The sequence below is a fragment of the Citrobacter freundii complex sp. CFNIH9 genome, assembly GCF_002903305.1.
Taxonomy (GTDB): Bacteria; Pseudomonadota; Gammaproteobacteria; order Enterobacterales; family Enterobacteriaceae; genus Citrobacter; species Citrobacter portucalensis.
The window spans coordinates 3,379,719-3,610,404 of record NZ_CP026238.1; the positions used below are offsets into that span (position 1 = coordinate 3,379,719).

Annotated in this window: 207 protein-coding genes, 8 tRNA genes and 4 pseudogenes (2 of these 219 only partly in view); 85 read left to right on the forward strand and 134 right to left on the reverse strand. The window is 52.2% G+C overall.

The features are described 5' to 3' along the window. On the reverse strand, positions 1 to 1,660 hold the 5' portion of the coding sequence (torA, locus tag C2U43_RS17365) for a trimethylamine-N-oxide reductase TorA (RefSeq protein ID WP_103285555.1). It extends 839 nt beyond the left edge of the window; only the first 1,660 of its 2,499 coding nucleotides appear in the window; its start codon is at positions 1,658 to 1,660; its stop codon lies off the left edge, out of view. A 9-nt stretch (positions 1,661 to 1,669) separates the two neighbouring features. After that, positions 1,670 to 2,803 (reverse strand): pentaheme c-type cytochrome TorC, encoded by a 1,134-nt coding sequence (gene torC / locus C2U43_RS17370; RefSeq protein ID WP_103285556.1) that lies wholly within the window; start codon positions 2,801 to 2,803, stop codon positions 1,670 to 1,672. A gap of 165 nt (positions 2,804 to 2,968) precedes the next feature. On the opposite strand from torC, the gene pdxR reads away from it, so the two are divergent. Beyond that, positions 2,969 to 4,441 (forward strand): MocR-like pyridoxine biosynthesis transcription factor PdxR, encoded by a 1,473-nt coding sequence (gene pdxR / locus C2U43_RS17375; protein WP_103285557.1) that lies wholly within the window; start codon positions 2,969 to 2,971, stop codon positions 4,439 to 4,441. Positions 4,442 to 4,486: 45 nt separating this feature from the next. Here pdxR and uxuA read toward each other — a convergent pair whose 3' ends face one another. Next, complete coding sequence (gene uxuA, locus C2U43_RS17380) at positions 4,487 to 5,677, reverse strand: mannonate dehydratase (protein ID WP_103285558.1); 1,191 nt, start codon at positions 5,675 to 5,677, stop codon at positions 4,487 to 4,489. Positions 5,678 to 5,879: 202 nt separating this feature from the next. On the opposite strand from uxuA, the gene C2U43_RS17385 reads away from it, so the two are divergent. The 9 genes from C2U43_RS17385 to yejF all read left to right on the forward strand — a co-directional run bounded on the left by C2U43_RS17385 (position 5,880) and on the right by yejF (position 17,535). After that, positions 5,880 to 7,346: a mannitol dehydrogenase family protein gene (locus C2U43_RS17385; protein WP_103285559.1), complete on the forward strand. Its 1,467-nt coding sequence runs from the start codon at positions 5,880 to 5,882 to the stop codon at positions 7,344 to 7,346. 119 nt (positions 7,347 to 7,465) lie between these two features. Continuing rightward, positions 7,466 to 8,452: a CobW family GTP-binding protein gene (locus C2U43_RS17390; RefSeq protein ID WP_003834563.1), complete on the forward strand. Its 987-nt coding sequence runs from the start codon at positions 7,466 to 7,468 to the stop codon at positions 8,450 to 8,452. 33 nt (positions 8,453 to 8,485) lie between these two features. After that, the gene (locus C2U43_RS17395) at positions 8,486 to 9,199 is read left to right on the forward strand and encodes a phosphatase PAP2 family protein (RefSeq protein WP_032944023.1); all 714 of its coding nucleotides are present in this window, start codon (positions 8,486 to 8,488) and stop codon (positions 9,197 to 9,199) included. 413 nt (positions 9,200 to 9,612) lie between these two features. After that, a complete protein-coding gene (gene mepS, locus C2U43_RS17405; protein ID WP_003834567.1) occupies positions 9,613 to 10,182 on the forward strand; it encodes a bifunctional murein DD-endopeptidase/murein LD-carboxypeptidase in 570 nt (189 codons plus the stop codon). Positions 10,183 to 10,349: 167 nt separating this feature from the next. After that, on the forward strand, positions 10,350 to 11,909 hold the full coding sequence (locus tag C2U43_RS17410; protein ID WP_103285560.1) for a cyclic di-GMP phosphodiesterase: 1,560 nt from the start codon (positions 10,350 to 10,352) through the stop codon (positions 11,907 to 11,909). Between the two features lie 100 nt (positions 11,910 to 12,009). Beyond that, positions 12,010 to 13,824 carry an extracellular solute-binding protein gene (locus C2U43_RS17415; protein ID WP_103285561.1) on the forward strand — a complete coding sequence of 605 codons (1,815 nt, stop codon included), beginning with the start codon at positions 12,010 to 12,012 and terminating at the stop codon, positions 13,822 to 13,824. After that, positions 13,825 to 14,919, forward strand: a complete 1,095-nt coding sequence (locus C2U43_RS17420) for a microcin C ABC transporter permease YejB (RefSeq protein ID WP_103285562.1) — start codon at positions 13,825 to 13,827, stop codon at positions 14,917 to 14,919. It abuts the gene before it with no gap. After that, a complete protein-coding gene (locus C2U43_RS17425; RefSeq protein ID WP_003834577.1) occupies positions 14,919 to 15,944 on the forward strand; it encodes an ABC transporter permease in 1,026 nt (341 codons plus the stop codon). The genes C2U43_RS17420 and C2U43_RS17425 overlap by 1 nt, the downstream gene beginning before the upstream one ends. A 1-nt stretch (position 15,945) precedes the next feature. Then, on the forward strand, positions 15,946 to 17,535 hold the full coding sequence (gene yejF / locus C2U43_RS17430; RefSeq protein ID WP_103285563.1) for a microcin C ABC transporter ATP-binding protein YejF: 1,590 nt from the start codon (positions 15,946 to 15,948) through the stop codon (positions 17,533 to 17,535). A gap of 3 nt (positions 17,536 to 17,538) precedes the next feature. Here the strand turns inward: yejF and C2U43_RS17435 are convergent, their stop codons facing one another. The 3 genes from C2U43_RS17435 to rsuA form a co-directional block, all read right to left on the reverse strand. Further along, positions 17,539 to 17,883 carry a YejG family protein gene (locus C2U43_RS17435; RefSeq protein WP_085951589.1) on the reverse strand — a complete coding sequence of 115 codons (345 nt, stop codon included), beginning with the start codon at positions 17,881 to 17,883 and terminating at the stop codon, positions 17,539 to 17,541. 333 nt (positions 17,884 to 18,216) lie between these two features. Then, entirely contained in the window at positions 18,217 to 19,407 is a 1,191-nt protein-coding gene (locus C2U43_RS17445; RefSeq protein WP_003834584.1) for a Bcr/CflA family multidrug efflux MFS transporter, read from the reverse strand. A gap of 15 nt (positions 19,408 to 19,422) precedes the next feature. After that, entirely contained in the window at positions 19,423 to 20,130 is a 708-nt protein-coding gene (gene rsuA, locus C2U43_RS17450) for a 16S rRNA pseudouridine(516) synthase RsuA (RefSeq protein WP_008785291.1), read from the reverse strand. Between the two features lie 151 nt (positions 20,131 to 20,281). On the opposite strand from rsuA, the gene C2U43_RS17455 reads away from it, so the two are divergent. Further along, entirely contained in the window at positions 20,282 to 22,042 is a 1,761-nt protein-coding gene (locus C2U43_RS17455; RefSeq protein WP_103286009.1) for a DEAD/DEAH box helicase, read from the forward strand. Positions 22,043 to 22,166: 124 nt separating this feature from the next. Then, positions 22,167 to 22,451, forward strand: a complete 285-nt coding sequence (rplY, locus tag C2U43_RS17460; RefSeq protein ID WP_003027502.1) for a 50S ribosomal protein L25 — start codon at positions 22,167 to 22,169, stop codon at positions 22,449 to 22,451. Between the two features lie 120 nt (positions 22,452 to 22,571). Here the strand turns inward: rplY and yejK are convergent, their stop codons facing one another. Continuing rightward, positions 22,572 to 23,579, reverse strand: a complete 1,008-nt coding sequence (gene yejK, locus C2U43_RS17465) for a nucleoid-associated protein YejK (RefSeq protein ID WP_048234884.1) — start codon at positions 23,577 to 23,579, stop codon at positions 22,572 to 22,574. Between the two features lie 134 nt (positions 23,580 to 23,713). Here yejK and C2U43_RS17470 point away from each other — a divergent pair, with 134 nt between their 5' ends. From C2U43_RS17470 to C2U43_RS17495, 5 genes are all read left to right on the forward strand, one after another. Further along, entirely contained in the window at positions 23,714 to 23,941 is a 228-nt protein-coding gene (locus tag C2U43_RS17470; protein ID WP_003027506.1) for a YejL family protein, read from the forward strand. A 31-nt stretch (positions 23,942 to 23,972) separates the two neighbouring features. Beyond that, on the forward strand, positions 23,973 to 25,733 hold the full coding sequence (gene yejM, locus C2U43_RS17475) for an LPS biosynthesis-modulating metalloenzyme YejM (protein ID WP_057066518.1): 1,761 nt from the start codon (positions 23,973 to 23,975) through the stop codon (positions 25,731 to 25,733). 74 nt (positions 25,734 to 25,807) lie between these two features. Beyond that, a tRNA-Pro gene (locus tag C2U43_RS17480) sits at positions 25,808 to 25,884 on the forward strand. Between the two features lie 208 nt (positions 25,885 to 26,092). Next, positions 26,093 to 26,740: a nitrate/nitrite response regulator protein NarP gene (gene narP / locus C2U43_RS17485; RefSeq protein ID WP_003834605.1), complete on the forward strand. Its 648-nt coding sequence runs from the start codon at positions 26,093 to 26,095 to the stop codon at positions 26,738 to 26,740. 238 nt (positions 26,741 to 26,978) lie between these two features. Next, positions 26,979 to 27,959: a transposase gene (locus C2U43_RS17495; RefSeq protein ID WP_103285564.1), complete on the forward strand. Its 981-nt coding sequence runs from the start codon at positions 26,979 to 26,981 to the stop codon at positions 27,957 to 27,959. A gap of 158 nt (positions 27,960 to 28,117) precedes the next feature. Here C2U43_RS17495 and C2U43_RS17505 read toward each other — a convergent pair whose 3' ends face one another. From C2U43_RS17505 to napF, 17 genes and pseudogenes are all read right to left on the reverse strand, one after another. Continuing rightward, entirely contained in the window at positions 28,118 to 29,167 is a 1,050-nt protein-coding gene (locus tag C2U43_RS17505) for a cytochrome c-type biogenesis protein CcmH (RefSeq protein ID WP_032944027.1), read from the reverse strand. After that, the gene (gene dsbE, locus C2U43_RS17510) at positions 29,164 to 29,721 is read right to left on the reverse strand and encodes a thiol:disulfide interchange protein DsbE (RefSeq protein ID WP_003834613.1); all 558 of its coding nucleotides are present in this window, start codon (positions 29,719 to 29,721) and stop codon (positions 29,164 to 29,166) included. The genes C2U43_RS17505 and dsbE overlap by 4 nt, the downstream gene beginning before the upstream one ends. Next, positions 29,718 to 31,673 carry a heme lyase CcmF/NrfE family subunit gene (locus C2U43_RS17515; protein WP_103285566.1) on the reverse strand — a complete coding sequence of 652 codons (1,956 nt, stop codon included), beginning with the start codon at positions 31,671 to 31,673 and terminating at the stop codon, positions 29,718 to 29,720. Before C2U43_RS17515 ends, dsbE begins: the two co-directional genes overlap by 4 nt. Beyond that, positions 31,670 to 31,873: pseudogene (locus C2U43_RS17520) on the reverse strand (cytochrome c maturation protein CcmE domain-containing protein); the annotation flags it as partial. The pseudogene C2U43_RS17520 and the gene C2U43_RS17515, both read right to left, overlap by 4 nt. Before the next feature lie 80 nt (positions 31,874 to 31,953). Then, a complete protein-coding gene (gene ltrA, locus C2U43_RS17525; RefSeq protein WP_001189111.1) occupies positions 31,954 to 33,462 on the reverse strand; it encodes a group II intron reverse transcriptase/maturase in 1,509 nt (502 codons plus the stop codon). A 672-nt stretch (positions 33,463 to 34,134) separates the two neighbouring features. Next, a pseudogene (locus tag C2U43_RS17530) lies at positions 34,135 to 34,419 on the reverse strand (cytochrome c maturation protein CcmE domain-containing protein); the annotation flags it as partial. Then, positions 34,416 to 34,628 carry a heme exporter protein CcmD gene (ccmD, locus tag C2U43_RS17535; RefSeq protein ID WP_020996676.1) on the reverse strand — a complete coding sequence of 71 codons (213 nt, stop codon included), beginning with the start codon at positions 34,626 to 34,628 and terminating at the stop codon, positions 34,416 to 34,418. The pseudogene C2U43_RS17530 and the gene ccmD, both read right to left, overlap by 4 nt. Beyond that, on the reverse strand, positions 34,625 to 35,362 hold the full coding sequence (locus C2U43_RS17540) for a heme ABC transporter permease (protein WP_003027538.1): 738 nt from the start codon (positions 35,360 to 35,362) through the stop codon (positions 34,625 to 34,627). The genes ccmD and C2U43_RS17540 overlap by 4 nt, the downstream gene beginning before the upstream one ends. 76 nt (positions 35,363 to 35,438) lie before the next feature. After that, a complete protein-coding gene (gene ccmB, locus C2U43_RS17545) occupies positions 35,439 to 36,098 on the reverse strand; it encodes a heme exporter protein CcmB (protein WP_048215891.1) in 660 nt (219 codons plus the stop codon). Continuing rightward, on the reverse strand, positions 36,095 to 36,715 hold the full coding sequence (gene ccmA / locus C2U43_RS17550) for a cytochrome c biogenesis heme-transporting ATPase CcmA (protein ID WP_008785298.1): 621 nt from the start codon (positions 36,713 to 36,715) through the stop codon (positions 36,095 to 36,097). Before ccmA ends, ccmB begins: the two co-directional genes overlap by 4 nt. Positions 36,716 to 36,735: 20 nt before the next feature. Continuing rightward, positions 36,736 to 37,338 carry a cytochrome c-type protein NapC gene (gene napC / locus C2U43_RS17555; RefSeq protein ID WP_003027548.1) on the reverse strand — a complete coding sequence of 201 codons (603 nt, stop codon included), beginning with the start codon at positions 37,336 to 37,338 and terminating at the stop codon, positions 36,736 to 36,738. Between the two features lie 9 nt (positions 37,339 to 37,347). Next, positions 37,348 to 37,797, reverse strand: a complete 450-nt coding sequence (napB, locus tag C2U43_RS17560) for a nitrate reductase cytochrome c-type subunit (protein ID WP_003834627.1) — start codon at positions 37,795 to 37,797, stop codon at positions 37,348 to 37,350. Continuing rightward, positions 37,794 to 38,657, reverse strand: a complete 864-nt coding sequence (gene napH / locus C2U43_RS17565) for a quinol dehydrogenase ferredoxin subunit NapH (RefSeq protein WP_003027552.1) — start codon at positions 38,655 to 38,657, stop codon at positions 37,794 to 37,796. Before napH ends, napB begins: the two co-directional genes overlap by 4 nt. Next, on the reverse strand, positions 38,644 to 39,339 hold the full coding sequence (napG, locus tag C2U43_RS17570; protein ID WP_003834629.1) for a ferredoxin-type protein NapG: 696 nt from the start codon (positions 39,337 to 39,339) through the stop codon (positions 38,644 to 38,646). The genes napH and napG overlap by 14 nt, the downstream gene beginning before the upstream one ends. 6 nt (positions 39,340 to 39,345) lie before the next feature. Further along, the gene (napA, locus tag C2U43_RS17575; protein WP_008785300.1) at positions 39,346 to 41,832 is read right to left on the reverse strand and encodes a nitrate reductase catalytic subunit NapA; all 2,487 of its coding nucleotides are present in this window, start codon (positions 41,830 to 41,832) and stop codon (positions 39,346 to 39,348) included. Beyond that, positions 41,829 to 42,092, reverse strand: a complete 264-nt coding sequence (gene napD, locus C2U43_RS17580; protein ID WP_003027560.1) for a chaperone NapD — start codon at positions 42,090 to 42,092, stop codon at positions 41,829 to 41,831. The genes napA and napD overlap by 4 nt, the downstream gene beginning before the upstream one ends. Then, positions 42,082 to 42,573: a ferredoxin-type protein NapF gene (napF, locus tag C2U43_RS17585; protein WP_003027564.1), complete on the reverse strand. Its 492-nt coding sequence runs from the start codon at positions 42,571 to 42,573 to the stop codon at positions 42,082 to 42,084. The genes napD and napF overlap by 11 nt, the downstream gene beginning before the upstream one ends. Positions 42,574 to 42,986: 413 nt before the next feature. On the opposite strand from napF, the gene eco reads away from it, so the two are divergent. Further along, complete coding sequence (eco, locus tag C2U43_RS17590; RefSeq protein ID WP_032941984.1) at positions 42,987 to 43,484, forward strand: serine protease inhibitor ecotin; 498 nt, start codon at positions 42,987 to 42,989, stop codon at positions 43,482 to 43,484. A 96-nt stretch (positions 43,485 to 43,580) separates the two neighbouring features. On the opposite strand, the gene mqo is transcribed toward eco, so the two are convergent. Then, positions 43,581 to 45,242, reverse strand: coding sequence for a malate dehydrogenase (quinone) (mqo, locus tag C2U43_RS17595; RefSeq protein WP_003834639.1), 1,662 nt, complete (start codon positions 45,240 to 45,242; stop codon positions 43,581 to 43,583). Positions 45,243 to 45,520: 278 nt separating this feature from the next. Between mqo and C2U43_RS17600 the strand changes: the two genes are divergently transcribed. Next, positions 45,521 to 46,768, forward strand: a complete 1,248-nt coding sequence (locus tag C2U43_RS17600; RefSeq protein WP_103286010.1) for a SulP family inorganic anion transporter — start codon at positions 45,521 to 45,523, stop codon at positions 46,766 to 46,768. Here C2U43_RS17600 and mgtE read toward each other — a convergent pair. The 6 genes from mgtE to C2U43_RS17635 all read right to left on the reverse strand — a co-directional run bounded on the left by mgtE (position 46,731) and on the right by C2U43_RS17635 (position 54,068). Continuing rightward, complete coding sequence (gene mgtE / locus C2U43_RS17605) at positions 46,731 to 48,167, reverse strand: magnesium transporter (RefSeq protein ID WP_008785304.1); 1,437 nt, start codon at positions 48,165 to 48,167, stop codon at positions 46,731 to 46,733. The two genes, C2U43_RS17600 and mgtE, sit on opposite strands and share 38 nt — an antisense overlap. A gap of 105 nt (positions 48,168 to 48,272) precedes the next feature. Continuing rightward, complete coding sequence (locus C2U43_RS17610; RefSeq protein ID WP_103285567.1) at positions 48,273 to 49,916, reverse strand: multidrug ABC transporter permease/ATP-binding protein; 1,644 nt, start codon at positions 49,914 to 49,916, stop codon at positions 48,273 to 48,275. A gap of 75 nt (positions 49,917 to 49,991) precedes the next feature. After that, the gene (alkB, locus tag C2U43_RS17615; protein ID WP_048224665.1) at positions 49,992 to 50,642 is read right to left on the reverse strand and encodes a DNA oxidative demethylase AlkB; all 651 of its coding nucleotides are present in this window, start codon (positions 50,640 to 50,642) and stop codon (positions 49,992 to 49,994) included. Beyond that, on the reverse strand, positions 50,642 to 51,706 hold the full coding sequence (gene ada, locus C2U43_RS17620) for a bifunctional DNA-binding transcriptional regulator/O6-methylguanine-DNA methyltransferase Ada (RefSeq protein WP_103285568.1): 1,065 nt from the start codon (positions 51,704 to 51,706) through the stop codon (positions 50,642 to 50,644). The genes alkB and ada overlap by 1 nt, the downstream gene beginning before the upstream one ends. A 79-nt stretch (positions 51,707 to 51,785) precedes the next feature. After that, the gene (gene apbE, locus C2U43_RS17625; protein WP_079934557.1) at positions 51,786 to 52,838 is read right to left on the reverse strand and encodes an FAD:protein FMN transferase ApbE; all 1,053 of its coding nucleotides are present in this window, start codon (positions 52,836 to 52,838) and stop codon (positions 51,786 to 51,788) included. Positions 52,839 to 52,952: 114 nt separating this feature from the next. Beyond that, positions 52,953 to 54,068: a porin OmpC gene (locus tag C2U43_RS17635; RefSeq protein WP_103285569.1), complete on the reverse strand. Its 1,116-nt coding sequence runs from the start codon at positions 54,066 to 54,068 to the stop codon at positions 52,953 to 52,955. Positions 54,069 to 54,804: 736 nt separating this feature from the next. Between C2U43_RS17635 and rcsD the strand changes: the two genes are divergently transcribed. Further along, complete coding sequence (gene rcsD / locus C2U43_RS17640) at positions 54,805 to 57,474, forward strand: phosphotransferase RcsD (protein ID WP_060683514.1); 2,670 nt, start codon at positions 54,805 to 54,807, stop codon at positions 57,472 to 57,474. 16 nt (positions 57,475 to 57,490) lie between these two features. Next, positions 57,491 to 58,141, forward strand: coding sequence for a response regulator transcription factor RcsB (rcsB, locus tag C2U43_RS17645; protein WP_003027592.1), 651 nt, complete (start codon positions 57,491 to 57,493; stop codon positions 58,139 to 58,141). A 118-nt stretch (positions 58,142 to 58,259) separates the two neighbouring features. Here rcsB and rcsC read toward each other — a convergent pair whose 3' ends face one another. Further along, on the reverse strand, positions 58,260 to 61,106 hold the full coding sequence (rcsC, locus tag C2U43_RS17650; RefSeq protein WP_008785313.1) for a two-component system sensor histidine kinase RcsC: 2,847 nt from the start codon (positions 61,104 to 61,106) through the stop codon (positions 58,260 to 58,262). A gap of 121 nt (positions 61,107 to 61,227) precedes the next feature. Continuing rightward, entirely contained in the window at positions 61,228 to 63,867 is a 2,640-nt protein-coding gene (gene gyrA, locus C2U43_RS17655; RefSeq protein WP_057066395.1) for a DNA topoisomerase (ATP-hydrolyzing) subunit A, read from the reverse strand. 158 nt (positions 63,868 to 64,025) lie between these two features. Here gyrA and ubiG point away from each other — a divergent pair, with 158 nt between their 5' ends. The 4 genes from ubiG to yfaE all read left to right on the forward strand — a co-directional run bounded on the left by ubiG (position 64,026) and on the right by yfaE (position 68,954). Continuing rightward, positions 64,026 to 64,754 (forward strand): bifunctional 2-polyprenyl-6-hydroxyphenol methylase/3-demethylubiquinol 3-O-methyltransferase UbiG, encoded by a 729-nt coding sequence (gene ubiG, locus C2U43_RS17660; protein WP_008785314.1) that lies wholly within the window; start codon positions 64,026 to 64,028, stop codon positions 64,752 to 64,754. A 419-nt stretch (positions 64,755 to 65,173) separates the two neighbouring features. Beyond that, positions 65,174 to 67,459, forward strand: a complete 2,286-nt coding sequence (nrdA, locus tag C2U43_RS17665; RefSeq protein WP_048215880.1) for a class 1a ribonucleoside-diphosphate reductase subunit alpha — start codon at positions 65,174 to 65,176, stop codon at positions 67,457 to 67,459. 110 nt (positions 67,460 to 67,569) lie between these two features. Continuing rightward, complete coding sequence (nrdB, locus tag C2U43_RS17670; RefSeq protein ID WP_003834668.1) at positions 67,570 to 68,700, forward strand: class Ia ribonucleoside-diphosphate reductase subunit beta; 1,131 nt, start codon at positions 67,570 to 67,572, stop codon at positions 68,698 to 68,700. Continuing rightward, complete coding sequence (gene yfaE / locus C2U43_RS17675; RefSeq protein WP_003027609.1) at positions 68,700 to 68,954, forward strand: ferredoxin-like diferric-tyrosyl radical cofactor maintenance protein YfaE; 255 nt, start codon at positions 68,700 to 68,702, stop codon at positions 68,952 to 68,954. Before nrdB ends, yfaE begins: the two co-directional genes overlap by 1 nt. Positions 68,955 to 68,957: 3 nt before the next feature. Here yfaE and C2U43_RS17680 read toward each other — a convergent pair whose 3' ends face one another. Then, positions 68,958 to 70,148 (reverse strand): MFS transporter, encoded by a 1,191-nt coding sequence (locus tag C2U43_RS17680; RefSeq protein ID WP_048234859.1) that lies wholly within the window; start codon positions 70,146 to 70,148, stop codon positions 68,958 to 68,960. A gap of 160 nt (positions 70,149 to 70,308) precedes the next feature. On the opposite strand from C2U43_RS17680, the gene C2U43_RS17685 reads away from it, so the two are divergent. Beyond that, a complete protein-coding gene (locus tag C2U43_RS17685; protein ID WP_103285570.1) occupies positions 70,309 to 71,187 on the forward strand; it encodes a LysR family transcriptional regulator in 879 nt (292 codons plus the stop codon). Positions 71,188 to 71,248: 61 nt separating this feature from the next. Here C2U43_RS17685 and glpQ read toward each other — a convergent pair whose 3' ends face one another. Together glpQ and glpT are read right to left on the reverse strand one after the other, a co-directional pair. Further along, complete coding sequence (gene glpQ / locus C2U43_RS17690) at positions 71,249 to 72,316, reverse strand: glycerophosphodiester phosphodiesterase (protein ID WP_103285571.1); 1,068 nt, start codon at positions 72,314 to 72,316, stop codon at positions 71,249 to 71,251. A gap of 3 nt (positions 72,317 to 72,319) precedes the next feature. Further along, positions 72,320 to 73,678 carry a glycerol-3-phosphate transporter gene (glpT, locus tag C2U43_RS17695; protein WP_103285572.1) on the reverse strand — a complete coding sequence of 453 codons (1,359 nt, stop codon included), beginning with the start codon at positions 73,676 to 73,678 and terminating at the stop codon, positions 72,320 to 72,322. Between the two features lie 270 nt (positions 73,679 to 73,948). Here glpT and glpA point away from each other — a divergent pair, with 270 nt between their 5' ends. From glpA to C2U43_RS17715, 4 genes are all read left to right on the forward strand, one after another. Next, complete coding sequence (gene glpA, locus C2U43_RS17700; protein WP_032944055.1) at positions 73,949 to 75,577, forward strand: anaerobic glycerol-3-phosphate dehydrogenase subunit A; 1,629 nt, start codon at positions 73,949 to 73,951, stop codon at positions 75,575 to 75,577. Next, on the forward strand, positions 75,567 to 76,826 hold the full coding sequence (gene glpB / locus C2U43_RS17705) for a glycerol-3-phosphate dehydrogenase subunit GlpB (protein ID WP_071445255.1): 1,260 nt from the start codon (positions 75,567 to 75,569) through the stop codon (positions 76,824 to 76,826). The genes glpA and glpB overlap by 11 nt, the downstream gene beginning before the upstream one ends. Then, entirely contained in the window at positions 76,823 to 78,013 is a 1,191-nt protein-coding gene (gene glpC, locus C2U43_RS17710; RefSeq protein WP_003834686.1) for an anaerobic glycerol-3-phosphate dehydrogenase subunit GlpC, read from the forward strand. The genes glpB and glpC overlap by 4 nt, the downstream gene beginning before the upstream one ends. A 183-nt stretch (positions 78,014 to 78,196) precedes the next feature. After that, a complete protein-coding gene (locus C2U43_RS17715) occupies positions 78,197 to 79,150 on the forward strand; it encodes an Rpn family recombination-promoting nuclease/putative transposase (protein WP_103285573.1) in 954 nt (317 codons plus the stop codon). 38 nt (positions 79,151 to 79,188) lie between these two features. Here the strand turns inward: C2U43_RS17715 and C2U43_RS17720 are convergent, their stop codons facing one another. Together C2U43_RS17720 and C2U43_RS17725 are read right to left on the reverse strand one after the other, a co-directional pair. Next, positions 79,189 to 80,385, reverse strand: a complete 1,197-nt coding sequence (locus tag C2U43_RS17720; protein WP_103285574.1) for a nicotinamide mononucleotide deamidase-related protein YfaY — start codon at positions 80,383 to 80,385, stop codon at positions 79,189 to 79,191. Between the two features lie 79 nt (positions 80,386 to 80,464). After that, positions 80,465 to 81,007 carry a YfaZ family outer membrane protein gene (locus C2U43_RS17725; protein ID WP_048215871.1) on the reverse strand — a complete coding sequence of 181 codons (543 nt, stop codon included), beginning with the start codon at positions 81,005 to 81,007 and terminating at the stop codon, positions 80,465 to 80,467. Between the two features lie 317 nt (positions 81,008 to 81,324). Between C2U43_RS17725 and nudI the strand changes: the two genes are divergently transcribed. From nudI to arnF, 8 genes are all read left to right on the forward strand, one after another. Beyond that, positions 81,325 to 81,750 carry a nucleoside triphosphatase NudI gene (gene nudI, locus C2U43_RS17730; RefSeq protein ID WP_048215870.1) on the forward strand — a complete coding sequence of 142 codons (426 nt, stop codon included), beginning with the start codon at positions 81,325 to 81,327 and terminating at the stop codon, positions 81,748 to 81,750. 294 nt (positions 81,751 to 82,044) lie between these two features. After that, positions 82,045 to 83,184: a UDP-4-amino-4-deoxy-L-arabinose aminotransferase gene (arnB, locus tag C2U43_RS17735; protein WP_103285575.1), complete on the forward strand. Its 1,140-nt coding sequence runs from the start codon at positions 82,045 to 82,047 to the stop codon at positions 83,182 to 83,184. Positions 83,185 to 83,186: 2 nt separating this feature from the next. Then, on the forward strand, positions 83,187 to 84,170 hold the full coding sequence (arnC, locus tag C2U43_RS17740) for an undecaprenyl-phosphate 4-deoxy-4-formamido-L-arabinose transferase (protein WP_042307134.1): 984 nt from the start codon (positions 83,187 to 83,189) through the stop codon (positions 84,168 to 84,170). Beyond that, positions 84,167 to 86,149: a bifunctional UDP-4-amino-4-deoxy-L-arabinose formyltransferase/UDP-glucuronic acid oxidase ArnA gene (gene arnA / locus C2U43_RS17745; protein ID WP_103285576.1), complete on the forward strand. Its 1,983-nt coding sequence runs from the start codon at positions 84,167 to 84,169 to the stop codon at positions 86,147 to 86,149. The genes arnC and arnA overlap by 4 nt, the downstream gene beginning before the upstream one ends. Then, complete coding sequence (arnD, locus tag C2U43_RS17750; protein WP_103285577.1) at positions 86,146 to 87,048, forward strand: 4-deoxy-4-formamido-L-arabinose-phosphoundecaprenol deformylase; 903 nt, start codon at positions 86,146 to 86,148, stop codon at positions 87,046 to 87,048. The genes arnA and arnD overlap by 4 nt, the downstream gene beginning before the upstream one ends. Next, positions 87,045 to 88,703 carry a lipid IV(A) 4-amino-4-deoxy-L-arabinosyltransferase gene (gene arnT / locus C2U43_RS17755; RefSeq protein WP_103285578.1) on the forward strand — a complete coding sequence of 553 codons (1,659 nt, stop codon included), beginning with the start codon at positions 87,045 to 87,047 and terminating at the stop codon, positions 88,701 to 88,703. The genes arnD and arnT overlap by 4 nt, the downstream gene beginning before the upstream one ends. Next, positions 88,700 to 89,035, forward strand: coding sequence for a 4-amino-4-deoxy-L-arabinose-phosphoundecaprenol flippase subunit ArnE (arnE, locus tag C2U43_RS17760; protein ID WP_003834709.1), 336 nt, complete (start codon positions 88,700 to 88,702; stop codon positions 89,033 to 89,035). Before arnT ends, arnE begins: the two co-directional genes overlap by 4 nt. Next, positions 89,035 to 89,421 carry a 4-amino-4-deoxy-L-arabinose-phosphoundecaprenol flippase subunit ArnF gene (gene arnF / locus C2U43_RS17765; RefSeq protein WP_048215866.1) on the forward strand — a complete coding sequence of 129 codons (387 nt, stop codon included), beginning with the start codon at positions 89,035 to 89,037 and terminating at the stop codon, positions 89,419 to 89,421. Before arnE ends, arnF begins: the two co-directional genes overlap by 1 nt. A gap of 2 nt (positions 89,422 to 89,423) precedes the next feature. Here arnF and pmrD read toward each other — a convergent pair whose 3' ends face one another. The 9 genes from pmrD to C2U43_RS17810 all read right to left on the reverse strand — a co-directional run bounded on the left by pmrD (position 89,424) and on the right by C2U43_RS17810 (position 97,784). Then, positions 89,424 to 89,687: a signal transduction protein PmrD gene (gene pmrD / locus C2U43_RS17770; protein WP_079934570.1), complete on the reverse strand. Its 264-nt coding sequence runs from the start codon at positions 89,685 to 89,687 to the stop codon at positions 89,424 to 89,426. A 95-nt stretch (positions 89,688 to 89,782) separates the two neighbouring features. Further along, positions 89,783 to 91,207, reverse strand: coding sequence for an o-succinylbenzoate--CoA ligase (gene menE / locus C2U43_RS17775; protein ID WP_103285579.1), 1,425 nt, complete (start codon positions 91,205 to 91,207; stop codon positions 89,783 to 89,785). Next, positions 91,204 to 92,166, reverse strand: coding sequence for an o-succinylbenzoate synthase (gene menC, locus C2U43_RS17780; RefSeq protein WP_103285580.1), 963 nt, complete (start codon positions 92,164 to 92,166; stop codon positions 91,204 to 91,206). Before menC ends, menE begins: the two co-directional genes overlap by 4 nt. Continuing rightward, positions 92,166 to 93,023 carry a 1,4-dihydroxy-2-naphthoyl-CoA synthase gene (gene menB / locus C2U43_RS17785; RefSeq protein WP_003027671.1) on the reverse strand — a complete coding sequence of 286 codons (858 nt, stop codon included), beginning with the start codon at positions 93,021 to 93,023 and terminating at the stop codon, positions 92,166 to 92,168. The genes menC and menB overlap by 1 nt, the downstream gene beginning before the upstream one ends. Positions 93,024 to 93,037: 14 nt before the next feature. Then, positions 93,038 to 93,796 carry a 2-succinyl-6-hydroxy-2,4-cyclohexadiene-1-carboxylate synthase gene (gene menH, locus C2U43_RS17790; RefSeq protein WP_103285581.1) on the reverse strand — a complete coding sequence of 253 codons (759 nt, stop codon included), beginning with the start codon at positions 93,794 to 93,796 and terminating at the stop codon, positions 93,038 to 93,040. Beyond that, the gene (menD, locus tag C2U43_RS17795) at positions 93,793 to 95,463 is read right to left on the reverse strand and encodes a 2-succinyl-5-enolpyruvyl-6-hydroxy-3-cyclohexene-1-carboxylic-acid synthase (RefSeq protein ID WP_057066388.1); all 1,671 of its coding nucleotides are present in this window, start codon (positions 95,461 to 95,463) and stop codon (positions 93,793 to 93,795) included. Before menD ends, menH begins: the two co-directional genes overlap by 4 nt. Positions 95,464 to 95,550: 87 nt before the next feature. Continuing rightward, on the reverse strand, positions 95,551 to 96,849 hold the full coding sequence (menF, locus tag C2U43_RS17800; protein WP_103285582.1) for an isochorismate synthase MenF: 1,299 nt from the start codon (positions 96,847 to 96,849) through the stop codon (positions 95,551 to 95,553). Positions 96,850 to 96,953: 104 nt separating this feature from the next. After that, positions 96,954 to 97,259: a stress response protein ElaB gene (gene elaB / locus C2U43_RS17805; protein WP_003027683.1), complete on the reverse strand. Its 306-nt coding sequence runs from the start codon at positions 97,257 to 97,259 to the stop codon at positions 96,954 to 96,956. A 63-nt stretch (positions 97,260 to 97,322) separates the two neighbouring features. Beyond that, on the reverse strand, positions 97,323 to 97,784 hold the full coding sequence (locus tag C2U43_RS17810) for a GNAT family N-acetyltransferase (protein ID WP_008785342.1): 462 nt from the start codon (positions 97,782 to 97,784) through the stop codon (positions 97,323 to 97,325). A gap of 67 nt (positions 97,785 to 97,851) precedes the next feature. Here C2U43_RS17810 and rbn point away from each other — a divergent pair, with 67 nt between their 5' ends. Both rbn and C2U43_RS17820 read left to right on the forward strand, forming a co-directional pair. After that, the gene (rbn, locus tag C2U43_RS17815) at positions 97,852 to 98,769 is read left to right on the forward strand and encodes a ribonuclease BN (RefSeq protein ID WP_103285583.1); all 918 of its coding nucleotides are present in this window, start codon (positions 97,852 to 97,854) and stop codon (positions 98,767 to 98,769) included. A gap of 64 nt (positions 98,770 to 98,833) precedes the next feature. Further along, a complete protein-coding gene (locus C2U43_RS17820) occupies positions 98,834 to 99,838 on the forward strand; it encodes a chemotaxis protein (RefSeq protein WP_032944079.1) in 1,005 nt (334 codons plus the stop codon). A gap of 58 nt (positions 99,839 to 99,896) precedes the next feature. On the opposite strand, the gene nuoN is transcribed toward C2U43_RS17820, so the two are convergent. From nuoN to lrhA, 14 genes are all read right to left on the reverse strand, one after another. Then, positions 99,897 to 101,354: an NADH-quinone oxidoreductase subunit NuoN gene (gene nuoN / locus C2U43_RS17825; protein ID WP_003027689.1), complete on the reverse strand. Its 1,458-nt coding sequence runs from the start codon at positions 101,352 to 101,354 to the stop codon at positions 99,897 to 99,899. Positions 101,355 to 101,360: 6 nt separating this feature from the next. Beyond that, on the reverse strand, positions 101,361 to 102,890 hold the full coding sequence (nuoM, locus tag C2U43_RS17830; RefSeq protein WP_003027692.1) for an NADH-quinone oxidoreductase subunit M: 1,530 nt from the start codon (positions 102,888 to 102,890) through the stop codon (positions 101,361 to 101,363). 251 nt (positions 102,891 to 103,141) lie between these two features. Continuing rightward, a complete protein-coding gene (gene nuoL / locus C2U43_RS17835; protein WP_003834744.1) occupies positions 103,142 to 104,983 on the reverse strand; it encodes an NADH-quinone oxidoreductase subunit L in 1,842 nt (613 codons plus the stop codon). Then, complete coding sequence (nuoK, locus tag C2U43_RS17840; protein ID WP_000612644.1) at positions 104,980 to 105,282, reverse strand: NADH-quinone oxidoreductase subunit NuoK; 303 nt, start codon at positions 105,280 to 105,282, stop codon at positions 104,980 to 104,982. Before nuoK ends, nuoL begins: the two co-directional genes overlap by 4 nt. After that, complete coding sequence (nuoJ, locus tag C2U43_RS17845; RefSeq protein ID WP_003028059.1) at positions 105,279 to 105,833, reverse strand: NADH-quinone oxidoreductase subunit J; 555 nt, start codon at positions 105,831 to 105,833, stop codon at positions 105,279 to 105,281. The genes nuoK and nuoJ overlap by 4 nt, the downstream gene beginning before the upstream one ends. Before the next feature lie 11 nt (positions 105,834 to 105,844). Further along, the gene (nuoI, locus tag C2U43_RS17850) at positions 105,845 to 106,387 is read right to left on the reverse strand and encodes an NADH-quinone oxidoreductase subunit NuoI (RefSeq protein ID WP_003028062.1); all 543 of its coding nucleotides are present in this window, start codon (positions 106,385 to 106,387) and stop codon (positions 105,845 to 105,847) included. Between the two features lie 14 nt (positions 106,388 to 106,401). Then, the gene (gene nuoH, locus C2U43_RS17855; protein WP_003028063.1) at positions 106,402 to 107,379 is read right to left on the reverse strand and encodes an NADH-quinone oxidoreductase subunit NuoH; all 978 of its coding nucleotides are present in this window, start codon (positions 107,377 to 107,379) and stop codon (positions 106,402 to 106,404) included. Next, entirely contained in the window at positions 107,376 to 110,102 is a 2,727-nt protein-coding gene (gene nuoG / locus C2U43_RS17860) for an NADH-quinone oxidoreductase subunit NuoG (RefSeq protein ID WP_032941985.1), read from the reverse strand. The genes nuoH and nuoG overlap by 4 nt, the downstream gene beginning before the upstream one ends. A gap of 80 nt (positions 110,103 to 110,182) precedes the next feature. Then, on the reverse strand, positions 110,183 to 111,520 hold the full coding sequence (gene nuoF / locus C2U43_RS17865; protein ID WP_003834753.1) for an NADH-quinone oxidoreductase subunit NuoF: 1,338 nt from the start codon (positions 111,518 to 111,520) through the stop codon (positions 110,183 to 110,185). After that, a complete protein-coding gene (gene nuoE, locus C2U43_RS17870) occupies positions 111,517 to 112,017 on the reverse strand; it encodes an NADH-quinone oxidoreductase subunit NuoE (protein WP_003028069.1) in 501 nt (166 codons plus the stop codon). The genes nuoF and nuoE overlap by 4 nt, the downstream gene beginning before the upstream one ends. Positions 112,018 to 112,019: 2 nt before the next feature. Continuing rightward, positions 112,020 to 113,822 (reverse strand): NADH-quinone oxidoreductase subunit C/D, encoded by a 1,803-nt coding sequence (nuoC, locus tag C2U43_RS17875; RefSeq protein ID WP_003834757.1) that lies wholly within the window; start codon positions 113,820 to 113,822, stop codon positions 112,020 to 112,022. An 85-nt stretch (positions 113,823 to 113,907) separates the two neighbouring features. Beyond that, positions 113,908 to 114,570 carry an NADH-quinone oxidoreductase subunit NuoB gene (nuoB, locus tag C2U43_RS17880; RefSeq protein ID WP_003028075.1) on the reverse strand — a complete coding sequence of 221 codons (663 nt, stop codon included), beginning with the start codon at positions 114,568 to 114,570 and terminating at the stop codon, positions 113,908 to 113,910. A 15-nt stretch (positions 114,571 to 114,585) separates the two neighbouring features. Further along, the gene (gene nuoA / locus C2U43_RS17885; protein ID WP_003028077.1) at positions 114,586 to 115,029 is read right to left on the reverse strand and encodes an NADH-quinone oxidoreductase subunit NuoA; all 444 of its coding nucleotides are present in this window, start codon (positions 115,027 to 115,029) and stop codon (positions 114,586 to 114,588) included. 627 nt (positions 115,030 to 115,656) lie between these two features. Then, positions 115,657 to 116,595, reverse strand: a complete 939-nt coding sequence (gene lrhA / locus C2U43_RS17890) for a transcriptional regulator LrhA (RefSeq protein WP_103285584.1) — start codon at positions 116,593 to 116,595, stop codon at positions 115,657 to 115,659. A 926-nt stretch (positions 116,596 to 117,521) separates the two neighbouring features. Between lrhA and alaA the strand changes: the two genes are divergently transcribed. Further along, positions 117,522 to 118,739, forward strand: coding sequence for an alanine transaminase AlaA (alaA, locus tag C2U43_RS17895; RefSeq protein ID WP_003028082.1), 1,218 nt, complete (start codon positions 117,522 to 117,524; stop codon positions 118,737 to 118,739). Positions 118,740 to 118,822: 83 nt separating this feature from the next. Continuing rightward, positions 118,823 to 119,422, forward strand: coding sequence for a 5'-deoxynucleotidase (gene yfbR / locus C2U43_RS17900; protein WP_003028083.1), 600 nt, complete (start codon positions 118,823 to 118,825; stop codon positions 119,420 to 119,422). Between the two features lie 63 nt (positions 119,423 to 119,485). Here the strand turns inward: yfbR and C2U43_RS17905 are convergent, their stop codons facing one another. The 4 genes from C2U43_RS17905 to yfbV form a co-directional block, all read right to left on the reverse strand. Next, a complete protein-coding gene (locus C2U43_RS17905; RefSeq protein WP_103285585.1) occupies positions 119,486 to 121,318 on the reverse strand; it encodes an SLC13 family permease in 1,833 nt (610 codons plus the stop codon). Between the two features lie 77 nt (positions 121,319 to 121,395). Continuing rightward, positions 121,396 to 122,073 carry a sugar phosphatase gene (locus C2U43_RS17910; protein ID WP_103285586.1) on the reverse strand — a complete coding sequence of 226 codons (678 nt, stop codon included), beginning with the start codon at positions 122,071 to 122,073 and terminating at the stop codon, positions 121,396 to 121,398. Next, positions 122,066 to 122,560, reverse strand: coding sequence for a YfbU family protein (locus C2U43_RS17915; RefSeq protein WP_003028086.1), 495 nt, complete (start codon positions 122,558 to 122,560; stop codon positions 122,066 to 122,068). The genes C2U43_RS17910 and C2U43_RS17915 overlap by 8 nt, the downstream gene beginning before the upstream one ends. Positions 122,561 to 122,643: 83 nt before the next feature. Then, positions 122,644 to 123,099 carry a terminus macrodomain insulation protein YfbV gene (gene yfbV / locus C2U43_RS17920; protein ID WP_003028087.1) on the reverse strand — a complete coding sequence of 152 codons (456 nt, stop codon included), beginning with the start codon at positions 123,097 to 123,099 and terminating at the stop codon, positions 122,644 to 122,646. Positions 123,100 to 123,438: 339 nt separating this feature from the next. Here yfbV and ackA point away from each other — a divergent pair, with 339 nt between their 5' ends. From ackA to yfcC, 3 genes are all read left to right on the forward strand, one after another. Further along, positions 123,439 to 124,641 carry an acetate kinase gene (ackA, locus tag C2U43_RS17925; RefSeq protein WP_003834770.1) on the forward strand — a complete coding sequence of 401 codons (1,203 nt, stop codon included), beginning with the start codon at positions 123,439 to 123,441 and terminating at the stop codon, positions 124,639 to 124,641. Between the two features lie 75 nt (positions 124,642 to 124,716). Next, positions 124,717 to 126,861 (forward strand): phosphate acetyltransferase, encoded by a 2,145-nt coding sequence (pta, locus tag C2U43_RS17930; protein ID WP_008785351.1) that lies wholly within the window; start codon positions 124,717 to 124,719, stop codon positions 126,859 to 126,861. A 199-nt stretch (positions 126,862 to 127,060) separates the two neighbouring features. Further along, positions 127,061 to 128,581: a putative basic amino acid antiporter YfcC gene (gene yfcC, locus C2U43_RS17935; RefSeq protein WP_032944087.1), complete on the forward strand. Its 1,521-nt coding sequence runs from the start codon at positions 127,061 to 127,063 to the stop codon at positions 128,579 to 128,581. A gap of 56 nt (positions 128,582 to 128,637) precedes the next feature. Here the strand turns inward: yfcC and yfcD are convergent, their stop codons facing one another. Genes yfcD through yfcF form a run of 3 tightly spaced genes read right to left on the reverse strand, consistent with a single transcriptional unit; the run spans position 128,638 to position 130,500 of the window. Continuing rightward, the gene (yfcD, locus tag C2U43_RS17940; RefSeq protein WP_003834775.1) at positions 128,638 to 129,192 is read right to left on the reverse strand and encodes an NUDIX hydrolase YfcD; all 555 of its coding nucleotides are present in this window, start codon (positions 129,190 to 129,192) and stop codon (positions 128,638 to 128,640) included. 56 nt (positions 129,193 to 129,248) lie between these two features. Then, positions 129,249 to 129,800 carry a phosphodiesterase gene (yfcE, locus tag C2U43_RS17945; RefSeq protein ID WP_048234823.1) on the reverse strand — a complete coding sequence of 184 codons (552 nt, stop codon included), beginning with the start codon at positions 129,798 to 129,800 and terminating at the stop codon, positions 129,249 to 129,251. Between the two features lie 55 nt (positions 129,801 to 129,855). Then, a complete protein-coding gene (gene yfcF / locus C2U43_RS17950) occupies positions 129,856 to 130,500 on the reverse strand; it encodes a glutathione transferase (protein ID WP_003834778.1) in 645 nt (214 codons plus the stop codon). 134 nt (positions 130,501 to 130,634) lie between these two features. On the opposite strand from yfcF, the gene yfcG reads away from it, so the two are divergent. The 4 genes from yfcG (at position 130,635) to C2U43_RS17970 (ending at position 133,188) form a co-directional block, all read left to right on the forward strand. Then, positions 130,635 to 131,270: a GSH-dependent disulfide bond oxidoreductase gene (gene yfcG / locus C2U43_RS17955; RefSeq protein ID WP_020996685.1), complete on the forward strand. Its 636-nt coding sequence runs from the start codon at positions 130,635 to 130,637 to the stop codon at positions 131,268 to 131,270. A 54-nt stretch (positions 131,271 to 131,324) separates the two neighbouring features. Then, positions 131,325 to 131,687, forward strand: coding sequence for a dihydroneopterin triphosphate 2'-epimerase (folX, locus tag C2U43_RS17960; RefSeq protein WP_003028107.1), 363 nt, complete (start codon positions 131,325 to 131,327; stop codon positions 131,685 to 131,687). Positions 131,688 to 131,707: 20 nt separating this feature from the next. Then, entirely contained in the window at positions 131,708 to 132,601 is an 894-nt protein-coding gene (locus C2U43_RS17965; protein ID WP_003834782.1) for a TIGR01777 family oxidoreductase, read from the forward strand. Between the two features lie 71 nt (positions 132,602 to 132,672). Then, a complete protein-coding gene (locus C2U43_RS17970) occupies positions 132,673 to 133,188 on the forward strand; it encodes a GNAT family N-acetyltransferase (protein WP_103285587.1) in 516 nt (171 codons plus the stop codon). A gap of 33 nt (positions 133,189 to 133,221) precedes the next feature. On the opposite strand, the gene hisP is transcribed toward C2U43_RS17970, so the two are convergent. From hisP to pdxB, 15 genes are all read right to left on the reverse strand, one after another. Further along, complete coding sequence (hisP, locus tag C2U43_RS17975; protein ID WP_003028114.1) at positions 133,222 to 133,995, reverse strand: histidine ABC transporter ATP-binding protein HisP; 774 nt, start codon at positions 133,993 to 133,995, stop codon at positions 133,222 to 133,224. A 13-nt stretch (positions 133,996 to 134,008) separates the two neighbouring features. Then, entirely contained in the window at positions 134,009 to 134,716 is a 708-nt protein-coding gene (gene hisM, locus C2U43_RS17980) for a histidine ABC transporter permease HisM (protein WP_003028116.1), read from the reverse strand. After that, positions 134,713 to 135,399 carry a histidine ABC transporter permease HisQ gene (locus C2U43_RS17985; protein ID WP_003028118.1) on the reverse strand — a complete coding sequence of 229 codons (687 nt, stop codon included), beginning with the start codon at positions 135,397 to 135,399 and terminating at the stop codon, positions 134,713 to 134,715. Before C2U43_RS17985 ends, hisM begins: the two co-directional genes overlap by 4 nt. Before the next feature lie 186 nt (positions 135,400 to 135,585). Continuing rightward, positions 135,586 to 136,368, reverse strand: a complete 783-nt coding sequence (gene hisJ / locus C2U43_RS17990; protein WP_003028120.1) for a histidine ABC transporter substrate-binding protein HisJ — start codon at positions 136,366 to 136,368, stop codon at positions 135,586 to 135,588. A 247-nt stretch (positions 136,369 to 136,615) separates the two neighbouring features. Continuing rightward, positions 136,616 to 137,398, reverse strand: a complete 783-nt coding sequence (argT, locus tag C2U43_RS17995; protein ID WP_103285588.1) for a lysine/arginine/ornithine ABC transporter substrate-binding protein ArgT — start codon at positions 137,396 to 137,398, stop codon at positions 136,616 to 136,618. A 287-nt stretch (positions 137,399 to 137,685) separates the two neighbouring features. Then, the gene (locus tag C2U43_RS18000) at positions 137,686 to 138,255 is read right to left on the reverse strand and encodes a UbiX family flavin prenyltransferase (protein ID WP_060683492.1); all 570 of its coding nucleotides are present in this window, start codon (positions 138,253 to 138,255) and stop codon (positions 137,686 to 137,688) included. Between the two features lie 96 nt (positions 138,256 to 138,351). Then, positions 138,352 to 139,869 carry an amidophosphoribosyltransferase gene (gene purF, locus C2U43_RS18005; RefSeq protein WP_003028127.1) on the reverse strand — a complete coding sequence of 506 codons (1,518 nt, stop codon included), beginning with the start codon at positions 139,867 to 139,869 and terminating at the stop codon, positions 138,352 to 138,354. Between the two features lie 33 nt (positions 139,870 to 139,902). Further along, entirely contained in the window at positions 139,903 to 140,391 is a 489-nt protein-coding gene (gene cvpA / locus C2U43_RS18010; RefSeq protein ID WP_003028129.1) for a colicin V production protein, read from the reverse strand. A gap of 213 nt (positions 140,392 to 140,604) precedes the next feature. Beyond that, positions 140,605 to 141,273, reverse strand: a complete 669-nt coding sequence (gene dedD / locus C2U43_RS18015) for a cell division protein DedD (RefSeq protein WP_003834793.1) — start codon at positions 141,271 to 141,273, stop codon at positions 140,605 to 140,607. Further along, on the reverse strand, positions 141,263 to 142,531 hold the full coding sequence (gene folC, locus C2U43_RS18020; RefSeq protein WP_103285589.1) for a bifunctional tetrahydrofolate synthase/dihydrofolate synthase: 1,269 nt from the start codon (positions 142,529 to 142,531) through the stop codon (positions 141,263 to 141,265). Before folC ends, dedD begins: the two co-directional genes overlap by 11 nt. Before the next feature lie 192 nt (positions 142,532 to 142,723). After that, the gene (gene accD, locus C2U43_RS18025) at positions 142,724 to 143,638 is read right to left on the reverse strand and encodes an acetyl-CoA carboxylase, carboxyltransferase subunit beta (protein WP_003834797.1); all 915 of its coding nucleotides are present in this window, start codon (positions 143,636 to 143,638) and stop codon (positions 142,724 to 142,726) included. 149 nt (positions 143,639 to 143,787) lie between these two features. Then, a complete protein-coding gene (locus C2U43_RS18030; RefSeq protein ID WP_003028140.1) occupies positions 143,788 to 144,447 on the reverse strand; it encodes a DedA family protein in 660 nt (219 codons plus the stop codon). A 24-nt stretch (positions 144,448 to 144,471) separates the two neighbouring features. After that, positions 144,472 to 145,284 carry a tRNA pseudouridine(38-40) synthase TruA gene (gene truA / locus C2U43_RS18035; RefSeq protein WP_003028142.1) on the reverse strand — a complete coding sequence of 271 codons (813 nt, stop codon included), beginning with the start codon at positions 145,282 to 145,284 and terminating at the stop codon, positions 144,472 to 144,474. Further along, the gene (locus tag C2U43_RS18040; RefSeq protein ID WP_008785360.1) at positions 145,284 to 146,297 is read right to left on the reverse strand and encodes an aspartate-semialdehyde dehydrogenase; all 1,014 of its coding nucleotides are present in this window, start codon (positions 146,295 to 146,297) and stop codon (positions 145,284 to 145,286) included. Before C2U43_RS18040 ends, truA begins: the two co-directional genes overlap by 1 nt. 68 nt (positions 146,298 to 146,365) lie before the next feature. Further along, the gene (gene pdxB / locus C2U43_RS18045; protein WP_079939919.1) at positions 146,366 to 147,502 is read right to left on the reverse strand and encodes a 4-phosphoerythronate dehydrogenase PdxB; all 1,137 of its coding nucleotides are present in this window, start codon (positions 147,500 to 147,502) and stop codon (positions 146,366 to 146,368) included. A gap of 108 nt (positions 147,503 to 147,610) precedes the next feature. Between pdxB and flk the strand changes: the two genes are divergently transcribed. Then, positions 147,611 to 148,612 (forward strand): flagella biosynthesis regulator Flk, encoded by a 1,002-nt coding sequence (gene flk / locus C2U43_RS18050; RefSeq protein WP_003845068.1) that lies wholly within the window; start codon positions 147,611 to 147,613, stop codon positions 148,610 to 148,612. Here flk and C2U43_RS18055 read toward each other — a convergent pair. Next, on the reverse strand, positions 148,609 to 149,787 hold the full coding sequence (locus C2U43_RS18055) for an MFS transporter (protein ID WP_003834805.1): 1,179 nt from the start codon (positions 149,785 to 149,787) through the stop codon (positions 148,609 to 148,611). The genes flk and C2U43_RS18055 overlap by 4 nt on opposite strands. Positions 149,788 to 149,966: 179 nt before the next feature. Beyond that, on the reverse strand, positions 149,967 to 150,341 hold the full coding sequence (locus tag C2U43_RS18060; protein WP_103286011.1) for a hypothetical protein: 375 nt from the start codon (positions 150,339 to 150,341) through the stop codon (positions 149,967 to 149,969). 168 nt (positions 150,342 to 150,509) lie between these two features. Here C2U43_RS18060 and C2U43_RS18065 point away from each other — a divergent pair, with 168 nt between their 5' ends. The 3 genes from C2U43_RS18065 to C2U43_RS18075 all read left to right on the forward strand — a co-directional run bounded on the left by C2U43_RS18065 (position 150,510) and on the right by C2U43_RS18075 (position 151,804). Further along, the gene (locus C2U43_RS18065; RefSeq protein ID WP_060683488.1) at positions 150,510 to 150,767 is read left to right on the forward strand and encodes a helix-turn-helix domain-containing protein; all 258 of its coding nucleotides are present in this window, start codon (positions 150,510 to 150,512) and stop codon (positions 150,765 to 150,767) included. A gap of 150 nt (positions 150,768 to 150,917) precedes the next feature. Then, positions 150,918 to 151,283: a hypothetical protein gene (locus C2U43_RS18070; RefSeq protein WP_103285590.1), complete on the forward strand. Its 366-nt coding sequence runs from the start codon at positions 150,918 to 150,920 to the stop codon at positions 151,281 to 151,283. 2 nt (positions 151,284 to 151,285) lie between these two features. Beyond that, a complete protein-coding gene (locus tag C2U43_RS18075; RefSeq protein ID WP_071445205.1) occupies positions 151,286 to 151,804 on the forward strand; it encodes a YbjP/YqhG family protein in 519 nt (172 codons plus the stop codon). A 52-nt stretch (positions 151,805 to 151,856) separates the two neighbouring features. On the opposite strand, the gene fabB is transcribed toward C2U43_RS18075, so the two are convergent. Next, positions 151,857 to 153,077, reverse strand: coding sequence for a beta-ketoacyl-ACP synthase I (gene fabB, locus C2U43_RS18080; RefSeq protein ID WP_038642358.1), 1,221 nt, complete (start codon positions 153,075 to 153,077; stop codon positions 151,857 to 151,859). A gap of 159 nt (positions 153,078 to 153,236) precedes the next feature. Between fabB and mnmC the strand changes: the two genes are divergently transcribed. Further along, on the forward strand, positions 153,237 to 155,237 hold the full coding sequence (gene mnmC, locus C2U43_RS18085; RefSeq protein WP_182315680.1) for a bifunctional tRNA (5-methylaminomethyl-2-thiouridine)(34)-methyltransferase MnmD/FAD-dependent 5-carboxymethylaminomethyl-2-thiouridine(34) oxidoreductase MnmC: 2,001 nt from the start codon (positions 153,237 to 153,239) through the stop codon (positions 155,235 to 155,237). A gap of 114 nt (positions 155,238 to 155,351) precedes the next feature. Here mnmC and C2U43_RS18090 read toward each other — a convergent pair whose 3' ends face one another. From C2U43_RS18090 to prmB, 6 genes are read right to left on the reverse strand one after another with little or no spacing between them, the layout of a single operon-like run. Continuing rightward, positions 155,352 to 155,627: a YfcL family protein gene (locus tag C2U43_RS18090; RefSeq protein ID WP_003028163.1), complete on the reverse strand. Its 276-nt coding sequence runs from the start codon at positions 155,625 to 155,627 to the stop codon at positions 155,352 to 155,354. 32 nt (positions 155,628 to 155,659) lie between these two features. Further along, positions 155,660 to 156,208 (reverse strand): elongation factor P hydroxylase, encoded by a 549-nt coding sequence (locus C2U43_RS18095; RefSeq protein ID WP_008785365.1) that lies wholly within the window; start codon positions 156,206 to 156,208, stop codon positions 155,660 to 155,662. Continuing rightward, positions 156,208 to 157,017, reverse strand: a complete 810-nt coding sequence (locus C2U43_RS18100; protein WP_003834821.1) for a sulfite exporter TauE/SafE family protein — start codon at positions 157,015 to 157,017, stop codon at positions 156,208 to 156,210. The genes C2U43_RS18095 and C2U43_RS18100 overlap by 1 nt, the downstream gene beginning before the upstream one ends. Beyond that, positions 157,017 to 157,841 carry a penicillin-insensitive murein endopeptidase gene (mepA, locus tag C2U43_RS18105; protein ID WP_032944099.1) on the reverse strand — a complete coding sequence of 275 codons (825 nt, stop codon included), beginning with the start codon at positions 157,839 to 157,841 and terminating at the stop codon, positions 157,017 to 157,019. Before mepA ends, C2U43_RS18100 begins: the two co-directional genes overlap by 1 nt. A gap of 3 nt (positions 157,842 to 157,844) precedes the next feature. Then, entirely contained in the window at positions 157,845 to 158,930 is a 1,086-nt protein-coding gene (gene aroC, locus C2U43_RS18110; RefSeq protein ID WP_079939928.1) for a chorismate synthase, read from the reverse strand. 39 nt (positions 158,931 to 158,969) lie between these two features. Further along, positions 158,970 to 159,902 carry a 50S ribosomal protein L3 N(5)-glutamine methyltransferase gene (gene prmB / locus C2U43_RS18115; RefSeq protein WP_103285592.1) on the reverse strand — a complete coding sequence of 311 codons (933 nt, stop codon included), beginning with the start codon at positions 159,900 to 159,902 and terminating at the stop codon, positions 158,970 to 158,972. A gap of 166 nt (positions 159,903 to 160,068) precedes the next feature. Between prmB and smrB the strand changes: the two genes are divergently transcribed. Next, positions 160,069 to 160,620, forward strand: coding sequence for an endonuclease SmrB (gene smrB, locus C2U43_RS18120; protein ID WP_003839296.1), 552 nt, complete (start codon positions 160,069 to 160,071; stop codon positions 160,618 to 160,620). An 80-nt stretch (positions 160,621 to 160,700) separates the two neighbouring features. Here smrB and sixA read toward each other — a convergent pair whose 3' ends face one another. From sixA to C2U43_RS18140, 4 genes are all read right to left on the reverse strand, one after another. Continuing rightward, a complete protein-coding gene (sixA, locus tag C2U43_RS18125; RefSeq protein ID WP_003028179.1) occupies positions 160,701 to 161,186 on the reverse strand; it encodes a phosphohistidine phosphatase SixA in 486 nt (161 codons plus the stop codon). A gap of 208 nt (positions 161,187 to 161,394) precedes the next feature. Next, entirely contained in the window at positions 161,395 to 163,542 is a 2,148-nt protein-coding gene (gene fadJ / locus C2U43_RS18130) for a fatty acid oxidation complex subunit alpha FadJ (RefSeq protein ID WP_103285593.1), read from the reverse strand. Then, on the reverse strand, positions 163,542 to 164,852 hold the full coding sequence (fadI, locus tag C2U43_RS18135) for an acetyl-CoA C-acyltransferase FadI (RefSeq protein WP_103285594.1): 1,311 nt from the start codon (positions 164,850 to 164,852) through the stop codon (positions 163,542 to 163,544). Before fadI ends, fadJ begins: the two co-directional genes overlap by 1 nt. Before the next feature lie 177 nt (positions 164,853 to 165,029). Then, a complete protein-coding gene (locus C2U43_RS18140; protein WP_003834838.1) occupies positions 165,030 to 165,314 on the reverse strand; it encodes a YfcZ/YiiS family protein in 285 nt (94 codons plus the stop codon). Positions 165,315 to 165,685: 371 nt separating this feature from the next. On the opposite strand from C2U43_RS18140, the gene fadL reads away from it, so the two are divergent. Then, positions 165,686 to 167,017: a long-chain fatty acid transporter FadL gene (gene fadL, locus C2U43_RS18150; protein ID WP_020996688.1), complete on the forward strand. Its 1,332-nt coding sequence runs from the start codon at positions 165,686 to 165,688 to the stop codon at positions 167,015 to 167,017. Between the two features lie 59 nt (positions 167,018 to 167,076). Here the strand turns inward: fadL and mlaA are convergent, their stop codons facing one another. Continuing rightward, positions 167,077 to 167,832, reverse strand: a complete 756-nt coding sequence (gene mlaA, locus C2U43_RS18155) for a phospholipid-binding lipoprotein MlaA (protein WP_003028190.1) — start codon at positions 167,830 to 167,832, stop codon at positions 167,077 to 167,079. Positions 167,833 to 168,120: 288 nt separating this feature from the next. On the opposite strand from mlaA, the gene C2U43_RS18160 reads away from it, so the two are divergent. From C2U43_RS18160 to C2U43_RS18170, 3 genes and pseudogenes are all read left to right on the forward strand, one after another. Continuing rightward, positions 168,121 to 169,062 (forward strand): formate/nitrite transporter family protein, encoded by a 942-nt coding sequence (locus C2U43_RS18160; protein WP_103285595.1) that lies wholly within the window; start codon positions 168,121 to 168,123, stop codon positions 169,060 to 169,062. Between the two features lie 75 nt (positions 169,063 to 169,137). Then, positions 169,138 to 169,212 (forward strand) — tRNA-Arg (locus C2U43_RS18165). Between the two features lie 163 nt (positions 169,213 to 169,375). After that, positions 169,376 to 170,545: pseudogene (locus C2U43_RS18170) on the forward strand (tyrosine-type recombinase/integrase). 62 nt (positions 170,546 to 170,607) lie between these two features. Here C2U43_RS18170 and C2U43_RS18175 read toward each other — a convergent pair. The 4 genes and pseudogenes from C2U43_RS18175 to C2U43_RS18190 form a co-directional block, all read right to left on the reverse strand. Next, a complete protein-coding gene (locus tag C2U43_RS18175; protein WP_081364666.1) occupies positions 170,608 to 171,768 on the reverse strand; it encodes an EpsG family protein in 1,161 nt (386 codons plus the stop codon). Positions 171,769 to 172,384: 616 nt separating this feature from the next. Next, positions 172,385 to 172,771 (reverse strand): annotated as a pseudogene (locus C2U43_RS18180) (tail protein (tape measure)); the annotation flags it as partial. 57 nt (positions 172,772 to 172,828) lie between these two features. Next, positions 172,829 to 173,461, reverse strand: coding sequence for a DNA-binding protein (locus C2U43_RS18185; RefSeq protein ID WP_103285596.1), 633 nt, complete (start codon positions 173,459 to 173,461; stop codon positions 172,829 to 172,831). A gap of 186 nt (positions 173,462 to 173,647) precedes the next feature. Next, positions 173,648 to 175,546, reverse strand: a complete 1,899-nt coding sequence (locus C2U43_RS18190) for a methyl-accepting chemotaxis protein (protein WP_103285597.1) — start codon at positions 175,544 to 175,546, stop codon at positions 173,648 to 173,650. Between the two features lie 371 nt (positions 175,547 to 175,917). Between C2U43_RS18190 and C2U43_RS18195 the strand changes: the two genes are divergently transcribed. Next, positions 175,918 to 176,457 (forward strand): DUF2058 domain-containing protein, encoded by a 540-nt coding sequence (locus C2U43_RS18195; RefSeq protein ID WP_020996692.1) that lies wholly within the window; start codon positions 175,918 to 175,920, stop codon positions 176,455 to 176,457. A gap of 105 nt (positions 176,458 to 176,562) precedes the next feature. On the opposite strand, the gene pgtA is transcribed toward C2U43_RS18195, so the two are convergent. From pgtA to pgtC, 3 genes are read right to left on the reverse strand one after another with little or no spacing between them, the layout of a single operon-like run. Beyond that, positions 176,563 to 177,810 carry a two-component system response regulator PgtA gene (gene pgtA / locus C2U43_RS18200; protein WP_032944112.1) on the reverse strand — a complete coding sequence of 416 codons (1,248 nt, stop codon included), beginning with the start codon at positions 177,808 to 177,810 and terminating at the stop codon, positions 176,563 to 176,565. Beyond that, the gene (gene pgtB / locus C2U43_RS18205) at positions 177,800 to 179,794 is read right to left on the reverse strand and encodes a two-component system sensor histidine kinase PgtB (protein ID WP_172111188.1); all 1,995 of its coding nucleotides are present in this window, start codon (positions 179,792 to 179,794) and stop codon (positions 177,800 to 177,802) included. The genes pgtA and pgtB overlap by 11 nt, the downstream gene beginning before the upstream one ends. A gap of 11 nt (positions 179,795 to 179,805) precedes the next feature. Continuing rightward, the gene (gene pgtC / locus C2U43_RS18210) at positions 179,806 to 181,005 is read right to left on the reverse strand and encodes a phosphoglycerate transport regulator PgtC (protein WP_103285598.1); all 1,200 of its coding nucleotides are present in this window, start codon (positions 181,003 to 181,005) and stop codon (positions 179,806 to 179,808) included. 415 nt (positions 181,006 to 181,420) lie between these two features. Between pgtC and pgtP the strand changes: the two genes are divergently transcribed. Then, entirely contained in the window at positions 181,421 to 182,812 is a 1,392-nt protein-coding gene (pgtP, locus tag C2U43_RS18220) for a phosphoglycerate transporter PgtP (protein WP_048234793.1), read from the forward strand. Positions 182,813 to 182,921: 109 nt separating this feature from the next. Here the strand turns inward: pgtP and C2U43_RS18225 are convergent, their stop codons facing one another. Next, entirely contained in the window at positions 182,922 to 183,164 is a 243-nt protein-coding gene (locus C2U43_RS18225) for a DUF2545 family protein (RefSeq protein ID WP_103285599.1), read from the reverse strand. Between the two features lie 440 nt (positions 183,165 to 183,604). Between C2U43_RS18225 and lpxP the strand changes: the two genes are divergently transcribed. Continuing rightward, complete coding sequence (gene lpxP, locus C2U43_RS18230; protein ID WP_020996694.1) at positions 183,605 to 184,525, forward strand: kdo(2)-lipid IV(A) palmitoleoyltransferase; 921 nt, start codon at positions 183,605 to 183,607, stop codon at positions 184,523 to 184,525. Positions 184,526 to 184,566: 41 nt separating this feature from the next. On the opposite strand, the gene C2U43_RS18235 is transcribed toward lpxP, so the two are convergent. Continuing rightward, a complete protein-coding gene (locus tag C2U43_RS18235) occupies positions 184,567 to 185,181 on the reverse strand; it encodes a lysozyme inhibitor LprI family protein (protein ID WP_103285600.1) in 615 nt (204 codons plus the stop codon). 343 nt (positions 185,182 to 185,524) lie between these two features. On the opposite strand from C2U43_RS18235, the gene ypdK reads away from it, so the two are divergent. Beyond that, positions 185,525 to 185,596 (forward strand): membrane protein YpdK, encoded by a 72-nt coding sequence (gene ypdK / locus C2U43_RS18240; RefSeq protein WP_010723117.1) that lies wholly within the window; start codon positions 185,525 to 185,527, stop codon positions 185,594 to 185,596. Positions 185,597 to 185,663: 67 nt separating this feature from the next. Here ypdK and alaC read toward each other — a convergent pair whose 3' ends face one another. Continuing rightward, on the reverse strand, positions 185,664 to 186,902 hold the full coding sequence (gene alaC, locus C2U43_RS18245; protein ID WP_003834862.1) for an alanine transaminase: 1,239 nt from the start codon (positions 186,900 to 186,902) through the stop codon (positions 185,664 to 185,666). A gap of 387 nt (positions 186,903 to 187,289) precedes the next feature. Between alaC and C2U43_RS18250 the strand changes: the two genes are divergently transcribed. From C2U43_RS18250 to C2U43_RS18265, 4 genes are all read left to right on the forward strand, one after another. Then, complete coding sequence (locus C2U43_RS18250) at positions 187,290 to 188,987, forward strand: sensor histidine kinase (protein ID WP_008785387.1); 1,698 nt, start codon at positions 187,290 to 187,292, stop codon at positions 188,985 to 188,987. Positions 188,988 to 189,001: 14 nt separating this feature from the next. Beyond that, a complete protein-coding gene (locus C2U43_RS18255) occupies positions 189,002 to 189,736 on the forward strand; it encodes a LytR/AlgR family response regulator transcription factor (protein ID WP_003834866.1) in 735 nt (244 codons plus the stop codon). A 123-nt stretch (positions 189,737 to 189,859) separates the two neighbouring features. Next, positions 189,860 to 190,528, forward strand: coding sequence for a hypothetical protein (locus tag C2U43_RS18260; protein ID WP_103285601.1), 669 nt, complete (start codon positions 189,860 to 189,862; stop codon positions 190,526 to 190,528). 33 nt (positions 190,529 to 190,561) lie between these two features. Continuing rightward, positions 190,562 to 190,882, forward strand: coding sequence for a hypothetical protein (locus C2U43_RS18265; protein WP_158654549.1), 321 nt, complete (start codon positions 190,562 to 190,564; stop codon positions 190,880 to 190,882). Positions 190,883 to 190,908: 26 nt separating this feature from the next. Here C2U43_RS18265 and glk read toward each other — a convergent pair whose 3' ends face one another. Then, a complete protein-coding gene (glk, locus tag C2U43_RS18270; protein ID WP_100272062.1) occupies positions 190,909 to 191,874 on the reverse strand; it encodes a glucokinase in 966 nt (321 codons plus the stop codon). A gap of 204 nt (positions 191,875 to 192,078) precedes the next feature. On the opposite strand from glk, the gene C2U43_RS18275 reads away from it, so the two are divergent. Beyond that, complete coding sequence (locus C2U43_RS18275) at positions 192,079 to 193,314, forward strand: ion channel protein (protein WP_008785389.1); 1,236 nt, start codon at positions 192,079 to 192,081, stop codon at positions 193,312 to 193,314. Here the strand turns inward: C2U43_RS18275 and C2U43_RS18280 are convergent, their stop codons facing one another. Beyond that, positions 193,315 to 194,967 (reverse strand): alpha-keto acid decarboxylase family protein, encoded by a 1,653-nt coding sequence (locus C2U43_RS18280; protein ID WP_103285603.1) that lies wholly within the window; start codon positions 194,965 to 194,967, stop codon positions 193,315 to 193,317. It abuts the gene before it with no gap. Positions 194,968 to 195,149: 182 nt separating this feature from the next. Between C2U43_RS18280 and mgrA the strand changes: the two genes are divergently transcribed. Then, positions 195,150 to 196,139 carry an L-glyceraldehyde 3-phosphate reductase gene (mgrA, locus tag C2U43_RS18285; RefSeq protein WP_048234784.1) on the forward strand — a complete coding sequence of 330 codons (990 nt, stop codon included), beginning with the start codon at positions 195,150 to 195,152 and terminating at the stop codon, positions 196,137 to 196,139. 137 nt (positions 196,140 to 196,276) lie between these two features. Further along, positions 196,277 to 196,603 carry a DUF2502 domain-containing protein YpeC gene (ypeC, locus tag C2U43_RS18290; RefSeq protein WP_003834889.1) on the forward strand — a complete coding sequence of 109 codons (327 nt, stop codon included), beginning with the start codon at positions 196,277 to 196,279 and terminating at the stop codon, positions 196,601 to 196,603. Between the two features lie 32 nt (positions 196,604 to 196,635). Here the strand turns inward: ypeC and C2U43_RS18295 are convergent, their stop codons facing one another. Both C2U43_RS18295 and C2U43_RS30235 read right to left on the reverse strand, forming a co-directional pair. Further along, positions 196,636 to 197,874 carry an Nramp family divalent metal transporter gene (locus C2U43_RS18295; RefSeq protein WP_103285604.1) on the reverse strand — a complete coding sequence of 413 codons (1,239 nt, stop codon included), beginning with the start codon at positions 197,872 to 197,874 and terminating at the stop codon, positions 196,636 to 196,638. Then, positions 197,871 to 197,945 carry a hypothetical protein gene (locus C2U43_RS30235; RefSeq protein ID WP_418219455.1) on the reverse strand — a complete coding sequence of 25 codons (75 nt, stop codon included), beginning with the start codon at positions 197,943 to 197,945 and terminating at the stop codon, positions 197,871 to 197,873. The genes C2U43_RS18295 and C2U43_RS30235 overlap by 4 nt, the downstream gene beginning before the upstream one ends. Positions 197,946 to 198,218: 273 nt before the next feature. On the opposite strand from C2U43_RS30235, the gene nupC reads away from it, so the two are divergent. Next, on the forward strand, positions 198,219 to 199,421 hold the full coding sequence (gene nupC / locus C2U43_RS18300) for a nucleoside permease NupC (protein ID WP_003834893.1): 1,203 nt from the start codon (positions 198,219 to 198,221) through the stop codon (positions 199,419 to 199,421). Positions 199,422 to 199,571: 150 nt separating this feature from the next. Here nupC and C2U43_RS18305 read toward each other — a convergent pair. Both C2U43_RS18305 and C2U43_RS18310 read right to left on the reverse strand, forming a co-directional pair. Continuing rightward, a tRNA-Ala gene (locus tag C2U43_RS18305) sits at positions 199,572 to 199,647 on the reverse strand. A 42-nt stretch (positions 199,648 to 199,689) separates the two neighbouring features. Then, positions 199,690 to 199,765: transfer RNA gene (locus tag C2U43_RS18310), tRNA-Ala, on the reverse strand. 221 nt (positions 199,766 to 199,986) lie between these two features. On the opposite strand from C2U43_RS18310, the gene C2U43_RS18320 reads away from it, so the two are divergent. Together C2U43_RS18320 and C2U43_RS18325 are read left to right on the forward strand one after the other, a co-directional pair. Further along, entirely contained in the window at positions 199,987 to 200,349 is a 363-nt protein-coding gene (locus C2U43_RS18320; protein ID WP_003028277.1) for a YfeC-like transcriptional regulator, read from the forward strand. Position 200,350: 1 nt separating this feature from the next. Next, complete coding sequence (locus C2U43_RS18325) at positions 200,351 to 200,743, forward strand: MerR family transcriptional regulator (protein WP_103285605.1); 393 nt, start codon at positions 200,351 to 200,353, stop codon at positions 200,741 to 200,743. Positions 200,744 to 200,799: 56 nt separating this feature from the next. Here C2U43_RS18325 and gltX read toward each other — a convergent pair whose 3' ends face one another. Beyond that, positions 200,800 to 202,215 (reverse strand): glutamate--tRNA ligase, encoded by a 1,416-nt coding sequence (gene gltX / locus C2U43_RS18330; protein WP_008785393.1) that lies wholly within the window; start codon positions 202,213 to 202,215, stop codon positions 200,800 to 200,802. Between the two features lie 258 nt (positions 202,216 to 202,473). Between gltX and C2U43_RS18335 the strand changes: the two genes are divergently transcribed. From C2U43_RS18335 to C2U43_RS18350, 4 genes are all read left to right on the forward strand, one after another. Beyond that, positions 202,474 to 202,549 (forward strand) — tRNA-Val (locus C2U43_RS18335). Between the two features lie 46 nt (positions 202,550 to 202,595). Continuing rightward, a tRNA-Val gene (locus C2U43_RS18340) sits at positions 202,596 to 202,671 on the forward strand. Positions 202,672 to 202,718: 47 nt separating this feature from the next. Continuing rightward, a tRNA-Val gene (locus C2U43_RS18345) sits at positions 202,719 to 202,794 on the forward strand. 4 nt (positions 202,795 to 202,798) lie between these two features. Then, a tRNA-Lys gene (locus C2U43_RS18350) sits at positions 202,799 to 202,874 on the forward strand. Positions 202,875 to 203,534: 660 nt separating this feature from the next. Here the strand turns inward: C2U43_RS18350 and C2U43_RS18355 are convergent. From C2U43_RS18355 to C2U43_RS18385, 7 genes are all read right to left on the reverse strand, one after another. Beyond that, positions 203,535 to 204,419, reverse strand: coding sequence for a LysR family transcriptional regulator (locus C2U43_RS18355; protein WP_048234780.1), 885 nt, complete (start codon positions 204,417 to 204,419; stop codon positions 203,535 to 203,537). 98 nt (positions 204,420 to 204,517) lie between these two features. Then, a complete protein-coding gene (locus C2U43_RS18360) occupies positions 204,518 to 205,774 on the reverse strand; it encodes a nucleoside permease (RefSeq protein ID WP_048215824.1) in 1,257 nt (418 codons plus the stop codon). A 56-nt stretch (positions 205,775 to 205,830) separates the two neighbouring features. Then, positions 205,831 to 206,664, reverse strand: coding sequence for a xanthosine phosphorylase (gene xapA, locus C2U43_RS18365; RefSeq protein WP_008785395.1), 834 nt, complete (start codon positions 206,662 to 206,664; stop codon positions 205,831 to 205,833). A 325-nt stretch (positions 206,665 to 206,989) separates the two neighbouring features. Continuing rightward, complete coding sequence (locus C2U43_RS18370) at positions 206,990 to 207,259, reverse strand: YdgH/BhsA/McbA-like domain containing protein (protein WP_008785396.1); 270 nt, start codon at positions 207,257 to 207,259, stop codon at positions 206,990 to 206,992. 230 nt (positions 207,260 to 207,489) lie between these two features. Further along, a complete protein-coding gene (locus tag C2U43_RS18375; RefSeq protein WP_032944134.1) occupies positions 207,490 to 207,885 on the reverse strand; it encodes a DUF302 domain-containing protein in 396 nt (131 codons plus the stop codon). Positions 207,886 to 207,962: 77 nt separating this feature from the next. Further along, a complete protein-coding gene (locus tag C2U43_RS18380; protein WP_103285606.1) occupies positions 207,963 to 209,054 on the reverse strand; it encodes a YVTN family beta-propeller repeat protein in 1,092 nt (363 codons plus the stop codon). Between the two features lie 428 nt (positions 209,055 to 209,482). Next, a complete protein-coding gene (locus C2U43_RS18385) occupies positions 209,483 to 210,409 on the reverse strand; it encodes a LysR family transcriptional regulator (protein ID WP_032944140.1) in 927 nt (308 codons plus the stop codon). Between the two features lie 89 nt (positions 210,410 to 210,498). Between C2U43_RS18385 and C2U43_RS18390 the strand changes: the two genes are divergently transcribed. Beyond that, positions 210,499 to 211,497: a bile acid:sodium symporter family protein gene (locus C2U43_RS18390; RefSeq protein ID WP_032944142.1), complete on the forward strand. Its 999-nt coding sequence runs from the start codon at positions 210,499 to 210,501 to the stop codon at positions 211,495 to 211,497. On the opposite strand, the gene C2U43_RS18395 is transcribed toward C2U43_RS18390, so the two are convergent. From C2U43_RS18395 to zipA, 3 genes are all read right to left on the reverse strand, one after another. Further along, entirely contained in the window at positions 211,494 to 211,712 is a 219-nt protein-coding gene (locus C2U43_RS18395) for a DUF3820 family protein (protein ID WP_003038102.1), read from the reverse strand. The genes C2U43_RS18390 and C2U43_RS18395 overlap by 4 nt on opposite strands. Before the next feature lies 1 nt (position 211,713). Further along, entirely contained in the window at positions 211,714 to 213,729 is a 2,016-nt protein-coding gene (gene ligA / locus C2U43_RS18400; RefSeq protein ID WP_103285607.1) for an NAD-dependent DNA ligase LigA, read from the reverse strand. 71 nt (positions 213,730 to 213,800) lie between these two features. Further along, entirely contained in the window at positions 213,801 to 214,814 is a 1,014-nt protein-coding gene (gene zipA / locus C2U43_RS18405; protein WP_103285608.1) for a cell division protein ZipA, read from the reverse strand. Between the two features lie 230 nt (positions 214,815 to 215,044). On the opposite strand from zipA, the gene cysZ reads away from it, so the two are divergent. From cysZ to crr, 5 genes are all read left to right on the forward strand, one after another. Continuing rightward, positions 215,045 to 215,806, forward strand: a complete 762-nt coding sequence (gene cysZ / locus C2U43_RS18410) for a sulfate transporter CysZ (RefSeq protein WP_057066948.1) — start codon at positions 215,045 to 215,047, stop codon at positions 215,804 to 215,806. 163 nt (positions 215,807 to 215,969) lie between these two features. Continuing rightward, positions 215,970 to 216,941, forward strand: coding sequence for a cysteine synthase A (gene cysK / locus C2U43_RS18415; RefSeq protein WP_003038091.1), 972 nt, complete (start codon positions 215,970 to 215,972; stop codon positions 216,939 to 216,941). 383 nt (positions 216,942 to 217,324) lie between these two features. Then, positions 217,325 to 217,582 carry a phosphocarrier protein Hpr gene (gene ptsH / locus C2U43_RS18420; RefSeq protein ID WP_002913505.1) on the forward strand — a complete coding sequence of 86 codons (258 nt, stop codon included), beginning with the start codon at positions 217,325 to 217,327 and terminating at the stop codon, positions 217,580 to 217,582. 45 nt (positions 217,583 to 217,627) lie between these two features. Next, on the forward strand, positions 217,628 to 219,355 hold the full coding sequence (ptsI, locus tag C2U43_RS18425; protein ID WP_008785405.1) for a phosphoenolpyruvate-protein phosphotransferase PtsI: 1,728 nt from the start codon (positions 217,628 to 217,630) through the stop codon (positions 219,353 to 219,355). 40 nt (positions 219,356 to 219,395) lie between these two features. After that, positions 219,396 to 219,905: a PTS glucose transporter subunit IIA gene (crr, locus tag C2U43_RS18430; RefSeq protein WP_000522253.1), complete on the forward strand. Its 510-nt coding sequence runs from the start codon at positions 219,396 to 219,398 to the stop codon at positions 219,903 to 219,905. A gap of 148 nt (positions 219,906 to 220,053) precedes the next feature. On the opposite strand, the gene C2U43_RS18435 is transcribed toward crr, so the two are convergent. Then, the gene (locus C2U43_RS18435) at positions 220,054 to 220,293 is read right to left on the reverse strand and encodes a hypothetical protein (RefSeq protein ID WP_008785406.1); all 240 of its coding nucleotides are present in this window, start codon (positions 220,291 to 220,293) and stop codon (positions 220,054 to 220,056) included. After that, entirely contained in the window at positions 220,290 to 221,156 is an 867-nt protein-coding gene (pdxK, locus tag C2U43_RS18440; RefSeq protein WP_057066918.1) for a pyridoxine/pyridoxal/pyridoxamine kinase, read from the reverse strand. The genes C2U43_RS18435 and pdxK overlap by 4 nt, the downstream gene beginning before the upstream one ends. Positions 221,157 to 221,238: 82 nt before the next feature. Between pdxK and ptsJ the strand changes: the two genes are divergently transcribed. Beyond that, positions 221,239 to 222,531: a MocR-like B6 salvage transcription factor PtsJ gene (gene ptsJ, locus C2U43_RS18445; protein ID WP_103285609.1), complete on the forward strand. Its 1,293-nt coding sequence runs from the start codon at positions 221,239 to 221,241 to the stop codon at positions 222,529 to 222,531. 13 nt (positions 222,532 to 222,544) lie between these two features. Continuing rightward, entirely contained in the window at positions 222,545 to 223,261 is a 717-nt protein-coding gene (locus tag C2U43_RS18450; RefSeq protein ID WP_071446817.1) for a type 1 glutamine amidotransferase, read from the forward strand. Positions 223,262 to 223,351: 90 nt separating this feature from the next. On the opposite strand, the gene cysM is transcribed toward C2U43_RS18450, so the two are convergent. The 8 genes from cysM to C2U43_RS18490 form a co-directional block, all read right to left on the reverse strand. Further along, positions 223,352 to 224,263: a cysteine synthase CysM gene (gene cysM / locus C2U43_RS18455; protein ID WP_048215810.1), complete on the reverse strand. Its 912-nt coding sequence runs from the start codon at positions 224,261 to 224,263 to the stop codon at positions 223,352 to 223,354. A 67-nt stretch (positions 224,264 to 224,330) separates the two neighbouring features. Further along, complete coding sequence (gene cysA, locus C2U43_RS18460) at positions 224,331 to 225,428, reverse strand: sulfate/thiosulfate ABC transporter ATP-binding protein CysA (protein WP_048234762.1); 1,098 nt, start codon at positions 225,426 to 225,428, stop codon at positions 224,331 to 224,333. Beyond that, positions 225,418 to 226,293, reverse strand: a complete 876-nt coding sequence (cysW, locus tag C2U43_RS18465) for a sulfate/thiosulfate ABC transporter permease CysW (protein WP_003038064.1) — start codon at positions 226,291 to 226,293, stop codon at positions 225,418 to 225,420. The genes cysA and cysW overlap by 11 nt, the downstream gene beginning before the upstream one ends. Further along, entirely contained in the window at positions 226,293 to 227,126 is an 834-nt protein-coding gene (gene cysT / locus C2U43_RS18470) for a sulfate/thiosulfate ABC transporter permease CysT (protein WP_003038061.1), read from the reverse strand. Before cysT ends, cysW begins: the two co-directional genes overlap by 1 nt. Then, the gene (cysP, locus tag C2U43_RS18475; protein ID WP_003835019.1) at positions 227,127 to 228,143 is read right to left on the reverse strand and encodes a thiosulfate/sulfate ABC transporter substrate-binding protein CysP; all 1,017 of its coding nucleotides are present in this window, start codon (positions 228,141 to 228,143) and stop codon (positions 227,127 to 227,129) included. 157 nt (positions 228,144 to 228,300) lie between these two features. Next, entirely contained in the window at positions 228,301 to 229,092 is a 792-nt protein-coding gene (gene ucpA / locus C2U43_RS18480) for an SDR family oxidoreductase UcpA (protein WP_003835020.1), read from the reverse strand. A gap of 172 nt (positions 229,093 to 229,264) precedes the next feature. Then, on the reverse strand, positions 229,265 to 230,164 hold the full coding sequence (gene yfeX, locus C2U43_RS18485) for a porphyrinogen peroxidase (RefSeq protein WP_003835022.1): 900 nt from the start codon (positions 230,162 to 230,164) through the stop codon (positions 229,265 to 229,267). Between the two features lie 93 nt (positions 230,165 to 230,257). Then, positions 230,258 to 230,686: the 3' portion of an RpoE-regulated lipoprotein gene (locus C2U43_RS18490; protein ID WP_048215807.1), read on the reverse strand. It continues 147 nt past the right edge of the window; the window shows 429 of its 576 coding nt (coding positions 148–576); the start codon falls outside the window, past its right edge; it ends in the stop codon at positions 230,258 to 230,260.

The following is a 230,686-nucleotide window of genomic DNA, read 5'->3' on the forward strand; positions in this document are numbered from 1 at the left end:
CATGTCGCGCTTCATATTGCGGTTTGACGATCTGATGCAACGCCATCAACCCTTTATTCGAATGCGTACCGAACTGCTCAATATCGTTACGTTCAAAGCGGGTGGTAACGGGCAGGACGATATCGGCAAAACGGCACGACGCGGTCCATTGGTGATCCAACACCACCACGGTTTCCAGCTTCTTCCACGCGTCGATCATGCGATTCCTGTCCTGCTGCGCATGAAATGGATTCGCCGCGCTGTAGATCGCCATTTTGATGTCAGGCCAGGTTAACGTCTCGCCGTTAAAGGCAACCTTTTTGCCCGGCTCAAGAAGGCAGTCAACGATACGCGAAGTGGGGATATGCTCCGATACGCCGCGAAAATCCGCGTTGTACTTTGCCTGCGGGGGATTCGTGATCCCTCCCAGCCCAGAGAGCACAGGCCCGGCGGATGTTACCGTACCACCGCCGTTGTAGTGCCAGCCAAATCCTACCCCGCCGCCGGGCAAACCAATTTGACCGACCATGCTGGCCAGCACCACCAGCATCCACGGATATTGCTCACCATGGTGCATGCGTTGTACGCACCAACCGCCCATAAACTGTGTCCGGCCTTTCACCAACAGGCGGGCGAAGTCTCGGATCTGCTCTGCCGTCAGGCCGCAGATTTCTGCCGCCCATTCGGCATTTTTCGGCTGTTTATCGGTTTCGCCCAGCAGATACGGCAAAAACTGCTCAAAGCCGACGGTGTAATCGGTAATAAACGCCGTGTCGTACAGTTTTTCTTCGTACAAGGTATGCGCCAGCGCCAGCATTAACGCGACATCGGTTTGTGGCCGCAACGCCAACTGCTCGCAGCCAAGATAGTTTTGCGACTTGCTACGCACCGGATCAACACTGATAACGCGCATCTTACCCTGCGCTACCGCCTCTTTAATCTGCTGCCAGTAGCCAAACGCATCGTGATCGGGAACCAAAAACTCGATCTGCAGGTTCTTGATCGGATCGCAGCCCCACAGCACGATGGTATTGCTGTTTTGAATCACCAGCGGAAGCGACGTCTGCTGCTCATAAACTTCCAGCGAACCAATCACATGCGGTAAAATGACCTGTGCCGCTGCCGCAGAATAGTCGCCGACGGTTGTCACATAGCTACCATGCAGGCCAAGTCCCCGATCCATCGCCCCGCCCGCTTTATGGTATTTGCCCACCATTTGCCAGTCGGCAAGCCCGGTAAATACGCCTGATGAGCCATAGGTTTTTTGCACCCTCTCCAGCTCTTCGTAAAACAGATCCAGCGCCTGATCCCAACTGACCCGTACAAAACGGTTATCTCCGCGCTGACTGCGATCTGACTTCTCACGCTTACGCAGCCAGTCCAGACGCACCATCGGGTAGCGCACCCGCGACGGGTTGTAGACCACTTCACGCACCGCGTTCAGCATATCGCAGGGGTATTTGTCATGTTTGAACGGACGGGTTTCGGTCCACTCACCGTTGACCACTTTGGCTTCAAAAGCGCCATAGTGCGAACCAGATTGGATCCACTGCTCGGGATTTTCCCCCGCCGCCCACACTTTTGATATCAGCGGATTAGGCGCCAGTGCGCTGGCAGCCCCCACCGCCAGCATTCCTTTGAGAAAACGGCGGCGGGACGGATTAAAGTCATGAATATCCATACATTATCCTTACTTTTTGTTGGTTTCAGACACATCGCTGGCGTGGGTCTGGAGGTATTTCAACAACGTACGTTCCTCCACCGGATTAAGCCGGTAATAGGTCGACATGGCTTTCAGTCCGGCGATCCAGCCGTTAGCGGTATATCGGGTTGTAGGAGGAGTGCTATGACAGGCGCTACAGGTGGATTGCAGCATTTGATCTGAGTACTCCCAGATTGGCGCAAGCGTGTTGATAAAGTCCTGATCGGTGGCCCAGGCGGTGACGCTCACTTGCTGCCATTCCTGATGTGAGTCAGGATCGACCTGGGTTTGTAGCACTTTTACGTTCGCCATCAGGGGCTCATCGAGAACGGCGGAGAAAACGCGTTTCCCCATATACTGGGTGATCACCCGTCCACGCCCTTTGCTTTCTCGCCAGCCCGTGATTTCGAGCTGCACGTTACTGCCTTCTTTTTTCAGCACCTTGACCTCGGTGGCGGGAAATAACAGCGCCTTCCCGACCGGACTCCCTGCCGTTGCCGCCAGTGATTTTTCGCTTAATGAGAACAGCGTGGTCGCATCCGTTGGCGTATCTCCCTGACGCTGTAGCTGCTTATAGCGATCGCGAAAACCGCTGCTCATATCGGGTTTGTGATGGGCTATTCCTTTGTGACAATCGATACAGTTACTGTCTTTTGCTGCCGCTGCGGTCATTTGCGCAGCCGCGTTTGCCGATTGCTTGCCATGATCCATTGCCTCATAGCTATGGCAGGATTTACACGCCGCTGAATTATTCGCGCTCATGCGTGCCCACTCCCGCTGGGCCAGCTCCGGGCGTTTGGCAGCAAACTTTTCAGGAGTATCAATAGAAGGAGAAATAAAGGTGTGATAGAGGTCGTTTAAGGCTTCAGTTTTACGAATAAGCGTTGGAACAACGCCCGGGGGGATATGACAATCCTTACACTCAGCCCGCACGCCAGATGCGTTACGAAAATGCACGCTGGTTTTATATTCCTCTCCAGCCGTGCGCATCGAGTGACACGATAAACAAAATTCGGTGGTACTGGTGTAATGAACGCCTTGCCACGTTCCCCAAATAGCCAGGACCATTGCCACCGCCCCAGCCAATACGCACCACAATGCGTTCTTTCTTATCCACGACATGCTTACCTCCATTTTTTTAATAGCGACACGCTAAGGGATAATAAAAATCAAAAATAGAGACAGCGATGGCAAGCTATAGGAACAGCCGCTACTCCATGAGGTGTATCAAATAGTAAAAACGAGAAATTCGTAATATAGTGGCTATATATTAATAAGGAATTCCTCATGCTTACATTAACGCTCAATAGAGAACTCCGCACTCCGCTGCAATTGCAAATTTTTCAATTTTATTTCCAGGCTATTCAGCAGGGAGATTTGCTTTGTGGCGATAAGCTTCCCTCTATTCGCGAGCAGGCTCAGGTATTGAACGTAGCCAAAATAACGGTAGTGATGGCCTATGATAAGCTTATGGCTGCAGGGTTAATCAAGAGCCGACACGGCATTGGCTATGAAGTGATATTCACCACGCCTGTACGTATAACACCAACGCATGTGCCCGTTACCCAGGGTTCTCCGCCGACAAAACCTAAAGCTGCCGGAGTCTCAACCGATGTTTACGCCGAGCCTGGACGAGAGTGCTACTGTCGGATGGGCGTCCCCGATCCCAACGCTTTTCCCTGGTCAAGTTGGCGGAAATGGAATAATGCTCCAAGCATACTTAAAGAACAATTATTTACCCGATACCATTCACCAAGTGGATTATTTTCACTGCGTGAGCAATTGGTCAGATACCTTAATTTATCCCGCGGAATTAATACCCGAGCAGAGAACATCATCATTACCAACGGGATTCAGGAAGGATTATCACTGCTCAGCCAAATATTTATTATTCATCATGCCGTCAGTCAGCAAAAAAAGTGCCATATTGTGACCGAATCCCCTTGTTATTCTGGCGCATGGCATCTTTTTAATTATTACGGTGCAGACATTACGTCAATTGCCGTAGATAACCACGGGCTGCAAACAGATAATTTACCCGAGTATGAAACCCAGCTTTGTTATGTTACTCCAGCGCATCAGTATCCGATGGGAAGCGTGCTTTCACTGGAGCGCCGTCAGTCATTATTAACGTGGGCGCAACGCGTCGGCGCTTACATCATTGAAGATGATTACGATGCCGTTTTTACCTATGGGGAAAATCCCCTTCCCGCGCTGAAAGCCATGGATTATCACAACCGGGTTATCTACATGGGGACATTTTCTAAAACGCTGGGGCCAGGCGCACGGCTAGGCTATCTTATTTGCCCTGATGAACTGCTTCCGGCGGTACAGAATATGAAAGCGCTCAATAACAACGGCAGCCAGTGGTTGTTGCAGCAATTTTTGGCCGAACTGATGCAAAATCAGGTGTTTTATACGCATATCAGCAAGCTGGCCTGCAGCTATGCGACGCGCCTCACCCTGTTACGCGATGGCCTTTCCACTCTGTTTCCCGAAGGGAAAATCGCTGGCGCAACGGCAGGTCTGCACCTCTCGTTACGCATTGCCAGACACGCAGAATTCATCACCAGGTTGCAACAATGCTGCCTGTTGGCCGGGATCCGTTTCGACACTCTGCCGGATATAGAAAATGGATCAGAAGCCGCATGGCGCAAAGAGAACAGCGATGCTGTTATGTTTTTTGGGTTTGGTGGATTGCAGATACAGCAGATCAATAAAGTGCTGACAGTGCTGGAGCAGGCGCTCGCGCAACCTTGATGAAAAACAGGGATCGCGCCTGTCGCGCAATCCCTGTTGTTAGACTTACAGCAGATCGCGGAACTGCGTTTGTTTCAGCGCCAGCTCAACGCCACGGACTTCTGCCAGGCCTTTCAGGCGGCCAATCGCAGAGTAGCCCGGGTTGGTTTTCTTGTGCAGATCGTCAAGCATCTGGTGTCCATGATCCGGACGCATCGGGATAGGACGCAGGTCGCCCGCCTTTTTACGCCGCTGCTCTTCGCTCAAAATGGCAGCCACCACCGATACCATATCCACATCGCCCTGCAGGTGCGCACCTTCGTGGAAGGTTTTCGGGTTATCTTCACGACAGGTTGAGCGCAGGTGCGTGAAGTGGATACGATCGCCAAAGGTTTCGATCATTTTCACCAGATCGTTATCAGCGCGCACGCCGTAAGAACCGGTGCACATGGTGAAACCGTTATTTATGCTGTCGACCGTTTCTTTCAGCCACTGCATATCTTCGATAGTCGAAACGATACGCGGCAGGCCAAGGATCGGGCGCGGCGGATCGTCAGGATGCACGGCCAGACGCACGCCGACTTCTTCTGCCACTGGCACAATCGCCCGCAGGAATATCGCCATATTATCGCGCAGATCGTCCTTGCTGATGCCGTCGTATTCAGCGAGACGCGCACGGAACTGATCCAGCGTATAGCCCTCTTCTGCACCAGGCAGACCAGCAATGATATTGCGGGTCAGCTTTTCAATTTCTGCATCGCTCATGGCATTGAAGTAGTCCAGCGCCTGGCGTTGTTCTTCGGCGGTATAATCCGCTTCAGCTCCCGGGCGTTGCAGAATGTGAAGTTCGAAGGCCGCAAAAGCAATCTGGTCAAAACGCAGCGCTTTGGAACCATCCGGCAGCTGATATTCGAGGTCGGTACGCGTCCAGTCGAGGATCGGCATGAAGTTATAGCACACCGTATCGATACCACAGGTCGCCAGATTACGGATACTCTGCTGATAGTTGGCAATCCACGTTTGATATTGACCTGAACGCGTTTTGATATCTTCGTGGACAGGGATACTTTCCACTACCGACCAGGTCAGCCCTTTTTCAGCCAGAATGGCCTGACGCTGCTGAATTTCTTCTACCGGCCACACTTCACCGTTAGGAATATGGTGCAAGGCGGTCACAACACCCGTTGCGCCAGCCTGACGCACATCATCAAGCGATACCGGATCGTTAGGTCCGTACCAACGCCAGGTTTGTTCCATTGTTTCACCTCACAAGTTGTTATACCAAATCAAATCATCTTAATGACGACTACCATACAGGCATCCGTCAACTGATCAACACATTGCCGATGATTGGTTGATCAAGCTCACATTCCCCGGATAAATGAGGCACACCAATTCAATTTGTTGTCATATAACTTTATACTGCCATTGTTAATTTATGGTTAATCAGGTGTATTAAATGAAAACTATTGCCTCAGCGCCACTGGCGGAAAATGTCATGATGCCGCAATACGACCGCCAGCAATTAAAAACGCGGATTGTGCATTTTGGTTTCGGTGCTTTTCACCGCGCCCATCAGGCGTTACTAACCGATAGGGTGCTGAATGCGCAGGGTGGAGACTGGGGTATTTGTGAGATCAGTCTGTTCAGCGGCGATCGACTGATGAGCCAACTGCGCGAACAGGATCATTTATTTACCGTGCTGGAAAAAGGGGCCAACGGTAACCAACCAATTGTTATCGGCGTCGTCAACGAATGTCTCAACGCCAGGCTGGATTCGCTGGCGGCCATTATCGAAAAATTCTGCGAACCTCAGGTGGCTATTGTCTCGCTAACCATCACAGAAAAAGGCTACTGCATCGATCCGGCGACAGGCTCGTTAGACCTCAGTAATCCACGTATTGCTCACGATCTGCAAACACCGACTGAACCGCACTCTGCCCCCGGAATTATTGTTGAAGCCCTACATCGCCGACGTGAACGCGGGCTACAGCCGTTTACCGTCCTCTCTTGCGATAACATCCCGGACAATGGTCATGTGGTAAAAAACGCCGTCCTTGGAATGGCGGAGAAACGTACACCAGAACTGGCAACCTGGATTCAGGAGCATGTCAGTTTCCCAGGCACCATGGTCGACCGCATTGTCCCTGCCGCCACTGAAGAGTCACTGGCCGAAATTGCCCGCGAGCTGGGGGTTGCCGATCCTTGCGCAATCAGCTGCGAACCGTTTATCCAGTGGGTGATTGAAGATAATTTTGTGTGTGGCCGCCCACAATGGGAAACGGCGGGCGTCCAGATGGTCGAAAATGTGTTGCCGTGGGAACAAATGAAACTGCGGATGCTGAACGGCAGTCATTCGTTTCTCGCTTATCTCGGCTATCTGGCCGGGTTCCAGCACATCAGCGACTGTATGCAGGACAGCGCATTTCGTGAAGCCGCTTACCGCCTGATGCTCAACGAACAGGCACCTACGCTGCAAATTACCGATATTGATTTAGACCAGTATGCCCTAAGCCTGTTGGAGCGTTTTGCCAACCCAGCGTTGAAACATAAAACCTGGCAAATCGCGATGGACGGTAGCCAGAAATTACCCCAGCGCAAGTTGGAAGGGATCCGCGTACATTTAGCCCGCCAAAGTGAGTGGCCACTGCTGGCTCTCGGCGTCGCAGGCTGGATGCGTTATGTGAGCGGCGTGGATGATTCAGGCACCGCTATTGATGTTCGTGACCCGTTGAGTGAAAAAATTGCCGCTCTGGTTAAACAGAGCACAGAGTCAGAACGCGTCAACGCCCTGCTTTCGCTGCGCGAGATTTTCGCCACCGATCTTGTACAGAATCCGCAGTTTGTCGCGGCCATTCAGCAGGCCTGGCAACGCATTGCCCAATACGGTGCGCATCAGGCTGTCATTGAGACGTTAAAAAGTTAACGATTTCTGCCATTAAGCAGGACGAAGCGCCTCTTCGTCCTCTCACCCCTTCTCTTTTTCCCCGTTTTTCGCCAGGATTGTTAAATGCCATTACGGTAATTTATGATTCTGGAGTAAATGTGACTAAAACCAATCTCATCACCGGTTTTCTCGGCAGTGGCAAAACCACCTCTATTCTTCATTTATTGGCAAACAAAGATCCTGCTGAGAAGTGGGCCGTGCTGGTTAATGAGTTTGGTGAAGTTGGCATTGATGGCGCGTTGCTGGCCGACAGCGGTGCGCTGCTAAAAGAGATCCCCGGCGGCTGTATGTGCTGTGTTAACGGTCTGCCAATGCAGGTTGGTCTCAATACGCTGCTGCGTCAGGGAAAACCCGACCGCCTGCTGATTGAACCCACCGGCCTCGGACATCCCAAACAGATTCTGGATTTACTCACCGCTCCGGTTTATGAGCCGTGGATCGATCTGCGCGCAACCCTCTGTATCCTTGATCCTCGCCTGTTACTGGATGAGAAAAGCGTCGCCAATGACAATTTCCGCGATCAGCTGGCCGCCGCTGATATCATTGTTGCCAACAAAACCGACCGTGCCACGACGGAAAGCGAAAACGCCCTACAAAGCTGGTGGCAACACTACGGTGGTAATCGCCAGTTAGTTCATGCCGACCATGGGCAAATTGACGGACAGCTACTGGATTTGCCCCGACTAAACCTGGCGGAGCTTCCTGCAAGCGCGGAGCACGCCCATAGCCATGCCAACAAAAAGGGGCTGGCAGCGTTGAGCTTACCCGCACAGCAGCGCTGGCGTCGTAGCCTCAACAGCGGTCAGGGCCATCAGGCCTGCGGTTGGATTTTTGACGCCGATACGGTGTTCGATACCATCGGTCTGCTGGAATGGTCGCGTCTTGCCCCGGTTGGGCGCGTGAAGGGGGTAATGCGTATTAAAGAAGGACTGGTACGCATTAACCGCCAGGGAGACGACTGGCATATAGAAACGCAAAACGTCGCGCCACCGGATAGCCGTATTGAACTCATCGCCGATACCGAGACCGACTGGAATGCGTTACAGAGCGCGTTGTTGAGACTTCGTTTAGACGCTAGCGCGTAAGGTTGCCTTCGTTTTTAGCAATGGTAAACGACGATGAAAACCCGATACCCTTTAATCCTCCTGCTTAATATTGCTGGTCTGGCACTGTTTCTGTCCTGGTATATTCCAGCCGGGCATGGGTTCTGGTCTTCACTCGATACGGGCGTTTTCCGCTTCTTTAATCATAAACTGGTGGAAAGCCCGCTGTTCTTATGGGTTGTTGCTATTACCAATAATCGGGCATTTGATGGCTGCTCATTGCTGGCTATGGGCGCATTGATGCTGCACTTTTGGCTCAAAGAGACGTCGGAAGGTCGCCGACGCATTGTGGCTATCGGTTTGGTTATGCTGCTCACCGCAGTGGTATTAAATCAGCTGGGCCAGGCGCTTATTCCCGTTAAACGCGCCAGCCCCACGCTTATGCTGGATAATATTTATCGCGTCAGCGAACTGCTGCATATTCCGACCAAAGATGCGTCGAAAGACAGTTTTCCTGGCGATCACGGCATGATGCTGCTTATTTTTTCCGCATTTATGCTGCGTTATTTCGGAAAAGTCGCAGGAATAATCGGCCTTATTATTGCTGTGGTTTTTGCCTTCCCGCGCGTAATGATTGGCGCTCATTGGCTCACTGATATCGTGGTTGGTTCCATGACGGTGGTCTTGATTGGCCTTCCCTGGTGGCTAATGACGCCATTAAGCGACCGATTAGTCACTCTGTTCGTGAATTATCTACCCGGCAAAAACAAACAATTTTTAAACAAATAACGCAGAGTAATTAACATCATCAGGGATACTTCTGATTCCCTGATGATGCCGGGCAATATTTCATCATTCTGATTGTCATTCTCCTGTCATCTTATTCATGTTTAAAATGAGTAGTTTGCGTATTTTTTACCCTGATTGTTCTTAATTTAGACAATGCCGTTTATTCACTTTCTGTATCAATTTTTCTTATAAGAAATCACGTAAAATCACTCGCATTGACCGGAACGATCGGGTAATCTCGAACTCGTTTTGCCTCGCGGGATAATTATTCCCTTTCAGAATAAATTTGTGCGTTCTGCCACAGATTTGACCTTAAGGAATTGTCTCATCGTGCGATGGTAATTAGTCTCGTCACGTTTGGCATTTTTTATAACGATATTTATCGTTAAGGACTTCAAGGGAAAACAAACAAAATGGTCAAATCTCAACCGATTTTGAGATATATCTTGCGGGGCATACCCGCGATAGCAGTTGCGGTTCTGCTTTCTGCATGTAGCACAACGAACACCGCCAAGAATATGCATTCTGAGACGCATGCTGTGGGCAATGGAGATAACTCTTCACTGCAAGCCTCTCAGGATGAATTTGAAAATATGGTACGTAATATCGATGTTAAATCACGTATTATGGACCAGTATGCTGACTGGAAAGGCGTGCGTTACCGCCTTGGCGGCAGCACCAAAAAAGGTATTGATTGCTCAAGCTTCGTGCAGCGTACATTCCGCGAGCAATTTGGTTTAGAGCTTCCGCGCTCAACCTATGAACAACAGGAAACGGGAAAATCCGTTTCGCGCACTAATCTGCGCACAGGCGATCTGGTTCTGTTCCGTGCTGGTTCTACTGGCCGTCACGTCGGTATTTATATCGGTAACAACCAGTTTGTACATGCCTCGACCAGCAGTGGCGTTATCATTTCCAGCATGAACGAGCCTTACTGGAAAAAACGTTACAACGAAGCTCGCCGGGTTCTGAGCCGCAGTTAGTTTCGTTTGGCAGCTATCCCTTGGCTATCCTGATGAGACATTCCAAAAGCACTGCTTCGGCGGTGCTTTTTTGTTTCACCCTGCGACTAAGAAAAATCTCACAACATGAGTCATTTCAGGTTATATTCATACAGAGTAAGCGGTTAAATCAGGTAAAATAAGGATCTATGTTCAGACGCTCTTCTTCATCCGGTCGGAAAATCCTGCTTTCCTGTATGTTAACGGGGCTTATCGTCGCAATACTCGTGAGTACCCTGCAGTTTTTCGTCACTTGGCATAAACGAGAAGTTAAGTACGACACGCTCCTTGCCGATATCCAGAATTACGTCAGCAGCTACTTCACCGACCTCAAAACCACCACCGATGCCCTTCAGCCGCTGGTTGCCAACAGTTGCCAACAAGTCGGCGCTAAACTGACCTCCAGTGCAGCCTTCAGCCTGAACGTTCGCGCTTTCTTACTGGTAAAAGACGGCATCGCTTTCTGCTCTTCCGCGACAGGTTCCATGTTCACTCCGATTTTGGATTTGATACCAAACCTCGATATCAGCAGAAATATTGATGTGGAATTACTTCCCGGTACGCCCATGATGCCGGATAAGCCAGCGATCATGATTTGGCACCGAAACGCGTCATTCAATGATAGCGGCGTATTTACCTCACTGAATATCAATCTGGCACCTTACCTACTCTATACCGCCCGGCAGGATGATTTTGACGGTATTGCGATTATCGTCGGTAATACCGCAATTTCGACATTCTCATCGCGAATCATCGATGTCTCCGCTCTTCCTCATACCTCCTGGCGGCAGGCCACTCTTGAAGGGATCCCGCTTAAAATTCGCTTATACGCACAAGAGTGGAACTATACCGACGTCTGGTATTCTATTTTGTTGGGATGTATGGCCGGGATTATTGCCGCCCTTCTCCTCTGGTACTACATCTACAGCATCCGTTTACGCCCAGGCAAAGATATCCTCAACGCCATCAAACATAACCAGTTTTATGTGGTGTACCAGCCCGTCGTAGAGATGCAAACGCTGGAAGTGAAAGGCGTCGAGGTCCTGTTACGTTGGAATCACCCAACAACGGGCGAGATCCCACCGGATGCCTTTATTCATTACGCTGAATCACAGAAAATGATCGTCCCGCTGACTCAGCATCTCTTTAAGTTGATCGCCCAGGATGCCCCGGCGCTGCAAAAAGTGTTACCCGCTGGCGCAAAATTGGGGATCAATATCGCGCCATCGCATCTGCATGGCGAGACATTTAAAGACGACATCCGGCACCTGCACGCTTCACTTCCCGCAAACTATTTTCAGATAGTGCTGGAAATCACTGAACGAGATATGCTCAATCAGAACGAGGCCACAAAGCTATTTGAATGGCTGCATTCCGCAGGTTTTGAAATTGCGATTGATGATTTTGGCACCGGCCATAGCGCGCTTATTTATCTGGAACGCTTTACCGTTGACTACCTGAAAATCGATCGTGGGTTTATTAACGCCATTGGAACAGAAACCCTGACCTCTCCGGTTCTGGACGCCGTGTTGACACTTTCTAAACGTCTTAATATGCTGACGGTTGCGGAAGGGGTAGAAACTCCTGAGCAAGCCCGTTGGCTGCGCGATCGTGGGGTGCATTTTTTCCAGGGATACTGGATTAGCCGACCATTAAAGCTTGCTGATTTTGTGCGTTGGATGGCGCAACCCAATAAGCCGACGTGGTGATCGCAGTATGCGATTCATATACTCTCACTCGCCGCTACATCCCTTATCTTTCAGGCATGATGCCCGTCGGGTTGTGGCAGGAAAAGGAAATCGCTTTTATATGATCCCTCGCGTACTGCTTCTGTTTATTACCCTCATCGGGTTTAGCGCCCAGGCGCAATCCATCAAAGAAAGCTATGCTTTTGCCGTACTGGGTGAACCGAAGTACGCATTTAACTTTAATCACTTCGATTATGTGAATCCCGCAGCCCCTAAAGGGGGTCAAATTACCCTGTCCGCCATTGGCACATTTGACAACTTTAACCGCTACGCGATGCGCGGTAACCCCGGCGCACGTACCGAAACGCTTTACGATACGTTGTTTACGACCTCTGACGATGAACCTGGTAGCTATTACCCGCTCATTGCCGACAGCGCGCGCTACGCTGACGACTATTCCTGGGTAGAAATTGCCATTAATCCACGAGCGCGTTTTCACGATGGCTCACCCATTACCGCCCGCGACGTCGCATTCACCTTCCACAAATTTATGACTGAAGGCGTGCCGCAGTTTCGTCTGGTCTACAAGGGAACAACGGTAAAAGCCATCGCGCCATTAACCGTACGCATTGAATTAGCCAAACCGGGTAAAGAGGACATGCTCAGCCTGTTTTCATTACCCGTAATGCCAGAGAAGTACTGGAAAGATCATAAGCTCAGCGATCCCTTATCATCGCCACCGCTCGCCAGCGGCCCTTATCGCATTACGAAATGGAAGATGGGCCAGTATATTGTCTATTCGCGCGTCAAAGATTATTGGGCCGCTAATCTGCCCGTCAATCGTGGACGCTGGAACTTTGATACCATCCGCTACGACTACTATCTGGATGATAACGTCGCCTTTGAAGCGTTTAAGGCCGGTGCGTTTGATCTGCGTCTTGAAAATGATGCCAAAAACTGGGCGACGCGTTATACCGGGAAAAATTTCGCGAATCACTACATCATCAAAGATGAACAAAAAAACGAGTCCGCGCAGGATACCCGCTGGCTGGCATTTAATATTCAGCGTCCGGTATTCAGCGACCGACGGGTACGGGAAGCCATCACGCTGGCCTTTGATTTTGAATGGATGAATAAAGCGCTGTTCTATAATGCCTGGAGCCGGACCAACAGCTATTTTCAGAATACCGAATATGCCGCGACAAAATACCCCGACGCAGATGAACTGGTGATACTCGCGCCCTTGAAAAAAGATCTCCCCTCTGAGGTCTTTAGCCAAATCTATCAGCCGCCAAAATCAAAAGGCGATGGCTACGATCGCGACAACCTGTTGAAAGCCGATACCTTACTGGAGCAGGCCGGGTGGGTACTAAAGGGTCAGCAGCGGGTAAATAGCGCCAGCGGTAAACCTCTGAGCTTTGAACTGTTGCTCCCGGCGGGCAGCAACAGTCAATGGGTGCTGCCGTTCCAGCATAACCTGCAGCGCTTAGGTATTGCCATGAATATCCGCCAGGTGGATAACTCACAAATCACGAACCGCCTGCGCAGTCGCGACTATGACATGATGCCGAGGTTGTATCGCGCGATGCCGTGGCCGAGTTCGGACCTGCAAATTCTGTGGGCCTCTCAATATATTGATTCCAGCTACAACGCCCCCGGCGTACAAAGCCCGGTGATTGATAAACTGATCGACCAAATCATCGCGGCACAAGGTGATAAAGCCAAATTGATCCCACTAGGCCGGGCACTGGACAGGGTATTAACCTGGAACTACTACATGTTGCCGATGTGGTTTATGGCAGAGGATCGCATCGCCTGGTGGGATAAATTTTCACATCCTGCTATTCGCCCAATTTACACCATTGGCCTCGACAACTGGTGGTATGACGTCAACAAAGCGGCGAAACTGCCCGCTGCCAGACGACAGGGAGAATAAATGGGCGCGTATCTGATTCGACGTCTACTGCTGGTGATCCCAACGCTTTGGGCCATCATCACCATCAACTTTTTTATCGTGCAAATTGCCCCAGGCGGACCGGTTGAACAGGCCGTCGCCGCCATTGAGTTCGGGCAAAGCGGGGCATTACCCGGCGCGGGTAGCGAAGGCGTTCGCGCCAGCCACGCGCAAACCGGCGTTGGTAACATCAGCGACAGTAATTATCGAGGCGGCCGGGGTCTGGACCCGGAAGTGATCGCCGAAATCACTCGCCGCTATGGGTTCGATAAGCCCATTCATGAGCGTTACTTCAAAATGCTCTGGGATTACATTCGTTTCGATTTCGGTGACAGCCTGTTTCGTAGCGCCTCGGTGCTGACGCTTATCAAAGACAGCCTGCCTGTTTCCGTCACGCTGGGGCTGTGGAGTACGCTCATCATCTATCTGGTGTCGATACCGCTTGGGATCCGCAAAGCGGTGCATAACGGCAGCCGGTTTGATGTCTGGAGCAGCGCATTTATTATTGTCGGCTATGCCATACCGGCCTTTCTGTTTGCCATTTTGCTGATCGTCTTTTTTGCCGGGGGAAGCTACTACGACCTGTTCCCGCTTCGCGGGCTGGTTTCGGCCAATTTTGACTCCCTGCCCTGGTATCAGAAAGTAACCGACTACCTTTGGCATATAACCCTGCCGGTGCTGGCGACGGTGGTTGGTGGGTTTGCCGCGCTGACTATGCTGACCAAGAACTCATTTCTGGATGAGGTGCGCAAACAATATGTCGTCACCGCACGCGCTAAAGGGGTCAGCGAGAAAAATATTCTGTGGAAACATGTGTTTCGCAATGCCATGTTGCTGGTGATCGCCGGCTTCCCGGCAACGTTTATCAGCATGTTTTTTACCGGCTCACTGCTGATTGAAGTGATGTTTTCGCTTAACGGCCTGGGATTGCTGGGTTATGAATCCACCGTATCACGCGACTACCCGGTAATGTTTGGCACGCTTTATATCTTCACCCTGATCGGTCTGCTGCTGAATATCCTCAGCGACATCAGCTATACGCTGGTCGATCCTCGTATAGATTTTGAGGGACGCTAATGTCGCGATTAAGCCCCGTCAATCAGGCCCGCTGGGCGCGCTTTCGCCACAATCGTCGCGGCTACTGGTCGCTGTGGATTTTTCTGGTGCTGTTCGGTCTTAGCCTGTGTTCAGAACTGATTGCCAATGATAAGCCGCTACTGGTGCGCTACGACAATAGCTGGTATTTCCCCCTGTTCAAAAACTACAGTGAAAGCGACTTCGGCGGACCGCTGGCGACTCAGGCTGATTATCAGGACCCGTGGCTACAACAGCGCCTGGAAAACCAGGGCTGGATCCTGTGGGCACCAATACGCTTTGGGGCCACCAGCATTAACTTTGCCACCGATAAGCCCTTCCCTTCCCCGCCTTCCGCACAAAACTGGCTGGGAACAGACGCCAACGGCGGTGATGTACTGGCGCGCATCCTCTACGGCACACGTATTTCTGTCTTGTTTGGTCTAATGCTCACCCTCTGTTCGAGCGTGATGGGCATTATGGCTGGCGCAATTCAGGGCTATTATGGCGGCAAGGTGGACCTGTGGGGGCAACGATTCATTGAAGTTTGGTCAGGAATGCCAACGCTGTTTCTCATCATTCTATTGTCGAGCGTGGTCCAGCCTAACTTCTGGTGGCTGCTGGGCATTACTGTGCTGTTTGGCTGGATGAGCCTGGTTGGCGTGGTGCGCGCGGAATTTTTACGTACCCGAAACTTTGATTACATTCGAGCCGCTCAAGCGCTAGGCGTAAGCGATCGCAGTATTATTCTGCGTCATATGCTGCCCAACGCGATGGTCGCGGCCCTGACTTTTTTACCGTTTATTTTATGCGCCTCGATAACTACTCTGACCTCACTGGATTTTCTTGGGTTCGGTTTACCGCTTGGCTCGCCATCACTGGGAGAACTCCTGTTACAGGGTAAAAACAACCTGCAGGCACCGTGGCTTGGCATCACCGCGTTCATCTCCGTTGCCCTGCTACTATCACTACTGATCTTTATTGGTGAAGCGGTACGCGATGCGTTTGATCCCAACAAGGCGATTTAAAATGACACAACCTCTGTTAGCCATTGAGAATTTATCGGTAGGTTTTCGTCAACAAGAGACCGTGCGCACCGTAGTCAATGCCCTCTCACTACGGGTTGATGCCGGACAAACGCTAGCGCTGGTGGGCGAGTCTGGATCGGGGAAAAGCGTGACCGCGCTTTCTATCCTACGGTTGTTACCGTCCCCTCCGGTAGTTTACCCTTCCGGGGACATCCGTTTTCACGGTGAATCATTACTTCACGCCAACGAGCAGACGCTTCGCGGCGTACGGGGGAATAAAATCGCCATGATTTTCCAGGAGCCGATGGTGTCACTGAACCCGCTCCACAATCTGGAAAAACAGCTTTATGAAGTGCTGTCGCTGCATAGGGGAATGCGTCGGGATGCGGCGCGGGCAGAAATCCTGACCTGCCTGGATCGCGTAGGCATCCGTCAGGCGGCCAAACGTCTCGCAGATTACCCACACCAGCTGTCCGGCGGTGAACGCCAGCGTGTGATGATCGCCATGGCACTGCTGACACGACCTGAGCTGCTTATTGCTGATGAACCGACCACCGCGCTGGACGTTTCCGTCCAGGCACAGATCCTGCAACTGCTGAGGGAACTACAGCGCGAGCTGAACATGGGATTATTGTTCATCACCCACAACCTGAGTATTGTGAAAAAACTGGCCGATACCGTGGCGGTCATGCAAAACGGCCAGTGCGTTGAGCAAAATAGAGCAGCACAGTTGCTCACTGCGCCAACGCATCCCTACACGAAGAAATTATTAAACAGCGAACCTTCCGGCGACCCGGTACCTTTGCCTGTCGGGCAAGCTCCGTTGCTGGAAGTAGAAAAACTCCGCGTCGCCTTTCCTATCCGCAAAGGTATCCTAAAACGCGTGGTGGACCACAACGTCGTCGTTAACGACGTCAGTTTTTCCCTCCGGCCCGGTGAAACGCTGGGGCTGGTTGGAGAGTCAGGCTCCGGAAAAAGCACTACCGGACTGGCGCTTCTGCGGTTAATCACCTCGCAGGGAAGCATTGTGTTCGATGGTCTGGCACTGCATACCTTAAATCGACGCCAGCTGTTGCCGGTCCGTCACCGTATTCAGGTGGTATTTCAGGATCCCAACTCCTCGCTGAACCCACGCCTGAGCGTGCTACAGATTATCGAGGAGGGGTTGCGCGTTCATCAGCCTACCCTGTCAGCCGAACAACGCGAGGCACAGGTGAAAGCGGTAATGGCGGAAGTGGGATTGGATAGCGAAACGCGACATCGTTATCCTGCGGAGTTTTCTGGCGGACAACGCCAACGCATTGCTATTGCGAGAGCATTGATTCTCAAACCTTCCCTGATCATTCTGGATGAACCAACATCGTCGCTCGACAGGACCGTACAGGCGCAAATCCTGACGTTGTTAAAATCCTTACAGGAAAAGCATCGGCTGGCTTATATTTTTATCAGCCATGATTTGCACGTAGTACGCGCATTATGCCATCAGGTTATTGTGCTACGTCAGGGAGAGGTCGTGGAGCAAGGGCAATGCGAGCACGTCTTTAACGCACCACAGCAGGCCTATACGCGTCAGCTGCTCGCGCTAAGCTGACGCTCAAAAAGGATTGTTGTTTGAAAACGGTTCTGCGATAGCCACGCCGAAGTTTTTCAGTCTGCAGGTCGCGGCAAATTCGTCCTGGCGATTCACAAACAGGCACGGCTCCCCTTCACATTCCAGTACGGAACAAGGAACCTCGATATCACTGAGGGCCTGGCTGAGCTTATGCATGACTGACCACGCGCTGTCACCATCAGGACTGAGCAATTTGAGTGCCACCAGGCTGTTCTCATTACTCTGACCGTTTTGCGGAATCGGTTCAACTTTCGAACCTGCGAAACCCACCGACCAACGATAGCTCTGCGGCAGACGATGAACGATTGAGAGTTGTAATGTCATCACTTTCTTTCCCTGGAAGCACAATCACTTCACAATTATTTTACATCAATATTAACACATCATTGACAATACGTCTTTAGACAGTTGGTAAACGTTTACATCCAGTACTTATGCTGCTTACAGAACCCAGTAATTAAATTTATTCAACGGTTCTGGCATATTTCCGGGCTATATGTACTCGTTTCTGCGATCTAACTCAACCTTTTTAACTACAATGATGTGACTTTTTACATAAATTGATTTTACATAAAATAAACATAAGCGGGGGAAATGATAGATTTGCGGTTGATGTACATCAACTCTGGAGACCTTATGGCCCCCAGGTTGTGTAATAGATCACCGTTTTTGAGCGCGACTGGCGTAAAGATAGAAGAGAATTGAGCAGGTAGCGCAAAATGCGATCGACCATATCATTGGCCAGGCCGAGTTAAAGGTCGCCAGAGACAACAGGGCCCCGACAATGGCGCCAATGCCAAAGCGGAATGTCCCAGCCAGCGATGACGCCGTTCCCGCCATATGCGGAAATTCATCCAGAATAACCGCCATGGCGTTTGATGACACCATCGATACACAGCCAACAAACGCCGCAACGCCAACGACCAGAGCCCAGAACCCCAGCCCAAACAGTGCGCTAAAGACCATCCATCCCGCCATCACGAACTGGATCCACAGACCGGTACGGAACATATTCAATGCCCCAACCCGACGCACAAAGCGACTGTTGATGATAGTCATCACGAACAGGAATACGATGTTCAGTGCGAAGTAATAACCGAAATGCTGCGGTGAAACGTGGTTGATCTCAATGTAAACAAAGGGTCCGGCGCTCAGAAACGAGAACATCCCGGCAAAGCTGAACCCGCTGGCCAGCATATAGCTCAGCACTCGTTTATGACGAAACAGCGAGGCAAAGTTGCCAATAGTGGTACGCAGGCGAAACGGCTGGCGACGCTCTACAGGCAGGGTCTCTTTGATCAGCGTAAAGATCATCACCGACGCCAGAACAGCCGCCATGGCGAGGATCCAAAAGATATAGTGCCAGCTAAGCCATACCAGCACCCAACCACCCACGATAGGTGCCAACAAAGGCGCAATTGTCGTGACCAGCATGACGAATGACATCATGCGTGAGAACTCTTCCTTCGGATAGATATCGCGCATCAGGGCGTTGATAACCACGCTCGCCGCCGCAGCAGCCAGACCGTGGAAGAAACGCATCACGATCAGTTGATCAATAGTTTGCGCCAGGGCGCAGGCCACTGCCGCCGCCGCAAACACCAGCGTTCCGCCCAGAATCACCGGCTTGCGTCCAATGCTGTCAGCCATTGGGCCATAGAGCAACTGCCCCACTGCAAACCCCAGAATATAGGTACTGAGGGTCATCTGCGCGCTACCCGCAGGCACACCAAACTGTTCTGAGATAACAGGTAGCGCCGGAAGATACATATCAATCGACAACGGCATCAGCATGGCTAACAAGCCAAGGATAAAGACTATGGCAATTGACGAGTTCTGCCGGGTGGTCACATTTAGCTCCTGAAATTAACGCGGGGTTAAGTTAACGCTGGCGATTTCTTCTTCGGTCAATGGACGGTATTCACCCGGCTCCAGATCGTCATCAAGCCTGATGTCACCAATTCGTTCACGGTGCAGTTCCACAACGTGGTTACCCACCGCGGCAAACATACGTTTTACCTGATGATAGCGCCCTTCGCTGATGGTCAATCGCACCTGAGTTGGCGTAATGACCTCCAGAACAGCCGGTTTGGTCAGGTCTTTTTCATTATGCAACTGTACGCCATGGGCAAACTGCTCGGCGGTATCGTCTGCCACTGGCGACTCCAGCGTCACCAGATAGGTTTTCTCACAATGGTGACGAGGAGAGGTGATACGATGCGACCACTGTCCGTCATCGGTCATCAGTACCAGTCCGGTGGTGTCGATATCCAGACGCCCTGCCGCATGCAGTTTGTAGGCAACCGGTTCATCAAGGAAATAGAGCACCGTCGGATGATCCGGGTCATCCGTTGAGCAAACATAACCCTGAGGCTTATTCAGCATAAAATAGCGCGGGCCATTTTGTTGAACCAGGGAATTACCGTCATATTCGACGTCGTGTTCTGGTAGCAGCTTAAAGGCACTGTTTTTAACGATTTCACCGTCGACGGTAACGCGGTTAGCACGGATCTCACGCCCGGCAATAGCGCGGCTGACGCCGAGTTGCTGAGCGATAAATTTATCAAGTCGCATGAGTGTGATTTTTGCCTGTAAAAATACGAGAAGCGGGTTTACGCCCGAAAAGTGGGACTATTATCCGCCCAGTATAGCGGTGTTACACCATCCCTCAAGGGAAATGATTCATGGCATACTATACATTGTTGCTGTTTACCTTAATGAGCTCATGATTTTTACTCTTCGCCCGTACCAAAAAGAAGCCGTGGACGCCACGCTCAACCATTTTCGCCACCACCGCACCCCGGCGGTTATCGTCCTGCCAACCGGCGCGGGCAAAAGTCTGGTGATTGCAGAACTGGCCCGCGTGGCACGTGGTCGCGTACTGGTACTGGCGCACGTCAAAGAACTGGTCGCACAAAACCATGCCAAATATTGTGCGCTGGGGCTGGAAGCCGATATTTTTGCCGCAGGCCTGAAGCGTAAAGAGAGCCACGGGAAAGTAGTCTTTGGCAGCGTACAGTCGGTAGCGCGTAATCTGGAGGCCTTTCAGGGAGAATTCTCACTGCTGATCGTCGATGAATGCCACCGTATTGGCGATGATGAAGAGAGTCAGTATCAGCAAATCCTCACTCACCTGACTAAAGTAAATCCCCACTTACGTCTGCTCGGGCTTACTGCCACACCTTTTCGTTTGGGTAAGGGCTGGATTTATCATTTTCATTATCATGGTATGGTGCGCGGCGATGAAAAAGCGCTGTTTCGCGACTGCATTTATGAATTACCGCTGCGCTACATGATTAAACACGGCTACCTGACGCCGCCAGAACGCCTCGACATGCCGGTCGTGCAGTATGACTTTAGCCGCCTGCAGGCGCAGAGTAACGGCCTGTTTAGCGAAGCGGATCTGAATCAGGAGCTGAAAAAGCAGCAACGAATAACGCCGCATATCATCAGCCAGATTGTCGAGTTTGCCCAAACCCGCAAAGGGGTGATGATTTTCGCCGCCACCGTTGAGCACGCCAAAGAAATTCTGGGCCTGCTGCCCGCTGACGACGCCGCGCTAATCACTGGGGATACGCCAGGCGCTGAGCGCGACGTGCTGATTGAAGAGTTCAAAGCCCAGCGCTTTCGCTATCTGGTGAATGTGTCGGTCCTGACCACCGGCTTTGATGCCCCGCACGTTGACCTTATCGCCATTCTGCGCCCGACGGAATCAGTTAGCCTTTACCAACAAATTGTCGGTCGTGGGTTGCGCCTTGCACCGGGTAAAACCGACTGTCTGATCCTCGATTATGCCGGCAACCCGCACGATCTGTACGCACCGGAAGTGGGTGCACCGAAAGGGAAAAGCGACAACGTTCCGGTACAGGTGTTCTGTCCTGCCTGCGGATTTGCAAACACCTTCTGGGGCAAAACCACGGCAGACGGCACGCTGATTGAACATTTTGGCCGCCGCTGCCAGGGATGGTTTGAAGATGATGACGGCCATCGCGAACAGTGCGATTTTCGTTTCCGTTTTAAAAACTGTCCACAGTGCAACGCGGAAAATGACATTGCTGCCCGCCGTTGTCGGGAGTGCGACACGGTGCTGGTTGACCCGGATGACATGCTGAAAGCCGCGCTCAGGCTCAAAGATGCGCTGGTCCTGCGCTGTAGTGGTATGGTGTTACAAAACGGGCAGGATGATAAAGGCGAATGGCTGAAAATCACCTATTACGATGAAGATGGCGCTGACGTCAGCGAACGCTTTCGCCTGCACACTCCCGCGCAGCGTACGGCCTTCGAACAACTGTTTATTCGCCCGCACACCCGAACACCCGGTATACCCTTACGCTGGATAACCGCCGCCGATATCCTCAATCAGCAGGCGTTGTTACGGCATCCTGATTTCGTGGTGGCGCGCATGAAAGGTCAGTACTGGCAGGTCCGTGAAAAGGTCTTCGATTATGAAGGACGCTTTCGTCGGGCACATGAATTACGCGGTTAATCGTACTTTTGATTGATGTACCAGCCGTTTGAGTATAGAATCTCGCCCGCTTTTGCATACGCAAAGCAGATCACTTACCTGTTGCTGGGTCGCCTGTAGCAGGAATTATTAAAGAGAGATTTAAATGTTTACTATCAACGCTGAAGTACGTAAAGAGCAGGGTAAGGGTGCGAGCCGCCGCCTGCGTGCCGCTAACAAGTTCCCGGCAATCATCTACGGTGGCGCAGAAGCCCCGATTGCTATCGAACTGGATCACGATGCAGTTATGAACATGCAAGCTAAAGCTGAATTCTACAGCGAAGTTCTGACCATCGTTGTTGACGGTAAAGAAGTTAAAGTTAAAGCTCAGGCTGTACAGCGTCACCCGTTCAAGCCGAAGCTGTCCCACATCGACTTCGTTCGCGCGTAATCGCAAACAAGTTGAAGAAAAACCCCGCCAAGGCGGGGTTTTTTTATGGGGTTTTGTCATCGATACTGATGGTTCTCGTCGACCGGATAAGGCGTTAACGCTCTCACCCGGCACACGGTTTTATTTCCCGCCAGACGTGCGGCGCTGCAGCTGGTCGCGCAGGTTCGGCGGCGTACCTTTGATGGTCAACGTATCTGTAGCCGGATCCCAGAAAATACGTTCACCCAGTAACATAGCGTCGAAGTTAATGGTTAACCCACCGCCGCTGCCGGCAAATTTGGTTAACTGACGCAGCGTACTGCGATCCGCAGGGAAGCTCTCTTCCAGCTCGTAGCCTTTATCAGCGGTAAATTCGCTGAAGCTGACTTCACTGACGCCGGAAAGCTCTTTAGACAGCGACTCCAGTTCGATCTCTTCACCAGCCTGCAGCTGCTCGTTACAGTAGCTGTACACCTGCTGACGCACGTTCTGGCGTTCGGCTTTATCGAGTTGAGCCTCATTGGTAAAGTCATCGAGCGCCTGCAGCAGGCCACGGTTTTGTGCTTTGGCGTTCAGACCTTCGCTGGCACCGAGGAAATCCATAAAGAAATCGGCGACTTTGCGCCCTACCCGCCCTTTCAGGAACGTCAGATAGCGTGTGGACTCCGGATTGGTTTCCCACTCGGTTAAATCAATACGCGCCACGATGTCCGCATGATTGATATCCAGATAGTGCGTCGGGTTGATATCCAGATTTTCATTGACGCGCATGCTGCTTAAATTGTTCAGCACGGCGACCAGCAGATACTCTACCGCCAGATAGCGGTAATGGCAGAACAGGACAATACCGCCGTCGGCAAAAGGATATTTCGCCAGCTCGTCCCGCAAGCGTCCGGTCGCGGCACGACTAAATGCCAGAAAATCCTCTTCGCCCTGACGCTGTAAACGCAGCGTTTGCGCCAGCTCACTCTCTTCGCTAAACAGGCCATAGGCTTTATTCTTGGCGCTATACACCCGATGCAGTTCAGCCATCATATCGACAACCGTCGCTGTCGGTTCCAGTAATGAATCGCGCAAGACCAGCTCAAGGTTCTGCTCGTCACGTTTGATAAGCTGGTGCAGGGCAATCTGGTTGATATCCAGACTCATGATAAACTCTCCTTTTAGACCGGGCGGTATTCAACCACCTGCCGGGCAGTGACGCAATAGAAGATAAAAAAGCAGAAAAAAAACTGTCTGTACGGTAATATGTTGCCCTTTCATGAACAGACTGATTTCGATTTATGCCACAAATTTCCCGCTATAGTGACGAACACGTTGAACAACTGCTGAATGAGATGCTCAACGTACTGGAAAAACATAAGGCGCCGACCGACCTTTCCCTGATGGTTCTGGGAAACATGGTGACTAACCTTATCAATACAAGCATCGCACCGGCCCAGCGCCAGGCGATTGCCAACTCTTTTGCCCGCGCATTGCAGTCTTCGGTAAACGACGACCAAGCGCATTAAGAGCCTGCTCCGGGGAAACGAACAACAGTTTATGGTAACTCATCGTCAGCGCTACCGTGAGAAAGTCTCCCAGATGGTTAGCTGGGGGCACTGGTTTGCCTTGTTCAACATTCTGTTGGCCATGGTTCTCGGTAGCCGTTACCTGTTTGTCGCCGACTGGCCGACAACCCTTGCAGGTCGTGTATATTCCTACCTGAGCGTTGTCGGGCATTTTAGCTTTCTGGTGTTTGCCACCTATCTGCTAATCCTGTTTCCCCTGACGTTTATCGTCATGTCCCAGAGGCTGATGCGATTCTTATCAGCTATTCTGGCGACAGCTGGCATGACGCTGTTGTTAATCGACAGCGAAGTTTTCACCCGCTTCCACCTGCACCTTAACCCGATAGTCTGGGAACTGGTCATTAATCCTGACCAGAACGAAGCGGCGCGTGACTGGCAACTGTTGTTTATCAGCGTGCCGGTTATCCTGCTAATAGAAATGTTGTTTGCGACCTGGAGCTGGCAAAAGCTGCGCAGCCTGACGCGTCGTCGCCATTTCGCAAAACCGTTAGCGGCATTCTTCTTCGTTTCTTTTATCGCCTCGCATGTGGTGTATATCTGGGCAGATGCCAATTTCTATCGCCCGATTACCATGCAGCGCGCAAACCTGCCGCTCTCCTACCCGATGACGGCGCGTAAGTTTCTGGAAAAACATGGCCTGCTGGATGCGCAAGAGTATCAGCGTCGCCTGATCGAACAGGGTAATCCGGAAGCGGTTTCCGTACAGTACCCGCTCAGCGAACTGCACTATCGCGATCTGGGCACCGGCCAGAACGTTCTGCTGATCACCGTAGACGGCCTGAACTACTCACGCTTTGAAAAACAGATGCCTGCGCTGGCTGAGTTCGCCGGGCAGAATATCTCCTTTACGCGTCACATGAGCTCAGGCAACACCACGGATAACGGGATCTTTGGCCTGTTCTATGGTGTATCGCCAAGCTACATGGACGGCATTTTGTCGACCCGAACGCCTGCGGCGCTGATCTCTGCACTGAACCAGCAAGGGTATCAGTTAGGACTATTCTCCTCGGATGGCTTTACCAGCCCGCTTTATCGCCAGGCGCTGCTGTCAGATTTCTCCATGCCGAGCGTGCAAACACAATCTGATGAGCAAACCGCAAGCCAATGGATTAACTGGCTGGGACGCTACGCGCAGGAAGATAATCGCTGGTTCTCCTGGGTCTCCTTTAACGGGACAAACCTTGATGACAGTAACCAGAAGAACTTTGCCAAACGCTACGCCAGCGCCGCTCAGGATGTGGATGCCAATATTAACCGTGTTCTTAGCGCCCTGCGCGACTCGGGTAAACTGGACAACACGGTGGTGATTATCACCGCTGGCCGCGGTGTGCCGCTGACTCAGGAAGAGAACAACTTTGCCTGGTCGCGCGGTCATCTGCAGGTTCCTCTGGTGATTCACTGGCCGGGAACACCTGCCCAGCGTATCAATAGCCTGACCGATCATACAGACCTGATGACGACGCTGATGCAGCGCCTGCTGCATGTCAGCACGCCGGCTAACGAATACTCGCAGGGGCAGGATTTGTTCAATGCTACACGTCGTCATTACTGGGTGACCGCCGCTGACGGCAGCACGATGGCCGTGACTACGCCAGAGATGACGCTGGTGCTGAACAACAACGGAAATTATCAGACCTATGATTTACGTGGCGAGAAAATAAAAGATCAGAAACCGCAGCTCAGCCTGCTGCTACAGGTTCTGACGGATGAGAAACGATTTATTGCTAACTGATTAATTATAAATCAGTTAGTGAGGCATCCTCTTGCATTCGTAGCGGAAAGCAGTAGTATTAGCAGCCATAGCGTCGGCACGTAGCGCAGCCTGGTAGCGCACCGTCATGGGGTGTCGGGGGTCGGAGGTTCAAATCCTCTCGTGCCGACCAAAAATCCCTAAAAAAACCAACCCTTGCGGTTGGTTTTTTTATGTCTGCGATTCCGCATTCCTGAGTTTTACAGCAGCCTTCAGCACAGGTTTTACTACTTACCCATGCACAAATTGGGGTAAAATTCATCCTCTCATCAGCGCGATGAATCTGGACGATTGATGCGCTGAAAACAATAATGATACTAATAAAAGCTCAGGAGAATAGTATGCCTGAAGTAACGCCTTTTCGGGTGCTGATTGTCGACGACCACCCACTCATGCGGCGGGGAATTAGTCAATTATTGCAACTGGATCCCGCATTTGACGTAGTCGCTGAAGCTGGCGACGGCGCAAGTGCTATCGATCTGGCAAACCGTCTGGACCTTGATGTGATCCTGCTGGATCTCAATATGAAAGGTATGAGCGGGCTGGACACCCTGAATGCGCTGCGTCGGGACGGCGTCACCGCGCAAATTATTATTCTTACCGTATCGGATGCCGCCAGCGATGTGTACGCCTTAATTGATGCCGGCGCGGATGGTTATTTACTGAAAGATAGCGATCCCGAAGTCTTGCTGGAAGCCATTCGTAACGGCGCCAAAGGTGGTAAAGCGTTTAGCGCTCGCGTTAGCGAATATCTGCGCGAACGTGACCTGTTTGGTGCGCAGGAAGATCCATTCAGCATTCTCACCGAACGCGAGCTGGATGTGTTACACGAGCTGGCTCAGGGGCTGTCGAATAAACAGATTGCATCAGTGCTGAATATTTCCGAACAGACGGTGAAGGTGCATATTCGTAACCTGCTGCGCAAACTCAACGTGCGTTCTCGCGTTGCTGCCACCATCCTGTTTTTGCAAACACGCGGCATGCAGTAATCAATGAGATGCCGGATGGCGACGCAACAGCGTCTTATCCGGCCTTGTATTATCCTCTCTGTGCAGAGAGGGCCGGCCAGTTCTCCCTGCCATGCCGTCCGCATGCCGTATCCGGCCTTAGGTTAACAACCTGTATTGTAGATTTATGCAGCGGACTGCCGTTCTCCACAAGTGACAAACCGGACAGTATCATGGACCGGTTTTCCCGGTAATCCGCATTCACAAGGTTGGTCTCACTATGGAACAGGAACTTCATTTTATCGGTATTGACGTCTCTAAAGCCAAGCTGGATGTCGATGTGCTGCGTCCCGATGGCCGTCACCGCAGTAAAAAATTTGCGAACACCCTGAAGGGCCACAATGAACTCCTCCACTGGCTCAACAGCCATAACGTGGCGCCGGCGCATATCTGTATGGAAGCCACCAGTACGTATATGGAAGACGTGGCCGCCCATCTCAGTGATGCCGGATTCACCGTCTCCATCATCAATCCTGCCCTCGGCAAAGCCTTCGCACAGAGCGAGGGGCTGCGCAGGAAAACCGATGCCGTTGATGCCCGCATGCTGGCAGAGTTTTGCCGTCAGAAGCGCCCGGCAGTCTGGGAAGCTCCGCATCCGGTTGAACGGGCGTTACGGGCACTGGTGCTGCGCCATCAGTCACTGACGGATATGCGTACGCAGGAACTGAATCGCCTGGAGACAGCACGTGAGGTACAGCGTCCGAGTATCGACGCTCATCTGCTGTGGCTTCATGCCGAAATTAAACGCATCGAAAAGCAGATAAAGGACCTGACGGATGACGACCCGGACATGAAACACCGCAGGAAGCTGCTGGAAAGTATCCCGGGTATCGGGGAAAAGACGTCGGCGGTGCTGCTGGCTTATGTGGGACTGAAGGACAGGTTCAGCCAGGCGAGACAGTTCGCCGCCTTTGCCGGTCTGACACCGCGCCAGCATGAATCAGGCAGCAGCGTGAGGGGAATGAGCCGGATGAGTAAAAGCGGCCATGTATCCCTGCGCAGGGCTCTGTACATGCCAGCGATGGTGGCAATAAGTAAAACGGAATGGGGGCGGGCGTTCCGCGACCGTCTGGCAGGAAACGGTAAAAAAGGGAAAGTGATAATAGGCGCAATGATGCGCAAGCTGGCGCATGTGTCTTACGGGGTACTGAAATCAGGTGAGCCGTTCGATGCGTCGAGACATGGGGTGATAACAGCCTGAAGGGAAGATGAATCAGGAAAAAACAGCGCCTGACGGCGCTGTGACTGGTCGTGCCTGCTATCCGTAACCGCGGAACCTGAAAAGGCTTGCAGGCGATAACAGTATCTACAAAGCTCGCACAGGCCCGAAAGCAGCATGCCTTCGGGTAATCTGGACTCTTACTTCTCCTGCGGCGTTAGCTGCTCCATCGCCTGCTTAATGCTGCGTTCTATCACCGCCCGACGGGTATCATTGGCCGGTAATAATTTCAGCATCATCTCCCATGCCGCAACCGCCTCACCAAAGCGCTGCTGTTCAAAAGCGTTAAACGCGTACATGCTGAGAACCCGCACGTTGGCATGCTCGCCGCGCACCAGCTGGCGTAACAGCTCCCCTCCCCTGCGATTATCGTCAGGATCGGATGAACGGGTCAGTGCTTCCGCATAACCCAGCGCCGCATCGCTGTTTTTAGGATCCAGTCGATAGGCATTGGCATAGGCTTCAGTGGCCGTACTGGCGTTACCGAGTACCATGCCAATACGCCCAAGCATGATCCAACCTTCAACGTTTGTAGGATCGGCTTGTAAACGTGTGCGCAGTCCCAGCGCCAGACGTGTCATATCTTCTTCATTGAGCGGGTCAGCTTTCGGATCCAACGCGCGTTCCAGCAGCGCCGGAGCCTGAGCGGTGGCCTGCTGCCAGACCTGAACCTGCTTATAGCTGCCGGTTTCATAATAGCTCACCGCGCCAACGATCAGCGCCACCACGATGCCGGGCACAAACAACCCAAATCCACCGCGTTTGCCATCCGGGATAACGTCGTCAGGAAACTCTTCCAGCTTCACCCGGACGCGTCGGCGAGTACGGGCAAAAATAATCCAGCCGCCCAAACCAATCGCTACCACCGGCATCACCCACAAAAGCACTGTAAGCGGCGTCAACGGCGGATCGTAGGTGACGAAGTTGCCGTAGCGCGCCACCATGTAGTCGACAATCTCTTTCTGACTTTTTCCTTCCTGCATCAGTTCGTACACTTTCTGGCGCAGGTCAGTGGCAATCATCGAGTTAGAATCGGCGATACTGTTGTTCTGACATTTAGGACAGCGCAGCTGTTCGGTAAGCTGACGGAACTGCTGCTCCTGCGCTTCATCCTTAAACTGCATCACATCGATGGTCGCCAGCGCAGATCCCGAGATAACCAGCATCAGCAGGCCCAGTAAAAATCTCATTGCGCAGCCTCCTTACTGTACTTATCCCACAACGGTTTGATCTCGCTCTCCCACACCCTGGCATTCAAATCACCGGCATGGCGATAGCGAATAATACCTTTACCGTCGATCAGGAACGTTTCCGGCGCGCCGTACACGCCAAGATCCAGACCGAGCATACCGTCGCCGTCAAACAGGCTTAATGAGTAAGGATTGCCCAGCTCTTTCAACCAGACAATGGCTTTCTGACGATCGTCTTTATAGTTCAGACCCACCACCCGCACGCCTTGTGCAGACAGCTGGTTCAGATACTGATGTTCGGCGCGACAGGTCGGACACCAGGTCGCCCAGACGTTCAGCAGTACCGGTTTGCCCTGGGTCAGCACATCGGCCTGATAATGCTGACCCGGATTTTCCAGCGACTCCAGGCGGAATGTCGGAACGGGTTTGCCGATCAGCGCCGATTCCAGATTCGTGGGATCGTCCCCCTGAGCGTTACGCGCCAGCTGCCACAGCAGCGCCGCAGCAATGATCAGAAAAATAATAAACGGAATTAACAGTGCGTTGCGCTTCATACAGCCTCCGACGCATTTTTTTGCACCGCTGCGCGAGGACGCGTGCGCTGACGATAGCGTGGATCAAACAGGCAGAACAATCCGCCCAGCGCCATCAGCAATCCTCCGGCCCAAATCCAGCGAATAAACGGTTTGTAGTACAGACGCACAGCCCATTCGCCGTTATCCAGTTCTTCACCCAGCGCGGCGTACAGATCGCGCGTGAACCCGCCGTCAATTGCCGCTTCGGTCATCATCGAACTGGTGCTGTTATAGAAGCGTTTTTCCGCATGCAGCGTGGCTTCCGGTTTACCATCTCGGGTAACGCCAATAATGGCGACGCCACCCCGGTAGTTAGGTCCGGTAATATCTTTCACTTCGCGGAACGTGAACTGATAGTTATGGATACTAACGCTATCACCTGCTTTCATGCGCACATCGCGTTCAACGCTGTAGTTCTGGCTGAAGGCAATACCGACAATAGTAATCGCCAGCCCAACGTGGCCCGACACCATGCCCCAATAGCTTGGTGTTAACTTCGTTCCGCGGGAAACACGCAGGAATGCTTCGGACATCGCCAGCACGAATATCCAGCATGCCATCGCCAGCCCTACCACCGTCATAGCGGCAATGCGATCCTCAAATAGCCACGGCAGCAGCAGCGACAGAACAAGCGTGGTGACAAACGCGATAATCAGTAACGTTTTCAGTTTACGCGGTCGGTCACGGCCCCAGCGCACTAATGGCCCAATTCCCAGCAACAGCGCGAACGGCGCCATCAGCCAGGTAAACATGGTGTTGAAGAACGGTTCGCCAATCGAAATGCTGCCCAGACCCAGCTGTTTGTGCACCAGCGGCAGCAGCGTGCCCAAGAGCACCACCAGCATGGCGGCAATCAGCAGAACGTTGTTGCCCAACAGCAGAGATTCACGCGACCACAGCGCGTTGTTCACCCGTGAGCGGACCTTGTGACCGCGCACCGCAAACAGCAGCAGGGAGCCGCCAATCACCAATACCATAAAGGCCAGAATAAACATCCCGCGCGACGGATCGGAGGCGAAGGCATGCACCGATACCAGCACGCCGGAGCGCACCAGGAAAGTACCTAACAGGCAAAGCGAGAATGCGCAGATTGACAGCAGCAGCGTCCAGGCTTTAAAGCTGGCACGCTGTTCGGTTACCGACAGCGAGTGCATCAGCGCCGTTCCCACCAGCCATGGCATAAACGAGGCGTTCTCAACTGGATCCCAGAACCACCAACCGCCCCAGCCCAGCTCGTAATAGGCCCAGGCCGAACCGAGCACAATACCCAGCGTCAGGAACACCCACGCCGCCAGCGTCCACGGACGAGAAAAACGGGCGAAGGTACTGTCCAGTCGTCCGCTCATCAGCGCGGCAATCGCAAACGCGAAGGCTACCGAGAAACCGACATACCCCATGTACAGCAACGGCGGATGGAAAATCAGCCCCGGATCCTGCAACAGCGGGTTCAGGTCGCGCCCTTCAATAGGGAAGTTGGGCAACGTACGGGCAAACGGGTTGGAGGTAAACAGAATAAACAGCAGAAAGCCAACGCTTACCATCCCCATCACCGCCAGCACGCGAGCAACGATGTCCAGCGGCATTCGCTGGCTGAACGCCGCAACGGCGAACGTCCAGCCGCTCATCAGCAGCACCCATAGCAACAGCGAGCCTTCATGAGCCCCCCAGGTTGCTGCCACCCGATACCAGACCGGAAGCTGGGTATTGGAGTTGCTGGCAACGTAGGTGACGGTAAAGTCATTAACCACGAAGGCGTTGACCAGAATCAGGAACGCCCCCATCACGCAGATAAACAGAACCCAGGCAAAAGGCCGCGCGGAGGCCATCATTCGCACGTCGCCGCGCGCTACGCCCCACAGCGGATAGACCGACAGTAGTAACGCCACGCCGAGCGCAAGGCACAACAGCGCATTGCCAATTTCAGGCATCATGACGTTTTATCCTTATAAACACTTTCCGGGCGACGATGGTTTTCCTGCATCGCTTTTTCGACTTCCGGCGGGGTGTAATTCTCATCATGTTTGGCAAGAACCTCTTTGGCCTGCACATGATTTCCTTCGTCCAGTTCGCCCTGAACAACGACACCCTGCCCTTCGCGGAACAGATCCGGCAGAATGCCTTGTAGAGTAAGAGGCAGGGCGTAGTCGGACTATTTCCCTGCCTCTCCTCCCCGAACCGGACGTGCACCTTTCAGCGCATCCGGCTCTCCATTTAAATGCTGGCGAACGCCATTGCCACTTCTGTAAAGCGCGATGTATACGTGTTTCTGGTCTCCGTCCTCAGATAGGGATTACCTTCGGGTAGCCGCCAGCGGAACAGCTTCTTGCCTTGCCCCACCAACCGGTACAGTATTTCGCCGCTGAGCTTGCCGTGATTGGTTTTACCAAATAAAACCCACGTTTTGCTCTGACCCGGTTTCGGTGATTTACACCACCACCTCATCAGGGAAGCGATACCTGTACGGTATTTGCGGGCCAGCCAGTGAGCCAGCTTCCAGAACACGACACGGTCGATATAACTGAAGACTTTGGCCTTAAAATCAACGAACTGATAGAACATGGCCCAGCCTTTCAGTTTTCGGTTGAGTTGTTCAGCCATATCGACTTTGCTTTCACTGTAGTTGCCTGATAACAGTGCTGTCAGCGATGCGGCGAAGTTTCTGGCTTTCTCCTGCGGGATCGTTGAGACCACTCGCATCTCGCCATAACGACTGCGTTTGCGAATGATCCTGTGCCCCAGAAAGATAAAGCCGTCATTAACATGGGTGATTTTAGTCTTATCCATGTTCAGCCTGAGTTTCAGACTGCCTTCGAGCACACCCCGACACTCCTCCCTGATGGCTTCCGCCTGTGCTTTGGTGCCTTTGACGATGAGGACAAAATCATCGGCATAGCGGCAGTACGCCACCGCGGGTTTCCACTGCCAGTTTTCTCTGACCGCCGTACTTCGGCCCCGTTGGATACTGTTATTCCAGTACCACCGATCTTTTCTGGCTTTCCCGCTCAGGTAGCGCTCATGCAGGTATTGATCGAACTCATTCAGCATGATGTTCGATAATAGCGGCGATATAACACCGCCCTGTGGTACACCTTCACTGGCCGCCCGAAAGAGACCGACATCGATATGTCCCGCCTTGATGGTTTTCCACAGCAGAGTCATGAAACGTGCGTCACTGATCCTGCGGCGTACAGCCTTCATCAGCAGTCGATGATGTACGGTGTCGAAGTAACTGGACAGGTCGCCTTCAATCACCCAGCGTCCCCGGGTTTCACCACAGTCTGTGAGCTGTAATTTCACCGTGCGGATCGCGTGGTGGACACTGCGCTCAGGCCGGAAGCCATATGAGAGCGTATGAAAATCACTCTCCCATATCGGCTCCATCGCCATCAGCATGGCCCGCTGAACAATACGATCCCGCAACGCGGGGATACCCAGTGGTCGCAGTTTGCCGTTGCTTTTAGGGATGTAAACCCGTCTGGCGGGCAAGGGCTGGTAGTGGCCTGAGAGTAATTCATCCCTGAGGATTTGCAGCTCAACAGCCAGTCTGGCCTGTAGCATTGTTTTGTTCACGCCATCAACGCCGGGGGTATGGGCCCCCTTTGATGAAAGCGTGATCCGCGCCGCTTCAGCCAGCCATTCTGGTTGTGTTATCAGACGCAGCAGCCGTTGAATCCGTAGGGACGGATCGGTGGCTGCCCATGTGGCAAGCTTGCGTTGCATTTCGCTGATTATCAAAGGTCTTCACCTCGTTAGGTCAGTTAATTCACGTCGCAAACACATTCAAACTGCTTCCCTTCGCCATGTAATGGGCTTTCCCCATCGCGGACTACTACGGAAGCTCCGCCAGCCAGCGCGTCATCGGAGCCATGCCCCCTTAACATCCGTCGCTGACCTTCCCCGGTTTACCTGCCTGGACTCAGGCATACTGAGGAGGCTGCCCGTCGCACTCTTTATCCTTGCTTGCCGCAAGTTGGCAGAAGTCAGCAACGCAAGCGTGATAGACGCTGCTGCCCCGGTGTTTCGCATACATGTCAAAACACCTTCGACCGGCAGTGCTTACGTATCACTGCCAGTTCCTCCTGCACGGCCTGTCAGATCACGTAGGCCGTGGTGACGTTTTCAACCCACAGAGGCGGATTAACGGGTTCATGTTCTTCAGCCTTTCAGTACTTAACCTTGAGGATCATCTCGGCTTAGTGATCTCGCCTCAATCCCCGTTGTCAGCGGGTTACATCACCCTGCGGGCATGCCGCAGGTCACTGCCGCTCAGGTTCTCCACCGTCACACCCGGTGGGATTGTTGGGTTTCTCATCGTGAGTTACCGGTTCAATATTCCAGACAGACTCGCGGTTCATTTAAGCATCCATGCCCGCCCTGAACTCCGGGCACACCGTAGGTGACATCCACCACACCTTCGGCGTCATAGATACTGAAATTCACCTTCAACGACTGCGGATCGCGCTTTACGCTACCGGGCATCACCATTCCGCCCACGCGCAGGCGCTGACCGACTTCGGGCATCTGCTGCGTTTCGCGCTTACCGTAGAGTATCTCTCCCGGCGTATAGAACAGGTCAATATTAGAACGCAGCGCATAAAGCACCAGCGTAATGGTCAACGCCAGACCCGCCAGTACCGCACAGGCTATCCATAACCGATTTTTACGTCGAATATTCACGCCGCCTCCCGTTGCACTTGCGCCGCACGCATACGCGCTTCTCTCGCCCGCTGCTGCGCCACACCGCGTAAAATTGCGCGATGTTGTAACGCGGAATGCAGTACCAGCACCACCAGCGGGATAACGCTCATCGCTACGGCAAGCCAGACATACAAGGCGTAGCCGCCCATCGCGAAAAAATCACTCCATGATGCAAATGCAGGGGTCATTGGCGGCCTCTTTTTAAGATCAGTTCGCTCACCCACGGGCGGCGTTTTTCCATCATCAAAATCAGGTTACGCATGCGCATCAGCGCCAGCGTGACAAACAGTAACAGGTAGCCGACGATCGCCAGACGCAGCGGCGTACGCATCGCCGGATCGATGCTTTGCTGCATGCGGGTAGAACCCTGATGCAGCGTATTCCACCACTCAACCGAATAGTGGATAATCGGTAAGTTGACCACGCCAATCAGCACCAGAATACCGGCGGCACGACCTGCCAGACGGCGGTCGTCAAAGGCATGCCACAGCGCAATGGCGCCCACGTAGAGAAACAGCAGCACCAGTTCAGAGGTGAGTCGGGCATCCCAGACCCACCAGGTTCCCCACATCGGTTTGCCCCATGCGGAGCCGGTCACCAGCGCAATAAAGGTAAACACTGCACCAATCGGCGCCATCGCAGCCAGCGCCAGATTGGCCATTTTCATCTGCCAGACCAGGCCGATAAACGCGGCAACAGCCATCGAGGCATAAATGCCCATCGACCAGATTGCCGCCGGAACGTGCAGATAAATAATGCGATAGCTCTGCCCCTGCTGATAGTCCGCAGGCGCAAAACCAAAGCCCCAGACCCATCCCGTTATCAGTACCACCGCGCTGGCAATCGCCAGCCACGGGATAAACCAGCCACAGATCTGATAGAGCCGAGGGGGCATCGCCAATTGATGAAGTGTTTTCCACATAGTTCAGTCACCAGACTCCATAAATTAAAATCCGTTGTGCCAGAGCACCTTGCCCGGCCTACACATCTAATTCTCGTTACTGCACGCTTATCCGTAACGCCGCAGCTGTGGCAAACGGGCTTAACGTGGCGCTGCCGACCAGCAACGCGCCCAGAATTGCCATGTACCCTTCAACCGGTAAGTGCATAGAAGCCGCATCCATCGCGGCGGTTGCAAAAATCAGTAAGGGAATGGTGAGCGGGAGCACCAGCACGCTTAACAACACGCCGCCGCGCTTTAAGCCCACCGTCAGCCCCACACCCGGCGCACCGAGGAAGCCCAGCGTCGGCGTTCCGAGTAACAACGTCAGCGCCATAATTTTCCAGCTGTACATATCCATGCCCAGCAGCAGCGCCACTAGCGGCGAGAGAATCAACAGCGGCAGGCCGGTCACGACCCAGTGCGCCATCACTTTCGCCAGCACCACGGCCGGTAGCGGTAACGGCAGCAGCATCAGTTGCTCAAGGCTGCCGTCCTGCAGATCATCACGAAACAGGCGTTCCAGCGCCAGCAATGACGCCAGCAGCGCCGCAACCCAAATGATGCCCGGCGCAATGCGCGCCAGTAGCTGCGGTTCCGGCCCAATGCTCAGGGGGAACAGCGTAATAACAATCAGGAAGAACCATAAAGGATTGGCGATTTCCGCACTATGACGAAACGCAACTCGCAGTTCTAAACGGAAGATTCGCCACATCATTGCGTTGCCCTCTCGCTGGTCAGCGCAATACGTCGCACTTTATCGGTTTCGACATTGAGCGGTTGGTGGGTGGTGAGAATAACAATACCGCCCTGCTCCGTATGCTGCGCCATACGCTGAGTCAGTCGCTCAACGCCGTTCACATCAATGGCGGTAAAGGGTTCATCGAGGATCCACAGCCGGGCGCGGGTCAGCCACAAACGGGCCAGCGCCACGCGCCGCTGTTGTCCGGCGGAGAGCTGGTTCACCGGAATATCTTCATATCCGGCAAGTCCCGCCTGTGCCAGCGCAGCCAGACACTGTGCAATGTCGCCGTCATGATGGAAGAAACGCAGGTTCTCCAACGCCGAAAGCCGGGTTTTTATCCCCGGCTGATGTCCGATCCACAGCAGTTGCTGATGGTAGCTGTCCCGCACGTGATGCAGCGGCTGCTCTTGCCAGCAAACCTCCCCTGCATCGGGACGCGCCAGCCCGGTAAGCAACCGCAGCAGAGTGGTTTTCCCTGCGCCGTTGCTGCCGGTAATTTGTACCCATTCCCCTGCGTTGACGCGAAATGACAGATTGCTGAACAGTATTCTGTCATCTCGCTCGCAAAGTAATTCTCTGGCTTCAAGCATACCTGGTTATCTACATCCTGTTAAAAGCCCGGTTTGACTTCGCGCATATCAGGCAGTTTGTGCGCTATCCCTTTATGACAGTCAATACAGGTTTGCCCGTCTTTCACGGCCTGGTCGTGCATTTTGGCCGCAACGCCTTTCTGGGCGGTTAAATCCATAAACTCGAAGTTGTGACAGTTTCGGCACTCTTGCGAATTATTATCTTTCATACGCCGCCACTCATTTTGCGCCATCGTCAGACGATGGTCTTCAAATTTCTGCGGTGTATCTATCAGCCCCAGTGCTTTCGCGTACAGCTCTTTACTGGCCTTGATCTTACGGATCATTTTCGGGCCCCACTCATGGGGGACGTGGCAATCAGGGCAAGTCGCTCGCACACCACTGCGGTTGTTGTAGTGTACGGTTTCCATGTATTCCTGGTATACCGTATTGCGCATTTCGTGACAGCTAATGCAGAACTCTTCTGTATTGGCCTTTTCCATACCGGTATTAAAGCCGCCCCAGAAAATAATGCCGCCCACAAAGCCGATTAACAACAGCGTGCCGAGCGCCAGACGGCTGGGGCGACGCCACCATTGCCAGACGCGCTTAATCCAGCCTGGTTTACGGTTAGAATTTTCCATAATGACCTCTTATTTCCCGTAACCTTTCGAGGGGGTGAAGGTATTTTCAACAATCGGCGCGGCGTCAGCCTGCGGAACGTGACATTGCAGGCAGAAATAACGACGCGGCGCAACTTCAGCCAATACCTTGCCGTCGCTGTCCATAAAGTGCGTCGGACTGATGCGCGGCGCACCAGTAGTGCGATAGCTTTCCACACCGTGGCATTGCAGGCAGCGGTTAGTGTTCGTCGTCACCTGATACCCTTCAACGCTATGCGGAACCATCGGCGGCTGATTCACATAGTTCAGCGGCATGCGCTCTTGCTCTTTCGGCATGCGAATCGCCCCTTCCTGTGTTCCTGAGACTTCCGGTGACTGGCTCAGATCCACTCCATTTGCAGCCCAAACGGCCCCACTGACGACCAGGGCAAGCAGGGCCGTCCATTGACACAGCGTCTTAATCAGGTCATGGCTTTTCATGATTTCGCTCCCGAACTCCATCGTGTTGTTATTGTAAAAACATCCTCAGAACAGACATCCACGCAGCGACCGCAGGCCATGCAATCGCGGCTGGTTACCTGCACCGGACTTTGCTCATCCAGCACCGGCGCACGTAGCACATGCGGTTCCGGGCAAACATGAAAACAATCCATACAGCGGTTACATCTGTTACGTTCTTTTGCCGAAACGGTTAATGCCCCTTTGCTTCCCACCACGCTATACAGCGCACCCAGTGGGCAAAGATGCCCGCACCAGCCATGCTCAACGACCAGTAAATCAAATAAAAACAGCGCGAGGATCAGCAGCGCTCCGCTACCGAATCCCATTACCAGGCTCCGTCCAAGCAGAGAGACTGGATTTATCCACTCCCACAACAGCGTACCGGTCAGGGCGGAACCGACCAGGATAACCACCAGCAGGACGTACCGTATATGGCGCGGCAGGGTTGCGGACTGATTCAGGTCAAACCTTCTGCGCAACCAACTGGCTAAATCGGTAACCGGGTTCATGGGACAAACCCAACTGCAAAACAGTCGCTTACCGGCCAGGGCATACAGCACCGTGATGATAGCTGCTCCCGTTAACGCCACCGTCGCCGGCAGATGCCCGCTGGCCAGGCTTTGCAGAGTAATCAGCGGATCGGTGAACGGGATAGCGTCCAGCAACAGGCTGCTACTGTAGTTGCCATGCAGGATCCACACGCCAAGCCACGGGCCGCTGAGGAACATCGCCAGTATCAGAAACTGACTCAAACGACGCAGCAGCAGCCAGCGATGACTCTTCCACCATCCTTTTTTTGCCTGCGCTTCACGCCCGGCATCACGTTTACGATTTGCCATTGTTCCCCTCCAGCCAACCGAAGCGGTAATGGTGTCCTAACTCCCCTTTCGCCAGCGACAGCGGCAGCACTTTTATTGCTGGCTGTTCCAGTACGCAGACTTTTTCGCATTTCCCACAGCCGGTACAGGCATCGCTGTGCACGGTCGGAATAAACCGCGCATGCTTGCCGGTACGCATATTGCGGTCCAGCTCCAGGGTGATCGCCTCATCAATTTTCGGGCACTCGCGATAGCAAACGTCGCAGCGTAGTCCCTGATAGTTGAGGCAGTTTTCGTGATCCAGCAGTACCGCCAGCCCCATACGCGAATCGTCAATGGATTCAATTTCCCTGTCCAACGCGCCACTCGGGCAGACTTTGGCACACGGAATGTCCTCACACATTTCGCAGGGAATATCACGGGCGACAAAATATGGCGTACCGGCCGCCAGCCCGGAGGCCAGCGTTGCCAGCTTCAGCGTGTCATAGGGACATGCCTGAACGCACTGACCGCAACGTACGCAGGCGCTGGCGAATGCCTCCTCGCTCAGTGCACCTGGCGGGCGCAACCGCACGCCGGTTGCGCGTGCGGTTTGTTGTTGCAACCCCAGCGCCACGCCAACGACGGCCAGCCCGCCCGCTGCGCGAACCATATCGCGCAGAAAGCGGCGGCGGCCATTTTGGGGTTTTGCTGACCGGGACATAACGCGTTACACCTTCGCCAGTTTCACGGCGCACTTCTTGAAATCCGTCTCTTTGGAGAGCGGATCCGTCGCATCCAGCGTCAGGTTATTCACCAGCTGTGCGGCATCGAAGAACGGCATGTACACCAGCCCTTGCGGCGGACGGTTACGACCGCGTGTTTCAACAATCGAAATCACTTCGCCACGACGGGAAATCACTTTGACCTTATCGCCACGGCGCAGATCGCGTGCTTTTGCATCCAGCGGGTGGATAAACAGCACGGCTTCCGGGAATGCACGGTGTAGTTCAGGCACACGACGCGTCATACTGCCGGTATGCCAGTGTTCCAGTACACGTCCGGTAGACAGCCACAGGTCATATTCTTTATCCGGCGCTTCAGCAGCAGGCTCAAATGGCAGCGCGAAGATAACCGCTTTACCGTCCGGTTTACCGTAGAACTTGTAGCTTTCACCTGCTTTCACGTAAGGGTCGTTGCCTTCGCTGTAGCGCCACTGGGTCTCTTTACCCTCAACGACTGGCCAGCGTAAACCGCGCGCTTTGTGGTAATCGTCAAATGGCGCAAGATCGTGCCCGTGACCGCGGCCAAACCAGGCGTACTCTTCGAACAAGCCTTTTTGCAGATAGAAGCCCAGCTCGCGGGATTCATCGTTCAGTTGATCTTCAGCCAGTTCAGTCACTGGGAATTTCGTTACTGCTGGCGTAGCAAACAGCACGTCATACAGCGTTTTACCGCGCAGTTCCGGTTTTTGTGCCAGCAGCTCTTCCGGCCATACTTCTTCTGTTTTGAAGCGACGAGAGAACTGCACCAGTTGCCACAGATCCGATTTCGATTCGCCCGGCGCTTTAATTTGCTGACGCCAGAACTGTGTACGGCGTTCCGCGTTCCCGTAGGCGCCTTCTTTCTCTACCCACATCGCGGTCGGCAGGATCAGGTCAGCCGACAGGGCGCTGATCGTCGGGTACGGATCGGAGACGATGATGAAGTTACGCGGATCACGCCAGCCCGGCATACGCTCTTCGTTGATGTTCGGACCGGCCTGCATGTTGTTAGTACACATCGCCCAGTAGACATTGAGCTTGCCATCTTTCAGCGCGCGGTCTTGCGCCACGGCGTGCAGACCAACTTTTGCCGGAATGGTCCCTGACGGAATATTCCAGTGCTTCTCACAGATATCGCGGTGTTTTTCGTTCGTTACCACCATGTCCGCAGGCAGACGGTGGGAGAACGTACCGACTTCACGCGCGGTGCCGCAGGCTGAAGGCTGGCCGGTCAGAGAGAACGGGCCGCAGCCTGGCTGGGAGATTTTGCCAGTCAGCAAGTGCAGGTTATAGACCAGGTTGTTGGCCCACACGCCGCGGGTGTGCTGGTTAAAACCCATCGTCCAGTAGGAGATGACTTTTTTCTTCGGATCGGCATACAGCTGCGCCAGCTGTTCCAGCTGATCTTTCGGTACGCCGGTCATTTCGGCGGTTTTATCCAGCGTGTACTCAGCAACGAAGGCTTTGTAATCCTCAAAGCTCATCGGTTCAGAAGCATCGGATCCCGGGTTTTTCGCCGCTTTTTCCAGCGGATGGGTTGGACGCAGACCGTAGCCGATGTCCGTCACGCCTTTACGCAGGTTAACGTGCTTGCTAAAGAAATCCTGGTTAATCGCATTGTTTTGAATGATGTAGTTCGCGATGTAGTTGAGGATCACCAGATCGGTTTGCGGCGTGAAGACCATACCGTTATCCGCCAGCTCAAAGCTGCGGTGCTGGAAGGTGGAGAGAACCGCGACGTTCACGTTAGGATCGGACAGACGACGGTTGGTGATGCGCGACCACAGGATCGGGTGCATTTCCGCCATATTCGCGCCCCACAAGACGAAGGCATCGGCATGTTCGATATCGTCATAGCAGCCCATCGGTTCATCCATACCGAAGGTACGCATAAAGCCGACTACCGCTGAGGCCATGCAGTGACGTGCGTTCGGGTCGATGTTATTGGAACGGAAACCCGCTTTAAACAATTTGGCAGCGGCATAACCTTCCCAAATCGTCCACTGGCCAGAGCCGAACATACCGATAGACTCAGGGCCTTTCTCTTTCATCGACGTTTTGAATTTCTCTTCCATCACGTCAAAGGCCTGGTCCCAGCTAATCGGGGTGAACTCGCCTTCTTTGTGATACTTGCCGTCTTTCATGCGCAGCATCGGCTGCGTTAAACGGTCTTTTCCGTACATGATTTTCGGCAGGAAGTAACCTTTGATGCAGTTGAGCCCACGGTTAACCGGCGCATCCGGATCGCCCTGACATGCCACAACACGCCCTTGCTGCGTTCCGACCAATACGCCACAGCCCGTCCCGCAAAAACGGCACGGGGCTTTGTCCCATTTAATGGCTTCTTGCTGACCGACTACCGCGCGGGCAACGCCCGGCACGCTTAACCCGGCAGCCGCCGCAGCGGCCGCAACGGCGTTAGCTTTCATAAAGCTACGACGACTGAGTTTCATGGTGTTTCCTCACCTTGCTCATCCTGCTGGTGATAAACCAGCGACACCGCCAGTACGCCCGCAACGTTGCGTACTGACTCAATTGTTTTCATTAGCGTTTCACTTTGCTCAGCTTCCACCACCACAATCAACTGACCACTTTCCACATCGCTGAGTGCAACTTCGCAACCGGGAAAGGAACGCAACTGAGTGGCGATATCGTTGATATGCTGGCTTTTGGCCTGAACGACCAGGCTGCAGACCTGCCAGTTATTGTCCATGGTTGTACTCCGCGTTAATGGCTGATACCGGGCAGATAGCGACACAGGCGCCACATCCGTTACAGTCCTGATTGTCGAGCTGCGGCTGATAAATGCCGGAAAGCGTGGGGCGAAAGGTTATTGCCATGGGCTCACAGCTATCCTGACAGCGGTGACATTCAACGGACTGATGTGCGAGACAGTTTTCCCCAATCGTAAAATTCAGATCCCATGCCCTGGTGTGGCGCGGAAGAAAAAGTGATTCGGGACAGGCTTCTGCGCAGGCATAGCAAAAGCTGCACTCGCCGTGTTTGAAATTTACGCTCGGGTAACCACCCTGGCCTCGCTGCAGGATGTCGGTTTCGCACGCCTGAATGCAGGCGTCACAACGGAGGCAATGGGCCAGAAAGTGAGAGTCTTCCTTGCTCCACGGCGGACGGATCCCTGCGCTGGCGTTTCGCCAACTGCCTGTCAACATACCTCGACGGGATAAATCAACCATGACATTGTCCTTCCATAATGACGCCCTCCCTCGGCGGGTTGAACGACATAAAAAACTGCACTATTTATGAGTAGTTATTTTTAGCCGTAAGATATTTCAGGATGTGTTAGAGGTGCATACCCCAATTGGGGTAAATGCTGTTGCCGGATCAAAGGAGTGTTGAGTTGGCGGGAAAAAATGCGCTTTTGCTCACATTTCAATGAGTTATATAACAATGTATATAACGGTTTATTCAAAAAGATAAAGATCTCAATATTAGGATAATTCTTAGCATATATCGCTATCATGACAACGAAAATCTACCTAATACACTTTAAATATAAGTAAATCCAGATTAATAGATTATCCAAATATGTTAACCTGCTACAGACTCGTTCATAAGACAGAAGAAAGGAAACACTGTGAACAATAAGATGAAGACAATTGTCCCTGCCGTACTTTTCGCCGCCTTTGCCAGCACCTCTGCATGGGCTGCCAGTAACGAAACCGCCGCTCAGCCGCTGGAAAAAGTCGCCCCTTATCCCAAGGCGGAAAAGGGTATGAAGCGCCAGGTTATCCAGCTTACCCCTGAGAAAGATGAATCTACTCTGAAAGTAGAACTGCTGATCGGACAAACGCTGGAAGTTGACTGTAACCAACACCGCCTGGGCGGAGAACTGGACAGCAAAACGCTGGAAGGTTGGGGATATGACTACTATGTCTTTGACAAAGTTACGTCTCCGGTTTCAACCATGATGGCCTGCCCGGACGGTAAGAAAGAGAAGAAATTCATTACTGCGCATCTGGGTGATGACGGAATGCTGCGTTACAACAGCAAGTTGCCGATTGTGGTCTACACCCCGGAAAACGTGGACGTTAAATACCGTATCTGGAAAGCGGAAGACAAAATTCAGGACGCAGTCACGCGCTAAGTGAGAATGTGCCGGATGGCGGCGTACCGCCTTATCCGGCCTACAGACGCATAAACAATGCCGGATAAGCGCAGCAGCGCCATCCGGCATTTTATTTTACAGCGCTATATCCGCAACGGCTTTCTGTTCAGGCTGCGGTTGTGCCTGAGGTTTCAGTTGTGGTTTCGGTGCTTCATCAGCAACCTGCGGCTTGTCATATTTCAGACCCAGAACCTCACTGGTGTACTGCAACTCTTGTTCCGTAGCCTCAACGTTACCGTTCAGCTTAGTACCATAAGACGGAATAATGGTTTTCAGCTTCGCCTGCCACTCGGGGCTGGCTACTTTATCTTTAAACACTTTTTCCATCAGATGCAGCATGATCGGTGCCGCGGTTGATGCGCCCGGAGAAGCTCCAAGCAGCGCTGCAATCGTGCCTTCTTTATCGCTGACGACTTCAGTGCCCAGACGCAGCACGCCGCCCTTCTCCGCATCGCTTTTGATGATCTGCACACGCTGGCCAGCCTGCCATAAACGCCAGTCTTCTTTTTTCGCCTGCGGATAGTACTCTTGCAGCGCAGCAAAACGGTCGTCGTCGCTGAGCATCACCTGGCTCACCAGATATTTCACCAGATCGAAGTTATCCAGACCCACGTTGACCATCGGCATAAAGTTTGAGGTGGTGGTCGAGCTGAGCAGATCCCACAATGAACCATTCTTCAGGAACTTGGTGGAGAATGTCGCGAATGGCCCAAACAGCACAACGCGCTTGCCATCAAGGATACGGGTATCGATATGCGGTACAGACATCGGCGGCGCGCCAACGGAGGCCTGACCGTACACTTTCGCCAGGTGGCGATTGACCACATCCGGGTTTTCCGCAACCAGGAACTGCCCGCCCACCGGGAATCCGGCATAGCCTTTCGCTTCCGGAATGTCGGTTTCCTGCAACAGCTTCAGCGCAGCGCCACCGGCACCGATAAAGACAAACTTCGCCTTGATATCGTGTTCCGCTTCGTTATTTTTCAGATCGGCGACTGTGACAGTCCAGCTATTATCGGCATTACGCTTAAAGCCACGCACTTCGGTGCTCAACTGCAGCGCAAAGTTGGGCTTTTTCTGCAATGAGGTAATCAGTTGGCGGGTGATTTCGCCGTAATTCACGTCAGTACCAATCTCGGTACGCGTTGCCGCGACTTTCTGCTGCGGATCGCGACCTTCCATGACCAGCGGCGCCCACTCTTTGATCTGCGCGTGGTCTTCGGAATAGCGCATACCACGGAACAGCGTGCTCTGCTGCAGTGCGGTGTAACGGGCACGCAGGAAGTTCACGTTCTCGTCACCCCAGACAAAACTCATGTGCGGAACGGTGGTGATAAAAGAGCGTGGTTCATGCATTACGCCATTATTGACCTGATAGGCCCAAAACTGGCGGGAAATCTGGAAGGCTTCGTTAATTTCGACTGCCTTTTCAATGCTGATGCTACCGTCGGCCTTTTTAGGCGTGTAGTTCAGCTCCATCAGTGCGGAGTGGCCGGTTCCGGCGTTATTCCAGCCGTTTGAGCTTTCCTGCGCTACACCATCCAGTCGCTCAACCATGGTCATTGACCATTGCGGCTCCAGCTCCTGTAAATAGGTTCCCAGCGTGGCGCTCATGATGCCGCCGCCAATCAACAGTACATCCGTTTCCTGCTCTTCCGCCGCTTTCGCTTTTGCCGCCATCGAGACAACATTCAGCCCAACGGCCATGGTGAAGAGCATGGCAGTCACTTTTTTCATAATGTTAATGCCTTACTTTTAGTATCGCTTTTTTGCTTTTAATGCAGGTGAAAATCGAGCGGCACCAACGGTAACACTTAAGTAAAAATAATTAAATAAAGTTTATAAATTATATTTAATTTTTAAAAATGTTATTAATACGTTGATGGTTTATGCGGTTATTGACAATCATTTCTGGAAACCGGTCCATCTGACGGGTACTATGCTGCGCTTTGCTATTCACCGCACGGATGCCTGTCGGTCTGCTGTATCAGGCCATTTCTGACCTGAGTGTAACTATGTCTGCAACTCAACATTCCTCTGCCGCAGTCGCTGAACACGCGACCCGTGCCGTGCTCCGCCAACCCCGTCTGCTGGTGCGCGAAACGCTGGCCGGTGTGGTAACCGCCCTGGCGCTGATCCCGGAAGTAATCTCGTTTTCCGTGATCGCAGGCGTTGATCCTAAAGTCAGTCTGATCGCCTCCGTCGTACTGTGCCTGGCGATGTCTTTTTTAGGCGGTCGTCCCGCAATGGTTACCGCCGCTGCAGGATCGGTCGCGCTGGTGATTGGTCCGATGGTGCATCAATACGGCGTGCAATACATCCTGCCTGCAGTGGTGCTGGCCGGGATGATTCAGATCCTGTTTGGTGTATTGGGAATGGCACGTCTGATGCGATTCATCCCTACGGCCGTGATGACAGGCTTTGTTAACGCGCTGGGGATATTGATTTTCTTTGCCCAGGTCCCGCATTTCTGGGGCAAAAGCCCGCTCATCTGGGGGCTGTTTGTCCTGACGCTGCTGATTGTGCTGTGGGTTCCGCGGTTTATTAAAGCAATCCCCGCACCGCTTATCGCCATCGTGCTGCTAACCGTGTTCACTGTCACCAGCGGGCAACTGTTACCGACCGTCGGTGACGAAGGTTCAATGAGCGGCGGCCTGCCGGGTTTCACCCAGTTGTTGGTTCCGCTCAACCTGCAAACGCTGGCGATTATCTGGCCCTGCGCGCTAAGTATCGCTTTTGTTGGTTTGATGGAGTCGCTGTTAACCGCCCGTCTGGTGGATGACCTGACGGTTACGCCGTCGAATAAAAATCGCGAGAGTGCCGGGCTGGGGATAGCCAATATTCTGGCCGGATTTTATGGCGGCATCGCCGGGTGCGCGATGATTGGTCAAACCATCGTTAACGTCGAGATGGGCAAAGGACGCAGCCGCGTCTCGACGGTTGCCGCCGGACTGGTATTACTCCTGTTAGTCACAGGGTTAAGCGAAGTGATGGCAGAAATACCCATGTCGGTGCTGGCAGGTATTATGGTAATTGTGGCGGTAAAAACCTTCAGTTGGCACAGCATCCAGCCCGCCACGCTGACGAAACTCCCCGTCACTGAAACGCTGGTGATGCTGGTGACCGTCGCTGCCACGGTTTCTACCGGCAACCTGGCGATTGGCGTGGTTGCCGGGGTGATGACGATGCTCATTCTACCGCGTATCGTCAGACGCAAACGGGCGACTACATCAGAAACAGCGTTGCCAGACCGAGAAAAATAAAGAAACCACCAGTATCAGTGATAGCGGTTATCATGACGCTCGAGCCGACCGCCGGGTCGCGCCCGAGCTTCACCATCGTCATCGGAATGATAACCCCCATCAACGCCGCCATCAGCAGATTGAGCATCATCGCCAGAGTCATCACACCACCGAGCGCCATATCATCGTACAGCCACCAGGTAATGCCACCCATAATCCCGCCCCACACGAGGCCGTTGATTAGCGCCACGCCCATCTCGCGCAGGATGAGAAACGTCAGGTTCCCCGGCTGAATATTTTGCAGCGCCAGCGCGCGGACGATCATAGTGATAGTTTGATTCCCGGTATTGCCGCCTATACCCGCCACAATCGGCATCAACGAGGCCAGCGCCACCAGTTGCGAAATCGTATGTTCAAAACCGTCGATCACCCGCGAGGCGATAAAGGCGGTACAGAGGTTAACGGCCAACCACGCCCAGCGGGTTTTTACCGCTTTGGTAACAGGCGCAAACACGTCCTCTTCGGCGCTTAAGCCCCCCATTCGACGCAGATCGGTGTCGGTTTCTTCATAGACAACGTCGACGATCTCATCGATGGTTAAACGGCCCATCAGTTTACCGGAAGGGTCAACCACCGCGGCGCTGACCAGGTTGTCGCGTTCGAAGGTACGCGCAGCGTTTTCGGCGATATCTTCAGGAGAAAAGGTGAGCGGGTCATCTTCCATCACCTCGCTGACTTTTCGCTGCACATCATTGAGTAAAATGCAGGTTAGCGTCAGTTCGCCAACCAGCACTTTATTGCGATCGGTCACGAAAAGTTTATCGGTGTTCTCCGGCATTTTCCCCAGCCGCCGCAGATAGCGTTGCACCACTTCCAGCGTCACGTCCGGACGCACAGTGATGACCTCGAACTCCATGATCGCGCCGACGCTATTTTTCTCGTAGTGCAGCACCTGGCGGACGCGCGTCCTCTCCTCTGCCGGTAACGTCGCCAGCAGACGACCGGTAAGGTTACGAGGCAAATGCTGCACCAGGTAAATCTGTTCATCGATATCGAGATATTGCAGCGCATCCAACAGCTCGCGGTCGCTCATCTCATCGATCAGGTCGTCCCAGACGTTTTCAGACGCCTCAAGCAAGACGTTACCGCGCTTTTCATTTTCGACCAGTCGCCACAGGGCGTGGCGCTCTTCAGAGGGCAAAGCTTCGAGGGTATCGGCGAGGTCAGGCGGTGGCAGGTGGGCCACCAGCGCCCCTACCTCAGCAATATCGTCGGCTAACGTACCGACGTCATATTGCTCAGCCAGGGTAAGCTTGCCCAACAGCGTTGAAATAATGGCTTTATCAGTGGTCAGCAGCCAGATGAGGCGCGCACGCTCTTCATCACGCAGTCTGGCGCTGTTTTTGTTTATTACAGACATTAATCATAAATCCATGATATGAAATATCATTAATCATGATGCCGATTTATGTAAATAACAATAAACAGTGCCGCCGGGTGGCTAAAAAACCGGCGGCACGAAGGATCAGGCTGTGCGAGCCACCGCGTCGCGCGAGGCGGCGTCACGTTCATCGCCCAACAGTTCACTCAACTGTCCGTTACGCATTTCCAGTAGACGATCGGCGTGAATAAAATAGTGATCGTCGTGGCTGATGGCGAAAATGGTTTTCCCCATTTCCTGCATCAAAGGCAATAGCACCTGATAGAACTCCCGGCGGAAATGGGGATCCTGATCGGCGGCCCATTCGTCCAGCAGAATGATGTCGCGCTCCTCCGCCAGGGCCAGCAGCAGCGCCACGCGTTTCTTCTGCCCTTTCGACAGCTTCAGATTGAGGATACGACCATCGCTCAGCTCCAGCTTATGACCCATCTTCAGATGTTCCAGCCACTTCGCGACCAGCTGCGGATTAGCCTCTTTACCTTCCGGCCCCAGCAGTTTGTCGAACAGCCAGACGTCGGTAAACACGGCGGAGAAGAGCTTGCGGTAGTCTTCCGGTTTTTCAACGGCAACGGCCTTACCATCAAGCAATATTTCGCCTGACTGCGGCTGGTACAGACCGGTCAGTAACATCGCCAGCGTAGATTTCCCGCTACCGTTACCGCCAATCAGAAAGATCAGTTCACCGCGATGAATCGTCAGATTCACCGGCCCTACGGAAAACGCATTATCCTGATAGTGGAAAACCACGTTGCGCAGCTCCAGCGTTTGCCAGTTGGGAAACGCGGTTGGGCGTGGGAATTCGGCCTTAAAAGGTGCCAGTGCGAATTTATTCAGCTTGTTGAACGCCACCTGCGCGGTAAGCAGCGTCGGCAGCGCGCCAACGGCAGAAAGCAACGGTGTTCGCAGGAATAACAGCGTCAGAGAATAGGTCGCTGCCACGGCGGTATCAGCCCATCCCAGACTGTTAGCCATCCAGAACACCAGGCCAATGGCACCCAGCATCATAATGTTCGACCAGTTAACCGCGCTCAGGTGGAAGGTATCGGCACGGATAATATGGTGGCGATACTCTTTGGCATCCGGGACGTACATCTGATTAAAGATATTCTCGGCGCGCTCGCGGTTAAGCGTCAGCTCTTTGCGCCCTTCCAGCACCGTCTGATAATCGTTGTACAACTTGTCTTCAGTTTCGCGCAAGGTGGCCATGTGTTTATACACCCGCGCCACCAGCACAAATCCGCCCCAGATGGTGATTGCCATCCAGATTGCCGTTACCAGTAGCATTTTGGTCGACAGCATCGCCAGATACGCCGCCGATCCTATGGTCAGGATAATCCCCTGCACCAGCTCAGGCAGACGAACAAAGGCGATGGTGATGTTGCGGATATCACTGGTTAAACCGGCCAGCAACGAGGCGCTGCCAAGCTGTTCAATACGCTCGACGTGAGTATCCAGAATTCGTTTGATAAATTCGCTACGCAGGCGGTAGACAAAGTGGTGACCCAGCGTGGTCAACGCCAGTTGAGAACCGAGGGTGACAACCATCAACAACAGCAGCAGGCCAAGAAACTCCGGTAGCACCATCAGCGTGGTGTCGACCGTTTCGATCAAGCGCTGGTTGATAAACGCAATCAGCCCAATCCCCAACGCGGCGCTGGCGAGGCTGAGCGCCATCACGCTGATAAATGGCCAGCGATACTGCCGCCAGACAAGAAGTAAAAGTTCCATGCAAACAACCCGGACAAGTAATAACAGCCCGCAGTTTAAACATCTCTTCGTCGACAGCAATAATAATTCTTATTTTTATTCTTTTTTACCTGCCTGGCGAAAAGTCAGATTGTAACGACAGTCTCCGGTCAACGGATGATAGCCCGTCTTAAGCGGCTGGATCCCATGATAAAACAGCCGCGAATTACCGCCCCACACCACGACATCGCCGTGTTCCAGCAGTAAACGCTTTAAAGGGTCATTACGGCGCAAGCCGCCAAATTGAAAGATGGCTGGTAGCCCCAGCGATACAGAGACAATTGGCGCCCGCAGGTCGGGCTCGTCTTTATCCTGATGTAAGGACAGTTTTGCCCCTGGCGTGTAGCGGTTAATCAGGCAGGCATCGGGTTGAAAATCAGCATAGCCCGCCGCCGTCGCCGCCTGTTGGCACAGATCAGCGAACGCATCCGGCAGCGGCGGCCAGTGCGTGCCGGTGAGTGGATCAAACGGAGAATAAAGATAGCCATGCTGATCCGTCGTCCAGCCCAGATGGCCGCAGTTGGTCATCGCCACCGACATTGTATAGCCGCCGGGCGTCACCATCTGGCGAAACGGCGACTGTCTGGCGACAGCCGCTATCGCCTGCAGTAAAGAGGGCGCAGAGTCAAAAGCGAAACGTCGGAGAATAACCGCACCTGACGCCAGCGGCTCCTGCCAGGGTTTCGCATCCGCAAAGAGATCGAGCATTATGTTTCCTCGCCAGTAGCTTCCCGTTGCAGTAACTGCGCCTTGCGCGCAATACCCCATCGGTAGCCCGAAAGTGCGCCATCGCCACGGATCACCCGGTGACACGGGATAACAATCGCCAGTTTGTTGGCCCCACAGGCACTGGCCACCGCGCGCACCGCCTTCGGTTTGCCGATGGCGCTGGCCAGCTGTTGGTAGCTCACTGTTTCACCGCACGGAATTGCGCGCAGCGCCTGCCACACCTGCTGCTGAAAGACTGTTCCCCGAATATCCAGGGGTAGCGATAGCGACGCGTCACGCGAGTTGATCGCAACGATCACTTCGCGCACGCGCTGCTGAAAATTGGCATCTGCAGGAACATCCTGCGCGGCGGGAAACAGCGCATGAAGATCCGCAACCAACGTAGCGTCATCATCGCCAAGCAAGATCGCGCAGATACCCCGCTCGCTTTCCGCCACCAGACAGCGACCCAGAGCGCAATCTGCGAGGGTATAGTGTACAGATACGTTATCGCCACCTTTACGAAATTGCTTTGCCGTCATGCCTAATGCTTGATCGGCTTTGCGGTAGTAGCTGCTGCTGTCGGGGAATCCGGCGTTGAGAATCGCCTGTGTAACCGGAACACCTTTCGCCAGGGCATCGCGCAGACGGCGAGCACGCCATGATTGTTGCCATACTTTCGGGGTCATGCCCGTCGTGGCTTTGAACAGACGATGCAAGTGATACGGGCTCATTGCCACCTGCTGTGCCAGCTCGTCCAACGTAAGAGGTGACTCTTGCTCCAACAACTGACAGGCGCGGGCAATTTTGTCCAGCCGATGCTGTTGCGCGCTGTCTTTATCCGGCTGACAGCGCTTACAGGGGCGAAACCCGGCATCCTGTGCCTGCTGGGCATCGGCGAAAAAACGGACATTTTTGCGCAGCGCATGTTTTGCCCGACAGGACGGACGGCAGAAAATACCGGTAGTCTGGACGGCAAAAACAAACTGACCGTCGGCGTTAACGTCGCGATCCACAACGGACTGCCAACGGTCATCGTCAGTGATGCGTAAACGATTTTTCATTTCGGACTCCTTTGTTAAGCATAGCGCTTAGCCTCAGTGTGTCCCCATCGTCGGGCATAAAAACCCGCAATCTTGCTTTTTAATTTTTTTCGCTGACCAGAAAGCTATTAAACTGCGGCGACATCCAGGTTTTAAACCCCTCACCCTCTTTCACAATCATATAGACCGCCAGCCCTTCACGACGCACGACTTCTTTGGCCTTTTCCGGGCCGAGCACCATCAATCCGGTATCCCAGCCATCGGCTTCCAGCGCCGTTGGCGCAATCACCGTTACGGACACCAGATTATGTTCGATCGGGCGACCGGTTTGTGGATCGATAACATGGGAAAGGCGCTTACCGTCCAGCTCATAATAGTTCCGGTAGCTGCCGGAGGTGCTAATGCCGTGCCCGTTAATGTCGACAATCGCCTGCACCGCGTTTTCACGATCGGTGGGTTTCTGGATTGCCACTCGCCACGGATGCCCTTCAGCATTCATTCCCCTGCTGTTCAGCGCACCACCAACGGAAACCAGATAACGGGAGATCCCCTCTTGCTCCATCAATCGAGCCAGATGATCGGCGGCATACCCTTCACCAACGGTCGAGAGATCAACATACAGATCCGGCAAGTCTTTTTGCAGGTAGTTCTGATGCGCTTCATTCACAACTTTCAGATGAGAAAGCCCGGTTTGCGCTTTTGCAGCGTCAATTTGCGCTTGGGTGGGAATATGCAACGGCTGCTGATCCGGGCCAAAGCCCCACAGGTTGACTAACGGCCCCACGGTGATATCCATGGCCCCATCGGTTTTTGCACCAATGCGTAGCGCCGAAGTCACGATATCCGCCATGGCGTCGTTAACCGGCCACGGCGACAGGCTTTTCGACAGGTTAAAGCGCATTAACGCAGAATCGTTTTTATAGGTGGAGAGCAGTTGATCATCGGCATCAAGCTGAGTCTGGATCTTGGCCTGCAGTTCCCTGGCGCGTTTGGCATCTACGCCTACCACACTGACCCGCCAGAAAGTGCCCATCGTTTTACCTTCCAGAACCGTGGCAGGAATTGTGGTCTGAGCAGGTTTCGGGGCCTCATCGCACCCGACAAAAAAGATCGTCACAGCCAGCAGTGCTGCGCGATAAAAATTCATTTCCATACGTAATTATCCTCATGCGAACGGGCGCAAGAGTACACCAAAAATCGTTGTTTGTACGGCGAAAAAACGGCATTAAAAAAGGCCCCGCAGGGCCTTTGATAGACATAATGTAGATTAGAACTGGTAAACCAGACCCAGTGCTACGATGTCATCGGTGCTGATGCCAGCATCACGAGTGAACTGGTTGTCATCCAGCAGGTTGATTTTGTAATCAACATAGGTGGACATGTTTTTGTTGAAGTAGTAGGTCGCGCCAACATCAACATATTTCAGGATATCTTCGTCGCCATAGCCGCGGCCCAGGTCTTTACCTTTGGACTGCAGGTAAGCCACGGACGGACGCAGACCGAAGTCGAACTGGTACTGAGCAACGGCTTCGAAGTTCTGTGCTTTGTTAGCCCAGCCCAGAGAGCCCGCACGCGTTGCGTTGTAGGTCTGGGTGTACTGTGCTGCCAGGTACACGTTGTTCGCGTCGTATTTCAGACCACCAGTGTAGGTTTCAGCACGGTCGCCAGTACCGAAGTTCAAACGGTTCTGCTCGTCAGTACGTTTGGAGCTGGTGACAGCAGTACCCAGTGCGAAGCCTTCACCGATATCATAAGTGATAGATCCGCCAACGCCGTCGCCGTTTTGACGCAGCGCGTCACGACCGTTGTTGGTCACGCCAGTGAACGTTCTGCCGTTCTCGTCTTCGCCGCTTACGCTACTGTTTTTACCCTGATACTGAATGGCAAAGTTCAGGCCATCAACCAAACCGAAGAAGTCGGTGTTACGGTAGGTCGCGAAGCCGTTACCACGCTGCTGCATGAAGTTGTCAGCACCGTAAGTATCGCCGCCGAATTCTGGCAGGACGTCGGTCCAGGACGTTACGTCGTAAACTACGCCGTAGTTACGACCGTAGTCGAAAGAACCTACGTCAGCGAATTTCAGACCCGCAAACGCCACACGCGTCCAGGCGTTGTTTTCACTTTCAGCCGCATTACCCTGAATCTGGTATTCCCACTGGCCGTAACCGGTCAGTTGGTCGTTAACCTGAGTTTCGCCTTTGAAGCCGATACGCATGTAAGTCTTGTCACCATCATCACCTTTGTTGTCGGAGAAATAGTGCAGACCGTCGACTTTACCGTACAGATCTAATTTGTTGCCGTCTTTGTTATAAATTTCAGCCGCATTCGCTGCGCCTGCTACCAGCAGTGCTGGTACCAGGAGGGACAGTACTTTAACTTTCATGTTATTAACCCTCTGTTATATGCCTTTATTGCTTTTTTATGCCACTGCATACTGATTAAGGTCATTAACCAGTCGGCAACTTCATTCTCCGCAAAAACACAGAATAATCCAACACGAATATGATACCAAAACTTTTAAGGTGTTTCATTTATCGGCATAGATGTTTCTAAATGTTAATGCAAGGGAACTTTTTTAAAATCAAAAACAGTCGAAATAAGCACAAATAATCAAGAATCATTTCAATTCTCTTTAAAATCAATGCATTGTACAAAAATATCTTATAGCACTGAATGACAAAACAAAATCTTCACTCGCAACTAAAATAGACCCGCTATCATCATTAACTTTATTTATTACCGTCATTCATTTATGAATGTCTGTTTACCCCTATTTCAGCCAAATGCTCAGCGTTCGGTTTTTTTTTACCCTTCTTTACACAAAGCTTACCTTTCTGTGCTACCGATGAAAAACTATAACAACTATTAACTATCTCGGGCGTCACGATCAGATATAAGTTTGATAAATAATTTCTTGTTATTTAATGCTAAATGTATACATTCCGTACGAATATTTGTACCCGCCTTTATCCACTGTACACCTTTGCACCGCCTTGACTGCAACAAAATCAGGCGCAAAGAATGCAGGCCAGGCGGCGCGGTGTAAGTGTGGTAATTCATACATTACCCTTTATACTGCCCTTTCATCTTTCGCGTCGTTTAACAGGTCATAAACACGAATGAGTCAGTCTGACACAACGGTTTCCACCCGATTCTCCCTGTTACCAGGAAGTATTACCCGTTTCTTCTTATTACTGATCGTTGTGCTGTTGGTGATGATGGGTGTTATGGTCCAGAGCGCCGTCAACACCTGGCTAAAGGATAAGAGTTATCAGATTGTCGATATTACCCATGCCATTCATAAAAGGGTCGATACCTGGCGATACGTGACCTGGCAAATCTATGACAATATTGCCGCTACAACCAGTTCACCAGGCGCAGATGGGCTACAGGAAACGCGTCTGAAACAAGATATCTATTATCTTGAGAAACCCCGCAGAAAGACTGAAGCGCTGATTTTCGGCTCGCATGACAGTTCTACACTGGAAATGACCCAGCGCATTTCAACGTATCTGGATACGCTGTGGGGCGCGGAGAATGTCCCGTGGTCAATGTATTACCTGAATGGTCAGGATAACAGCCTGATCCTCATCTCGACGTTACCACTGAAAGATCTTACCTCCGGTTTTAAAGAATCGACGATTGGGAATATTGTCGATTCCCGACGCGCTGAAATGCTGCAACAGGCTAATGCGCTGGATGAGCGTGAAAGCTTCTCTTCTTTGCGCCGCCAGGTCTGGCAGAACGGACATTACTTCACGCTACGCACGACCTTTAATCAGCCAGGGCATTTGGCCACCGTTGTCGCCTTTGACCTCCCCATTAATGACCTGATCCCTCCCGGGATGCCGTTGGACGGTTTCCATCTGGAACCTGATGCCACCTCAACAACCGAGCATGTTACTGAAAAAGAGTCACCAGACAGCGTCAGTATCAGCTTCAACAATGGCAAGATTGAAATCTCTTCAGCGCTGAATTCAACGGATATGCGACTGGTATGGCAAGTTCCATTTGGCTCCTTGCTGCTGGATACGCTGCAAAACATTCTGCTGCCGCTGTTATTGAACATCGCATTGCTGGCCCTGGCGCTGTTTGGTTATACCACCTTTCGCCACCTCCCTGCCCGTTCGACTGAAGTGGCGCCAAACCTTGCGGCAAATAATGAGCTGCGTGTTCTGCGCGCAATCAATGAAGAGATTGTTTCCCTTCTGCCGCTGGGATTACTGGTACACGATCAGGAAGCAAACCGCACGGTAATCAGCAATAAAATTGCCGACCACCTGCTGCCGCATTTAAATCTGCAAAACATCACCAATATGGCAGAGCAGCATCAGGGAGTGATTCAGGCCACCATCAATAATGAACTGTATGAAATCAGACTGTTTCGCAGCCAGATCTCCCCGAGAACGCAGATCTTTATCATTCGTGACCAGGACCGCGAGGTGCTGGTCAATAAGAAACTGAAACAAGCACAGCGGCTGTATGAGAAAAACCAGCAGGCCCGCGCGGCCTTTATGCAGAATATTGGCAGCGCGCTGAAAGACCCCGCGAAAACGCTCGCTGCTAATGCCGCCGCGCTCAATACTCCAGACAGCCAGAAACTGGCCAATCAGGCCGACGTTCTGGTGCGCATGGTGGACGAAATCCAGCTAGCCAACCTGCTGGAGAACGATGCCTGGAAAGGTGAATCTACACTGTTTTCCGTGCAGGCATTAATTGACGACGTGGTTCCGGAGGTTCTGCCGGCCATTAAGCGTAAAGGGCTGCAGCTACTGATTAAAAATCACCTAAGCGCCCATGATGAACGCCGTGGCGATCGCGATGCCTTGCGCCGTATTTTGCTGCTGTTGATCCAATATGCGGTAACCACCACGCAGATTGGTAAAATCACGCTGGAAGTCGACCAGGATGAGTCAGAGGCCGAACGCCTGACCTTCCGCATTCTGGATACCGGGGAAGGCGTCACATTAAATGAAGTTGATAATCTCCATTTCCCATTCATTAATGACACGCAGGGCGATCGATACGGCAAGGCCAACCCGCTGACGTTCTGGTTGTGCGATCAGTTAGCCCGTAAGCTTGGCGGACACCTGAATATCAAAGCGCGGGAAGAACTTGGAACACGTTACATCGTCCATGTTAAAATGCCCCTGCACGATCAACATGCTGATAGTGAAGAGCGCCTGTTGGATGACGTCTGCGTAATGGTTGATGTCACCTCAAATGACGTACGGAGCATTGTATTACGTCAGCTGGAAAACTGGGGGGCAACCTGCATCACGCCTGATGAACGGTTGAATAGTCAAGAATATGATCTCTTTTTAACGGATAATCCGTCTAATCTTACTGCCTCGGGCTTGCTTTTAAGCGATGATGAGTCTGGCGTACGGAAAATTGGCCCCGGTCAGCTGCGCGTCAACTTTAATATGAGCAATGCTATGCAGGAAGCTGTCCTTGAGCTGATTGAAGAGCAGCTGGCACAAGAAGAGTTCCAGGAACTCCCCCTCGGCGGAGATGAAAACGCCGAACTTCATGCCAGTGGTTACTACGCACTCTTTGTAGACACAGTACCGGATGATGTTAAGAGGTTGTATACTGAGGCGGCTATCAGCGATTTCGCTGCATTAGCCCAAACGGCCCATCGCCTGAAAGGCGTGTTTGCCATGCTTAATCTGGTACCCGGCAAGCAGTTATGTGAAGCGCTGGAACATCTTATTCAAGAGAAAGATGCTCCAGGTATAGAAAAATACATCAGCGACATTGACGTTTACGTCAAGAGCTTGCTGTAGCAAGGTAGCCCAATACATGAACACTATGAACGTAATTATTGCCGATGACCACCCGATTGTACTGTTCGGTATTCGTAAATCACTTGAGCAAATCGAGTGGGTAAATGTTGTCGGCGAATTTGAAGACTCCACTGCACTGATCAACAATTTGCCTAAGTTGGATGCGCATGTGTTGATTACCGACCTCTCCATGCCGGGAGATAAATACGGTGATGGGATCACGTTAATTAAATATATCAAGCGTCATTTCCCAAGCCTGTCGATTATCGTTCTGACCATGAACAACAATCCGGCTATCCTGAGCGCGGTACTGGATCTCGATATCGAAGGGATCGTACTGAAGCAAGGCGCGCCAACCGACCTGCCAAAAGCGCTGGCCGCGCTGCAGAAAGGTAAGAAATTTACCCCGGAAAGCGTGTCTCGTCTGCTGGAGAAAATCAGCGCCAGCGGCTATGGCGACAAACGTCTGTCACCGAAAGAGAGTGAAGTTCTGCGCTTGTTTGCCGAAGGTTTCCTGGTTACTGAGATCGCCAAAAAGCTCAACCGCAGCATTAAAACCATCAGCAGCCAGAAAAAATCGGCAATGATGAAGCTCGGTGTGGAAAACGATATCGCACTGTTGAATTACCTCTCCTCCGTGACGCTGAGTCCGTCAGACAAAGAGTAATTCTTTATCACGTCAAAATGCCTGATGGCGCTGCGTTTATCAGGCCTACGAACACACAGCATCGTGCACGTTTCGTAGGCCGGATAAGACTAACGCCGCCATCCGGCTCTTTTATTCCCTATCCCCGCGTTTTTCTCACTCTTTCCGCATAGACCGCCAGCGTTTGCTTCAATACGTCTAAGGTCACCGGCTTGGACAGACAGCTATCCATACCTGATTCCAGACAACGCTGCTTCTCTTCGGCAAGCGCGTTTGCCGTTACCCCCACAACAGGCAGCGTTAACCCTAGCTGGCGGATACGCTGCGTCAGGCGATAACCATCCATATTTGGCATGTTGACGTCACTCAGCACGATATCGATATGGTTTTTGCTGAGTACGTTGAGCGCATCCACACCGTCATTCGCCGTTTTACACTGATATCCCAACGATCCCAGCTGATCGGCCAGTAAGCGCCGGTTGATAGGGTGATCGTCAACAACCAGGATCATCATGTCATCGTTCGTCGCACCGGCTTTATCCGGGGCTGGCAGCGCCGTGGAGAGATCTTCACTCCCCAGCTCTACGCTATAGATATGCGCCAACAGCGCAGGCAGTTCGTGCGGTGACGCCACGCTGTGTACCCATTCTCCAGGCTCTCTTTCCAGCGGAATGCCAATATGGCGGCGGCAGAAAATTACCGCTGCCCGTCCCTGCCAGGCCTGTTCCAGCACATCGTCGGCCACCAGCAGGTCATCCGCATCGGGCTGTTGTCCCTCATATCGCAGCACCGTCATCCCGTTACGCGTCAGGCTGGATTCGAGAAATTGGTACAGTGACGCATTGCGTACTGCCAGCCAGCAACGCGTGCCAGCCAATCCTTCTACACCCTTTTTCAACGGATACTGTGCGCCATAAAGCGGAATACGCAGCGTAAACTGACTCCCCATTCCCGGCTCGGAATCGACGGAAATATCCCCATCCATCATGCTGATCAGTTTTTCACAAATCGCCAAACCGAGTCCCGTTCCCTGGAAATTACGCTGTACGCCAGTCCCCACCTGGAAGAAAGGATCGAACAACCGAACCACCTCTTTGGCAGGGATCCCTACACCGGTATCACGCACTCGAATGCTCAGGTAGTCGCCGCTGCACTGCACGTGCAGCACAATACAACCGGTATCGGTAAACTTGATTGCGTTACTCAGCAGATTAGAAATCACCTGTTGTAAACGCATCGGATCGCCATTCAGCGCCACGGGCACATCCGGGTCGATAAAGCAGTACAACCCCAACTGCTTGCGGACCACCAGCGGCAAATAGTTAGCCGTAATATGGTTCATGACTTCACGCGGTGAAAACTCTCGCGGCTCAATCTTCAGCTGTTCAGATTCAATTTTTGAGAAGTCGAGAATATCGCTGATAATTTTCAGCAGCAGGCTGGAAGAGTTATTCATCGCCGTTACCAGACGATCCACCCCACTCGGTAACTCTTTGGTTTGCAACAAATCAAGGTTACCGATAATGCCATATAGCGGTGTACGTAGCTCATGGCTCACCGTAGCAAGGAACATCGATTTGGACTGGCTGGCCTGTTCCGCCGCCTGCGCCATCTCCTGCAACGACTCTTCCATTTTAACGCGCGCACTGACATCAACCAGGACACAAATTGCCACATTTTCATTGCGATAGCGCGAGTGCACAAAGCTGATTTGCAGATTGGTATTGTTGCTGGTTAGCACATCAACAAAATTGACCTGTTGGCCGCAAATAATTTGCGTTAACCGCTGACGGTCTTCATGCGTCAGCATATTCAGATAGGTGTGCGCCAGTTCGTTACTCAGGATGTTAATCCCATCCATCGTGCGCAGAATACAAATACCCACCGGCGCAGAAGCTACGATTTTACGGTTAAACTGCTCATGTTCTTCCAGCCGCTGAGCATCGCTTTCCGCTGGAATAAAAATGCGCCGTTCATACATGCGCGTGAGCATAAACAATGCCGCGCCAACCAGCACGTTCAACAAGATAGCGTTCAGGATCATCATGCGGATCCGCTCCAGCACCAGATCGACCGGAACGGAATAGACGATGCTCAGGGAGGACGGAGGCAGATTCTTCTTCAATACCAGCTCGCGGAAACCCGGCGTGTAACCAAACCAGGAACGTTCCTGCATCCAGTGGGGCTCAGCCTTAATATTCCCTTCAGGGCCAGTGAGCGAAATCAGCGCATGCCCATTTTCGTCGAGGATGGTCACGCCCATCGGTAAACTGCCCGGCGTGAAGAAATTCTCCATACGAATAGGCTGCTCTACGCCCAACAGCGCCTGGAGGCGATTGGCGAGGTAAACCGGCGTCAGCGCATAGAAATACCCTACTCCCGGACGCGGCCCCTGGCTGATCCAGAACAGGTTGTTGCCATTTTCGTCTTGCGTAGCATTGCGATACTTAATAATGCGCTCATGCAGCGCCTTCAGGGCCTCGTCACGTTCGACAGGCATGTCACGCAAGCCGAAATTGGCCATACAGAGGTTGTCGCTGCCAATCAGGAACACTCGATTTAAATCATAGGCGGCGGAAAAGTTGTCGCGCCAGTAGCGCATAAACCATGCCAGTGATTCCAGAGAACCTCGCCAGGCGTTGCCCATGACAGAACAGTCGGAGTCGGCAAACAGCGGCTCAAAATTTGGCACGACGGTTTTATCATCTCGCGCCCGCAGCGACATCACGCCGTTTTCTGCCGTTAAGCGATTCTCGGCAATATATTTCAGTTCTTTAATGACATCAGATGTGCGCTGAATGTAGCGCTGGGCCTGATCGGAGCTGAGATTAAGCTCCTGATGGATCTCAGACTCTCGCTGATGCAGCGCATTCACAATGTAGAACACGGAGGCGAACGCAATCAGACACCAGATAACGAGCGCCAACGCTCTGAACAGGTAGCGTGAAACTTTTAGGGTTGAATGAACGGAAGCAAGGTATTTCAAAGGGGCGAAGCTCCGCCTCAGGGCATTAATAGAGTGTGGTTAAGGTAGCGGTAAATGTCTTTTGTCGCAATGCCATTAAAAAAAGGGCCGGATTTCTCCGGCCCTTTTTATAGCGTCTTAATTACTCGTCAGCGTCATCCGCTGCTGCATCATCATCGCTTTCCGCTTCAGGTGCGATATCCTCGTCACCTTCAGCTGCACTTCCGTCGATGGAATCGAGCTCTTCATCATCAACCGGTTCAGCAACGCGTTGCAGACCCACGACGTTTTCGTCTTCCGCAGTACGGATAAGGATAACGCCCTGGGTATTACGCCCTACCACGCTGATTTCCGACACGCGAGTACGTACCAGCGTACCAGCGTCGGTGATCATCATGATCTGGTCGGTATCTTCAACCTGCACTGCGCCAACAACGGAACCGTTGCGCTCGGTAACCTTGATGGAGATAACGCCCTGGGTCGCACGAGACTTGGTCGGATACTCTTCCGCCGCCGTACGTTTACCGTAACCGTTCTGAGTAACGGTCAGGATCGCACCTTCACCGCGCGGAACGATCAGCGATACCACGCTATCTTTTTCCGCCAGCTTGATACCGCGTACACCGGTCGCGGTACGACCCATTGCACGGACAGCATCTTCTTTAAAGCGTACCACTTTACCTGCCGCAGAGAACAACATGACTTCGTCACTGCCGGATGTCAGATCTACACCAATCAGTTCGTCGCCTTCGTTCAGGTTAACCGCAATAATACCGGCAGAACGCGGACGGCTGAACTCAGTCAGCGCCGTTTTCTTCACGGTACCGCTGGCGGTTGCCATGAAGACGTTCACGCCCTCTTCGTACTCACGTACTGGCAGAATTGCGGTAATACGTTCGTTAGCTTCCAGCGGCAGCAGGTTGACGATTGGACGTCCACGTGCGCCACGGCTTGCTTCCGGCAACTGATAGACCTTCATCCAGTACAAACGACCACGGCTGGAGAAGCAGAGGATCGTGTCATGGGTGTTGGCCACCAGCAGGCGGTCAATAAAGTCTTCTTCTTTAATGCGTGCTGCTGATTTACCTTTACCGCCACGACGCTGCGCTTCGTAATCGGTTAACGGCTGATATTTCACGTAACCCTGATGAGACAAGGTTACGACAACATCTTCCTGGCTAATCAGATCTTCGATGTTGATGTCAGCGCTGTTCGCGGTGATTTCAGTACGACGAGCGTCACCGAACTGTTCACGAATCAGCTCCATCTCTTCACGGATAACTTCCATCAGACGATCGGCGCTGCCCAGAATGTGCAGCAGTTCAGCGATCTGTTCCAGCAGCTCTTTGTATTCGTCGAGCAGTTTTTCGTGCTCAAGGCCGGTCAGTTTCTGCAAACGCAGATCCAGAATAGCCTGGGCCTGCTGTTCAGTCAGATAGTACTGACCGTCACGCACGCCAAATTCCGGCTCCAGCCATTCAGGACGCGCGGCGTCATCACCGGCACGTTCCAGCATGGCGGAAACGTTGCCCAGTTCCCACGAACGCGCAACCAGCGCAGCTTTCGCTTCAGCCGGGGTCGGCGCGCGGCGGATCAGTTCAATGATCGGATCGATGTTCGCCAACGCAATCGCCAGCGCTTCAAGGATGTGCGCACGGTCGCGGGCTTTACGCAGTTCAAAGATAGTACGACGGGTTACGACTTCACGGCGGTGACGTACGAACGCGGCAATAATATCTTTCAGGTTCATGATCTTCGGCTGGCCATGGTGCAATGCAACCATGTTGATACCGAAGGAAACCTGCAGTTGGGTCTGGGAATAGAGGTTGTTCAGAACCACTTCCCCGACCGCATCACGTTTCACTTCAATCACGATGCGCATACCGTCTTTGTCAGACTCGTCACGCAGCGCGCTGATGCCTTCAACGCGTTTGTCTTTTACCAGCTCGGCGATTTTCTCAATCAGGCGCGCTTTGTTTACCTGATACGGAATTTCGTGAACGATGATGGTTTCACGACCCGTTTTGGCATCCGCTTCGACTTCCGCGCGTGCGCGAATGTACACTTTGCCACGACCGGTACGGTAGGCTTCTTCGATACCACGACGACCGTTGATGATCGCGGCAGTCGGGAAGTCCGGACCCGGAATATGTTCCATCAGCCCTTCAATGCTGATGTCTTCATCGTCAATATATGCCAGACAGCCGTTGATCACTTCGGTCAGGTTGTGCGGCGGAATGTTGGTCGCCATACCTACCGCGATACCGGACGAACCGTTCACCAGCAGGTTAGGAATTTTGGTCGGCATGACGTCAGGAATTTGTTCGGTGCCGTCATAGTTGTCGACGAAATCAACCGTTTCTTTTTCCAGGTCAGCCATCAGCTCATGGGCGATTTTCGACATACGGATTTCCGTATAACGCATCGCCGCTGCGGAGTCGCCATCGACAGAACCAAAGTTACCCTGACCATCTACCAGCATGTAGCGCAAGGAGAATGGCTGCGCCATACGAACAATGGTGTCGTAAACGGCGATATCACCATGAGGGTGGTATTTACCGATTACGTCACCAACGACACGGGCAGATTTTTTATAGGCTTTATTCCAGTCGTTGCCCAATACGTTCATGGCGTAAAGTACGCGACGGTGAACCGGTTTCAGGCCATCTCGGACGTCCGGCAGCGCACGGCCAACAATGACCGACATCGCATAATCCAGATAGGAGCTCTTCAGCTCTTCCTCAATGTTGACCGGTGTAATTTCTCTCGCAAGGTCGCTCATCTAACCGCTATCCCTCTACTGTATCCCGGATTCAAAGGTCGCAAATTATAACACATCCGTGCAGATTCAGGTAAATGGATTCCCCCTGACAGAGGCTTTATTCATCCCGTCAGGCTGATATACTCATTTGCATCGCAAATTTAGGAGTAGAAGCCCCAATGAATGCCGAAAAACCTCCGGTAGCTCACAACGTTGACCATGAAGAAATTGCCAAGTTTGAAGCAGTCGCGTCACGCTGGTGGGATCTTGAGGGTGAATTTAAGCCGCTGCACCGCATTAACCCACTGCGTCTGGGCTATATTACTGAGCGCTCAGGCGGCCTGTTTGGTAAAAAGGTACTCGACGTCGGATGCGGCGGCGGTATTCTGGCGGAGAGTATGGCGCGCGAAGGTGCCACCGTCACTGGACTGGACATGGGTTTTGAACCGCTGCAGGTAGCAAAACTGCATGCACTGGAAAGCGGTATCCAGGTAGAGTACGTACAAGAAACCGTCGAAGAGCATGCGGAAAAGCATGCACATCAGTATGACGTTGTCACCTGCATGGAAATGCTGGAGCACGTGCCAGACCCACAGTCAGTGGTCAGAGCTTGCGCAAGGCTGGTCAAACCGGGTGGCGAAGTATTTTTCTCCACGCTTAACCGCAACGGCAAATCCTGGCTGATGGCGGTGGTCGGAGCGGAATATATTCTGCGCATGGTGCCGAAAGGCACGCACGATGTGAAAAAGTTTATTAAGCCTGCTGAATTATTAGAGTGGGTAGACCAGACCGTGCTGAAAGAGCGTCATATGACCGGCCTGCATTACAACCCCATCACCAACACCTTCAAACTTGGCCCGGGCGTTGATGTGAACTATATGGTACATACTACCGCCAAGGTTGATTAACCGCTCCTGTAGGCCGGATAAAGCGTGCAACGCCGCTATCCGGCATGCTTACTGGAACCATGCCTGATGACGTTTCGCTTATCAGGCCTACAAATCCTGTGCCAGATCATAAGAACTTTCCTTGCCTTAGATGAAGAAATCAGCACTCGATCAAATTTTCTATTTTTTTTCTCAATTATTGACATCCCCGCCAGGCCTTATAAGACGCGCACTTAGCGATTATCACCCTTTTGCAACCTCAATTTAACCTCAAAATCAACTCTTGTGCTGAAAAGAATCCCTACTAGAATACTCACCATATAGCGTCTATTTTATCAAACAACCCCTACATATAGTATTTATCCACAGACTTAGTCACAACATGACTCTGTGGATAATATGGGGGATATTTTTTCTTTCACGGACAGGTAAAAAACCACATGAATCAGAGTCTGCTGGTGACAAAGCGTGATGGTAGTACAGAGCGCATCAATCTCGACAAAATCCACCGAGTTCTGGATTGGGCGGCAGAAGGACTGAATAACGTATCGATTTCTCAGGTCGAGCTGCGCTCCCACATTCAGTTTTATGACGGAATCAAGACCTCCGACATCCATGAAACAATCATCAAAGCAGCCGCCGACCTGATCTCCCGCGAAGCGCCGGATTATCAATATCTGGCTGCCCGTCTGGCGATTTTCCATCTGCGTAAAAAAGCGTACGGTGAGTTTGAACCGCCAAAGCTGTTCGACCATGTCGTGAAAATGGTTGAAATGGGCAAATACGACAATCATCTGCTGGAAGACTACACGGAAGAAGAGTTCAAGCAGATGGACTCGTTCATCGTACACGACCGTGATATGACCTTCTCCTACGCTGCGGTGAAGCAGTTGGAAGGTAAATATCTGGTGCAAAACCGTGTTACCGGTGAGATCTATGAAAGCGCACAGTTCCTCTACATTCTGGTAGCGGCTTGCCTGTTCTCTAACTATCCGCGTGAAACACGTCTGCAATATGTAAAACGTTTCTACGACGCCGTTTCTACGTTCAAAATCTCGCTGCCGACGCCAATTATGTCCGGCGTGCGTACCCCAACGCGTCAGTTCAGCTCCTGCGTACTAATCGAGTGCGGCGACAGCCTGGACTCCATCAACGCAACCTCCAGCGCAATTGTGAAATATGTTTCTCAGCGTGCCGGTATCGGCATTAACGCTGGTCGCATCCGTGCGCTGGGTAGCCCGATTCGCGGCGGTGAAGCGTTCCACACCGGCTGTATTCCGTTCTACAAGCATTTCCAGACTGCAGTGAAATCCTGCTCTCAGGGTGGCGTACGCGGTGGTGCAGCCACGCTGTTCTACCCAATGTGGCACCTGGAAGTTGAAAGCCTGCTGGTCCTGAAAAACAACCGTGGCGTAGAAGGCAACCGCGTACGTCACATGGACTACGGCGTGCAGATCAACAAACTGATGTACACCCGTCTGCTGAAAGGCGGCGACATCACCCTGTTCAGCCCGTCCGACGTCCCGGGTCTGTATGACGCGTTCTTCGCCGATCAGGATGAGTTCGAGCGTCTGTACACCCAATATGAAAACGACGACAGCATCCGCAAACAGCGCGTGAAAGCAGTTGAGCTGTTCTCACTGATGATGCAGGAACGTGCCTCGACCGGTCGTATCTACATTCAGAACGTTGACCACTGCAACACCCACAGCCCGTTTGATCCGGTTGTCGCGCCGGTACGCCAGTCCAACCTGTGCCTGGAAATCGCCCTGCCGACCAAACCGCTGACCGACGTTAACGATGAAAACGGCGAAATTGCGCTGTGTACGCTGTCCGCATTTAACCTGGGCGCTATCGAAAGTCTGGACGAACTGGAAGAGCTGGCCGTACTGGCGGTACGTGCGTTGGATGCGCTGCTCGATTACCAGGATTATCCGATTCCGGCCGCCAAACGCGGTGCGATGGGTCGTCGTACGCTGGGCATTGGCGTGATCAACTACGCTTACTGGCTGGCGAAAAATGGAAAACGCTACTCTGACGGCAGCGCCAATAACCTGACTCACAAAACCTTTGAAGCGATTCAGTATTACCTGCTGAAGGCTTCTAACGAGCTGGCAAAAGAGCAAGGCGCATGCCCGTGGTTTAACGAAACTACCTATGCGAAAGGCATTCTGCCGATTGATACCTATAAAAAAGATCTTGATGCTATCGTCAGCGAGTCCCTGCATTACGACTGGGAAAGCCTGCGCGAATCAATTAAAACTCACGGTCTGCGTAACTCCACGCTGTCAGCCCTGATGCCGTCCGAGACCTCTTCGCAGATCTCCAACGCCACCAACGGCATTGAACCGCCACGCGGTTACGTGAGCATCAAAGCATCGAAAGATGGAATTCTGCGTCAGGTCGTGCCGGACTACGAACACCTGCACGACGCATACGAACTGCTGTGGGAAATGCCAAACAACGACGGCTATCTGCAGCTGGTAGGCATCATGCAGAAATTTATCGATCAGTCGATTTCCGCCAACACCAACTACGATCCGTCGCGCTTCCCGTCCGGAAAAGTACCGATGCAGCAGTTGCTGAAAGACCTGCTCACCGCCTACAAATTTGGTGTCAAAACGCTGTATTATCAGAACACCCGTGACGGTGCGGAAGACTCTCAGGACGATCTGGTACCGTCCATTCAGGACGATGGCTGCGAAAGCGGCGCATGTAAGATTTAATCTTTTGCCGGGTGGCGTAGCGCTTACCCGGCCTACAAATTAATTCGCGGTATTGTAGGCCGGATAAGCAAAGCGCATCCGGCAGTACATTCCAGACAGGATTCACATCAATGGCATACACCACTTTTTCACAGACGAAAAATGATCAGCTTCTGGAACCGATGTTCTTCGGCCAGCCGGTGAACGTCGCCCGCTACGATCAGCAAAAATATGACATCTTTGAAAAACTGATCGAAAAGCAGCTCTCTTTCTTCTGGCGTCCGGAAGAAGTCGATGTTTCTCGCGATCGTATCGACTTCCAGGCATTGCCGGAACATGAAAAACATATCTTCATCAGCAACCTGAAGTATCAGACGCTGCTGGACTCCATTCAGGGACGTAGTCCTAACGTCGCGCTGCTGCCGTTAATCTCGATCCCTGAACTGGAAACCTGGGTGGAAACGTGGGCGTTTTCTGAAACGATCCACTCACGCTCTTACACCCACATCATCCGTAATATTGTTAACGATCCGGCGGTGGTGTTTGACGATATCGTCACCAACGAGCAAATCCAGAAACGCGCAGAAGGCATCTCCAGCTACTACGACGAATTGATCGAGATGACCAGCTACTGGCATTTGCTGGGCGAAGGTACGCATACCGTTAATGGTAAAACGGTTGTCGTAAACCTGCGTGAGCTGAAGAAGAAGCTGTATCTGTGCCTGATGAGCGTGAACGCGCTGGAAGCGATCCGCTTTTATGTCAGCTTCGCCTGCTCTTTCGCCTTCGCCGAACGTGAACTGATGGAAGGCAACGCGAAAATTATTCGTCTGATCGCCCGCGACGAAGCCCTGCACCTGACCGGTACTCAGCATATGCTGAACCTGCTGCGCAGCGGCGTGGACGATCCGGAGATGGCGGAAATTGCCGAAGAGTGCAAACAAGAGTGCTACGACCTGTTCGTACAGGCCGCGCTGCAGGAAAAAGAGTGGGCGGACTATCTGTTCCGTGATGGCTCAATGATTGGCCTGAACAAAGACATTCTGTGCCAGTACGTTGAGTACATCACCAACATCCGTATGCAGGCTGTTGGGCTCGATCTGCCATTCCAGACACGTTCTAACCCGATCCCTTGGATCAATACCTGGCTGGTGTCTGACAACGTCCAGGTTGCGCCGCAGGAAGTGGAAGTCAGCTCTTATCTGGTCGGCCAGATCGATGCCGAAGTCGATACTGACGATCTGAGTAACTTCCAGCTCTGATGGGCCGCGTGACTCTGCGCATCTCTGGCACGCAATTGCTGTGCCAGGATGAACACCCTTCCCTGCTTGCCGCGCTCGAGTCGCACGATGTTGAAGTCGAATATCAGTGTCGTGAAGGCTACTGCGGCTCCTGCCGTACCCGCCTGGTGGCGGGACAGGTTGACTGGATTGCAGAACCGCTGGCCTTCATTCAGCCCGGTGAAATATTGCCGTGCTGTTGCCGGGCAAAAGGCGATATTGAAATAGAGTTGTAGTGTTTAGTGAACTTCATGCGCGGAGACCAGTACCACGTCTCCGCGTTTTTTCATCTGCATGATATACAGCGCCCCGGCCAGTACCACCAGCAGCGCACCCACCAGATAAATCGCCCGATATCCCACGCCCTCGACCATCATCCCCATGATAAACGCGCCGATTGCCATTCCCGCATCCATCGCATTGAAAAACAGCGAATTGGCGATACCAATTTTATGGGGTTCCACCGAACTAATAATTTGTGTCTGAAATACGGGTGTGACCGAACCATAACCGATGCCAATTAATCCACCGGAAATAATCATCATAATGCTGCCGTTAGTATAGCCAAGCGCCACCAGCCCGACGGTGAAGGCCAGCAAACACGGATAGACCACGTATTTCGGCCCTTTTTTATCACAAACATTGCCGGTAAAGGTTCGACAGATCATCAGGCAAATGGCGTAACACAACAGGAAATTACTGGCGGCGGCCATCAGATCGAGCTCGCGCGCATACAGTGCGAGAAAAGCGGAAACGCCCGCGTAGGAAAAGGTCATGAAAAACGTCACCATCGCGAAAGGCAGTGCGGCGCGATCAAACATTGCAGCAAATCCCAGCTTCGGTTTTGAGCCGTCAGCATGACGGATAACCGGCGGTACGGCGACAATCAATGACAGGATAATACCCAGTACGGCAACCGCGCTACACAGCCAGAATGCAGTGGTAAAAGCTTCCCAGCGTGCCATGTTCAGCCCTACCCACGGCCCCACAACCATTGCCAGTCCCATGGCTAACGAGAAAAAACTGATGCCCTCCCCACGTCGGGAGGCCGGTATCAACCGCGCGGAAATCGTTCCTTTTACCGTGGTAATAACGCCAAACGTTACACCATGAAGCACCCGAATCAACAGCAGTGATTCAATTGAGTGGCAAACAGGATACAGCGCAGTGACCACCAAAAAGGCCAGAGAAGAGAGCACCAGAATTGTTTTATTCGAATATTTTCCTACCCATTGTCCCGCAAACGGGCGCACAACAATTGCGGCCCCCAAAAAGAAGGTGACTAATAATCCGGCCTTATCTGGAGTGGCATGCAGGCGATCCGAAATATAGATCGGTAACAGCGTGAGCAGGACATAAAAAACAAAAAATATAATAAAGCTGATTATCGTTATTGCCCAAAAATCTTTCGTCCACAGTTTTTCTTTCATATTCGACAACCTGTCCAGACGGCGCACGCAGGCAACGCTCAGCTCAACTGAACTACGGACAGGTGCGTCGAAGTGTGATTTTACGGTAGACCGCAAGTATAAACAGGTCCATTATATTAGAGAAATTAATCGTTTTAATATTGTTGATTAGAGGGAGCTAATGACATTAACCCAGATCCACGCCCTGCTTGCCGTACTTGAGTACGGTGGTTTTACCGAAGCCAGCAAGCGGCTGTACATGACCCAATCCGCCGTTAGCCAGGCAATTTCAGCGTTAGAGGAAGAGCTAGGGGTTGATATTCTTATCCGCGAACGCCGCAAAGACATTCAACTTAGTCCGGCCGGGAGTCGGATCGTTTCACACCTGCGGACAATCGTGTCTGAAACCAACGCGGTGAAAGAGATTGCCGAGCAAGAGCGACAAAACCCAGCCAGAACCCTGCGAATCGGCTGCTTTCCCAGCGCCTGTGCCTGTATTTTGCCCGGTATCATCCACCACTTCGAGCAGCACCACCCGCATATCAAAATTATCCCTTATGAAGAAAACAGCACGGCAATCGTTGATTCCCTGCGCAGTGGGGATATCGATGCGGGATTTGTACATTTCCCGGTAAATGGCATGTACTGCGTACCGGTGTATCGCGACAAATTTACCGTTGTAGTTCCTGAAAGCCATCCGCTGGCGGCCAATAGAACGATTTCAGTGGAACAACTGGTTGGAGAACCGCTCATTATCAGCAAAGGTCGCTATGAATTAAGCATCATGACGCTATTTAAAGAGAAGGGAATTGAACCGGTCATTAAATACGAGTTTAACCATCCGGATACCGCGATGAGCTTTATTCGTCAGGGGCTGGGTATAGCGTTATTACCGGAATTAACGCTGAAGGCGGTTGGTGGGAAAGTACGCTCAGTCCCGCTGGAACCGACGTTCTATCGACAGATATCCTTACTGGCAAAAGAGCCGCCGGTGGACGGCAGCCCTTTATTTCTCCTGCAGGCATGTATGGAAACGTTGACAGCAGACGGCCTTATCTAGCAGTTAAAACGTTTCATCCATTAAGGCCTGTGACCGGAGGTGCATCACAGGCCTTACGCCATCACTCTTTATTCAAGAATTTCACTGCTTTGTCGGGGAAGTCGGTGAACAGCCCGTCCACGCCCGCCTTGTTATAAAGAATGTCATACAGCTGGTTTACGTCAGTGGTGTAATCCGGCAGTTGATCGGCGCGAACGGTATAAGGATGCACAACCATCTTATTCTGATGTGCGTCCTGCACCATGCCAGTTAACGAGATATTGCCCTTCTTCGACTTCTCATCAATCAGCATGTGATAGTCCGGCCCAATGCCGTCCGCATACTGCGCAACCTGCTTCATGGCACCCGGTTTAAACATCCAGTCGTAGTTGTAATTAATCCAACTACCGTCCGGCTTTTTCTCCTGGGTTTCATTCCAGTCAGTGTACGCAATCAACTGTACCAGATTGAGATCCATCCCCATCTTCGGTTCCAGTTCATTTTTAATGCGCTTCAACTCTGCAACATCAAAACACTGTAGATAGACCTTGTCGTTCTTGTCGGTATACCCGTACTTTTTCAGTACTTCCAGCGTTTTAGCCGCAATGTCCTTCCCTTCCTGGTGATGGAACCACGGCGCTTTCATTTCCGGGTAAATACCGATGTTTTTACCGGTGGAATGATTTAATCCCTGAACAAACTCAATCTCTTCTTCGAACGTGTGCACGCGGAAATCAGATTTACCCATCGGGAAGCGCCCTGGGTAGGTCTGGACCTTTTTGCCATTTTCGATATCGAAGCCTTCGGTAAATTTCAGCGATTTAATTTCATCCAGCGTAAAGTCGATGGCGTAGTAACGCCCATCTTTACGCGCACGATCCGGAAAACGCTCGGCAACATCGGTGACGCGGTCAAGATAGTGGTCATGCAGGACGACCAGATGGTCATCCTTGGTCATAACCAAATCCTGCTCCAGATAATCCGCCCCCTGGGCATAGGCCATCGCCTTTGCTGGCAGCGTATGCTCCGGCAGATAACCGCTGGCGCCACGATGCGCAATCACGATTTTATCTGCGGCAACAGCTGCACTGCTGACCACCATACCTGCGAGCATCAGCGCCACGCTGAGACTTTTCAATGTGGTTTTCATCTATTAGCCCCCGTTACGCTTCAGTTGCATCTCTTCGTGATGGCGTTTTTCGCCAATCATGACGACTACCAGCAGAATAACCGCCAGCACGCTACCGCCAATCATCACCATAAAGCCGCCGTCCCAACCGAAGAAGTCAACGGTGTAGCCAACAATGGCGCTCGCGGCCACAGAACCGCCGAGATAACCGAACAGACCGGTAAAGCCAGCCGCCGTTCCCGCCGCTTTTTTCGGTGCCAGTTCCAGCGCGTGCAGACCAATCAACATTACCGGACCGTAGATCAGGAAGCCGATGATGATCATACAAGCCATATCCACGTTCGGGTTGCCTGCCGGGTTCATCCAGTAAACGATGGTCGCAATAGTTACCAGCGTCATAAAGAACACGCCGGTCGCGCCACGGTTACCACGGAAGACTTTATCCGACATCCAGCCGCACAGCAGCGTGCCCGGAATACCCGCATACTCATACATGAAATAGGCCCAGGATGATTTGTCCAGTGCGAAATGCTTCACTTCTTTCAGGTAGGTTGGTGACCAGTCCAGGATGCCGTAGCGCAGCAGATAAACAAACACGTTGGCGATAGCGATGTACCACAACAGTTTGTTCGGCAGTACGTACTGCATGAAGATCTGCTTCGCAGTCAGCTCTTCTTCCGCTTTCTCGGTGTAATCGTCCGGATAGTCGTTCTTATACTCTTCGATAGGCGGCAGACCACAGGACTGCGGCGTATCACGCATCAGGGCAAAAGCAATCAGCGCGACGACGATCGCACCGAAAGCAGGCATATACAGCGCCGCTTTCCAGTCATTGAACCAGGCCATACCCAGCAGGAACAACAGCGGAGGCAGACCGCCCCCCACGTTATGCGCACAGTTCCAGACGGAAACAATGCCTCCACGCTCTTTCTGCGACCACCAGTGCACCATAGTACGGCCACACGGCGGCCAGCCCATCCCCTGGAACCATCCGCAGAGGAACAGCAGCACAAACATTACCGCGATGCTCGATGTCGCCCACGGCACAAAGCCCATGAACAGCATCACTGCGGCGGCCAGAATCAGACCGGCTGGCAGGAAAACGCGCGGATTCGAGCGATCCGAAATGGACCCCATGATGAATTTCGAAAATCCGTAAGCAATGGAGATACCGGACAACGCAAAACCCAGATCGCCACGCGAGAAACCTTGTTCAACCAGATACGGCATCGCAAGGGCAAAGTTCTTACGTACCAGATAGTACGCGGCATAACCAAAGAAAATCCCCAGAAAAATCTGCCAACGTAATCGACGATATGTCGGGTCGATCTCCGCTGCAGGTAAACGCGCCGTGTGTGACGCTGGTTTAAAAATGCTCAACATAGTGTAGCCTCCGTGGCCGTCTTTCATTCGAAGTAAACACTGCAGTTCGTCATTACTACCCTACCGCTCCCAGTGTGGCCGCGATGTTAAGGAAAGATACATAACAAAAATGTGAAACGCAGCACATATTGTTACAGATTTATGACAAATGTTCATAAAGGCGCACGAAATCACGTTTCATTTTCGAATAATGAGCGATTATGCGCGAAATCAAACAATCCATGTTTTTTATGTGGCTAAATGATAAAAAACGAACTGTGAGGAAAAACAATGAAAACTCGCGACTCGCAAACAAGTGACGTGATTATCATTGGTGGAGGAGCAACAGGTGCAGGGATCGCACGTGACTGTGCGCTGCGCGGGTTGCGCGTCATCTTAGTGGAACGCCACGATATCGCCACAGGTGCGACCGGGCGCAACCACGGTCTGCTGCACAGCGGTGCACGCTACGCCGTCACCGACGCTGAATCTGCCCGTGAGTGCATCAGCGAAAACCAAATTCTGAAACGTATCGCCCGTCATTGCGTTGAGCCAACGGACGGTCTGTTTATTACTCTGCCGGAGGATGAGCTGTCCTTCCAGGCTACCTTTATTCGCGCCTGTGAAGAGGCAGGGATTCGCGCAGAAGCGATTGACCCTCAGCAGGCACGTATTATCGAACCTTCTGTGAATCCACAGCTGATTGGTGCAGTAAAAGTACCAGACGGCACGGTCGATCCTTTCCGCTTAACAGCAGCTAACATGCTGGATGCGCGTGAGCATGGCGCGGTTATCTTAACGGCGCATGAAGTGACGGGACTGATCCGCGAAGGCGCAACGGTTTGCGGCGTTAACGTGCGCAATCATCTGACAGGCGAAATGCAGTCCCTGCATGCACCGGTTGTCGTCAACGCCGCTGGGATCTGGGGTCAACGCATTGCGGAATATGCCGATCTGAGCATCCGTATGTTCCCGGCCAAAGGTTCGTTGCTGATTATGGATCATCGTATTAACCAGCATGTCATTAACCGCTGCCGTAAGCCTTCTGACGCCGATATTCTGGTGCCTGGCGATACCATTTCACTGATCGGTACCACCTCACAGCACATTGATTACGACGATATCGACAGCAACCGCGTCACCGCAGAAGAGGTCGATATTCTGCTGCGTGAAGGCGAGAAGCTGGCGCCGATTATGGCGAAAACACGCATTTTACGCGCCTACTCCGGCGTACGCCCGCTGGTGGCCAGCGACGACGACCCAAGCGGTCGTAACGTCAGCCGTGGGATTGTACTGTTCGATCACGCTGAACGTGACGGACTGGAAGGGTTTATCACCATTACCGGCGGCAAACTGATGACCTACCGCCTGATGGCGGAATGGGCCACCGATGCCGTTTGCCGTAAGCTGGGCAATACCCAGCCTTGCACAACGGCAGACACCGCGCTGCCTGGCTCACAGGAATCTACCGAGCATACGCTTAAACGCGTGATCTCATTGCCAGCTCCACTGCGCGGCTCGGCGGTCTACCGTCACGGCGATCGCACCCCTGCGTGGCTTAGCGAAGGCCGTCAGCACCGCAGTCTGGTCTGTGAATGCGAAGCAGTCACCGCAGGCGAAGTGCAATACGCCGTCGAGAATTTAACCGTCAACAGCCTGCTCGATTTGCGTCGCCGTACCCGTGTTGGAATGGGGACCTGCCAGGGCGAATTGTGTGCCTGTCGCGCCGCAGGTTTGCTGCAACGTTTCAATGTCACTACCGCAGCGCAGTCCATTACCCAGCTTTCCGACTTCCTCAACGAACGCTGGAAAGGCGTGCAGCCTATCGCCTGGGGAGATGCGCTGCGCGAAAGCGAATTCACGCGCTGGGTTTATCAAGGGTTGTGTGGTCTGGAAAAGGAGCACCAGGATGAAATTTGATACCGTCATTATCGGCGGCGGCCTCGCCGGACTGCTATGTGGCCTGCAACTGCAAAAAAGCGGACTGCGCTGCACGATTGTTACCCGCGGCCAAAGCGCCCTGCATTTTTCCTCCGGCTCACTGGATTTGCTCAGCAGCTTACCCGATGGTCAGCCGGTGACGGATATAGAAGCGGGTTTGAATGCGCTGCGCACTCAGGCACCCGCACATCCGTATAGCACCATCGGAACGCAGAACGTTCTGGAACTGGCCCAACAGGCGCAAAATTTACTGGAAGAATGCGGAACGCATTTGCAGGGCAAAGTGCATCAGGCACATCAACGTGTTACCCCGCTGGGCACCCTGCGCTCAACCTGGTTAAGTTCCCCGGAAGTGCCGGTCTGGCCGCTGTCCGCGCAGCGTATCTGCGTTGTAGGGATTAGCGGGTTACTGGATTTTCAGGCGCATCTCGCCGCAGCGTCATTACGCCAACGCAATCTCAGCGTCGAGACGGCAGAAATCGAGCTACCGGAGCTGGATGTCCTGCGTGATAACCCAACCGAGTTTCGCGCCGTTAATATTGCGCGCCTGCTGGATAACGAAGATAAATGGTCGCTGCTCTATGACGCATTGCTGCCAATGGCAAAAACCTGCGACATGATAATCATGCCGGCATGCTTTGGTCTGGCCGATGAGCGGCTCTGGCAGTGGCTTAACGAGCGCCTCCCCTGCTCGCTGACACTGTTACCGACCCTACCACCTTCGGTGCTGGGCATGCGTTTGCACAACAAATTGCAGCGCCAGTTTGTACGCCAGGGCGGTGTGTGGATGCCGGGTGATGAAGTGAAAAAAATCACCTGTCAGGATGGCGTGGTCAGCGAAATCTGGACCCGAAATCATGCCGATATCCCCTTGCGGCCACGTTTCGCCGTGCTCGCCAGCGGCAGCTTCTTCAGCAGCGGGCTGGTCGCCACGCGTGAGGCAATCCATGAACCAATCCTGGGACTGGATGTACAGCAAACAGCTACCCGCGCCGAGTGGTATAAGCGTGATGTTTTCGATCCACAACCGTGGCAACAGTTTGGCGTAACAACCGATTCCGCATTACGCCCATCACTGGCGGGAAAAACGATAGAGAACATGTATGCCATTGGTTCCGTTCTCGGCGGATTCGACCCTATCGCCCAGGGTTGCGGAGGCGGCGTGTGCGCAGTTAGCGCCTTACATGCCGCGCATCATATTGCGAAACGTGCAGGAGGACAGCAATGAGCGACACACGTTTTGAAAGTTGTATCAAATGTACGGTGTGCACCACCGCCTGCCCGGTAAGCCGCGTCAATCCGAGCTACCCGGGTCCTAAGCAGGCCGGCCCGGACGGTGAACGTCTGCGCCTGAAAGATGGCGCGCTATATGACGACGCGCTGAAATACTGCATCAACTGTAAGCGCTGCGAAGTGGCCTGTCCGTCAGACGTGAAAATCGGCGATATCATCCAGCGCGCGCGCGCCAAATACGACACGACGCGCCCATCGTTGCGTAACTTTGTCTTAAGTCATACCGATTTAATGGGCAGCGTATCCACTCCCTTCGCCCCAATAGTGAATACCGCCACCTCATTAAAACCGGTGCGTCAGTTGCTGGATTACGCGTTAAAAATCGATCATCGCCGTACGCTGCCGAAGTACTCCTTTGGCACCTTCCGCCGCTGGTATCGCAGCGTTGCCGCACAGCAGGCGCAGTATCAGGATCAGGTCGCCTTTTTCCACGGCTGTTTTGTGAATTACAACCATCCCCAGCTCGGCAAAGACCTGATCAAGGTGTTGAATGCGATGGGTACTGGCGTGCAACTGCTGAGTAAAGAGAAATGCTGCGGCGTACCGCTGATTGCCAACGGTTTTACCGATAAAGCGCGTAAGCAGGCTGTCAGCAACGTGGCTTCGCTCAGGGAGGCAATTGATGGCAAAGGCATTCCGGTGATCGCCACCTCATCAACCTGTACCTTTGCGCTACGTGATGAATATCCGGAAGTGCTGGATGTCGACAACTCAGGCCTGCGTGAACACATTGAACTGGCAACCCGCTGGCTATGGCGCAAGCTGGATGAAGGTAAAACGCTGCCGCTGAAGACGCTGCCGCTGAAGGTGGTCTATCACACGCCATGTCACATGGAGAAAATGGGCTGGACGCTCTATACGCTGGAGCTACTGCGACAAATTCCAGGGCTGGAGCTGACGGTGCTGGATTCTCAGTGTTGCGGGATTGCCGGGACTTACGGCTTTAAAAAGGAAAACTATCCGACTTCACAGTCTATTGGCGCACCGTTATTCCGCCAAATTGAAGAAAGCGGCGCTGATATCGTCGTCACCGACTGCGAAACCTGTAAATGGCAGATTGAGATGTCTACAAGCAAACGCTGCGAACATCCTATCACCCTGCTTGCCAAAGCGTTGGGTTAACTCTGTTGCCCGGTGGCGTTTGCTACCGGGCATTTTTACGTAGCCCGTTCTGCTTAATTGAATACGTTGCAGTCGGACGTATTTATCTCTGATTCATCCACGCAAAGAACCCATTTCCCGCATGCAGCGCATATTAAAAGTGGATACCGTCACGCCATCTTCTCTTTCTGGTGACGGACTACCATGGCTAAATCCACTACATCTACACCGCATGATGCCGTTTTTAAAAAGATAATGTCTTACCCTGAGATGGCTCGGGATTTTCTGGATATACACCTTCCTATCGCATTACGTGAGATATGTGATTTACAAACGCTGAAGCTGGAGTCCACCAGTTTTATCGAACAAGATCTCCGCGCATACTACTCCGACGTAGTGTGGTCACTAAAAACCCGCGAAGGTCAGGGCTATATTTATTGTGTTATTGAACATCAGAGTACCGCGGTACCGCATATGGCATTTCGCCTGATGCGTTATGCCACCGCGGCGATGCAGCATCATCTAGATGCCGGGAATAAAACGCTGCCGCTGGTGATCCCCATGCTGTTTTATCACGGTCAACAAAGTCCCTATCCCTGGTCGCTCAACTGGCTGGATGAATTTGATAATCCGCAACTGGCGCGACAACTGTATTCAGAGGCTTTTCCGCTGGTCGACATTACCGTAATACCTGACGATGAAATCGCACAGCATCGCGGGGTTGCGCTGCTTGAGTTGATGCAAAAACATATCCGCGATCGTGATTTAATGGGGTTAGTGGACCGCCTGGTCTCGCTATTAGTTACAAGCACTGCTAATGACAGCCAGCTACAAACGCTATTTAATTACCTGATACGGTACGGCGACGTTTCTCGCGTCAGTGAGTTTATTCGCGAAGTTGCCGAACGATCCCCCCATCACAAGGAGAAGCTGATGACAATTGCAGAGAGACTCAGGCAGGAAGGCCACCAAAATGGACTGCAAGAAGGGATACAGCAAGGGTTAGAACAAGGAATGCAAAAAGGGTTAGAACAAGGGGTGCAAAAAGGTACGCAAGAAGAAGCCTTACGTATCGCTCACATAATGCTGGAACAAGGTATTGATCGTGATTTAGTTCAGTTAATTACCGGGCTATTGCCTGGCGATACCACCGCATGAGCCAGATTGGGAAGGCATTTAGCCTTCCCAATCTGGGATTAAATCGTCAACGACTCAACCACTTCGATCCAGCCGTGTTCGCTAGCGATATCCTGATTGTTAAGCCAGCGGCGCAGCATATTTAGCGCCATCATCGCGCACACTTCCTGACGAATCGCCAGGCTGTAGCGATTTGCATTCAGCCGTACGCGCAAGGCGTGTGTCCCATCAGCCGTGGCCAGCGCAAAGTTAATATGTTCGTTTTCGAAAGCCGATATAGCGAGTGCTAATCCAGCATAATGCTTGCTGCGTCGCTCGGTTATCCAATGCGCCGTTTGCGCCAGCGTTTCTTCCTGAGGCGGAACCACTTCACTCGCCAACAGTGGCGCATTCGCACGAGAAAGCTGCAATGCCACCAGACCACCGGTGAATTGTTCGCTCAGCGTCAGGCTGAATTGCCGTTCTTGCAACGTGCGGGCGATTTGCGCGGGTAAGCCTTCCGTACCTTCAAAAATCATATTCTGCCCGGCAACCCGCTTAACTTCTGGCCACAGCGCCAGCATCGCTTCCCGTTGGGAATCCGGCCCGGTCAGCTTCAGCTCAATAATCGGCATTGAGGAGCGATAACCCATTGTTACTCCCGGAGGCAACGGGAGCGGATCCAGGCTCTGCGCCAGGTCGCTTTCAGAACGGCCAAAGGTGGTTAATCGCAGGCATAACGGGGGCTGAGCCAAAGAGAAACGCTCACGCAAACGGGGCAGGATCTCATGCTCCACCATGACTTTGAATTCTGACGGTACACCTGGTGTAAAGAACATCAGGCAGCGATTAAGCTTCAGGGCGAACCCACACGCGGTACCCACCGGATTATTGATAAACTCAGCGCTGGCCGGAAGTTCAGCCTGTTTGCGGTTGCTTGGCGCCATCACGCGGCCACGATCGCGGAAATATCGCTCCATCTCGGCCAGCCATGCTTCATGCAGCACCAACCCTTCGCCTTTTGCCGTTGCCGCTGCCAGCGCGCTCAAATCATCGCTGGTAGGTCCCAGACCGCCATTAACGATCAGTACATCGGCGTGCTCGCTACGCTCACGCAAAACGGCGACCAAATCGTTAAGATTGTCACCTACCGTGTTGCGGCGTGTTAGCGGTAAACCCTGATTAAAGAAAAAATCGGCCAGCCAGGCGGCATTGGTGTCGACGATTTGTCCGTGCAACACTTCATCCCCTGTGGATAGCATCTCCACGTTTAACATCGTGTTCTCCTGCTTTTATGATGAAAACACTATAACGCATGGAGGGGGGAAGGCGCGACTGAACGCCGCGCCAGAAATGTTAGAAGCTGGCGTTAACCCCAACGTACGGGCCATCAGCAATCGCGTTATCACGGTTGCCGTCTTTGCCTGCCAGGTTCAGGTAACGATAACCGGCTTCGATGCTCAGCGGACGCATAATGGTCAGACGCGCACCGGCATTCGCTTCTTCATAGCTGTCGATACCGCTGGAAAGTGAATCAGGAGAGTAATAATACTCACCAAACAGACGGAAGCTATCGCCAATTGGCCATTGTAAACCACCACCGACAGCAGCAGCATAACCTTCATCGCCATCGTTTGGATTAGTATAAACACCTTTACCACCAACGGTCGCCATCAGCGGCCCCAGTGGGATATTCAAACCTAAACCCAGCCCGGCAACATCACCGTCGTCATCGTTATGCATCCAGTTACCGCTGACGGCCAGACCAGTACTCTCAGTGCCCATACCGAAGCCCAGGTTGGTGTAGTCTTCGCCAGCCTGGCCGCTGATGCTAATCGCGCTAGCCGACGCGGAAACAAACAGCATTCCGGCAAAACCCAACATTAAACTTTTTTTCATTTTCTATCCTTTCCAGCAAGAATCAAAACATAGCCCCAAAACCGATGAATTGTACTGTCAGATGGCGAGGAATCAATGAGCTAAAAAAGCGATGCAATGACATATTGTAACTAAATACTACTCACAAGATTTATTTAAGGTTAAATTCTTGTGCCAATTACACAGTTGGACGTCCCAGAACGTCATTTTCAACAAACATCCTGTTTTCCCTGCCAAAGCGCTCTTAATCACCGATGAAACATTTTTTCTGCCGCCAGCAAAAGGTAAGATGCGTGCATGACGGAATTTTCTCTACTTCCCCAACAAGGACTCGAATGATGCGCCAAAGAACGATTGTATGCCCATTAATTCAAAACGATGGCTGTTATTTACTCTGCAAAATGGCTGATGACCGCGGTGTGTTTCCCGGCCAGTGGGCGCTTTCTGGCGGCGGTGTTGAACCAGGTGAACGTATTGAAGAAGCTCTGCGCCGTGAAGTGAGGGAAGAGCTGGGCGAACAATTGGTGTTATCAGAAATTACCCCCTGGACCTTCAGTGATGATATTCGCACTAAAACCTATGCTGATGGCAGTCAGGAAGAGATTTACATGATTTATCTTATCTTCGATTGTGTCGCGGCAAATCGTGAAGTGAAGATTAACGAAGAGTTCCAGGCATTCGCCTGGGTTAAACCAGAAGATCTCAGTGCCTACGATTTAAATATCGCCACACGTAAGACGTTGACCTTGAAGGGGTTACTTTAAGTTATCATTATAATAGTGACATAAATATTCCCCTCTTAATAGCGGCATTGCAGCCACCTGTCTACAGTAAGCAGCAGTGTCGCCAAGACAACATAATCCGCATAAAAGTTATTTACTATCAAATGTATATAGAAAGAATGTCGCTATTTTCTTGCCTCTCTCAAACCTTAAACTCTTAAGGATAAATTAACCTTCAGTCATTAACCTTTGTAGCCTGATGAAATAATTAACGACGCCCCTGTTTATCACTAAAAATAAAACTTCGGTGGCGTTAAATGGCTTGAAGGAATAATGATGTCTGACTTTTTGCCTTTCTCTCGCCCGGCCATGGGCGCTGAAGAACTTGCCGCAGTGAAGGCGGTTCTGGACTCTGGATGGATAACCACCGGCCCGAAAAATCAACAGTTGGAAGAGGCTTTTTGCCAGCTCACGGGGAATAAGCATGCCGTCGCCGTTTGCTCCGCCACTGCAGGAATGCACATTACGCTGATGGCGCTGGGCATTGGTGCAGGCGACGAGGTCATAACGCCGTCGATGACGTGGGTTTCGACCCTCAACATGATTGTGCTGTTGGGTGCATCGCCCGTCATGATCGACGTCGACCGCGATACGCTTATGGTGACACCTGAGCAAATTGAAGCCGCTATTACCCCACGAACCAAAGCCATTGTTCCAGTACATTATGCTGGCGCCCCCGCCGACCTCGACGCAATTTATGCCATTGGCGAGCGTTATGGAATCCCGGTAATAGAAGACGCAGCCCATGCCGTAGGGACATTGTATAAGGGCCGTCATGTCGGTGCTTGCGGCACGGCAATCTTCTCTTTTCACGCTATTAAAAATATCACCTGTGCGGAAGGTGGACTGATCGTTACCGACGACAGCCAGCTCGCTCAGCGGCTTCGCAGCCTGAAGTTTCACGGTCTGGGCGTTGATGCTTTTGATCGACAAACCTACGGCCGGGCACCACAAGCCGAAGTGCTTGCACCTGGATACAAATACAACCTGACGGATATTAACGCCGCTATTGCGCTGGTACAGCTCAATAAGCTGGAGCAACTGAACTCACGCCGGGCGCAAATTGCCCAGCACTATCAAAAAGCGCTGGCCGATACGCCATTCCAGCCGCTGAGCCTACCGCAGTGGTCGCACGTTCATGCCTGGCACTTATTCATCATTCGTGTTGATGAAACGCGCTGCGGGTTGAGCAGAGATGCCCTGATGGAAGCGCTGAAGACCAAAGATATCGGCACCGGTCTGCATTTTCGTGCGGCCCATACGCAAAAATATTATCGCGAACGCTTCACTACCCTTTCGCTCCCAAATACTGAATGGAACAGCGCGCGCATCTGCTCGCTGCCGTTATTCCCTGACATGACCGATGATGACACTCAGCGGGTCATTACGGCGCTTCGCGAGATAGCAGGACAATGAGCATGTTTGAAGCCACACCGATTAAAAAAGTCTCGGTTGTTATTCCCGTTTTTAATGAACAGGAAAGCCTGCCAGAGTTAATCAGACGCACCAGCGCCGCCTGCGAAAAATTGGGCAAAGACTATGAAATTCTGCTAATCGACGACGGCAGCAGCGACCGTTCCGCTCAGTTGATGATGGACGCCTCTCAGGCACCGAACAGCCATATTGTCTCTATTTTACTGAATCGTAATTACGGACAGCACTCGGCGATTATGGCCGGTTTCAGCCATGTCACCGGAGACTTGATCATCACGCTGGATGCCGATTTGCAAAACCCGCCGGAGGAGATCCCTCGGTTGGTCGCCACTGCAGATGAGGGTTTCGATGTGGTAGGCACGGTACGCCAGAACCGTCAGGATAGCGTATTTCGTAAGACCGCCTCACGAATGATCAACCATCTGATCCAACGAACCACCGGTAAAGCAATGGGCGACTACGGCTGCATGCTACGCGCCTATCGCCGTCACATCGTCGATGCCATGCTGCATTGCCAGGAGCGCAGCACCTTTATCCCTATTCTGGCCAACATTTTTGCCCGTCGCGCCACGGAGATCCCGGTACATCATGCAGAGCGTGAATTTGGAGACTCCAAATACAGCTTCATGCGTCTGATCAACCTGATGTATGACCTGGTGACTTGCCTTACCACAACACCGCTTCGCATGTTGAGCCTGCTGGGCAGCGTGATCGCTGCCACGGGCTTTACCTTATCAGTCCTGCTTGTTGTTCTGCGCCTGACGCTCGGCCCACAGTGGGCAGCGGAGGGGGTATTCATGCTGTTTGCCGTCCTGTTTACCTTTATCGGCGCACAGTTTATTGGCATGGGTTTACTCGGCGAATATATCGGTCGCATCTATAACGATGTCCGCGCCCGCCCCCGCTATTTTGTTCAACACGTTATCCGCCCACAAACTACGCAGTCAACCGAGGAAAACCGCGCATGAAAGCCGTCGTATTTGCCTATCACGATATGGGATGTCAGGGTGTCCAGGCCTTGTTGGATGCAGGTTATGAAATCGCTGCCATTTTTACGCACACCGACAACCCGGGTGAAAAAGCGTTTTTTGGATCTGTTTCCCGCCTCGCTGCCAGCGCCGGTATTCCGGTTTACGCCCCAGACGAGGTTAATCATCCCCTGTGGATTGAGCGCATTAGCCAACTGGCACCCGATGTTATCTTCTCGTTCTACTATCGCCATTTACTGAGTGATGAGATCCTCAGTCTTGCCCCTAAGGGTGCATTTAATCTGCACGGCTCGCTGCTGCCGAAATACCGTGGTCGCGCGCCATTGAACTGGGTATTGGTCAATGGTGAAACCGAAACGGGCGTCACACTTCACCGCATGGTCAAACGCGCGGATGCTGGTGCCATAGTTGCCCAGCAGCGCGTTGCTATTTCACCGGATGATGTGGCGTTAACACTGCACCATAAATTGTGCCAGGCTGCGCGTCACCTGCTGGAGCAGACACTGCCGGCCATCAACGCGGGAAGTTACTCCGAATTCCCTCAACAGGATGCAGATGCTACCTGTTTTGGTCGCCGTACGCCGGAAGATAGCTTCCTCGACTGGAACAAACCTGCCGCGGAGTTACATAACCAGGTCCGTGCCGTCAGCGATCCGTGGCCGGGCGCATTTAGCTATGTTGGCACGCAAAAGTTCACCGTCTGGTCATCGCGCGTTTGCACAAACGGCATTGCGGCCCAGCCGGGTACCGTCATCTCCGTGTCTCCTTTACTGATCGCCTGTGCCGATGGCGCACTGGAGATTATTACCGGACAAGCTGGCGATGGTATTGCAATGCAGGGTTCACAACTGGCGCAAGTTCTGGGTCTGGTGCCAGGTTCTCGCCTGAACAGCCAGTCAGTGACTACCAGCAAACGCCGTACTCGCGTACTGATCCTCGGCGTTAACGGCTTCATTGGTAACCATCTGACCGAGCGCCTGCTGCAAGAAGATAATTACGAAGTGTATGGACTCGATATTGGCAGCGACGCCATTGGGCGTTTCCTGCAACATCCGCGATTCCATTTCGTCGAAGGTGATATCAGCATTCACTCCGAATGGATTGAATATCATGTGAAAAAATGCGACGTTGTGCTGCCGCTGGTAGCGATCGCAACGCCTATCGAATATACCCGCAACCCGCTGCGCGTATTTGAGCTCGATTTTGAAGAGAACCTGAAAATCATTCGTTACTGCGTGAAATACCGCAAGCGCATCATTTTCCCGTCAACCTCCGAAGTCTACGGCATGTGTACCGACAAAGTCTTTGATGAAGACAGTTCGAATCTGATCGTCGGCCCGGTCAATAAACCACGCTGGATCTACTCCGTGTCCAAGCAGTTGCTGGACCGTGTTATCTGGGCTTACGGCGAAAAAGAGGGATTGCGCTTCACCCTGTTCCGCCCGTTTAACTGGATGGGACCGCGTCTCGACAGCCTTAACGCCGCGCGTATCGGCAGCTCACGCGCCATTACACAGCTGATCCTCAACCTCGTGGAAGGTTCACCGATCAAGCTGATTGAAGGCGGTAAGCAAAAACGCTGCTTTACCGACATTCGCGATGGTATCGAAGCCCTGTACCGCATCATTGAAAACGAAGGCGGCCGCTGTGACGGTGAGATTATCAACATCGGTAATCCACAGAACGAAGCAAGTATTCAGGAACTGGCAGAAATGCTGCTTTCCTGCTTTGAAAAACATCCGTTGCGTAACCACTTCCCTCCGTTTGCCGGTTTCCGTGACGTCGAAAGCAGCAGCTACTACGGTAAAGGTTATCAAGACGTTGAGCATCGTAAGCCTAACATTCGCAATGCAAAACGCTGCCTGAACTGGGAACCGACCATTGAGATGCAGGAAACGGTAGAAGAGACGCTGGACTTCTTCTTACGCAGTGTGGATATCACGGAACACACATCATGACCAAAGTAGGCTTGCGCATTGATGTCGATACATTCAGGGGGACGCGCGAAGGCGTGCCCCGCCTGCTGGAGACATTAAACCGACATAACGTTCGGGCAAGTTTTTTCTTTAGCGTTGGGCCTGACAACATGGGACGCCATCTCTGGCGTCTTGTGAAGCCGCAATTTCTGTGGAAAATGCTGCGTTCAAACGCAGCATCGCTCTACGGATGGGATATTTTATTGGCGGGAACCGCATGGCCGGGAAAAGAGATCGGCCAGGCCAACGCGGCAATCATTGCACAAACCGCCCAGATTCATGAAACCGGTTTGCATGCCTGGGATCATCACGCCTGGCAGGCGCGAAGCGGAAACTGGAATGACAAACAGCTGATTGATGATATTTCGCAAGGTATCATCGCACTTGAAGCCATCATCGGTCAGCCAGTCACCTGCTCTGCCGTTGCCGGATGGCGTGCCGACAACCGTGTCGTCCATGCCAAAGAAGCATTCCATCTGCGCTATAACAGTGACTGTCGGGGAACGTCGTTATTTCGTCCGGTGCTGGAATCCGGGAAAACGGGGACGCCACAAATTCCCGTCACCCTACCAACATGGGATGAAGTGGTTGGTCAGGAGGTCCAGGCGGTGGACTTCAACTCCTATATTCTCTCCCACATCCAGATGAGCAGAGGAACACCGGTGTACACCATTCATGCGGAAGTTGAAGGTATCGCCTTTCATCAGAATTTTGACGAGTTGCTCATTCGTGCTGCCGATATGGGGATGACATTCTGCCCGCTTGGCGAGCTGTTACCTGACGACATCAGTACGCTGCCGTTAGGACAGATAGTACGTGGAAAAATACCCGGCAGAGAGGGATGGCTCGGCTGCCAACAACCGGTGAGTGTGACACCATGAAACCTGCTGCCCGCTACACTCTGGCATTTATCGCTTTAATCGCACTGTATTTTATTTTACCTATCAACAGCCGTATGCTCTGGCAGCCTGATGAAACGCGCTATGCTGAAATCAGCCGGGAAATGCTCAACTCTGGTGACTGGATCGTTCCACACTTTTTAGGGCTGCGTTATTTTGAAAAACCAATTGCCGGATACTGGTTGAACAGCATTGGGCAATGGCTGTTTGGCGCAAACAATTTTGGCGTCAGAGCGGGTGCTATTTTTACCACTTTGTTGACCGCATTACTGGTAGCCTGGCTTGCCATGCGACTGTGGCAGGATAAGCGTACCGCCGTACTCTCCTCCGCTATCTTTTTAACGTTTTTTTCGGTTTACAGCATCGGCACCTACGCGGTACTTGATCCCATCATAGCGCTTTGGCTGATGGCGGGCATGTGCTGTTTTTGGGAAGGCATGCAGGCCACCACCAGAACACGCAAAATCATCGCTTTTTTGCTGCTTGGGCTGACCTGCGGTATGGGTGTAATGACCAAAGGTTTTCTGGCACTCGCCGTCCCTGTGCTTAGCGTATTACCCTGGGTTTTTGCACAAAAGCGTTGGAAAGACCTCATTCTCTACGGTCTGCTGGCGGTGATCGGCTGCATCGCGATCGTACTACCGTGGGGTATAGCGATTGCACAACGCGAACCGGATTTCTGGCATTACTTCTTCTGGGTTGAACATATTCAGCGCTTTGCGCAGGATGATGCCCAGCATAAGGCTCCTATCTGGTACTACATCCCGATATTTGTGGCAGGCACATTACCGTGGCTCGGTCTGCTTCCCGGCGCGCTGCGTACGGGCTGGCGTGAGCGGGATGTTCCGCGCAGTGCTCTGTACCTGTTAAGCTGGATTATTATGCCAATCCTGTTTTTCAGCATCGCGAAAGGAAAACTGCCGACCTATATTCTTTCCTGCTTCGCGCCGCTGGCGATATTAACGGCGCGCTTCGGCCTGCAGGCTGCGGAAAAAGACTCAGCATCCCTGCGCATCAATGGCTGGATCAACGTGCTATTTGGTGTCGTCGGCATCGTCGCTACGTTTATTGTTTCCACGCTGGGACCATTGAAGACGCCGGTCTGGTCGCATATCGAAACGTATAAGGTTTTTTGTGCCTGGGGCATCTTTATCATCTGGACGCTTTTTGGCTGGTATACGCTAAATAACCGCGAGAAGAACTGGAAATTCGCAGCACTATGCCCATTAGGGCTGGCGCTGTTATTTGGCTTCTCCATTCCTGACCGGGTGATGGAATCTAAACAGCCGCAGTTTTTTGTCGAGATGACCAAAGAATCGCTGGAGCCGAGCCGTTATATTCTCACCGACAGCGTTGGCGTCGCTGCGGGACTGGCCTGGAGCCTGAAGCGCGACGACATCATGATGTACGGACAAACGGGCGAGTTAAAATACGGTCTCAACTACCCGGATGCTCAAGGCCGCTTTGTCAGTCGGGAGAATTTTGCCGACTGGTTAGCACAACATCGTCAACAAGGAAACATTACGCTCGTGCTCTCTGTCGGTAAGGATGAAGATATTAATCAGCTTGCCATCCCTCCCGCTGACTACATTGATAATCAGGGGCGTCTGGTCCTGATTCAGTATCGGCCCAAATGATCTGGATAGCCTTAGTCCTCGCCAGCTTGCTCAGCGTCTGCGGCCAGCTATGCCAGAAGCAGGCAACCCGACCGGTGTCTGTTCGTGCGCGAAAACGCTACATTACGCAATGGATTGGGCTTGCTCTGGCAAGCCTCGGTCTGGCCATGCTGCTATGGCTGGCGGTTTTACAAAATATTCCTGTCGGTATTGCCTATCCCATGCTGAGTCTTAACTTTGTATGGGTAACTCTCGCGGCCTGGAAAATCTGGCGCGAACCCGTCACAACCCGCCACTGGCTGGGCGTTGGGCTGATCATTACCGGCATATTTATTCTTGGGAGTGCAGTGTAATGGGCGTATTTTGGGGATTATGTAGCGTGATGATCACCTCCATCGCCCAGTTGAGCCTCGGCTTTGCGATGGATAATCTGCCGCCAATGCTGCAGCCGCTGGCGTTCATCTCCGCCGTATTCTCTGTCAGTATCGGAGCGTTTGCTTTATATGCCGGGCTGGCAGGGTATTTGCTGTCGGTTATTTGCTGGCATAAAGCCCTACACCAACTCGCGCTGAGCAAAGCCTATGCCCTGCTCAGCCTGAGCTATGTGCTGGTGTGGGTTGCTTCAATGATCCTGCCCGGCTGGCAGGGAACATTTTCAGTGAAAGCGCTGGCAGGGGTACTGTGCATCATGGCAGGGCTAATGACGATTTTTCTGCCTTCACGCAAACACCAGCCCTGAGATTACTTATCTTCAGACAGTCGTAACAGACGTTCCCATTCATCACAGATGTACTGTCTGGCATCAATTACCTTAATGACACGGGATTTATCGCGGTTAATACAATACTGAGCATCCTTCAGCGGCGAAAGAAGATCGCCGGGCTTAATCCGCTCAGATGATTGCGCCTGGGCAAGCATCTTGAGCGAACCACCGCTATCGCAAAGTACGATATAGAGCCTCCCTGCTTTTTTGTGACAGCAGGTCTTCTTCACATGCCATTCCATAGCGCACCTATTGTTAATAAATTTCACAATAGGTTACACATTAGCTCATAAACAAAAGGACAATAGCTGCGAAATGACAGAAATGAGAAATGTAATTAATGTTTTCTTAATGCTAACGATGAAGCGCTTACCCAATCCGACAACGCACGACGCGAGATTTTAATCCCTCCGGCTTTGAGTTCGGGCGGCAATGTCAGCCAACATACCGGTTGTTGAAAGCGGGCCAGCTTATCGTTTACCCACTCAGCCAGATTAGTTTCTCCAGCATTAGCGTCATACTCAATGACCGCCACCGGGCGATGGCCAAACTCTTTGTCTTCTATTGGCACAATAAAGGCTTGTAGAACATGCGGATGCGCTGCAATCACGCGTTCCACTTCTTCCGGCTGTATACCTTCCCCGCCGCTAAAAAACAGATTATCCATACGACCGACAATCGTTAACTTGCCGTCCTTTAGCACGCCGCGATCGCGGGTTGCAAACCAGCCTTCCGCGTTCACTAAAGGAATAAGCTGTCCGTTACGCCAGTAACCTTGCGCCATGCTGGCGGCTCGCAGCCAGACTTCATCATCAACGATTCTGACTTCTCTGCCCACCAGGGGGGAACCCACATCTGCCAAACCATCTGCTTCTTTCGCACAGACCGTAGAAGCAAACTCCGTTAATCCGTAACCGCACCAGCAACGAATCCCTTGCTCGCACGCTTGCTCCGTCAATTCAACAGGAATTGCCGCACCTCCCAGCAGTACCGCTTTGAGCGTGACCGGCGTGTTGTTGACCAGCAAGCGCCACAGCTGCGTGGGCACCAGTGAAGCGTGGGTACATCCAGCCAGCATTTGCTCCAGCGGCTGCTTGTCGCGCACGGTCATTCGCGCTCCGGCGAACAACCAGCGCCACAAAATACCCTGGCCGGAAACATGAAACAGCGGCAGCGAGAGCAGCCAGTCATCCTCAGCACCAAACGGCATTAATGACAGGACGCCCTGCGCGCTTGCCAGATGCGCCTGACAGGTATGAACAGCCGCTTTTGGCAATCCGGTAGAACCTGAAGTTAGCGTCATCGTGCTCAAACGTTCAGGCAACCACGCCGCGGCGCGATCGCCTGGTAACGACCGCATCTGCAACGGGCTGAGTTCCGGAAGTGCGATAGCGGCCTCCAGATCCAGCGCAAAACGTAGCGTTAAGTCCGGGATCAGCGCATCAAGCAGCGGCTGAGGCAACTGTGGGTTCACAGGTAAAACCCGCGCCCCACATTGCAGCAGCGCGAGCCAGGCCAGCAAAGCGCGAGGATGATTCCAGGCGCGAAGCAGAACACCATCGCCCTCTTCCACGCCCTGAGCGGCAAAACCGCAGGCCAGATGATCTACACGTGTGCAAAGATCGCTCCAGCTTAATACCTCATCGTTGAGGCGTAAGGCTAGCGCCTTCGCACGAACCTGTTGCCAGTGACGCCAAGGCCAGTCACTGAACTGCACCAGGCCCGATAAGCTCACGCTATCGGGCATTTCCTGCTGGGTCATAGCAGACGTTCCAGCGCATCAACGTCGATACACGGCAACGTGCTACCCGGCCAGGTGCGTACCTGCTGGCACTGCATCAGACTCAGGGTATCCAGACCCGGAATGGTCTGCGGCGTTAACCAGGCGGCAATTCTCGCCAGCTGGATTAAGCCCAGACTCGACTCTATTGACGAACTGATAACGGCAGTCAGACCAAGCGCATGCGCCGCAGCCACCTGTTCACGGACTTTATCGAGACTGCCGGTCAGCGTAGGTTTGATAACCACGGCCCTGACGCCTTCTTCGGCTTCGAAGGTGAAATCCGCTTCACGCAAACTTTCATCCCAGGCGATGGCAATGCCGGTTTCACGCGCGAAGGCACGAGAATCATCGCGGGTTTTGCACGGCTCTTCGAGGAAGGCAATGCGTCCACGATATTCCGGATTAACGTATTTCGCGAACTGCTGTGCTTTCAACGGCGTCCAGGCCCGGTTGGCGTCAAGTCGCAAATGCAGCTCCGGGATCGCCTCAAGCAGCAGATTGGCTACCATGCCGTCGCGGACCGCTTCATACAGACCGACCTTGATCTTCGCCACTTTTTCGCCCGGCATATCCGCCAGTTGTAGCACCAGATCGTCAGGATCGCCGGTACACAGCGGCGCAGCACGATAGTCCGCGTCCTGTGGCAATACGCCAGCCAGTTCGGCCAGCGCACAGCTTACGCCAAAGGCGACCGAAGGCAGTTGCGGTAAGGAGTCATCCCCTTGCAACCAGCCTTTCACCCAGGCCAGCAGCTCGGTTTGCGCCTCTTCCCAGCTTTCCTGACTGAAGCCCGGCAGTGGGGAAATTTCTCCCCACCCTTCGCGCTCGCCGTCACAAAGACAAACGTACAGCCCGTCACGCGTTTTTAACCGCCTGTCGCGCAGAATCACCCCCGCGTCCATGGGGATCTGCCAGCGGTATACCTGCGCGCTACGCATTACGGATTCCGTTTGAATTTGCTGAAATCAGGCTGACGTTTTTGGTTAAAGGCGTTACGGCCTTCCTGACCTTCTTCCGTCATGTAGAACAGCATAGTGGCGTTACCTGCCAGCTCCTGCAGACCAGCCTGACCATCACAGTCGGCGTTCAGTGCGGCTTTCAGGCAGCGCAGCGCCATTGGGCTGTTTTGCAGCATTTCACGGCACCAGCGTACGGTCTCTTTTTCCAGATCCGCCAGCGGAACCACGGTGTTGACCAGACCCATATCCAGCGCCTGTTTCGCATCGTACTGACGGCACAGGAACCAGATTTCACGCGCTTTTTTCTGACCGACGATGCGCGCCATGTAGGAAGCGCCCCAACCGCCGTCGAAAGAACCGACTTTCGGGCCGGTCTGACCAAAGATGGCGTTTTCAGCTGCAATGGTCAGGTCACACATCATGTGCAGCACATGGCCACCGCCAATGGAGAAACCTGCAACCATCGCTACTACCGGTTTCGGACAGGTACGAATCTGGCGCTGGAAGTCCAGTACGTTCAGGTGATGCACACCGGAGTCATCCTGGTATCCGCCGTAGTCACCACGCACTTTCTGATCGCCGCCTGCGCAGAACGCTTTGTCGCCAGCACCGGTCAGAATAATTACGCCGATGTTGTCATCATAGCGGGCATCCGCCAGCGCCTGGATCATCTCTTTCACGGTGACCGGACGGAAGGCATTGCGTACCTGTGGACGATTAATAGTGATTTTTGCGATACCGTCGGTGGATTTCTCGTAAAGAATGTCGGTATAGCCTTCAGAGCAATCGTGCCATTCTACCGGTGCGTAAAGCATTGTTTCATCAGGATAGATCATAAAATGTCCTATAGTCAGCGACGCAGAATCTGAGCCAGACAGTCCACTACGCCCGCGGGGTTGTCCCGATGCGCGTTGTGTCCGGCATTACGAATCACATGGTTTGGTACTGATATTTCCGCCGCCAGAGCGCGGAATTTTTCGTCACGTTCACCACATAAATAATAAAACGGAAATGTGCGCGTCGTGATTTGCGCACGTAAATCAGGCTGTACGGCAAGCGAGGTGGCCTCCAGCATTGCCGCCAGCGTTTGCCCATTATTCTGGCTACGCAGAGCGACCAGCGCCTCTCTTTGTGCCGCGTTCAGCGAGGAAAAAACGGGCTGTTGATACCAGTCATTAAACACCTCACGTAGCGGCTCTGCGCGAAAACGTGCAGCCCAGCGGCCATCCGAGAGACGACGCTGAACGCGCGCCTCCTCGCTTTGCAAGCCGGGATGTCCGCCTTCAACCACCAGACCACAAAGCCCTGGCATCTCCTGACTGGCCGCCATCATCGCGACTCTGCCGCCAAGAGAGTATCCCACCAGCCAGTAGTTAAGTATGTTGTAACTAAGTAGAGTATTACGCAGCAAAACGCTGACATCATCGAACCCGCTCACGCTGATGTCAGCGGAGCCACCGTGTCCCGGCAGGTCGATGTATAGCCGCGAATAATCCTGAAACGCTTCGCCGACCGTCTGCCATTCCCGGCAATCGCCAGAGAAACCGTGCAGGAAAACCAGCCAGGGAAATCCCGTTTGGCCCTCTTTCGCCTGCGCATGCAGGATCATAGGTGACTTACCTGCGCCAGCAGTTGCTGCAAGGTTTGCGCCCCGTCAGTTTCGTTCACCACCAGCTCAATCACCGTGGCCGCAGGTGTACGCCACGCGTTAGTCAACGCGCTCTCCAGCTGCTCCCAGTTTTCCGGGCGCTGGTATTTAAGGTTAAACATGGCGGCAGCATGCTCGAAATGTACGTTCTGCGGCATCAGATAGAACCGTTCGCGTTCGCTGGCTGGTGTCGGCAGCAGGGAAAAAATCTGCCCGCCGTTATTGTTGACCACTATCAGGACAAACGGTGCAGAAACCTGGCGCAATAACGCCAGCGCATTCAGGTCATACAATGCAGATAAATCGCCAACAATCGCCAGCGTCGATTTCGCGCTGGCACGCTGTACACCAGCTGCCGTTGACAGCAGGCCGTCAATACCGCTCGCGCCACGGTTGCTATAGACCGGGTAACCAGCCGGAAGCTGCGACAGCGCATCAATCAGGCGTACCACCAGACTGTTACCCACGAACAGCTGCCCCTGCTCCGGCAAGTAGTCGCGGATACGGTGGGCTAATTGCGCTTCACCAAACGCCTCACGACGGGCTTCTACCGCCTGCCAGGCCTGTTGCGCCAGACGAGGGATCTCCATACACCAGGGCTGACGTTTCTCCGCCGGATGTAGCTCCAGCCAGTCGCCAACTTTCGCCACCAACCTGCGGCCGCGATGATGGGCCGGATCGAGGCGGCCTTCGATATTATCGACAATCCAGTATTCCTGCGGATCGCAGCTGGCCTGCCATTGCAGCAGACGTTTTCCGGTCAGGCTGCTACCAAGCTGCACCACAATCTGCGCCTGCTGCAATTCAGCTACAGCTTTCGCATTTCCCAGCCACAGGTCGGCGCACGGCAGCGGTTGTCCGGTTTGCGACAGAACATCGCCAATCAGCGGCCAGCCTAACGTCTGCGCCCACTGCGCAACCTTTTGACCTTCTTCCGCGCTCATGCGGCCCGCAATGACTACGCCGCGTTTTTGTCGCCAGAAAAACCAGTCGCGTTGTTTGTCGCTTTCCAGCCGACGCGCTTCTCGCAGCCAGGGCTTATCGTCCTGCCACCAGTCGCCGAGGCGCTGCTGCCAGGCAATCCCCGTTTCGTCCATATCGCCATACAGCGGTTCCGCAAACGGGCAATTGATATGAACCGCCCCGCTATGCAGGGCAGCTAACGCATTATCAATAGTGGACACCAGCCAGCTTGCCGGAATGTCCTGAGTCGGACGCGGTAAAGAGAGCGTTTGCGATGGATGCGAGGCAAACATTCCGGCCTGACGAATCGCCTGGTTCGCGCCACAGTCGATAAGCTCTGGCGGTCTGTCAGCGGTAAGTAAAATCAGTTTTTCACCGGTCAGGCCCGCCTCAATCAACGCGGGATATAAATTCGCCACCGCGGTACCGGACGTCACAATCACGGCGACAGGCTGACGGCTGACTTTTGCCAGACCTAAAGCCAGATGCCCAAGACCGCGCTCGTCAAAATGGGTGTGGTGGATGAATGCGGGGTTTTCCGCTGCCGCCAGCGTCAACGGTGTAGAACGAGAGCCAGGGGCAATGCAGACATGCCTGACGCCGTGGCGAGTGAGTGCTTCCAGAATGACCGCCGCCCAGCGTCGGTTAAATGCGCTTACTGACATGAGATTGTCCGGTATCAATATTGCGACACAGTATAGAGAATCGAATAAATGGATTTTTGATATGAATCGGAAATATACACGAAATCACTATCCTTCCATCTGTAATAAAGTACGTAACCCTGCCGCTTTATTGTCTATTTCTTGCCATTCCTGCTCAGGATCTGAGCCACGTACAATCCCTGCCCCGGCATACAGGCGTACCACGTTTGCGCTAATTTTCGCCGAACGCAATGACACGCAAAACTCGCTTTGGCGCAAAGAAAGATAACCCGCTGAACCGGCATACCACTCGCGTTCAAAGGGTTCATTTTGCTGGATGAATTCACGCGCCAGCTCACGCGGAATACCGGCGACTGCCGCCGTGGGCTGAAGCTGCATCAGGCAAAGCGTATCGTCGGCCTGATTCAGTTCCGTCCAGATGCAACGGCGCAGGTGCTGCACTTTACGCAGCCTGAGCACCTGCGGTGGCAGCACATCGAGAGTTTGCGTACAGCCTTGCAGGCGCTGGCAAATATCTTCGACCACCAGCATATTCTCGCGCTGGTTTTTATCATCTTTCATTAGCCAGTCGCCCAATTGCCAGGCCCGATGATCCTCAGGGTGATTTGCCACGGTTCCGGCCAGCGCCTCGGTGCGCAGCGCCGTATCACGTCGTCGATACAGACGTTCAGGAGAAGAGCCAAGAAAAGCGGTGTCGGCGGAGAATGCCATAAAGAAATGGTAGCAGTTCAGATTTAAGCGACGGCTGGAAGCCATCACGGCAGCGGCATTAACCGACTGAGAAAACTGTAAATCGGTCGCCCGCGCCAGCACGACCTTGTCGAGGTCTTCTCCTGCGATCGTTTGAGTGGCGAGTTTTATCAGGTCTATCCAGCCACCTTTCTCCGGCCAGTGCTGTTCTCCCGTCAAATTCAAACGCAATGCAGGGAGCGGTTTTACGGGAGCAAGCGATGAGATGAAGGCGATCGCTTGTGCAGCGTCTTCACGTAGCGACACGTCGCTATAGAGGTGTAAGCGTAAGCTCGCCACTCCGGCGCAACGTCGCCACTCCAGCCGCGGCAGCAGTAAATTGCCACGCTGAGGCTCAAAGGCATTCAGGCCCCAGATGCGCAGGTCGGGATGATTATCATGCTGATGTAAAAATTGCTGGGCTGATTCCAGCGAGGAAAATGCGGCCACGGCCCCTAATACGGCGGCTTCTTCATCGCCGTTACGCTGCTGCCAGTAAAACTGGGGCCAGACGGGTTGACTGGCCAGCCATCCTAAAGCGTCAAACGCATCATTCAGTGGGAAAGGTATATCGTAAATACGAATTCCAGGTGCTGCTGGCATCTCTTGCGATAAATGACGCATCAGACTTTCCAGCGCAGTAGTGATTGAATGCACGCGGACCTCTCCCTGTTAAAAACCTCTCATTATACGGGGTACTGAGCAGAAAAAGCAGTACCCCCAGTTAGGGAGTACGTACAAATGCGATGACAGAACGGAATTTATCGCCGCGCTAACAATAATCCCATCACTAAACCGACCGTGGCGCCAACGCCGATTCCGCGCCAGGGTTTTTCGTGCACATAGTCATCCGCCCGACAAACGGCTTTTTTCGCACGGTAATAGTAGCTGTCAGAAGCATGGCTGACGCGATTTCTCACCTCTTCTAACGCCCGCTCTGCCCGCGCTTTTAACTCAAGGTATTTTTGATCTGCTGGGTCGCCAGAAGAACGCAGCACCTCTTCCAGCGTTTCACTTAATAATTCCAGATCATCATCGATACGTGATTCATAAGAATGAAAAGACATTATATTCTCCCTTTCTATTGACGTACCCGCTAACTATAGACAACCTGGACTGATTGCGCCTGTTTACGCCTGATGTGCTTCCCGCGCCATTCCGACGTGTGGAATACCATCTTCGTCATAGATATCCGTCACCGGAACAAAGCCAAAGCGTGCATAGAATGATTGCAGATGCGCCTGCGCGCCCAGATACAACGCCTTGTGTGGCCAGTGTTGCGCGCAGGATGCCAGCGTCTGGGCCATTAGCTGTTGCCCCAGTTTTTCACCACGCAGCGCTTCGCTTACAATCACCCGACCAATCACTACCGGCTCCAGCTCGTCATCGCTTTTCAGAATCCTCGCATACGCCACCAGCTCATCGTTATGCCAGCCCAGAATATGCCGATTCTCTCCAGCCAGGTCATCGCCATCCACATCCTGGTACGGACACTGTTGCTCAACTACAAACACCGCGCATCGTAGCTGAAGTAGTGCGTACAGTTGTTGGGTACTCAGCTTTGCATGGTGGAGATCTTGCCAGTGAATCATTGTCTGCCCCTATGTTGTGATAACCTGAACACCCTGCCTTATTGATGGCGAAAAGTGTAACGCAAAGATGGAATTACTATTTTTAGGCACGTCTGCGGGAGTCCCCACGCGCTCACGCAATGTAACGGCAATTTTACTGAATCTGCAACACCCGACTCAGGCGGGGCTGTGGCTTTTTGATTGCGGCGAAGGGACGCAGCATCAGATGCTCACCACGCCTTTCAATCCAGGAAAACTCGATCGTATTTTTATCAGCCATCTGCACGGCGATCACCTGTTTGGTTTACCGGGGCTACTGTGCAGTCGCTCAATGGCCGGCAATGTCCAGCCTCTGACGCTCTACGGGCCAAAAGGGTTGCGAGAGTTTACCGAAACCGCATTGCGTCTGAGCGGCTCCTGGACCGATTATCCGCTGGATATTGTAGAAATCACCGCGGGTGAGATTGTGGATGACGGCCTGCGAAAAGTAACGGCTTACCCGCTGGCGCATCCGCTGGAATGCTACGGTTTTCGCATTCAAGAGCACGACAAACCCGGTGCGCTTGACGCCAATGCCCTGAAGGCGGCAGACGTTAAAGCGGGCCCGTGGTTTCAGGATTTGAAAGCCGGAAAAACCATCGTGCTGGAGGATGGTCGAGCGATTAACGGTGCCGATTTTCTTTCCCCACCCACCAAGGGAAAATCAGTCGCTATTTTCGGTGACACAGGACCCTGCGCGTCCGCCATTGAACTGGCTCGAGGTGTAGATGTCATGGTACACGAAACCACGCTGGACGCTTCAATGGAGGAAAAAGCAAACAGTCGTGGGCACAGCTCAACCCGACAAGCCGCACAGCTGGCGCTGGATGCCGGAGTGGGACGTCTGATAATGACCCACGTTAGCTCACGCTACGATGAAAAAGGCTGCCAGCGCTTACTCGCAGAGTGCAAAACAATATTTCCAGACACGGTACTGGCTCACGATTTCGCCATTTTCAGCCTTTAACGCTCTATTTTTCCGCCTCAGTGCCGATAACAGTGGAAAGGCTGGCTTTCACACTGAGGACAGGATGAACAATTTCCAGAAAGATATTGATGACAGGACAAACCTAACCCTGTCTAACCGTTTTGAACTGCTGCTGTTTCGCCTCGGCAAATCTGTTGAGGAGCAGAAATCAGAGCTGTTTGGCATCAACGTATTCAAACTGCGTGAAATCGTGCCGATGCCGACCTTTACGCGTCCGGCGGGTATGAAGGCCCCGTTACTGGGTATGGTTAATATTCGCGATCAGGTGATCCCGGTGATTGACCTGCCCGCCGTCGCGGGCTGTAAGCCAGAGACCGGACTCAACATCCTGTTGATCACCGAATATGCCCGCAGCGTCCAGGCGTTTGCTGTGGAGTCAGTGGAAAACATTATGCGCCTGGACTGGCAACAGGTGCATACCGCCGAGAAAGCCGTTAATGGTCGCTATATCACCAGTATCGCTTGCCTGGACGACAACAAAGAGACCAACAACCTGGCGCTGGTGCTCGACGTTGAGCAGATCCTGTACGACATCGTACCGGCAAACCACGACCTGCGCGCAACCGATCTGAAAACCAATAAATTCAACATCACGCCGGGTGCGGTGGCGATTGTGGCTGATGATTCCAAAGTGGCCCGCGCCATGCTGGAAAAAGGTCTTAACGCCATGGAGATCCCGCATCTGATGCATGTAACAGGTCAGGATGCGTGGGAAAAAATACAGCAGCTTTCCGCAGAAGCGCTGGCGGAGGGCAAGCCTGTCAGTGAGAAGATCGCTCTGGTTCTCACCGATCTCGAAATGCCAGAGATGGACGGTTTTACGCTTACCCGTAAGATAAAAACCGACGAACGTCTGAAGAAAATCCCGGTCGTTATCCACTCTTCGCTTTCCGGTAGCGCGAACGAAGATCACGTTCGCCGAGTAAAAGCGGATGGCTACGTGGCCAAATTCGAAGTCAATGAGCTTTCTTCAGTGATCCAGGAAGTGATGGATCGCACAGCGAAAGGCATCAGCGGTCCGCTGGTGAGCCGTCAGCTATTAAACTGACCGTATTTCACGCATAAAAAAACCCGCCAAGGCGGGTTTTTTCGTTTCTGCATTTCGTTTACATCAGCGGAGTCGCTAACTGCACAATGCTGATCAGCGGTTGCGGGTAAATACCCAGCACCAGTACCAGCAGAGCAGAAATCAGCACCACGATACCGCCCGCGCTGTACTGCCAGTTAGACGGCGCATCACGGTTCAGCTGCTGCGGTGCGCTCAGGTACAAGCTTACGGCAACGCGCAGGTAGTAGTACAAACCAATCGCAGAACCGACCACCACGGCGGCAACCAGCCACCACAGGTTAGCCTGCACACCGACGGCCAGTACATAGAACTTACCGATAAAGCCCAGCGTCATCGGGATACCTGCCAGAGACAGCATCATCACCGTCATCACTGCCGCGAGGATCGGACGATGCCAGAACAGACCACGGTAGGAGAACAGAGAGTCCGCATCCGGGCCGCGGTACGGGCTGGACATCAGGCTGACCACACCGAACGCGCCGAGGCTGCTGAACAGGTAACCGGCCAGGTAAACGCCAACTGCTTCCATCGACATCTCGCCGCTCTGCAGAGCAATAAGCGCCACCAGCAGGTAGCCGAGGTGAGAGATAGAAGAGTAACCGAGCAGACGTTTAATATTGGTCTGGCTCAGCGCCATCAGGTTACCGAAGATGATGGAAGCAAAGGCAATCACGCCCAGTACGATACGTACCGCTTCACTATCTCCTACCGGTGCGTACAGGAACAGACGCATCACCACGCCGAAGATAGCGATTTTGCTCGCCGTCGCCAGGAAGGTGGAAACCGGAGCAGGAGCGCCCTGGTATACGTCTGGCGTCCACAGGTGGAACGGAACCAGCGAGAGTTTAAAGCCGAGGCCAACAATCATCAGACCGAAGCCCGCCAGCAGCAGCGGTTCGTGCAGCATGCCGTCGCCGAGGCTCTTACCGAGTGCAACAAACGACAGATTACCAGACTGCGCGTACACCAGCGCCATACCGAACAGCAGGAAGGAAGACGCTGCGGCAGACAGGATGGTGTATTTGATACTGGCTTCCAGCGAACGTTTCTGACGGAACGCATAGCCAACCAGACCAAACAGCGGCAGAGAGATCAGCTCAATACCAAGGAACAGCGCCGCCAGATGGTTAGCGTTAGCCAGCAGAATACCGCCGAGCGCGGCAATCAGCACCAACAGGTAGAACTCTTCCCGGTTGTCATCGTAGCCTTCCAGCCACGGGTAAGCGAAGGTACAGGTGGCAAGACTCGCCAGCAGCACCAGCCCGGTGTAGAGCATGGCGAAACCGTCAACCCGCATCAGCGGGGTGACGTCCATGGCGCCCGCCTGGCCAACAAACCAGAGCGAAACCAGCGCGGCGTTAAGCCCAATGACCGACAGCGTGGCATTGAGGAAGTGATTGCGTCGCCACGCAATGGAGAGCATCACAACCACCACCGTCAAGCCGACGATCAGCAGCGGTAGCAGCGCAATCAGGTGTTGTGGAGTTATTGTCATGGCGATTTACGGCCTTGTAGTAGTAACGGAATTAACAAACCACTGCTGGATGTTGCTCATCGCAGAATGCGAGGTATCCAGAATCGGCTGCGGATAGAAGCCAAGCAGTACCAGAAGCACGACCAGCAACAGGATGATAAACAGCTCACGCAGCGACATCCCTGGCAGTTCAACACTGGCAATCTGGCTCTTCGCTTTACCGAAGTAAGCGCGATGCAGCATCGCCAGCGAGTAAACAGAGGCAAACACCAGACCAAAGGTCGAGATCACGGTAATGACCGGAACCACCTGGTAGCTGCCGAACAGAATCATAAATTCGCCAACGAAGTTACCTGTACCCGGCATACCCAGCGTACACACTGCGAAGAACATCGACAGCGCAGGCAACCATTTCATTTTGCCCCACAGGCCGCCCATCATACGCATATCACGCGTGTGCAGACGTTCGTACAGCTGACCACACAGAATGAACAGACCGGCTGCGGACAGACCGTGCGCAATCATCTGGATAACAGCACCCTGGTACGCCAGCTGGCTGCCGGTGTAGATAGCAATCAGTACGAAGCCCATGTGCGATACGGAGGTGTAAGCGATCAGACGTTTGATATCGTACTGATTAAAGGCCATCCACGCGCCGTAGAAGATACCGATAACGCCCAGCCACATTGCGATAGGTGCAAACTCCGCCGACGCGTTCGGGAACAGCGGCAGAGAGAAGCGCAGCAGACCATAAGCCGCGGTTTTCAGCAAGATCCCCGCCAGGTCAACGGAACCTGCGGTCGGCGCCTGGGAGTGCGCATCCGGCAACCAGCCGTGCAGCGGAACTACCGGCATTTTCACCGCGAAGGCGATGAAGAAGCCCAGCATCAGCAGATATTCCACACCGTGGGACATCGGGGTATTCAGCAGCTCTTCATAGTTGAAGGTCCACACACCGGTCGCTTTATAGTGCACAAACACCAGCGCCAGGATGGCAATCAACATCACCAGACCACTCGCCTGGGTATAAATGAAGAACTTGGTCGCCGCCGTGATACGCGTTTTACCGTCAGAGGCTTTATGGCCCCACAACGCGATCAGGAAGTACATCGGCACCAGCATCATTTCCCAGAAGAAGAAGAACAGGAACATGTCGATGGCAAGGAACACGCCGATCACGCCGCCTAAGATCCACATCAGGTTCAGATGGAAGAAGCCCTGGTATTTTTCGATTTCATTCCAGGAGCAAAGTACCGCCAGAACACCGAGCAGACCGGTCAGCACTACCATCAGCAGCGACAGACCGTCGATAGCCAGATGAATAGAGATGCCAAAACGTGGGATCCACGGCAGGACAAATTCAGACTGCCACTGCGGAATGCCAGCGGATTGCGTCAGTGAATAGCCGCCCTGCAACCACAGTTGCAGGCCAAGCGCCAGCGTCAATCCCATGGTAATCAGCGCGATCCAGCGCGGCACCTTCACGCCAAAGCGTTCGGTCTGCCAGCACAGGAAGCCACCGATAAAGGGAATTAATATCAACCAGGGTAATAACATAGCTAAGTATGTCCCTTATATTTACTCCTGCTCAGGCTATCTCACTCGTCAGCCCAAATCCCGGCAGTGCTCGCAATCTTCACGTACTTCAGTACGCTCCGGTTGCTCTGCGCTGGCGGTCTCCGGTCTGACTTCGCCGATGACGCCTGTACATCAGGAACAGATTTTCAACGAATTCTAAAAATTATTTTTGGGTTTGTAGGCCGGATAAGCGCAGCGCCATCCGGCAATCGTTCATCCAGCCAACAAACTCAACGCAGTACCATCAACAGTGCCAGCACAACGACGGCGCCGATGCTCATTGATGCAACATACCAGCGCAGATAACCGTTCTCGCTCAACAGCAGGCCTTTACCTGCAAAGCGGGAAAGGATCGCCGGAATGTTCATCATTGAGTTGAGCGGATCGCGTTTCAGCAACCAGGCAACACCCAGGAACGGCTTAACGAACACTTTGTCGTACAGCCAGTCGAAGCCCCAGGCGTTATACCACCAGGTACCCAGCAGGCGGCCCGGCGCACTGTTCGCAATCGACGTCACCAGTGTGCGTTTACCCAGCCACAGCCATGCTGCGATCAGGATGCCCGCAATCGCTACGATACCGGAGGTAATTTCCAGCGTCATGACGCGACCATGCTCAAGCTCGGTCGTCGCAGGCAGTACACCCTGCAGTGGCGGCACAATCAGCGCGCCAACGAAGGTGGACAGGATCATCAGCACAATCAGCGGCAGATGATGGGTAATCCCCTTCCCTGCGTGGGCGTGAATTTGTTCTTTACCGTGGAACACGATGAAAATCATACGGAAGGTGTACAGAGAGGTCATGAATGCACCGACCAGACCTGCAACCATAAGATTAATATGACCATTCGCCATTGCACCGGCCAGAATCTCATCCTTACTGAAGAAGCCAGCGGTAATCAGCGGCAGAGCCGACAGCGCCGCGCCACCGATCAGGAAGCAGAGATACACCAGCGGAATTGACTTACGCAGCCCGCCCATCTTGAAGATGTTCTGTTCGTGGTGGCAAGCCAGGATAACCGAGCCGGATGCCAGGAACAGCAGCGCTTTAAAGAAGGCGTGCGTCATCAGGTGGAAAATCGCCGCATCCCACGCCTGTACGCCGAGAGCCAGGAACATATAACCAATCTGGCTCATGGTGGAGTACGCAAGAACGCGTTTGATGTCGGTCTGTACCAGCGCAGCAAAACCCGCCAGCACCAGCGTGATCGCACCGATAATCCCCACCAGGTGCAGGATTTCAGGCGTCATCAGGAACAGGCCGTGCGTACGTGCTATCAGGTAGACACCAGCGGTAACCATCGTCGCGGCGTGGATCAACGCGGAGACAGGCGTCGGGCCGGCCATCGCATCAGCAAGCCAGGTCTGCAACGGCAGCTGTGCAGATTTACCGACCGCACCGCCCAGCAGCATCAAGGTTGCCCACATCAGCATGTTGTTACCGTCTGCAAAGTGCGCAGGCGCCAGTTCCACCATTTCGCGGAAGTTCAGCGTGCCCAGCTCGTTGTAGAGGATGAACAGCGCGAACGCCAGGAATACGTCACCAACGCGGGTTACCACGAAGGCTTTCATTGCCGCAGCGCCATTCTTCGGATCGGTGTAGTAGAAACCAATCAGCAGATAGGAGCACAGGCCCACGCCTTCCCAGCCGAGGTACATCAGCAGCAGGTTATCCGCCAGCACCAGAACCACCATGCTGGCGATAAACAGGTTGGTGTAGGCGAAGAAACGAGAATAGCCCTCTTCTCCGCGCATATACCAGGAGGCGAACATGTGGATCAGGAAACCAACGCCGGTCACCACGGAGAGCATGGTCAGCGACAGGCCGTCCAGCACCAGGTTAAAACCGATGTTGAAGTCGCCGACTGACATCCACGTCCACAGCGGCTGGCTGTAAGCCTGCTGGCCATTGGCAAAGAAATCAACGCCAACAAACGCAGTAACCAGCGCAGCCAGACCGATCGACCCGACACCCACGGTAGCGGACAGATTTTCTGACCAACGACCACGAGAAAACGCCAGTAATACAAAGCCAATAAATGGCAGAATAATGGTTAAGGCAAGCATGTTCATCCACGCATCTCACTTACTGAATCGATGTTCAGGTTCTGGCGACGGCGATGAAGTTGCAGCAACAGCGCAAGCCCAATGCTCGCTTCGGCAGCCGCAAGGCTGATGGCGAGAATATACATCACCTGACCATCGGTCTGGCCCCAGTAGCTTCCGGCGACCACAAAGGCCAACGCGGAGGCGTTAATCATGATTTCCAGCCCGATCAGCATAAACAGCAGATTGCGGCGGATAACCAGACCGGTTAAGCCCAGCACGAATAAGATCGCAGCGAGGATCAGTCCATGTTGTAAGGGGATCATGCGTGCTCCTCCGTTTTTCTTTTCGCGCGGTCGTCGGTGCGATTGCTCAGCACTTCACCAGAACGCTCTTCGCGCCCCACGTGGAAGGCCACAACCAGACCCGCCAGCAGCAGCATCGAAGCCAGTTCAACCGCCAGTACATACGGTCCGAACAGGGAAATACCGACTGCTTTCGCGCTAATTGGCGTGCCGTCGATGCCCTGATCGTTAACGCCCAGAATGGCGTAAACAATAACCACCAGCATAATGGCTGACAGAATCGCCGGACCAATCCACACCTGCGGTTTCAGCCACTGACGTTCCTGTTCAATTTCAGAACCACCAAGGTTGAGCATCATCACCACGAACACGAACAGCACCATGATGGCGCCCGCGTAGACGATAATTTCCAGCGCACCGGCGAAGTAAGCGCCTAACGAGAAGAACACCCCAGAAATCGCCAGCAGCGAAATAATCAGGTACAGCAACGCGTGTACCGGATTGGTGTGGGTGATCACCCGCAAGGTTGCGAGAATGGCTATCAGGCCACAGATATAAAAAGCGAACTCCATTGCCCCTCTCCTTACGGTAACAGGCTCTTGACGTCGATAGGCTTAGCTTCGTTCTCTGCTTCGCCCTTATCTTTGCCGTCGATTGCCATACCTGCCATCCGGTAGAAGTTATATTCCGGGTATTTGCCCGGACCGGAGATCAGCAGATCCTCTTTCTCGTAAACCAGGTCCTGGCGCTTGTACTCACCCAGCTCGAAATCTGGAGTCAGCTGAATAGCCGTAGTCGGACAGGCTTCTTCGCACAGGCCGCAGAAAATGCAGCGTGAGAAGTTAATGCGGAAAAACTCCGGATACCAGCGGCCGTCTTTGGTCTCTGCTTTTTGCAGAGAAATACAGCCTACCGGACACGCTACCGCACACAGGTTACAGGCAACGCAGCGCTCTTCACCGTCTGGATCACGAGTCAGAACGATACGACCACGAAAACGGGGCGGTAGATAGACCGGCTCTTCCGGATACATCTGCGTTTCGCGTTTCGCGAACGCATGCAGGCCGATCATCCAGATACTGCGTACCTGGGTGCCGAAACCTACGAACAATTCTTTTAAGGTCATGGTCTTTGTGTCCCTTATTGCGCCTGCCAGAGAATGACAGCCGCCGTTACCAGCAAGTTGACGAGCGTCAGCGGCAGACAGACTTTCCAGCCGAAGGACATTACCTGGTCATAACGAGGACGCGGTAACGACGCACGAATCAAAATGAACATCATCATGAAGAACGCGGTTTTCAGCGCGAACCAGACGAATGGCGGTAAGAACGGGCCATGCCAGCCACCGAAGAACAGGGTAACCATCAGTGCAGAAATGGTGACGATGCCGATGTATTCACCCACGAAGAACAGACCGAATTTCATACCGGAATATTCAATGTGGTAACCGTCGGCCAGTTCCTGCTCGGCTTCTGGCTGGTCAAACGGGTGACGGTGGCACACCGCCACGCCCGCGATGGCAAAGGTGACAAAACCAAAGAACTGCGGAATAACGTTCCAGATATCAGCCTGGTTGTTGACGATGTCGGTCATGTTAAATGAACCGGCCTGCGCCACCACGCCCATCAGGGAAAGCCCGAGGAACACTTCGTAGCTCAGCGTCTGCGCAGACGCACGCATCGCACCGAGCAGGGAGTATTTGTTGTTACTGGACCAGCCGGCGAACAGCACCGCGTATACCGCGAGGCCCGCCATCATCAGGAAGAACAGGATCCCGATGTTCAGGTCAGCAACTACCCAGTTCGGACTCACCGGCACGATGGCGAAAGCCAACAGCAGCGAGGTAAAGGCGATCATCGGTGCCAGGGTAAAGATGACGCGATCCGAGAATTTCGGGATCCAGTCTTCTTTAAAGAACATCTTGATCATGTCCGCAACTAGCTGGAGCGAACCGCCCCAGCCAACACGGTTCGGTCCGTAACGGTTCTGGAACAGACCCAGCAGACGACGTTCGCCAAAGCTCATGAATGCCCCGCAGGTGACCACCACCAGCAGGATCACGACCGCTTTGAGAATGCTCAGCAGGATCTCAATCAGATCGGGTGTAATCCAACTCATTGTTGTGCCTCCTGCAGATCCTCAAGACGCGCACCTGCCAGAACCGGCGCGATGCCAGGCATACCCATCGGCAAACCAACCTGCCCTGCCGTTAATCCTTCAGCGATTTCAACCGGCAGCGTAACCGTGTTGCCATCGTAGCTGAAAGAAACGCGCGTACCGGCATTAACACCCAACTTCGCGGCATCAGCCGGGTTGAGTTTGATGTACGGCTGCGGCATACGGGTCTGGAAGACCGGCGCACGCTGGGACATTTCGTCGCTGCCGAACAGATGGTAGTACGGCGCGATACGCCACTGACCATCCTGAGCCTGGAAGCTCGCCGGAACGGTAGTGAAGTAATCCATACCATCTGCAGAAGCTTCGATCAGACGCACGCCCGGATCGCCATGACGCAGTTTACCGCCCACTTCATCCTGGAACTTGTTCCACGCCTGTGGGGAGTTCCAGCCCGGAGCCCAGGCAAACGGAATTTGTGAACGCGGCGCAGACGGTTGGTTGTTCCCTTCCATAGAGAAGGCGAACATTGTGTCTTTGTCCTGCGGCTGGCGCGGTTCGTGTACGCTGATATTGGCGCGCATTGCGGTACGACCGCTGTAGCGGTGCGGTTCACGAGCCAATTTCTGTCCACGGATACGGAAGCTTGCGTCCGGCGCGGCATCTTTGATACCCGCCAGTTGCGGCAGCTTCTCAACGACCGCGTCAATAACGTGGTCGAGCTGCGTCCAGTCCACTTCGCGGCTCTGCACGGTGCTGTGCAGCGAGTGCAGCCAGCGCCAGCTTTCCAGCATCACGGTGTTACTGTCGTAGTAGGACGGGTCGTAGACCTGGAAGAAACGCTGAGCGCGGCCTTCGTTGTTAATCACCGTACCATCGCTTTCGGCGAAGCTTGCGGCGGAAAGCACCAGATGGGCGTTTTCCATAATTGCCGTACGCTGATGGTCAATGACCAGTACCAGCGGTGCTTTCGCCAGCGCAGCGTTCACACGCGTTGCTGAAGCATGGCGATGCAGGTCATTCTCCAGCACCACAACGGCGTCAGCACGACCTGTTTCCAGCTCGGTCAGCGCATCGTCAAGGGAACCACCGCCAATCATACCCAGGCCCATGCTGTTAACAGAGCGAGCAATCATGGTGATGCCGACGTCTGCGCCACGGCCTTTCAGCGCCTTCGCCACGTTGGCAGCCGCCTGAATCACTTCGGCGCTACCGGCGTTGGTGCCGGAAATAATTAGTGGTTTCTTCGCCCCGGCCAGTGCCTGAACGATAACGTCAATTTTGTTTTGCAGGTCACGGTCGATACCGTCAACCGCCGGAGCGTTGTTATCCAGCGCATGAGCGATAGCGAAACCTAAACGCGCCTGATCTTCAACCGGTGCACGATAGGTCCATGCGGCGATGTCATCCAGACGGGTGTTATCGACGTTGGTAACGAACAACGGGTGCTTAGCACGCTGGCCGATGTTAAGGATTGCTGCGATCTGCCAGTCAGCCACTTTCTGTGCCGCCGCCATTTCACGCGCTTTACCTTTCACCGCCTGACGCACTGCCAGCGCAACGCGTGCGCCGGTCTGGGTGACATCTTCGCCCAGCACCAGAACCGCATCATAAGATTCGATTTCGCGCAGTGCCGGAGTATGAATCCCGCCGTCACGCAGCACGCTCAGTGCCAGTTGCAGACGTTCCTGCTCGCCCTGGGCGATACCGGTATAGAAGTTATCCGCACCCACCAGTTCACGCAGCGCGAAGTTACTTTCAACGCTGGCGCGTGGGGAGCCGATACCAATTACTTTCTTCGACTGACGCAGAATATCTGCCGCGCCCTGCATCGCCTGCTCGGCGTTCAGCGTGATCAGGTCATCGCCACGACGCTGTACCGGCTGACGCGGACGGTCTTTCAGGTTCACGTAACCATAGCCAAAACGACCACGGTCGCAGAGGAAGTAGTGGTTAACGGTACCGTTATAACGGTTTTCGATACGACGCAGTTCACCGTAGCGTTCGCCCGGGCTGGTGTTACAGCCGATGGAACACTGCTGGCAGATGCTCGGCGCAAACTGCATGTCCCATTTACGGTTATAACGCTCGGAGTGCGTTTTATCAGTGAAGACGCCGGTCGGGCAAATTTCTACCAGGTTACCAGAGAACTCGCTTTCGAGCGTACCGTCTTCCGGGCGACCGAAGTAGACGTTGTCATGTGCGCCATAGACGCCCAGATCCGCGCCATCGGCGTAATCTTTGTAGTAACGTACGCAGCGATAGCAGGCGATGCAGCGGTTCATTTCGTGAGAGATGAACGGCCCCAGGTCCTGGTTACGGTGAGTACGCTTCGTGAAGCGGTAGCGACGGAAGCTGTGACCGGTCATGACGGTCATATCCTGCAGGTGGCAGTTGCCGCCCTCTTCACAGACCGGACAGTCGTGCGGGTGGTTAGTCATCAACCACTCCACGACGCTTTCGCGGAACTGTTTCGCTTCTTCGTCATCAATAGAAATAAAGGTGCCTTCGGTGGCCGGTGTCATACAAGACATCACCAGGCGACCACGCGTGTCTTCCGCGTTTTGATATTGCTTCACCGCACACTGGCGGCAAGCACCGACGCTTCCCAGCGCCGGGTGCCAGCAAAAGTACGGAATATCAAGGCCGAGAGACAGACAAGCTTCCAGCAGGTTGTCCGCTCCGTTGACCTCATATTCTTTGCCGTCTACATGAATCGTAGCCATAGTCAGCATGCTTCCAGTTGGCTCGGTCGTAACCGAGCGTTAATCGAATTTCTTATCGCGACACAGGGCTAACCCTGTAATCACCAGCGCTCTTTCAACAGGTTCGGCTGAATACCACCAATCTGATGGGTATTGCTGAAGGACTGCTTGATGCCAGCTTCGAATTCTTCGCGGAAATATTTAATGGCGCTCTGCAGCGGTTCCACTGCGCCCGGTGCGTGTGCACAGAAGGTTTTACCCGGGCCGAGGAAACGACACAGTTGCTCAAGTGTCTCGATATCCCCTGGCTGGCCTTCGCCACGCTCCAGCGCGCGCAGAATTTTCACACTCCACGGCAGACCGTCACGGCACGGCGTACACCAGCCGCAGGACTCGCGGGCAAAGAACTCTTCGAGGTTACGCACCAGAGGAACCATGCCAATCTCGTGATCGACAGCCATGGCCAGCGCGGTGCCCAGACGGCTACCTGCTTTACCAATGCTTTCGAATTCCATCGGCAGATCGAGGTGTGCTTCGGTCAGGAAGTCAGTCCCTGCGCCGCCTGGCTGCCAGGCTTTGAACTTCAGTCCATCGCGCATGCCACCCGCGTAATCTTCGAGGATCTCACGCGCGGTAGTACCGAAAGGCAGTTCCCACAGGCCAGGATTCTTTACGCGACCAGAGAAGCCCATCAGCTTGGTGCCCGCGTCTTTGCTCTTCGAAATGTTCTGGTACCACTCCACGCCGTTCGCGAGGATAGCCGGTACGTTACACAGGGTTTCGACGTTGTTTACGCAGGTCGGTTTGCCCCATGCGCCAGAGCTTGCCGGGAACGGCGGCTTGGAACGTGGGTTAGCACGGCGACCTTCGAGGGAGTTGATCAGCGCGGTTTCTTCACCGCAGATGTAACGCCCTGCCCCAGTGTGGACAAACAGTTCGAAGTCGAAACCGGTGCCCATGATGTTTTTGCCAAGCAGACCGGCTTCGGTCGCTTCGGCGATCGCGCGACGCAGATGCACGGCTGCTTCGATATATTCACCGCGCAGGAAGATGTAACCACGGTACGCTTTCAGCGCAAACGCGGAAATCAGCATGCCTTCCACCAGCAGGTGCGGCAGCTGTTCCATCAGCAGACGGTCTTTATAGGTGCCCGGCTCCATTTCATCGGCGTTACACAGCAGGTAACGGATGTTCATGGATTCGTCTTTCGGCATCAGGCTCCACTTCAGACCGGTGGAAAAGCCCGCGCCGCCGCGCCCTTTCAGGCCAGCGTCTTTTACCTGATTAACGATTTCGTCCGGTGACAGCCCGGTCAGGGCCTTACGCGCACCTTCGTAGCCGTTCTTGCTACGGTATTCGTCCAGCCAGACCGGCTGTTTGTCATCACGCAGACGCCAGGTCAGCGGATGGGTTTCGGGAGTACGGATAATGTCTTTCATTTATACCGCTCCAGTAGTTCGGGAATGCCTTCCGGGGTCAGGTGAGCATGAGTATCTTCATCGATCATCATGTTTGGCCCTTTATCGCAGTTCCCCAGGCAACAGGTCGGCAGCAGCGTAAAGCGACCATCAAAGGTCGTCTGCCCCGGCTTGATGTTGAGTTTTTTCTCAAGCGCGGCCTGGATCCCCTGGTAGCCGTTGATATGGCACACCACGCTGTCGCAATAGCGGATCACGTGGCGACCTACCGGCTGGCGGAAGATCTGGCTATAAAACGTAGCAACACCTTCTACGTCGCTTGCCGGAATACCCAGCACATCAGCGATCGCATAGATCGCCCCATCCGGCACCCAGCCACGCTGTTTCTGAACGATTTTCAGCGCTTCAATGGACGCCGCACGCGGGTCTTCGTAGTGGTGCTTCTCGTGCTCAATCGCTTCACGCTCAGCCGCACTCAGCTCAAAAGCCTCGGTTTGTGGTTGTTGATTCTCGTGCATAATTAGCGGTCCACATCTGACATAACAAAATCGATACTACCCAGATGGACGATTAAGTCGGACACCAGGCTGCCACGTACCGCTACCGGGATCTGCTGCAGGTGCGCATAGCTCGGGGTACGGATACGGGTACGGTAACTCATGGTGCTGCCATCGCTGGTCAGGTAGTAACTGTTGATACCCTTGGTCGCTTCCACCATCTGGAAGGACTCGTTTGCCGGCATAACCGGGCCCCACGAAACCTGCAGGAAGTGGGTGATAAGGGTTTCGATATGTTGCAGCGTGCGCTCTTTCGGCGGCGGCGTCGTCAGCGGGTGATCCGCTTTGAACGGGCCTTCCGGCATGTTATTGAGGCACTGCTCAAGGATGCGCAGACTCTGGCGCAGCTCTTCAACTTTCAGCATCACGCGGGTATAGCAGTCAGAAACGCCGCCGCCAACCGGGACTTCAAAGTCAAAGTTTTCGTAGCCAGAGTACGGACGCGCTTTACGCACGTCGAAATCAATACCGGTCGCGCGCAGCGCAGCACCGGTACAACCCCAGTCCAGCGCTTCTTTCTTACCGTAAGCGGCAACGCCCTGCGAACGGCCTTTCAGGATGGTGTTACGCAGTGCGGCTTTCTCGTAAGAATCCAGACGTTTTGGCATCCAGTCGAGGAAGTCACGCAGCAGCTTGTCCCAACCGCGCGGCAGATCGTGTGCCACACCGCCGATACGGAACCAGGCCGGGTGCATACGGAAACCGGTGATCGCTTCCACCACGTCATAGATTTTCTGACGGTCGGTAAAGGCGAAGAATACCGGGGTCATCGCGCCGACGTCCTGAATGAACGTGGAGATGTACAGCAGGTGGCTGTTGATACGGAACAGTTCGGACAACATCACGCGAATCACGTTGACGCGATCCGGCGTGGTGATACCAGCCAGCTTCTCAACGGCCAGTACGTAAGGCATTTCGTTTACGCAGCCGCCGAGGTACTCAATACGGTCGGTGTACGGAATGTAGCTGTGCCAGGACTGACGTTCACCCATCTTTTCAGCGCCACGGTGGTGGTAGCCGATGTCAGGTACGCAGTCGACGATTTCTTCGCCATCAAGCTGCAGCACAATACGGAAAGCACCGTGAGAAGACGGGTGGTTAGGACCGAGGTTGAGGAACATGAAGTCCTCGTTTTCGGTGCTACGCTTCATACCCCAATCTTCTGGTTTGAAGGTCAGCGCTTCCATTTCCAGATCCTGTTTGGCTTTAGTCAGCTCAAACGGATCGAATTCGGTCGCACGCGCCGGGTAGTCTTTACGCAGCGGATGACCTTCCCAGGTATGCGGCATCAGCAGACGCGTCAGGTGCGGGTGACCTTCGATATCGATGCCAAACATTTCCCAGGTTTCACGCTCATACCAGTTGGCGTTCGGGAACAGTTTGGTGAAAGTCGGTACGCGCAGATCGTTTTCAGACAAAGCCACCTTGAGCATGATATCGCGATTGCGTTCAATGGAGATCAGGTGATAGAAAACGGAAAAATCCGCGGCAGGTAACCCTTCGCGGTGCGTACGCAGACGTTCGTCCATGCCGTGTAAGTCAAACAGCATGACGTAAGGTTTCGGCAGTCTCTTTAAGAAATCGCCAACTTCCAGTAATTGTTCACGCTTGACCCAAACAACGGGTACCCCGGTGCGAGTCGCCTGAACGGTAAAGGCATCCGGCCCAAAACGGTTGCGCAGTTCGCCAATGACCGGGTCATCAAGGTGATCCCGTGTTTGCCATACGGCGTCTTGCGCGGTTAAGTCGGTCATATTGTTCACCATTGCAAATGGTCCGTGGTGGTCGGCAGTGCTTCGCGCTATTTATGTAGTGATAAGCGAAGGAAGTGCTGCTGCCGACAGGCGCAAATTAAATCTCGTCTGGTGTACGAAGATTCGTTACAGCAATACGTTCGCCGCGTTTACGCTCGCGTTCTGACTGCATATTGGCGCGATAAACGCCCTGATCGCCAACCACCCAGGAGAGCGGACGGCGTTCTTTGCCAATGGAATCTTGCAGCAGCATCAGAGCCTGCATATACGCTTCTGGGCGCGGCGGACATCCCGGGATGTACACATCGACCGGAATAAATTTATCAACACCCTGCACCACAGAATAGATGTCGTACATACCGCCGGAGTTGGCGCATGCGCCCATGGAAATAACCCATTTCGGTTCCAGCATCTGATCGTAGAGGCGCTGAATAACTGGCGCCATTTTGGTAAAGCAGGTTCCGGCTACGACCATCAGGTCAGCCTGACGCGGCGATGCACGCAGTACTTCCGCACCAAAACGGGCCACATCGTGCACGGCGGTAAACGAGGTCACCATCTCAACGTAGCAGCAGGAAAGGCCAAAGTTATATGGCCAAATTGAGTTTTTACGGCCCCAGTTAACCATGTCATGCAGTTTGCCCATGAACACGTTTTTGTTAACTTCTTGTTCCAGGGGGTCGGTTACGATCTCCTGTTTTTGCAGGGGGTAACGGTCGTTCTCACCGTTAGGATCTATGCGGGTGAGCGTATAATCCATCTTAATGCCTCGCGGTTAGCGTTGACGATTAGCGATACTGTTCGTTTCCGGGTTCATACGCTCGCGGCGTGAACGCGCGGGCGTCCAGTCCAGCGCGCCAATACGCACCAGATAAACCAGACCTGCCAGTAACACAAAAATAAAAATTGCAGCTTCCACAAAGCCAATCCAACCGCTTTCACGGATAGAAGTTGACCATGCGAACAGATACAGCGCTTCAACGTCGAAGATAACGAAGAACATGGCTACCAGATAAAACTTGGCAGACAGGCGCAGGCGGGCGGTGCCGACCGAGTCGATACCTGATTCAAACGGCACGTTTTTAGATCTCGCGCGTGCGCGACCCCCTAAAAACCAGCCGCCGACGAGCATCAGGCAGCACAGGCCAATGGCAACGATAAGAAAGATAGCGAATGCCCAGTGATGAGCGATGATTTCAGTGGATGTTGACATACTCATTGCTTACTCATCAAAAGTAGCGCCAAATTCTCTGCTCTTTTCGGCAGATGAACGCCACATCGATTCATGGGGAGGAATAAAAAAAACCTTACAATCACTGTGAAAAATCATTTTATACAGCTAATTGATGGGGTTTTTTACTCCTTTCTATAACCTTTTGTCAACTTTAACAAAAGTTTCCTCACATTATTTTACACTGTTCCAACTTCATTAACATAAAGTGCTCTTTAGACCCATTTCGATTGCATCATCGGTCATTTTTAATATTGTTGAATCGTGTCCGTAGTGAAGTAAAAAAGATAATACACGTCTATTTTGACAGGAATTCACCCAGATGCCTCCCCCTAAATGGGAGTATTTTCTTGATCTGTGACACGCTTTTGTTAATTCACCATAAAAAACAGCAACAATTTCTCTAGTTTTTTAACATGGAAACATTTAGCAACTCAGCTGATTATTTTTCATCCTATTGTCAGTCTGTTTTTTTACCTGCTGATTTTGTTAAGTTTTAGTATATGAATGAACAGAAAGCAGTAATATTTGCATAAAAAAAGAGCCGCTGGATGTTTTTTCATCATCAGTGGCTCTTTTTTACACTTACATTTTAAAACGTTTTTTTGTGACGCTTTACTCAAAGTCGCCTTCAACAATCAGCGAGTCATCTCCCCCTTCAGGGGTAAACTGATTGTATTGCCAAGGATTTTGATATGTCTGCATCGACTTAAAGATAACCTGAGCTATTTCATTTTGCGTGGCCGGATCGCTGCACAGCAGATACTCGGTATCAGGCAGAGGTGGCAATCCGTCCGCCGCACCCAGTACGCGTAAATCCGGGCTCATCATTTCGACAGGTCGGGCAGTAACGCCCAGCCCTGCTTTTACCGCCGCGCGGACCGCAGGCAATGTTGAAGCGACATAAGCCAAACGCCACGGGATCTGTGCGGCATTCAACGTCGCCAGCACGATATCGCGAAACGGGCTGGGATCGTCCAGCAGAACTAACGGCACCGGTTCCCCTTTTTGCAGGATATATTCGGCTGCGCAATACCAGTGCGTCGGTGAAGTTCGCAAATTCAGGCACTCAAAATCGCCAGGTCGGTTAGTGGTGACCACTAAATCCACTTCTTGCGACTTAAGCATCTCCACCATGTAGGCGTTGCGTTTCACTCTGACATCCAGTGCAAGTTTCGGATAAACCGAACTTATACGGTTAAGCAGAAAAGGGAGTATGGTATCGGCGGATTCATCAGAAGCACCGATAGTTAACACCCCCTGAAGATTGTTAAACATCAATGATGAGCATGCCTCATCATTAAATCGCAGTATTTTCCTGGCGTAACCCAACAGCTGGATACCATGCTCGGTCAGCAGTTTGTTGCGTCCATGGCGCGCGAACAACTCTTTCCCCACAAGTTGTTCAAGACGCTGCATTTGCTGACTTACCGCAGACTGAGTTCGACATACCGCAGCTGCCGCAGCCGCAAAGGTATTCAGGTCGGCAACAGCAACAAAGGTTCTCAGCAGATCGAGGTCGAGGTTAATTATCGGACGATTTGCATTTATCATAGTTTTTCACTTACTCGCGGGTCATACCGGGTTAATGCTGTGCATTCAGAATCAAACAACTCCATTTGTAATGTGCCTCCCTTCAGTTTCGCTTAGTGTAACCAAGTGAAAATAAGGATGTATTTGGTTTAACAAACGAAACAATTCTCTTTCTGAGCTATTTTAATACCCGTGATATTCATCGGAATATAGCAACGAGAAAGAGCCGTATTTTTAGCTGCTGGATGATTCTGACTAATGGGAAACATGTAAATTTTGTAAATTTATAAAATAGTTAACGAACAATAATTTACACATTAAAAACTAACTTTTCAGGATGTTAGGAACAACCAACAAACATTTGAATTATCGTAAAATTCGTACTACACACCATTTCATAGGAGTTATCTTAACCTAAAACCACTATATTTATAAGTGTTATCGCGAATAATTCCGGGCAAATTGGTGTTATGTCAGTGCAACGGTTTTCGTATTATTGGCCAACTCAATTTGATGTCGTTTAAATAATAAATAATAATTAATTAAGAATTCCTCAATTCATTAATTATGCTTAACAATGGATTCACACCGCATCACGCAGGGATCAGACCGATAACAGATTTCGCAGGCCAAACCTCAGTATTTTCGAATTACGCCATTCAGCTGAGATCTCAGCTACTTTGTCTTTACAGACCTAACTTTTTTTGACCAGACAAATCACCATACCCACGCTAACAAAGCAAAATATAAACCACAAAAAACTCAACAATCCAGATTATTACCCTACAAAAATCACATTATTTAGTTATTAACAGTGAATTATAATCCTCCTGCTTTCCAAAATCTTCTACTAAAGACCCTTCAAAACTCACCGTCGTGGGAGTACATTGTGCTGGGCTGACTTCCACGGCAGGGAGTGGCATTCACAGCTAAAAAGGTCAACGTTCATGTCCCCCATTGAAAAATCCAGCAAATTAGAAAACGTCTGTTATGACATTCGCGGCCCGGTTCTGAAGGAAGCAAAGCGCCTGGAAGAAGAAGGCAACAAAGTTCTGAAACTGAACATCGGCAACCCTGCGCCTTTCGGGTTTGAAGCGCCAGATGAAATTTTGGTGGATGTGATCCGCAATTTGCCAACTGCGCAAGGATATTGCGATTCCAAAGGCCTTTATTCAGCCCGCAAAGCAATCATGCAGCATTACCAGGCCCGTGGGATGCGCGACGTAACCGTGGAAGATATCTATATCGGTAACGGCGTATCTGAATTGATTGTGCAGGCCATGCAGGCATTGCTAAACAGTGGGGACGAAATGCTGGTTCCTGCACCTGATTATCCACTGTGGACGGCGGCGGTTTCGCTCTCTGGTGGTAATGCCGTGCACTACCTGTGTGACGAATCGTCAGACTGGTTCCCGGACCTGGATGATATCCGCGCCAAAATTACGCCGCGTACCCGTGGGATCGTCATCATCAACCCAAACAACCCTACTGGCGCGGTGTATTCTAAAGAGCTGCTGATGGAGATTGTTGAGATTGCCCGCCAAAACAATCTCATCATCTTTGCGGACGAGATTTACGACAAAATTCTTTACGATGACGCCGAGCACCACTCGATTGCGGCAATGGCCCCTGACCTGCTGACTATTACCTTTAACGGCCTGTCAAAAACCTATCGTGTTGCCGGTTTCCGCCAGGGCTGGATGGTACTGAACGGACCGAAGAAACATGCCAAAGGGTATATCGAAGGCCTTGAGATGCTGGCTTCTATGCGCCTGTGTGCCAACGTTCCGGCACAACATGCCATTCAGACCGCACTGGGTGGATATCAGAGCATCAGCGAATTCATCATGCCAGGCGGACGTCTGTATGAGCAACGTAACCGCGCCTGGGAACTGCTTAATGACATCCCCGGCGTCTCTTGCGTAAAACCGCGCGGTGCGCTGTATATGTTCCCGAAAATTGATGCTAAACGCTTTAATATTCATGACGACCAGAAGATGGTACTCGACTTCCTGTTGCAGGAAAAAGTACTGCTGGTCCAGGGGACGGCATTCAACTGGCCGTGGCCGGATCATTTCCGCATCGTCACGCTACCGCGTATTGACGATATCGAAATGTCGCTGAGTAAATTTGAGCGTTTCCTGTCAGGGTATCGCCAGCTGTAACCACGCAAAGTGCTGCCGGGTTTGCATCCGGTAGCACTCTCTGCGCAAAATACCGTTACTGAAGTCACTGAGTAAGGGTCGTTATGAAGCAGAGCCACTTTTTTGCCCACCTCTCCCGTCTGAAACTCATTAACCGCTGGCCGCTGATGCGCAACGTGCGCACCGAAAACGTGTCCGAACACAGTCTGCAGGTTGCCATGGTTGCCCATGCGCTGGCCGCAATTAAAAACCGTAAATTTGGTGGTCAGGTTAATGCTGAGCGTATTGCCTTGTTGGCGATGTATCACGATGCGTCAGAGGTGTTAACCGGCGATCTCCCTACCCCAGTGAAATATTTCAACTCGCAGATTGCTCAGGAATATAAAGCGATAGAGAAAATTGCCCAACAAAAACTGGTCGATATGGTTCCCGATGAGCTGCGCGATATTTTTGCGCCGCTCATTGATGAACATGCCTTAAGTGAAGAAGAGAGGTCGATTGTTAAACAGGCCGATGCCCTGTGCGCGTATCTGAAGTGCCTGGAAGAACTCTCCGCCGGTAACAACGAATTTCTGCTGGCGAAAACACGTCTGGAAAAAACGCTGGAGTCACGACGCAGCGAAGAGATGGACTACTTTATGGACGTGTTCGTCCCGAGTTTTCACCTCTCATTAGATGAAATCAGTCAGGATTCTCCATTGTAAGTTTGCGGCGACACTTCCTTTGTAGGCCGGATGAGGCGTTAGCCGCCATCCGGCACATAAAAATCAAAACGGAAACAGCATCGGGATCATCACCACGCACACCACCATCACAATGATGGTAAACGGCACGCCAATTTTTACGAAATCGCTAAAGCTGTAGTTACCCGGCCCGAGTACCAGTGTGTTTACCGGTGAAGACACTGGCGTCATAAAGGCTGCGGAAGCCGCCATCGCAATCACCATCGCAAAAGGATACGGCGAAACGCCCATCGACTTTGCTGCCGCCAGCGCAATCGGCGCCATCAGTACCGCCGTCGCAGTGTTAGAGATAAATAACCCAATGGTCGCGCACAGCACGAACAGGCAGCCCAGCATCATATACGGGCCGTACCCTCCACCAACGTCCATTAGCCCTTTAACCACCAGATCAACACCGCCCGTTTTCTGTAATGCCAGCGCAAAGGGCATCATTCCGACAATCAAAATAATACTTGGCCAGTGAATGGCTTTATAGGCGCTTTCGGCATCGATGCAGCGGAATTTTCCCATCAGCAAACAGGCGATAATCGCGGCAACCGTATTAGGGATTTCATCGGTAAGCATTAACGCGACCATCAGCACCAGACAGAAAATCGCATGCGGCGCCTGGCTGTGCGCCGGAGAAGCTTCACTGACTTCCACGGGCATATTCAGCACCACGAAATCGCGCCCTTTTTGCCCCAACAAAGTGATGAGTTTCCAGTTACCCACTACCAGAATGATATCGCCCATCAGCAGTGGTTCATCCACCACCGCTCCGGTCAGTGCCGTACCATCACGCTTCAGTCCGACGACATTCAGGCCATAACGCGTACGAAAAGCGATTTCCCGTACCGTTTTGCCGATCAATTCCGATTCAGGGATTAATGAAATCTCGGCCATACCCACGTCAAGCGCCTGCTCGGAGAAGTATTCACCGCGCAGCACCATCGGCTCCAACAGTTGCTCGCTGCAAAATTCACGCAGGTCGACGTCGGCCGCTGACATATCGATCAGCAATACGTCACGGGCACGGAACTCAGAAACCCCGTTAACATCGACAATCACGCGGCGAAAACGCCGCCAGCGTTCAACACCAATCACGTTTGCCCCGTAGCGCTCACGCAATTTCAGATCATCCAGACGTTGGCCAATCATGGGAGAACCCGGGCGAATCGCCAGGCGACGGGCACGCCCTGTCAGGCGATATTCTTTGATCAGATCGCGAAAGGTCCGGCGCTTCCAGCCGTCTCCCGGCTGCCCGGAGTCTTCACCTTTCAGCATAAAACGCATCACCAGCATATAAATTATGCCGAGTACCAACACCACCAGTCCCAGTGGGGTTACGCTAAAAAAGCTAAAACCGTTAAGTCCTTCACGTAACAATTCACTGTTGACGACCAGGTTCGGCGGCGTTGCCACCAGTGTCATCATGCCGCTTATCAATCCGGCAAAGCTCAACGGCATCATCAGCCGTGAGGGGGAGATTTGCATGCGCATAGAAACGCTTAAGACAACCGGAATAAAGATGGCGACCACACCGGTCGAACTCATGAAGGCACCGAGTCCGGCTACGGTTATCATCAGCAACACCAGCATTTTGACTTCACTGCTGCCGGCGACCTTCACCAGCCAGGCACCCATTACCGTCGCCACGCCGGTACGCACCAGGCCGTCGCCGATAATGAATAAAGCCGCTATCAAAATAACGTTAGGATCGCTGAACCCGGAAAAAGCCTCTGTGATGCTCAATGTTCCGCTCAGAACAAAGGCAATAATGACCAGCAAAGCGACCGCGTCCATACGCACTCTGCCAGTTGCAAACAAGACGACGGCAATCGCCAGCAATGAGAGAACCCATATCAATTCACCGTTCACAACATATCCTTGTTAAATGAGAGGGATGGACTGATTCTGCCATAAAAAAGCCCCAACAATCTGGGGCTAAATCATGATCAGGTATTTCTTATAACGACCACATTTCCGTTGGGTTGTTTGGTCACAGAAATATGTTCCAGACTGGTCAGCGAAAAATCAACTTCGTCCAGACGCGGCGTATCCGCTGGCGCGTTAACCGCGATGACATGACACCCAGCAGCCAGTCCTGAGAGCACCCCGGCGGGGGCATCTTCCACGACTGCACATTCCTGCGGTGCCAGGCCCAGAAGCTGAGCGCCTAACAGATACGCGTCTGGCTCTGGTTTCCCTCTTTTTACCCGCTCGGCGGTGACAAACACTTCAGGAGCAGGAAGCCCGGCAACACGATGACGCGCACGTGCGACCGGCATAGAGCCGGAGGTCACAATCGCCCATGGAATACCTGCTTTATTGAGATGGTTGAGTAAATCAACTGCCCCCGGCAGCGCGGTGATCCCGGCGGTTTCCGTCGCTTCGATCTGTTCCAGACGGGTAAATTCCGCGGCGATCTCTGCCTCAGACTTGCCCACCATAAAGCGTCGCAGGGAGGTAATGGCCTGCTTACCATGAATAAAGCCGAGTACCTCGGCGTGATCGAGGCCGAAGCGATCGGCCCAGTTGCACCACGCACGCTCTACTGCGGGTAAGGAATCGACCAGCGTTCCATCCAGATCAAACAGAAAACCTTTGCACTGCACGCTCGCCCCCTCAGGCATTAATGATTTGGTTAATTTCATTCGCGCTCAGGTGATACTGACGCGGGCAAGAGTGCCAAACATTCAGCATACGCTGATATTTTTCCCACATTGGGGTCTGGGCGTTGAAGCCATGCGTACCCGCATCAAAGTGAGTGTAACGACCTTCCACATTGACCATAAAACGAACGTACCCGAGGAAACGGGCTTCCGTTGCGGCGTCAAAACCGAGGAAGGTCACGCGACGCTCATCAATAGCCTGCGCATCCTTAAGATTAGTCCAGGACACATGTAATGCGTGATACATCTCCATAATATCGATAATTGTACGGCAGGTTTCTTCCGTCAGTTCACCAAACTCACGATCCAGCTCACGCATCTGCAAGCCGTAACCGCGTTCAATAATCGTCTGCAAACGACGATAACGCTCGGCGTTAGTTGGATCGAGCATAGTCATCATTTTGTACTGATTCGACAAAATCAGACGTTGAGCGTTGGTCATTTCCATTTGGGACTCCTGTATCACTACTACTGCGATGAAAAAAAAGAAGGCATCTTGTGCCTTCTTTTATATGCGTAATCAGGGGTCAATTACAAATCATCAAGGAAAGTTTTATCCAGTTGTTTGAAGGCGCGCTTAAGCGTGTCAGCCAGCGCCTGGTAATCCGGCTTTCCTTCTACCGGAGAGAGCGCCTGCCCAGCTTCTTGCAATTTACCCCGAACTTCGTAGAACCAATTGAGAATTGAAGGCGGCAGCGGCGTTACAGAACGTTTTCCCAGCCACCACATCCCCTGCATCGGCAGGCTAAGCGCAAACAGCGCAGTCGCCACGGCCGGGCCCAACTGCCCCCCTAACGCAATTTGCCAACATAAGGTGAAGACGGCGATAGGCGGCATAAAACGAATCGCGTAACGCGTCATGCGGATCACGCGGTTCTCAACAAACACGGGCGCAAGGCGCTTTTCCATTGGCCACGTCTTTGCATAGTGCTGCCCCCGGCGAAACAAGCTGAAAAAATTGACGGAGCGATTATCCGGTGTCGACATGGCGGTTACCTCAACTTCACATATAAAAATTAAAAAATTTGTGCAAAACAACAACTACAAGGGACATCGTTCAAAACATTTTGTCTTTGATACCCACATTCAGGTATCCTGTGCCGGCCTGTAAGGCCTGTAGTCCAAAATCATTGAGTCGTCAAATTGGCATACATTATGCCATTGCCTGAAAAATACGCAAAATGACATAGACTCAAAGGTATTTATTCCATCGTGCCCAAAAAGACTATGGCGCATGATGTTAATCATAAACGTCGGTGTCATCATGCGCTACGCTCTATGACTCCCTGACGTTTTTTTAGCCACGTATCATAAATAGGTACTTCCATGTCGAGTAAGTTAGTACTGGTTCTGAACTGCGGTAGCTCCTCACTGAAATTTGCCATCATCGATGCAGTAAACGGTGAAGAATACCTCTCTGGTTTAGCCGAATGTTTCCATCTCCCAGAAGCACGTATCAAGTGGAAAATGGACGGCGGTAAACAAGAAGCGGCTTTAGGTGCAGGCGCCGCTCACAGTGAAGCGCTGAACTTTATCGTTAACACTATTCTGGCACAAAAACCAGAATTGTCTGCGCAATTGACCGCTATTGGTCACCGTATCGTACACGGCGGCGAGAAGTACACCAGCTCCGTGGTTATCGATGATTCCGTTATTCAGGGCATCAAAGATTCTGCCTCTTTCGCACCACTGCATAACCCGGCTCACCTGATCGGTATCGCAGAAGCGCTGAAATCCTTCCCTAATCTGAAAGACAAAAACGTGGCTGTATTCGACACCGCGTTCCATCAGACTATGCCGGAAGAGTCTTACCTCTATGCTCTGCCGTACAGCCTGTACAAAGAACACGGCGTTCGTCGTTACGGCGCGCACGGTACCAGCCACTTCTTCGTCACTCAGGAAGCGGCAAAAGTGCTGAACAAACCGGTTGAAGAGCTGAACATCATCACTTGCCACCTGGGCAATGGCGGTTCTGTATCTGCTATCCGTAACGGTAAATGTGTTGATACCTCCATGGGTCTGACCCCGCTGGAAGGTCTGGTGATGGGTACGCGTTCCGGTGACATCGACCCGGCGATCATCTTCCACCTGCACGATACCCTGGGCATGAGCGTTGACCAGATCAACAAAATGCTGACCAAAGAGTCCGGCCTGCTGGGTCTGACCGAAGTCACCAGCGACTGCCGTTATGTTGAAGATAACTACGCTACTAAAGAAGACGCTAAACGTGCAATGGACGTTTACTGCCACCGTCTGGCGAAATACATCGGTTCTTACACTGCGCTGATGGATGGTCGTCTGGATGCAGTTGTCTTCACCGGTGGTATCGGTGAAAACGCAGCGATGGTTCGTGAACTGTCTCTGGGCAAACTGGGCGTTCTGGGCTTTGAAGTTGACCACGAACGTAACCTGGCCGCACGTTTCGGCAAATCTGGTTTCATCAACAAAGAAGGTACCCGTCCTGCGCTGGTTATCCCAACCAACGAAGAACTGGTTATCGCGCAAGACGCGAGCCGCCTGACTGCCTGATTTCACACCGCCAGCCTAGCTGGCGGTGCTGTTTTGTAACCCGTCTAAATTGGCGGTAACGAAAGAGGATAAACCGTGTCCCGTATTATTATGCTGATCCCTACCGGAACCAGCGTCGGCCTGACCAGCGTCAGCCTTGGCGTGATCCGCGCAATGGAACGCAAAGGCGTTCGTCTGAGCGTCTTTAAGCCGATCGCTCAACCGCGTGCCGGTGGCGATGCGCCAGACCAGACTACCAGCATCGTCCGTGCTAACTCTTCTCTGCCAGCCGCAGAGCCGCTGAAGATGAGCCACGTTGAATCTCTGCTGTCCAGCAATCAGAAAGATGTGCTGATGGAAGAGATCATCGCGAACTACCACGCGAACACCAAAGACGCTGAAGTTGTACTGGTTGAAGGCCTGGTCCCAACCCGTAAACATCAGTTCGCGCAGTCTCTGAACTACGAAATCGCGAAAACGCTGAACGCGGAAATCGTCTTCGTTATGTCTCAGGGTACCGACACCCCGGAACAGCTGAACGAGCGTATTGAACTGACTCGCAGCAGCTTCGGCGGCGCGAAAAACACCAACATCACCGGCGTAATCGTTAACAAACTGAACGCACCGGTTGATGAGCAGGGCCGTACTCGCCCGGATCTGTCCGAGATTTTCGACGACTCTTCCAAAGCGAAAGTGATCAAAGTTGATCCGGCTAAACTGCAAGAATCCAGTCCGCTGCCGGTTCTGGGCGCGGTGCCATGGAGCTTCGATCTGATCGCTACCCGTGCAATCGATATGGCGCGTCACCTGAACGCTACCATCGTTAACGAAGGCGATATCAACACCCGTCGCGTGAAGTCTGTGACGTTCTGCGCACGCAGCATTCCGCACATGCTGGAGCACTTCCGCGCAGGTTCTCTGCTGGTGACTTCTGCCGACCGTCCTGACGTGCTGGTTGCAGCATGTCTGGCTGCTATGAACGGCGTAGAAATCGGTGCTCTGCTGCTGACTGGCGGCTACGAAATGGACGCGCGCATCACTAAACTGTGCGAACGTGCATTTGAAACTGGCCTGCCGGTATTCATGGTAAACACCAACACCTGGCAGACCTCTCTGAGCCTGCAGAGCTTCAACCTGGAAGTTCCGGTTGACGATCACGAGCGCATTGAGAAAGTTCAGGAATACGTTGCTAACTACATCAATGCTGACTGGATTGAATCTCTGACCGCGACTTCTGAACGCAGCCGTCGTCTGTCTCCACCGGCGTTCCGTTATCAGTTGACCGAGCTGGCGCGCAAAGCGGGCAAACGTGTTGTTCTGCCGGAAGGCGACGAACCGCGTACCGTTAAAGCGGCTGCTATCTGTGCTGAACGTGGTATCGCAACCTGCGTACTGCTGGGTAACCCGGATGAGATCACCCGCGTTGCAGCCTCTCAGGGCGTTGAACTGGGCGCTGGTGTAGAAATCGTTGATCCAGATGTGGTTCGCGAAAGCTACGTTGCTCGCCTGGTCGAACTGCGTAAAAACAAAGGTATGACCGAAACCGTTGCCCGCGAACAGCTGGAAGACAACGTGGTTCTCGGTACCCTGATGCTGGAACAGGACGATGTTGACGGTCTGGTTTCTGGTGCAGTACACACCACCGCGAACACCATCCGTCCGCCGCTGCAGCTGATCAAAACTGCACCGGGTAGCTCTCTGGTGTCTTCCGTGTTCTTCATGCTGCTGCCGGATCAGGTTTACGTTTACGGCGACTGCGCGATCAACCCGGATCCGACCGCAGAGCAGCTGGCAGAAATCGCGATTCAGTCCGCTGATTCCGCAATTGCCTTCGGTATCGAACCGCGCGTAGCGATGCTCTCCTACTCCACCGGTACTTCTGGTGCAGGTAGTGACGTAGAGAAAGTTCGCGAAGCAACCCGTCTGGCACAGGAAAAACGTCCTGACCTGATGATCGACGGTCCGCTGCAGTACGACGCCGCTGTTATGGCTGACGTAGCGAAATCCAAAGCGCCGAACTCTCCGGTTGCAGGTCGCGCTACCGTGTTCATCTTCCCGGATCTGAACACCGGTAACACCACTTACAAAGCGGTACAGCGTTCTGCCGACCTGATCTCCATCGGGCCAATGCTGCAGGGTATGCGCAAGCCGGTGAACGACCTGTCTCGTGGCGCGCTGGTAGACGATATCGTCTACACCATCGCACTGACCGCGATCCAGTCTTCCCAGCAGCAGCAGTAATCTGCCGAGTGTGCCGGATCTCTTATCCGGCAACACATCTGCTTATCAAACCGGAAATAGCTGATATTTCCGGTTTTTTTATGTCTATTTCCCTTTTGGCATAATCTGAAACATTTGCCTGGATGCGCTGCATCAATGAATAACTATTCTTCTGTTCGCATACTTACTCTCTTTTGCGTTGCAACAGGGATAGTCTTTCATGTCAGCAGTAACAGAATCACAGCCAGCTAAAAAATGGGCGATGCCCGACACGCTGGTGATTATTTTTTTCGTCGCCGTTTTAACCAGTCTGGCGACATGGGTTGTTCCCGTCGGGATGTTCGACAGCCAGGAAGTGCAGTATCAGGTTGATGGACAAACCAAAACCCGTAAGGTGGTTGACCCCCATTCCTTTCGTATTCTGACCAACGACGCAGGTGAAGAGCAGTATCACCGGGTGCAGTTATTCACCACCGGAGATGAACGCCCAGGCCTGATGAATTTCCCGTTTGAAGGATTAACCTCCGGCTCGAAATTCGGCACTGCTGTCGGCATCATTATGTTTATGCTGGTCATTGGCGGCGCATTCGGCATCGTTATGCGTACCGGTACCATTGATAACGGCATCCTGGCGCTCATTCGCCATACGCGGGGCAACGAGGTCCTGTTTATCCCAGTGCTGTTTATTCTCTTCTCCTTAGGCGGCGCGGTGTTTGGCATGGGGGAAGAGGCTGTTGCCTTTGCCATTATCATCGCGCCTTTGATGGTACGGCTAGGTTACGACAGTATCACCACCGTGCTGGTTACCTATATCGCGACTCAGATTGGTTTTGCCAGCTCATGGATGAACCCATTTTGCGTGGTGGTCGCGCAAGGTATTGCGGGGGTACCGGTGCTCTCTGGTTCCGGGCTACGCATCGTGGTCTGGGTGATCGCTACACTAATCGGGCTGACCTTCACGCTGGCCTATGCGGCGCGTATCAAAAAGAATCCGCTTTTGTCCCGGGTACATGAATCCGACCGCTTCTTTCGCGAGCAGCAGGACGAAGTCGTGGAACGACGCTTCACGCTGGGCGACTGGTTAGTGCTAGTGGTGCTGACCGCGGTGATGATTTGGGTTGTCTGGGGCGTTATCGCCAACGCGTGGTTTATTCCTGAGATCGCCAGTCAGTTCTTCACGATGGGTCTGGTGATTGGCATTATCGGCGTCGTGTTTCGGCTCAACGGCATGACGGTCAACATCATGGCCTCCTCATTCACTGAGGGCGCACGAATGATGATTGCACCGGCCCTGCTGGTTGGTTTTGCCAAAGGCATTTTACTGCTGGTCGGTAATGGAGAGGCGGGTGAAGCCAGCGTGTTAAACACTCTGCTGCACAGCATTGCCAATGGCATCAGCGGGCTGGATAACGCCATCGCGGCGTGGTTTATGCTATTGTTCCAGGCAGTATTTAATTTCTTCGTCACTTCCGGCTCTGGTCAGGCTGCGTTAACCATGCCGCTACTGGCACCGCTGGGCGATCTGGTTGGCGTAAACCGTCAGGTCACAGTCCTGGCCTTCCAGTTTGGCGACGGATTCAGTCATATTATCTATCCGACGTCAGCATCTCTGATGGCTACGTTAGGCGTTTGTCGGGTGGATTTTCGTAACTGGCTGAAGGTAGGTGCTACGCTATTGGGACTGCTGTTTATTATGTCCAGCGTGGTGGTGATTGGCGCGCAGATGATGGGTTACCATTAAAAAGTGTGCGTCCGGCCTACTCGATTTCTCGACGCAGTAGGCCGGATGAACAGAGTTTACTCAGCTTCTTCCTGCTTTTCGGCTTTCGCCCCTTCATTCTTGGCGTTGCGGGTCATCCACAGCGCCAGGGCTTTCAGGGAGTCCGGTGTAAATTCGTCGCAGCGCGCGGTAATTTCTTCCGGCGTCAACCAGCAAACTTCACTGACCTCATCTTCCTGAAGCGCAAACGGTCCGTGGGAAACGCAGCTAAACAACCCGCCCCATACGCGACAGTTCTGATCTTCAAAGTAAAACTGACCATGCTCGGCAAACGGCACGCCCGCAATCCCCAGTTCCTCTTCTGCTTCACGACGCGCTGATTCCAGCATCTGCTCGTCAGCCTGAACCACACCGCCTGCGGTGGCATCCAGCATGCCGGGCAAAAAATCTTTTGTCTCAGTGCGACGTTGAACCAGAATTTTGCCCATACCATCATGCACAACGATATACGTTGCACGATGGCGTAAGCGTTGCGCCCGCATTTGTTCCCGGCTGGACTGTGCAATGACTTCGTTGTCTTCATTCACAATATCCACCCATTCAGTACTTGCCAAACGACGCTGTTCCACCATCAGGAAACCTTCTTTTTTCTGGCGCTCTTACGGCGCGTTTATGTTTGTGGGGTAAATTACGGATTAATCTCGACCTGTGCAATAACACTTTGATCATTGAGTGCCATTACGCTGAGAACATTATCATCCAGAATCCCGTAACTTGCCGCAAAGCCCCCTTTCGGGATGCTTACCGAGCCGGGATTGAAATGATAGATACCCTCGCGCCGCTCAGCAACCGGCAGATGAGTATGCCCATAGACCAGAACATCGCCCGCATTGAGCGCCGGCATATTTTGCGGGCCAAAAAGGTGTCCGTGCGTCAAAAAGAGTCGCTGGTTTTCTGTCAGAATTTGCTGCCACGGCGCAGTCATCGGAAAATGCAGGAGCATCTGATCCACTTCGCTGTCGCAATTACCACGCACCGCAATAATTCGCGATGCCAGTTCATTCAACCGTTCAGCAACCTGCGCAGGTGCATAGCCTTCTGGAAGCGCATTACGCGGCCCGTGGTTTAAAACATCACCCAATATCACCAGCCATTGCGCGCCGCTTGCAGCAAACCGTTCGAGTACGCGTTCCGTGGCTGGCAACGAACCATGAATGTCCGATGCGAACATCAGTTTCATCACTCACTCCTCGCTGAAAATTACCTTGTAATGATACTGGATTACGGCCCGTTTTTCAGCAGGAACGCTTCGCTGAAAGCGCGATAAAACGCTGTACTGAAGCGCGCTGCCACTGGAAGGTGGCGTATTCCGCAAGCGCTTCTGGAACCTCATCACCATTCAGGACCAGGCGATTAAGCATTAGCGCTAAATCACAGTCAGCGATACACCATTCGCCAAATAAATTCTGCTTACCGTGGCTCAGTAAACTGCTCGCAGTAGCGAACAGTTTTTCCGCACTGGCTTTTCCCGCTTCGCTTAACGGTCCTTTCTTCACGCCAGCAAAAACGACATCTGTTGATCGTTCCTCACGGATAGGCATTAAATCGCTGCGGATCCACGCCTGAACCTGGCGCGCCCGAGCGCGCTTTTGTACATCGTGTGGGTAGATACGCTCCCACTGTGGCGGTGCAAAGCTCTCTTCCAGGAATTCCGTAATCGCTGATGATTCGCTCAGTTCAAAACCATCGATCTCAAGAACCGGTACGCGGCGCGTCAAGGCGTAACCTTGCCATGAAGGATGCAAGTGTTCACCACTATTGAGATCAACGGTTTTCAGCGTGAAAGGTAGCCCCTTCTCTTGCAGAGCGACATAAACAGACAGCACGTAGGGGGAGAAAAAATTGGCATCTGACCACAGCGTAATTGCAGATTTGCTCATAATGTCCTCTGAAGTGTATTGGCTTGCTTTCAAAATATAGAGTCTTTCTCTCGCTGTCACTTGATGAAAACTCACGCACGCCAACAGGCTCTATACTTGTAATGACCCGGTTCATGACAAAACGGATGCTGAAAATGATCGATCTCTATTACACGCCATCGCCAAACGGTCACAAAATCACGCTGTTTCTTGAAGAGGCACAGCTGCAATACCGTCTGATTCATGTCGATATCAGCAAAGGCAGCCAGTTTCGCCCCGATTTTCTGCTGATCTCGCCGAACAATAAAATCCCGGCCATTATCGATCATGCGCCGGAAGATGGCGGAAGGCCCATCAGCTTGTTTGAGTCCGGAGAAATTTTACTCTATCTGGCGGAGAAGAGCGGTAAGCTGCTCAGCGGTGAATTACGCGAACGCCACACCACACTGCAGTGGCTGTTCTGGCAGGTCAGCGGTCTGGGTCCCATGCTGGGGCAGAATCATCATTTCAGTCATTACGCTCCGCAAACGATCCCTTACGCTATTGAAAGATACCAGGTTGAAACCCAGCGCCTGTACAACGTGATGAATAAACGTCTGGAAACGTCACCCTGGCTGGGAGGCGATCACTACAGCATTGCTGACATTGCCTGCTGGCCGTGGATCCACGCCCATCAGCGTCAGCGCATCGACCTCGACAATTACCCGGCGGTCAATAACTGGCACGAACGCATCCGTACACGTCCTGCCACGGAACGCGCCATGCAGCAAGCACTGAGTGAGAAGCGGTGACGCAATTCGGTTCTCGTGTATCATGCAGAGGTTCATACATGGAGGAAACCTGCAATGTCACAACCTGACGCTATTATTCGTATAAAAAACCTTCGTCTGCGCACCTTTATCGGCATTAAAGAAGAGGAGATCCTTAACCGCCAGGATATCGTCATCAACATTGCCATTCACTATCCGGCAGACAAAGCGCGTACCAGCGAAGATATCAACGACGCGCTGAATTACCGCACTATAACCAAAAGCATCATTGCCCACGTGGAGGGTAACCGCTTCTCATTGTTAGAAAAATTAACTCAAGATGTGCTCGATATCGCACGCGAACATCACTGGGTCACTTATGCTGAAGTCGAGATAGATAAACTTCACGCATTGCGTTACGCCGACTCAGTATCAATGACGCTGAGCTGGCAGCGCTAAAACGTAACCCGGGAGGCGACATGCAGATTCTGATTACCGGCGGTACTGGCCTGATTGGACGTCATCTGATCCCCTGCCTGCTGGAACTGGGGCATCAGATAATCGTAGTGACACGTACCCCTGATAAGGCTCGTCAGATTCTCGACTCTCGGGTCACGTTATGGAAAGGACTGGAAGAGCGGCAACATCTCAATAATATTGATGCCGTGATTAACCTTGCCGGAGAGCCTATTGCAGATAAGCGCTGGAGCGCACAGCAAAAGGAACGCTTGTGCCAGAGCCGTTGGGGCATTACGCAGAAACTGGTCGATTTAATCAATGCCAGCGAGACGCCGCCCTCAGTGTTAATCTCCGGTTCCGCTACCGGTTACTACGGTGATTTGGGCGAAGTTGTGGTTACGGAAGAAGAGCCACCGCATAACGAATTTACCCACAAGCTGTGCGCCCGCTGGGAGCAAATTGCCAGCACTGCGCAAAGCGACAAAACCCGCGTATGTATGCTGCGTACCGGCGTGGTACTGGCCTCAGCAGGCGGCATTCTGGCAAAAATGGTCCCGCCGTTTCGTCTTGGCTTAGGCGGCCCGATCGGTAATGGACGCCAGTATATGGCCTGGATCCATGTTGATGATATGGTCAACGGAATTATCTGGCTGCTGAATAACGATCTGCGTGGTCCCTTCAATATGGTTTCGCCATACCCGGTGCACAATGAGCAGTTTGCCCACGCGCTGGGTCACGCTCTGAACCGCCCTGCCATTCTGCGCGTTCCCGCCACCGCTATGCGACTGCTGATGGGGGAATCGTCAGTACTGGTCCTTGGTGGACAACGCGCATTGCCCAAACGCCTGGAAGCTTCCGGTTTTACGTTTCGCTGGTACGATTTAGAAGAAGCGCTGGCGGATGTCATCCGATAACCCCTATGCACTATTCACAGTCGCCGTTGTGGTGGTAAGGTTATAGACCAGATTTCCGCAATGGCGACGTTATGGCGATAATATCGACTCCCCGACTTACCCTCTCTTTGTTTCAATTTTCTGACTGGTCATTTTTCCAGAAACTCCGTGAATGTCCTGAAGTCATGCGCTATATGGGCAACATCGCCCCGGCGAAAGATACGCGGCTGTTATTCGCCAGACGTCTGGCCGCACAGCACACTTTCGTCATCCGTGAGCATAACAGCCCGACGCCACTTGGCGATATTGGTCTGCAAATCAGCCATCTTTACCCGCACGAGGCCGACCTCGGCTACGCCATCATGCCACAGGCTCAGGGGAAAGGTATTGCCAGTGAAGCCGTCCGAGCAGTGTGCCAGTATGCCTTCGAGCATGCAGGTGTGACGGCGATAAACGCATACGCGCTGGCGGATAACAAGGGTTCAATACGTATTCTGGAAAAGACAGGCTTTGTACGTACGCAGGTACTGGAAAAGGCGTATGAGATTGACGGCATCGCCTACGACGACTGGGTGTTTCGGCTGGAGCGCGACGCGCTAAAATTGTAAGCCCGGAAAGCGTAGCGCCTCCGGGCTGTTGACTTACTTCAGCGATCCTTTAAGGAACTGTTGCAAACGCGGGCTTTGCGGATTACCGAATACCTGCTCCGGGTCGCCCTCTTCCTCAATTTTCCCCTGATGCAGGAAAATCACGTGCGTGGAAACATGACGAGCAAACCCCATTTCGTGGGTCACCACCACCATGGTTTTCCCCTCTTCAGCCAGCTGTTGCATAATGCGCAGCACTTCACCCACCAACTCAGGATCAAGCGCCGACGTAGGTTCATCAAACAGCAACACTTCCGGTTCCATCGCCAGCGCACGGGCAATGGAAACACGCTGCTGCTGACCACCGGACAGGTGCACCGGATATTTGCCCTGTGCGCGCTCATCAATGCCCACTTTAGCCAGATACTTCACCGCACGGTCGCGAGCTTCCTGCTTGCTCAGCCCCAACACCTGAATCGGCGCTTCCATGACGTTTTCCAGCACTGTCATGTGACTCCACAGATTAAAGTGCTGAAAGACCATCGTCAGACGCGTACGCAGCAGGCGTAGCTGATTTTTGTCCGCAACCTTCAACTGGCCGTCTTTGTCGCGCACCAGACCAATGTTCTGACCGCTGACTACAATCGACCCGGCACTCGGTTTCTCGAGAAAGTTAATGCAGCGCAGGAAGGTACTTTTACCGGAACCTGACGAGCCAATAATGCTGATAACATCACCCGCGTTGGCCTGCAGCGATACCCCTTTCAGCACTTCATGTTCGCCGTAGTGCTTATGTAAATCGATAACGTTTAATTTATTTTCAGACATCGTGTTACTCGAATCATTTAGAGGATACATGCTGCAACCAGCGTTTTTCCGCTTTACGGAACAGACTGATCAGGACATACGAAATAATCAAATACAGCACAGCGGCAATACCGAAGGCGGTAAACGGCTGATACGTTGCCGAGTTGATATCGCGAGCGATTTTCAACAAATCTGGCACCGTGGCCGTAAATGCCAGCGCCGTGGAGTGCAGCATTAAAATGACTTCATTACTGTATGCCGGCAGCGCAATACGCAGCGCGGACGGTAAAATAATGCATCGATACAGTTTGAATGACGAGAAACCGTATGCGCGCGCAGCCTCAATCTCACCGTGAGGCACGGAACGAATAGCCCCGGCGAAAATCTCCGTGGTATAGGCGCAGGTATTCAGCGTCAGCGCCAGCACGGTGCAATTCAGCCCGCTGCGGAAAAACGCGTTGAGGAAGTCCGTGCCTTTAACTATTTCCAGCGTATACATCCCGGAATAAAACACCAGTAGCTGAACGTACAGCGGCGTCCCACGAAAAATATAGGTGAACAGCCAGATGGGAAACTGGATAAATTTATTACTGGAAACGCGACCAATCGCCAAAAAGAGTGCCAGTATTCCGCCCATCACTACTGACGAAATCAAAAGCCACAGGGTGATAGCGACGCCAGTGTAGCGATATCCGTCGGTCCACAGCAGGGACTTCCAGTATTCCTGAATAATCTCGATCACAGGTCAGCCCTCTTCACACCCACGGAATAGCGGCGCTCAAGGTACAGCAGCACACCATTAGAAACAGTGGTAAACACCAGATAGATGACCCCGCACACGACGGCAAAATAGAACGGCTCCCAGGTACTCTTCCCGGCAAGCTGAGTCGCTTTCACCACGTCTTCAAGTCCAAGCAACGATACCAGCGCCGTAGCCTTAAGAATAACCTGCCAGTTATTGCCGATTCCCGGTAAGGCATATCGCATCATCGCCGGGAACATAATGCGACGAAATATTTGTGAGCTGGTAAAGCCAAACGCCGTCGCGGCTTCAATATGGCCTTTTGGTACAGCCATAAACGCACCGCGAAAAGTTTCGGTAAAGTAGGCGCCGTAGATGAATCCAAGGGTGATAATGCCCGCAACCATCGGATCAATATCAATCTGGCCGATACCGATGGCATCGGTAATGGTATTCAGCGCGATTTGTAATCCGTAGAAGATGAGCAGCATTAAGACCAGATCGGGCACGCCGCGGATTAGCGTTGTGTACCCTTCGAAAATAAGCCCCATTGCCCGGCTTTGCGACAGCTTTGCTGCTGCGCCGACAAGACCTATCAGAACCGCCAGTACCACCGAGCTGAGTGCCAGCTCCAGCGTAACAATTGCGCCCTGTAAAATAACACCTGAAAAGCCATACAACATGCTGCCTGTCCTGTCGTGTGTGGTGGAGTAGTAAGCCTCTTTTGATTTCAGACTAACCGTTAAATGCCGGATGGCGGCCTTGCCTTATCCGGCCTACAAAATCACCGTAGGCCGGATAAGCGCGGTGCCATCGGGCATAAATTCAACGCGTCAAAAATCTACGGGCTTTATCAGCACCTGCGGTAATTAACCGCCGTAAACATCAAAATCGAAGTACTTTTTCGCCAGCTTCTCGTAAGTACCGTCAGCTCGCATTTCGGCAAAGGCTTTATTCAGCGCTTCGCGCAGTTCGTTATCGTCTTTGCGCAGCCCCATACCGGTACCCACGCCGAACAACTTCTCGTCTTTCACAGACGGGCCGCCGAATTTGTAATCTTTACCGACTGGCTGTTTCAGGAAGCCTTCGCTAGCCGCGACTTCATCCTGGAACGCGGCGTCAATACGCCCGGCAGTCAGGTCAGAATAGATATTGTCCTGCCCCTGATAAGAGACAATCTCAATACCTTTTGGCGCCCAGTGTTCGTTGCCGAACGTTTCCTGGGTAGTGCCCTGTAGCACACCAACACGTTTGCCTTTCAGCGACTCAATGGTCGGCTGAATAGCAGAATCTTTAGCGACAACCAGCCGCGAATCGGCTGCATAAAGCTTGTCGGTAAATGCGATTTCCTGCTGACGTTTTTCAGTAATGGAAAGCGAGGACATGATGGCATCGATTTTCTTCGCTTTTAGCGAAGGGATCAGCGCGTCCAGCGGGTTTTCCACGAAGGTACATTGCGTATTGATACGTTTGCACAGCTCTTTAGCCAGATCGATATCAAAACCGACTAATTCACCCTGCGCATTCTTCGATTCGAACGGCGCATAAGTAGGATCGGTACCGATACGAATTTTTTGCGGAATGGCTGCAAATGCTGCGGTAGCACTGGAGAAAGCCAGAACCAGAGAAAGAGACAACACCAGTTTTTTCATAACTATCCTCAACAGACTGTCTTTTATAGGGGATCTTTACAGGACCAGGTGCAGTTATCGTGCCATTAATCAGGCCGACAAGGCAAAGCATTCTACCCTGTCGGCGGTATTTATTTGCATGAAAAGCGCTTAAGTATGCACTCATGCTTATTAAGTCAGCGATAAAAGCACCAAAACAGTGCACTGAATTTATTATGCACCGAAATGGTTACCCGCAATGGTGCAGTCAATTCCCCACGCCGCTGTATTAATCGCCGTAGACATTAAAATTAAAATATTTGCTCGCCATTTTGTCGTAGGTGCCGTCTTTACGCAGTTCGCCCAGCGCTTTGTCGAAAGCGGCTTTCAGCTCTGCATCATCTTTGCGCAAGCCAATCCCGGTTCCGTCACCAAAGTATTTTTTATCTTTCACCGACGGACCGGCAAAAGCGTAATCCTTACCAGCAGGCTGCTTCAGGAAGCCTTCGCTGGCCGCGACTTCATCTTGCAATGCCGCGTCCAGACGGCCTGCCGTCAGGTCAGAATAGATGAGGTCCTGGTTCGCATAGGCCACCACGTCCACGCCTTTGCTGCGCCAGTTGTCATTGGCATAGACTTCCTGAGTAGAGCCTTGCAGGACGCCAACGTGTTTACCTTTGAGGGAATCCAGAGTCGGCTGAATTGGGGAGCCTTTCGCGGCGATCAGACGTGAGTCTGCAGCGTAAAGTTTGTCTGAGAACGCAATCTCTTGCTGACGCTTTTCGGTGATAGAAAGCGAGGAGATGATGGCATCAATTTTTTTCGCTTTCAGCGATGGGATCAGCGCATCAAAGTCACTGGCAACCCAGGTGCATTTGATCTGCATGCGCTTACACATCTCATTTCCCAGATCGATATCGAAGCCGACAAAGTCGCCTTTGGCATCTTTAGAGGAAAAAGGAGCGTACGTTGTATCTGTACCAATACGAACCGTCTGCGGAAGTGCTGCGTAGCTGGCCGCGGTGGCGGAGAGTCCTACCAGCAAAGACAAAGCAAGAACCGTCTTCTTCATACATAACCCTCAAGTGGCGTAATTTTATTATGTTTTACGTTGTGTTGTGTGTTTGCAGACTTTTTCATGCAGGTCTTATGCCATTTTCACGTCGATGAGGATATTCGACGTTAAATATGTTAATAAAACGTTGCAATAATGTCCTGATTTTGAAGATAGCAGGTCTGGCGGTTGAACCGCAGCGTTTCGTTGAGTTTTAACGAATTAAATGTTGAGGATATGATCGCGGTTACAAAATTGCCCTGAAACAGGGCAACGGATGATTCTTTGCACGCTGATGGAACGGCTTACGCCCCTTGCCAGCGGGTGAACAGGTCCTGCGGAAGGGTAATATCAAACTGGTCAAGCACGCGATTAACCGTTTGATTAATCACATCATCGAGCGTTTGCGGACGATGATAAAACGCCGGGACAGGTGGCATAATTACCGCCCCAATTTCTGCCGCCTGCGTCATCAATCGCAAATGCCCCAGATGCAGCGGCGTTTCGCGTACACACAGCACCAGCGGACGACGTTCTTTCAACACCACATCTGCCGCACGGGTAAGCAACCCATCGGTGTAACTGTGGACGATGCCAGAAAGCGTTTTGATTGAACAAGGCAGAATAACCATTCCGGCAGTCTGAAAAGAGCCGGAGGAGATACTGGCGGCGATATCACGGCTATCATGATTCACATTTGCCAGCGCCTGCACGTCGCGCACAGAGAGGTCCGTTTCCAGCGCCAGCGTCTGCCGGGCAGCGGCACTCATCACCAGGTGGGTTTCCACATCAGTGACGTCACGCAATACCTGCAACAGGCGCACGCCGTAAATTGCCCCGCTTGCACCAGAAATACCAATGATGAGTCGTTTCATGTGTAATCGCCCTTACTTGCTCAGGGCCGACTTTGCAGGAAATTACGGTGAGTTGCAAGCAAGGGCGCAGGTTGCGCCCTTGCTTGCGAGCAAACATTAACCTTCGTTGTGCATCTCAAGGTTTTCCGCTTCGTTCTGACGCAACACCGCTTTGGCATCGTCATTACGCAGGGAGTCGAGGAAATCGAGATATTGCTGGTCGACGTCTTTGGTAACGTACACGCCGTTAAACACTGAACATTCAAACTGCTGAATATCCGGGTTCTCAGCACGGACAGCTTCAATCAGATCGTTCAGATCCTGGAAGATCAGACCATCTGCGCCGATTATCTGGCGAATCTCGTCCACTTCACGACCATGCGCAATCAGCTCCGTCGCCGTAGGCATATCGATGCCATAAACGTTCGGGAAGCGAATTTCCGGGGCGGCAGAGGCCAGATACACCTTCTTCGCTCCGGCTTCACGCGCCATCTCGATAATCTGTTCTGAGGTGGTGCCACGCACGATGGAGTCATCCACCAACAGCACGTTTTTATCACGGAATTCCGCACGGTTAGCGTTCAGCTTACGGCGCACAGATTTACGACGCAACTGCTGGCCCGGCATGATAAAGGTACGGCCCACATAGCGGTTTTTCACAAACCCCTGGCGGTACGGCTTACCGAGAATGCGGGCAATTTCCAGCGCGATATCACAGGAGGTTTCCGGGATTGGGATTACTACGTCGATGTCCAGATCTTCCCACTCACGGGCAATTTTTTCGCCAAGCTTAGTCCCCATATTCACACGGGCGCTGTAGACGGAAATCTTGTCGATAAAGGAGTCAGGACGTGCGAAGTAAACGTATTCAAACAGACATGGATTGCTCACCGGGTTATCGGCACACTGACGGGTAAACAGCTGGCCTTTTTCGGTGATGTACACTGCTTCGCCAGGTGCTACGTCGCGCAGGAATTCAAAGCCCAGCGTATCCAGCGCTACGCTCTCAGACGCCACCATGTACTCGGTACGGCCATCGCCAATATCGCGTTTGCCCATCACCAGCGGACGGATACCGTTAGGGTCGCGGAAGGCAACCATACCGTGACCGATAATCATCGCCACGCAGGCATAGGCGCCGCGAATCTGGCGGTTGGTTGCCGCAATGGCCGCAAAAATATTGTCGGCTTCCAGCGGGTAATGGCGGAAGTTATCCAGCTCGCTGGCGAAAATATTCAGCAGAATTTCAGAATCTGAAGTGGTATTGATGTGGCGGCGCTTTTCTTCAAACAGCTTTTTACGCAACTCATGTGCATTGGTCAGGTTGCCATTGTGGGCAAGCGTAATGCCATACGGTGAGTTGACGTAAAAAGGTTGAGCTTCGGAGGCGCTGGAGCTGCCAGCCGTTGGGTAACGCACATGACCGATGCCCATATTGCCCTGCAAACGCTGCATATGGCGCGCTTCAAAAATATCGCTCACCATTCCGTTTGCTTTACGCAAGCGGAAGCAGTTGTTGGCATCAATGGTGATGATGCCCGCAGCATCCTGACCACGATGCTGGAGCACCGTTAACGCGTCATAAATCGACTGGTTTACCGGCATAACACCGGCGATACCGACAATACCGCACATACGTCTTTTCCTCGTTCAGCAACGACCCAAAGTTTATACTTTGGGCAAGAAACTTGACGAGCTTTGCAGATAGTCAAAGAACCATCTGATGATGAAACTGAACTGCGGGATCAGCTGTGACTTACCCCAGTCTTCACTTTTCGACAGACCGGTAAAGGTATCGAGAAAGAACAGTATGGCGGCGACGATCAACGCTCCACGCAAAGCACCGAAGCAGATCCCCAACACCCTGTCGGTACCCGACAGTCCTGTTTTCTCTACCAGTTGGCCTATCACAAAGTTAACGATAGCGCCGACGATAAGTGTCGCGATGAACAGTATCGCGATAGCAATCCCATTTCGAACCAGTTCGTCTTCAAAGCCCGTAAACCAGACAGACAGGTAAGTGTAGTAATGGCTGGCGACAAAGAAAGCACAACCCCAAGTCACCAACGATAATGCTTCACGAACAAAGCCACGGATCAGGCTAACCAGACAGGAAAAACCAATCACCGCGATAATGGCGTAATCAATCCAGACCATATGTGTCCCACGATTTTACGCCCTGTCGTCCTGTTCGGGGCGCATTCTAACAGAAAAAGAAAACGTTTGCGTAGGGATTTCCTTTCCACGCGTAAATAAAAATGGCGCTGAAAAAATCTTCAACGCCATACGATTTTATGCCTCTTCGGGCACTGCCGGATGGCGGTGTAAACACCTTGTCCGGCCTACATCAGAGCAACGTAACGCAATCCCTTAGTTAGGGGTATACCCCATCACCACACCGCTCAAACCAGAGATCTTCTGCAGCTCGCCGAGCGAGTTCTTCAGCTTATCTTTGGAGGCGTCAGGTCCTACGAGAATGCGGGTTATTTTACCCTGCACCGGCGTTGACGGGGAAGTATATACCCGGAAGCCCGCGCCACGAAGTTTACCCACGATCTCATTGACCTTATCCGCGTTTTTCAATGCACCGAGCTGTACAACATACGCTTTGCCGGTTGGGGCTGGCGCTTCCTCAGCGGCCGGTTTCGGCGCTGGAGTCGGTGCCGGCGTTGGCGTCGGGGCGACAGCAACAGGCTGCGGTTTCGGTTTAGGTTTCGGTGGTTCCACAGGCGCAGGGACAGGATCTAACTCCGCGCTGTTTGCCGTCGTCAAACGTGATGGATCCAACGATGGCGCGGCAGCATCACCCGCACGCACCTCTTCTGCCGCCCCTTCCGGCGGCTGAGTCGGCAGCGCCTGCGTTGCTGCAGGCATCATGTCTGGTTCATCGCGATCGCCGGGTTTAGGCACCAGTGGGATCGCTGCAAATTCATCCTGATAATGCTTTTTCTGGCCGTCAAGCAGCCCGGGAAGCACAATTACCCCGAGCGCGACCAGCACAATTGTGCCGACTAATCGGTTCTGAAACTTACTCGCCACCGCTTCTCCCCACGTCTATTACTTCCATGACATGTGCGACAGTGTGAAACGATCCACACACCAACACGGTATCTTCTGGCTTCGCCTCAGCAAGTGCCGCAGCCCATGCCTGCGCCACGCTGTCATAAGCGTTGCCTTTGCCCAGGTGCTCCAGCAGCTGTTCTGCCGTTGCACCACGCGGCCCTTCCAGGGGCGCACAGTACCAGTCGTCAACCACACTTTTCAGCCAGGCCAACGTACCTGCAATATCTTTATCATGTAGCATACCGATAACCGCAAGTACACGCCCGCTTTTCACTAACTTTTTCAGACGTCCGGTCAGATACTCCGCCGCATGCGGGTTATGGGCAACATCAAAAATCACCCGCGGCGACTCGCTCACAATCTGGAAGCGTCCCGGTAAAATCGCTTGTTCGATACCGTCACGAATGGCCTGCTCGCTGACGTTAAGGCCGCTTGCGCGCAGTGCGGCCAGTGCGGTTGCAGCATTAGGTTGTGGCACCTGCGGCAACGGCAGGTGCGCCAGCGTTCCATGAACATCAGTAAACGACCAGTCGTTCTCCGTGACCGCATAGCGCCAGTCCACACCGCAACGTTGCAAAATCGCCCCGCACTCCTGAGCGACATCCGCGATGGTGTAAGGCATTTCCGGTTCGCCGACGATGGCCGGTTTCTCTGCGCGGAAAATCCCTGCCTTCTCACGACCAATACTTTCGCGATCCGGGCCCAGCCAGTCAGTATGGTCAAGCGCAATACTGGTGACTACTGCGACATCGGCATCGACGATATTGGTGGCGTCAAGGCGGCCGCCTAACCCCACTTCCAGAATAACAACATCCAGTTGGGCCTGTTTAAACAGCCAGAGTGCCGATAACGTACCGTATTCAAAGTAAGTCAGGGAAATGTCACCACGTGCGTCTTCAATCTCAGCAAACGAGGCGGTATGAGCTGATTCCGGCAGTTCACGCCCCTGCACGCGTACGCGTTCCGTGTAGCGCACCAGATGAGGCGAACTGTACACCCCAACTTTATAGCCTGCCGCAGTCAGCACAGATTCCAGCGTACGACAGGTTGTGCCTTTCCCATTGGTTCCTGCCACCGTAAAAACAAATGGCGCAGGTTTCAACACACCCAGTTTACGCGCCACCTGGCTGACGCGTTCAAGGCCCAGATCGATGGTTTTACTGTGCAGGTTTTCAAGATAAGAAAGCCACGACGCCAGGGGCGACGCGGCTTGAGGGATACGTTTATTGTCCATGATGCCTGTAGATTCTTTACGTTGAGAAAAGCAAAAGGGCAGCGCCAACCGGCCTGCCCTTTTTTACACGTCGTTTTCCACGTTGCAGATGTGTTGGCTGTACTCGCACTCCCGAATCACTTAACGGTGTAAGTTCATCGGGATTAACACTCTTGTCGCCTGCCTGCAACCCGAAACCCATAGCGTAAACTATCAGGCCTCTGGTTCCTGATCGGGAACCGGAGGTACCACTTCGCCTTCACGCGGCTCATCCGGATTCGGCGCAGGAAGATTCATCAGCTTCGCCAGGATGCTTGCCAGTTTCAGGCGCATTTCCGGACGGCGAACGATCATATCGATAGCGCCTTTTTCAATCAGGAACTCGCTGCGCTGGAATCCCGGCGGCAGTTTCTCACGTACGGTTTGCTCGATAACACGCGGACCAGCGAAGCCGATCAGTGCTTTCGGTTCTGCAATGTTGAGATCGCCCAGCATCGCGAAGCTTGCGGAAACTCCACCCATTGTTGGGTCGGTCAGTACAGAAATATACGGTAAACCGCGTTCCTGCATTTTCGCCAGCGCAGCAGAGGTTTTCGCCATCTGCATCAAAGACATCAGCGCTTCCTGCATACGCGCCCCGCCAGAAGCAGAGAAGCAGATCAGCGGACAGTTGTCTTCCAGCGCCTGCTCAACGGCACGGACAAAACGCGCGCCGACCACAGAGCCCATGGAGCCGCCCATAAACGCGAACTCGAATGCCGCAGCAACGACCGGCATACCGTGGAGCGTGCCTTTCATCACCACCAGCGCATCTTTCTCGCCGGTTTCTTTCTGCGCAGAAGCCAGTCTGTCTTTGTATTTTTTGGAGTCACGAAACTTCAGCACGTCTTTCGGCTCAAGCTCGCTACCCAGTTCCACAAGAGAACCTTCATCTAACAGGCTATGCAGGCGATTGCGCGCCGACATGCGCATATGATGGTCACACTTCGGACAGACCTCAAGATTACGTTCCAGCTCAGCACGGTATAAAACCTGACCGCAGCTATCACACTTGGTCCACACCCCTTCAGGAATGCTTGCCTTGCGGGTGGGAGTAATGTTGCTTTTAATTCGTTCAATCCAGCTCATTGGTGACCTTTCTGCCTGAACCCTAGTCAGCTTTGTTATAAGGGGCGCATAATGCCATTTTTGCCCCTAACAGACCATGAATGTTGCACATTAAAACATAACAGCCCGAAACTTTGGATAAAAAAGTGGTCGAACCGCTGAGTTACTTTCTATTTTGCAGCCCGTGACGCAGCACGCTTATGGCGAATTACTTCAATCACCCCCGGCAATACGGAAAGGACGATAATCGCCACAATCAATAATTTCAGGTTTTCCTGGACGATCGGCAGATCGCCGAACAGGTAGCCTGCGTAGGTGAACAACAATACCCACAGCAATGCGCCTACGACGTTATACATCGCAAAGTGACGGTAGGACATATGTCCCATACCGGCAACAAACGGCGCAAATGTACGCACGATTGGCACGAAACGCGCCAGGATAATCGTCTTACCGCCATGACGCTCGTAGAACGCATGGGTTTTATCCAGGTAGCTGCGGCGGAAAATTTTGGAGTTCGGGTTACTGAAAAGTTTTTCCCCGAACAATCGGCCAATAGTGTAGTTCACCGCATCGCCCACAATCGCCGCCACAATCATCAGTGCCACCATCAGATGAACATTAAGATCGTTGGTTGGCAGCGCAGAAAGCGCACCCGCAACAAACAGCAGCGAGTCCCCTGGCAGGAATGGTGTCACCACCAGCCCGGTTTCACAGAACAGGATCAGAAACAGAATGGCGTATACCCAGATACCGTATTCCGCAACCAGCTCCGCCAGGTGCACATCAATGTGCAGGATAAAATCGATAAGAAAGTAAATCAGGTCCATAGTTTTGCCTTTATACGACTCAAATTAGTCCGCCAGAAATAGCGGGCCCATTGGCGGTTTTGGCAGGTCGAACCGGTCCGGGTAATCTACCGCAACCAGATACAATCCTTCCGCTTTCGCCGTTGCCGCTGCCAGCGTTCTGTCCTTTGCCGCTAACAGTTCTGCTATCCAGCTCTCCGGCTGGTTGTTGGCGCCAACTTCCATCAGGCTGCCGACAATATTCCTGACCATATGATGTACAAAGGCATTCGCTTTAATATCCACCACCACATATGCACCGAAACGTTCGACGTTAATGTGCATCACGTTTCGCCACGGCGTGCGCGACTGACACTGCACCGCTCGAAACGAGGTAAAATCATTTTCGCCAATCAGACACTGGGCCGCACGATGCATACGCTCAGCGTCCAGCGGTTCATAGTAATGGGTTACCCCTTTACCCAAAACAGCAGGGCGCAACCGATGATTGTAGATGATGTAGCGATAACGGCGAGCCGTGGCGCTAAATCGGGCATGAAAATCATCGGGTACAGCTTTAACCCAGCGCACGGCGATGTCACCAGGTAAATTCGCATTTACCCCCAGTGTCCAGGCCGCATCTTTACGCTGGGCAGTGGTTTCAAAATGCACGACCTGCCCAGTGCCATGAACGCCCGCATCCGTGCGTCCTGCACAAAAAACATTGATGCGTTCATTCGCCACCTGAGAGAGCGCTTTTTCCAGTTTTTCCTGAACGCTACGCACTTCGTTCTGGCGCTGCCAGCCATAATATTTGCTGCCGTCATACTCAATGCCCAGCGCAATTTTATGGGTTGACGGCTGTTGCTGGTCAGACATTAGTACAGGTACTCCTGCACCAGTTTTTCCGCAATTTTCACCGCCATTAACGCGCCGCCAAAGCGTACGTTGTCCGCCACAGACCAGAACTGAACCTGCTCTGGCATACCGTAATCATTATGCACGCAGCCAATAGAAAGGTGCGGCGTGCCCGATGCATCGCCAACCTGGGTCGGGAAATCGGTCTCTTCCGACAACACCACGTCTTCACCGCGTGAAAACGCATCGCGCGCTTCTTCCGCCGCCAACGGGCGCAGGGCCTCAAAATTCACCATCTGCGCGTGGCCATAAAATACCGGGGACTGCACGATGCTGGCAGAGATGAGCAGACCATCATCCTGCATAATTTTGCGCACTTCATCAACGATACGACGTTCTTCACGCACGCTACCTTCACGATCGGGCAGCAGCGGCAGCATGTTGAATGCCAACTGACGGCCAAAGAAATCATCTTCGTCAATCGGGATGCCGTTAAGCAGTTTTGCACTCTGTCCGGCCAGCGCATCCACCGCTTTTTTGCCATGAGCGGAAGCTGAGATAATATTGGTCACCGTAATACGCGAAAGCCCACCGTCATCAATCAACGGTTTCAGTGCAGACAGCAGTTGGCTGGTCAGACTGTTAGGCACCGCAATCACATTGCGGTTACGGTAATCCGCCAGCACGAACGGGTTAACGTCCGGAACCACCAGCGGAACGTCTGGCTCAAGCGCGAACAGACCGCTGCTGTCAATCACCAGGCAACCTGCATTAGTGGCTTCTTCTACCCAGGCGGCGGTGGCTTCAGCGCCCGCAACAAAAAATGCCAACTGTGCCTGCGTCCAGTCAAAGTCTGCAACGTCCTGCACTATGACCGATTTACCGTTAAAACGCAGATGTTCACCGGCGCTTTCATTACGCGCCAGCGCATAAATTTCACCGACCGGGAACTGGCGTTCAGCCAGCGTATCGAGCAGGGCTTCGCCTACGGCGCCCGTTGCGCCCAGAATGGCAATATTCCAGCCTTCAGACATGGTGATTTACTCCAAGAAATACGTAAGCGTCCCTGTCGCATTATTCGACAGGGAGCATTAAGAAGACATTAATGTGCCGGATGATGAACAGCGTTAAAACCCAGCTTACACAATAAGGCAGCAGCCGTTGCGTCGTCACACATCACATATAAAGACGACCATTCACGACGCTCAAGGTAATTTTTACGCAGTTTATCAAACTCACCCGGAATTCCAGCGACTTTGCGCAGCGGCGCATCATCGCGGCGCACATCATACACTAAATGCACCAGCCTTTTCAGCGTTGGCTGATCTAACGGGCCATGCAGGGTGATACGACCAAATTCCGGCGCGGGTAACAGGGTACTGAGCGCAACGTGCTGCTCGTGACCAATAAACTTACTATAGGCCTCAAAGACCTGCGTGGTGCCACGCGCTTTTCCTTCGAGGGTATACCCGGCAATGTGCGCCGTGCCGATATCGGCTTTCTCCAGCAACGCCACATTGAGATCCGGCTCTCCTTCCCAGACATCCAGCACAACGCTCAGCGACTGACCGGCATTCAACCGGTTCAGCAATGCCGTATTGTCGATGACCGGCCCACGGCAGGCGTTGATCAGAATAGTGCCCGGCTTCAACCGGCTAATCAGCGCGTCATCCGCCATGTGCAGCGTTTTGTACGGCCCGTCTTTAAACAGCGGGGTATGGAAAGTCAGCACATCGGCTTGCTCAACCAGTTCATCCAGCGAGCAGAAATTGCCTTCGTCACCGCGATCGGCTCGCGGTGGATCGCACAACAGCGTGCGGATCCCCAGCGCTTCCAGACGCGCCTGCAAACGCCCGCCCACGTTACCCACACCCACAATGCCTACGGTGCGATCGCGTAACGCAAACCCGTCGCGCTCCGCCAGCATCAGCAACGCTGAAAAAACATATTCTACGACCGCTATTGCGTTACAACCAGGCGCGGCGGAAAAACCGATCCCCGCCTGCGCAAGCCAGGCGTCATCCACATGGTCTGTGCCAGCGGTTGCCGTACCGACAAATTTAACCGGTTTTCCGCCAAGCAGTGATTCATTTACTTTCGTCACCGAGCGCACCATTAAAGCATCCGCATCATCCAGTTCAGCAACGGGAATCGGACGACCGGGAACCGCTTTGACCTCCCCCAAACGACTGAACAGTTCGCGGGCATAGGGCATATTTTCATCAACGAGGATTTTCACGTCTTTCGCACCTGTTTGAGAACGAGAGTTAACCGGGCAAGTGTGCCATAATCTCGCCGCCAGGCATACTGCGAGACCTGGTCAGCACAGATTTAAGGAACAGAGATGATGCAGCCCATTTCAGGTACGCCCGCACGCCCTCCCGGCGAAGGCCAAAATGCCCCTTCCGCTGCGGGTGAACAACCGCTATCCACGCAACAACGTACTGTGCTGGAACGGCTAATTACCCGTTTGATTTCACTCACCCAGCAGCAAAGCGCTGAGGTGTGGGCCGGAATGAAGCACGATCTGGGCGTCAAAAGTGATACACCGCTGCAATCACGTCACTTTCCTGCCGCTGAGCAAAACCTTAACCAACGACTGGGGGTTGCTCAACAAAATCATGTTAATCGTCAGGTGCTTTCGCAGCTCACTGAATTACTGAGCCAGGGAAATAATCGCCAGGCGGTGAGTGATTTTATCCGTCAGCAGTATGGGCAAACGGCGCTCAGCCAGCTCACGCCTGAGCAGTTGAAGAACGTGCTCACGCTGCTGCAACAAGGACAGCTGTCGATACCGCAGCCGCAGCAGCGCCCGGCTACCGATCGCCCGTTGCTCCCCGCAGAGCACAATACGCTGAACCAGTTAGTTACCAAACTGGCGGCGGCCACAGGAGAATCCGGGAAGATGATCTGGCAGTCGATGCTGGAGTTGTCTGGCGTAAAAAGCGGTGAGCTGATCCCTGCCAAACAGTTTACGCACCTGGTCACCTGGCTGCAGGCGCGCCAGACGCTCAGCCTGCAAAGCGCCCCTACGCTACAAACGCTTCAGGCGGCGCTGAAGCTGCCATTAGAGCCGAATGAGCTGACAGCGATAAAAGAATACGCGCAGCAGACGTATCAGATCCAACCACAATCGATTCTGACCACGGTGCAGGTGCAGGACTTGCTCAATCAAATTTTCCTGCGTCGCGTGGAACGAGAACGTGAGCTCAGCGATCCGCGTCATCTGCAGCCCATTTACAGCCCGTTCGCGCCGATGATTGAAACGGTTAAATCTCTGTCGGCACGACCGGGACTGCTGTTTGTTGCGTTGATGATTGCGTTAGCCATTTTCTGGCTGGTCGCTTAACCTTTACGCAGCGTAAGCAACGTTACAATAATCCCCACCACGGCGGATATCGCCCCGGCAAGGAACACTGAGGGATAACCGTACGCGGTGGCCAGCACCCCGGCGACCGGACCGCTTATACCGTAGGAGATATCCTGAAACGCGGCGTAACCGCCCAGCGCCGTACCGCGAACCTGCGCGGGCACTCGCTTCACCACTTCGACGCCCAATGCCGGGAAGATAAGCGAACACCCGGCCCCGGTTAATGCCGCCCCGAGCAGCGCAATCCAGGCCGATGGGGCCTGCCACAGCAAAATCAGCCCCGCAGTTTCCACCAGCAAAGAGACAACGGCAACCTTCACGCCGCCGAAACGGTCCGGCATCCAGCCAAACAGAATGCGCATCAGCACAAACGCCCCACCAAACGCAGTCAGGGTGAACCCCGCCATCGTCCAGCCGTTGCTGACAAAATAGAGTGAAATAAAGGTACCGATCACCGCAAAGCCAACGCCCTGCAGCGCCAGGCCCAGGCCCGGTTTCCATATAAGCCCGACTACGCTCCATAAAGAAGGACGTTCTCCTGCATGCGCAGGCACTTTACGCACGGTGCCGTTGAATGCCCATGCCAGCAGCGGTAATACCATCGTCGTTCCCGCCAGCGCCGCGAAGCCAAAGTGGCTGTGGATCAACAGGCCCAGCGGTGCACCAGCGGCCAGCGCGCCGTAAATCGCCATTCCGTTCCACGACATCACCTTACCGGAGCGTGTTGGGCCGACCAGCCCCAACCCCCAGGTCAGCGTACCGGTGAGCAGTTGGCTTTCGCCAAAACCAAGGATCAAACGCCCGACGATTAACAACGCAAATTTTACAGGGACAGAAACAGGCAATAGCGCGGCTAAAAGCCACGCCGCGCCCGCCAACCCACAGGCAAACATCCCCTGTAGCGCCGAGCGTTTAGCACCATATTGATCGGCTAAGCGCCCGGCGTAGCCGCGCGTTAATACCGTTGCCAGAAACTGTACACCTACGGCGATACCGACCATAGTATTGCCATAGCCCAGTTCCTGATGCACAAACAGAGGAATCACGGGCAAAGGTAGGCCGACCGTCATATAGGTCAGGAAAACTGCAAAAGCGATACGAAACAGCGAAAAGTTCGCCGAAGGTGTTTTTTCTTGTTGGGTTACAGCTGTCATGCGTTACTCCAAAATGCAGAGTAAGGCGAGGAATGTCCACGCCCCCTCTACCTGACTATCAGGATTAAGGTGCGTTGGATAACGTTAAACGCTTACGCATTATCAAGAGGATAATGTTGAAGCTGGAGTCTGCCTGCGAGTGACCCTGGCTGTCAACTGTGAAAGCATAGCTGTGTGTTTCAAAGCGGTGACTTCTCAACGAACAAAAAGGGAAATACCGCATCAATGCCTTTCGCTCTAAACCTCCCGGTTACCTGTTCACGCTGCTGCGGCGTCAGGAGCCGGAACATCATATCCCAAATCTCTTTGGGCTCGGCTTCCTGCACAATGTTGCGATCAGGCGCCTCTGTTTTCTCATTTTCATTCAGATACGAGCGTACATACAGTGGGAACACAGAAATATGAAATTCCTCGGCCTTAGATTTCGCGCACTTGCGCTTAACGCCCTCCTTCCCTTCACTGTAGGTATTTAAGCGCAGACGTACAGCTGGTGCGCTTCCAGGAAACCCCGGTAATTCAAGACACTCCTTTACCGTGAACCACTCTTTTACCATCAGTTTCTTTCCTTTCTGCTGATGAAATAAAAATATTTTTTCTTTTTCGCGAAATTTCAAATTAATTCTGGCAATATTCCTACGACAAAAAGAAAGTAACGTTCTTTTTTTCTAATTTATACCCTGAAAAATATCGGCACCGATAACACATCTTCTTAGGATTACAGAATGGAACACAAAAGCCAAGACTGGCATCGTGCAGATATTAAAAGTGCACTGGAAAAAAGAGGCATTACGCTCAGAGAATTGTCACGTTCTGCGGGCTTGTCTCCTGATTCGCTACGAAATGTATTTACCCGCAACTGGCCCAGAGCAGAACAGATCATCGCACAGGCGCTGGAAACCACGCCGGACATGATTTGGCCATCGCGCTACCTCTCGAAATCAGAAAAAATAACCGTCACAAAAAATAACCATAAACTATAAATGCGTTACCCATAATTTGCATGGCAGATTAATTTATATCTCAACCAAATATATTCCCGATATTAATAGCACTATCGGTCATGCCCATCAGATTAAATCCTGTTAAAGCAATACACGAACTTATTACATATTCTTTTAACAGGAGTCATGATGAGCTGGAATAAAACAGCAGCAACAAATTATGCGAAATCACATGCAGGCGCGCATTCTCAGAAGCGCTGTGCAGAATTTACCCGCAAAGCCATTCAGGCAGGAAGTATCTCTCTTGGGAATACCTACCATGCTAAAGATTATGGACCGCTGTTAAAAAACGCAGGATTCCGTCCTATCGGCACATTTGAACAACCCAGAGCAGGAGATGTCGTCGTCATTCAACCTTATGAGGGAGGAAACCCAAGCGGGCATATGGCGATATTTGACGGTCAGGAGTGGTACTCCGATTTTAGACAACGTGATATGTGGGCGGGGCCAGGCTATCGGGCGGCAAAGCCTTCATACACTATTTACAGGAAGTAGTAATGAAAGCGTTCCCATTGATTGCTCTAGTTTTGTTACTTTGTAGCTGTTCTTCATCACGCAGTGACAGCACTCAGGATGTTAAACAATTCTATCTCGCGTGGATGTCCGCCTACACACAAGATCGAGATACGTCCGCGCTCATGCAACGTTATGTGGCGAAAGACGTTATCGACCGTCTGGCGCTGATTGGCAGCCTTTACGAGCAGGAAATAATAAATTCTGACTACTTTATGTACGTGCAGGATTACGACCCTGAATGGATCCCGCGGCTACGGGTTGGAGCAGTTCAGCCCTTTCTCGGTGGCGAAAAGGTGGAAGTACAATTAGGTGGACCGGCAGGCGAAGCGCCCATGCAACTGGAAGTGTATACGCGTTGGGAAGAGGGTCGCTGGAAAATTTATCGCGTGCGGGATCTGGGCAATCAATTTGAACAGCCAATCTACAGCGCCGGTGATATCGCACACGCCAAGGCATGGTCTGCGGAGATCGCACCGGAGTACGAAAAGATGAATAGATAAAAAAGGGGAGCCATCAGGCTCCCCTTTGCATCTCATTTTTCATTTTGCAGACTTATGCTTTCAGCTTACGCATAACCAGCGTTGCGTTAGTGCCGCCAAAGCCGAAGCTGTTAGACATCACAGTAGTCAGCGCCTGCTCGGTCGGTTTAGTCACGATGTTCAGACCTGCCGCCTGCTCATCCAGCTCTTCAATGTTGATGCTCGGCGCGATAAAGCCGTGTTCCAGCATCAGCAGAGAGTAGATAGCTTCCTGTACGCCAGCTGCGCCCAAGGAGTGGCCGGTCATGGCTTTAGTCGCAGAGATTGCCGGGCTGTTGTCGCCAAACACTTCACGAATTGCCCCCAGCTCTTTCACGTCGCCTACCGGGGTAGAGGTACCGTGAGAGTTCAGGTAGTCGATCGGGGTGTCTACACCGTGCATCGCCATTTGCATGCAACGTACTGCGCCTTCACCAGACGGAGCAACCATGTCTGCGCCATCGGACGTTGCGCCGTAACCGACGATTTCCGCGTAGATATGCGCGCCACGTGCCAGCGCGTGTTCCAGCTCTTCAACCACGACCATACCGCCGCCGCCTGCAATAACGAAACCATCGCGGTTTGCGTCATAGGTACGGGAAGCTTTGGACGGATCGTCGTTGTATTTAGTAGACAGCGCGCCCATGGCGTCGAATTCACACGCCATTTCCCAGCACAGCTCTTCGCCGCCGCCAGCAAAAACGATGTCCTGTTTGCCCAGCTGAATTTGTTCTACCGCGTTACCGATACAGTGCGCAGATGTCGCACAAGCAGAGCTGATAGAGTAGTTTACGCCGTGGATTTTGAACGGCGTTGCGAGGCAGGCAGAAACGCCGGACGCCATCGCTTTGGTGACCACATACGGGCCAACCGCTTTCAGACCACGCGGGCTACGCATTGCGTCAGCACCGAACACCTGAAAACGCGGGGAACCGCCGCCGGAACCTGCAATCAGGCCAACGCGCGGGTTGTTCTGGTAATCTTCTGCTGCAAGGCCGGCATCAGCCACTGCCTGTTCCATAGAAAGGAATGCATAGATGGATGCGTCGCTCATAAAGCGCACTACTTTGCGGTCAATGAGGCCAGTGGTATCCAGTTTTACGTTGCCCCAAACGTGGCTACGCATGCCGGAGTCCTTCAGCTCCTGAGAGAAAGTGATCCCTGAACGTCCTTCACGCAGAGATGCCAGGACTTCCTGCTGGTTATTACCGATGCTGGAAACGATGCCCAAGCCAGTAATCACTGCACGTTTCATTCAATACCTCTGTAAGTCGCACTATTTTAAAGTTTCGAGTGGCACAATAGCGTACACTTGTACGCCGAACAAGTCCGATCAGCCATTTAATGTGGAAATTTGCGCAGCCAGGCACTCATCGCTAAGATCGGGGCACAGCCTGCCAGACGAGTAACTTACGTGAAACAATACGCTATACAACCTGCAAACCTTGAATTCAACGCTGAGGGTACACCTGTTTCCCGAGATTTTGACGATGTCTATTTTTCTAATGATAACGGGCTGGAAGAGACACGTTACGTCTTTCTCGGCGGGAATCATCTCGCCCAGCGATTCCCTGCGCATTCACGTCCCCTCTTCGTGGTGGCAGAAAGCGGGTTTGGCACCGGACTTAACTTCCTGACGCTCTGGCAGGCATTTACCGGTTTTCGCGATACCCATCCTGAAGCTACCCTGGAAAGATTACATTTCATCAGTTTTGAAAAATATCCGCTAACGCGTGAAGATCTCACCTTAGCTCATCAGCACTGGCCAGAACTTGCCCCATGGGCCACGGCGCTGCAAGAGCAATGGCCGCTGCCGTTGGCGGGATGCCATCGCCTGCTCCTTGATGAAGGACGCGTCACGCTGGATCTGTGGTTTGGCGATATTAACGAACTGACCAGTAAGCTCGATGACTCCCTGAATCAAAAAGTGGACGCCTGGTTTCTGGACGGTTTCGCACCGGCAAAAAATCCGGATATGTGGACGCCAACGCTGTTTAACGCAATGGCCCGTCTGGCTCGTCCGGGCGGTACGCTGGCGACCTTCACCTCAGCGGGCTTTGTGCGTCGGGGGTTGCAGGAAGCCGGGTTTACGATGCAAAAATGCAAAGGCTTTGGTCGCAAACGTGAAATGCTCTGTGGCGTAATGGAACAGACGCTGACGCTCCCTTCATCGGCTCCCTGGTTTACACGTTCCGGAACAGATAAACGCGAAGCCGCCATTATTGGCGGGGGGATTGCCAGCGCATTGCTGTCGTTGGCGTTACTGCGTCGCGGTTGGCAGGTCACACTCTATTGCGCCGACGATAATCCAGCCGGGGGTGCCTCCGGCAATCGCCAGGGCGCGCTTTATCCGCTACTCAGCAAGCATGACGCGGCCATTAATCTCTTTTTCCCCACCGCGTTTACCTTCGCTCGTCGACTGTATGACGCCCTTCCGGTTGCGTTCGCGCATGACTGGTGCGGCGTGACACAACTGGCCTGGGATGAAAAAAGTCAGCAAAAAATCGACCAAATGCTGTCCCTTGAACTGCCCGATGCCCTCGCCGTCGGGGTTGATGCAGAGCAGGTTTTACAGACAACAGGCGTAGAAACCGGATGCGGCGGGATTCAGTACCCTGCCGGAGGATGGCTGTGTCCGGCACAATTAACCGCCGCCGTATTCGACTACGCCGCAACGCTGGGATTACGCACCCGGTATCAACATACGCTGGCCTCGCTGTCTCGGCAGACAGAACACTGGCAATTGACGTTTGCCAGTGGCGAAACCGCCACTCACGCTGCGGTGGTTCTGGCTAACGGGCATCGCATTAACGGCGTTGAGCAGACGCAGTCGCTACCGGTCTACTCCGTAGGCGGTCAGGTGAGTCACATTCCTACCACGCCTTCGCTTTCAGCGCTGCGTCAGGTGCTGTGCTATGACGGCTACCTCACGCCGCACAACCCGCAAAACCAGCAGCACTGCATTGGCGCCAGCTATCATCGCGGAAGTGAAGAAACGGTGTATCGCGCGGACGATCAGCAGCAAAACCGTCAGCGCTTAATAGATTGTTTCCCGAATGCCTCGTGGGCAAAAGAAGTAGACGTTAGTGGCAATGCCGCCCGTTGTGGAGTGCGCTGTGCCACGCGCGATCACATGCCAATGGTCGGCAACGTCGCGGATTATGACGCCACGCTCAGCCAGTATGCCACTCTTGCCGAAGACAAAGAGCACGCCGTAAACGCCCCGGTGTATTCCGATTTATTTATGTTAGGTGCACTGGGCTCGCGCGGGCTGTGTACTGCCCCGCTGTGTGCAGAAATTCTGGCATCGCAAATGAGCGATGAACCTATACCCATGGATGCCAGCACGCTGGCAGCGCTGAATCCGAATCGTCTGTGGGTGAGGAAGTTATTGAAGGGTAAAGCGGTGAAATAAGATACCATCTCGCCATTGCCTGATGGCGCTACGCTTATCAGGCCTACAACCCCCGTCCGCGTAGGCCGGATAAGACGCCTTCGCGTCGCCATCCGGCACAATCCACTGCTATTATTATTGCGTTGCCTTCTGGAACAGTGTGTCCCACATCTCTTTCACTAACGCCTGGTCACGCGGCGAGAGTTCGCCTGCGCTGATGGCTTTTTCCAGGCTGCTGGTCACATTGGCGTACAATGCCTCAGCGGAATGGTCCTCGCCAGCATCCAGCTCAGCCACAGCCAGCGTCAGGTGCCCACGCAAATAGCCACTGGCAAACAACTCATCATCGCTGGCGTGCTCTACCATATCGTCGATTAATGCCAGAATGCGTGATTCAAACTCCGCGATCATCTTATTTCCTCATTGTAAACGTGGCAGCGGCTTCAGTTGAGCGCTTCGGGCCACGGGAATTGTTCCGCCGTAAGTTCAGGCGTGTGATAATAATTCTGTAACGCGTTAATGAAACGCGCCGGACGTTCAGGGATCCCCTTTTCCAGGTACTCCATCACCTGAGCATGAACACGGCGCTGGAATACCACGCGATCCGGTTCAAAGTCCCCTTCCAGATTGTCGCAACTGACGTTAAACGGGTAGCCCGCCGCCATGCAAAACAACCAGTCAAACGCCTGCGGCTTCACTTCCACATCTTCAAACTGGCATTGTGTCTTCGCGTCGCGTCCGTCCGGGCAGTACCAGTAACCGAAATCGACCAGTTCACGACGGGCTTTACCGGCGATGCACCAGTGTGAAATTTCGTGTAACGCACTGGCGTAATAACCATGCGCAAAAACGATACGGTGATACGGTAATTCCGTATCCGCTGGAAGATAGATCGGTTCGTCGTCGCCTTTAATCAGACGGGTATTAAATTCATCGGCAAAGCAGCCGTTAAAAATCTCAATTAACTGTTCGTAGTGATGCGTATTATTCATTAGTTCATCCCCAGCCAGTGGAGAATCTCCTGTCCATGATTATCATAAAGTAGCTTGGCGCTCATCACGGCGGAGACAATAACGATCATTGGCCGAATGAGTTTTTGTCCTTTGCTGAGTACCAGTCGAGAGCCCATCCGTGCGCCAATAAACTGGCCAATGAGCATCACAAAACCTGTCGCCCAAATCACTTTGCCGCCGAGGGCAAACAGCAACAACCCACCGATATTCGATGTGGCATTTAATACTTTGGCGTGGGCCGTCGATTTCGCCAGGTTGTATCCGCACAGCATGACAAAGGCCAGCGCGTAGAATGACCCTGCCGCCGGACCAAAAAAGCCATCGTAAAAGCCGACGCAGCCCCCGGCCACCAGCGCGAAAGGCAAACCGTGCAGTCGGCGCTGTCGGTCCTCTTCCCCGATTTTCGGCATCAACAGAAAGTAAAGGCCAATACAGATAACCAATACTGGCAGGATCTGGCGCAGAACATCTGACTGCACGTGCTGAACCAACAGCGCGCCACTCATTGAGCCGATAAAGGTCATGAAGATGTTGAGCTTCTGATCCGCCAGATTAACCACACCCCGACGAATAAAATAGAGGGAGGAAGAGATAGATCCCCCGCAGGCTTGCAGCTTATTGGTTGCCAGCGCTTGCGCAGGTGGCATCCCGGCCGCCATCAATGCCGGGATGGTGAGTAGACCACCACCTCCGGCCAGAGAATCAATAAAACCTGCCAGCATCGCCACAAAAAAAAGCACACCTAACAGCAGTGGCGACACCATAAACAGAGAGGCAAAATGATCCATTAGAGTACATGCTCGTCCAGTAGCGCCTGGCAGGAAGGCGGCAACGGCGGCGGTGTCTTCTTCTCAGGCTTGGTGGTTCCAGGTTTTGGAGGTTCGAACCAGCTTTGCAGCTCTGCGCCACAGCCGTCACCCGGTGGCGGTAACGGTTGATCTTCGCACTCAAGGCTGTCGGCAGGGCAACGTAACCGCACGTGCATATGCGCACGATGCTGGAACCACGGCCGCACTTTACGCAACCAGTCCCTGTCGGTCCCTGCATCCAGACAAAGTTGTTGCTTAATCGCCGGATTCACGAAAATACGCGTTACTTCATTATCTTTTGCAGCCAGCCTGATCAGGCTGAAAATCTCCGGTTTCCACAGTGACGGCACAACACGTTTGCCATCCTGTGAGACCAGATCTAACGCCTGCGGCCGCAGCAGTTGCGACTGGGTCCAGCGCGTTTTCGGCAGTTGCAGGAAAATATCCACATCCAGTCCCGTCTGGTGGCTGGCGTGACCGCCATTGAATCGCCCACCGGCCGGCATACCCATATCGCCGATTAACACCGTGCCCAGTCCCTGACTATTGGCCTGATAACTCAGACGCTGGATAAACCTCACCAGATCCGGATGGCCAAAGTAACGACGCTGATCGGTGCGCATCACCTGATAGTGTTCTGACTGTACAGGCAGCGTATCTGCACCAACAATACAGCCATTGGAAAACGCGCCGATAGACTGCGCGCTGCCCGCAACCGGATGGGTAATTTTCTGCCAGGGCGTCGCCGCCAGACAGGCGGTACTGGCAAACAGAGCCAGCGCCGCAAGTGCCGTTTTTTTCATCTCTTACCAGCGTGGAATATCGGTCTTCACGTCCGCATTTTGCGCCCGCTGACGCAGCAGGTGATCCATCAATACGATCGCCAGCATCGCCTCGGCGATCGGTACGGCGCGGATCCCAACGCACGGATCGTGGCGACCTTTAGTGATCATTTCGACTTCTTCACCAAAGCGGTTAATAGTGCGCCCAGGAACGGTAATACTGGACGTCGGTTTCAGCGCCATATGAGCAATGATTTGTTGCCCGCTGCTGATCCCGCCCAGAATGCCGCCCGCATGGTTACTCTGGAAACCTTCTTTGGTGATTTCGTCACGGTTCTGGCTGCCGCGCAGCGCAACAACGTCAAATCCATCACCAATCTCAACGCCCTTAACGGCGTTAATACTCATCAGCGCATGGGCGATGTCGGCATCCAGGCGGTCGAATACAGGTTCGCCGAGACCCGCAGGTACACCGCGTGCAACAACGGTCACCTTCGCCCCGATGGAGTCACCCTCTTTCTTCAACCCGCGCATCAGTTCGTCCAGCGCGTCGAGTTTATCCGGGTCCGGACAAAAGAACGGGTTAAGTTCCACCTGGGACCAGTCTTTGATCTCCAGCGGAATATCACCCATCTGCGTCAGGCAGCCGCGAATCTCAACGCCGAATTTTTCCGCCAGATATTTTTTGGCAATCGCTCCGGCCGCCACGCGCATCGCTGTTTCACGTGCGGAAGAACGTCCGCCGCCACGGTAGTCGCGCAGGCCATATTTTTGCTCATAGGTATAGTCGGCGTGTCCTGGACGAAAAACGTCCTTAATCGCGCCGTAATCCTGTGAACGCTGATCGGTATTTTCGATCAGCAGGCCAATGCTGGTGCCTGTGGTAACGCCCTCGAACACCCCGGAGAGGATTTTCACCTGATCCGGCTCACGACGCTGCGTAGTGTAGCGCGATGTGCCCGGACGGCGTCTGTCGAGATCGTGCTGCAGGTCAGCTTCTGTCAGAGAAATGCCCGGCGGAACACCATCGACAATACAACCGAGCGCCAGCCCGTGTGATTCGCCGAAAGTGGTTACGCGAAAGAGTTGCCCAATTGTGTTTCCTGCCATCACGGCTCCGTTATGAGTGTTGTGTATGTGCGCGTGTAATTAGTCTTTATAAATGCTGAAGTGCTCACGAGCAGCAACTAACTGCTCTTTGGTCAGCATGAATACGCCGTCACCGCCGTTGTCGAACTCCAGCCAGGTGAACGGTACACCCGGATACTGCTCCATCAGATGTACCATGCTGTTTCCGACTTCACAAATCAGAATACCGTTATCTGACAGGTAGTCTGGGGCGTTCCCCAGAATGCGGCGGGTAAGTTTCAGCCCATCGGTGCCGGACGCCAGACCCAGCTCAGGTTCGTGACGATATTCGTTTGGCAGATCGGACATATCTTCCGCATCGACATACGGCGGGTTGGTCACTATCAGGTCATACTGGACTTTCAGCAGATCGCGGAACAGATCGGAACGGATCGGCGTGACGTGATGGATCAGACCGTGTTCTTCAATATTGTGCTCAGTCACTGCCAGCGCGTCAGTGGAAATATCTACTGCATCTACTTCGGCTTCCGGGAAGGCATACGCGCAGGCAATGGCAATACAGCCGCTGCCAGTACACATATCGAGGATATGCTGCGGTTGCTCATTAATAAGGCCCGCAAAGCGGTTATTGATAAGCTCGCCAATCGGTGAACGCGGAACCAGCACGCGTTCATCAACATAAAACTCATGCCCGCAGAACCAGGCTTTGTTGGTCAGATAAGCAACCGGAATGCGCTCGTTGACGCGGCGAATCACGCGTTCAACAATACGATGACGCTCGCTGGAGGTCAGACGCGCGGTACGCATATCTTCTGGAATATCCAACGGCAAATAAAGTGACGGCAGCACCAGTTGTACGGCCTCGTCCCATGGGTTATCCGTGCCATGGCCATACCAGATGTTCGCCGCGCTAAAACGGCTGACCGCCCAACGCAACATGTCCTGAATGGTATGCAGTTCACTCACTGCTTCATCGACGAAAATTTTATCCACGTATTCCTCCAGGGCATGCTCGTATTAATTTCGGCGGCTAGTTTGCCACGAAGACGGCGATAAATCAGCATTCACACGGGGCCTGAACGCGAAAATTGCGTTTTAAGCGATCGGATGCCCGCCGAGTCGGGTTAAACTAACGGAAAATAAAAGTTGAGACTCTCGAATGAAAAAGAAAACATCGCTCAGCGAGGAGGATCAGACGCTGTTTCGCCAGCTGATGACCGGCACGCGTAAAATTAAACAGGACACCATCGTTCACCGACCTCCACGTAAAAAAATTGCCGAGGTTCCGGTTAAAAGACTGCTACAGGAGCAGGCTGATGCCAGCCACTATTTCTCGGATGAGTTTCAGCCGCTGCTGAATACGGACGGTCCAGTAAGATACCTGCGCGCCGACGTCAGCCATTTCGAACTGAAGAAAATGCGCCGTGGCGATTACTCTCCGGAGCTGTTTCTCGATCTGCATGGGCTGACCCAGCAACAGGCCAAACAAGAGTTAGGCGCGCTGATTGCCGCCTGTCGTCGCGAACATGTGTTTTGTGCCTGCGTGATGCATGGCCACGGAAAGCATATTCTTAAGCAGCAAACGCCGCTCTGGCTGGCGCAGCATCCGCACGTGATGGCGTTTCATCAGGCGCCGAAAGAGTACGGTGGTGACGCCGCGCTGCTGGTGCTGATCGAAGTGGAAGAGTGGCTACCGCCTGAACTTCCGTGATGCAGAAAAACAGAAAGAGCCGCATTTGCGGCTCTTTGATTTTTCGGATGACGGCTGCACCTTATCCGATTCCAGACTTTTTAAATCGCTTTTGCCATTTTCAGGTTACACGGGCTCATCTGCCAGTTAAAAGTCCCCTTCCCGCTCTCATCAAGCGTAACGCTGGCAATCGCTGATGTGGTAAACATCGGCGGTGTTTCGCCCGGGCAAAGCTCAGACACCAGATATCCCACTAAAGGCAAGTGAGAGATAACCAGTGCCGTGGCGATACCTTCATTGGCCAGAGCCTGTAAATAGGCGCTGACCAGACCGACATCGCCGCAGGGAGTCAGCTCCGGCAAAACATCAACACCGGTTGGCAGGTTCATACACTCCCCCACCACATCCAGCGTTTGTTCGGCTCGTAGGAACGGGCTCACCAGAACACGTTCGATATCCACTTTTTGACCTTTCAGCCAGTTCGCCATCAGGCGAGATTCGTCACAACCACAGGAGGTTAAGGGACGAACCGAATCACTGGCGGCATCGAGGGCCGCGTCGCCGTGACGCATGATAAAAACTTGCATATTGCACCGCTTTTGTTAACCAGAATCACCACTACCTTTATTCACAGCCCCTATTGGCTGTGGTAACGATATGGTGGCCGGCATTGTGCCTTATCCATTCACCGAATGAAACGCTGTTTTTTACCTCAACGGCGTAAGTATAGTCAATCTCTGTTTACATTTTGAGCGCGACCCATACATTCAGTGCGGATTCATCCTACCTTTGACCTCATGAATTCAGGTCAGTTTCCCCAATATTCCAGAATCTTTCACTGCGTTCCGCCATCTGCAATAACTGCTCACACGGTGTAAACCGCGAGCCGTACTGCGTGGTCAGCCGTTGCAGAACCGCAACCACTTCACCCGCGCCGAGAGAATCCATATACCTGAACGGGCCGCCGAGGAATGGCGGAAAACCAATACCAAATACAGCGCCGATGTCGCCATCACGTGCGCTGCGGACTATCTTCTCGTCGAAACAACGGGCTGCTTCATTGAGCATTAACATAACGCACCGCTCTGCTATCTGCGCAGCGGTAAGTCGGCCCTGACCCTGGACGCCAATAAGCGTATAAATTGCAGGGTCGACCTGTTTTTTGCTTTTACGCCCTTTCGCACCATAAAGATAGAAACCCCGACCATTTTTTCTACCTTTGCGATCGTCATTCAAAATTGAAGCAACAACATTTGCAGGCGCGCTAAAACGTTCTCCATATGCAGCCTCAAGCACTGGTATAATTTTAGTGCCCGTATCAATTCCGACCTCATCCAAAAGTTGGATTGGCCCAACTGGAAAACCAAACTTAACCAGCGCGGCGTCTATGGTTTCGACCCGCTCGCCTTCGGTCAACATGCGAATCGCTTCGTTAATATAAGGCGCTAAAATGCGGTTAACGTAAAAGCCGGCCTTATCTCTGACCACTATCGGCGTTTTACCCTGTTTTTTCGCTAACTTAACGGTAGTTGCAATCGTCTGCTCAGAGGTCGTGGCATGCGGGATCACTTCGACCAACGGCATTTTTTCCACCGGACTAAAAAAGTGTAAACCAATCACTTGTTCGGGCCTTGCAGCGTTCGCAGCAATATCGCCAATGGGCAAAGATGAGGTGTTAGAAGCAAAAATGGTATGAGGTGCGCAATTTTGCTCAACTTCTGTCACCATCCGTTGTTTTAGCGACAGATCTTCAAACACGGCTTCAATAATTAGATCGCGATGCGCAAAGCCACGGTAGTCGATTGATCCCGAAATCAGCGCCAGTTGTTTATCGCGTTCGCTGGCTTTGATATGACGGCGGCGAACCTTCGTTTCAAGCTGATCCCAGCTGTACTTCAGCGCGTGGTTGATTCCCTTAGCGTTTATATCTTTGATGCGCACAGGCAAGCCGCCTTTACAGGCCGTCACGTAGGCAATACCGCCGCCCATCAGACCGCCGCCCAAAATACCTACGCTGTTTAGCGGGCCAGGTTTCGCATCACTTCCGGGATCTTTTTTCACATCGGTGTTGGCAAAAAAGATGTGCCGTAGCGCCTGAGACTGGGATGTCATCGCCAGTTCACCAAACGCACGTGCCTCAGCGTCGTAACCGCTACTGCTGCCTTGCGCTAGCCCGGTTTCTATAACCTCAAGGATACGTTCTGTTGCAGGGTAGTTACCTTGCGTTTTTTGCGCCGTCTTTTTACTGGCCATGCGGAACAACAGCGCCCGCCCCAGCGGCCCCGCCAGCACTCGCTCTCTCACGGGCAGTGTTCGATGCGCAGAACTGTCCTTTTTAGCCAGTTCAACGGCTGCTTCCAGCAAAATGGAATGCGGTACAACTTCATCCACTAAACCAACTTTCAGCGCCTGTTTTGCGCGTAATTGTTTTCCGGTGAGGATCATATCCAGTGCGGTACTTACGCCAATCAAGCGCGGCAGCCGCTGCGTACCACCGGAGCCGGGCAACAAGCCAAGTTGTACTTCCGGTAAACCCAGAACGGTTTTAACATCATCGGTACAAATACGGTTGTGGCACGCCAGCGCCATCTCCAGGCCACCGCCGAGGCATGCGCCATGAATCGCGGCGATAACCGGGATCGGCAAGGCATTAATTTCCGCCATCATCTGCTGCCCCTGACGGGCCAGCGTTTCGGCTTCCTGCGCGCTGCGACAGCTACCAATCATGTTGATATCTGCCCCGGCAATGAAGTTATCGGGTTTAGCCGAAATAAACACCACACCACGCAATGCTTTGTTATCGCGGATTTGTTTCAGAATGGCCCGAACCTGAGAAGCAAACTCCGCTTTCAGGGTGTTCATTTTCTCTCCGGGCACATCAATGGTGACAACAGCAACGTTATCCAGACGTACGTTTAGTGTAAAAGCCGATGCCATTTCCATTATTCCGCCTCCAGAACCATGGCTGCACCCAAACCACCAGCTGCACAGGCGGTCACTAAACCAAAACCACCGCCACGACGTCGTAACTCATGGAGGGTTTGGGTAATCATGCGCGCACCGGTAGCGGCGAAGGGGTGTCCATAGGCAATCGATCCACCCAGCACGTTAAATTTACTGTCATCAACTTCGCCAGTGGCATGTGCTCTGCCCAGCACGTCGCGGGCAAAACGTTCGCTACCCAACAACTGAAGATTCGCCAGCGTTTGTGCGGCAAAAGCTTCATGCATGTCGATCAGCGTTAAATCTGCCATCGTCAGACCCGCTCTCTCCAGGGCTAGCGGCGTTGACCACGCTGGTCCCAGCAACATGTCCTGCCAGACATCGATGGCGGTAAAAGCAAAACTACGCAGGTACCCCAGCGGCACCAGCCCCAACTCTTTCGCACGCGACTCCGTCATCATGATCACGGCGGCTGCGCCGTCCGTTAGCGGGGTACTGTTTGCTGCGGTGACAGTGCCGTGCTTGCGGTCAAACGCCGGACGTAGTTTGGCGTAATCGGCCAACGTAGAGTTACCGCGAATATTGTTATCTTCTGAAAAAGGATCTTTAAACGGTGGCGCGTAGGTAGTCATTACCTCATCTGCCAGCTTTCCTTCAGCCCACGCCTGAGCGGCACGCTGATGAGAGCGGTGCGCCAGAGCGTCCTGCTGTTCTCGGGTAATACCATAGTTTTTGGCCATTTGCTCAGCCGTATCCCCCATACGCAAACCGGTGGAATACTCAGCGACGGCTGGCGGCACAGGCATCAGGTCACGTAAACGCAGTCGGGAAAAGAGTTTAAGGCGTTGACCGGTAGTCCGGGCCTTATTGACATCCACCAGCACCCGCGCCAGCTTTTTACTAACGCCAATAGGCAAGACTGACGAGGAGTCCGCACCACCCGCAATTCCCGCACGAATAGACCCCGCCATCAGGCTTTCCGCGACATTCGCCACTGCCTGAAAACTGGTCGCGCAGGCTCGGCTTACGCTATAGGCATCCGTATGCACATTCATGCCGGTTCCCAGCACGATTTCACGAGCAATATTTGGCGCTTCAGGCATTTGCACCACCTGACCAAAAACCAGTTGCTCAATCACATCAGCAGGTATTTCGCTGCGCGCCAGCAGCTCACCGACGACCATTTTTCCTAAATCAACGGCGGGAATGCCATGAAACGCGGTAGCCTGACGAGCAAATGGCGTACGCAACCCACTTACAATGGCAATACGGTCGCCCTGGCGGGTAACCAGCGGTAAAGCCTGACTCATAACACTCCCCTGTAAAAAAATAAAATAAGTGGTCTGACCTGATCATAGTCTTAACCAATTTTTTACATTTAGCCAAGCGGAGAGAAAAGAAAGTGGGAGCTAAGACACAGTGAATAATCACTGACAGTTACGAAAAAGCCCTTGCTATCAGATAGCAAGGGCTTTTGCAGAGGGGGATTAACGCAGGCCCAGCTGGAAGATCAGCGTTTCAGCTTCACAGGCAAAAACAAAGTCGATATCCAGACGCACACCTTCTGACTCTTCAGTAAAGGTCGAGGTGATTTGGCAAGGCTCAGATTCCACGCCACGCGCCTTTTCGGTCAGAGCAGCCAGCGTTTCTTCTGCCTCTGCGCGGTTCGCGAACACACGGCTGTAGGACGCGGTGCAATCGGAGTTGTCCATGATGGTGCCAACATCCATACAGCAGCAAACCGGGGTTTCATCAGCACTGCATTTACTCATTGTAGATTTCCTCTGTATTCGCACCTGAGGTGCCAGATAAACGATAGGGATATTTTACGCTCCCATTATTCGCCTCTCCAGTCGTTAATTGTATGAAATGCGATAAGTGACCGAAATCACACTTAAAAATGATCTAAAACAAAAATCGCCCAAACAGGTGAGTGCGCACCCCCGCAATTTTGCCAGCTGGATCGCGTTTCTCTGATCAAATTTGAAAATATTTATAAACATACTTGCAACATTCCAGCTGGTCCGACCTATACTCACGCCACTGGTCTGATTTCTAAGTCGTACCTCAGACCCTACACTTCGCGCTCCTGTTACGGCATGTAACATTGTTTGTATAAAAATAAATCTATGAGGTTATGGTCATGAGCCAGAAAACCCTGTTTACAAAGTCTGCTCTCGCAGTCGCAGTGGCAATTATCTCCACACAGGCTTGGTCTGCAGGCTTTCAGTTAAACGAATTTTCTTCCTCTGGCCTTGGCCGGGCATATTCGGGTGAAGGCGCAATTGCAGATGATGCAGGTAACGCCAGTCGTAACCCGGCATTGATTATGATGTTCGATCGCCCTACTTTCTCAGCAGGTGCAATTTTCGTTGACCCAGATGTAGATATTTCCGGTCGCTCGCGTATTGGCAATGACGCCAGCCAGGATAATATCGCCCCAACAGCCTGGATACCGAACGTGCATTTTGTTGCTCCGATTAACGATCAGTTTGGTTGGGGGGCCTCAGTCACCTCTAACTACGGCCTGGCTACGGAGTTTAACAATAATTACACAGCAGGCTCGATGGGCGGAAAAACCGATCTGGAAACGCTCAATCTAAACCTGAGCGGTGCTTATCGCCTGAACAATCATTTTAGCTTCGGTCTCGGTTTAAACGCCGTCTATGCAAAAGCGAAGCTTGAACGCTATGCTGGCGATTTACCACAGCAGATCGTTGCAGGCTCCGGGGGCAGAATTCCTCCATCACTGGCCGCGCAATATCCGGCAGATACACAGATTGCGCGCCTGAAAGGTGACGAGTGGGGCTTCGGTTGGAATGCTGGCCTTCTTTATGAAGTAGATAAAGATAACCGCTACGGTTTCACCTACCGTTCTGAAGTAAAAATTGACTTCAACGGTGATTACCGCAGCAATCTGCCATCAATGGACCGTATTCCTGCGCAGTTGCGTCCGGTGTTCGCCAGCCTGCCAGCAGGAACCAACGGCAGTACGATCGATGGTTCACTTGATCTGAACCTGCCAGAAATGTGGGAGTTTTCAGGCTATAACCGCGTTGCACCACAGTGGGCGGTTCACTACAGTATGGCTTATACCAGCTGGAGTCAGTTCCAGGAGCTGAAAGCAAAAGGCAACAACGGCCAAACCTTGTTCTATAAAGAAGAAGGCTTCAAAGACTCTTATCGCATCGCGCTCGGTACTACCTATTACTATGATGATACCTGGACGTTCCGTACCGGTATCGCCTTTGATGATAGCCCGGTTCCGGCAAACCGTCGTTCCATCTCTATTCCGGATCAGGACCGCTTCTGGCTGAGTGCGGGTACAACCTACGCCTTTAATAAGGATGCATCGTTGGATGTTGGCATCTCTTATATGCACGGTCAGAAAGTGAAATTCGAAGAAGGCCCATACTCCTTTGAATCTGAAGGGAAAGCCTGGTTGTACGGTATGAACTTGAACTACGCATTCTGATTTTCTTCAGACGTAAAAAAGGTGAGCTTTTTAGCTCACCTTTTTATTTGCCCAATTCCTTACTCAGAATCGATCTCTTTTAAATCATCCTGAATATCTTTCGCGTTCGGGTTTTCTTCTGGTTTGAGTTTCCCGCCGTTCGCAATAAAGTCATGACGCTGGAAGTAAGCTTCACGCACCATGATGTAAGGATCGGAAGACTGACGCAGCAGACCGTCAGAGTCGAGCAATTGCGCGCGAGTTTCAATCCCTTCAACCGTCCATTTGCCTATCGACAACGGCCAGGTCAGCCAGGACAGTACCGGATACAGCGTATCGACCATATCGCCGCCGTCATCACGCAGCGTGAAACTACCGTAGAACGGAAGCTGCATATACGGCCCGTAACCAACATCATAGTGGCCTAACGTACTGCCAAAGCGGTGTGGTTCAACGCGCTGCAACTTCGGATTAGCCATACCTGCCACATCGATAAAGCCGCCCATACCTAACAGGGTATTCAGGAAGAAACGGGTAAAGTGCACCATCCCCTGATAAGGATCGCCTTGCAGGAAATAGTTGACCATGACGGCCGGCTCTTCAAGGTTCCCCGTAAAGTTGCTTAAACCATTCCGCGCCGGCTGCGGAACATAGTCACGCCAGGCAACAGCTACGGGTCTTACAACGTATGGATCTAAAACATTAAAGTTGAAGTTGTACATGGTGCGGTTGAACCCTTCAAATGGGTCCGAACGCCCCTGCTGTTCTGTACCGGAGCTCGCACACCCCACCAAAAGTGTGGTTCCCAGCGCAAGCGCCGACAGGCGAAGCTTCATAAGTGTCTCCCTGTGTTTTATGGCTATCGCTGATTGCCATCCATGACGGAACGATGACGTATCCGCCTGTTTAGATGTGAGCGATTGTAACAGCACGTCAAATGATGTCTATATACCCTGTCTTACTGATTTGATCATAGCCTGGTAATGCGCACTCCGCGGCGGTTCTATTCTAACTAACCCGATAAAAACAAACGTTACTATTTTTGCTATCTCAGACTTTCTCCCGCTGATTTTCAGACAAAAGCCGCTACGCTTTAGCAATACGTGCTTATTCAGGATTCGGCCATGAATGACATCAAGAAAGATAAGATTGATCGACACAGCGACGAACTCGAGGTGGAAAGCGATGAAAAGCTAACAGGAAAAAAGATAGAGCTTGATGAGGACAGACTCCCCTCCCGCGCCATGGCAATCCATGAACATATTCGCCAGGATGGGGAGAAAGAGATGGAGCGTGACGCGATGGCGCTACTGTGGTCAGCCATCGCAGCAGGACTGTCGATGGGCGCCTCGCTACTGGCAAAAGGGATTTTTCACGTACAGCTGGAAGGCGTGCCAGGGGGATTTTTACTCGAGAACCTCGGTTATACCTTCGGCTTTATTATTGTCATTATGGCCCGCCAGCAACTCTTTACCGAAAATACCGTCACCGCTGTACTGCCGGTGATGCAAAACCCTACCCTCGGCAATTTTGGCCTGTTGATGCGCCTGTGGAGCGTGGTTCTGCTGGGTAATATTATTGGCACCGGGGTTGCCGCATGGGCGTTTGAACATATGCCGATTTTTGATGAAGAGACCCGCGATGCCTTCGTGAAAATTGGTATGGATGTGATGAAAAACACTCCTGTGGAGATGTTTTCCAACGCCATTATTTCTGGCTGGTTAATTGCCACGATGGTGTGGATGTTCCCCGCCGCCGGAGCGGCAAAAATTGTGGTCATTATTCTGATGACCTGGCTGATTGCCCTCGGTGATACCACACATATCGTCGTCGGCTCGGTGGAAATTCTCTATTTGGTCTTTAATGGCACGCTGCACTGGAGTGATTTTTTCTGGCCCTTTGCGCTACCAACGCTCGCCGGGAATATCTGTGGAGGAACGTTTATTTTCGCGCTGATGAGCCATGCGCAGATCCGCAATGATATGAGCAACAAACGCAAGGAAGAAGCCCGGATGCAAGCAAAGCGTGATGAGCAAACGCAGAAAAACCAGAAAAAACAGGCCTGAATGGTGACTGTTTGAGCAGTCGGGCGACCTGAGACTTACCGTTGTGAGTAAAAAACGCTATACTCGTGCCGCTTCGTCCCCTTAGTTAAATGGATATAACGAGCCCCTCCTAAGGGCTAGTTGCAGGTTCGATTCCTGCAGGGGACACCATTTCTTCGTTACCCGCCATTTCCTCTCATTACCAAAATCCCTGATATCACTGCCATACAAACATTTCGACGTTACCACACATTACTCAACATGAATTAACTACGCCAAACTTTTGCGGGCATATTGTGGGCATACAGAAAAATGACCATGGATTTATGCCCGCATGCTTACGGTAAAGCAAATCGACGCAGCAAAGCCTGCGGAAAAATCATATCGCCTGGCAGATGCCGGAGGACTATTCCTGTTCGTTCCCCCGTCAGGTAAAAAGGTGTGGCGCATGCGTTACCGGTTCGACGGTAAGGAAAAAACGCTGGTTATTGGGCCATACCCGCAAATACCTCTCACAGAGGCCAGGTCAAAACAGTCAGAAGCAAAAATGAAGTTGCTGGTAGGTGTTGACCCGGCAGAACAAAAGCAAGCTATAAAGAAGAAAGAGAAAGAAGCTGTAACTGATTCGTTCGATGACATTTTCCATGAATGGCATGCTCACAAATCAAAGGTATGGTCGAAAGGATATGCTGACGAGATGATGAGCATGTTCACAGATGACATACTGCCGATCATCGGTTATTTACACATGGAGGAAGTCGAGCCAATGACTTTGTTGAAGGTCATCCGGCTGTTCGAGGACAGGGGCGCAATGGAGCGTGCTGATAAAGCCAGGCGCAGATGTGGTGAGGTTTTCAGTTATGCGATCGTAACTGGAAGAGCTAAATACAATCCGTCTCCAGACCTTGCTGGGGCTATGAAGGGATATCGCAAGAACAACTACCCCTTTCTTCCCATGCATCGCATACATGAATTCCAGCGATCCCTGAATGCTTATGGCGGCTGGATTGTAATGAAGATAGCAGCACAGGTATTGCACTATACAGCCATGCGGACCGTGGAAATGAGATCGCTGGCATGGTCAGGAATAGATTATGAGAACAAGATAATCCATATCGATCCATCGGTAATGAAAGGTCGCAGGCTTCACATCATCCCTATGTCAGATCAGGTTGTTGAGCTATTCAAAGTATTGCAGCATATAACTGGTCAGTATTCGCTTTGCTTCCCGGGAAGAAACGACAGGAAGAAGCCAATCAGCGAAAACGCTGTTCTTGGGGTTATTCGCAGCATTGGCTATGAAGGACAAACAAGCGGCCACGGATTCAGGCACCAGTTCAGCACCGTACTAAACGAGAAGCACTGAAATAGTGACGCAATAGAAATGCAGTTGGCACACGCAAGTGGTGGGACCCGCTCTGTGAATAACCACGCTGAATATCTGGATACGCGATGTGAAATGATGCAGTGGTGGGCTGACTGGCTTGATGAGAAGGTATCATAGGGAAGTGACACAAAGCCTTGCAAACCGATGCAAAGCTTTGTGTGTCCCGTTTTTGTCTCAACTCACTTACCGTTATTTTCTTCGAAAAGTTGATAGTACAGATGAGCTCGTTTTTCACCATCGCCTTTTTCTGAAAACATATCTGATACAATATAATTCTGGTATGGAACAAACGGTATCGATGCATCAGTAGACATCAACTTGTAAACGGATAGCATGCTTAGAGTTACCACAGAAAAATAAACTATAATTCTGTTTCTAATAATTAAATTTTTTAGTATTTTGTACACCAGCACTGCCTGAATAAAGCCGGTTATGTATAATATCCTGTTCCATATTAGAGCGAAGTCAAAAAGCAACGTCTGCGTTGCTATAAGCACAAAAAGCGCTGATAAAAATATATTACCAGATAAATCATTCCTGTTTACAACCTTGCGAGAGTAAAAGAATAAAACACAGTTTGTAAAAGCAAAAAGAATTGCGCCAAATGACTTTTCGGATGCACCAAATGTTACATATATTGATAATTTATTAGATATAAAAGGTATACCTAGAGATGATATAAAATTTACAGCAAACTGACCAATTCCTGCAGGTGAAATAAGATAGAAAGCAAAAAATGCTGGAACAAAAACTGAAGATCGTTTTATTAAGTAAGAGAATACTCTATTAAAGTAAATAAATGAATACATTATAGCAGAGTATTGAAATAGAACGGCAACCATCATAAACATGAATGACGATTTATTCTTATCATCAATCCGTTTCATAATGGCAATCATTGTCATTGATACTGCCAGTGACTGCCTTATGGTTCCCATCCACATTGGAAGGAGTGCCCAGCAAAAAACGAATGCAAAGCAAAACGTTGTGCTTGCGTTGAAATATCTAAAAAACTTGAATGCACATATTATGTTTATAGTTGCAATAACAAATAGAAGCAACTGGAAATCACCAGCACGAGATATAATATAGTTTAGAAGATAATAAAATGGCTCCATGCTAACTGTTTCTCCAGTTAGCGCCATAAAATCACTTGCCTTTACAGCATTAAAATACTGCTGGTATACCATCCAGTCAAATCCAGTCTCATACCTGAATGCAAAGAATATAAATATTATTACTGTAGAAAATAGTAAGCCAACCCCAGATTCAATCCCTCCAATAACTCTTGGCGTTGATAAAATCCACAGAACCAATGCAGTTAGTAAGTAAAATCCCATAATGTGAGCCCTAAATTTTATAGGACTCACATTTTACTTGAATAATATTGTTTTGCAACGCGAGGTGCTACTCTGGATAGGCTGCCAGGTACTGGGTTGCCGCATCACATGATAGCGTACTTCCTGGTTTAAAAGACAGCGCGGTGGTTGTAATTCCACTAAGTGGGTTACCATTTACTGAAATTCCTGATGACGATACAGAAACCAATAACTTGAATGGATATTTATTCAGAATGCTAGTTCCAGGTGCCTCTATCGCCACAGGCATAGAGTGTCCAACTGGCCTCGGTTGTGAACAATCATCCTGTTCTTTGATGCAGCAGAGTTAGCAGCAATGGAGAATGATGCTGATGCCCCAGTTACGTCCTGGCAATCTATGTGATAGAAATCACAATCAGCACCGATGTTAATCCCCACAGCCGCTTGTGGCTGCATTCCCTCACCAGGGTAACTCCTGTTATATGATCCACCTATAATCCTGAAACCCTAGACCTACCACTAAACGAAGCACACGATCCTCCAGCATTCTTGTGATTAAAACCTATAGCATCAACTTCATTGAAAACGATATTTCATGCATTTTGTGCAGCGTAGAAAATGGCCCCAAGACCAAAATCACCCACTCAACGTCCATCTGGACGAAAGTATTGATGAGGCTGTTCAGGACAGTATTGTCGATCGATAGCAGAGCATCAGAAGCTGACATGCTCCTAGTAATGATGCCGGTTAAGGCATTGGACGCATTACCGGCCAGTGCATCAAATGACGCCGCCAGCGCTTCATTGCCTGCGCTCTGGTTGCGAAAGATCTCCCACTGGGCAGCGATGCGCGCCTGCTCGTATTCCTTGTCAGCGCTAGCACGTAACATAAGTGCGTTCTGATGAGTGATAAGCCCCTGCTGCTCGAATGCCTGAATAAGCGCGAGTTTTCTGGCATTCTCGTTCGCCAGTTGCTGAACAGGGTCTACGCTACCGAACGCATCTTGCTGTGGAGTTACCGCCTGCAGGGACACCATAAATTCTTATGCTCCCCGTTATAATTCCTTCATTTACCAGTCAGTTCATCCCTGTGCCAGGCGATAAAAAGGCACATTCCTCACTGTTGCAGTAAGATTGTCGGACACCATTGTCTGCTTTGTCGCTATCCGCATCCCTGCTTTTCTCAGCCTCAACACATCAGCGGCAATACGCTGGCTGCCAAACCAGAAAAGCCCGTCCAGCGCAGTGACATCAAGGCCCGATTCCAGTGCCAGCTTCAGACGTTCACGCGGCGCTTTTACTGTTTTAGCAATCTGCTGATATGGCGCTTCGCTTGAACCTGCAGGACTAATGCGCCGGATACGATGTGACAGGCGGTACTGAAATTTATCCGGTATCCCACCGAGACTCGCTTTCAGGCTGTAAACACAACCAAAGCGTTTGCCGTTAAAGATGACGTTTTTCTGACTAAGCTGCAGCTCTTCACGCACGCTGGCAATCAGTTGTGGAGTACGGAGTAATAACAAGCGGAAAGGCAGCTCAAAGCTGGTCACGTAGTCCACATTCAATAAAGCAATACGCAGACGTTCTTGGGGCCCCGCCTTCATTTCCCGGCATTCAGCAATAACATCAGCCCACTGGCCGGTAAGACGGGAACACTCTGTCGCCTCAGTAAAACTATATTTTTCAGCCTGATAATCAATACGCTCGGTCACACTGAATTCCCTTCTGGCCAGATCTCGGTATTGGTTGCTCACTTTACCAGCGACGACATCCCTGTGTCAGAAATCTTTTTCTAACCCACTGAAAGTGCCTGACCAATCTTCCCTCGTATCCTCACCATGAGGATACGACAACTAACCGACCCGGTATGTTTTCCGGGTCGGTTAAACGGCGCCACGTCAGACAACAAAACGGTTAACCAGATCCTTCATGGTTGCCGACAGATTGTCCAGCCGCTGGCTGTCGCTCGCAGCCTGAGATACCAACGCCGCATTTTGCTGTGTAACCTGCTCCATCGGTCGCAATGCCAGGTTTATCTGGGTTACCCCTTGTGACTGCTCCGTCGCCACACGAGCGATATCCGCAATATATTGCTTCATACTGGTGGTATTATCCGCCGCGGCTTCCAGCGCGGTAGCAGATGCAGTAACCCGTTCAACGCCCTCACTAATTTTGACCATATTCTGCGCGACCAACTCACGGATTTGGTTAGCCTCTTTGGCGCAACGCTGCGAAAGATTTCTCACTTCACTGGCTACGACAGCAAACCCCCTGCCCATCTCTCCAGCACGTGCAGCTTCCACTGCCGCATTCAGCGCCAGTAAGTTAGTCTGAAACGAAATATCATCAATCGAGGTCACAATATTCGAGATTTTCTCACTGGAAGCGCGAATATCCCCCATGCTCTGGTTCGCCGCACTGGCAACGTTACTGGCCTGTCGGACCTCTTTTTCCAGTCTGATTGTCAGATGCTCAGCTTCGCGGGCATTATCCGCTGTTTGCGTAATCGCAGTTGATAGCTGCTCCATGCTGGCCACAGCTTCTACTATTGACGCAGCCTGTTCATCTGTACGTTGAGCCAGATCCTGATTTCCCGCCGTAATACTGCTACTGGCATCGGACAAAACCACGGAGCCTTGCTTAATCTCCTGTACAATATGCTGAATACTTTCCAGCATCGTGTTATAGGCACGATTAAGTGAGGAAAGCTCATCTTTGCCCGGGGTCGCCAGACGTTGAGTCAGATCGCCATTCATACCCGCAATCTTGCGTAGCGTGTCACTAAACTGACGGTGCATATTGATTGCGATGGCCCCAGCGAACGTCAATGATGCCAGGAGCGCTAACAGGCTAACAGCCATATATATTTGCCAGTTTTTTCGTGCATCCTGCGCGAGTTTTTCTGCATTCGCCAACAGACGATTCGCTGTCACATTTTCTATCTGCCGCATCACTTCAATACGCTGGGTTTGTACTTTAAACCAGGCCGTAGGATCGACACCAAATCCACCGTTCTCGACATGGTTAAACGCGATCTCGCGAAATGCGAGGGCTTTTGACGCTTCTGCTGACTGTAAGCGGCTTTTCAACATGGCCGCCTGTTCCGGTGAACTCAGGCGTAACGATTCTGCCAACCAAACGTTCTGTTTACTGACGACATCACTGAGTTGATGTAACTGTCCGTCGGCGAAATGGCCGGAGGAAAAGATATTTGATAACAGCGCCCGTTCAATACCCGCCTGTTCTTTCAAATTCAGCAGGTTGTAGTAGGCGGCGAATGCGTTTGCCATCTCGCCTGAATCCGTCAACTGCCCCAATCTACCCACAAAATTCAGCACATCAGCAATGACATTGGTATAAAACTTAACCACATCTGATGCTGGAAGCCCCAACTGCGTGACGTTTTCGCGGATGGTAGCGAGCGAAAGAATATTTTTCTTAAACGCAGCGACAGAAGTGGCGACATCCCCTTCCGGTAAGGCAGTATCGGACAGTGACCGCACAAATACCTCGATTTCGCGATCGGTCAAAGCCCGCTGTGCGTTTAACTCATCTTTGAACGTCTTCCCTTCAGCCCCCAGAAACCCGACACTCATGCCGCGTTCTTTTTGCAATTCATGCACTACATTTCCGGCACTGCGTGCGAGCGCTGTCAGTTGGGCAATATTCTCCATCTGCCGTTCTGTCTCAATGCGCGTTAATATTCCTGAACCAGCAAACCAACATAACGCCAGTAATAATGGTTGTAGCGCAATTATTAACTTCATTTTCATCGGCATTCGATAAACCCACCACATGCCACTTCCCTCCATTATCCATATCTTCATTATGGTTATCGGCGTAAAGAAGCGGCTCTTTAAATTTGAACAATGGGCAACCGTTTGTTTTTTAGATTAAATTTTTGCCAGAATAACTCTATTTAATTACTTCAATCAGAATAAAACCCTGACTAATACGGATTTGTAATCCTATAGTCCATTTTATTAACTTATTTGGCATATTATTTTTTATTAAAAAATCAGGTAATCATTAACTGATTCAAAAGAGAGAGAAGCACAGGACAGTGACAGCAGCCCGAGATAACAGCCATGGCGCGGCCATCATTCTGGCGTCCCGCCGAACGTTAAGGTTATAATCCTTGCAACGATTTTTTGGATTAGAAGCGACAATGACAAAACTTACCCTACAAGAACAGATGCTTAAAGCAGGTCTGGTCAGCAGCAAAAAAATGGCGAAAGTGCAGAGAACGGCGAAAAAATCGCGCGTTCAGGCTCGTGAAGCCAGAGAAGCGGTTGAAGAAAATAAAAAAGCACAGGTCGAGCGTGATAAGCAGCTCAGCGAACAGCAGAAGCAGGCCGCATTGTCTAAAGAATACAAAGCGCAGATCAAGCAGCTGATCGAGATGAACAAAATCACCATTTCCCGTGGCGATATTGGTTACAACTTTACTGACAATAACCTGATCAAAAAAGTTTATGTTGATAAGGTAACCCAGTCTCAGTTGATCAAGGGCCGTCTGGCCATTGCCCGCCTGACTGCTGAAAGCAGCAGCGAGAGCGAATACGCCATTATCCCGGCTGTTGTCGCCGACAAGATTGCCCAGCGCGATGCAAGCTATATTGTTCTCAATTGCGAACTGAGCCAGGAAGCGAAGGACGAAGACGATCCGTATGCTGATTTTGTCATTCCTGACGATTTGATGTGGTAAGAAAAACACCCCGATAATCACCCAGAGTTCCGTCGCGTATTTCGGTGAACGCTAGCGCCGCCACCGAAATGCCGTCAACCGCTCTTCTTCCCCACACGCCATCTGCTAAAACTTATAGTGTTCCTTGCTCAGTCCGTATTTTCTCATGCGCAAGTACAGTTTCTTACGCGGAATTTGTAAATACTCCGCCACTTCATTAATACGTCCCTGATGAATATTAAGCGCTTCGGTAATGATCTGTCGCTCGTACTCGTCGACCCGACGATCGAGCGGTGTCGGTTCGGGCAAATGTAGCTGTGGATTCGCGGTTTCAGCCAGTGGCAATAACCCAACTGCAAAAAGCTCGGCGGCATTGGCCAGCTCTCGAACATTGCTTAACCACACGCGACGCCGCATTCCTTTTAGTAATTCCCCGTCAACCTCGGGCACGGGATGATTCAGGCGCAGACAGGCTTTCTGCAGATAATGGCGAAATAGCGGCTCAATATCATCCGGGCGCTGAGACAGCGGCTGGCAACCAATTTGCGTCATCGCAAAACAGTAATAAAGTTCGGCCACAATCTGATTAGTTGCCGCCAGTTCCACCAACGAAGTGGCGCCAATGCCAATTAAGCGAAACGGACGCCGCTCCTGGCTTTGCAAATGCACCAGCTGGTGCTGCTGTTCGCGCGTCAGGCACTCAATATGGCTCAGGACCAGCGTTCCCCCTTGCGCCTGGGCAATAAGGTCATTGAGTTGCCCCGCATTCTCTAACGTCAATTCCCCGCGGATAAACGGTCCTTCAGCGCTGCGCCCAAGCTGATGCAAATAACGGGCTCCGGTCATACGCCCCGTTCCCGGCTCGCCATAAAACCAGACGGCAATATCCGTTTCAGCCAGTTGCCGTAAGCGCTGGCGGTACTGATTAACCCAGTCACTGTAGCCGACCAGTTCAACCTGGAGCTTTTGCTGGCAATAGTGACGACGTGCAATCACAGATTTTCTCTGACGCAACGCATCCTCTACCAACACCAGCAGTTTGCCTGGATCAACCGGTTTTTGCAGAAAATCCCACGCACCTTTCTTCACCGCGTCCACCGCCATCGGGACATCGCCATGTCCGGTGATCAACAGGATCGGAAGCTGATTGTCATCCTGATGAAACAACGTCATCAGGTCAATTCCATTACAGCCAGGCATACACACGTCGCTCAGGACAATCCCTGGCCAGTCGGCCTGCAGCCAATTTCGGGCATCAAAAGGGTTACTGCATGCGAATACATGATATCCCTCCTGTTCAAGCAACAAGGTGTAAGCGTCAAGAACATCGGCATCATCATCAATAAGCAGAACAGAATATTCATCACTCAACATCGTTTACATCCGTCAGATTAAATTGCAGAACGACGCAGGCATTGCGCCCCGGGGTCGACGCCAGGCGCAGTTCGCCGTTCATTTGCATCATTAACGATACACAAATCGATAAGCCAATACCGAGGCCAACATCCTTACTGGTGGTAAACGGTTTTAACAGTGATGGTAATAATGCTCCAGGCCAACCGGGGCCGTTATCGCTGATAAATACGCACAACCGGCTGCCTTCGGTCTGCCAGTGAACCTCTATTTTCGCCGCAACCGGACAGGCATCCAGCGCATTTGCCAGGACGTTTACCAGCACCTGCTGGATACGCACTTCATCACCAGCCACCCACACGCCCCGGTCTGGGAGCGTCAGCGTACCCTGCTGTGGCTTGTGTCGCATGGCCAACAGTTCCCAGGCAGCGTTGAACGTTTGTCGGAGATCGACCGGATGCAGAGGCGTGCCAGGTTCGGCCCGGCGCGCAAACTGACGCAGTGAACGGATAATGGCATCGATGCGAGTAATCAGCCCCTCCGCTTTGGTTAATGTGCTTCTGGCCTGAGCGGGTTGCCCCTGTTCGATTGCCCTCCCTGCCGTAAACAGGTACATCGACAGCGCATTCAGCGGTTGATTAATCTCGTGCGCCAGCGTGGTCATAGTCTGGCCGACCACCGCCAGTTTTGCCGTCTGGATCAGCTCATCTTGCGTTGCACGAAGATCGGATTCAATCTCCTTGCGCTCGGTCACTTCCTGCTCCAGCTGATTTTTTTGCGCACTCAACTGGCCCAAGGTATGACGCAGCAAGCCTGCAATACGCCCCAGTTCATCGCGTCCATATACCGGGATAGAGGCATCCGTTCTGCCAAGACCAATTTGCACCACGGCCTGGTTGAGCGCAGTAAAACGCTTCACCAGACGCGAGCGAATGAAGTAGTGGTTAAGCCCCCAGGCGAGAAGTAGCGCCAGCAGCGTCGCCAGCAGGATAAGTCCACCGCTGACGCGAACAATTTGTTCCAGCCGCTGGTTAAACGTCTGCATTTGCTGATGGCTACTCCCCAGTTGCGCTTCCAGCAGTGTTCGAAAGCGCCCAAGCGTGGCCTCTCTGGCATGGCTGGCATCAACCAGCGCTTTTTGCGCTGCGACATAATCGCGCATCGTATCGGGCATTTTATTTTTCATCATCCCGATTTCCAGCAGCTCATCGATAGTTTGTCGCAGTGTGATAGTACTGGGCCAGTCATCGAGGGTGCGGATATTTTCATCCGCCGTTTTCTTCAGATTTTCCAGGTAGCGGATGTGATTCTCCACCAGCATGCCATCGTCGCTACCCGATTTCAGTTCATTGAGCCTGTCGCGTAAATCATCAACGATCTGGTTTTCAATTCTTGCCAGGGTGTAGACCTGCTGCTGCTCATTTTGCACCTCTCGGGCACGTTTGAGATACAGCGCCGCATCACCATTTTTGGCCTCGATTTGATCCAGCAACGTCCCCTGCTGCCAGGTAAAATCCTGCACCAGTGAATTCAGCTCAGTAGTAAAATCATCATGTAGCCAATCAATGCGCGCGGAAAGCTCGCTCACTTTTTCGCGTACAAGGAACATGTTGTAGAGCACCCGGTCCAGTTCCGCCATCAGCGCCCGGCTATCCTGCAAAATCACCGCCAGCTGCTGCTGTTCTGCTGGTTGCAACCCCCTGCTCAGCACTTCGATTTTATCCAGATGCGAGATTATCTGATTGCGCAGTTGCAGCCTTACTGTTGTATTGGGAGCCAGCAGGAATTCATTTAGCTGGTCCACAACCAGGTTAAGATTTCCTTCAATCAAGAAAGCGGAATGCACTCGCGGGAAGTAATCATCAAGCGAATAGCGTATCTGCGAGCTCTGCTCATGCCAGGAGTACAAACTGACGCAGCTTACGCTCAACGTCAGTAATGCGCCCGTTAGAAAGGCTCCCCGCAGGCTGCTGCTGATGCTGAGTTGGCGAAGGCGTTGCAGTATCGATCCACCTTTCATTTTAATTCTTCCAGTTTTGATATCGCCTGACGCTGGTTTTTAAGAAACCAGAGCTGCCACTCCATCATCTGCTGTTCGGCAACGCTTTTATTATCAAACTGCGCAAGCCAGGCTTCATCTTCACTACTTTTGGCATCTATCGGAACGCTGGTCAGTAAGGCTCTGATTTCGGGTAGCGGGCGTTTCAGGCGTGCTTCCGCACTGTATAGTGCCCGCCATGCATCCTTCAGTTGCGCAAGACGGAAACTGATGGCGGTATCAAACATCCGCTGGACTAACTGTTGTCGCTTAAGGATCAGCCGATAATTAAGCGGAGGCTGGTTCAGTAAAATAGCCTGCTGAGCAGCGCGGGGATTATCAGATGCGAGCTGCGTTACCGGATATTTCCCCGTATTCGCATCAGCAAGGATCCGCTGTCCCTCCGGGCTTAACAAATAGCGGATAAAACGACGCGCTTCATTGGGGTGCTGGCTGTTCTTGAGAACAGCAACATAGGTTGGCGATACCGCCGAGCGTGGAAAATAGGTAAAAGCCAGGTGAGGATCGTTAAGCAACAGGTTGGCATAATTATCAATGACCGGCCCCGCCACGCCCAGGCCACTCTTAATTTTGTCGGCTACGCCAAAACTGCGTGATGAAATCGTCACCAGATTTCCAGCACTCGCCAGCAGCGTCGCCCACCCCGCTTCCCACCCTTTTTGCTGTAGCAATGACTCAACCATCAGATGGTTGGTATCCGAACGCGATGGGCTACTCATCAACAGCGCGTTCTGATATTTGGGCAGCGTTAAATCCCCCCAGTCGGCAGGAGGCGACAGATGCCGTGCCACCAGCGCAGAACGATTAATCAACAGACCAAAACCAGATATCGCCACTGCCACGGAGGTCGAACGGATAGAGTCTGGCACCAGCCGCTGGCTTTCCGGCAACGCATTTTCGAAAGGCGCCAACTTCTGATGCTCCTGCAGATGCTGCAACAGCATAGGGGATGAGGTCAAAATCAGATCAACATTTTCCGCATTCGCGGTATCCAGCAGTTGCTCCAACGAACTGCTGGTCCGGTTTAACGTGCGAATCATCACCGACCCCGGTTCAGTCTGCCAACGCTGAATAATCCAGGCCGTTGCCCCAGGGGAAAAGGTTGTCGCCATTACCAGCTCTTTACCCTGCGCCAGGCAACTCACCGACAACGACATAAAACAGAGCGAGAACGCCCAACAACGCCCCCGGCCCAAAAGTCTGTTTGTGATCCCGTTCATAAATACCAACATACGCAAAAAATAATATTGAGACAAAACTTACCCGTTTATCACCGACTGGGGGAAGAATAAGGTTATTCGTAGAATAACCAAACGGAAAGTGACGACATCGGTAAAGAATACCCGAAAACGCAGTCTGAATTTGTTAATATCCGCACACGCCGATGATAAAAGCGTTCGTAAAAGAATAGAATTGAAAAGCCATTATTTAAAAAGAGTCAAAATCAGCCACGCAATCCACAAATTGTGTCAATAGTGACTCATTTCATCAACTTGAGTTTCTCTACCGTCTATTTCACTCTTCACTGCGAAAAATCCTGATATTCACATCAATATAAATTTAGGTGATGATATGTTATCCATATTTAAGGCAGGGCCAGCGGCAAATAAAGTCCCGGCGGAGAAAGTCCAGGAAACTTATGGCCGATACCGCATTCAGGCATTACTCAGCGTATTTCTTGGCTATCTTGCGTACTATATTGTGCGTAATAACTTCACGCTATCAACACCGTACCTGAAAGAACATCTGGATCTCAGTGCCACGCAAATTGGTCTACTCAGCAGCTGCATGCTTATTGCCTATGGGATCAGTAAAGGCATTATGAGTAGTCTGGCAGACAAGGCCAGCCCTAAGGTCTTTATGGCATGCGGCCTGGTTCTGTGCGCCATCGTAAACGTCGGTTTAGGATTCAGTACCGGATTCTGGATTTTTGCCGCTCTGGTCGTTTTCAACGGTTTGTTTCAGGGAATGGGCGTTGGTCCTTCATTTATTACCATCGCCAACTGGTTTCCGCGTAAAGAACGTGGACGCGTCGGCGCATTCTGGAATATTTCTCACAACGTTGGCGGTGGTATTGTCGCTCCGATTGTTGGTGCCGCCTTTGCCATTTTAGGGAGCGAGCACTGGCAAAGCGCCAGCTATATTGTCCCGGCCGGTGTTGCCGTACTGTTTGCTTTTATTGTGCTTATTCTGGGGAAAGGTTCACCGCGCCAGGAAGGCTTACCGGCTCTGGAACAAATGATGCCGGAAGAAAAAGTAGTATTAAATTCCCGACACACTGACCAGGCGCCAGAAAATATGAGTGCCTTCCAGATCTTCTGCACCTATGTGCTGCGTAATAAGAATGCCTGGTATGTTTCACTGGTAGATGTCTTCGTCTATATGGTGCGTTTTGGCATGATTAGCTGGTTGCCTATTTATCTGTTAACCGAAAAACATTTCTCGAAAGAGCAAATGAGCATCGCTTTTCTGTTTTTTGAATGGGCGGCAATCCCTTCCACATTACTGGCGGGCTGGCTTACCGATAAACTGTTTAAAGGCCGTCGCATGCCGCTGGCCATGATTTGTATGGCGCTGATTTTCGTCTGTTTGATCGGCTACTGGAAAAGTGAATCCCTGCTGATGGTCACTATTTTTGCCGCCATTGTGGGTTGCCTGATCTATGTTCCACAGTTCCTCGCTTCTGTTCAGACGATGGAAATCGTCCCCAGCTTCGCAGTAGGTTCTGCAGTAGGACTGCGCGGATTTATGAGCTACATTTTTGGCGCATCGCTGGGCACCAGTCTGTTTGGCGTAATGGTCGACAAAATGGGGTGGCACGGCGGCTTCTATCTGCTGATGGGGGGTATTGTTTGCTGCATCCTGTTCTGCTACCTCTCTCATCGCGGTGCGCTGGAACTTGAGCAACAGCGAAAAAATGCTCAGCAAGAGGAAGCATCACTCCAGTTGGCGGATGCCCGGTAATTCATTTCGGTCTCACAAAAAAGTGCCAGCGATGCTGGCACTTCGATAAACTCAGATAAATAATAAATAACTCAAAGTGATAATTTATTGCTAAACGTAAGATTGCAAATTATTGCTTACCATCCGCGACCATAAAGCGAATGATCAAACCACATGTCGGAGCAAGAAACAGGAATAATCCAGTTACCATTTCGTTACCATTGGTCAGCCGCATAGTAAAAACGTAAATTAATGCCGTAAGGATGGCCATGCCGAGAAAAGCGCTAATTGACGCCGCAGCGCCTATAACCTGCCAGATATAGCAACTGACGGACAGAATGCTCAGTATGAGAAAGGTCCAGAAATAGAGCATAGCGATACCTCCTGTCTGCCGTAAACTTAACGTAAGTCCTTACACTCCCTTAACTTTATATTCTAAGACAATTCCTATCCGCATGCAATTTGAGCAACATTTTATTCACAAAAATTATTCGACCGCTTACTATTACACTGTTTCTCCGTCGTTTATTTAATCATCATAAAAACAACGAATTATATATAGGCGAAATTTTGCCCTTAATCGCCCTAAAAACATTTACGAATCTTGAGTAATTATTTCTGGCTGACATTAATTTTCGGGTGTACATTGTGCGTCCGATCATTCATGCCCCCTCGTGGTTTTGTCCTGACTCAGTTTTACACTCTTTACAGGAACCAATGTCGTTCATGGCGGCCTAACGATCAGTGCAGAGTGTAAAGCGACAGCCAAAGAATCTTCGCGATACATCTATTTCGTATCAACAACAGGTGCTTATGTTCCCCCAATGTAAATTTTCACGCGCGTTTTTGCATCCGCGCTACTGGCTCACATGGTTTGGTGTTGGTGTGCTCTGGTTACTGGTACAGCTTCCCTATCCCGTATTGTGTTTTCTTGGTACCCGTACAGGAACGCTGGCTCGTCCATTTTTAAAACGCCGTGAATCTATTGCACGTAAAAATCTCGAACTCTGTTTCCCAAATCTGTCACAGGAAGAAAGAGACAAACTGGTCGATGAGAATTTCCGTTCGCTCGGCATGGGGCTACTTGAAACAGGTATGGCCTGGTTCTGGCCGGACCGTCGGGTGCGTAAATGGTTTGATGTAGAAGGGCTGGACAACCTGAAGCGCGCTCAGATGCAAAACCGTGGCGTGATGGTCGTTGGCGTACACTTTATGTCGCTCGAGTTGGGTGGTCGCGTAATGGGGCTTTGCCAGCCAATGATGGCAACCTATCGTCCGCACAATAATAAGTTGATGGAGTGGATCCAAACCCGCGGTCGTATGCGCTCCAACAAGGCGATGATCGGCAGAAATAATCTGCGTGGTATTGTCGGCGCCCTGAAAAAAGGCGAGGCAGTGTGGTTTGCCCCCGATCAGGACTATGGTCGTAAAGGGAGTTCATTCGCCCCCTTCTTCGCAGTCAAAGACGTGGCGACCACCAACGGTACCTACGTGCTGTCACGATTATCGGGCGCAGCAATGCTGACCGTAACCATGGTGAGAAAAGCAGATAACACCGGTTACCGCCTGTTCATCACCCCAGAAATGGAAGGTTACCCGGCAGATGAAAGCCAGGCTGCGGCGTATATGAACAAAATTATCGAAAAAGAGATCATGCGTGCACCCGAGCAGTATCTCTGGATCCACCGTCGCTTCAAAACTCGCCCGATGGGTGAAGCTTCGTTGTATATCTAAAAAGAAAGGCCGTAAGGCCTTTCTTTTTTTCTACGGTTGAATTACTTAACGCCCCATTTGCTGAGCAGCTCAGCCATTCGCTCGTTGTAGTTGCGGGCGATGCAGGCTGATTTATCCTGTTCCTTCCAGCACTCGTTGCGCCCTTTCACCCAACCGCGCTGCTCTGCTTTCAGCGTCGGGTTATTGCTCGATTTAACCAGCGCCTGCTTGTAGGCCCCGTTTAACGCTAAATCCATTTCTGAGAGCGAAGGACTCTGGCAGATAATCTCTTCGATACTGCCCTTTGCAACCGCAGCGCAGGAAAAAGAGGGTCCAGTGCTGGTCGATTTTTTGGCCCCAGAAAAGTCAATATTATCTTCAGGCAGGCATACCCCGTGCTTTCGATTCGGCCCACTCCAGGAAACGTCCGGGTTTCCGTCATCTTTACGAGAAATAGAAACCGTATTGTTCCCGCTTTTGGCTTCCCAGTAATTTTCATTGAAGGCCTTCACCGTCGCCTTCGAGCCATCAATCCAAACATTGCCTTTGCCATCACTATTCACACCACCAATACTTGCGCAGCTGAAATTAAACGCCAACGGTGAGGCCGCCATCGACGTCAGTGGCGTAAAAACGAGTGCTAACATCATTAATCTGGTCATTTTTAACCTTTTCATTATCTCATTCCGCGAAAAATTAACCGCATTAACATCATGGCGATATGAGAATTCTCCGAGTAACCATTCCGTCGCTCAATAGCAATTTATTACCGGCAGAAATTAAACTGTCGCCGAATCACGACACTTGTAAGTTATTAAAATTAAATAAAAAAATGCCTCTTGTCTCTCCTCATTTTTAGGCGTACATTAGCGCCGTCTGGAGCATTAAAGCTCAGAATTCTGAGGTGATGCAGCCAAGCAAATGAGGGGTATTCTCCCTTTCGTTCGCGAGTGCATCAGCTCTCTGTCAGGTAAGCATATGTTCATTTAGACGTACCCCAGGTACGCGGAGAGATGAAAAGTGAAATATTTCTTTATGGGCATTTCTTTTATGGTCATCGTTTGGGCCGGTACTTTCGCCCTGATGATCTAAATTAAAAGACGCAGCAAAAAAACAGGAGCCATCAGGCTCCTGTTTTGCATTTTGGGGGAACATTCTGTCAGTCGGTACTTTCAGAAGCCGATTTTGCACTGGTCGGTAACAGGCCATCTGCGCGAAACATCGCCTTGATGCCGCGAATAGCCTGGCGGGTACGGTCACGGTTTTCAATCAATGCAAATCGCACATGCGTATCACCATAATCACCAAACCCAATCCCTGGCGAAACGCATACCTTCGCTTCGTTCAGCAGCTTCTTGGCAAACTCAAGTGACCCCATCCCGGCGTATTGCTCTGGAATTTTCGCCCAAACGTACATTGAGGCCTTTGGCATCTCGACCATCCAGCCTGCTTCATGCAGTCCTTTGACCAGCACATCGCGACGACGTTTATATTGCTCAGCGATATCCCGTACACATTGCTGATCGCCTTCCAGCGCGGCAATTGCCGCAACCTGCAGTGGCGTAAAGGTCCCGTAATCGTGATAGCTCTTGATTCGCGCCAGCGCGTTCACCAGCGTTTTGTTGCCCACCATAAACCCGATACGCCATCCCGCCATGTTGTAGCTTTTCGACAGGGTGAAAAATTCAACAGCGACGTCGCGAGCGCCGGGTACCTGCATAATCGATGGCGCCTTCCAGCCGTCATAAACAATATCAGCGTAGGCCAGGTCGTGAACCACCAACACGTCATAGCGTTTAGCCAGGGCCACCACTTTCTCAAAGAATTCCAGCTCGACGCACTGCGCGGTCGGGTTGGATGGGAAACCTAAGATCATCATCTTCGGCTTCGGGTAACTTTCGCGTATTGCGCGTTCCAGCTCATTAAAGAAGTCGACACCCTCAACCAGCGGCACTGAACGCACCTGCGCGCCTGCAATCACCGCGCCATAGATATGGATGGGATAACTTGGGTTGGGCACGAGGACCGTATCACCGTGATCGAGCGTTGCCAGCATCAGGTGCGCCAGCCCCTCTTTGGAACCGATGGTCACAATGGCTTCGGATTCAGGATCGATCTCAACGTCATAGCGTTCCTGGTACCAGCGGGAAATCGCCCGACGCAAACGCGGAATGCCGCGTGAGGTGGAGTAACCGTGAGTATCCGGGCGCTGCGCCACGGTACACAGTTTTTCGACAATGTGAGGAGGCGTGGCCCCATCCGGGTTCCCCATACTGAAATCGATAATATCTTCGCCGCGCCGACGCGCAGCCATCTTCAGTTCAGCGGTGATGTTAAAAACGTACGGGGGAAGGCGATCAATACGCGTAAAGCGACGTTCAGGGCGGGAGTCAGCCATAATATCCTCAGATTAACGTTAGCGCCCGGACCGTCCGAGCGACGCTGCCACGATGGTGGCACGTTTAGAAAATAGCCTGAATAATTTCCTTCTGTCGAGAGGCAAAACAAAATATTTTTTCCTGACGAAAAAGAGGAACAGCTGAGTAAAATGAGGAAATAACCATTTTCACAACCCGCCAAAAATTACCATCATTTAACATTTTGTTGTTAAATACATTACCTTGAACGCAGTACTCACAGGACAGGTATTGTAAATACAACAATCATGCAACAATCCCCTTTTAATATTATGGTTTTTCCCCATTAGCTCTGAACTGCGGGGGTGCTGGTCATCCTGCCTCAGGTTACCTATCATAGTGGTTTAACCCTTGCGCAAGAGTCACCCGTGCACGAAATATTCAATATGCTGCTGGCGGTATTTGACCGGGCAGCACTGATGCTGTTCTGTCTGTTTTTCCTGATTCGTATCCGCCTGTTTCGCGAACTGTTGCACAAGTCAGCCCACTCCCCAAAAGAGCTGCTCGCCGTTACCGCGATTTTCTCCATGTTTGCCCTGTTCAGTACCTGGTCAGGCGTACCGGTTGAAGGTTCTCTGGTCAATGTGCGTATTATCGCGGTCATGTCAGGAGGGATCCTGTTCGGTCCATGGGTTGGCATTATTACGGGGCTGATCGCAGGCACCCACCGTTACCTGATCGATATTGGCGGCGTAACTGCCCTACCCTGCTTTATTACCAGCATTCTGGCTGGCTGCATTGCCGGGTGGATCAACCGTAAGATCCCCAAAGCGCAGCACTGGCGCGCGGGTATTTTAGGCGGAATGCTGTGCGAATCACTGACCATGATACTGGTCGTCGCCTGGGCACCCACCACCGAACTAGGGCTGGATATTGTCTCAAAAATCGGTATCCCGATGATCCTCGGCAGCGTCTGTATTGGTTTTATCGTGATGCTGGTACAAAGCGTTGAAGGTGAGAAAGAAGCCAGCGCTGCAAAACAGGCCAAGCTGGCGCTGGATATCGCCAACAAAACGCTGCCGCTCTTTCGCCAGGTCAACAGCGAGTCGTTACGTCAGGTGTGCGAAATTATTCGCCACGATATCCACGCTGACGCGGTTGCAATCACCAATACTCAGCACGTTCTGGCCTATGTTGGCGTCGGAGAGATCAACTACCGCGATAACGATGACTTCGTCAGCCCTACCACGCAAGAAGCCATAAATCACGGTAAAATAATCATAAAAAACAATGATGAAGCGCATCGCACCCCGGAAATCCACTCTATGCTGGTGATCCCGCTTTGGGAGAAAGGCGTCGTGACCGGCACGCTGAAGATCTACTACTGTCACGCTCATCAAATCACTTCCTCGTTACAGGAAATGGCGATCGGTCTGTCGCAAATCATCTCCACCCAGCTTGAAGTCTCCCGCGCAGAGCAACTACGAGAAATGGCAAATAAGGCAGAGCTACGCGCGCTGCAAAGCAAAATAAATCCCCATTTTCTGTTTAATGCCCTGAACGCGATTTCATCGTCGGTACGCCTTAACCCGGACACCGCACGTCAGCTCATTTTTAATTTGTCGCGCTATCTTCGCTATAATATTGAATTAAAAGACGATGAGCAGATCGACATCAAGAAAGAGCTGTATCAAATCAAGGATTACATCACCATCGAACAGGCCCGCTTTGGCGACAAGCTGACCGTTATTTATGATATCGATGAAGAGGTAAGCTGTTTTATTCCCAGCCTGCTGATTCAGCCGTTGGTCGAGAACGCTATCGTCCATGGGATCCAGCCCTGCAAAGGGAAAGGTGTGGTCACTATCAGCGTTGCGGAGTGCGGCAACCGGGTACGGATTGCCGTACGAGACACGGGTCATGGTATCGACCCAAAAGTGATTGAACGGGTCGAGTCCAATGAAATGCCGGGCAATAAAATTGGTCTGTTGAATGTGCACCATCGCGTTAAGCTGCTCTACGGTGAGGGATTACATATCCGCCGTCTGGAGCCAGGCACAGAGATTGCCTTTTATGTACCTAATGTGCACTCGCCCGCAGCCGCGCCAACTACATTATTGCTTTAACCAGGAGTGAAGTCGTGAAAGTCATCATTGTTGAAGATGAATTCCTGGCCCAACAGGAACTGAGCTGGCTGATAAAAGAGCACAGCCAGATGGAGATTGTCGGCACGTTTGACGATGGTCTGGACGTGCTGAAATATCTCCAGCACAACCGCGTTGACGCCATTTTTCTGGATATTAATATTCCCTCGCTGGACGGCGTATTGCTGGCACAAAATATCAGCCAGTTCGCACATAAACCCTTTATTGTGTTTATTACCGCGTGGAAAGAGCATGCCGTTGAAGCCTTCGAACTGGAAGCTTTTGACTACATTCTGAAGCCGTACCAGGAATCACGCATTGTCAGCATGCTGCAAAAGCTGGAAGCCGCCTGGCAGCAACAGCAAACGGGAACGTCCCCTGTAAGTCCGGTGGCCCGCGAAAACGATACGATCAACCTGATCAAAGATGAGCGGATCATCGTGACCCCAATCAACGACATCTACTACGCTGAAGCGCATGAAAAGATGACGTTCGTCTATACGCGACGAGAATCATACGTCATGCCGATGAACATCAGCGAATTTTGCAGCAAACTGCCGGCTTCGCATTTCTTCCGCTGCCACCGCTCGTTCTGCGTAAATCTGAATAAAATCCGCGAGATCGAACCCTGGTTTAACAACACTTATATTCTGCGTTTAAAGGATCTGGAATTTGAAATCCCGGTTAGTCGGAGCAAAGTGAAAGAATTCAGACAATTAATGCATTTATAGTGCTGAAAAAGCGTGACGAATGGAGAGCACAGCGCACGCTTTCAGTTGTTTCCGCGACGAACGGGATAGCGGAACTAAGTTTGTAGTATATTGGTCGTCACTCTATTTTTTACAGGTGATGTCATGGCGAAGCTGAGCGAAAAATATCAACGTACATATCTACGCGAATACGCAAAAGAAGCGGAAAAAAATGCCCTGATATGGATAAGTACGGACGATTATTTAGCTGAGTGCCTGGATATTCATGAACAATGCCATCTGGATTATTCACTGCAACAACAGCTGAGTTCATGGCTTTTTATGCTGCGCATGAAGCGCAGCCCGGATTTATTAGGATATAAAACCGCGATACAGTCAAATGATATGGAATCTCTACACTTATCCCTGCGACAGTCTGCGATGATTAAACATGTGACGCAGGGTGTGGACTCAGGCTGCGATCACAGTATTAATGTATGGACGACACTAGAGATTCTTGCCGCGGGTTTATTTGACCGAGTACCACTCTTATTGCCTGAAAAATTGGGTATGAGTGATAACGGTCACCCTGTTAACCTGGCCATGACGAATTTAATGATGGCGGTGTGGTACAAACGTGCAGACTTTGCAGTGGATGCCAGAAAAAGAGCGCAAAAGGTACTGGCCGCGAAGCAGACAGCAAGCGATATGTTCATCCTCCGCTACCTGATGGCGCTCCTGGATGAGGATGTGACAGAAGCAGGGACACAACTCAATTTATATTGTAAAAGCGTGTCTGCATTGAGAGAACCAGGGCTCACTAAGCTCCATTAAATGTTCTGGCCATACGCGCACGGGTTATACAACATGGCTTATATTGTATTGGGCAAAGATAAACTCAGCGCGATGCCAAAACCAACCGCAGAGTGTTTTATGGACGATCTGGCGGAATGGCAAAATAAAAATAACTATCGCCATGGCCCGCTATTTGTTGAATACCCTAAACCAATTGACCTTATTAACACCCTGATCTCATGCACGCCGCCAGAATGTTGTTTGCATCAACCCTATCTGGATACCGATAAAAAATATAAAAACACAAGATACCTGCATGCCGATTTATTTGAACAACAGATGATCAAGATAATTTTAGAAAATATGAACAGCCAGAACGACAAGGCCGGATAAGCGCTGAGCGCCATCCGGCCCTGACCTTACAAAATATGGCCCAGCGTCTGACGTAAATGCGCACCAGCGCCAAGTAGTCCAGGATTATCGTGCACGATCAGATACACCGGAATATCCTGCACGTAGGCTTTAAAACGGCCTTTATCTTCAAAACCACCACGGAAGCCCGATGCTTTAAAGAAGTCGAGGAAGCGCGGCACAATACCGCCGGCGATGTACACACCGCCAAATGTGCCCAGCGTTAACGCCAGATCGCCACCAAAACGTCCCATGATGACGCAGAACAGCGACAGCGCACGACGACAGTCAATGCAGGAATCTTCCAGCGCCCGTGCGGTGATATCCTTCGGCTGCAGATTTTCCGGCAGGCGTCCGTCAGACTTGACGATCGCGCGATACAGATTCACCAGTCCCGGACCAGACAGCACGCGTTCTGCGGACACGTGACCTATTTCCGCGCGCAGAACCTCAAGGATAATTCCCTCTTCCTCGCTGTTAGGCGCAAAATCCACGTGGCCGCCTTCACCAGGGAGGCTTACCCAGCGTTTATCCACGTGGACCAGATGCGCCACGCCGAGCCCGGTTCCTGCGCCATAAACAGCAATAGGTTTACCTTCAACAGGTTCCGCGCCACCAAACTGGATTAAATGCTCTTTTTTCAGCATCGGGATCGCCATCGACACAGCGGTGAAATCATTGATGATTTCCAGATGGCTGAAGCCCAGGTTTTTTTTCATCTCAGCAATAGAGAACGCCCAGGTATGGTTGGTCATTGCCACCCAGTCGCCGGTTATCGGACAGGCAATGGCAATACAACCATCTTCAACGCTAACGCTATGCTCATCCAGGTACACGCGCACCACCGCCTCCAGACTTGGAAAATCCAACCCGGAATAGGTTTTTGCCTGCGAAATCTCGCCGCTGGCAATATCGCACAGAGCAAGACGCGCGTTGGTGCCGCCAACATCCCCTACTAAAGCATATTTTGTCATTCTTCCACTGCTCCGCTAAAGTCAGAATAAATCTTTGCCACACTGTAAATTCATGGGGACATAACAACAACGGTCTGAAGGCTGATGCCCGTGGAAAATCGATCCAGATCACACAATTACTTTATCGTTTCAGCACCATTTGCAGCGATGTCGTCAGACAGGCTGTGCAAACTATGTCTATGACTCTGTTTTAAGGAATAGAAAATGCTCCATCCGCGAGCCAGAACGATGCTCTTGCTATCAACCCCAGCGCTAATCATTGGCATAGCGTCCAGCCTGGTGTTGATCGTTGTGATGAAAGTGGCTTCCGTTTTACAGCAGTTTTTGTGGGAACGTCTGCCTGTTAGCATCGGTATAGCCCAGGACTCTCCGGTCTGGATTATCGGTATGCTGACACTCACGGGGATCATGGTCGGGTTAGTAATCCGTTACAGCCATGGCCACGCAGGCCCGGATCCGGCCTGTGAACCGTTAATTGGTATGCCGGTGCCAACGTCAGCAATACCGGGCCTGCTGGCAGCACTAATCCTCGGCCTCGCGGGTGGCGTCAGTCTGGGTCCGGAACACCCTATCATGACCGTGAATATCGCACTGGCAGTGGCACTTGGTAGCCGCATGTTTCCGCGCATTGCGAAGCTGGACTGGACCATTCTCGCCTCTGCCGGCACCATCGGCGCACTATTTGGTACCCCCGTTGCCGCCGCGCTGATATTTTCGCAAACGCTGAATAGCTCAAACGATGTGCCCTTGTGGGATCGCCTGTTTGCACCGTTAATGGCCGCCGCCGCAGGTTCACTAACCACCAGCCTGTTTTTTCACCCCCATTTTTCACTGCCTATCGCGCACTACACGCAGATGCACTTGATCGATATCCTCAGCGGCGCGGTTGTTGCTGCCATCGCCATTGCCGCTGGGATGGTTGCCGTCTGGTGTCTGCCGCGTTTGCACCATTTAATGCATCGATTAAAACACCCGGTGCTGATCCTCGGGGCAGGCGGTTTTATCCTTGGCATTTTGGGTGTTATCGGCGGGCCGCTTACCTTGTTTAAGGGACTGGACGAAATGCAGCAAATGGCGTTTAGCCAAACGCTGGGGACATCAGATTATTTCATGCTCGCCGTGATCAAACTAACGGCATTAGTGGTAGCAGCGGCGAGTGGTTTTCGCGGCGGACGAATCTTCCCGGCGGTATTCGTTGGCGTCGCGCTTGGCCTGATGCTGCACGCCCATGTTGAAGCGGTGCCGGCTGCCATCACGGTTTCTTGCTCTATTCTCGGGCTGGTGCTGGTCGTCACCCGTGACGCCTGGCTGAGCCTGTTTATGGCAGCAGTGGTGGTGCCAGATTCCACCCTGCTGCCACTGCTGTGTATCGTCATGCTGCCCGCCTGGCTGCTGCTGGCAGGCAAACCGATGATGGTCGCTGAGCGCCCTGATAAATAGCTATCCGCCGTTGCGAGATTCCAGCGCACGGGTCACCGTGCGCAATAATTCAGGAAGATCGGCTTTCGGTAGCACCACCTCAATTAACGACAGTCGTTGCGGATGGGACAACCGGGCCAGCACCTCTTCCAGCTGTACCGCCTGCTTCACCCGCCAACATTCGGCCTGACATTCACGACTAAACGCCTGCGGCACCGACGTCCAGCTCCAGGCGGCGATGTCGTTATAGCGCTGATTTGCCCCGTGTATGGCCCGCTCCACGGTATAACCGTCATTGTTGAGCAGTAAAATAACCGGCGATTGCCCGTCTCTGAGCATGGAGCCCAGCTCCTGAATGGTGAGCTGCGCCGCGCCATCGCCAATAATCAGGATCACCCGACGGTCCGGACAGGCCGTTTGCGCGCCGAATGCCGCCGGGAGCGCGTAGCCGATGGATCCCCACAACGGTTGAACCAGTACTTCCGCCCCGCAAGGTAGTGAGAGCGCAGCCGCGCCAAAGGCGGCGGTTCCCTGATCGACGAGGATAATGTCATCAGGCTTCAGAAACTGCTGTACCGTGTGCCAGAAGTTTTCCTGCGTCAGTGGGCCCTTCTCAACCTGAACACGCCTAATTGGCGGACGTTCTGGCGGTAGAGAAAACGACATTTCCAGGCACAGCTCACGTAATGTGGTGACCGCCTGCTCCATCGGGATGTTAAACCAGTGGGATCCAATTCGTGACGCATGGGGCTGAACGTCAATGGTGCGATCCTGCGGTAGCTGTTGTGTAAACCCAGCAGTCAGGGTGTCGACAAATTGTATGCCGACACACATTATCGTATCGGCATCTTCTATCGCCTGACGTACATAATCGCTGCTGGCTCCAGCGCTGTACGTGCCAACAAACGCCGGGTGACGCTCATCAAACAGTCCTTTGCCCATCAACAACGTGGCATGAGCCATCGGCGTTTCTGCCATCCAGCGCTGTAAAACCGGCTGCAGACCAAAACGCAGCGAGAGGAAGTCGGCCAGCAACGCTACGCGTGGGCTGTCCAGCAATCGTTCACGGGCATGGTAGCGAAACGCCTCTATCACGCTGCTTTCCGGCTCGCTCAGAGGAACAATCATAATATCATTCGGTGGCGTAGCAGGCTGTTTAGCCACATCAGCAGGCAGCATCAGATAGCCCGGCCTGCGCTCGCTGAGCATCATTCGCAACACACGGTCAATTTCATAGCAGGCATTTTGTTCATCCAGTATCGCGCTGGCCGTTGTTACTGCCTGCTGCATGCGGTAAAAATGCTGAAAGTCACCGTCACCCAAAGTGTGATGCATCAACTCTCCGCGACGCTGCGCGCCGCGACAGGGTGCGCCGACAATATGCAAAACAGGAACATATTCCGCGAAGCTACCCGCAATACCGTTAATTGCGCTTAACTCGCCCACACCAAACGTGGTGAGCAACGCCCCTACCCCGGATACCCGGGCATAGCCATCTGCCGCATAAGCCGCATTCAATTCATTCGCACACCCGACCCAACATACGTCGGGATGTTCAATCACGCGGTCAAGAAACTGCAAATTATAATCGCCCGGCACACCAAAGAGATGGCCGACGCCACAGCCTGCCAGCCTGTCCAGCAGATAATCAGCAACGGAATACGGGGTTTGCATGACAGCTATCCTTCTGACGGTAACCTCATGTTGAGTATCGAAGAACTGTGATGACTGTCCAGGAAAGTCGCTGTGAAAGGGTGGAAAGCAGGATTTACAGTTTTGGCGGTTAAAATTCATTGAAGAATCGACGGTGTAACCGTATACACTGAAAGACACACGCATTGTGGAAGGGAGGTGACATGGTTTATCACGCAGATGAAAATCGTTATCAGACAATGGAGTACCGCCGCTGCGGTCAAAGCGGCCTTAAGCTCCCGATTGTCTCTCTGGGTTTGTGGCACAATTTTGGCGATACCACACAGGTCGAGAACAGTCGCGCATTGTTACAGCGCGCATTCGATCTGGGAATCAACCATTTTGATCTGGCAAATAACTATGGTCCACCACCGGGTTCGGCAGAACGTAATTTTGGTCGGATCCTGCAGGAAGATTTTTTACCGTGGCGAGATGAGCTTATTATCTCCACAAAAGCGGGCTACACCATGTGGGAAGGTCCCTACGGTGACTGGGGTTCACGCAAATATCTGATTGCCAGTCTAGATCAAAGCCTGAAGCGTCTGGGGCTGGAGTATGTCGATATCTTCTACCACCATCGCCCCGACCCTGAAACACCGCTCAGAGAAACCATGCGCGCGCTGGATCACATCGTCCGTCAGGGCAAAGCGCTGTACGTCGGGTTGTCTAACTATCCGGCAGATCTTGCCAGGCAGGCGATTGAAATACTCGACGATTTAGGTACGCCATGCCTTATTCACCAGCCCAAATATTCCATGTTTGAACGTTGGGTCGAAGGTGGCTTGCTGTCACTATTACAGGAAAAAGGTGTCGGCAGTATCGCCTTCTCACCGCTGGCTGGCGGACAGTTAACCGACCGCTATCTGAACGGCATTCCTGCGGATTCTCGTGCGGCAAGCACCAGTCGCTTTCTGAATCCGGACCAGATCACTCCACAAAAGCTGGAAAAAGTGCGGGCGCTGAATGTGCTGGCAGAACGACGCGGGCAAAAGCTTTCCCAAATGGCGCTGGCATGGGTGTTACGGGATGACAAAGTCACGTCCGTGCTGATTGGCGCGAGTAAAACGGCGCAGATTGAAGACGCTGTCGGTATGCTGGCAAACCGTCACTTTACGTCTGAAGAGTGCGCGGAGATTGATGCTATCCTGAGTTGATTGAAATAAAGACACATTTATTAACAAAAAGTGCTCTCACTTGCGATTTAAGAGTTAAGGCGATGAAACGGGGCTTTACTGCCCCGTAATATTACGTTAACAGGCCGGCTACGGCTCGATCGTGAAGGAGAGAAAACATGTTCAGGTCACTGATTCTGGCGGCAGTCTTATTGGCTTTTACACCGCTGGCCGCGAACGCTGGCGAAATCACCCTGCTGCCATCAATAAAATTACAAATTGGCGATCGCGATAACTACGGTAACTACTGGGATGGCGGCCGCTGGCGCGACCGGGATTACTGGCACCATAACTATGAGTGGCGCAAAAATCGCTGGTGGCGTCATGACAATGGCTACCATCGTGGCTGGGACAAACGCAAAGCTTATGAGCGTGGTTATCGTGAAGGCTGGAACGATCGTGACGACCACCGCGGTCGCGGGCGTGGCCACAAACATCATCATTAATGTAACAAAAGGGCCAATAGGCCCTTTTGTTTTTACAAACCGAGTGCGGTTCCTACCAACAGCCAGATATTGAGCGCCACCACCAGCAGAACAATCACCCAGCCTACCTGTTTTACCCAACGGGTATTCACCAAATCGCCCATCAGCTGACTGTTGCTAGTGAAGATCAACAGCGGCACCAGCGCCAGTGCAATACCAAAACTGAGCAATACCTGGCTCATCACCAGAATACGCGTCGGATCCAGTCCCATCAAAATCACAATAAATGATGGCATCATAGTGACGGTACGGCGTACCCAAAGCGGAATGTGAAAGCGGATAAACCCTTGCATCACCACCTGCCCGGCCAACGTACCGACCACGGTAGAAGAAAGTCCCGCAGCCACCAGGCTTAAACCGAATACCGTCGCCGCAGCGTGACTCAACAGCGGTTCAAGTGTCAGATACGCTTGATCGAGATCGGCAATACCGGTATGCCCGCTAAAGTGAAATGCAGCGGCAGCCGTCGCCATCATCGCCAGATTGACAAATCCAGCAATCGTCATGGCGATTGCCACATCCCATTTCGTGGCCGCATAGCGCTGTTGACGTGTTCCGCCGTGCAGATGCTGAGTTAAGGAAGAGTGCAGATAAATGACGTGTGGCATGATAGTCGCGCCGAGCACGCCAGCCGCCAGGAACACCGCTTCAGAATTAGGCAGGCTCGGGATAACCATTCCCTTGCTAAGTTGCGCGAAGTTCGGCTGGGAAAAGATCAGTTCCACAATGTAAGCCGCTGCCACAAACAGCAGCAAGCCGCCAATCACTTTTTCCAGCGGTTTTTGCCCACGGCGCTGCAACATCAGAATCAAAAAAGTCGCGATACCGGTGAGCACGGCCCCCTGCAATAACGACACGCCGAGGATCAATTTGAAACCAATCGCGGCACCAATGAATTCAGCAAGGTCTGTCGCCATGGCGATAATTTCGGCCTGCACCCAGTAGAACCACACCACCGGACGAGGATAGTGATCGCGAATTTGCTCCGCCAGGTTTTTACCCGTGGCAATACCCAGCTTTGCCGACAGCACCTGAATCAGCATCGCCATCAGATTTGCCCAGACCACCACCCACAACAGTTTATAGCCAAAGCTGGCCCCTGCCTGGATGTTGGTGGCGAAGTTGCCCGGATCGATGTAGCCGATCGCCGCGATGAACGCAGGTCCCATTAATGCGAGCTTCAACTTGCGCGCTGCCCGTCCACTGCTACTCTCAACGCGATCGTTAGTCATTTTAGTGCCTCAGAAACATAGCCTTTGCTATGTTTCAAGCTACGCCTATTGAGAATGATTATCAAATTCATTTTAATGGGTGAAGTTGATTTCTCTGATAGCGTTTGTCTATGGATCGATAAGGATTCTGGAAATACCGGTGAGATGTTTAATTATTGTTATGAGATTAGCACAATGACATAACTTTTCACTTCCATACTAAACATAACAGAAGTGTATCACCGATCACTAATTTTGAATCTCGTCACAGGTCCTTATTATAGTGTGTGTTTGATCTCGTTTTCTTTATGGTTGTTACATAGAATGTGCACGAAAACTAAACCTGCCTCATATTTGGAGCAAATATGGACCGCGTTCTTCATTTCGTCCTGGCCCTTGCCGTGGTTGCGGTACTCGCACTGCTGGTAAGCAGTGACCGTAAAAAAATCCGCATTCGTTATGTTATTCAATTGCTTGTTATTGAAGTGTTACTGGCATGGTTCTTCCTGAACTCTGATGTCGGTCTGGGCTTCGTGAGAGGCTTCTCCGAGATGTTTGAAAAACTCCTCGGATTCGCTAATGAAGGGACAAACTTTGTCTTCGGCAGCATGAACGACAAAGGCCTGGCATTCTTCTTCCTGAAAGTGCTGTGCCCAATCGTCTTCATTTCCGCTCTTATCGGTATTTTGCAGCATATCCGCGTTCTGCCGGTTATCATCCGCGCGATTGGTTTCCTGTTATCCAAAGTGAACGGTATGGGCAAGCTGGAATCCTTCAACGCCGTCAGCTCCCTGATCCTGGGTCAGTCCGAGAACTTTATCGCCTATAAAGATATTCTCGGCAAAATGTCTCGCAACCGTATGTACACCATGGCTGCAACGGCGATGTCGACCGTTTCCATGTCTATCGTCGGCGCGTACATGACCATGCTGGAACCGAAGTACGTGGTTGCGGCGCTGGTTCTGAACATGTTCAGCACCTTTATCGTGCTGTCGCTGATCAACCCGTACACCGTTGATGCCAGCGAAGAAAACATTCAGATGTCTAACCTGCACGAAGGCCAGAGCTTCTTCGAAATGCTGGGTGAATACATCCTGGCAGGTTTCAAAGTGGCAATTATCGTTGCAGCGATGCTGATTGGTTTCATCGCGCTGATCGCGGCCCTGAACGCCCTGTTCGCCACCGTGACCGGCTGGTTTGGCTACAGCATCTCCTTCCAGGGCATCCTGGGCTACATCTTCTACCCGGTTGCATGGGTAATGGGTGTGCCGTCCAGCGAAGCGCTGCAGGTGGGCAGTATCATGGCAACCAAACTGGTTTCCAACGAATTCGTTGCGATGATGGATCTGCAGAAAATTGCCGCCACGCTCTCTCCGCGTGCAGAAGGTATCCTGTCCGTGTTCCTGGTCTCCTTCGCTAACTTCTCTTCCATCGGTATTATCGCCGGTGCGATTAAAGGTCTGAACGAAGAGCAAGGTAACGTGGTTTCCCGCTTCGGTCTGAAGCTGGTGTACGGCTCTACGCTGGTGAGCGTACTGTCTGCATCTATCGCCGCACTGGTGCTGTAAGCGTAAGACAACGTCGTATTGATAAGACCGGGGAGATTCTTCTCCCCGGTTTTTTTATGCCTGCTATTCAGCAAACCGAAGAGATACAGGGTAAGAACAGGTAGGATACAGAAACAAAAAACCCCCGCTTTTCAGCGAGGGTTTAAATTTTGGTGGAGCTAAGCGGGATCGAACCGCTGACCTCTTGCATGCCATGCAAGCGCTCTCCCAGCTGAGCTATAGCCCCACGATGCTATTACGTACATACCAAATTCATTGGGATTAAATTTGGTGGAGCTAAGCGGGATCGAACCGCTGACCTCTTGCATGCCATGCAAGCGCTCTCCCAGCTGAGCTATAGCCCCATTACGTAAAGCTTGTCGAGTTGACGGGCGGCATCATATGAATTCCCTTCGCGTGTGTCAACGGCAAAATTAACTCATAGAATTCAATCGCTGAAAAAGCAGTCAAATGAAGAACATTGCGTAACAACTCGCATTCAGTAGTTAAACGCGTCACGGTTTCTACTAAAATGGTGCTATAAAATGAGCCACTAATTAACCCCACGACTATTCAGGGAATCGTTATGTTCAAGGAACGGATGACGCCAGAAGAACTTGCTAATCTGACCGGATACAGCCGACAGACCATCAATAAATGGGTGCGCAAGGAGGGTTGGGCTACATCACCAAAACCAGGCGTACAGGGCGGTAAAGCGCGTCTGGTTCACGTCACCGAACAAGTTCGTGAATACATTCGCAGTGCTGAGCGTTCAGCCGAAGGTTTATCAGATAATTTATCGTTATCCGGCGATACCTCTATCGAAGCTCTACTGATTAGGCTCGCCAAAGAGATGACTCCGTCAGAACAAAAAATGTTTACGTCACTGATCCTGCGTGAAGGCATTACGGGTTTGTTACAACGCTTAGGGATCCGCGACAACAAATAATATGAAAAAATTACGCAGCAAAATGACGACCGAAGAACTGGCGGAATGTCTCGGGGTTGCCAAACAAACCGTCAATCGTTGGATCAGAGAACAAAACTGGACCACCGAAAAGTTTCCCGGCGTTAAAGGGGGTCGTGCAAGGCTGATCCATATCGACTCCAGCGTCCGTACGTTTCTGCTCAATATTCCGGCTTTTCGCAAAGTCCCTGAAGTTTATCAGGCTGAGGAACCGCTGGCAGAATATACCCACGTGGTGCGTAGCCACGCCTGTCGCCAGATAATTAGCGCACTGGACAACATGTCCCCAACGGAACAAGAAAAGCTGGCAATGTATATTTCGCGCGAAGGTATTCGCACTTTCCTTACCCGTCTGGGTATTGATGAGTCTGAATAACAGGCAAAAAAAACGGCAGGATGCGCTCCTGCCGTTGTTTCATCGCTCAACCGGTCTTACTGCTGGCTTTCACGCTCAGCAATAAACGCCAGCGCTTTATTAATACGCTCAATGCTGCGGGATTTACCAATCGCATGCACCGTGACGTCTAACGCCGGAGACTGACCCGCGCCGGTTACGGCTACGCGCAGCGGCATCCCAACTTTACCCATACCCACTTCCAGCTCATCAGCGGTTGCCTGAATCGCGTGGTGCACGTTTTCTGCCGTCCACTCGCTGATAGCAGCCAGTTTATCGCGAACCACTTCCAGCGGCTGACGCGCTACCGGACGCAGGTGTTTCTTAGCTGCATCCGCGTCGAACTCAGCAAAGTCTTCGTAGAAGTAGCGGCAGCTCTGCGCCATCTCTTTCAGCGTTTTGCAGCGCTCACCCAGCAGTTTAACCAGCTCAGACAGCTGCGGGCCGACGCGAGTATCGATATTTTCCTGCTCAATGTGCCATTGCAGATGCGTTGCCACATATTCAGGTGCCAGCGAATTAATGTAGTGATGGTTCAGCCACTGCAGTTTTTCGGTGTTGAACGCACTGGCAGACTTGCTCACCGCACCAAGGGAGAACAGTTTGATCATCTCTTCACGGGTGAAGATTTCCTGATCGCCGCTGGACCAGCCCAGACGCACCAGATAGTTCAGCAGCGCTTCCGGCAGGTAACCGTCGTCGCGATACTGCATAACGCTGACCGCACCGTGACGTTTAGAGAGTTTTTTACCGTCGTCGCCGTTGATCATCGACACGTGTGCATAAACCGGCACCGGCGCATTCAGCGCTTTCAGGATGTTAATCTGACGCGGAGTGTTGTTGATATGGTCTTCACCACGAATAACGTGGGTGATTTCCATATCCCAGTCGTCGACAACAACACAGAAGTTGTAGGTCGGGGAACCGTCAGTACGGCGGATGATCAGATCGTCCAGCTCCTGGTTGCTGAATTCGATCGGCCCACGGATCTGGTCGTCAAAAATAACGGATCCATCCTGCGGGTTGGCAAAACGCACCACGCATGGTTCATCAGCAGCATGATGTTCATGGCCGTGGCGGCAGCGACCGTCGTAACGTGGCTTCTCACCGTTTGCCATCTGCTCTTCACGCAGTGCGTCCAGACGCTCTTTGGAGCAGTAGCATTTATACGCGGTACCGGCTTCCAGCATCTCATCAATCACGGCGTTGTAGCGATCAAAACGTTTGGTCTGGAAGTACGGGCCTTCATCCCATTCCAGATTCAGCCAGTTCATGCCATCCATAATGGCTTCAATAGCTTCCGGAGTGGAGCGTTCGAGATCGGTGTCTTCAATACGCAGCACAAACTCACCGTCATGGTTACGTGCAAAAAGCCAGGAATATAGAGCAGTACGCGCACCACCGACGTGCAGGTAACCTGTCGGGCTTGGCGCGAAGCGAGTTTTGATTTTCATGAAATGGCCTTACGTTTATAAAGATGCCGACAACCGGCAAATCCTGGAAAGATTATCAGGCTCGTATTCTATCACTGTGGTCTGATTCCTCAATGTTGTTCAGGTTGGAACATCACGCTTTGCCATTTTCGTATACAAATCATGCTGCATGGATTGATTTGCGATCGTTTTGTTTAAATTTACGACGAACGAACAAATTCTTTAGAAAATGCGTTGACTCATTTTCAACTCTCCCTATAATGCGACTCCACACAGCGGGGGTGATTAGCTCAGCTGGGAGAGCACCTCCCTTACAAGGAGGGGGTCGGCGGTTCGAACCCGTCATCACCCACCAACTACTTTATGTAGTCTCCGCCGTGTAGAGTAAGAAATTGAGAAGTGGGTGATTAGCTCAGCTGGGAGAGCACCTCCCTTACAAGGAGGGGGTCGGCGGTTCGATCCCGTCATCACCCACCACTTTCTCGCCAGCTGGATTTCTTACAATAAAATTGAAGTACCGAAGTGGGTGATTAGCTCAGCTGGGAGAGCACCTCCCTTACAAGGAGGGGGTCGGCGGTTCGATCCCGTCATCACCCACCACTTCGGGTCGTTAGCTCAGTTGGTAGAGCAGTTGACTTTTAATCAATTGGTCGCAGGTTCGAATCCTGCACGACCCACCAATGTAAAAAGGCGCCCTAAAGGCGCCTTTTTGCTATCTGCGATTTATAAGATTCGAACCTGCATCGCCTGATGCGCTACGCTTATCAGGCCTACAGACAATACCCCACACGTAGGCCGGATAAGACGTCAGCCGCCATCCGACACAGACAACACAACACGCGTAGGCCGGATAAGACGTTAGTCGCCATCCGGCACAGACAACACAACACGCGTAGGCCGGATAAGACGTCAGTCGCCATCCGGCACAGACAATACCGCACGCGTAGGCCGGATAAGACATCAGCCACCATCCGGCGCAGACAACACAACACGCGTAGGCCGGATAAGACGTCAGTCGCCATCCGGCACAGACAACACTACACACGCAGGCCGGATAAGACGTTAGTCGCCATCCGGCACAGACAACACTACACACGTAGGCCGGATAAGACGTCAGTCGCCATCCGGCACAGACAACACTACACACGCAGGCCGGATAAGACGTCAGTCGCCATCCGGCACAGACAACACTACACACGCAGGCCGGATAAGACGTTAGTCGCCATCCGGCACAGACAATACCGCACGCGTAGGCCGGATCAGACGTCAGTCGCCATCCGGCACAGACAACACAACACGCGTAGGCCGGATCAGACGTCAGTCGCCATCCGGCACAGACATCACATCGTCAATGCCGCTACCAGTTTCTCCAGCGCGGGTGTCGCCTGCAGTTGGTCATACACAATATACAAATCCGCCGGAATACGTTCCTCTAACGGTCGAAATACCACGCCAGGCCAATTCATCTGCGCATAGCTGTCAGCAATTAACGTAATACCAATCCCCATGCTGATCATCGCCAGCACCGTTTGCGGCTCCCTCACCTCACGAATAATCATCGGGGAAAATCCAGCACTCAGGCAAACTCGCTGCAAAAATGCCCAGTCAGTATGAATGGAAGGCATTGTGACAAAATATTCATTTCTCAACGCCTCCAGCGGTATGGACTCACAGGCAGTAAGAGGATGTTCTTCCGGCATGGCAACCAGAAAAGAGGACTCATGCAAACGCAAACTGGTAAACCCGGGAGAAAGCTCCGTAGCCATCCGCCAAATTCCCGCATCCAGTTCACGCCGTTCCAGCATCGTCATCTGCATCGCGGGCATGTTCTCGCGAAACAGCACCTCAACATTGGGATTATCCTTCATAAAACGCCGCATCACCGGACGCATTTTTCCCCACATCGCTGTACCGATAACGCCAAGCTCAATTCGCCCTGCCTCACCACGACCAATTTGCTCCACTCTCGCCAGCGCCTGATTAGCACTGGATAACAGTCGGCGCGACTCTTCCATCAATATCTTTCCCGCGTGAGTTAACGCCACGCTGCGGGAATGACGGATAAATAGCAAAGTGCCGAGCTGTTGCTCCAGCTCTTTAATATGGGTACTGAGCGGCGGTTGCGACATATTCAGGCGAGCAGCAGCACGTCCAAAATGCAGTTCTTCTGCGACAGCAAGAAAATAACGCAGTAACTTCAGATCGATACGGTGCGTACGTTCCATGGATAATGCGCTCCTGAAATAAGGATAATGCGCAAAGTTACCACATTGCCTCGCAGATAATGAAACGGCGGGTATCAGAACCCGCCGCCAATGGAGTGTTAATGTGCCGGTGATTTCTGTGCCAGTCGTTCAGGCTCATGCCTGTACTTAAAGAACAATGCAAAGATAACCGCAAGTGCTAACGCATACGCGGCAAACACCAGCCAGATGGTTTGCCAATCCTTAACGCCATCGACAGAGAAGTAATCTACCGCCATCCCGCTCAGGATTGAACCCACCCAAGCGCCCACGCCGTTGACCATCGTCATAAATAGCCCCTGCGCGCTGGCGCGAATGTTAGAGCTAACCTCCTGCTCGACAAATACCGATCCCGAGATATTGAAGAAATCAAACGCACAGCCGTAGACGATCATCGACATCAGCAGCAGCACAAAACCAAACGGCGACGGATCGCCAAAGGCAAAGAAGCCAAAGCGCAGCGTCCATGCCAGCATGCTCATCAGCATCACCGTTTTAATGCCAAAGCGTTTAAGGAAGTACGGAATAGTGAGAATAAAGCCCACCTCCGCCATCTGCGAAACTGAAAGCAATATGGAGGGGTACTTCACCACAAAACTGTCGGCAAACTCAGGATTACGGGCAAAATCATGCAGGAACGGATTGCCAAAGACGTTGGTGATTTGCAACACCGCCCCCAGCATCATCGCAAACAAAAAGAAGATTGCCATCTGCGGTTTTTTAAACAGAACAAAGGCGTCCAGACCGAGCTTGCTGGCAAGCGTGGTGTTTGCTTTCTTCTCAGCAACCGGGATTTTCGGCAACGTAAGCGCATACAGAGCCAGCAGCAGCGATGCGCCTGAAGCGATATACAACTGCGCGCTGCTCAGTTCCAGTCCCATCAAACTGACTGTCCACATCGCCACAATAAAACCTATGGTGCCAAACACACGAATTGGCGGGAACGCGGTGACCGGATCCTGACCTGATTGCGCCAGGCACGAGTATGAGACGCTATTCGATAACGCAATCGTCGGCATATACGCCATTGCGTTAACCAGCATCACCCAAAACATGGTCTGCGGATCGGTAACGGTTGTGGCATATAGCAACACGCCCGCACACACCAGATGACAAAGCATATAGGCGCGCTCGGCGCGTAGCCATTTATCGGCAATGATGCCCATAATGCCCGGCATGATAATCGCCGCCAGCCCTTTCGAACTGTAAATCATACCGACGTTCGCGCCGGTAAAATCCAGGGTATTAATCATGTAGGAACCCAGGGTTACCAACCAGCTTCCCCAGATGAAATATTGCAAAAACGACATGAGCTTTAAGCGAGATGCGATACCCATTTTTCCGTTCCTTGCCATAAAGTAAGACCCCGCAAGCGGGGTCATTTTTTAGTTATTCAGGCCAGTTTGCGCAAGAATCCGCAGATCAAATTGATGAAATTCTGCCGGGAGAGTTCCGCTGCAGCCAGCGTCTGCGCGTGAGATAATTTAACATCACCCAGACCTTCCGCCAGGTTGGTGATGGCCGCCACCGCAACCACTTTCAAACCGCAGTGGCGCGCAGAGATAACTTCAGGCACCACCGACATCCCCACCACGTCACCACCGATAATTTGCATCATGCGGATTTCTGCCGCGGTTTCAAAGTTCGGCCCCGGATAAGAGACAAAAACCCCTTCACTCAGCGGGAATCCTTCCTCAGCGGCAACAGTTTGCAGGATCGCGCGGTAGTCAGCATCATAGGCATTCGCCAGTGAAAAGAATCGCTCGCCAAAACGCTCATCGTTTGGCCCTACCATCGGCGTACCCGGCATCGTATTGATGTGATCGCTAAGCGCAACGAGGCTACCCGGTCCGACTTCGGGACGCAAAGAGCCTGCAGCATTGGTGCAAAACAGCAGCTCACAGCCCAGCAGTTTCAGCGTACGAATGGCATCCGTCATCACCGTCATACCGCGACCTTCATAGAAATGTCCACGTCCTTTCATACAGGCCACCGGAATTCCCGCCAGATTTCCCAACACCAGTTCACCAGCATGACCGTGTACGGTACTCACCGGGAACCCTGGTAGTTTCTCGTAAGAGATGGCAACCGCATCCTCAATTTGATCCGCCAACGCCCCCAGGCCTGAGCCGAGGATAAAGGCTACGCGCGGCGTAAAATCCGGTTTGTAACCACGAATGATATCAGCGCTATACCAGGGATTTTGCGAGAAAAGAGAGTGGCTCATGAGATGTCCTTAATACTGAGTAATCGAAATAACGTAGCGTACCGCATTGTTATAGCGAGACTACGCAATCGATTACCAATACCGTTTATCCCGATAACCGATAGTAAATCGGTATAGATGGCATGTGCTAAATCGGCCTGAACTCACATTTTTTTTCTGCCAGAAATGGCAAGGAGTACCAACACATCAGGAATTCGTCAGACGAGTGGGCTGACAAAGCCCGCCTTGCAAATGACTGACAAACATTTGTTGATTATTAATAAGCGAAAGCAGGTACAACAACGCACTTTCGCTAATCAATAATTAAAACGGGGGAAACAGCTGTTTACTTCTTATAGAGTTCGCTGGTCACTACAGCCTGAGAACCATTGCCTATAGAAGAGAAGTTCTTAATAACAAAGAAATCAGCACCTTCTTTATCTGCCATTTTCGAAATTTTGTGCATACATTGATTCACCGTATTTTCCGTTACGGTGATTGACTTGACATGCTTTAAACTATTGGCTTCTTGTTGCGAGATTTCTGTAGCAGCAAAGGCAGACAGACTGAGAAAACACAAAGAAGCGGCCAATGATGTGACTAATGTCTTTTTCATAACTATCCTCATAACTTACATATTAATATCTGAGCGTCAAGATATACTCTTCACATAATATTGCAAACAAAAACCCTTCTATTTATAAAATAGACGAATCGACAAACATTGAAGAGTAATGAACATCATATGTATTATTCAATAGGTTTATTATAGCGGGTTAAATATTTGCATAATAAACGCAGAAAAATAACACTAAATATCCACGAGGCATTTAGTGTTATTTGCAATTAATTACCGGCCACTTCGTTAAGAAGGGTTGTCAGGATGCTAACTGGAGCAACAATATTATGTGCAACACCATAGTCAAACTCCAGAACAGTACTTGCATCCTGATAATCTATATGGGTATCACCATTATCATCCTGCCAAATAACCACCCTTAGGGGTAACTCTATTGCCGCATGAGGATTTGCTTGCATGGCAGGAGTACCACCCTTTGGGTTACCAAACAGAAATAACATCGTCGGTCGCAGAGCAAGACCTGCTTCCGTTGCCGCTTGCTGTTGATCAACCTGCACAAAAATACGAATATTTTTAGCATTCAATACGCTGACGAGTCTGTTTACAGTATCATCAAAATTGAACTTACTAGGCAGCGTTTTTGTCCGCTCCGGCTTTCTCATCTGTCGTTCCTTTATTTATAGAATATTCATGAAAATACCCGCCAGCGAATGACGGGTATTGATAAATGCTAGCACAGTTATTTAGGCGTCACTTCGACAGAGCCCCAGCTAATACCATTTGGGTTGTTGTCTACCGGGAGCGTGTTCACTTCCTTACGCTCATTAATGTCAATCATCGAAACAGAGTTTGCAAATGAGTTAGTTACGTAAGCATATTTGCCATTTTTATCAACAACCACGCCATGGGCCCCATTGCCAGTGGTGATGGTTTTCGCTACCGTAAGGCTTGCGATATCAATCATGTTTATTGTGTTACCCGGCTTGCTCTTCGAGCCCTGATTGGTTACCAGCATGCTTTTACCATCCGGAGTGCCAAACAGCTGGATTGGTACGGTACCGACATTAATTTTCTTCACAACTTTACGCGTTGCTGTATCAATCACCGCTACAGCGTCTTCACCAGACAGGGAAACAAACACCCGTTTTCCGTCCGGTGAGAAACCTACCTGGGCTGGCATTTTACCTAATGGGATCTGCGCGACTTCTTTATTACTCGCTGTATCGACAACGGATACCGAGCCCCCTTTCATATTCGCGATATAAACTTCTTTACCGTCAGGACTCACTCTGAGGCCATGAGGGAATTTACCTACATTAATTGTCGTTAAATTTTTCAAATGTTCTGCATCAATCACGCTGATAGTGTTATCTGCACTATTTGAGATATACGCCATTTTCCCATCAGGGGTGACGACAACATGCGCAGGGTGTGCGCCAACCGGAAGTTTTGCAATAACCGTATCATTTTCGGCATTAATAACCCAAACTTCGCCATGTTCCTTTTTGCCTGCATGAGAATCTTTGCCCATATCCATTTTCTCAGAATGGGCATCTTTACTCATATCCATATGTTCAGAGCCTGATGAATGTGTCCCGTTAGCACCAAGGTTGGTTACCCAAACTGTTTTATTGTCTGGTGACACCTGAACGTTATGCGGCATTTTACCAACATGTACTTTATCTACAGTCTTTAAAGACGCAGCATCAAGTACATTAACTGAATCTGCACCTTCATTTGCTACATACACTCTGTCTGCTGCAAACGTATAACCAGACCATGCCAGCATACTAATTTGCATTGCAATTAAAATTTTATTTTTTCTTATCATCGCCGCCAATACCCCATTAGTTAAATATATTTACCGGATTAGTTTCAGCAACCAGCTATTGTAGGATTATTTAACATGTCACTAATATTACTCCATCGGGATCGTGTTAATTCTACCTATAACGAGTTACTGTATAAATTGCTTAGTCATTTCATTAATCAATCGCTATACATCATTGTATTAGATACTGCTATCCGTACTTGCGTATAAAGAGTATCAACCTTCCAGCAAGTGGAAGGTCAAGAAAAAAAGTAATAATTTAAAATAGCCTTACAAATCCGCAAGCTAAGCAATTGCCTAAGAATATCGCAGGAGAATTTATAAATATAAAGAGGTAGTCCGGTGCCGGGTAAAAATATAAAAGTTAACGATCAGTTCATCGATACTGAAAGCCAAACTTAACGACATGACAAACACCAGCCATATCGTTAAAGCTGGTACAAAGGATCCCGTGCCCGACCGGCGGTTAATTCACTGGCCTGCATCCGTACTACGTCCCACAGCGCCTGAGCCGCAGTCGATAAAGAACGATTTTTACGTCGTGCCAGCATCAATTGTCGTTCCACAACCGGCGTCAGGCGTTTAACCTGCAAATGGCTGCCCTGTGGCAGAGGAAGCGCCAGCGCAGGCAGCACGCTGATACCAATCCCCGCCTCAACCATCGGGAAAAGCGTGGCAGGGTGACCTATCTCCTGAACGATATTGGCCTCAATGGAAAAGTGAGCCAGCGCCGCATCGATCAACGGTCGACTGCCGGAAGCGTAATCCTGTAATACCAGGCGCTCATGATATAAATCCTGCCAATTTACCCATTCGCGTTGGGCTAGAGGATGATCCCCTCGACACAACAGCAGGAACGGTTCGGATAACACCGCTTCACACTGCAGATCGGTCACAGCACCTGGATCTATCACAATGCCAAAATCTACCTCGCCCTGACGAATACTCTCCAGCACCCACTGTTGCGGACGATCGTGCAGCACAAAATCGATTGCTGGATAAAGCTGATTACTCTGGGCAATACACTGTGGAATAAGGTGAGCAGATATTGTCTGGCTGGCGGCAACGCGCACCGTTCCGGTTAACTGCGTTCCCACCTGGCCTGCTTCACGCAGCGTGCTGTGCAGTTCATCCAGAATACGTTCCAGCCGCGCCGCCAACTGGTGCCCTGCTTCCGTCAGCACTACTTCCCGCGTTGTTCTATCTAACAACCGCACACCCGTCTGCCCTTCCAGCTCTTTAACGCTGTGGCTGACCGCAGACTGGCTTAAGCCAATGATATCCCCCGCCCGGCTAAAGCTTTTGGCCTGAGCGACGGTAACAAAGATACGGAGCTGACGCAGAGAGTAATTCATCTATTCGATTCATATATGGATGCAATAAATCAATTTTATTTCTCAAACAGAAAAACGCAAAATGTTCCTACCGAATTTCAGGAGCTTTTATGAAACTTTTTCGTATCCTTGATCCGTTCACGATAACGTTGATTACGGTCGTTTTACTGGCGTCCTTTTTCCCGGCCGAAGGTGGCTTTGTACCTTTCTTTGAAGGCTTAACCACCGCTGCCATTGCCCTACTGTTTTTTATGCACGGGGCGAAGCTTTCGCGTGAAGCCATTATTGCCGGCGGTAGTCACTGGCGTTTACATCTGTGGGTGATGTGCAGCACGTTTGTTGTTTTCCCGGTGCTGGGCGTTCTGTTCGCCTGGTGGGCACCGGTAAATGTTGACCCGATGCTGTACACCGGTTTCCTGTACCTGTGTATTTTGCCGGCCACGGTGCAGTCGGCAATCGCTTTTACGTCGCTGGCGGGGGGTAACGTTGCTGCCGCCGTGTGTTCCGCTTCGGCCTCCAGCCTGCTGGGTATTTTTCTCTCGCCGTTACTGGTTGGCCTGGTAATGAATATGCATGGCGCAGAAGGCAGTCTGGAGCAGGTGGGGAAAATCATGCTGCAGCTGCTGCTGCCGTTCGTACTGGGACATCTTTCACGTCCGTGGATTGGTAACTGGGTGTCCCGACATAAAAAATGGATCGCCAAAACGGACCAATCCTCCATCTTGCTGGTGGTGTACTCCGCCTTCAGTGAAGCCGTGGTTAACGGGATCTGGCACAAAGTGGGGATTGGCTCACTGCTGTTTATCGTGGTGGTCAGCATCGTATTGCTGGCAATTGTGATTGGCATCAACGTCTTTGTTGCGCGGAAATGCGGCTTCAACAAAGCCGATGAGATCACCATTGTCTTTTGCGGATCGAAAAAGAGCCTGGCGAATGGGATCCCAATGGCAAATATTCTGTTCCCGACGTCAGTGATAGGAATGATGGTGCTGCCGTTGATGATCTTCCATCAAATTCAGCTGATGGTGTGTGCCGTGCTGGCACGTCGCTACAAGCAACAAACGGACGCATTGCAGGCGCAGCAGAAAAGCCACGCCGCAAAGGCTTAGAGCGGGCGTTTCAGGGGCTGCACCAGTTGCGTCAGCCCTTCAGTTTTAATCAGCAGCGTGATTTGCATCAGCTCGCCGAGCTTGCCCGGCGGGAATTCATCTTTACGGGCAAACCACAGCAGATACTCTTCCGGTACATCAATCAGCCGACGCCCTTTATATTTGCCAAAGGGCATCACGGTATTGGCGATTTCAACCAGCTGCTCTTTTTCCATTTCAGGCACCCAGTAAGCGGATCATTTCAGCTTCATCGATCACGGCAATACCCAGTTCCTGCGCTTTTGCCAGCTTCGAACCCGCCGCTTCACCGGCAATCACCAGGTCGGTTTTCTTCGATACGCTGCCGGCCACTTTTGCACCCAACTCGGTCAGTCGCGCTTTGGCGTCATCGCGTGACATCAGGCTCAGGCTCCCGGTCAGCACTACCGTTTTACCCGCGAAGGGGCTGTCGATTTCTTCAGCGTTGATGACCACCGGTGCTGGCCAGTGAATCCCCTGCGCCAGCAGTTGGACGATCACCTCGCGGTTACTCTCTTCAGCAAAGAAATTAAACACGTGGGTCGCTACCACAATGCCGACATCCGGCACTTTTTGCAGCTCTTCAATAGAGGCCGCTTCCAGCGCCTCAAGGGTGCCAAAATGCGCCGCCAGACCAGCAGCCGTAGCTTCGCCGACTTCGCGAATACCCAGCGCGTAGAGGAAACGGGCAAACGTCGTTTCTTTCGCTTTTTCCAGCGCATTCACCACGTTTTGTGCCGATTTCGGCCCCATACGATCAAGACCGGTCAGCTTACCTGCGGTCAGTGTGAAGAGATCCGCTGGTGTGTGGACATACTCCTTCTCGACCAATTGATCGATAATTTTGTCGCCCATGCCGTCAACGTCCAGCGCACGGCGGGAAACGAAGTGTTTCAGCGATTCCTTACGCTGCGCTCCGCAGATTAAACCACCGGTACAGCGAGTAACCGCTTCGCCTTCCACACGCTCAACGTCTGAGTTGCATACCGGACAGTGGGTGGGAAACTCAATTTCACGCGTATCGTCCGGGCGCTCGGAAAGCACGACGTTTACTACCTGCGGGATGACATCGCCCGCCCGGCGAATGACGACTTTATCGCCAATACGCAAACCAAGACGCTCAATTTCATCCGCATTGTGCAAGGTGGCGTTACTGACCAACACCCCGGCAACCTGAACTGGCTCAAGACGAGCGACGGGCGTAATCGCCCCGGTGCGTCCAACCTGAAACTCAACATCACGTACGAACGTCATCTGCTCTTGCGCCGGGAACTTAAAGGCCACCGCCCAGCGCGGCGCGCGGGCAACAAAACCCAGTTGCTCTTGCAATACCATGGAGTTGACTTTGATCACCACACCGTCGATATCGAATCCCAGCGTCGGTCGGTCTTCTTCAACCTTGTGATAGTAAGCAAGTACTTCCTCCGGAGAGTCGCAAAGCTTAACTCTGTCGCTCACCGGCAATCCCCACTCTTTAAATTGCAGCAGACGGCCCTGGTGGGTATCAGGCAACACACCACCTTCCAGCACACCAACGCCATAGCAGAAGAAAGTAAGCGGTCGCTTCGCTGTAATACGTGGATCGAGCTGACGCAATGACCCGGCCGCTGCGTTACGTGGGTTAGCAAACACTTTGTTGCCAGTACGGCGGGCCTCTTCGTTAATTTTTTCAAATCCGGCCTGCGGCAGGAACACTTCACCGCGCACTTCCAGACGCGTCGGAATGTTATCGCCTCGCAGTTTTAATGGGATCGCACGGATGGTGCGCACGTTCGAGGTAATATCCTCACCCGTAGTACCATCACCACGCGTTGCGGCACTGACCAGCACACCGTTTTCATACAGGATACTGACCGCCAGCCCGTCCAGCTTCAGTTCGCAGCACCAGGTTAGTTTATCCGTACTCTTCAGTCTGTCCTGCACGCGCTTGTTGAAGGCGAGAAAACTCTCTTCATCAAACACGTTATCCAGCGACAGCATTGGCACTTCATGGCGAATCTGGCTGAACGCTGCTAACGGGGCGGCGCCAACACGTTGGGTTGGCGAGTCGGGGGTGATAAGGTCTGGATGCTGCGCTTCCAGCTCGCGCAGTTCACGCATCAGGCGATCGTATTCCGCATCGGGAATTTCCGGCGCATCCATCACATGGTAGAGATACTCATGATGGCGAAGCGTGGTTCGCAGTTCTGTCAGTTGTTGTTCGATTAATTCCATATCGCACCATCAATGATAAAAAACCCCCGACAGGCGGGGGTTTAGCAAGGAGATGTCACGCCAGAGGAGAATCAGGCGTGAGATTCTTTAACTTCGCGGATGCGGTCCTGATACTCGCGCAGTTTCTGCGGCGTCATCATGCGACGTTGATCGTCGAGCACCACACCACCCACTTCATCGGCAATGTGCTGTGCGGACTGCAGCATCAGCTTAAAGTTTTGCAGCTCGTCACCATAGGACGGAACCTGCATAAAAATAGTCACGCCAGGGGTGCTGAAATCACCCGTCATTTCGGGGTCAAACGTTCCTGGGTTAACCATATTGGCAAGGCTGAACAGCGAAGGACCGCTGCCATCCGGGCTCAAATGACGATGGAAAATATTCATATCGCCAAATTTAAAACCGGCTTGCTGAATGCTGTTGAGCAGCACTTCACCGTTGAGCTCACTACCGTGATGCGCCGCAACGTTCATAATAATGACCGCTTCTTTACGCTGCGGTTTTTCAGCAACAGGCGCTTCTTCAACTACTGGCTCAGGCTGCGGTTGATGTTCAACGGCAGGCTCTGCGGGCTGGAAAGCCTGCGGTGCAGGTTGCGGTGCTTGCTGCACGGGCTGCTGAACCTGCGGAGCAACGGGCTGATGCTGCATCGGCTGCTGCACAGGTTGTTGCTGAACAGGTTGATGCTGCACCGGCTGCTGCGGTTGTACAGGCTGCGGCTGCTGCTGAGCATGCGGCGGCGGTACCGGCGCTTGTGCAGGCTGCGGCGCGGGTTGACGCGGCTGAGCAGACGCATAAGGCGGCTGGTACTGGTGTTGCGGCGACTGAGGAGGAACACCATGTTCCTGCGCGTTACCGGGAGCATGATTCACACGATGAACGCGAACTTCGCCCACGCCTTCGTCTTCCTCGACGTTGTCGTCGAAAGAATCCTCGTCTTCACATTTAGACTTCATGCGTTTCAGTGGGCGATCGCGGAATATAGAAGACCGCTCTTTACGGCTAGTCCAAAAACCATGTACCAGTAAAGCGATTATGGCGATCGCGCCAACAATGATTAATATCAGACGCAAATCCTGCATCATTATATTCTCTGTTGTTCTAACACCTTGCCACCACGGCAAACATTTACTCACTAAGAGTATTTGTCGATTACGCCAAGTGCAAGTGCACTCTTGGCTTTCACGGCATAAAGATGAACAAAATTGTGCTTTTTGCTGTTTTTTCGAACATTTCTGAACAGCTTAACGCTCAACAACCCGGTAAGATACGCAAAGTTTACCAGAGCTTATATAACAAGGAGTATGTCCTGACCATGGTTTCATCATCTGCAGTCGTACCTCGCAGCGGCCTTTATTACTTTTCACAGGGATGGAAGCTCATCACCCAACCGGGCATTCGTCGCTTTGTCATCCTGCCTTTGCTGGTGAATATCCTGCTGATGGGCGGCGCATTCTGGTGGCTATTCACACAACTCGATAGCTGGATCCCCGCGCTGATGAGTCACGTCCCTGACTGGCTTCAGTGGCTCAGCTACTTGCTGTGGCCGATTGTCACTATCTCCGTACTACTGGTGTTCGGCTACCTGTTTTCCACCATAGCCAACTGGATTGCCGCGCCGTTTAACGGTCTGCTGGCAGAACAGCTGGAAGCACGCTTAACGGGCGCAACACCGCCTGACACCGGCGTTCTCGGCATCATGAAAGATGTTCCCCGTATTATGAAACGTGAATGGCAAAAGCTGGCGTGGTATCTCCCGCGCGCAGTCGTGTTGCTGATCCTCTATTTTATTCCGGGTATTGGTCAGACCGTCGCCCCGGTGCTGTGGTTCCTGTTCAGCGCGTGGATGCTGGCTATTCAGTACTGCGATTATCCGTTTGATAACCATAAGGTGCCTTTTAAGGAGATGCGCGTCGCGCTGCGCACACGCAAGGTCACCAATATGCAATTTGGCGCATTGACCAGCCTGTTCACCATGATTCCGGTGCTCAATCTGTTCATCATGCCGGTCGCGGTTTGTGGTGCCACGGCGATGTGGGTAGACTGCTATCGTGCTAAGCACGCGTTATGGAAGTAATGCAAAAATGTGTAAAAGCGGGCTGGCTTATGCCCGCTCTTATTCCATACTGCAACGCATTATTTCCTGGTGGCATATAGATATACGAATTCCTTACTTCCCCATACTTTCTCAACAGGTATGCTGAAGCGGTATCCCAATTTCATACAGTTAAGGACAGGCCATGAGTAAGATTTTTGAAGACAACTCGCTGACTATCGGTCATACGCCGCTGGTTCGACTGAACCGTATCGGTAACGGACGCATTCTGGCGAAGGTGGAATCACGCAACCCAAGCTTTAGCGTCAAATGCCGTATCGGTGCCAACATGATTTGGGATGCCGAAAAACGTGGTGTACTGAAACCGGGTGTAGAGCTGGTCGAACCAACCAGCGGCAACACAGGGATTGCGCTGGCCTACGTTGCCGCAGCTCGCGGCTACAAACTGACTCTGACCATGCCTGAAACCATGAGCATTGAGCGCCGCAAGCTCTTAAAAGCGCTGGGCGCGAACCTGGTGCTGACCGAAGGCGCAAAAGGTATGAAGGGCGCGATTCAGAAAGCGGAAGAAATTGTGGCCAGCGATCCGGAAAAATTCCTGCTGCTGCAGCAGTTCAGCAACCCGGCAAACCCGGAAATCCACGAAAAAACCACCGGCCCGGAAATCTGGGAAGATACCGATGGCCAGGTTGATGTCTTTATCTCCGGCGTTGGTACCGGCGGTACGTTGACTGGTGTGACCCGTTACATTAAAGGCACTAAAGGCAAAACCGATCTGATCACCGTCGCGGTTGAACCTACCGACTCCCCTGTTATCGCCCAGGCGCTGGCAGGTGAAGAACTCAAACCAGGCCCGCATAAAATTCAGGGCATTGGCGCAGGCTTCATTCCGGGTAACCTTGATCTGAAGCTTATCGATAAAGTCGTTGCCATCACTAATGATGAAGCTATTTCTACTGCGCGTCGTCTGATGGAAGAAGAAGGTATTCTGGCTGGGATCTCTTCCGGTGCTGCGGTTGCTGCCGCGCTTAAGCTCCAGGAAGATGAAACCTTTACCAATAAGAATATAGTGGTTATTCTACCGTCATCGGGTGAGCGTTATCTGAGCACTGCACTGTTTGCCGATCTCTTTACAGAGAAAGAACTGCAACAGTAGTGCCAGCATGTTAAAAACGCGTAAAAAAGCACCCTTTTGGGTGCTTTTTTGTGGCCTGCTTCAAAGTTTCAACTCGCCTGGCATTGATTCAGCCCGCCGGAACTGGTATTTAACCAAACTAATTATTTTGATGCGCGAAATTAATCGTTACAGGAAAAGCGCTAGCTGAATCGATTTTATGATTTGGTTCAACTCTTCCTTTCGCGGCATAATGTTTAATGACGAACGAAACGTCAGCGGCAAGAAGTTGCCAGCAACGGATTGCACCGAACTCCTTTTGTGTCGCGTCCAGTTTACGCCGATGCTAACAATACAGGCTAAAGTTGAGCCGCCAGGCTAGACTTTAGTTCCACAACACTAAACCTATAAGTTGGGGAAATATAATGTTCCAGCAAGAAGTTACCATTACCGCTCCGAACGGTCTGCATACTCGCCCTGCTGCTCAGTTTGTTAAAGAAGCAAAAGGCTTTACTTCTGAAATTACTGTGACTTCCAACGGCAAAAGCGCTAGCGCCAAAAGCCTGTTTAAACTGCAGACTCTGGGCCTGACTCAGGGTACCGTTGTCACCCTGTCCGCAGAAGGTGAAGACGAGCAGAAAGCAGTTGAGCATCTGGTTAAACTGATGGCTGAACTCGAGTAAGTTCAACGAGTTCTTTTAAATATCAGTCACAAGTAAGGTAGGGTTATGATTTCAGGCATTTTAGCATCCCCGGGTATCGCTTTCGGTAAAGCATTGCTGCTGAAAGAAGACGAGATCGTCATTGACCGGAAAAAAATTTCTGCCGACAAGGTTGATCAGGAAGTTGAACGTTTTCTGAGCGGTCGTGCCAAGGCATCTGCGCAACTGGAAGCGATCAAAACCAAAGCTGGTGAAACGTTCGGTGAAGAAAAAGAAGCCATCTTTGAAGGGCATATCATGCTGCTCGAAGATGAGGAGCTGGAGCAGGAAATCATAGCCCTGATTAAAGATAAGCACATGACGGCTGATGCAGCTGCGCATGAAGTTATCGAAGGTCAGGCCACAGCCCTGGAAGAGCTGGATGATGAATACCTGAAAGAACGTGCGGCTGACGTACGTGACATCGGTAAACGCCTGCTGCGTAACATTCTGGGTCTGGCAATTATTGATTTGAGCGCTATCCAGGACGAAGTTATCCTGGTTGCCGCAGACCTGACCCCGTCAGAAACCGCACAGCTGAACCTGAACAAGGTGCTGGGTTTCATCACTGACGCGGGCGGACGTACCTCTCATACCTCTATCATGGCGCGTTCTCTGGAACTGCCTGCTATCGTAGGTACGGGTAGCGTCACCTCTCAGGTGAAAAACGACGACTATCTGATTCTGGATGCCGTAAACAATCAGGTTTACGTCAATCCGACCAACGACGTTATTGAGCAACTGCGTGCCGTTCAGGAGCAGGTTGCAACCGAGAAAGCGGAACTCGCTAAGCTGAAAGATCTGCCGGCTATCACGCTGGACGGTCACCAGGTTGAAGTTTGCGCCAACATCGGTACCGTTCGTGACGTTGAAGGCGCCGAGCGTAACGGCGCTGAAGGTGTGGGTCTGTACCGCACCGAATTCCTGTTCATGGACCGTGAATCGCTGCCAACTGAAGAAGAACAGTTTGCTGCGTATAAAGCCGTTGCTGAAGCCTGTGGCTCTCAGGCGGTCATCGTCCGTACCATGGACATCGGCGGCGATAAAGAGCTGCCGTACATGAACTTCCCGAAAGAAGAGAACCCGTTCCTGGGCTGGCGTGCCGTGCGTATCGCCATGGATCGTAAAGAGATCCTGCGTGACCAGGTTCGCGCTATCCTGCGCGCCTCTGCTTTCGGCAAACTGCGTATCATGTTCCCAATGATCATCTCTGTTGAAGAAGTGCGTGCACTGCGCAAAGAGATCGAAATCTACAAACAGGAACTGCGCGACGAAGGTAAAGCATTTGACGAGAGCATTGAGATTGGCGTGATGGTGGAAACACCAGCTGCGGCAACAATTGCGCGTCATTTAGCCAAAGAAGTTGATTTCTTTAGTATCGGCACCAATGATTTAACGCAGTACACCCTGGCAGTTGACCGTGGTAATGATATGATTTCACACCTTTACCAACCGATGTCGCCATCTGTGCTGACGCTGATCAAGCAAGTTATTGATGCTTCTCATGCTGAAGGCAAATGGACTGGCATGTGTGGTGAGCTTGCAGGCGACGAACGTGCTACACTTCTGTTGCTGGGGATGGGTCTGGACGAATTCTCTATGAGCGCCATTTCTATCCCGCGCATTAAGAAGATTATCCGTAACACGAACTTCGAAGATGCGAAGGTGTTAGCAGAGCAGGCTCTTGCTCAACCGACAACGGACGAGTTAATGACGCTGGTTAACAAGTTCATTGAAGAAAAAACAATCTGCTAATCCACGAGATGCGGCCCAATTTACTGCTTAGGAGAAGATCATGGGTTTGTTCGATAAACTGAAATCTCTGGTTTCTGATGATAAGAAAGACACCGGAACTATTGAGATCGTTGCTCCGCTCTCTGGCGAGATCGTCAACATCGAAGACGTGCCGGATGTAGTTTTTGCTGAAAAAATCGTTGGTGATGGCATTGCTATCAAACCAACCGGTAACAAAATGGTTGCTCCTGTTGATGGCACCATCGGCAAAATCTTTGAAACCAACCACGCTTTCTCTATCGAATCCGACAGCGGCATTGAGCTGTTTGTTCACTTCGGTATTGATACCGTTGAACTGAAAGGCGAAGGCTTCAAACGCATCGCTGAAGAAGGTCAGCGCGTGAAAGTGGGCGACCCGGTTATTGAATTCGATCTGCCGCTGCTGGAAGAAAAAGCCAAGTCTACCCTGACTCCGGTTGTTATCTCCAACATGGACGAAATCAAAGAGCTGATCAAACTGTCCGGTAGCGTGACAGTGGGTGAGACTCCGGTTATCCGCATCAAGAAGTAATTCTTTTTGCAGAGAAAGATGGCGCCATCAGGCGCCATTTTTTTTATCTGATGGATATCAAAACCCTGCCGGATGGCGCTACGCTTATCCGGCCTACAGCAAACTCCGTAACGTAGGCCGGATAAGACGTTCTCGTCGCCATCCGGCATTAAATCTGTGAGGTGACCGGTCGGTAACACGCCTCGCGCATCAGAATCTTCATCCCTTCCGGCCCGCTTTCCAGCATCCTTCGCTCCGAGTCTGCCACTAACAATTCACAGTCGTAGCCACCCGCAATACCAAACATGGCCCGCGCTACACAGATATCTTCCAGCGCTGCTGCCCCGTTGGTGTCAAAATGTCCAACCATACGCCCATTCTGGCGAACTACCAGCCGGTAACTCTTCATCGCGCCTCCCCTGCCGGTGGCAGAATTAATTCATCACAACCGCACAGGTGCGTCCACGTCATCACGTCCAGCACCCGCTGCGCGGCGTCGTGCGTCGCGGTCGTCAGCGCTTTCCCCAGTACAAGGCCGCTCACCAGCTCTGCACAAAACAGATCGCCAGTCCCCTTCAGATCCGTTTTCACTCGCGGATGGGCTAACACCTCAACCGTTTCAGCCGTCACCACCGCAACGTTAATAATCTCTTCGGTATCCCCCGGCGCGCTGGTTATTACCACCCATTTCAGGGTGTCAGTGAGCAGTGATTGTGCCGCCGTAATGGCTTCATCAAGCGTACGACACGGCTTTCCGCTTAGCATTTGCAGCTCGAACACGTTCGGCGTCAGCCCCTGTGCCAACGGCAGCAGGTGCTGACGATAAGCTTCCGGGATTTCGGCTTTCACATACATGCCGCTATCCGTATCGCCAATCACGGGGTCGACCAAAATGCATAGGTCCGGATGCGTGGCCCGAACGGTTTCCAGCCACTGTGCCAGCAAGGCGATTTGCTCCGCGCTGCCCATGTAACCTGTAGTCACCGCCTTTAGCTCACGCAAGGCATCACGCTCGCTTAAGGCGCGGAGATAGCCGCTAAACCAGTCAGACGGAATAACGCCGCCGTAAAAGGTTTCATAATGCGGGGTATTACTGAACAGCACCGTGGGTACTGCCGTCACGCGTAACCCCTGCGCTTTAATGGCCGGGACGGCGATGCTGTTACCTACGCTGCCATACACCACCTGTGACTGGACGGCGACGATATCGGTCTGTAACGCCCGATTCGTGTCGTCAAAGAGCACTGACTGGATATCACTCTCCTGCTCCATAAATTTCTCCTCTCGCTGGACAGCGGGCCTACGCCTCACTATTATCGTCATATGCTAAAATTCATTTTGTCATAGGTCAATAATGATCGACGGAAAAACCGCTAACGAAATTTTTGACAGTATCCGTCAACATGTCACTACAGGCACGCTGGCAGCAGGCGAAACGTTGCCGCCAGTACGGGAACTGGCAACGGCATTAAACGTGAACCGTAATACTGTCGCGGCGGCTTACAAACGCCTGGTCACCTCCGGGTTGGCGCAGAGCCTGGGACGCAACGGCACGGTGATTAAGGGGATTACTGCCCCCGTTGCGCTGGAAGGTGGTAATCCGGATACCCCGCTTATCGATCTTTCCGGCGGTAATCCAGCGCCCTCGCGTCTTCCTGACCTGAGTAGTTATTTCGCAATGATAAATAAGAATCCGCGTTTGTACGGCGATGCCGCTGTGTCACCAGGGCTTAAGGTATGGGCATCACAATGGATGCAAAATGCAATGCCCGGCAAAGGGGAAATTGATATCACCAGCGGCGCCATTGATGCTATCGAACGGCTACTGTGCGCCCATTTACTGCCTGGTGATAGCGTTGTCGTAGAAGATCCATGCTTTTTGAGCAGCATCAACATGCTGCGTTATGCTGGTTTCTCCGCCAGTCCGGCCAATGTTGACCACGAAGGCATGCTGCCGGACCAACTGGAACTCGCGCTACAGAAAGGTGCGCGGGCGGTAATTCTGACACCGCGCGCGCATAACCCGACAGGATGCAGCCTGAGCGCTTCACGCGCGGCGCAATTGAAGGAAATCCTGGCCCGCTATCCGCAGACGCTGGTGATCGTCGACGACCACTTTGCGCTGCTATCTGCTTGCCGCTGGTATCCGGTGATTGCGAAGGAAACCACGCACTGGGCGATTGTCCGTTCGATGTCCAAAACGTTAGGTCCGGATTTACGCCTGGCCATTGTGGCCAGCGATCCGCTCACTTCAGGGAAGCTACGTTTACGGCTCAACTCCGGCAGTCAGTGGGTCAGCCACCTGCTGCAGGATTTGGCCTGCGCCTGCCTGAGTGACGAGACTTATCAACACACGCTGGCGCAAACTCAGCAGTTTTACGCCGCCCAGCAGCAAACGTTGGCGGCAGCACTGCGGCGACATGGCATTGAGTTGCCCGTTGGTGACGGTCTGAATATGTGGCTACCGCTGGAAGATAACAGCCAGGCGATCGCTTTTGCGCTGGCAAAGTCCGGCTGGCTGGTGCGGGAAGGCGAAGTGTTTGGCGTCAATACGCCCGCCCACGGCCTGCGTATTACGCTGTCAACCTTAACTGACAGCGACATTGATAAGCTGGCGACTGATATTCATCAGGCGCTAAAACGCTAACAGGAGAGAAAAAGTGCGAGTTCATTTTGTTATTCATGAGTCTTTCGAATCTGCTGGCGCGTATCTGCCGTGGGCCGAATCACGCGGCTATAGCGTCAGTTGGTCGCGCGTTTATGCCGGAGAAGCGGTCCCTGCGAACGCCGATGATTTCGATATGTTGGTGGTGTTTGGCGGTCCGCAGTCACCACGAACCACGCTGGCAGAGTGCCCGTACTTTGATTCTCAGGCCGAGCAGCATCTGATCAACCAGGCGATTGCGGCACGTAAAATTGTGGTGGGGATCTGCCTGGGTTCACAGTTAATCGGCGAAGCGCTGGGTGCGAAGGTGTGCCAGAGTCCGGAAAAAGAGATTGGTCACTACCCCATCGTTCTGACCGAAGCCGGTCAACAGCACCCGCTGTTCAGCCATTTCGGCTCACCGCTTACCGTCGGTCACTGGCACAACGACATGCCAGGATTAACCGACCAGGCGACCATTCTTGCTGCCAGCGAGGGCTGCCCACGACAAATCGTGCAATACGGTAATTTTGTTTATGGTTTTCAGTGCCATATGGAGTTTACGGCTGATGCTATAGAAGGGCTTATTCAACACTCCGAACAAGAACTGGCGGAAGCTAAAGGCAAGCGTTTCATCCGTTCCGTTGAAGAGATGCGAGCATGGGATTATCAGCAGATGAATGAGAAACTGTGGCAATTCCTTGATAAGCTTGTGGAAAAACGTAACGATTGATTATGGCAGGCCGGATAAGACGCTTTACGTCGTCATCCGGCGCTCGTGCCGTACGTTTGCCTGATAGTGCTATGATTATCAGGCTGAAAACTAAATCCCTAATCCCTGGTTAAAGTGCTCTTCGCCAAACACACCGGTTGAAAGGTAGCGATCGCCGCGATCGCAGATGATCGCCACCACCACCGCTCCCGGGGTCGCGCGCGCCACACGTAACGCCCCCGCTACCGCGCCACCAGAACTGACACCACAGAAAATCCCTTCGCGCACGGCCAGTTCACGCATGGTGTTTTCCGCATCGTTCTGATGAATATCCAGCACTTCATCCACCAGCGAGGCGTTAAAAATGCCTGGCATATACTCCGCAGGCCAGCGGCGAATCCCCGGAATACTGCTGCCCTCTTCCGGCTGCAGGCCAACGATAGTGACCGCTTTTTCTTGCTCACGCAGAAAACGCGACACACCGGTAATGGTGCCTGTCGTTCCCATACTGGAGACAAAATGGGTAATACGACCTGACGTCTGCTGCCAGATTTCCGGTCCGGTGGTGGTGTAATGCGCGTACGGGTTATCCGGATTATTAAACTGATCCAGCAGCTTGCCTTCTCCACGCTGCGCCATTTCAAGGGCTAAATCGCGCGCGCCTTCCATCCCCTGCTCTTTGGTGACCAGAATCAGTTCGGCGCCATAGGCGCGCATCGCCGCACGGCGCTCCTGACTCATGTTATCTGGCATCAGCAGCTTCATGCGGTAGCCCTTCAGCGCGGCGATCATTGCCAGCGCAATTCCGGTATTGCCGCTGGTAGCCTCAATCAGCACGTCGCCTGGCTTAATTTCTCCGCGCTTTTCCGCTTCGACGATCATCGACAACGCGGCGCGGTCTTTCACCGAACCTGCGGGATTATTGCCTTCCAGCTTGACCCAAATTTCACTACCGTTATCCGGCGCCAGACGTTGTAATTTCACCAGAGGCGTATTGCCAATTGTTTTTTCTAATGTGTTCACGTTTTCAGCTCGTAAAAAAGCCCGGTAAGCGTAGCGCCACCGGGCGATAACTATGCAAATTAACCTATCAGGCTGATTGCGCCAGGGCAAGTTCCTCTTCACGCGTTTCAATACGCTGGTCGCCGTTATACAAGCGTGCATTTTGCAGCCCGACAAACAGACGTTCGCCGCGGCCAGGGGAATCATCGCCCTGCATGACTACCGTCAACGGTTCGTTATACCACCCCAGGGGTTGCACAACTAATTGGGTGTAGTGTCCTTTCGGGCTGGCTTCCAGCACTTGTACCGGCAACGGCGAATCCAGGCTGGTACGACGGCTCACGTCCACTTCCCACGGGCGCAGGAACAGATCCACCGGTCCCTGATAGCCAGGCGTATAACCCAGCGGCCAGCGGTGTGCGCCCACATGGAATTGGCCGCCACGAATCGTCCCCTGCAGGCGGTTAACCTCACCCATAAATTCCAGGACGAAACGAGTAGCCGGTTCGCGCCATACCTGATCCGGCGCATCAGCCTGTTCGATATGACCCTGACTCATCACCACCACGCGGTCTGCGACTTCCGTTGCTTCTTCCTGGTCGTGGGTAACAAACACGCTGGTAAATTTCAACTCTTCATGCAACTGACGCAGCCAGCGACGCAGTTCTTTGCGCACCTGCGCATCAAGCGCGCCAAACGGTTCGTCGAGCAGCAGGATCTGCGGCTCTACCGCCAGCGCACGCGCCAACGCCACGCGCTGTTTTTGCCCGCCGGAGAGCTGTGCCGGGAAACGGTCCGCCAGATGAGCCAGTTGAACCATTTCCAGCAGTTTGGTCACTTTTGCTTTGATGGCCGCCGCATTCGGGCGCTCACGCCGTGGCAGGACCGTCAGACCAAACGCGATATTGTCGAAAACGGTCATATGACGAAACAGCGCATAGTGCTGGAACACGAACCCCACCTTACGGTCGCGGGCGTGCAATCGGCTGACGTCGGTACCGTGAAAACGGATATGCCCGCTGGACTGATGCTCCAGCCCGGCAATAATGCGCAGCAGCGTGGTTTTGCCCGAGCCGGATGGCCCCAGCAGCGCGACCATCTGACCTGAAGGAATATCCAGCGAGATATCGTTCAGCACCTGGGTGCGACCAAAAGACTTCTTAATATTGGCAATCTCAATGCTCATGATTTTCCTCCTGCTGCGCGCGTTTTTCCTGGTTCTCCAGACGCCATTGCAACATGCTCTTCAAAAACAGGGTAATAATCGCCATCAGCGTTAATAGCGCCGCGGCGGTAAAGGAGCCGACCGTGTTGTAGTCCTGCTCCAGTAATTCAATCTGTAGCGGCAGCGATAAGGTTTCGCCGCGAATCGAGCCGGAAACCACTGACACCGCGCCAAACTCACCAATCGCACGGGCGTTGGTCAACACCACACCGTACAGCAATGCCCAACGGATATTCGGCAGCGTAACGCGGCGGAACATCTGCCAGCCGGACGCGCCCAACAGAACCGCGGCTTCATCTTCATTGCTGCCCTGGCTTAACATCACCGGCACCAGCTCACGCACCACAAACGGACAGGTCACGAACACTGTCACCAGCACCATCCCCGGCCAGGCAAACATAATTTGCAGGTTATGCTCATCCAGCCACCCACCAAGCGGGCCGTTAGAGCCGTAAAACAGCAGATAGACCAGACCGGCGACCACCGGCGAGACAGCAAATGGAATATCCAGTAACGTTAGTAGTAGTTGGCGTCCTGGGAAGTTAAAACGGGTCACCAGCCAGGCCAGCAACACACCAAACACCAGGTTCACCGGGACCGCAATCAGCGCAATCAGCACTGTCAGCCAGATGGCATGCAGCATGTCCGGATCCGCCAGGTTCTGTAATACCGGCATTAATCCCTTGCTGAACGCCTGCACGAAGATGTAAATCATCGGCACCAGCAAAATAAACGCGGAGACCAGCATGCCCGTGCCGATCAGAAACCATTTCCCCCAGTTGATGCGGGGTGCGCCATAGCGTTTCAATTGGGTAATGTCTGCCATCAGTGACCTACCACACGTCGACCAAAGCGACTTTGCAGAGTGTTAATTGAAAACAGCAGCAACAACGAAGCCCCGAGGATCACAGAAGCAATCGCGCTGGCAGCCGGGTAGTCAAACTCCTGCAAGCGAACAAAAATCATCAGCGAGGTCACTTCCGTCTTCCATGCGATGTTTCCGGCGATAAAAATAACCGCGCCAAACTCACCGAGGCTGCGGGTAAACGACAGCGCAACGCCCGCCACCAGCGCAGGAGAAAGCTCCGGCAGCACTACTTTACGGAAACTTTGCCAGCGCGTAGCACCGAGCGTTTCAGCTGCTTCTTCATATTCCGGGCCTAACTCTTCCAGTACCGGTTGCACGGTACGCACCACAAACGGAATGCTGGTAAAGGCCATCGCTACCGCGATACCGAGCCAGGTGTAGGTCACCTTGATATCCAGCTTCGCCAGCCACTCGCCGTAGAAGCCATTAACCGAAAACAGTGACGCCAGCGTCAGACCTGCCACCGCCGTAGGCAGTGCGAACGGCAGGTCCATCAGCGCATCCAGCAGCGTACGGCCCGGAAAGCGATAGCGTGTTAAGATCCACGCCATCAGCAAACCGAACACGCCGTTAAAAATCGACGCCACAAACGCCGACAGCAGCGTCACTTTATAAGCCGCCACCACCTGCGGATTGGTAATCACATCCCAGTATTGCGCCCAGCTCATTTGCGCCAGTTGCATCACCAGCGCGCTCAGCGGCAGCAGCAATATCAGGCAGACAAACAGTAAGCTGGTGCCCAGGCTCAAAGTGAAGCCGGGCAGCACACGTCGGGAAGAAACAGCAAACATTTACTTACGCCCCGCCGCCAGCAGTTTGTCCAGCTCACCGCCGCTGACAAAGTGCGTTTTCATCACTTCAGGCCACGAGCCAAACTTATCTTCCACACGGAACAATTCGGTCTGCGGGAATTTATCTTTCAGCTTGTCCATTACCTGCGGGTTATTCACGCGGTAGTAGAAATCGGTAATGATGGTTTGCGCCTGCGGGCTGTACAGCCAGTTCAGGTAAGCTTTCGCCGCTTTTTCAGTACCGTTGGCCTGCACATTTTTATCTACCCAGGCCACCGGGAACTCCGCCAGAATGTTGACCTTCGGCACCACCACTTCGAAGCCCTGGTCTTCGTACTGTTTACGGATATTGTTCACTTCCGATTCAAAGGTAATCAGTACGTCGCCCAGACCGCGCTCCACGAAGGTGGTAGTTGCACCACGACCGCCGGTATCAAATACTTCCACGTTTTTCAGAAACTGGGTCATGAACTGTTCGGTTTTAGCTTTATCCCCACCGTCCGCTTTATCTGCCGCGCCCCACGCAGCCAGATAGGTATAGCGTGCGTTACCGGAGGTTTTCGGGTTCGGGAAAATCAGCTTCACGTCCGGGCGAACCAGATCGTTCCATTCGTGGATATTCTTCGGGTTGCCCTTACGCACCAAAAACGCCATGGTGGAATAGAATGGCGAACTGTTATTCGGCAGGCGGCTTTGCCAGTCGGCAGGGATCAGCTTGCCTTTGTCATGCAGGATCTGCACGTCGGTCACCTGGTTATAGGTCACGACGTCAGCTTTCAGCCCCTGCAAAATCGCCAACGCCTGTTTTGATGACCCGGCATGAGATTGTTTAATCGTCAGTTTGTCGCCGCCGTTATCCTTCGCCCATTGCTGTTCAAACGGCGGATTAAGGGCGGCAAACAGCTCGCGGGAAACATCGTATGAACTGTTCAGTAGTTCCGTTGCCTGCGCCTGCCCCACCAGCAACAGCATGGCTGCCAGCGTCAGTGTTCTTTTTTTCAGTAAGTTAACGGCCATTGCGCACCCTTATAAATTAAATGACTTTCTTATGGTCATCATATTTATAACCAGTGCTAAAGGAGTAACGGTTTTATATACCGTTTGATGATTTGAAAGTTGAAAAGAGAATAAGGGGTACCTCCTCCCCAGCACATGGGGAGGAGACCGGCATCAATCAGACGCCGACGCTAACGCTTTCAGGCAGGGTGCTGCCGCCATCAATCACGTTTTGCGTGCCAGTTAAATAACTGGACTCATCCGATGCCAGGAACGCCGCCAGTTCACCGACCTCAAGCGGGCAGGCCAGACGACGCATCGGGATCGCTTTCGCCATTTCGACTAAAACGGATTCAGGATCTTCCGGGTTAGACTGACGCGCAATGCTTTCCGCCATCGGCGTACGAACGTAGCCAGGGCAAATGGCGTTCACGCGAATGCCGGACTGCGCATATTCTACCGCCAGGGATTTGGTCAAACCGATGATCGCGGCTTTCGACAGCGCGTAGGCCGTTTCGCCCGGGTCAGCAACCATATCGCCGGTCACCGATGACATCATCACGATGCGCCCGTCTTTGCGTGCAATCATCTCCGGCAGAACGGCTTTCGTCACGTTCCAGACGCCTTTAATGTTGATATCAATGTGGAAATCGCGATCTTCATCGCTCATATCAAGGAAGTTGCCGAGGCGGCATACGCCGGCATTGTTCACCAGAATATCGATTTTGCCTTCAATCTGCTTCGCGCGCGTCACCGCTTCCTTGACCGACGCAAAATCTCTGACGTCAGCGTGAACGGCTGTGCAACGGTGCCCACGCCCAGCCAACTCATCCGCCAGTTTTTCAATCTCATCGGAGATATCCAGCAGGATTAAGTTCGCACCATGGCGGGCAAACGTTCTGGCGATACCCTCGCCAATACCCTGAGATGCGCCCGTAATCAATGCTGTTTTGCCCGTGAGTTTTCCCATTTCAATATTCTCCTTTTGAATATGAAGCCTTCACTTCATTCACGCAGAAGATACAGCAATAACAAATTAGTGCTGAGGAATAGCTCACTAAATCAGGTTAATCTCAGGTAAAAAAAATCCCCGACGATGCGGGGATGTCTATTTCGTGGCCGATAACAGGCTCAGCTCACCATTACAGCGCCATTAAACGGTCCAGCGACGGAGCAAAGTAATAACCGCCAGTTACCGGTTTGGTGAAGCGCAGCATCGCATCACGCTTACCGTCGGTGTCACCAAACATGCTCAGCAATTGTTGTTCAATGTTGTGCAGACGAGCGCAGTAGGCGCAGAAATAGAGACCATGCGTGCCGCTGGCAGTACCGTATGGCAGGCTCTGGCGCACAATTTTCAGCCCTTTACCGTCTTCTTTTAGGTCAACACGGCTCAGGTGAGAGGTGACCGGACGGTCATCACCGTCGATCTCTTCGTTGGCTTCCTTGGTACGACCAATCATCATTTCCTGGTCATGGATGCTCATGCGATTAAGCTGCTTCAGGTTATGTTCCCAACGCTGCACAAACACATAGCTGCCACCGGCATCCACACCATCTTTGATAACGGCAACTTCACGGCGCGTTTCTTCGCCTGCCGGGTTTTCCGTACCGTCAACAAAGCCGCTGAGATCGCGCTCTTCGACCCAACGGAAACCGTGGATTTCTTCTTTAACTTCAATACAGTCGCCAAATGCTTCCATTGCCGCCTGCGCAACAGAGAAATTCACGTCATGACGCAAAGAGAGAATATGGATCAACACGTCATATTGGGTTGCTGGTGCCAGACCTTTACCGTAAGGGATAAAGTCTTTTAACTCTTCAGCACCGACGCCGCCGCTCAATGCACGCCAGGTGTTGTTGCCAAAAGCGACAACCGCGCCCAGATGCGCATCCGGGAACTTAGCTTCAAAGGTCGCCAGCTTATCGGCGAAGGTTTTGCTGGCCGCACGCAGGGCATCAACGTCGCCTTTAACATTGGCTTCAATCCAAATCGCCGCACGGCAATGTTCTGGCAAAATGCCACTCTGAACCTGAGACATTGTTCCTCCTGAAAAAAAGATGCCACGACATCGTGGCATTGATGGGCGCTATTCTACCTGTTTTTTTAACAAGCCGATTTGTTCAGACGCAAATTAACGCCGCCAGATAATTTTGCTTACTTTCCACGCTTTCAGCGTGTCGTCAGACGGCATTATATCCTCAGGCCCGCTCCATTCACCGGAAAAAATATAGCTAATATGTTGACTTCCTTCAGCTTTACACTCAACGCCCGCGCTGTCATCGCCGGTTGCTTTTTGGCAATTACCGAAAGCTTTAGTGTAAAGGTCACTAAACGGTGTACCGATTTCGACACCCGCGGCTGACGAAATATCGTGATCTAATACATCAATACGACTGATGGTTCCCTGGCTGCCGTTGATGACTATCGCCAGCTTGTCGTCTTTCATCGCTTCATAGAAGCGCACCACATTACCGTTATCGGTCTTCATTCCGCTACGCAGGCGGTAATCGCCGTCCAGCGCATCAGCAATGGCTTTTTCATCCAGCGGCGTAGCGCCCGT

Coding starts and splice junctions, on each gene's coding strand:
- C2U43_RS18355 (WP_048234780.1), bottom strand. CDS start 204,419: ATGGAACGTACGCACCGTATCGATCTGAAGTTACTGCGTTATTTTCTT.
- C2U43_RS18385 (WP_032944140.1), bottom strand. CDS start 210,409: ATGAATTACTCTCTGCGTCAGCTCCGTATCTTTGTTACCGTCGCTCAG.
- C2U43_RS18065 (WP_060683488.1), top strand. CDS start 150,510: ATGGAACACAAAAGCCAAGACTGGCATCGTGCAGATATTAAAAGTGCA.
- C2U43_RS18195 (WP_020996692.1), top strand. CDS start 175,918: ATGACAAAACTTACCCTACAAGAACAGATGCTTAAAGCAGGTCTGGTC.
- C2U43_RS18390 (WP_032944142.1), top strand. CDS start 210,499: ATGAAACTTTTTCGTATCCTTGATCCGTTCACGATAACGTTGATTACG.
- napG (WP_003834629.1), bottom strand. CDS start 39,339: ATGTCCCGGTCAGCAAAACCCCAAAATGGCCGCCGCCGCTTTCTGCGC.
- C2U43_RS18055 (WP_003834805.1), bottom strand. CDS start 149,787: ATGACAGCTGTAACCCAACAAGAAAAAACACCTTCGGCGAACTTTTCG.
- C2U43_RS18395 (WP_003038102.1), bottom strand. CDS start 211,712: ATGGAAAAAGAGCAGCTGGTTGAAATCGCCAATACCGTGATGCCCTTT.
- arnE (WP_003834709.1), top strand. CDS start 88,700: ATGATCTGGATAGCCTTAGTCCTCGCCAGCTTGCTCAGCGTCTGCGGC.
- lpxP (WP_020996694.1), top strand. CDS start 183,605: ATGTTCCCCCAATGTAAATTTTCACGCGCGTTTTTGCATCCGCGCTAC.
- C2U43_RS17970 (WP_103285587.1), top strand. CDS start 132,673: ATGGCGATAATATCGACTCCCCGACTTACCCTCTCTTTGTTTCAATTT.
- glpB (WP_071445255.1), top strand. CDS start 75,567: ATGAAATTTGATACCGTCATTATCGGCGGCGGCCTCGCCGGACTGCTA.
- menC (WP_103285580.1), bottom strand. CDS start 92,166: ATGCGTAGCGCGCAGGTATACCGCTGGCAGATCCCCATGGACGCGGGG.
- nuoN (WP_003027689.1), bottom strand. CDS start 101,354: ATGACAATAACTCCACAACACCTGATTGCGCTGCTACCGCTGCTGATC.
- C2U43_RS18370 (WP_008785396.1), bottom strand. CDS start 207,259: ATGAAAAAGACATTAGTCACATCATTGGCCGCTTCTTTGTGTTTTCTC.
- ltrA (WP_001189111.1), bottom strand. CDS start 33,462: ATGCAACGCAAGCTTGCCACATGGGCAGCCACCGATCCGTCCCTACGG.
- menH (WP_103285581.1), bottom strand. CDS start 93,796: ATGATCCTGCATGCGCAGGCGAAAGAGGGCCAAACGGGATTTCCCTGG.
- folX (WP_003028107.1), top strand. CDS start 131,325: ATGTCACAACCTGACGCTATTATTCGTATAAAAAACCTTCGTCTGCGC.
- glk (WP_100272062.1), bottom strand. CDS start 191,874: ATGACAAAATATGCTTTAGTAGGGGATGTTGGCGGCACCAACGCGCGT.
- menD (WP_057066388.1), bottom strand. CDS start 95,463: ATGTCAGTAAGCGCATTTAACCGACGCTGGGCGGCGGTCATTCTGGAA.
- arnC (WP_042307134.1), top strand. CDS start 83,187: ATGTTTGAAGCCACACCGATTAAAAAAGTCTCGGTTGTTATTCCCGTT.
- napF (WP_003027564.1), bottom strand. CDS start 42,573: ATGGTTGATTTATCCCGTCGAGGTATGTTGACAGGCAGTTGGCGAAAC.
- pdxK (WP_057066918.1), bottom strand. CDS start 221,156: ATGGAGCAGGAGAGTGATATCCAGTCAGTGCTCTTTGACGACACGAAT.
- pdxR (WP_103285557.1), top strand. CDS start 2,969: ATGCTTACATTAACGCTCAATAGAGAACTCCGCACTCCGCTGCAATTG.
- cysA (WP_048234762.1), bottom strand. CDS start 225,428: ATGAGCATTGAGATTGCCAATATTAAGAAGTCTTTTGGTCGCACCCAG.
- alaC (WP_003834862.1), bottom strand. CDS start 186,902: ATGGCTGACTCCCGCCCTGAACGTCGCTTTACGCGTATTGATCGCCTT.
- nudI (WP_048215870.1), top strand. CDS start 81,325: ATGCGCCAAAGAACGATTGTATGCCCATTAATTCAAAACGATGGCTGT.
- fabB (WP_038642358.1), bottom strand. CDS start 153,077: ATGAAACGTGCAGTGATTACTGGCTTGGGCATCGTTTCCAGCATCGGT.
- mgrA (WP_048234784.1), top strand. CDS start 195,150: ATGGTTTATCACGCAGATGAAAATCGTTATCAGACAATGGAGTACCGC.
- C2U43_RS17505 (WP_032944027.1), bottom strand. CDS start 29,167: ATGAGATTTTTACTGGGCCTGCTGATGCTGGTTATCTCGGGATCTGCG.
- C2U43_RS17470 (WP_003027506.1), top strand. CDS start 23,714: ATGCCACAAATTTCCCGCTATAGTGACGAACACGTTGAACAACTGCTG.
- nuoI (WP_003028062.1), bottom strand. CDS start 106,387: ATGACCTTAAAAGAATTGTTCGTAGGTTTCGGCACCCAGGTACGCAGT.
- argT (WP_103285588.1), bottom strand. CDS start 137,398: ATGAAGAAGACGGTTCTTGCTTTGTCTTTGCTGGTAGGACTCTCCGCC.
- nuoL (WP_003834744.1), bottom strand. CDS start 104,983: ATGAACATGCTTGCCTTAACCATTATTCTGCCATTTATTGGCTTTGTA.
- C2U43_RS17820 (WP_032944079.1), top strand. CDS start 98,834: ATGAACAATTTCCAGAAAGATATTGATGACAGGACAAACCTAACCCTG.
- nuoE (WP_003028069.1), bottom strand. CDS start 112,017: ATGCACGAGAATCAACAACCACAAACCGAGGCTTTTGAGCTGAGTGCG.
- C2U43_RS18325 (WP_103285605.1), top strand. CDS start 200,351: ATGAAAAAATTACGCAGCAAAATGACGACCGAAGAACTGGCGGAATGT.
- menE (WP_103285579.1), bottom strand. CDS start 91,207: ATGACCCAGCAGGAAATGCCCGATAGCGTGAGCTTATCGGGCCTGGTG.
- yejF (WP_103285563.1), top strand. CDS start 15,946: ATGACACAACCTCTGTTAGCCATTGAGAATTTATCGGTAGGTTTTCGT.
- rcsD (WP_060683514.1), top strand. CDS start 54,805: ATGAGTCAGTCTGACACAACGGTTTCCACCCGATTCTCCCTGTTACCA.
- napB (WP_003834627.1), bottom strand. CDS start 37,797: ATGAAAAGCCATGACCTGATTAAGACGCTGTGTCAATGGACGGCCCTG.
- nrdA (WP_048215880.1), top strand. CDS start 65,174: ATGAATCAGAGTCTGCTGGTGACAAAGCGTGATGGTAGTACAGAGCGC.
- rbn (WP_103285583.1), top strand. CDS start 97,852: ATGGAATTACTATTTTTAGGCACGTCTGCGGGAGTCCCCACGCGCTCA.
- yfcG (WP_020996685.1), top strand. CDS start 130,635: ATGATCGATCTCTATTACACGCCATCGCCAAACGGTCACAAAATCACG.
- cysW (WP_003038064.1), bottom strand. CDS start 226,293: ATGGCAGACATTACCCAATTGAAACGCTATGGCGCACCCCGCATCAAC.
- arnF (WP_048215866.1), top strand. CDS start 89,035: ATGGGCGTATTTTGGGGATTATGTAGCGTGATGATCACCTCCATCGCC.
- ptsJ (WP_103285609.1), top strand. CDS start 221,239: ATGATCGACGGAAAAACCGCTAACGAAATTTTTGACAGTATCCGTCAA.
- C2U43_RS18280 (WP_103285603.1), bottom strand. CDS start 194,967: ATGCAAACCCCGTATTCCGTTGCTGATTATCTGCTGGACAGGCTGGCA.
- napC (WP_003027548.1), bottom strand. CDS start 37,338: ATGGAAAATTCTAACCGTAAACCAGGCTGGATTAAGCGCGTCTGGCAA.
- C2U43_RS18070 (WP_103285590.1), top strand. CDS start 150,918: ATGAGCTGGAATAAAACAGCAGCAACAAATTATGCGAAATCACATGCA.
- rsuA (WP_008785291.1), bottom strand. CDS start 20,130: ATGCGACTTGATAAATTTATCGCTCAGCAACTCGGCGTCAGCCGCGCT.
- C2U43_RS17515 (WP_103285566.1), bottom strand. CDS start 31,673: ATGATGCCTGAAATTGGCAATGCGCTGTTGTGCCTTGCGCTCGGCGTG.
- pmrD (WP_079934570.1), bottom strand. CDS start 89,687: ATGGAATGGCATGTGAAGAAGACCTGCTGTCACAAAAAAGCAGGGAGG.
- C2U43_RS18375 (WP_032944134.1), bottom strand. CDS start 207,885: ATGAGAAAGCCGGAGCGGACAAAAACGCTGCCTAGTAAGTTCAATTTT.
- C2U43_RS18140 (WP_003834838.1), bottom strand. CDS start 165,314: ATGAGTAAATGCAGTGCTGATGAAACCCCGGTTTGCTGCTGTATGGAT.
- C2U43_RS18265 (WP_158654549.1), top strand. CDS start 190,562: ATGGCTTATATTGTATTGGGCAAAGATAAACTCAGCGCGATGCCAAAA.
- accD (WP_003834797.1), bottom strand. CDS start 143,638: ATGAGCTGGATTGAACGAATTAAAAGCAACATTACTCCCACCCGCAAG.
- C2U43_RS17420 (WP_103285562.1), top strand. CDS start 13,825: ATGGGCGCGTATCTGATTCGACGTCTACTGCTGGTGATCCCAACGCTT.
- alaA (WP_003028082.1), top strand. CDS start 117,522: ATGTCCCCCATTGAAAAATCCAGCAAATTAGAAAACGTCTGTTATGAC.
- nrdB (WP_003834668.1), top strand. CDS start 67,570: ATGGCATACACCACTTTTTCACAGACGAAAAATGATCAGCTTCTGGAA.
- truA (WP_003028142.1), bottom strand. CDS start 145,284: ATGTCTGACCAGCAACAGCCGTCAACCCATAAAATTGCGCTGGGCATT.
- C2U43_RS18435 (WP_008785406.1), bottom strand. CDS start 220,293: ATGAAGAGTTACCGGCTGGTAGTTCGCCAGAATGGGCGTATGGTTGGA.
- C2U43_RS18100 (WP_003834821.1), bottom strand. CDS start 157,017: ATGGATCATTTTGCCTCTCTGTTTATGGTGTCGCCACTGCTGTTAGGT.
- C2U43_RS18075 (WP_071445205.1), top strand. CDS start 151,286: ATGAAAGCGTTCCCATTGATTGCTCTAGTTTTGTTACTTTGTAGCTGT.
- nuoK (WP_000612644.1), bottom strand. CDS start 105,282: ATGATCCCCTTACAACATGGACTGATCCTCGCTGCGATCTTATTCGTG.
- ada (WP_103285568.1), bottom strand. CDS start 51,706: ATGAAAAATCGTTTACGCATCACTGACGATGACCGTTGGCAGTCCGTT.
- C2U43_RS17610 (WP_103285567.1), bottom strand. CDS start 49,916: ATGGAACTTTTACTTCTTGTCTGGCGGCAGTATCGCTGGCCATTTATC.
- C2U43_RS17685 (WP_103285570.1), top strand. CDS start 70,309: ATGACATTAACCCAGATCCACGCCCTGCTTGCCGTACTTGAGTACGGT.
- C2U43_RS18090 (WP_003028163.1), bottom strand. CDS start 155,627: ATGATCGCGGAGTTTGAATCACGCATTCTGGCATTAATCGACGATATG.
- uxuA (WP_103285558.1), bottom strand. CDS start 5,677: ATGGAACAAACCTGGCGTTGGTACGGACCTAACGATCCGGTATCGCTT.
- C2U43_RS17985 (WP_003028118.1), bottom strand. CDS start 135,399: ATGTTGTATGGCTTTTCAGGTGTTATTTTACAGGGCGCAATTGTTACG.
- eco (WP_032941984.1), top strand. CDS start 42,987: ATGAAGACAATTGTCCCTGCCGTACTTTTCGCCGCCTTTGCCAGCACC.
- glpC (WP_003834686.1), top strand. CDS start 76,823: ATGAGCGACACACGTTTTGAAAGTTGTATCAAATGTACGGTGTGCACC.
- C2U43_RS17635 (WP_103285569.1), bottom strand. CDS start 54,068: ATGAAAGTTAAAGTACTGTCCCTCCTGGTACCAGCACTGCTGGTAGCA.
- C2U43_RS18190 (WP_103285597.1), bottom strand. CDS start 175,546: ATGTGGTGGGTTTATCGAATGCCGATGAAAATGAAGTTAATAATTGCG.
- mepS (WP_003834567.1), top strand. CDS start 9,613: ATGGTCAAATCTCAACCGATTTTGAGATATATCTTGCGGGGCATACCC.
- nuoF (WP_003834753.1), bottom strand. CDS start 111,520: ATGAAAGACATTATCCGTACTCCCGAAACCCATCCGCTGACCTGGCGT.
- xapA (WP_008785395.1), bottom strand. CDS start 206,664: ATGAGCCACTCTCTTTTCTCGCAAAATCCCTGGTATAGCGCTGATATC.
- pgtP (WP_048234793.1), top strand. CDS start 181,421: ATGTTATCCATATTTAAGGCAGGGCCAGCGGCAAATAAAGTCCCGGCG.
- nuoG (WP_032941985.1), bottom strand. CDS start 110,102: ATGGCTACGATTCATGTAGACGGCAAAGAATATGAGGTCAACGGAGCG.
- yfeX (WP_003835022.1), bottom strand. CDS start 230,164: ATGTCTCAGGTTCAGAGTGGCATTTTGCCAGAACATTGCCGTGCGGCG.
- C2U43_RS18380 (WP_103285606.1), bottom strand. CDS start 209,054: ATGATAAGAAAAAATAAAATTTTAATTGCAATGCAAATTAGTATGCTG.
- gltX (WP_008785393.1), bottom strand. CDS start 202,215: ATGAAAATCAAAACTCGCTTCGCGCCAAGCCCGACAGGTTACCTGCAC.
- menB (WP_003027671.1), bottom strand. CDS start 93,023: ATGATCTATCCTGATGAAACAATGCTTTACGCACCGGTAGAATGGCAC.
- C2U43_RS17385 (WP_103285559.1), top strand. CDS start 5,880: ATGAAAACTATTGCCTCAGCGCCACTGGCGGAAAATGTCATGATGCCG.
- arnD (WP_103285577.1), top strand. CDS start 86,146: ATGACCAAAGTAGGCTTGCGCATTGATGTCGATACATTCAGGGGGACG.
- crr (WP_000522253.1), top strand. CDS start 219,396: ATGGGTTTGTTCGATAAACTGAAATCTCTGGTTTCTGATGATAAGAAA.
- ucpA (WP_003835020.1), bottom strand. CDS start 229,092: ATGGGAAAACTCACGGGCAAAACAGCATTGATTACGGGCGCATCTCAG.
- cysZ (WP_057066948.1), top strand. CDS start 215,045: ATGGTTTCATCATCTGCAGTCGTACCTCGCAGCGGCCTTTATTACTTT.
- nuoC (WP_003834757.1), bottom strand. CDS start 113,822: ATGGTGAACAATATGACCGACTTAACCGCGCAAGACGCCGTATGGCAA.
- C2U43_RS17415 (WP_103285561.1), top strand. CDS start 12,010: ATGATCCCTCGCGTACTGCTTCTGTTTATTACCCTCATCGGGTTTAGC.
- C2U43_RS17725 (WP_048215871.1), bottom strand. CDS start 81,007: ATGAAAAAAAGTTTAATGTTGGGTTTTGCCGGAATGCTGTTTGTTTCC.
- C2U43_RS18060 (WP_103286011.1), bottom strand. CDS start 150,341: ATGGTAAAAGAGTGGTTCACGGTAAAGGAGTGTCTTGAATTACCGGGG.
- nuoA (WP_003028077.1), bottom strand. CDS start 115,029: ATGAGTATGTCAACATCCACTGAAATCATCGCTCATCACTGGGCATTC.
- C2U43_RS17455 (WP_103286009.1), top strand. CDS start 20,282: ATGATTTTTACTCTTCGCCCGTACCAAAAAGAAGCCGTGGACGCCACG.
- fadI (WP_103285594.1), bottom strand. CDS start 164,852: ATGAGTCAGGCTTTACCGCTGGTTACCCGCCAGGGCGACCGTATTGCC.
- rcsB (WP_003027592.1), top strand. CDS start 57,491: ATGAACACTATGAACGTAATTATTGCCGATGACCACCCGATTGTACTG.
- elaB (WP_003027683.1), bottom strand. CDS start 97,259: ATGTCTTTTCATTCTTATGAATCACGTATCGATGATGATCTGGAATTA.
- C2U43_RS17410 (WP_103285560.1), top strand. CDS start 10,350: ATGTTCAGACGCTCTTCTTCATCCGGTCGGAAAATCCTGCTTTCCTGT.
- napA (WP_008785300.1), bottom strand. CDS start 41,832: ATGAAACTCAGTCGTCGTAGCTTTATGAAAGCTAACGCCGTTGCGGCC.
- mlaA (WP_003028190.1), bottom strand. CDS start 167,832: ATGAAGCTTCGCCTGTCGGCGCTTGCGCTGGGAACCACACTTTTGGTG.
- ccmA (WP_008785298.1), bottom strand. CDS start 36,715: ATGCTTGAAGCCAGAGAATTACTTTGCGAGCGAGATGACAGAATACTG.
- yfaE (WP_003027609.1), top strand. CDS start 68,700: ATGGGCCGCGTGACTCTGCGCATCTCTGGCACGCAATTGCTGTGCCAG.
- cysT (WP_003038061.1), bottom strand. CDS start 227,126: ATGTTTGCTGTTTCTTCCCGACGTGTGCTGCCCGGCTTCACTTTGAGC.
- C2U43_RS18000 (WP_060683492.1), bottom strand. CDS start 138,255: ATGAAACGACTCATCATTGGTATTTCTGGTGCAAGCGGGGCAATTTAC.
- nuoM (WP_003027692.1), bottom strand. CDS start 102,890: ATGTTATTACCCTGGTTGATATTAATTCCCTTTATCGGTGGCTTCCTG.
- nuoB (WP_003028075.1), bottom strand. CDS start 114,570: ATGGATTATACGCTCACCCGCATAGATCCTAACGGTGAGAACGACCGT.
- ubiG (WP_008785314.1), top strand. CDS start 64,026: ATGAATGCCGAAAAACCTCCGGTAGCTCACAACGTTGACCATGAAGAA.
- ackA (WP_003834770.1), top strand. CDS start 123,439: ATGTCGAGTAAGTTAGTACTGGTTCTGAACTGCGGTAGCTCCTCACTG.
- glpT (WP_103285572.1), bottom strand. CDS start 73,678: ATGTTGAGCATTTTTAAACCAGCGTCACACACGGCGCGTTTACCTGCA.
- C2U43_RS17540 (WP_003027538.1), bottom strand. CDS start 35,362: ATGTGGAAAACACTTCATCAATTGGCGATGCCCCCTCGGCTCTATCAG.
- C2U43_RS17495 (WP_103285564.1), top strand. CDS start 26,979: ATGGAACAGGAACTTCATTTTATCGGTATTGACGTCTCTAAAGCCAAG.
- C2U43_RS18175 (WP_081364666.1), bottom strand. CDS start 171,768: ATGGGATTTTACTTACTAACTGCATTGGTTCTGTGGATTTTATCAACG.
- yfbV (WP_003028087.1), bottom strand. CDS start 123,099: ATGTCGACACCGGATAATCGCTCCGTCAATTTTTTCAGCTTGTTTCGC.
- C2U43_RS17910 (WP_103285586.1), bottom strand. CDS start 122,073: ATGCCTGAGGGGGCGAGCGTGCAGTGCAAAGGTTTTCTGTTTGATCTG.
- purF (WP_003028127.1), bottom strand. CDS start 139,869: ATGTGCGGTATTGTCGGTATCGCCGGTGTTATGCCGGTAAACCAGTCG.
- mepA (WP_032944099.1), bottom strand. CDS start 157,841: ATGAAAAAAACGGCACTTGCGGCGCTGGCTCTGTTTGCCAGTACCGCC.
- pgtA (WP_032944112.1), bottom strand. CDS start 177,810: ATGTTGAGTGATGAATATTCTGTTCTGCTTATTGATGATGATGCCGAT.
- C2U43_RS17425 (WP_003834577.1), top strand. CDS start 14,919: ATGTCGCGATTAAGCCCCGTCAATCAGGCCCGCTGGGCGCGCTTTCGC.
- ptsI (WP_008785405.1), top strand. CDS start 217,628: ATGATTTCAGGCATTTTAGCATCCCCGGGTATCGCTTTCGGTAAAGCA.
- C2U43_RS18095 (WP_008785365.1), bottom strand. CDS start 156,208: ATGAATAATACGCATCACTACGAACAGTTAATTGAGATTTTTAACGGC.
- ptsH (WP_002913505.1), top strand. CDS start 217,325: ATGTTCCAGCAAGAAGTTACCATTACCGCTCCGAACGGTCTGCATACT.
- fadL (WP_020996688.1), top strand. CDS start 165,686: ATGAGCCAGAAAACCCTGTTTACAAAGTCTGCTCTCGCAGTCGCAGTG.
- ypeC (WP_003834889.1), top strand. CDS start 196,277: ATGTTCAGGTCACTGATTCTGGCGGCAGTCTTATTGGCTTTTACACCG.
- nuoH (WP_003028063.1), bottom strand. CDS start 107,379: ATGAGTTGGATTACACCCGATCTGATTGAGATCCTGCTGAGCATTCTC.
- folC (WP_103285589.1), bottom strand. CDS start 142,531: ATGGACAATAAACGTATCCCTCAAGCCGCGTCGCCCCTGGCGTCGTGG.
- flk (WP_003845068.1), top strand. CDS start 147,611: ATGCAGCCCATTTCAGGTACGCCCGCACGCCCTCCCGGCGAAGGCCAA.
- ccmB (WP_048215891.1), bottom strand. CDS start 36,098: ATGATGTGGCGAATCTTCCGTTTAGAACTGCGAGTTGCGTTTCGTCAT.
- yfcC (WP_032944087.1), top strand. CDS start 127,061: ATGTCAGCAGTAACAGAATCACAGCCAGCTAAAAAATGGGCGATGCCC.
- fadJ (WP_103285593.1), bottom strand. CDS start 163,542: ATGGAAATGGCATCGGCTTTTACACTAAACGTACGTCTGGATAACGTT.
- hisP (WP_003028114.1), bottom strand. CDS start 133,995: ATGTCTGAAAATAAATTAAACGTTATCGATTTACATAAGCACTACGGC.
- C2U43_RS18275 (WP_008785389.1), top strand. CDS start 192,079: ATGCTCCATCCGCGAGCCAGAACGATGCTCTTGCTATCAACCCCAGCG.
- glpQ (WP_103285571.1), bottom strand. CDS start 72,316: ATGAAAACCACATTGAAAAGTCTCAGCGTGGCGCTGATGCTCGCAGGT.
- smrB (WP_003839296.1), top strand. CDS start 160,069: ATGAAAAAGAAAACATCGCTCAGCGAGGAGGATCAGACGCTGTTTCGC.
- C2U43_RS18295 (WP_103285604.1), bottom strand. CDS start 197,874: ATGACTAACGATCGCGTTGAGAGTAGCAGTGGACGGGCAGCGCGCAAG.
- C2U43_RS18030 (WP_003028140.1), bottom strand. CDS start 144,447: ATGGACCTGATTTACTTTCTTATCGATTTTATCCTGCACATTGATGTG.
- C2U43_RS18225 (WP_103285599.1), bottom strand. CDS start 183,164: ATGCTCTATTTCTGGACCTTTCTCATACTGAGCATTCTGTCCGTCAGT.
- C2U43_RS17395 (WP_032944023.1), top strand. CDS start 8,486: ATGAAAACCCGATACCCTTTAATCCTCCTGCTTAATATTGCTGGTCTG.
- C2U43_RS18320 (WP_003028277.1), top strand. CDS start 199,987: ATGTTCAAGGAACGGATGACGCCAGAAGAACTTGCTAATCTGACCGGA.
- C2U43_RS18360 (WP_048215824.1), bottom strand. CDS start 205,774: ATGGGTATCGCATCTCGCTTAAAGCTCATGTCGTTTTTGCAATATTTC.
- C2U43_RS18260 (WP_103285601.1), top strand. CDS start 189,860: ATGGCGAAGCTGAGCGAAAAATATCAACGTACATATCTACGCGAATAC.
- arnB (WP_103285575.1), top strand. CDS start 82,045: ATGTCTGACTTTTTGCCTTTCTCTCGCCCGGCCATGGGCGCTGAAGAA.
- mgtE (WP_008785304.1), bottom strand. CDS start 48,167: ATGTCTGTAATAAACAAAAACAGCGCCAGACTGCGTGATGAAGAGCGT.
- alkB (WP_048224665.1), bottom strand. CDS start 50,642: ATGCTCGATCTCTTTGCGGATGCGAAACCCTGGCAGGAGCCGCTGGCG.
- C2U43_RS18235 (WP_103285600.1), bottom strand. CDS start 185,181: ATGAAAAGGTTAAAAATGACCAGATTAATGATGTTAGCACTCGTTTTT.
- arnA (WP_103285576.1), top strand. CDS start 84,167: ATGAAAGCCGTCGTATTTGCCTATCACGATATGGGATGTCAGGGTGTC.
- glpA (WP_032944055.1), top strand. CDS start 73,949: ATGAAAACTCGCGACTCGCAAACAAGTGACGTGATTATCATTGGTGGA.
- pgtC (WP_103285598.1), bottom strand. CDS start 181,005: ATGTCGTTGTCGGTGAGTTGCCTGGCGCAGGGTAAAGAGCTGGTAATG.
- napH (WP_003027552.1), bottom strand. CDS start 38,657: ATGGCAAATCGTAAACGTGATGCCGGGCGTGAAGCGCAGGCAAAAAAA.
- ligA (WP_103285607.1), bottom strand. CDS start 213,729: ATGGAATTAATCGAACAACAACTGACAGAACTGCGAACCACGCTTCGC.
- apbE (WP_079934557.1), bottom strand. CDS start 52,838: ATGGAAATGAATTTTTATCGCGCAGCACTGCTGGCTGTGACGATCTTT.
- yfbR (WP_003028083.1), top strand. CDS start 118,823: ATGAAGCAGAGCCACTTTTTTGCCCACCTCTCCCGTCTGAAACTCATT.
- hisJ (WP_003028120.1), bottom strand. CDS start 136,368: ATGAAAAAACTGGTGTTGTCTCTTTCTCTGGTTCTGGCTTTCTCCAGT.
- C2U43_RS17915 (WP_003028086.1), bottom strand. CDS start 122,560: ATGGAAATGACCAACGCTCAACGTCTGATTTTGTCGAATCAGTACAAA.
- C2U43_RS17680 (WP_048234859.1), bottom strand. CDS start 70,148: ATGAAAGAAAAACTGTGGACGAAAGATTTTTGGGCAATAACGATAATC.
- nuoJ (WP_003028059.1), bottom strand. CDS start 105,833: ATGGAGTTCGCTTTTTATATCTGTGGCCTGATAGCCATTCTCGCAACC.
- cvpA (WP_003028129.1), bottom strand. CDS start 140,391: ATGGTCTGGATTGATTACGCCATTATCGCGGTGATTGGTTTTTCCTGT.
- narP (WP_003834605.1), top strand. CDS start 26,093: ATGCCTGAAGTAACGCCTTTTCGGGTGCTGATTGTCGACGACCACCCA.
- C2U43_RS17965 (WP_003834782.1), top strand. CDS start 131,708: ATGCAGATTCTGATTACCGGCGGTACTGGCCTGATTGGACGTCATCTG.
- C2U43_RS17715 (WP_103285573.1), top strand. CDS start 78,197: ATGGCTAAATCCACTACATCTACACCGCATGATGCCGTTTTTAAAAAG.
- C2U43_RS17600 (WP_103286010.1), top strand. CDS start 45,521: ATGTCTGCAACTCAACATTCCTCTGCCGCAGTCGCTGAACACGCGACC.
- C2U43_RS18160 (WP_103285595.1), top strand. CDS start 168,121: ATGAATGACATCAAGAAAGATAAGATTGATCGACACAGCGACGAACTC.
- yejM (WP_057066518.1), top strand. CDS start 23,973: ATGGTAACTCATCGTCAGCGCTACCGTGAGAAAGTCTCCCAGATGGTT.
- ccmD (WP_020996676.1), bottom strand. CDS start 34,628: ATGACCCCTGCATTTGCATCATGGAGTGATTTTTTCGCGATGGGCGGC.
- yejK (WP_048234884.1), bottom strand. CDS start 23,579: ATGAGTCTGGATATCAACCAGATTGCCCTGCACCAGCTTATCAAACGT.
- arnT (WP_103285578.1), top strand. CDS start 87,045: ATGAAACCTGCTGCCCGCTACACTCTGGCATTTATCGCTTTAATCGCA.
- yfcD (WP_003834775.1), bottom strand. CDS start 129,192: ATGGTGGAACAGCGTCGTTTGGCAAGTACTGAATGGGTGGATATTGTG.
- gyrA (WP_057066395.1), bottom strand. CDS start 63,867: ATGAGCGACCTTGCGAGAGAAATTACACCGGTCAACATTGAGGAAGAG.
- dsbE (WP_003834613.1), bottom strand. CDS start 29,721: ATGAAGCGCAACGCACTGTTAATTCCGTTTATTATTTTTCTGATCATT.
- cysK (WP_003038091.1), top strand. CDS start 215,970: ATGAGTAAGATTTTTGAAGACAACTCGCTGACTATCGGTCATACGCCG.
- sixA (WP_003028179.1), bottom strand. CDS start 161,186: ATGCAAGTTTTTATCATGCGTCACGGCGACGCGGCCCTCGATGCCGCC.
- aroC (WP_079939928.1), bottom strand. CDS start 158,930: ATGGCAGGAAACACAATTGGGCAACTCTTTCGCGTAACCACTTTCGGC.
- cysP (WP_003835019.1), bottom strand. CDS start 228,143: ATGGCCGTTAACTTACTGAAAAAAAGAACACTGACGCTGGCAGCCATG.
- C2U43_RS17810 (WP_008785342.1), bottom strand. CDS start 97,784: ATGATTCACTGGCAAGATCTCCACCATGCAAAGCTGAGTACCCAACAA.
- mqo (WP_003834639.1), bottom strand. CDS start 45,242: ATGAAAAAAGTGACTGCCATGCTCTTCACCATGGCCGTTGGGCTGAAT.
- yfcE (WP_048234823.1), bottom strand. CDS start 129,800: ATGAAACTGATGTTCGCATCGGACATTCATGGTTCGTTGCCAGCCACG.
- zipA (WP_103285608.1), bottom strand. CDS start 214,814: ATGATGCAGGATTTGCGTCTGATATTAATCATTGTTGGCGCGATCGCC.
- lrhA (WP_103285584.1), bottom strand. CDS start 116,595: ATGATAAATGCAAATCGTCCGATAATTAACCTCGACCTCGATCTGCTG.
- C2U43_RS18040 (WP_008785360.1), bottom strand. CDS start 146,297: ATGTCTGAAGGCTGGAATATTGCCATTCTGGGCGCAACGGGCGCCGTA.
- yfcF (WP_003834778.1), bottom strand. CDS start 130,500: ATGAGCAAATCTGCAATTACGCTGTGGTCAGATGCCAATTTTTTCTCC.
- rplY (WP_003027502.1), top strand. CDS start 22,167: ATGTTTACTATCAACGCTGAAGTACGTAAAGAGCAGGGTAAGGGTGCG.
- napD (WP_003027560.1), bottom strand. CDS start 42,092: ATGGACAATAACTGGCAGGTCTGCAGCCTGGTCGTTCAGGCCAAAAGC.
- torC (WP_103285556.1), bottom strand. CDS start 2,803: ATGTCGTGGATAAGAAAGAACGCATTGTGGTGCGTATTGGCTGGGGCG.
- C2U43_RS17720 (WP_103285574.1), bottom strand. CDS start 80,385: ATGTTAAACGTGGAGATGCTATCCACAGGGGATGAAGTGTTGCACGGA.
- nupC (WP_003834893.1), top strand. CDS start 198,219: ATGGACCGCGTTCTTCATTTCGTCCTGGCCCTTGCCGTGGTTGCGGTA.